The sequence below is a fragment of the Pseudobutyrivibrio sp. ACV-2 genome (assembly GCF_900107545.1).
In the GTDB taxonomy this organism is placed as follows: Bacteria; Bacillota; Clostridia; order Lachnospirales; family Lachnospiraceae; genus Pseudobutyrivibrio.
Map to the genome: position 1 here is coordinate 115343 of NZ_FNQZ01000001.1, position 230686 is coordinate 346028.

Annotated in this window: 215 protein-coding genes and 1 tRNA gene (2 of these 216 cut by a window edge); 100 read left to right on the plus strand and 116 right to left on the minus strand. The window is 37.3% G+C overall.

Going from position 1 to position 230686, the window contains the following annotated elements; translation table 11 throughout:
* From BLV53_RS00540 to BLV53_RS00645, 22 genes are all read left to right on the plus strand, one after another.
* A protein-coding gene (locus BLV53_RS00540) for a sensor histidine kinase (RefSeq protein ID WP_170830717.1) crosses the window boundary here: on the plus strand, positions 1–1079 show its 3' portion. The gene continues 433 nt to the left of window position 1, outside the view; only the last 1079 of its 1512 coding nucleotides appear in the window; its start codon lies off the left edge, out of view; the stop codon is at positions 1077–1079.
* Between the two features lie 84 nt (positions 1080–1163).
* Positions 1164–1934: a hypothetical protein gene (locus BLV53_RS00545; RefSeq protein WP_090295619.1), complete on the plus strand. Its 771-nt coding sequence runs from the start codon at positions 1164–1166 to the stop codon at positions 1932–1934.
* 64 nt (positions 1935–1998) lie between these two features.
* Positions 1999–2922 carry a chemotaxis protein gene (locus tag BLV53_RS00550; protein WP_090295622.1) on the plus strand — a complete coding sequence of 308 codons (924 nt, stop codon included), beginning with the start codon at positions 1999–2001 and terminating at the stop codon, positions 2920–2922.
* Between the two features lie 59 nt (positions 2923–2981).
* The gene (locus tag BLV53_RS00555) at positions 2982–4922 is read left to right on the plus strand and encodes a hypothetical protein (protein ID WP_090295624.1); all 1941 of its coding nucleotides are present in this window, start codon (positions 2982–2984) and stop codon (positions 4920–4922) included.
* Positions 4919–5524 (plus strand): imidazole glycerol phosphate synthase subunit HisH, encoded by a 606-nt coding sequence (gene hisH, locus BLV53_RS00560; RefSeq protein WP_090295627.1) that lies wholly within the window; start codon positions 4919–4921, stop codon positions 5522–5524. The genes BLV53_RS00555 and hisH overlap by 4 nt, the downstream gene beginning before the upstream one ends.
* A 10-nt stretch (positions 5525–5534) precedes the next feature.
* A complete protein-coding gene (gene hisF / locus BLV53_RS00565) occupies positions 5535–6293 on the plus strand; it encodes an imidazole glycerol phosphate synthase subunit HisF (protein WP_090295630.1) in 759 nt (252 codons plus the stop codon).
* A 261-nt stretch (positions 6294–6554) separates the two neighbouring features.
* The gene (locus BLV53_RS00570; RefSeq protein ID WP_090295632.1) at positions 6555–7337 is read left to right on the plus strand and encodes a hypothetical protein; all 783 of its coding nucleotides are present in this window, start codon (positions 6555–6557) and stop codon (positions 7335–7337) included.
* 363 nt (positions 7338–7700) lie between these two features.
* Positions 7701–8417, plus strand: a complete 717-nt coding sequence (locus BLV53_RS00575; RefSeq protein ID WP_090295635.1) for an IMP cyclohydrolase — start codon at positions 7701–7703, stop codon at positions 8415–8417.
* 188 nt (positions 8418–8605) lie between these two features.
* Complete coding sequence (locus tag BLV53_RS00580) at positions 8606–9784, plus strand: phosphoribosylaminoimidazolecarboxamide formyltransferase (RefSeq protein WP_090295638.1); 1179 nt, start codon at positions 8606–8608, stop codon at positions 9782–9784.
* A gap of 179 nt (positions 9785–9963) precedes the next feature.
* A complete protein-coding gene (gene rimP / locus BLV53_RS00585; RefSeq protein ID WP_090295641.1) occupies positions 9964–10434 on the plus strand; it encodes a ribosome maturation factor RimP in 471 nt (156 codons plus the stop codon).
* Positions 10435–10449: 15 nt separating this feature from the next.
* The gene (gene nusA, locus BLV53_RS00590) at positions 10450–11670 is read left to right on the plus strand and encodes a transcription termination factor NusA (protein ID WP_090295644.1); all 1221 of its coding nucleotides are present in this window, start codon (positions 10450–10452) and stop codon (positions 11668–11670) included.
* The gene (gene rnpM / locus BLV53_RS00595; RefSeq protein WP_090295650.1) at positions 11670–11939 is read left to right on the plus strand and encodes an RNase P modulator RnpM; all 270 of its coding nucleotides are present in this window, start codon (positions 11670–11672) and stop codon (positions 11937–11939) included. Before nusA ends, rnpM begins: the two co-directional genes overlap by 1 nt.
* Positions 11926–12228 carry a L7Ae/L30e/S12e/Gadd45 family ribosomal protein gene (locus BLV53_RS00600; protein ID WP_090295652.1) on the plus strand — a complete coding sequence of 101 codons (303 nt, stop codon included), beginning with the start codon at positions 11926–11928 and terminating at the stop codon, positions 12226–12228. Before rnpM ends, BLV53_RS00600 begins: the two co-directional genes overlap by 14 nt.
* A gap of 21 nt (positions 12229–12249) precedes the next feature.
* Positions 12250–14931, plus strand: coding sequence for a translation initiation factor IF-2 (gene infB, locus BLV53_RS00605; RefSeq protein ID WP_090295654.1), 2682 nt, complete (start codon positions 12250–12252; stop codon positions 14929–14931).
* A complete protein-coding gene (rbfA, locus tag BLV53_RS00610) occupies positions 14931–15305 on the plus strand; it encodes a 30S ribosome-binding factor RbfA (RefSeq protein ID WP_090295656.1) in 375 nt (124 codons plus the stop codon). Before infB ends, rbfA begins: the two co-directional genes overlap by 1 nt.
* Before the next feature lie 76 nt (positions 15306–15381).
* Positions 15382–16356, plus strand: a complete 975-nt coding sequence (locus tag BLV53_RS00615) for a DHH family phosphoesterase (protein ID WP_090295659.1) — start codon at positions 15382–15384, stop codon at positions 16354–16356.
* A 4-nt stretch (positions 16357–16360) separates the two neighbouring features.
* The gene (truB, locus tag BLV53_RS00620; protein WP_090295661.1) at positions 16361–17266 is read left to right on the plus strand and encodes a tRNA pseudouridine(55) synthase TruB; all 906 of its coding nucleotides are present in this window, start codon (positions 16361–16363) and stop codon (positions 17264–17266) included.
* Positions 17267–17268: 2 nt separating this feature from the next.
* Positions 17269–18186: a bifunctional riboflavin kinase/FAD synthetase gene (locus BLV53_RS00625; RefSeq protein ID WP_090295664.1), complete on the plus strand. Its 918-nt coding sequence runs from the start codon at positions 17269–17271 to the stop codon at positions 18184–18186.
* Between the two features lie 153 nt (positions 18187–18339).
* A complete protein-coding gene (locus tag BLV53_RS00630) occupies positions 18340–19416 on the plus strand; it encodes a C40 family peptidase (RefSeq protein ID WP_090295668.1) in 1077 nt (358 codons plus the stop codon).
* A gap of 128 nt (positions 19417–19544) precedes the next feature.
* On the plus strand, positions 19545–20054 hold the full coding sequence (locus tag BLV53_RS00635; protein ID WP_090295671.1) for an SEC-C metal-binding domain-containing protein: 510 nt from the start codon (positions 19545–19547) through the stop codon (positions 20052–20054).
* Positions 20055–20183: 129 nt separating this feature from the next.
* Positions 20184–21683, plus strand: coding sequence for a glycoside hydrolase family 43 protein (locus BLV53_RS00640; RefSeq protein WP_090295675.1), 1500 nt, complete (start codon positions 20184–20186; stop codon positions 21681–21683).
* Positions 21684–21749: 66 nt separating this feature from the next.
* Positions 21750–22475 (plus strand): PilZ domain-containing protein, encoded by a 726-nt coding sequence (locus BLV53_RS00645; RefSeq protein ID WP_090295678.1) that lies wholly within the window; start codon positions 21750–21752, stop codon positions 22473–22475.
* 11 nt (positions 22476–22486) lie between these two features.
* Here the strand turns inward: BLV53_RS00645 and aroA are convergent, their stop codons facing one another.
* Entirely contained in the window at positions 22487–23767 is a 1281-nt protein-coding gene (gene aroA, locus BLV53_RS00650; RefSeq protein WP_090295682.1) for a 3-phosphoshikimate 1-carboxyvinyltransferase, read from the minus strand.
* 12 nt (positions 23768–23779) lie between these two features.
* The gene (locus BLV53_RS00655) at positions 23780–24880 is read right to left on the minus strand and encodes a prephenate dehydrogenase (RefSeq protein ID WP_090295684.1); all 1101 of its coding nucleotides are present in this window, start codon (positions 24878–24880) and stop codon (positions 23780–23782) included.
* 174 nt (positions 24881–25054) lie between these two features.
* Between BLV53_RS00655 and BLV53_RS00660 the strand changes: the two genes are divergently transcribed.
* The 18 genes from BLV53_RS00660 to BLV53_RS00745 all read left to right on the plus strand — a co-directional run bounded on the left by BLV53_RS00660 (position 25055) and on the right by BLV53_RS00745 (position 45681).
* The gene (locus tag BLV53_RS00660; protein WP_090295687.1) at positions 25055–27151 is read left to right on the plus strand and encodes an elongation factor G; all 2097 of its coding nucleotides are present in this window, start codon (positions 25055–25057) and stop codon (positions 27149–27151) included.
* Between the two features lie 169 nt (positions 27152–27320).
* Positions 27321–29726: a leucine--tRNA ligase gene (gene leuS, locus BLV53_RS00665; RefSeq protein WP_090295690.1), complete on the plus strand. Its 2406-nt coding sequence runs from the start codon at positions 27321–27323 to the stop codon at positions 29724–29726.
* Between the two features lie 234 nt (positions 29727–29960).
* Complete coding sequence (locus tag BLV53_RS00670; RefSeq protein ID WP_090295692.1) at positions 29961–31166, plus strand: NADP-dependent isocitrate dehydrogenase; 1206 nt, start codon at positions 29961–29963, stop codon at positions 31164–31166.
* A gap of 154 nt (positions 31167–31320) precedes the next feature.
* The gene (locus BLV53_RS00675) at positions 31321–32076 is read left to right on the plus strand and encodes a segregation and condensation protein A (protein WP_090295695.1); all 756 of its coding nucleotides are present in this window, start codon (positions 31321–31323) and stop codon (positions 32074–32076) included.
* A gap of 32 nt (positions 32077–32108) precedes the next feature.
* A complete protein-coding gene (gene scpB / locus BLV53_RS00680; protein ID WP_090295697.1) occupies positions 32109–32681 on the plus strand; it encodes an SMC-Scp complex subunit ScpB in 573 nt (190 codons plus the stop codon).
* A gap of 66 nt (positions 32682–32747) precedes the next feature.
* The gene (locus tag BLV53_RS00685) at positions 32748–33398 is read left to right on the plus strand and encodes an HAD family hydrolase (protein WP_090295700.1); all 651 of its coding nucleotides are present in this window, start codon (positions 32748–32750) and stop codon (positions 33396–33398) included.
* Between the two features lie 11 nt (positions 33399–33409).
* Entirely contained in the window at positions 33410–34621 is a 1212-nt protein-coding gene (locus BLV53_RS00690) for a class I SAM-dependent rRNA methyltransferase (protein ID WP_090295702.1), read from the plus strand.
* Between the two features lie 127 nt (positions 34622–34748).
* Positions 34749–36083, plus strand: a complete 1335-nt coding sequence (locus BLV53_RS00695) for a carboxyl transferase domain-containing protein (RefSeq protein WP_090295705.1) — start codon at positions 34749–34751, stop codon at positions 36081–36083.
* A gap of 18 nt (positions 36084–36101) precedes the next feature.
* Positions 36102–36893, plus strand: coding sequence for an OadG family protein (locus BLV53_RS00700; protein WP_090295709.1), 792 nt, complete (start codon positions 36102–36104; stop codon positions 36891–36893).
* Positions 36894–36905: 12 nt separating this feature from the next.
* Positions 36906–37265 (plus strand): biotin/lipoyl-containing protein, encoded by a 360-nt coding sequence (locus BLV53_RS00705; protein ID WP_090295712.1) that lies wholly within the window; start codon positions 36906–36908, stop codon positions 37263–37265.
* A gap of 14 nt (positions 37266–37279) precedes the next feature.
* Entirely contained in the window at positions 37280–38428 is a 1149-nt protein-coding gene (locus BLV53_RS00710) for a sodium ion-translocating decarboxylase subunit beta (RefSeq protein WP_090295715.1), read from the plus strand.
* A gap of 12 nt (positions 38429–38440) precedes the next feature.
* The gene (locus BLV53_RS00715; protein WP_090295718.1) at positions 38441–39859 is read left to right on the plus strand and encodes an oxaloacetate decarboxylase subunit alpha; all 1419 of its coding nucleotides are present in this window, start codon (positions 38441–38443) and stop codon (positions 39857–39859) included.
* Between the two features lie 90 nt (positions 39860–39949).
* The gene (locus BLV53_RS00720; RefSeq protein ID WP_090295720.1) at positions 39950–40864 is read left to right on the plus strand and encodes a MurR/RpiR family transcriptional regulator; all 915 of its coding nucleotides are present in this window, start codon (positions 39950–39952) and stop codon (positions 40862–40864) included.
* On the plus strand, positions 40864–42093 hold the full coding sequence (locus BLV53_RS00725) for a BaiN/RdsA family NAD(P)/FAD-dependent oxidoreductase (protein ID WP_090295723.1): 1230 nt from the start codon (positions 40864–40866) through the stop codon (positions 42091–42093). Before BLV53_RS00720 ends, BLV53_RS00725 begins: the two co-directional genes overlap by 1 nt.
* Before the next feature lie 17 nt (positions 42094–42110).
* Positions 42111–42770, plus strand: a complete 660-nt coding sequence (gene cmk / locus BLV53_RS00730; protein WP_090295727.1) for a (d)CMP kinase — start codon at positions 42111–42113, stop codon at positions 42768–42770.
* A gap of 43 nt (positions 42771–42813) precedes the next feature.
* Entirely contained in the window at positions 42814–43656 is an 843-nt protein-coding gene (gene ispH / locus BLV53_RS00735; protein WP_090295730.1) for a 4-hydroxy-3-methylbut-2-enyl diphosphate reductase, read from the plus strand.
* Positions 43644–44765 (plus strand): 30S ribosomal protein S1, encoded by a 1122-nt coding sequence (gene rpsA / locus BLV53_RS00740; RefSeq protein ID WP_090295732.1) that lies wholly within the window; start codon positions 43644–43646, stop codon positions 44763–44765. The genes ispH and rpsA overlap by 13 nt, the downstream gene beginning before the upstream one ends.
* Before the next feature lie 142 nt (positions 44766–44907).
* Entirely contained in the window at positions 44908–45681 is a 774-nt protein-coding gene (locus tag BLV53_RS00745) for a CheR family methyltransferase (RefSeq protein WP_090295735.1), read from the plus strand.
* A gap of 144 nt (positions 45682–45825) precedes the next feature.
* On the opposite strand, the gene BLV53_RS00750 is transcribed toward BLV53_RS00745, so the two are convergent.
* Entirely contained in the window at positions 45826–46884 is a 1059-nt protein-coding gene (locus BLV53_RS00750) for a ribonuclease H-like domain-containing protein (protein ID WP_170830718.1), read from the minus strand.
* A 172-nt stretch (positions 46885–47056) separates the two neighbouring features.
* Between BLV53_RS00750 and rsxC the strand changes: the two genes are divergently transcribed.
* From rsxC to recG, 21 genes are all read left to right on the plus strand, one after another.
* Positions 47057–48376, plus strand: a complete 1320-nt coding sequence (gene rsxC / locus BLV53_RS00755; RefSeq protein WP_090295739.1) for an electron transport complex subunit RsxC — start codon at positions 47057–47059, stop codon at positions 48374–48376.
* A 16-nt stretch (positions 48377–48392) separates the two neighbouring features.
* A complete protein-coding gene (locus BLV53_RS00760) occupies positions 48393–49349 on the plus strand; it encodes an RnfABCDGE type electron transport complex subunit D (RefSeq protein WP_090295742.1) in 957 nt (318 codons plus the stop codon).
* Entirely contained in the window at positions 49342–49965 is a 624-nt protein-coding gene (locus tag BLV53_RS00765; protein ID WP_090295743.1) for an RnfABCDGE type electron transport complex subunit G, read from the plus strand. Before BLV53_RS00760 ends, BLV53_RS00765 begins: the two co-directional genes overlap by 8 nt.
* Complete coding sequence (rsxE, locus tag BLV53_RS00770; RefSeq protein WP_090295746.1) at positions 49958–50821, plus strand: electron transport complex subunit RsxE; 864 nt, start codon at positions 49958–49960, stop codon at positions 50819–50821. The genes BLV53_RS00765 and rsxE overlap by 8 nt, the downstream gene beginning before the upstream one ends.
* On the plus strand, positions 50821–51405 hold the full coding sequence (gene rsxA, locus BLV53_RS00775; RefSeq protein WP_090295749.1) for an electron transport complex subunit RsxA: 585 nt from the start codon (positions 50821–50823) through the stop codon (positions 51403–51405). The genes rsxE and rsxA overlap by 1 nt, the downstream gene beginning before the upstream one ends.
* A 13-nt stretch (positions 51406–51418) precedes the next feature.
* On the plus strand, positions 51419–52210 hold the full coding sequence (locus BLV53_RS00780; RefSeq protein WP_090295751.1) for an RnfABCDGE type electron transport complex subunit B: 792 nt from the start codon (positions 51419–51421) through the stop codon (positions 52208–52210).
* 114 nt (positions 52211–52324) lie between these two features.
* Positions 52325–53158 (plus strand): glutamate 5-kinase, encoded by an 834-nt coding sequence (proB, locus tag BLV53_RS00785; RefSeq protein ID WP_090295754.1) that lies wholly within the window; start codon positions 52325–52327, stop codon positions 53156–53158.
* A gap of 1 nt (position 53159) precedes the next feature.
* The gene (locus BLV53_RS00790) at positions 53160–53381 is read left to right on the plus strand and encodes a DUF896 domain-containing protein (protein ID WP_170830719.1); all 222 of its coding nucleotides are present in this window, start codon (positions 53160–53162) and stop codon (positions 53379–53381) included.
* A complete protein-coding gene (locus BLV53_RS00795) occupies positions 53362–53952 on the plus strand; it encodes a 5-formyltetrahydrofolate cyclo-ligase (protein ID WP_170830720.1) in 591 nt (196 codons plus the stop codon). Before BLV53_RS00790 ends, BLV53_RS00795 begins: the two co-directional genes overlap by 20 nt.
* The gene (locus BLV53_RS00800; RefSeq protein ID WP_090295759.1) at positions 53949–55193 is read left to right on the plus strand and encodes a glutamate-5-semialdehyde dehydrogenase; all 1245 of its coding nucleotides are present in this window, start codon (positions 53949–53951) and stop codon (positions 55191–55193) included. Before BLV53_RS00795 ends, BLV53_RS00800 begins: the two co-directional genes overlap by 4 nt.
* A gap of 22 nt (positions 55194–55215) precedes the next feature.
* A complete protein-coding gene (miaB, locus tag BLV53_RS00805) occupies positions 55216–56649 on the plus strand; it encodes a tRNA (N6-isopentenyl adenosine(37)-C2)-methylthiotransferase MiaB (RefSeq protein ID WP_090295762.1) in 1434 nt (477 codons plus the stop codon).
* 29 nt (positions 56650–56678) lie between these two features.
* Positions 56679–57293, plus strand: coding sequence for a Holliday junction branch migration protein RuvA (gene ruvA / locus BLV53_RS00810; RefSeq protein WP_090295765.1), 615 nt, complete (start codon positions 56679–56681; stop codon positions 57291–57293).
* An 18-nt stretch (positions 57294–57311) separates the two neighbouring features.
* Positions 57312–58319 (plus strand): Holliday junction branch migration DNA helicase RuvB, encoded by a 1008-nt coding sequence (gene ruvB, locus BLV53_RS00815; RefSeq protein ID WP_090295767.1) that lies wholly within the window; start codon positions 57312–57314, stop codon positions 58317–58319.
* 71 nt (positions 58320–58390) lie between these two features.
* The gene (locus BLV53_RS00820; protein ID WP_090295771.1) at positions 58391–58816 is read left to right on the plus strand and encodes a cell division protein ZapA; all 426 of its coding nucleotides are present in this window, start codon (positions 58391–58393) and stop codon (positions 58814–58816) included.
* 47 nt (positions 58817–58863) lie between these two features.
* Positions 58864–60975: a peptidase U32 family protein gene (locus BLV53_RS00825; RefSeq protein WP_090295774.1), complete on the plus strand. Its 2112-nt coding sequence runs from the start codon at positions 58864–58866 to the stop codon at positions 60973–60975.
* Between the two features lies 1 nt (position 60976).
* The gene (locus BLV53_RS00830) at positions 60977–62317 is read left to right on the plus strand and encodes an FtsW/RodA/SpoVE family cell cycle protein (protein ID WP_090295776.1); all 1341 of its coding nucleotides are present in this window, start codon (positions 60977–60979) and stop codon (positions 62315–62317) included.
* Positions 62314–63753: a peptidoglycan D,D-transpeptidase FtsI family protein gene (locus BLV53_RS00835; protein WP_090295779.1), complete on the plus strand. Its 1440-nt coding sequence runs from the start codon at positions 62314–62316 to the stop codon at positions 63751–63753. The genes BLV53_RS00830 and BLV53_RS00835 overlap by 4 nt, the downstream gene beginning before the upstream one ends.
* A gap of 116 nt (positions 63754–63869) precedes the next feature.
* Positions 63870–64055, plus strand: coding sequence for a 50S ribosomal protein L28 (gene rpmB / locus BLV53_RS00840; RefSeq protein WP_015549663.1), 186 nt, complete (start codon positions 63870–63872; stop codon positions 64053–64055).
* A gap of 104 nt (positions 64056–64159) precedes the next feature.
* On the plus strand, positions 64160–64519 hold the full coding sequence (locus BLV53_RS00845; protein WP_090295781.1) for an Asp23/Gls24 family envelope stress response protein: 360 nt from the start codon (positions 64160–64162) through the stop codon (positions 64517–64519).
* A gap of 13 nt (positions 64520–64532) precedes the next feature.
* Positions 64533–66047 carry a DAK2 domain-containing protein gene (locus BLV53_RS00850; protein ID WP_090295784.1) on the plus strand — a complete coding sequence of 505 codons (1515 nt, stop codon included), beginning with the start codon at positions 64533–64535 and terminating at the stop codon, positions 66045–66047.
* Positions 66048–66052: 5 nt separating this feature from the next.
* Positions 66053–68101, plus strand: a complete 2049-nt coding sequence (gene recG / locus BLV53_RS00855) for an ATP-dependent DNA helicase RecG (protein WP_090295786.1) — start codon at positions 66053–66055, stop codon at positions 68099–68101.
* Here recG and BLV53_RS00860 read toward each other — a convergent pair.
* Entirely contained in the window at positions 68069–69820 is a 1752-nt protein-coding gene (locus tag BLV53_RS00860; protein WP_090295791.1) for an Rqc2 family fibronectin-binding protein, read from the minus strand. The two genes, recG and BLV53_RS00860, sit on opposite strands and share 33 nt — an antisense overlap.
* A 186-nt stretch (positions 69821–70006) precedes the next feature.
* Here BLV53_RS00860 and BLV53_RS00865 point away from each other — a divergent pair, with 186 nt between their 5' ends.
* The 33 genes from BLV53_RS00865 to rsfS all read left to right on the plus strand — a co-directional run bounded on the left by BLV53_RS00865 (position 70007) and on the right by rsfS (position 101276).
* Positions 70007–70885: a YicC/YloC family endoribonuclease gene (locus BLV53_RS00865; protein ID WP_090295793.1), complete on the plus strand. Its 879-nt coding sequence runs from the start codon at positions 70007–70009 to the stop codon at positions 70883–70885.
* 2 nt (positions 70886–70887) lie between these two features.
* The gene (locus BLV53_RS00870) at positions 70888–71151 is read left to right on the plus strand and encodes an extracellular matrix/biofilm biosynthesis regulator RemA family protein (protein ID WP_278335370.1); all 264 of its coding nucleotides are present in this window, start codon (positions 70888–70890) and stop codon (positions 71149–71151) included.
* Positions 71144–71779, plus strand: coding sequence for a guanylate kinase (gene gmk, locus BLV53_RS00875; RefSeq protein ID WP_090296715.1), 636 nt, complete (start codon positions 71144–71146; stop codon positions 71777–71779). Before BLV53_RS00870 ends, gmk begins: the two co-directional genes overlap by 8 nt.
* Before the next feature lie 2 nt (positions 71780–71781).
* Positions 71782–72024, plus strand: coding sequence for a DNA-directed RNA polymerase subunit omega (gene rpoZ, locus BLV53_RS00880; RefSeq protein WP_090295800.1), 243 nt, complete (start codon positions 71782–71784; stop codon positions 72022–72024).
* 5 nt (positions 72025–72029) lie between these two features.
* A complete protein-coding gene (gene rimO / locus BLV53_RS00885; RefSeq protein WP_090296720.1) occupies positions 72030–73358 on the plus strand; it encodes a 30S ribosomal protein S12 methylthiotransferase RimO in 1329 nt (442 codons plus the stop codon).
* Positions 73355–73897, plus strand: coding sequence for a CDP-diacylglycerol--glycerol-3-phosphate 3-phosphatidyltransferase (pgsA, locus tag BLV53_RS00890; protein WP_090295803.1), 543 nt, complete (start codon positions 73355–73357; stop codon positions 73895–73897). Before rimO ends, pgsA begins: the two co-directional genes overlap by 4 nt.
* A complete protein-coding gene (locus BLV53_RS00895) occupies positions 73897–74382 on the plus strand; it encodes a CinA family protein (protein WP_090295805.1) in 486 nt (161 codons plus the stop codon). The genes pgsA and BLV53_RS00895 overlap by 1 nt, the downstream gene beginning before the upstream one ends.
* Positions 74379–74930, plus strand: a complete 552-nt coding sequence (gene rsmD, locus BLV53_RS00900) for a 16S rRNA (guanine(966)-N(2))-methyltransferase RsmD (protein WP_090295808.1) — start codon at positions 74379–74381, stop codon at positions 74928–74930. Before BLV53_RS00895 ends, rsmD begins: the two co-directional genes overlap by 4 nt.
* Before the next feature lie 4 nt (positions 74931–74934).
* Positions 74935–75423, plus strand: coding sequence for a pantetheine-phosphate adenylyltransferase (coaD, locus tag BLV53_RS00905; RefSeq protein WP_090295810.1), 489 nt, complete (start codon positions 74935–74937; stop codon positions 75421–75423).
* 4 nt (positions 75424–75427) lie between these two features.
* Positions 75428–76135 carry a hypothetical protein gene (locus tag BLV53_RS00910; protein ID WP_090295813.1) on the plus strand — a complete coding sequence of 236 codons (708 nt, stop codon included), beginning with the start codon at positions 75428–75430 and terminating at the stop codon, positions 76133–76135.
* Between the two features lie 58 nt (positions 76136–76193).
* Complete coding sequence (locus tag BLV53_RS00915) at positions 76194–78173, plus strand: YgiQ family radical SAM protein (RefSeq protein ID WP_090295815.1); 1980 nt, start codon at positions 76194–76196, stop codon at positions 78171–78173.
* Positions 78142–79077, plus strand: coding sequence for an RluA family pseudouridine synthase (locus BLV53_RS00920; protein WP_090295817.1), 936 nt, complete (start codon positions 78142–78144; stop codon positions 79075–79077). The genes BLV53_RS00915 and BLV53_RS00920 overlap by 32 nt, the downstream gene beginning before the upstream one ends.
* Positions 79064–79594, plus strand: coding sequence for a Holliday junction resolvase RecU (locus tag BLV53_RS00925; RefSeq protein WP_090295820.1), 531 nt, complete (start codon positions 79064–79066; stop codon positions 79592–79594). Before BLV53_RS00920 ends, BLV53_RS00925 begins: the two co-directional genes overlap by 14 nt.
* Before the next feature lie 214 nt (positions 79595–79808).
* The gene (locus BLV53_RS00930; protein WP_090295823.1) at positions 79809–82757 is read left to right on the plus strand and encodes a coiled-coil domain-containing protein; all 2949 of its coding nucleotides are present in this window, start codon (positions 79809–79811) and stop codon (positions 82755–82757) included.
* Between the two features lie 175 nt (positions 82758–82932).
* Positions 82933–84750: a class I adenylate-forming enzyme family protein gene (locus tag BLV53_RS00935; RefSeq protein ID WP_090295825.1), complete on the plus strand. Its 1818-nt coding sequence runs from the start codon at positions 82933–82935 to the stop codon at positions 84748–84750.
* 15 nt (positions 84751–84765) lie between these two features.
* Positions 84766–86109, plus strand: coding sequence for a 1-acyl-sn-glycerol-3-phosphate acyltransferase (locus tag BLV53_RS00940; protein WP_090295828.1), 1344 nt, complete (start codon positions 84766–84768; stop codon positions 86107–86109).
* A gap of 238 nt (positions 86110–86347) precedes the next feature.
* Positions 86348–87886 (plus strand): methyl-accepting chemotaxis protein, encoded by a 1539-nt coding sequence (locus tag BLV53_RS00945; RefSeq protein ID WP_090295832.1) that lies wholly within the window; start codon positions 86348–86350, stop codon positions 87884–87886.
* Positions 87887–87986: 100 nt separating this feature from the next.
* Entirely contained in the window at positions 87987–88976 is a 990-nt protein-coding gene (gene hisZ / locus BLV53_RS00950) for an ATP phosphoribosyltransferase regulatory subunit (RefSeq protein WP_090295835.1), read from the plus strand.
* On the plus strand, positions 88973–89632 hold the full coding sequence (gene hisG, locus BLV53_RS00955) for an ATP phosphoribosyltransferase (protein WP_090295837.1): 660 nt from the start codon (positions 88973–88975) through the stop codon (positions 89630–89632). The genes hisZ and hisG overlap by 4 nt, the downstream gene beginning before the upstream one ends.
* Positions 89619–90911 carry a histidinol dehydrogenase gene (hisD, locus tag BLV53_RS00960; RefSeq protein WP_090295839.1) on the plus strand — a complete coding sequence of 431 codons (1293 nt, stop codon included), beginning with the start codon at positions 89619–89621 and terminating at the stop codon, positions 90909–90911. Before hisG ends, hisD begins: the two co-directional genes overlap by 14 nt.
* Before the next feature lie 157 nt (positions 90912–91068).
* Complete coding sequence (gene hisB, locus BLV53_RS00965) at positions 91069–91665, plus strand: imidazoleglycerol-phosphate dehydratase HisB (protein ID WP_090295842.1); 597 nt, start codon at positions 91069–91071, stop codon at positions 91663–91665.
* 17 nt (positions 91666–91682) lie between these two features.
* Complete coding sequence (gene hisIE, locus BLV53_RS00970; RefSeq protein ID WP_090295845.1) at positions 91683–92963, plus strand: bifunctional phosphoribosyl-AMP cyclohydrolase/phosphoribosyl-ATP diphosphatase HisIE; 1281 nt, start codon at positions 91683–91685, stop codon at positions 92961–92963.
* A 7-nt stretch (positions 92964–92970) separates the two neighbouring features.
* A complete protein-coding gene (locus BLV53_RS00975) occupies positions 92971–94839 on the plus strand; it encodes a TIGR03960 family B12-binding radical SAM protein (protein ID WP_090295848.1) in 1869 nt (622 codons plus the stop codon).
* Positions 94829–95545, plus strand: a complete 717-nt coding sequence (locus BLV53_RS00980; RefSeq protein WP_090295851.1) for a TIGR03936 family radical SAM-associated protein — start codon at positions 94829–94831, stop codon at positions 95543–95545. The genes BLV53_RS00975 and BLV53_RS00980 overlap by 11 nt, the downstream gene beginning before the upstream one ends.
* Complete coding sequence (locus tag BLV53_RS00985) at positions 95535–96404, plus strand: ribonuclease E/G (protein ID WP_090295853.1); 870 nt, start codon at positions 95535–95537, stop codon at positions 96402–96404. Before BLV53_RS00980 ends, BLV53_RS00985 begins: the two co-directional genes overlap by 11 nt.
* Positions 96405–96424: 20 nt before the next feature.
* The gene (locus BLV53_RS00990; protein WP_090295856.1) at positions 96425–96796 is read left to right on the plus strand and encodes a hypothetical protein; all 372 of its coding nucleotides are present in this window, start codon (positions 96425–96427) and stop codon (positions 96794–96796) included.
* 150 nt (positions 96797–96946) lie between these two features.
* Positions 96947–97255, plus strand: a complete 309-nt coding sequence (gene rplU, locus BLV53_RS00995) for a 50S ribosomal protein L21 (RefSeq protein ID WP_028243719.1) — start codon at positions 96947–96949, stop codon at positions 97253–97255.
* A 2-nt stretch (positions 97256–97257) separates the two neighbouring features.
* Positions 97258–97584: a ribosomal-processing cysteine protease Prp gene (locus BLV53_RS01000; RefSeq protein WP_090295860.1), complete on the plus strand. Its 327-nt coding sequence runs from the start codon at positions 97258–97260 to the stop codon at positions 97582–97584.
* Between the two features lie 3 nt (positions 97585–97587).
* The gene (gene rpmA / locus BLV53_RS01005) at positions 97588–97872 is read left to right on the plus strand and encodes a 50S ribosomal protein L27 (protein WP_015549701.1); all 285 of its coding nucleotides are present in this window, start codon (positions 97588–97590) and stop codon (positions 97870–97872) included.
* A 250-nt stretch (positions 97873–98122) separates the two neighbouring features.
* Positions 98123–99409 carry a GTPase ObgE gene (gene obgE / locus BLV53_RS01010; RefSeq protein ID WP_090295863.1) on the plus strand — a complete coding sequence of 429 codons (1287 nt, stop codon included), beginning with the start codon at positions 98123–98125 and terminating at the stop codon, positions 99407–99409.
* 9 nt (positions 99410–99418) lie between these two features.
* Positions 99419–99706, plus strand: coding sequence for a YhbY family RNA-binding protein (locus tag BLV53_RS01015; RefSeq protein ID WP_090295865.1), 288 nt, complete (start codon positions 99419–99421; stop codon positions 99704–99706).
* A 26-nt stretch (positions 99707–99732) separates the two neighbouring features.
* Positions 99733–100926 carry a nicotinate-nucleotide adenylyltransferase gene (gene nadD, locus BLV53_RS01020; protein WP_090295869.1) on the plus strand — a complete coding sequence of 398 codons (1194 nt, stop codon included), beginning with the start codon at positions 99733–99735 and terminating at the stop codon, positions 100924–100926.
* A 2-nt stretch (positions 100927–100928) separates the two neighbouring features.
* Positions 100929–101276, plus strand: a complete 348-nt coding sequence (gene rsfS / locus BLV53_RS01025; RefSeq protein WP_090295872.1) for a ribosome silencing factor — start codon at positions 100929–100931, stop codon at positions 101274–101276.
* Between the two features lie 38 nt (positions 101277–101314).
* On the opposite strand, the gene lexA is transcribed toward rsfS, so the two are convergent.
* Complete coding sequence (gene lexA / locus BLV53_RS01030; RefSeq protein WP_090295875.1) at positions 101315–101929, minus strand: transcriptional repressor LexA; 615 nt, start codon at positions 101927–101929, stop codon at positions 101315–101317.
* 168 nt (positions 101930–102097) lie between these two features.
* Between lexA and yneA the strand changes: the two genes are divergently transcribed.
* The 4 genes from yneA (at position 102098) to BLV53_RS01050 (ending at position 106585) form a co-directional block, all read left to right on the plus strand.
* Positions 102098–102427 (plus strand): cell division suppressor protein YneA, encoded by a 330-nt coding sequence (gene yneA / locus BLV53_RS01035; protein WP_090295878.1) that lies wholly within the window; start codon positions 102098–102100, stop codon positions 102425–102427.
* A gap of 228 nt (positions 102428–102655) precedes the next feature.
* Positions 102656–103411 carry a lysophospholipid acyltransferase family protein gene (locus tag BLV53_RS01040; protein WP_090295881.1) on the plus strand — a complete coding sequence of 252 codons (756 nt, stop codon included), beginning with the start codon at positions 102656–102658 and terminating at the stop codon, positions 103409–103411.
* 166 nt (positions 103412–103577) lie between these two features.
* On the plus strand, positions 103578–105248 hold the full coding sequence (locus BLV53_RS01045; RefSeq protein WP_090295884.1) for a methyl-accepting chemotaxis protein: 1671 nt from the start codon (positions 103578–103580) through the stop codon (positions 105246–105248).
* 275 nt (positions 105249–105523) lie between these two features.
* The gene (locus BLV53_RS01050; protein WP_090295887.1) at positions 105524–106585 is read left to right on the plus strand and encodes a tyrosine-type recombinase/integrase; all 1062 of its coding nucleotides are present in this window, start codon (positions 105524–105526) and stop codon (positions 106583–106585) included.
* Between the two features lie 54 nt (positions 106586–106639).
* Here the strand turns inward: BLV53_RS01050 and BLV53_RS01055 are convergent, their stop codons facing one another.
* From BLV53_RS01055 to BLV53_RS01335, 57 genes are all read right to left on the minus strand, one after another.
* Complete coding sequence (locus BLV53_RS01055; protein WP_090295890.1) at positions 106640–107557, minus strand: RluA family pseudouridine synthase; 918 nt, start codon at positions 107555–107557, stop codon at positions 106640–106642.
* Entirely contained in the window at positions 107557–108078 is a 522-nt protein-coding gene (gene lspA / locus BLV53_RS01060; protein ID WP_090295892.1) for a signal peptidase II, read from the minus strand. Before lspA ends, BLV53_RS01055 begins: the two co-directional genes overlap by 1 nt.
* A complete protein-coding gene (gene aroB, locus BLV53_RS01065) occupies positions 108078–109166 on the minus strand; it encodes a 3-dehydroquinate synthase (RefSeq protein ID WP_090295894.1) in 1089 nt (362 codons plus the stop codon). Before aroB ends, lspA begins: the two co-directional genes overlap by 1 nt.
* A gap of 56 nt (positions 109167–109222) precedes the next feature.
* Complete coding sequence (locus BLV53_RS01070) at positions 109223–109732, minus strand: cell division protein SepF (RefSeq protein ID WP_090295896.1); 510 nt, start codon at positions 109730–109732, stop codon at positions 109223–109225.
* A 12-nt stretch (positions 109733–109744) separates the two neighbouring features.
* Positions 109745–110449, minus strand: coding sequence for a YggS family pyridoxal phosphate-dependent enzyme (locus BLV53_RS01075; protein ID WP_090295899.1), 705 nt, complete (start codon positions 110447–110449; stop codon positions 109745–109747).
* Positions 110450–110467: 18 nt separating this feature from the next.
* Positions 110468–111886, minus strand: a complete 1419-nt coding sequence (locus BLV53_RS01080) for a biotin/lipoyl attachment domain-containing protein (RefSeq protein WP_090295902.1) — start codon at positions 111884–111886, stop codon at positions 110468–110470.
* Positions 111887–111948: 62 nt separating this feature from the next.
* Entirely contained in the window at positions 111949–112371 is a 423-nt protein-coding gene (locus BLV53_RS01085) for a twitching motility protein PilT (protein ID WP_090295905.1), read from the minus strand.
* Between the two features lie 192 nt (positions 112372–112563).
* Positions 112564–113547, minus strand: coding sequence for a D-alanyl-D-alanine carboxypeptidase family protein (locus BLV53_RS01090; RefSeq protein WP_090295908.1), 984 nt, complete (start codon positions 113545–113547; stop codon positions 112564–112566).
* The gene (locus tag BLV53_RS01095; RefSeq protein WP_090295910.1) at positions 113531–113926 is read right to left on the minus strand and encodes a methylglyoxal synthase; all 396 of its coding nucleotides are present in this window, start codon (positions 113924–113926) and stop codon (positions 113531–113533) included. The genes BLV53_RS01090 and BLV53_RS01095 overlap by 17 nt, the downstream gene beginning before the upstream one ends.
* Positions 113927–115042, minus strand: a complete 1116-nt coding sequence (locus BLV53_RS01100; RefSeq protein ID WP_090295912.1) for an FtsW/RodA/SpoVE family cell cycle protein — start codon at positions 115040–115042, stop codon at positions 113927–113929.
* Positions 115042–115725 carry a septum site-determining protein MinC gene (locus tag BLV53_RS01105; RefSeq protein WP_170830721.1) on the minus strand — a complete coding sequence of 228 codons (684 nt, stop codon included), beginning with the start codon at positions 115723–115725 and terminating at the stop codon, positions 115042–115044. Before BLV53_RS01105 ends, BLV53_RS01100 begins: the two co-directional genes overlap by 1 nt.
* A gap of 25 nt (positions 115726–115750) precedes the next feature.
* Entirely contained in the window at positions 115751–118600 is a 2850-nt protein-coding gene (locus tag BLV53_RS01110) for a penicillin-binding transpeptidase domain-containing protein (RefSeq protein ID WP_242879013.1), read from the minus strand.
* Positions 118587–119132: a rod shape-determining protein MreD gene (gene mreD / locus BLV53_RS01115; protein WP_090295917.1), complete on the minus strand. Its 546-nt coding sequence runs from the start codon at positions 119130–119132 to the stop codon at positions 118587–118589. Before mreD ends, BLV53_RS01110 begins: the two co-directional genes overlap by 14 nt.
* Entirely contained in the window at positions 119125–119985 is an 861-nt protein-coding gene (mreC, locus tag BLV53_RS01120; RefSeq protein WP_242879014.1) for a rod shape-determining protein MreC, read from the minus strand. The genes mreD and mreC overlap by 8 nt, the downstream gene beginning before the upstream one ends.
* Positions 119986–120004: 19 nt before the next feature.
* Complete coding sequence (mreB, locus tag BLV53_RS01125; protein ID WP_090295920.1) at positions 120005–121018, minus strand: rod shape-determining protein; 1014 nt, start codon at positions 121016–121018, stop codon at positions 120005–120007.
* 45 nt (positions 121019–121063) lie between these two features.
* The gene (locus tag BLV53_RS01130; RefSeq protein WP_090295923.1) at positions 121064–122350 is read right to left on the minus strand and encodes a methionine gamma-lyase family protein; all 1287 of its coding nucleotides are present in this window, start codon (positions 122348–122350) and stop codon (positions 121064–121066) included.
* Between the two features lies 1 nt (position 122351).
* Positions 122352–123290: a tRNA (adenosine(37)-N6)-dimethylallyltransferase MiaA gene (miaA, locus tag BLV53_RS01135; protein WP_090295925.1), complete on the minus strand. Its 939-nt coding sequence runs from the start codon at positions 123288–123290 to the stop codon at positions 122352–122354.
* Positions 123290–125152: a DNA mismatch repair endonuclease MutL gene (mutL, locus tag BLV53_RS01140; protein WP_090295929.1), complete on the minus strand. Its 1863-nt coding sequence runs from the start codon at positions 125150–125152 to the stop codon at positions 123290–123292. The genes miaA and mutL overlap by 1 nt, the downstream gene beginning before the upstream one ends.
* Complete coding sequence (gene mutS / locus BLV53_RS01145; RefSeq protein WP_090296727.1) at positions 125152–127743, minus strand: DNA mismatch repair protein MutS; 2592 nt, start codon at positions 127741–127743, stop codon at positions 125152–125154. The genes mutL and mutS overlap by 1 nt, the downstream gene beginning before the upstream one ends.
* A 36-nt stretch (positions 127744–127779) precedes the next feature.
* Positions 127780–129375 (minus strand): NAD(P)/FAD-dependent oxidoreductase, encoded by a 1596-nt coding sequence (locus BLV53_RS01150; RefSeq protein WP_090295932.1) that lies wholly within the window; start codon positions 129373–129375, stop codon positions 127780–127782.
* Positions 129376–130587 (minus strand): aminoacetone oxidase family FAD-binding enzyme, encoded by a 1212-nt coding sequence (locus BLV53_RS01155; RefSeq protein WP_090295934.1) that lies wholly within the window; start codon positions 130585–130587, stop codon positions 129376–129378.
* 5 nt (positions 130588–130592) lie between these two features.
* Positions 130593–132278 (minus strand): putative polysaccharide biosynthesis protein, encoded by a 1686-nt coding sequence (locus tag BLV53_RS01160; RefSeq protein WP_090295937.1) that lies wholly within the window; start codon positions 132276–132278, stop codon positions 130593–130595.
* A gap of 7 nt (positions 132279–132285) precedes the next feature.
* Positions 132286–133428 carry a DUF3048 domain-containing protein gene (locus tag BLV53_RS01165; RefSeq protein ID WP_090295939.1) on the minus strand — a complete coding sequence of 381 codons (1143 nt, stop codon included), beginning with the start codon at positions 133426–133428 and terminating at the stop codon, positions 132286–132288.
* Positions 133429–133447: 19 nt separating this feature from the next.
* The gene (gene ybeY / locus BLV53_RS01170) at positions 133448–133945 is read right to left on the minus strand and encodes an rRNA maturation RNase YbeY (protein ID WP_090295942.1); all 498 of its coding nucleotides are present in this window, start codon (positions 133943–133945) and stop codon (positions 133448–133450) included.
* Positions 133942–135135 (minus strand): hypothetical protein, encoded by a 1194-nt coding sequence (locus BLV53_RS01175; protein WP_090295946.1) that lies wholly within the window; start codon positions 135133–135135, stop codon positions 133942–133944. The genes ybeY and BLV53_RS01175 overlap by 4 nt, the downstream gene beginning before the upstream one ends.
* Positions 135136–135140: 5 nt before the next feature.
* Complete coding sequence (locus BLV53_RS01180; RefSeq protein ID WP_090295950.1) at positions 135141–136127, minus strand: PhoH family protein; 987 nt, start codon at positions 136125–136127, stop codon at positions 135141–135143.
* 1 nt (position 136128) lies between these two features.
* Positions 136129–137433 (minus strand): pyrimidine-nucleoside phosphorylase, encoded by a 1305-nt coding sequence (locus BLV53_RS01185; protein ID WP_090295952.1) that lies wholly within the window; start codon positions 137431–137433, stop codon positions 136129–136131.
* A gap of 18 nt (positions 137434–137451) precedes the next feature.
* Positions 137452–137931, minus strand: a complete 480-nt coding sequence (rlmH, locus tag BLV53_RS01190; protein ID WP_090295955.1) for a 23S rRNA (pseudouridine(1915)-N(3))-methyltransferase RlmH — start codon at positions 137929–137931, stop codon at positions 137452–137454.
* A gap of 229 nt (positions 137932–138160) precedes the next feature.
* Positions 138161–139321, minus strand: a complete 1161-nt coding sequence (locus BLV53_RS01195) for a chitobiase/beta-hexosaminidase C-terminal domain-containing protein (protein WP_090295957.1) — start codon at positions 139319–139321, stop codon at positions 138161–138163.
* A 21-nt stretch (positions 139322–139342) separates the two neighbouring features.
* Complete coding sequence (locus tag BLV53_RS01200) at positions 139343–141013, minus strand: formate--tetrahydrofolate ligase (protein ID WP_090295960.1); 1671 nt, start codon at positions 141011–141013, stop codon at positions 139343–139345.
* A gap of 17 nt (positions 141014–141030) precedes the next feature.
* A complete protein-coding gene (locus BLV53_RS01205; protein WP_242879016.1) occupies positions 141031–143808 on the minus strand; it encodes a DNA translocase FtsK in 2778 nt (925 codons plus the stop codon).
* A 77-nt stretch (positions 143809–143885) separates the two neighbouring features.
* Complete coding sequence (locus tag BLV53_RS01210) at positions 143886–145334, minus strand: glycogen synthase (RefSeq protein ID WP_090295962.1); 1449 nt, start codon at positions 145332–145334, stop codon at positions 143886–143888.
* Between the two features lie 70 nt (positions 145335–145404).
* The gene (locus BLV53_RS01215; RefSeq protein ID WP_090295966.1) at positions 145405–146133 is read right to left on the minus strand and encodes a YebC/PmpR family DNA-binding transcriptional regulator; all 729 of its coding nucleotides are present in this window, start codon (positions 146131–146133) and stop codon (positions 145405–145407) included.
* A gap of 58 nt (positions 146134–146191) precedes the next feature.
* On the minus strand, positions 146192–147076 hold the full coding sequence (locus BLV53_RS01220; protein WP_090295969.1) for a hemolysin family protein: 885 nt from the start codon (positions 147074–147076) through the stop codon (positions 146192–146194).
* A 112-nt stretch (positions 147077–147188) separates the two neighbouring features.
* The gene (locus BLV53_RS01225; protein WP_090295971.1) at positions 147189–147947 is read right to left on the minus strand and encodes a hypothetical protein; all 759 of its coding nucleotides are present in this window, start codon (positions 147945–147947) and stop codon (positions 147189–147191) included.
* Positions 147948–147955: 8 nt separating this feature from the next.
* Positions 147956–148585 (minus strand): redox-sensing transcriptional repressor Rex, encoded by a 630-nt coding sequence (locus BLV53_RS01230; RefSeq protein WP_090295974.1) that lies wholly within the window; start codon positions 148583–148585, stop codon positions 147956–147958.
* A gap of 86 nt (positions 148586–148671) precedes the next feature.
* Positions 148672–150588, minus strand: a complete 1917-nt coding sequence (locus tag BLV53_RS01235) for an ABC-F family ATP-binding cassette domain-containing protein (RefSeq protein ID WP_090295976.1) — start codon at positions 150586–150588, stop codon at positions 148672–148674.
* 75 nt (positions 150589–150663) lie between these two features.
* Positions 150664–152745 carry a polyribonucleotide nucleotidyltransferase gene (locus BLV53_RS01240; RefSeq protein WP_090295979.1) on the minus strand — a complete coding sequence of 694 codons (2082 nt, stop codon included), beginning with the start codon at positions 152743–152745 and terminating at the stop codon, positions 150664–150666.
* 184 nt (positions 152746–152929) lie between these two features.
* On the minus strand, positions 152930–153196 hold the full coding sequence (rpsO, locus tag BLV53_RS01245; RefSeq protein ID WP_090295981.1) for a 30S ribosomal protein S15: 267 nt from the start codon (positions 153194–153196) through the stop codon (positions 152930–152932).
* Positions 153197–153351: 155 nt separating this feature from the next.
* On the minus strand, positions 153352–153927 hold the full coding sequence (locus BLV53_RS01250) for a hypothetical protein (protein WP_090295983.1): 576 nt from the start codon (positions 153925–153927) through the stop codon (positions 153352–153354).
* Positions 153928–153958: 31 nt separating this feature from the next.
* Entirely contained in the window at positions 153959–154753 is a 795-nt protein-coding gene (locus BLV53_RS01255; protein WP_090295986.1) for a sugar phosphate isomerase/epimerase family protein, read from the minus strand.
* Entirely contained in the window at positions 154746–155723 is a 978-nt protein-coding gene (locus tag BLV53_RS01260; protein WP_090295988.1) for a cyclic nucleotide-binding domain-containing protein, read from the minus strand. Before BLV53_RS01260 ends, BLV53_RS01255 begins: the two co-directional genes overlap by 8 nt.
* Before the next feature lie 78 nt (positions 155724–155801).
* Complete coding sequence (locus BLV53_RS01265) at positions 155802–157133, minus strand: adenylate/guanylate cyclase domain-containing protein (RefSeq protein WP_090295990.1); 1332 nt, start codon at positions 157131–157133, stop codon at positions 155802–155804.
* A gap of 132 nt (positions 157134–157265) precedes the next feature.
* On the minus strand, positions 157266–158546 hold the full coding sequence (locus tag BLV53_RS01270) for an adenylosuccinate synthase (RefSeq protein WP_090295993.1): 1281 nt from the start codon (positions 158544–158546) through the stop codon (positions 157266–157268).
* Between the two features lie 30 nt (positions 158547–158576).
* Positions 158577–159446: a DegV family protein gene (locus tag BLV53_RS01275; protein ID WP_090295997.1), complete on the minus strand. Its 870-nt coding sequence runs from the start codon at positions 159444–159446 to the stop codon at positions 158577–158579.
* A gap of 214 nt (positions 159447–159660) precedes the next feature.
* Positions 159661–161295, minus strand: a complete 1635-nt coding sequence (gene groL / locus BLV53_RS01280) for a chaperonin GroEL (RefSeq protein WP_090295999.1) — start codon at positions 161293–161295, stop codon at positions 159661–159663.
* Between the two features lie 22 nt (positions 161296–161317).
* Entirely contained in the window at positions 161318–161602 is a 285-nt protein-coding gene (locus tag BLV53_RS01285; protein ID WP_090296001.1) for a co-chaperone GroES, read from the minus strand.
* Between the two features lie 163 nt (positions 161603–161765).
* The gene (locus BLV53_RS01290) at positions 161766–162908 is read right to left on the minus strand and encodes an Mbeg1-like protein (protein WP_090296004.1); all 1143 of its coding nucleotides are present in this window, start codon (positions 162906–162908) and stop codon (positions 161766–161768) included.
* A gap of 32 nt (positions 162909–162940) precedes the next feature.
* A complete protein-coding gene (locus tag BLV53_RS01295) occupies positions 162941–163672 on the minus strand; it encodes an NfeD family protein (RefSeq protein WP_090296006.1) in 732 nt (243 codons plus the stop codon).
* A 10-nt stretch (positions 163673–163682) separates the two neighbouring features.
* Positions 163683–164318, minus strand: coding sequence for a CPBP family intramembrane glutamic endopeptidase (locus BLV53_RS01300; RefSeq protein ID WP_090296009.1), 636 nt, complete (start codon positions 164316–164318; stop codon positions 163683–163685).
* Positions 164305–164958, minus strand: a complete 654-nt coding sequence (locus BLV53_RS01305) for an HAD hydrolase-like protein (protein WP_090296010.1) — start codon at positions 164956–164958, stop codon at positions 164305–164307. Before BLV53_RS01305 ends, BLV53_RS01300 begins: the two co-directional genes overlap by 14 nt.
* On the minus strand, positions 164955–167195 hold the full coding sequence (locus BLV53_RS01310) for a DNA gyrase/topoisomerase IV subunit A (protein WP_090296013.1): 2241 nt from the start codon (positions 167193–167195) through the stop codon (positions 164955–164957). Before BLV53_RS01310 ends, BLV53_RS01305 begins: the two co-directional genes overlap by 4 nt.
* A 15-nt stretch (positions 167196–167210) precedes the next feature.
* The gene (locus BLV53_RS01315; RefSeq protein WP_090296017.1) at positions 167211–169136 is read right to left on the minus strand and encodes a DNA gyrase/topoisomerase IV subunit B; all 1926 of its coding nucleotides are present in this window, start codon (positions 169134–169136) and stop codon (positions 167211–167213) included.
* Between the two features lie 99 nt (positions 169137–169235).
* Positions 169236–169673: a dUTP diphosphatase gene (gene dut / locus BLV53_RS01320; RefSeq protein ID WP_090296021.1), complete on the minus strand. Its 438-nt coding sequence runs from the start codon at positions 169671–169673 to the stop codon at positions 169236–169238.
* Between the two features lie 22 nt (positions 169674–169695).
* Entirely contained in the window at positions 169696–170187 is a 492-nt protein-coding gene (gene nrdG, locus BLV53_RS01325; protein WP_090296023.1) for an anaerobic ribonucleoside-triphosphate reductase activating protein, read from the minus strand.
* 23 nt (positions 170188–170210) lie between these two features.
* On the minus strand, positions 170211–172334 hold the full coding sequence (nrdD, locus tag BLV53_RS01330; RefSeq protein ID WP_090296026.1) for an anaerobic ribonucleoside-triphosphate reductase: 2124 nt from the start codon (positions 172332–172334) through the stop codon (positions 170211–170213).
* Between the two features lie 406 nt (positions 172335–172740).
* Entirely contained in the window at positions 172741–173565 is an 825-nt protein-coding gene (locus tag BLV53_RS01335; protein ID WP_090296029.1) for an MBL fold metallo-hydrolase, read from the minus strand.
* 148 nt (positions 173566–173713) lie between these two features.
* Between BLV53_RS01335 and BLV53_RS01340 the strand changes: the two genes are divergently transcribed.
* A complete protein-coding gene (locus tag BLV53_RS01340) occupies positions 173714–174796 on the plus strand; it encodes a metallophosphoesterase (protein ID WP_090296031.1) in 1083 nt (360 codons plus the stop codon).
* Here BLV53_RS01340 and BLV53_RS01345 read toward each other — a convergent pair whose 3' ends face one another.
* From BLV53_RS01345 to BLV53_RS01480, 28 genes are all read right to left on the minus strand, one after another.
* Positions 174797–176398, minus strand: coding sequence for a spermidine synthase (locus tag BLV53_RS01345; RefSeq protein WP_170830723.1), 1602 nt, complete (start codon positions 176396–176398; stop codon positions 174797–174799). It abuts the gene before it with no gap.
* A gap of 58 nt (positions 176399–176456) precedes the next feature.
* Positions 176457–177464, minus strand: coding sequence for an NAD(P)H-dependent glycerol-3-phosphate dehydrogenase (locus BLV53_RS01350; protein ID WP_090296038.1), 1008 nt, complete (start codon positions 177462–177464; stop codon positions 176457–176459).
* Positions 177465–177670: 206 nt separating this feature from the next.
* Positions 177671–178327 carry a glycerol-3-phosphate 1-O-acyltransferase PlsY gene (gene plsY, locus BLV53_RS01355; protein WP_242879017.1) on the minus strand — a complete coding sequence of 219 codons (657 nt, stop codon included), beginning with the start codon at positions 178325–178327 and terminating at the stop codon, positions 177671–177673.
* Positions 178327–179652, minus strand: a complete 1326-nt coding sequence (gene der, locus BLV53_RS01360) for a ribosome biogenesis GTPase Der (protein WP_090296040.1) — start codon at positions 179650–179652, stop codon at positions 178327–178329. The genes plsY and der overlap by 1 nt, the downstream gene beginning before the upstream one ends.
* 165 nt (positions 179653–179817) lie before the next feature.
* Positions 179818–181137: a DUF512 domain-containing protein gene (locus BLV53_RS01365; protein ID WP_090296043.1), complete on the minus strand. Its 1320-nt coding sequence runs from the start codon at positions 181135–181137 to the stop codon at positions 179818–179820.
* Complete coding sequence (locus tag BLV53_RS01370; protein ID WP_090296045.1) at positions 181131–181490, minus strand: YraN family protein; 360 nt, start codon at positions 181488–181490, stop codon at positions 181131–181133. The genes BLV53_RS01365 and BLV53_RS01370 overlap by 7 nt, the downstream gene beginning before the upstream one ends.
* Before the next feature lie 4 nt (positions 181491–181494).
* On the minus strand, positions 181495–181785 hold the full coding sequence (locus BLV53_RS01375) for an EscU/YscU/HrcU family type III secretion system export apparatus switch protein (RefSeq protein ID WP_090296048.1): 291 nt from the start codon (positions 181783–181785) through the stop codon (positions 181495–181497).
* Positions 181786–183696, minus strand: coding sequence for a flagellar hook-length control protein FliK (fliK, locus tag BLV53_RS01380; protein ID WP_090296051.1), 1911 nt, complete (start codon positions 183694–183696; stop codon positions 181786–181788).
* A gap of 50 nt (positions 183697–183746) precedes the next feature.
* The gene (locus BLV53_RS01385) at positions 183747–184511 is read right to left on the minus strand and encodes a ribonuclease HII (RefSeq protein ID WP_090296054.1); all 765 of its coding nucleotides are present in this window, start codon (positions 184509–184511) and stop codon (positions 183747–183749) included.
* Between the two features lie 2 nt (positions 184512–184513).
* Positions 184514–185062, minus strand: a complete 549-nt coding sequence (gene lepB, locus BLV53_RS01390) for a signal peptidase I (RefSeq protein WP_090296733.1) — start codon at positions 185060–185062, stop codon at positions 184514–184516.
* Between the two features lie 142 nt (positions 185063–185204).
* Positions 185205–186044, minus strand: coding sequence for a ribosome biogenesis GTPase YlqF (gene ylqF / locus BLV53_RS01395; RefSeq protein WP_090296058.1), 840 nt, complete (start codon positions 186042–186044; stop codon positions 185205–185207).
* A 9-nt stretch (positions 186045–186053) separates the two neighbouring features.
* Entirely contained in the window at positions 186054–186650 is a 597-nt protein-coding gene (gene lepB, locus BLV53_RS01400; protein WP_090296060.1) for a signal peptidase I, read from the minus strand.
* Between the two features lie 107 nt (positions 186651–186757).
* Positions 186758–187108 (minus strand): 50S ribosomal protein L19, encoded by a 351-nt coding sequence (gene rplS, locus BLV53_RS01405; RefSeq protein ID WP_090296063.1) that lies wholly within the window; start codon positions 187106–187108, stop codon positions 186758–186760.
* 103 nt (positions 187109–187211) lie between these two features.
* Positions 187212–187913 carry a tRNA (guanosine(37)-N1)-methyltransferase TrmD gene (trmD, locus tag BLV53_RS01410; protein WP_090296065.1) on the minus strand — a complete coding sequence of 234 codons (702 nt, stop codon included), beginning with the start codon at positions 187911–187913 and terminating at the stop codon, positions 187212–187214.
* Position 187914: 1 nt separating this feature from the next.
* Entirely contained in the window at positions 187915–188433 is a 519-nt protein-coding gene (gene rimM, locus BLV53_RS01415) for a ribosome maturation factor RimM (RefSeq protein ID WP_090296068.1), read from the minus strand.
* An 84-nt stretch (positions 188434–188517) separates the two neighbouring features.
* A complete protein-coding gene (locus tag BLV53_RS01420) occupies positions 188518–188754 on the minus strand; it encodes a KH domain-containing protein (RefSeq protein ID WP_090296071.1) in 237 nt (78 codons plus the stop codon).
* Between the two features lie 31 nt (positions 188755–188785).
* The gene (gene rpsP / locus BLV53_RS01425) at positions 188786–189028 is read right to left on the minus strand and encodes a 30S ribosomal protein S16 (protein WP_090296073.1); all 243 of its coding nucleotides are present in this window, start codon (positions 189026–189028) and stop codon (positions 188786–188788) included.
* A 57-nt stretch (positions 189029–189085) separates the two neighbouring features.
* Positions 189086–190426, minus strand: a complete 1341-nt coding sequence (ffh, locus tag BLV53_RS01430; RefSeq protein ID WP_090296077.1) for a signal recognition particle protein — start codon at positions 190424–190426, stop codon at positions 189086–189088.
* Positions 190427–190429: 3 nt separating this feature from the next.
* Positions 190430–190765 (minus strand): YlxM family DNA-binding protein, encoded by a 336-nt coding sequence (gene ylxM, locus BLV53_RS01435; RefSeq protein WP_090296079.1) that lies wholly within the window; start codon positions 190763–190765, stop codon positions 190430–190432.
* Positions 190766–190851: 86 nt separating this feature from the next.
* Positions 190852–192063, minus strand: coding sequence for a threonine ammonia-lyase (gene ilvA, locus BLV53_RS01440; protein ID WP_090296082.1), 1212 nt, complete (start codon positions 192061–192063; stop codon positions 190852–190854).
* Positions 192064–192077: 14 nt separating this feature from the next.
* Complete coding sequence (gene ftsY, locus BLV53_RS01445) at positions 192078–193007, minus strand: signal recognition particle-docking protein FtsY (protein ID WP_090296086.1); 930 nt, start codon at positions 193005–193007, stop codon at positions 192078–192080.
* 2 nt (positions 193008–193009) lie between these two features.
* On the minus strand, positions 193010–196570 hold the full coding sequence (gene smc / locus BLV53_RS01450) for a chromosome segregation protein SMC (protein WP_090296087.1): 3561 nt from the start codon (positions 196568–196570) through the stop codon (positions 193010–193012).
* An 18-nt stretch (positions 196571–196588) separates the two neighbouring features.
* The gene (gene rnc / locus BLV53_RS01455) at positions 196589–197290 is read right to left on the minus strand and encodes a ribonuclease III (RefSeq protein WP_090296090.1); all 702 of its coding nucleotides are present in this window, start codon (positions 197288–197290) and stop codon (positions 196589–196591) included.
* A 70-nt stretch (positions 197291–197360) separates the two neighbouring features.
* A complete protein-coding gene (acpP, locus tag BLV53_RS01460) occupies positions 197361–197600 on the minus strand; it encodes an acyl carrier protein (RefSeq protein ID WP_090296092.1) in 240 nt (79 codons plus the stop codon).
* A 2-nt stretch (positions 197601–197602) separates the two neighbouring features.
* On the minus strand, positions 197603–198625 hold the full coding sequence (gene plsX, locus BLV53_RS01465) for a phosphate acyltransferase PlsX (protein ID WP_090296095.1): 1023 nt from the start codon (positions 198623–198625) through the stop codon (positions 197603–197605).
* 102 nt (positions 198626–198727) lie between these two features.
* Entirely contained in the window at positions 198728–198907 is a 180-nt protein-coding gene (rpmF, locus tag BLV53_RS01470; RefSeq protein ID WP_090296099.1) for a 50S ribosomal protein L32, read from the minus strand.
* Between the two features lies 1 nt (position 198908).
* Positions 198909–199439, minus strand: coding sequence for a YceD family protein (locus BLV53_RS01475; protein WP_090296101.1), 531 nt, complete (start codon positions 199437–199439; stop codon positions 198909–198911).
* Positions 199440–199529: 90 nt separating this feature from the next.
* Positions 199530–200726, minus strand: a complete 1197-nt coding sequence (locus BLV53_RS01480) for an acetate/propionate family kinase (RefSeq protein WP_090296103.1) — start codon at positions 200724–200726, stop codon at positions 199530–199532.
* 157 nt (positions 200727–200883) lie between these two features.
* On the opposite strand from BLV53_RS01480, the gene BLV53_RS01485 reads away from it, so the two are divergent.
* Positions 200884–202059, plus strand: a complete 1176-nt coding sequence (locus tag BLV53_RS01485; RefSeq protein WP_090296105.1) for a tRNA(Met) cytidine acetate ligase — start codon at positions 200884–200886, stop codon at positions 202057–202059.
* Between the two features lie 74 nt (positions 202060–202133).
* Here BLV53_RS01485 and BLV53_RS01490 read toward each other — a convergent pair.
* The 26 genes from BLV53_RS01490 to BLV53_RS01615 all read right to left on the minus strand — a co-directional run.
* Positions 202134–202205, minus strand: a tRNA-Glu gene (locus BLV53_RS01490).
* 165 nt (positions 202206–202370) lie between these two features.
* The gene (locus tag BLV53_RS01495; RefSeq protein ID WP_170830724.1) at positions 202371–203114 is read right to left on the minus strand and encodes an N-acetylmuramoyl-L-alanine amidase family protein; all 744 of its coding nucleotides are present in this window, start codon (positions 203112–203114) and stop codon (positions 202371–202373) included.
* Positions 203115–203249: 135 nt separating this feature from the next.
* The gene (locus BLV53_RS01500; RefSeq protein ID WP_090296112.1) at positions 203250–205820 is read right to left on the minus strand and encodes a heavy metal translocating P-type ATPase; all 2571 of its coding nucleotides are present in this window, start codon (positions 205818–205820) and stop codon (positions 203250–203252) included.
* A gap of 140 nt (positions 205821–205960) precedes the next feature.
* On the minus strand, positions 205961–206977 hold the full coding sequence (gene galE, locus BLV53_RS01505) for a UDP-glucose 4-epimerase GalE (protein WP_090296115.1): 1017 nt from the start codon (positions 206975–206977) through the stop codon (positions 205961–205963).
* Positions 206978–207094: 117 nt separating this feature from the next.
* Positions 207095–207619, minus strand: a complete 525-nt coding sequence (locus tag BLV53_RS01510; protein ID WP_278335371.1) for an ABC transporter permease subunit — start codon at positions 207617–207619, stop codon at positions 207095–207097.
* Positions 207620–207883: 264 nt separating this feature from the next.
* Positions 207884–208243, minus strand: a complete 360-nt coding sequence (gene rplT, locus BLV53_RS01515) for a 50S ribosomal protein L20 (RefSeq protein WP_090296117.1) — start codon at positions 208241–208243, stop codon at positions 207884–207886.
* 44 nt (positions 208244–208287) lie between these two features.
* Complete coding sequence (gene rpmI / locus BLV53_RS01520; RefSeq protein WP_028236330.1) at positions 208288–208485, minus strand: 50S ribosomal protein L35; 198 nt, start codon at positions 208483–208485, stop codon at positions 208288–208290.
* Positions 208486–208503: 18 nt separating this feature from the next.
* Entirely contained in the window at positions 208504–209001 is a 498-nt protein-coding gene (gene infC, locus BLV53_RS01525) for a translation initiation factor IF-3 (protein WP_090296120.1), read from the minus strand.
* Positions 209002–209200: 199 nt separating this feature from the next.
* Positions 209201–210016, minus strand: a complete 816-nt coding sequence (locus BLV53_RS01530) for a Cof-type HAD-IIB family hydrolase (protein WP_170830725.1) — start codon at positions 210014–210016, stop codon at positions 209201–209203.
* The gene (locus tag BLV53_RS01535) at positions 210009–212177 is read right to left on the minus strand and encodes an RNA degradosome polyphosphate kinase (protein ID WP_090296124.1); all 2169 of its coding nucleotides are present in this window, start codon (positions 212175–212177) and stop codon (positions 210009–210011) included. Before BLV53_RS01535 ends, BLV53_RS01530 begins: the two co-directional genes overlap by 8 nt.
* A gap of 8 nt (positions 212178–212185) precedes the next feature.
* Complete coding sequence (locus tag BLV53_RS01540; RefSeq protein ID WP_090296127.1) at positions 212186–213706, minus strand: Ppx/GppA phosphatase family protein; 1521 nt, start codon at positions 213704–213706, stop codon at positions 212186–212188.
* 18 nt (positions 213707–213724) lie between these two features.
* Positions 213725–214861 carry a prephenate dehydratase gene (gene pheA, locus BLV53_RS01545; RefSeq protein ID WP_090296131.1) on the minus strand — a complete coding sequence of 379 codons (1137 nt, stop codon included), beginning with the start codon at positions 214859–214861 and terminating at the stop codon, positions 213725–213727.
* Positions 214862–214871: 10 nt separating this feature from the next.
* A complete protein-coding gene (locus BLV53_RS01550; protein ID WP_090296134.1) occupies positions 214872–215891 on the minus strand; it encodes a DUF5050 domain-containing protein in 1020 nt (339 codons plus the stop codon).
* A gap of 24 nt (positions 215892–215915) precedes the next feature.
* Positions 215916–220370 carry a PolC-type DNA polymerase III gene (locus BLV53_RS01555; protein WP_090296136.1) on the minus strand — a complete coding sequence of 1485 codons (4455 nt, stop codon included), beginning with the start codon at positions 220368–220370 and terminating at the stop codon, positions 215916–215918.
* Between the two features lie 274 nt (positions 220371–220644).
* Positions 220645–221703 carry a flavodoxin-dependent (E)-4-hydroxy-3-methylbut-2-enyl-diphosphate synthase gene (ispG, locus tag BLV53_RS01560; protein ID WP_090296139.1) on the minus strand — a complete coding sequence of 353 codons (1059 nt, stop codon included), beginning with the start codon at positions 221701–221703 and terminating at the stop codon, positions 220645–220647.
* Between the two features lie 31 nt (positions 221704–221734).
* Positions 221735–222769, minus strand: coding sequence for an RIP metalloprotease RseP (gene rseP / locus BLV53_RS01565; protein ID WP_090296141.1), 1035 nt, complete (start codon positions 222767–222769; stop codon positions 221735–221737).
* A 6-nt stretch (positions 222770–222775) separates the two neighbouring features.
* Positions 222776–223924, minus strand: coding sequence for a 1-deoxy-D-xylulose-5-phosphate reductoisomerase (locus BLV53_RS01570; protein ID WP_090296144.1), 1149 nt, complete (start codon positions 223922–223924; stop codon positions 222776–222778).
* Positions 223925–223935: 11 nt separating this feature from the next.
* Positions 223936–224739: a phosphatidate cytidylyltransferase gene (locus tag BLV53_RS01575; protein ID WP_090296147.1), complete on the minus strand. Its 804-nt coding sequence runs from the start codon at positions 224737–224739 to the stop codon at positions 223936–223938.
* A gap of 12 nt (positions 224740–224751) precedes the next feature.
* Positions 224752–225450: an isoprenyl transferase gene (locus BLV53_RS01580; RefSeq protein ID WP_090296149.1), complete on the minus strand. Its 699-nt coding sequence runs from the start codon at positions 225448–225450 to the stop codon at positions 224752–224754.
* A gap of 67 nt (positions 225451–225517) precedes the next feature.
* A complete protein-coding gene (gene frr, locus BLV53_RS01585; RefSeq protein WP_090296152.1) occupies positions 225518–226072 on the minus strand; it encodes a ribosome recycling factor in 555 nt (184 codons plus the stop codon).
* A gap of 9 nt (positions 226073–226081) precedes the next feature.
* On the minus strand, positions 226082–226777 hold the full coding sequence (gene pyrH / locus BLV53_RS01590; protein ID WP_090296156.1) for a UMP kinase: 696 nt from the start codon (positions 226775–226777) through the stop codon (positions 226082–226084).
* A gap of 35 nt (positions 226778–226812) precedes the next feature.
* Positions 226813–227583: a polymer-forming cytoskeletal protein gene (locus BLV53_RS01595; RefSeq protein WP_090296159.1), complete on the minus strand. Its 771-nt coding sequence runs from the start codon at positions 227581–227583 to the stop codon at positions 226813–226815.
* Positions 227584–227610: 27 nt separating this feature from the next.
* Positions 227611–228543, minus strand: coding sequence for a polysaccharide deacetylase family protein (locus BLV53_RS01600; RefSeq protein ID WP_090296161.1), 933 nt, complete (start codon positions 228541–228543; stop codon positions 227611–227613).
* 107 nt (positions 228544–228650) lie between these two features.
* A complete protein-coding gene (tsf, locus tag BLV53_RS01605; protein ID WP_090296164.1) occupies positions 228651–229580 on the minus strand; it encodes a translation elongation factor Ts in 930 nt (309 codons plus the stop codon).
* 4 nt (positions 229581–229584) lie between these two features.
* Complete coding sequence (gene rpsB / locus BLV53_RS01610) at positions 229585–230322, minus strand: 30S ribosomal protein S2 (RefSeq protein WP_090296167.1); 738 nt, start codon at positions 230320–230322, stop codon at positions 229585–229587.
* 152 nt (positions 230323–230474) lie between these two features.
* Positions 230475–230686, minus strand: partial view of an endolytic transglycosylase MltG gene (locus BLV53_RS01615; protein WP_090296170.1) — the 3' portion only. It continues 445 nt past the right edge of the window; the window shows 212 of its 657 coding nt (coding positions 446–657); its start codon lies off the right edge, out of view; the stop codon is at positions 230475–230477.

Genomic DNA, 230686 nt, shown 5'->3' on the forward strand with positions numbered 1-230686 from the left:
TATTGATAGGTGTTTTACCTGATTCAAATATTGTATTTATTCAAGCAACTACTTCAGCTATGGAAGAAAGTATTCACATAACGAATAGATTCTTTTTGTTTATGGTAGTTTTGGACTCGGTGATTGCTATATTTGTAGGCAAATTTTTAATATCTATTTTTACCAGACCGTTGTTTGATTTGATTAGTATTACAAAGCGTATTTCAAATTTCGATTTTGATGCTACATATCATCCACAACTGATATACAACGAGATGGATGATTTGGGCGAGCATGTAAATGAGATGTCTATCACCCTTAAACGTGCTATAGACCAGCTTCAGGCTGCAAACGAAAGCCTGAAACATGATTTGGAACTTAAAGATGAAACAGAGAAAATGCGCAAGGAATTTGTTTCTAATGTTTCACACGAATTGAAAACTCCAATAGCTTTAATACAAGGCTATGCTGAGGGCTTACAGGAAGGCATCATGGAGGATGAAGTGAGCCGTCAGATATATCTTGATATCATCATAGACGAAGCAAATAAGATGAACAGACTTGTTCGTGAAATGCTGATTTTAAATCAATTGGAAGCAGGCCAAATGGATTTAGATCTTGTAGACTTTAACCTTACTGAGATGATTGATAGTGTGGTTGATAGTAACAGGATTAATTTTGAAGCTCAAAACATAACATATAGTTTTATTAATAAAGCGGAGTGTTATGTTAAAGCAGATGAATTCCTGGTTGAACAGGTTTTTACTAATTTCATTAGTAATGCTATTCATTACGTTATGAATGAAAATATTATTACAGTACGCTATGATTTCATGAAAAGAGGAAAGGTTAGAATTAGTGTATTTAATTCGGGAAATAATATAGCAAAAAAAGATATTAAACATATATGGGAGAAATTTTACAAGGCGGATAAGGCTAGAAGCAGAGAATATGGCGGAAGCGGAATAGGACTTTCAGTTGTTAAAGCTACAATGGATTTATTACATGAGAAATTTGGTGTTGAAAATCTTCCAAATGGAGTTGAATTTTGGTTTGAATTATCTTTGTCAAAAGACACAAAAATCAAAGAAAATTCATAGAATTTTCTGATTTTTCACATTGAATGGTACACATTTTAATGCTAATATACCATTAATGATTAGTTTATTTTTTTAGGAGAAGGCATGAAAATTAACAGAATTTTACTTGTGACATCTGTGTTGTGTTTTTCTCTATTAGGTACTGGTTGTGGTGATTCTTTATACCAAATGTCCAGTGAAGAAGAAGCTATCATTGCTCTTTATTCTGCTAAGGCAGTAGCCAAATTCAATAAAAATCAGATTACAGGTATTGCAAATGCCCGTGTCAGAAAAGGTGAGTTGGATGAAGAATACAAGCCAAGCGAAGAGGAAGAAGTAGCGGAAGCTATAGAGGGAGAAGATAACTCAGAGGAAACTGAGACTCAAATTGATCCTGAAACTGGAGAGCCGATTATAGCAGATGACGCTGATGAGGGTGCGCAAGCAGGTCAAGATGGAAATTCAAATGGATTGTCATTTACAGATGCAGTTGGTGTTGATGGTGTGGACTTTGTGTGCTCAGAATTTGATGTGAGTATCGAGTACAAGCCAACGGACAGCTTTATTTTGAGTAGGGTAAACGGAAAACAGTACGTAATACTGAGCATTGAAGCCAGTAATACAACTGAAGCTGATGTTGATTTCTCGGGGATTTCCAAACGAACTTATAGTCTTTCATTAAATGGTGGTGAAAAGACAAATGCTGTGTTTACTCCACTAGCTAATGATTTGGCGAACTTTAAAGGAAAGCTTGGAGCGGGAGAATCAAAAAAATTTATACTGGTATTTTTATTTAGTAATTCAGCGGTTGAAAATATCTCATCACTGGAGTTATTTGTAACAAGTGATGATTCTACAAGGGGTACAGCTATTTAATAGTGATTAAAATCATTATATTAGCAAGATGATTTTATATATATGTTAGTGAGAGGAGATTTGCATGGATACTAATATTTTATTGGAATCAGGTACTAACGAACTGGAGGTCCTTGAGTTCAAGGTAGGCAGCAATTTCTATGGAATCAATGTTGCTAAGATTAGGGAAATTTTGTTATATCAGCAGGTTACTCCATTGCCTAATGCACATCCCTGCATCGAAGGTATTTTCATGCCAAGAGATATTATGATTTCTGTTATTTCTCTTCGCAAATGTTTGAATATCACTGAAGAGCCCGCAAATGATGGACTTTTCATTATCACCAACTTTAACAGTTTAAATACGGCATTTCATGTAGATGAAGTTCTTGGAATTCATCGTGTATCATGGGAAGATATTATAAAGCCGGATGCTACTATAAGTTCAGATGAATCAGGTGTTTCAACTGGTGTTATAAAACTAGAAGATAGACTTGTAGTTATTCTTGATTTTGAGAAAATCGTTACTGACATTAATCCAGAGACTGGTCTTAAAGTATCAGAGATGGATGATTACGAGTCACATGATAGAAGCAAATCTCCTATTCTTTTATGTGAAGATTCACCACTTCTTTCAAAACTTATTGTGGAGTGCTTGAAGAAAGCTGGTTACACAAACTTAATTGTAAATATGAACGGTCAGGAGGGCTGGGACAAGCTGGTTGAACTTCTTAAGAAAGGCACAGTTCTCAACGATGTTCACCTTATCATAACAGATATTGAGATGCCTCTTATGGATGGTCACAGACTTACAAAGCTTGTTAAGGAAAATGATACTTTAAAGAATATTCCAGTTATCATTTTCTCATCCCTTATCAATGATGAGATTAGACGAAAAGGTGAAAGCTTAGGTGCAGATGCACAGCTTACAAAGCCTGAAATTGGTAAGCTTATTAATGTGGTTGATGAGCTTGTAGCGAAGTATGAGGATGCACGAAAAGGCATTTAACATTATTAAAAATTCAGGGGTATGCCTTGCATACCCCTTATTTTTAAAGGGGGATAGACATGTCTCGGTCAGAAGACTATTTGGACGGGCTTCTTAATTCTATAAATAGAGCTAAGACTGACGCTGAGTATGTGCAAGAAAATGTTGAGAGAAAACAACAGAAATTTGTAGAATCTCGAAAGGCAGTGAACCCAGACGAAGATTTTTTCGCTGCTACTGGCATTGATGTTCGGCAGACAAGACCAAAGAGCTCACATCCTTACCTCAGGAAGGTGTTTTCTGAGGAAGATTTTTTGCGCAAATTTGAAGAAGAACTTGAAAATGAAGACGATGCAGATTCATTTTTAGCAGAATTTGAGGAGGAATTAAACAAAGACGAACAACTCTTCATGGAAACAGGAAAGGCTCCAGATGATGAAGGAGTTGTAGATAAGCTTCTGAACAATATAGATAATGCAGTTGCGAATGCGACCAAACAGCTTGATGAAAATCCAGAAGTTATGGAAGCTGTAGCTAGCGATGATATAAATATGTCGGTAGAACCTGAGCCTATAGAATCCGAGCCTTCAGAACCTGAACTTATAGACTCTGATCTCATAGAAGAAATAGTTGAAGATGAACCACAGGAAGTTATGGAGTCCCCTCTTGAAAGCAGTGGAGGCATAGGGGATGAAGAATTAAAACTTCCGGATGATGATGATATTGATTTGTCTCAATTTATAGAAGAGTCTGATACAGACGAAATGCCATCAGAATCAAATGACTCACCAGATGATTTTGGGTTATCTCTCGATGACATGGCTGATATTGAAGAAGAACCTTTGGATGATTCGTTAAAGGAATTCCTTCCAGATGATATGGATGCATTAGATGCTGCAGAATTTGGGGAGGGAGAAGAGCCTGATTTATCTGGTGAAGGAGATTTAGATGTAGAAAGCATTCTAGAAGGGGATGAGGATCTTTTGGATATAAATTCTATTTTAAGTGGTGATGACGAAGGCTCATCAGGCTCTGCGGATATAGATACATCTGCAGAGGAATCTGACGATAGTTCATCGGATGACGGTGGTAAAAAAGGTAAAAAGAAAAAAGAGAAAAAAGAAAAGAAAGAAAAGAAAAAGAAGGAGAAAGGCGAAAAAAAGCCTAATCCGTTTTTACAAAAGCTTGCGTTGATTATATTTGGTGCTCCAGATGAAGACGAAATAGCTGAAATGGAGGCTGAGAAGGCAAAGAAAAATGGAACTGTGGAGATTACCTATGATGAAGATGGCAATCCAATAGTTCCAGAAGGTGGTATTCCAGAGGATCCTAAGGAAAAGAAAAAGAGGGAAAAAGCGGAAAAGAAGGCCGCAAAAGAGGCTGCGAAAAAGGAAAAAGAAGAAGCTAAAAAAGAGAAGGAAGCAGCTAAAAAAGAAAAGCCAAAGAAACCACCAAAGCCTAAAAAACCAAAGAAACAAAAAGAACCTGATAATTCTCCGAAAATTCCTCTTTCCATTATTGCTACTTTTTTGGTATTATCTATATCAATAATTGGTGTAGTAATTGTCGGAATGCAATTCACGGGCCTTAAACGACATATGTCCCAGGCTAATGATTTGTTCACCGAGGGGAATTACATTGCAGCTTATGAAAAGCTGAACGGTTTTGACTTCAGGTCAGATGAGAAAGTTGAACTGTTAAGAAATCAAGCCAGAACTCTTGCTGATTTGCAGCAATGTCAGGATGAATACGTAGCCTTTATGAATTATGATATGTACAATTATGCTCTTGATTCATTATTAAAAGGCTATGGACGTTACATGAAATACAAAGACGACGCTGTAAAATATGGTATTGAGACTGAGTATGATGCATTTGGCACCACTATCATACAGGAGCTAAATGACAGCTTTGGACTTTCAGAAGAGGAGGCCATGGCAATTTATAAGCAAAAGAACCGCCATTACTATACAATAGAACTTAGAAAGGTGCTTAGAGGCTTAGGATTACCAGACACATGATAGCGATACTTGATTACGATGCAGGAAATATTAAAAGTGTAGAAAAAGCATTCAAAATCCTTGGTAAGGAAACTGTCCTTACCAGGGATTTTAGTGTGATAGAAAAAGCCGACCACGTGGTTTTACCAGGAGTCGGCTCTTTTGCTGACGCAATGAACCATCTTAAAAAATATGAGCTGGACAAGGCGATAAAGGATTATGTACAAAGTGAAAGACCATTCCTTGGTATTTGCCTGGGACTTCAGCTTTTGTTTGAATCCAGTGAGGAATCTGTGGGCGTTGAAGGTCTGCATCTATTAGATGGTGTAGTAAAAAGAATACCAGATGCTCCTGGACTAAAGGTTCCACACATAGGCTGGAATTCTTTAGATTATCCAAATGAAGGAAAGCTATTTAAGGATATTGACGAAGGCTCTTTTGTTTATTTTGTACATTCGTATTATTTGGAGGCTGCTAATCCTTTAATAGTTAAAGCAACTACAGAATATGGATGCCACATTCATGCTTCAGTTGAAAAAGACAACATTTTTGCCTGCCAGTTTCATCCTGAAAAATCTTCAACAGTAGGCTTAAAGATACTAGAGAATTTCGCAAACATATAGGAGGCTTACCGTGCATACTAAAAGAATTATCCCATGCCTGGATGTTAAAGATGGCAGAGTAGTAAAAGGTGTAAATTTTGTTGATCTTCGTGATGCAGGTGATCCTGTAGAAATAGCGGCAGCATATGATAAAGCGGGAGCGGATGAAGTAGTATTTCTTGATATCACAGCTTCCTCAGACCATCGTAATACAGTCGTAGACATGGTTCGTCGCGTGGCGGAACAGGTATTTATTCCATTTACGGTAGGTGGTGGTATACGTACTGTAGATGATTTTAAAGCACTCCTTAGAGAGGGAGCTGATAAAATATCTGTTAACTCTGCTGCAATAGACAACCCAACTCTTATTTCAGAGGCAGCAGATAAATTTGGTTCTCAATGTGTAGTTCTTGCCATTGATGCAAAAAGGCGGCCTGATGGAGGCTTTAATATTTATAAACATGGTGGTCGTTTAGATTGTGGTATTGACGCCGTTGAATGGGCTATAAAGGGTGAGAAGCTTGGTGCAGGAGAAATCCTTCTTACATCAATGGATCAGGATGGCACCAAAGCTGGCTTTGATATAGAGCTTACAAAAGCCATTTCCTCAGCCGTAAATATTCCAGTTATCGCCTCAGGTGGAGCCGGTACAATGGAACATTTCAAAGATGCTCTCACCACAGGCGGCGCCGATGCAGCATTGGCCGCATCATTATTCCACTTCAAGGAACTGGAAATTATCGAATTAAAAAAATACTTGTCTAAAAACAACATCCCTATGAGATTATAAAAGGCTTCCCCTTGGGGGAAGAGATAATGCTTTAGCGTTATCTGCCACCCCGGCGAGGGGGAAGCTGTCAGCTTTGCTGACTGATGAGGTGTTCCTTCCGCCTTAAACCAATTAAATTCAAATTCAAAATTCATATCCAACTCTTTCCCCTTAACAATTCCATCACATTTCCATAGTACAATCATAATAAGCAAAGCTGTAACCAAAAGACAAAACTATAGAACAAGGATGTTCAGGTTTTATATCAAAGGAGTGATGTTTATGTCTTTAACTATTAATTCTTTCAACAATAACGCTATATCATCATTGTTTTCATCTAGCAATATAGGTGCCAATTCTATATTTGGCGGTCTTGAAGGCTCACTTACAAATCTTACACAAATTAAAAGTGGTAATTACGGAAAACTTGTAAAGGCCTATTATGCAAAATACGATTTTGATGGCAACCTAAAGAGTGAAAGCAAGGACGGTTCCAAAAAGCTAAAGGCCGACACATCAAAAATTAGCCAGATTCGAAATGATTCTGCAGATTTGAGTAAGGCTACAGATAAGCTCCTTGCCAGAGGTTCTAATTCTATTTGGAAGCAGGTTGAGACAAAGGGAGAGGATGGAAAGGTAACAAAGGATTACGACAAGGATGCAATATACAGCGCTATATCTAAGTTTGCTGATGCTTATAATAATTTGGTAGACAGTGGTCAAAAATCAGATTCAACGTCTGTGCTAGGCCAGGTGGCATCCATGGTATCCTTGACAGCAAAGACTTCTAGTACTTTAGCAAAAGCCGGTATCACCATAGGAAGTAATAACCATCTATCTGTGGACGAGGATTTCCTAAAAAATAAAGCCAACATGACTTACGTAAAGGACTTGTTTAGTGGGACGGGTAGCTATGCATATCAGGTAGCCACAAAATCGTCCATGGCAAATTCCTACACCAGCACTGATCTAACCCGCCTAACCGGCTCCAAAGCCTACACTAACAACGGCGCCTATAACATTACAGCTGATGATTTTCTTTCAGCTTTCAGTAAAGAAACCTAACGTAAACGTACCATGGGTGATTCCGTACGTACCCACCCGTACATAAATTATCCAACACATTATCGACTCTAAATGAGCCTGTAGTAGACAAGCATATGTGCCGCTTTGAGGTGAGTATAGCGAAAGCGATACCTCAAAGTGGTACATATGCTTGTCTGCGTAACAGGCGGACATGGTAGCGAAGCGATACCAAAATGTTGCATATTGGCTTGTTTGCGTAACAGGCGGCCTTGGAAGAGAAGCGATACCTCAAAGTGGTACATATGCTTGTCTGCGTAACAGGCAGCCTTGGAATTTTATGTAGACTTCTTCCATGTGTTCAGTTATAATTTGTAGCGGAAAATGTAACTAAAGGAGGAACCCATGGTAGTAAAATCTTTAGCAAAAGAATTATCAGCAACCACCTATCCAGGCAGAGGCATTGTCATTGGTCGTTCAGCAGACGGAACCAAGGCTGTCACTGCCTATTTTATTATGGGACGTTCTGAGAATTCTCGTAACCGCGTATTCGTAGAGGAAGGTGAAGGCATTCGTACAGAAGCTTTTGATCCATCAAAGCTTACAGATCCAAGCCTTATAATCTATGCACCAGTTCGAGTGCTCGGAAATGATACAATCGTCACAAACGGTGACCAGACAGACACCATTTATGAGTATATGCAGGCAGGAGAGTCATTTGAGCAGACACTTCGCCGTCGTGAGTTTGAGCCTGATGGCCCTAATTACACACCTCGTATTTCTGGTTTAATGCATCTTTCAGATGGACAGTTCAGTTACACAATGTCTATTCTCAAATCTAACATGGGCGACCCTGATTCATGTAATAGATACACATTTGATTATTCTAATCCTAAGGCCGGTTCAGGTCGTTTTATTCACACTTATATGGGCGATGGAAATCCACTTCCTTCTTATGAAGGCGAGCCTACTCCAATTGAAATAACAGGAAACATTGACGAATTCACAGATCTGGTTTGGTCAAACCTTGATCCAGACAACAAAGTCTCACTTTTCGTTCGTTTCATCGACATCGCTACAGGTGCAAAAGAAACTCGTATTATTAACAAAAACATACGTTAAACTTATATAATTATAATTTATAGTTAAATATTAGTTTGTTATGTCAGTGCACATCCTATAAATAGCTTGTAGCTATCAAAGCAACACATTGCTCAAGGAACCAATCTCGTGACGGAGCGATGTGTTGATTTGTTAGCGTAACAAGCGAGAGAAAGTCTTGGCACTGACAGACTAAGGAGAAGAATAAAATGAAAGAATTAGAATTAAAGTATGGTTGTAATCCAAATCAAAAGCCTTCTAGAATTTATATGGAAGAAGGCGAGCTTCCGATCGAAGTATTAAGCGGTAAGCCAGGCTACATCAATTTTTTAGATGCTTTTAACGGCTGGCAACTTGTTTCAGAATTAAAGAAGGCTACAGGCCTTGCTGCAGCTACTTCATTTAAGCATGTAAGCCCAGCAGGTGCTGCAGTTGGACTTCCTCTTTCAGACGTAGAGAGAAAGATTTATTGGTGTGATGATTTGGATATGGAATTCACTCCTCTTGCAAATGCTTACGCTAGAGCTCGTGGTGCAGACAGAATGTCTTCATTTGGCGATTTTATATCTCTTTCAGATGTGTGCGATGTAGCTACAGCAAAGCTTATCAAGCGCGAGGTTTCAGACGGTGTTATTGCACCAGGCTATGAGCCAGAAGCACTTGAGATTTTAAAGGCTAAAAAGAACGGCAACTACGCTGTGATCAAAATTGATCCTGCTTATGTTCCAAAGCAGCTTGAACGCAAGGAAGTGTTTGGTATCACTTTTGAGCAGGGTAGAAATGAACTTGTAATCAACGATGATTTCTTTGCAAATATCGTTACTGACAATAAAGAGCTTACAGAGCAGGCAAAGATTGACCTTGCTATTGCAATGATTACTCTAAAGTACACACAGTCAAATTCTGTATGCTATGTAAAGGATGGTCAGGCAATTGGTATCGGAGCAGGACAGCAGTCACGTATCCACTGTACACGTCTTGCTGGTCAGAAGGCTGATAACTGGTGGCTTCGTCAGTCTCCAAAGGTACTTGGACTTGATTTTGTAGATGGTATCAAGCGTGCTGACAGAGACAACGCAATCGACCTTTACATTGGAGAAGAGTTCGAGGATGTCATCGGTGATGATGTATGGCAGAAGACCTTCAAGACAAGACCTAGCGAGTTTACAAAGGCAGAAAAGAGAGCTTGGTTAGATAAGCTTACAGATGTATCTGTTGGTTCTGATGCATTCTTCCCATTTGGTGATAACATCGAAAGAGCACATAAGTCAGGTGTTAAGTATGTAGCTCAGCCAGGTGGTTCAGTAAGAGATGATAATGTTATCGAGACCTGTAACAAATATGGAATGGTAATGTCATTCACAGGACTTAGACTTTTCCATCACTAAAATTTTTAATCAAATTAACAACACAATTATTAAGAATTTGCCTAAAAACTTGCAATTATTTGACTTTCTGATATAATTATTTATGTTATTGAAGAGAGCGACCGAAAGAGAGAGCACTTAGCTCTCTCTTTTATTTATGTTTGCTCGTTAACGCTTACAACTGAATAAGGAGGACATTTATGTCAAAACACACCGATTACGAAAAACGTACGGAAGAATTGATTACTCCTATTCTTGATGAATTAGGCTTCGAGCTTTACGACGTGGAATACGTCAAGGAAGGAGCAGATTACTATCTGAGAGCCTATATCGACAAGGAAGGTGGAATCACAATTGATGATTGCGTTGATGTTAGCCGTCGCATGAACGAGCTACTCGATGCAGAGCCACAGATTGGTGGAGATGAAGGTTATATCTTCGAGGTTAGTTCACCAGGTCTGGGCAGAGTTTTAAAGAAGGATAAGCACTTTGAGAAGGCTATCGGCCAGGATGTAGACATCAAGACCTACAAGCCAGTCAACGGCTCAAAGGAATTTACTGGCACTCTCAAAGCTTTTGATAAAGATACACTCACCATCGAATTCGAAGATGGTACAGAAGTTTTTGCCAGAGCAGACGTTGCTCAGGTTAAATTAACAATAGATTTTTAACATTAGGAGGAAATAATGGCAGCTAATACAAATGATTTTTGGGATGCTCTTACTGACCTTGCAAAAGAGAAAAATATAAGCATGGATGTTTTGATTGAAACAATCGAAAATTCCCTTCTTATTGCATGTAAGAACAATTACGGAAAGGCTGATAATGCATCAGTTGAAATCGACAAGACTACTGGTGAGTATCATGTTTACCTTTCAAAGACTGTTGTTGATGAAGTATTTGATCCTGTTGAAGAGATTTCTGTTGCAGAAGCTCAGGATATCAGCGGAAAGCATCAGGTAGGTGATATTGTCAGAATCGAAGTTAAGTCTAAGGATTTTGGTCGTATCGCAGCTACAGCCGCTAAAAATACTATCACTCAGAAAATCCGCGAGGAAGAGCGTAAGGTTCTTTACGAGGAGTACTATGAACTTCAGCACAAGGTAGTTACTGGTGTTGTTACACGTTTCTCTGGCAACAATATCCATGTTAATCTTGGCAAGCTTGAAGGCTTCCTTTCAGAGTCTGAGCAGGTTAAGGGCGAGTACTACAAGCCACAGGATCGTATCAAGGTTTATATTGTAGAGGTTAAGACTTCTAACAAAGGACCTCGTATCGTAGTTTCACGTACACATCCAGAGCTTGTTAAAAAGCTTTTCGAGGAAGAGGTTTCTGAGGTACGTGATGGTATTGTTGAAATCAAGTCTATCTCTCGTGAGGCTGGCAGCCGTACTAAAATTGCTGTATGGTCAAACGACGAGGACGTTGATCCAGTAGGAGCTTGCGTTGGTCAAAACGGTGCCAGAGTTAACGCTATTGTTAATGAGCTTCGTGGTGAGAAAATCGATATTATCGAATGGGATGAAAACCCAGCTTACTTAATAGAAAATGCACTTTCACCAGCAAAGGTTGTAGCTGTTGCTGCAGATGCTGATGAGAAGGATGCAAAGGTAATTGTTCCTGATTACCAGCTTTCACTTGCCATTGGTAAGGAAGGTCAGAATGCACGTCTTGCAGCTCGTCTTACAGGCTACAAAATCGACATCAAGAGTGAGTCTCAGGCTAGAGAAGATGAGGACTTCAGTGATTTCTTCGAAAGCTATGATGAAGATGCAGACGATGATGACAGCTACTATGATGAAGATGGCAACTACATCGGTGATGACTATGAGGAGTCTGAGGAATATGATGATGCAGAGTCAGATGATGTAGAAGCAGAAGTAGAAGAGTCTGCAGAGGAAGAGTAATGGAAATCAAAGAATTACCTCTTAGAAAATGCGTTGGCTGTAATAAAATGTTTCCTAAAAATCAGCTTTTTAGGGTTGTGAGGCTAGATGGTGATGTTCGAGTAGATTTAAGCTATAAGGCTCAAGGCCGAGGAGCTTATGTATGTCGAAATGAGGCATGCCTTGCACTTGCAGAAAAGAAAAAAGGTTTTAACAGAGCATTAAAGACAGCAGTATCACCTGAGGTAATCAGCAATTTATATATGGAGTTGGAAAATGGCAGTAGATAAAGCGCTTAATATGATTAGCATGTCTATGAAAGCAGGAGCCCTTGTAAGTGGCGAATTCGCTTGCGAGCAGGCCATCAAGGATGGCAGCGGTTTTCTTTGCATAGTTGCAACAGATGCTTCCGCAAACACAAAGAAATCATTTTCAAATTCCTGTGAATTCTACGGAGTTAAATACGTGGAATATGGAACAAAAGAATCTTTAGGTCATGCAATTGGTAAAGAATATCGGGCATCAATCGTAGTGTGCGATGAAAATTTATCCTTAAGCATTCAAGATAAGATACAGTAGTTGTAATGAGGAGGATATTAGATGGCAAAAATTAAAGTACATGAATTAGCCAAAGAGCTTGGTAGGGAAAGCAAGGATGTAATTGCTTTTCTTGAAGCTAATGGTATAGAAGCTAAGGCAACGAGTGGCATCGAAGAAGATGTTGAAGCAAAAGTTAGAGCAAACTTCGGTGGCGCAAAGTCTGATAAAAAAGCAGAGTCAAATAAGGCTCATGCTACAGATAAAAAAGCTGGTGCTGTTGATAAGGATGGCAATCCAGTAAAGAAAAAGAAAAATGTTTTCGTAGTTACTCGTGATCGCGATGATAATAGAAGAAGACGTGGCTCTGATTCATCTAGAAAAGATAACAGAGAAAATAATAACAACAATAATAACAATAACGGACAGAAAAAGGCAGCACCTGCAAAGCCAGAAGCACCAAGAGGACCAATCAGACCTCGTAGCTTTGCTGATGGTGTTCGTCCATCTCAGAGAGCTTCTGTTCAGTCTACTGATACAGAGTTCGTTTCAAAGAAAGCACAGACAGAGGAAGCTTCAGAGCGTCCAAGTAAACGTCAGGAACGTCCTGAGCGCAATGATAACAGGAATGAAAAGCGCGAGGGCAGACCAGAACGTCAGGAGCGTCAGGAACGTTCAGATAGACCGGCAAGAGGTGACAGACCAGCTGGCAATGGAAAGCGTCCTGAAAAGCGTGATGACAGAAACGGTAACAGAAATGATAGTAGAAACGAAGGCAGACCTTCACGTCCATCACAGCAGGCAACAGCTCCAGAGGTTGCTCCTTCATCAAATGCTAAGGGCGGCCGTCGTGACGACAAGAAAAAGAAGAACAACAAAGACAATAACAATTTAGGTGGCAAGAAGCAGGAGAATTTCATCAATCTTGAAAAGAATGGTGGAAAGAAGAAAAAGAACAATGCTCCTAAGGCTCCAGAACGTAATATGGATGAAGTTCTTACAATCACAATACCAGAGAGAATCACAATCAAAGATCTTGCAGACAAAATGAAAGTTCAGTCATCTGCTGTAATCAAGACTCTCTTCATGAAGGGCAAAATGGTTACTGTAAACCAGGAAGTTGATTTTGAAGAGGCTTCTGATATTGCTCTTGAGTTCAACTGCATCTGTGAGGAAGAGGAAAAGGTTGATGTTATCGCAGAGCTTCTTAAGGAAGAGGAAGAGGATACATCAAGCTATCCATCACGTCCACCTGTTGTCTGCGTAATGGGTCACGTTGACCACGGTAAAACATCACTTCTTGATGCAATCCGTGACACTAAGGTTACAGACCGTGAGGCTGGTGGTATCACACAGCACATCGGTGCTTACACAGTTTCAATCAACGGAGAGGATATCACATTCCTTGATACACCAGGTCATGAGGCATTTACAGCAATGCGTATGCGTGGTGCAAACTCAACAGATATCGCTATCCTTGTAGTAGCTGCTGATGATGGAGTAATGCCTCAGACAGTAGAAGCTATCAACCACGCAAAGGCTGCTGGCATTGAAATTATCGTAGCTATCAACAAAATTGATAAGCCAAACGCTAACATCGACAGAGTTAAGCAGGAGCTTTCAGAATATCAGCTTATTCCTGAGGATTGGGGCGGTAGCACAATCTTTGTTCCAGTTTCAGCTCACACAAAGGAAGGTATTGATACACTCCTTGAGATGATTCTTCTTACAGCTGAGGTTCTTGAGCTTAGGGCTAATCCAAAGCGTAAGGCTCGTGGGCTTGTTATCGAAGCACAGCTTGATAAGGGACGTGGTGCTGTTGCTACAGTTCTTGTACAAAAAGGTACACTTCACGTTGGTGATCCTGTTGCCTGCGGAAGCTGTCATGGTAAGGTTCGTGCTATGATTGACGATACTGGCGCACGTGTGAAGACAGCTGGTCCTTCAGTTCCAGTTGAGATTCTTGGTCTTTCAGAGGTTCCAAACGCTGGTGAAGTATTCATGGCATTTGATTCTGAAAAGGAAGCACATGCATTTGCTGATACATTCGTTGCAGAGCACAAGAATCGCCTTGTTGAGCAGACTAAGTCTAAGATGTCTCTTGATGCACTCTTTAGCGAGATTGAGTCAGGAAATCTTAAGGAACTTGATATTATTGTTAAGGCTGACGTTCAGGGTTCTGTAGAAGCTGTTAAGCAGTCACTTGAAAAGCTTTCAAACGAAGAAGTTGTTGTTAAGACTATCCACGGTGGTGTAGGTACAATCAATGAATCAGACGTTGTTCTTGCATCTGCTTCAAATGCAATCATCATTGGATTTAACGTACGTATTGACCCACAGGCTAAGGCTACAGCTGATAGAGAAGGCGTAGATCTTCGTCTCTACAAGGTTATCTACGATGCAATCAACGACGTAGAATCAGCTATGAAGGGTATGCTTGATCCAATCTTCGAGGAAAAGGTTATCGGCCACGCAGAGGTTCGTCAGATTTTCAAGGCTTCAGGTGTTGGAAACATCGCAGGTTCTTACGTTACAGATGGTTACTTCCAGAGAGATTGTATGGTTCGTGTTACCCGCGAGGGCAACCTTATCCATGAAGGAAAGCTTGGTTCTCTTAAGAGATTCAAGGACGATGTTAAGGAAGTTAAGTCTAACTTTGAGTGTGGTCTTGTTATTGAAGACTTTAATGATGTTCAGGAAATGGATATTATTGAGGCCTACATTATGGTTGAGGTACCTAGATAATGAGAAAGAATTCAGTAAAAAATACACGTATTAACGAGGAAGTTATGCGTGAGCTTTCAAACATTATTCGTCTTGAGGTTAAGGATCCTCGCATCTCTCCAGTCACATCTGTTGTGTCTGTAGAGGTTGCGCCAGACCTTAAGACAGCAAAAGCATATATTTCAGTTCTCGGCGACGATGAGGCTGTAGCAAAGACCATCGAAGGTCTTAAAAGCTCACAGGGCTTCATTCGCCGTGAGCTTGCTCACAGAATCAATCTCAGAAATACACCTGAGATTACATTCGTAAGTGACCAATCTATCGCTTACGCCGCAAAAATGAGCAAACTTATCGATGAGGTTAACGCACCTCTTCATGCTAAAGAGGAAGAGTAGTTTAGATAGGCATCCTTCTGAATGCAGGTCTCTTTAGCTGATATATAAAGAGTTACTAAAGTAGGAGAAATACTATATGATAGACAATTTCAATGAACTAATACAAAACTCTAAAACTATAGCCATCAGTGGACACATTCGCCCAGACGGTGATTGTGTGGGTTCATGCATGGCTATGTACAATTACATAGTTACTTATTATCCGCAGGTAGAAGTTCATGTCTATCTAGATCCTATTCCTAATATTTTTAAATTCTTTAAGAATGCGGACAAGATTGAGGACATTCACACTGTAGCTGAGGATACTGTATTTGATTTATACATCGCCTTAGACTGCAGTGAGGGTGGACGTCTTGGTGATGCAAATTCATTTTTTGAAAAGGCAAAGCACACTATTTGTATTGATCATCATCTTACAAATGGAGGTTTTGCAGAATATAGCTACATCATTCCAGATGATAGTTCTACCTGTGAGCTTGTTTACAACCAGATTGGTAAAGATAAGATCACAAAAGATATTGCCGAATGCCTATATACAGGTATCATTCACGACACGGGTGTTTTTCAGTATTCCTGCACCACAGAGTCTACAATGGATGCGGCAGGTTTCTTAATGACAAAGGGAATCGATTATTCAAAAATCTGTACTGACACTTACTATGCCAAGACCATGGTTCAAAATCGTATGCTTGGCAAAGCTCTTTTAAATTGTAAGACCTTTGAGGATGGCAAAATAATTGCTGCAGTTATAACAGCAGAGGATATGGCCGAATATGGGGCTCAGAGCAAGCACTTAGAAGGAATTGTTCAGCAGCTTCGAGATACAACAGGTGTAGAGGTTGCAGTTTTTCTTTATGAGCTTGAGGATGGCGATTTCAAGGGCAGCACCAGAGCAACCGGTGATGTAGATTTAACAGTTATTACTGGCAAATTTGGTGGTGGTGGTCACAAAAAGGCTGCTGGTTTTTCAGTAGAGACTAAAGACCCTTGGGGTGTTATTGCTCAGATTGTTGAAATGATTAAAGTACAATTTTCAGAGTTAGGAATATAATTTATTGAAAAGTGGAATTATTAATGTCTACAAAGAAGCAGGGTTCACATCCTTTGATGTTGTGGCCAAGATTCGAGGCATATTGAAAATAAAGAAAATAGGACATACAGGTACGCTTGATCCAGATGCGACAGGCGTACTTCCTGTATGTATAGGAAAAGCTACAAAGCTTTGTGATATGCTCACAGACAAGGACAAGGTCTATGAGTGTACTTTTATTTTAGGTGTTGAAACAGACACCTATGATATGAGTGGAAGAATATTATTCCGTAAATCAATCACATCAACAGAGGATGAGGTGAAAGCTGCCATTAATTCCTTTGTAGGTGATATTATGCAGGTTCCACCCATGTATTCAGCATTAAAGGTCAATGGCAAAAAACTATATGAGCTTGCCCGAGAAGGTAAAGAGGTAGAACGAAAGGCCAGACCGATTACTATATTTAGCATAGATATTTTAGATGTAAAACTTCCAGAAGTATCTATTCGAATTCATTGCAGTAAGGGCACATATATTCGTTCTTTATGCCATGATATCGGAGAAAAACTTGGTTGCGGCTGTGCTATGAAAACACTTATACGTACCAGAGTCAGCCAATTTGATATTTCGGATGCTAAAACTCTTGATGAGATAGAACGAATAGCAAAAAATGGCAATATTGACGGAATTATGATAGGTATTTCAGATGTTTTTGACAATCTTGGTACGGTTTTCGTAATTCCTACGGAAGAAGCTTTAAAAATCGCTATAAATGGTGGTAAAATCCCAAGAGAGATGGTTTTTGCAGAGGCCATCAGCAGTTTTGAGGAAGATAGTCGTTACAGAGTATTTCTTCCTGACAATAGATTCCTTGGAATTTATAATTATGTGGATTCAAAATTTGTATTGGAAAAAATGTTTTTGGAATAATTATGGAGTATTTACATTCTTTATTTGACACTAAAATTTCAGAACCTACTGCTGTGACTGTTGGCAAATTTGACGGCATTCACAGAGGTCATACCTGCCTTACAAAGGATATTATTTCAAAAAAGCAGCAGGGTCTTAAATCATGTCTTGTTACTTTCACAAATTCACCAAGAATTGCACTTGAAATAGATGATTCTCCAGCCCTTATCACAAATAAGGAGAGAATGTTTATGCTTGATGATGATGGGCTTGATTATCTTATTGAATGTCCATTTGATGAGAGATTAATGCAGACAGATCCTGAAAGCTTTATTAAGGTTTTAGTTGAAAATCTTAATATGAAATATATGATTTCAGGTTCAGATTTCACCTTTGGCTACAAAGGTGCGGGTAATACTGACATGCTGACAGATTTATCAAAAGAGCTTGGATTTGAATACAAGGTTATTGAAAAAATCAAGCAGAATAATCGTGATATCAGTAGCACATACATTAGAGAAGAATTGAAGGAAGGCCACATAGACATTGTAAATGATATGCTAGGCTATGAATATTTCGTATGGGGCGAGGTAGTTCATGGCGCTCATTTAGGACACACTATAGGTATTCCTACTATCAATATCATGCCTGAAAAGATAAAGCTTGTTCCAAAATTTGGAGTATATGTTACCACTATTGATTTCGATGGCCGTATATATCATGGTGTCACAAATGTAGGCACAAAGCCTTCAGTTTCAAATGAAAATATAGTAGGTATTGAAACACATATTCTTGATTACAATGGTGATTTATATGGTCGCTTTGTAAAAGTAACTTTCAAAAGCTTCTTGCGACCAGAGATGAAGTTCGATTCTATAGAAGAGCTTACATCTCAAATGAACAAAGATAAGATTGTGGCAAAAGAATTCTTTAATAAATAAAGTCTCTCTGATTCTCAATATATTACAAGAATATTACATTTTATTGACATCAATTAAAATAATTGCTATACTATAGCAAGTTTCGGTAAAGAAGACTTTAAATGCAGCTTTCCGTAGCTGCATTTTATTATGTATTTTTTTCGTGGAGGTTTTATGAAGAAACGAGTAGTTTCAGCGTTTTCGTTGGCATGCGCTATGGCGCTTTTACTTGATTATACAGCTAGTTCATCAACTGGTTTAAATAATACAGATTCAGATGCAAAATCAACTGCTAGCCTTACAGCAGGTGCTGTTTCAGTAGCTTCAGTAGATTTGTCATCACTTGAAGAAATATCTGTTACAGATTCTGAGGCTATTGCTACAGCAAAGTCTCTTGGCGATATTTATGGCTACAAAAATCTTGGTATCTGTAATGTTTCAAGCGGTAATCTCAACATTCGTGAGAGTGCAGCTTCAGATGCAAAATTAGTAGGTAAGCTTCCAGCTGGTGCTGGAGCTGAAATACTTGGCACTGAAGGTGAGTGGAGCTACATTCAGTCTGGTGAAGTTACAGGTTATGTTCTCACTGAGTATCTTCTTACAGGAGAGGATGCCTGGAACAAGGCTGCTGAGTTAGCTCAATATGTTGCAACCTCTAAAACAGGTGGTTTAAGAATACGTTCAGAAGCAAGCACAGACTGTGAAATCATAGATACACTTGGCGAAGGTGAAGAAGTAGCTGTACTTGACTACACTGAGGGCGCTGATTGGATTAAAGTAGACTTTGAAGGTGAAGACGGATATGTTTCAGCAGAGTATGTAGATATAGATTTATCACTTAAGACTGCAATGACTCTTACTGAGGCACGCTATGGTGTTGGTGTTTCAGATGTTCGTATGGCAGTAGCAGATTTTGCCCTTCAATATGTTGGTAATCGCTATGTTTGGGGGGGTACATCCCTTACAAACGGTGTTGATTGTTCAGGCTTTACCATGCAGGTTATGAAACAGTTTGGCATATCTCTTAGCCATTCTTCAAGAGCTCAGGTAAATGAAGGAACTAGAATTACAGCATCAGAGCTTAAGCCAGGTGATTTGATTTTCTACGGTAAAGGAAAGACTATCAACCATGTTGCTATCTATATCGGAGGAGGCCAGATAGTTCACGCCTCTAATAAACGTGATGGTATCAAGATTTCAAACTATACTTACCGTACCCCTCTTGCTTTCACAAGAGTGATATATGATTAGCAGATAGTGGGGACCCTTTGGGGAGAACCTGTCTGAAAAAATAACTACCTTCCGGTAGGCATTTATGATAAGATAAATACAGTGGTTTTCCACTAAAATCGATATTTTGTTGGAGAGGAATTTATAAAATGACTTTATTAGAACAGTGGCAAAAAATTGCCTACAATCAGAATCAATCTCAGGCTGATTTACAGAGATTCTGGCAGAATTATTTCCTTTTAGAGAAGGGTATTTACGAGCAGCTTCTTGATGATCCAGATACAGAAGTTAAGGGTACAGTAAAGGAACTTGCTGAGAAATATAAGATCGAGGTTATGCCAATGGTTGGTTTTCTTGATGGAATCAACGATTCACTTGTTGAAGCAAACCCAATCGACACAATGGAAGAGGATACAGTAGTATCTCTTAAATTCGACAAGGAAAAGCTTTACAAGAACATGATTGATGCCAAGGCAGATTGGCTCTATGGTCTTCCACAGTGGGAGAAAATCTTTGATGCTGACAAGCTCAAGGCTCTTACAAAGGAAGCAAAGAACATGCATACTATAGTTCGTTCTGAAAAGAAGGTTGGACGTAATGATCCATGTCCATGTGGTAGCGGTAAGAAGTACAAGCACTGCTGCATGAATAAGAAATAAATGTATCTTGAAAATGTAAAAAATCGCACCTCAAATGGGGTGTGATTTTTTTATACTTAAATTAATAAAAAATTACCCAGGGGGAACGGAAGGTGATAGTCAACCGTTAGGGAAAAGGAGAAGAATAGCATGAAAATTTGTAATCCACTTATTAAATCAGATCTTCCAGATATCGATATTATAAGGGAAGGGGAGTTTTACTATCTTGTTACTACAACCATGTTTTTTACACCTGGAGCACCAATACTTAGGTCAAAGGATTTAAAGAATTGGGAGATAGTGGCATATATTTTCGATAAGATTGCAGATAACGATATATATGAACTAAAAAATGGAAAAAATGCATATGGTGCAGGCCAATGGGCCACATCTCTATGTAAGCATAACGGTATGTTTTATGCATGCTTTGTATGCAATGATATGAAAAAGACTTATATTTACTATTCTGATGATATAGAAAAATCATATTGGAATAGATATGAAATTCCTGGCATTTTTCATGACATGAGTTTCTTATTCTGGCAGGATAAGTCATATCTTGTATATGGAAATGGTGACATTAAAATCGTTCAGCTTACAGAGGATTTAAGCGCTATTGAAGAAGGCACAAATCGCACTTTATTTTCTACTGATAAGGATGGAATCATGCTTCGCTGTGAAGGTTGTAGAGCATATGTGAAGGATGGATTTATTTACCTATGCTTTATAGAGTGGCCTGAGGCAAATGTAGGAAATGGCAGAAGGCGAGAAATCTGTTATAGAAGCAGTAGTTTAGAAGGTCCATTTGAAAGACAAATAATCTTTGATGATGATATGGGATATAACAATTGTGGAATTGCTCAGGGTGTCCTTATCGAAAATTTTGATGGCAATTGGTACAGTATGTTATTTCAGGATCATGGTGCAGTTGGCCGCATTCCATATTTATTGCCTGTCACATGGAAAGATAACTGGCCAGTAATCGGAATCGATGGAAACGCACCTGTTGATTTTGAAATAGATGGAACTGAAAATCCTACAGCAGATATAGCCATCAGTGATTCGCTTAATCATGATGATAATATTCTTCCGCTACAGTTTCAGTGGAACCATAATCCTATAAATGAAGCATGGTCATTTACTGACAGACCAGGATATCTTAGATTAAGAAACGCTCAGCTTTCTGATAATCTGTTGACTGCTAGAAATACACTTACAGAAAGAACTATATCTCCTAAATCCGTATTTACGATAGAAGGAGATTTTTCAGGAATGAAGGGTGGCGATTATGCAGGTCTTGCCGCTTTCATGGGAATATATGGCACTATAGGGCTCAAAAAATCTAATTCTGAATACTATATTGTATCTACAAGAAAAGATGAGGATGAAATAAAACTAAATGTTTCTGACGTACCAGGATTTAAATGTAGTCATTTCTGGATGAAAATAGAGTTCGATTTTGAAAATGATGACACGGCTTATTTTTATTATTCAGTTGATGGAAATGAATATCATATGTTTGGTGAACCTCTTAAAATGATATATACTCTTGATGTATTTGTAGGATATCGAATAGGTATTTTTTCTTATGGAACAAAGAACCTAGGTGGTGTTGTAGACTTTAGAAATCTTACATTATTTACTAAATAACCCTGGTAAAGTATAATGTAGTTAGTAGTAAGTACTTATATAACTTATAAAAAGTTGGGGAGTTATATGAGAATATCCGAGATAACATCTGAAAACAAACCATATATAAAGATTTCCAAAGGTAATAAAAAGGTCGAGGTGCCTATTATACCAAAGCCTGTAGTTATTCCTGCCGGTAGACTGAACATGAAAAAATATTCATACGTCGGCTGTGAAAGTATTCGTGTCAGGTTTAAAGGCAAAATCGTAAGGCTTAATTGGGCATTCAATCATAATAGAATTACCTTACTTTGTTCTGCTGATCGTAAGGCGTATTGTTGGAAGAATATCAAAGTTGTTACCTTCAATGCGCCAAACGGGACCAAGGAACAGATGGTTGTCTGTAAGCGTGATTATGGTGATGAAACAGAGCGTAGGAGATTTAAAAGATATTCTGTGAATAAGCCTGTTACAATCAGACAGGGGGCCAATAGCTACAGGGCTCAGACAGCAGATGTTTCAATTGCTGGAATTGGAATTATAGTTGATAAAAATGTAACAATAATTCCTAAGCTTCCTATCGAAGTGGTTTTCTCAGATGAAAGCAAGATTAAAGCCAGACTGGTACGTACAGTGTATAGAGGTGATGGCAGCGAACTTTTAGGCTGTCATGTTTCTAAATCGTTTAGGTATCAGATGACCAGGCTGGTGCGAATAGAAGAGGATTACATCGAACGTCAGAAGCATGCCGATGATGATGAATTGGATACTGATGATGGTTGGCTTGAAGGATCAATAGAGAGATGGCACTAGGCCATCTCTTTTTATTTGTTAATTATTTGATTCAAGGTTTCAAAGAATGTAGGGTAAGAAATAGAGCAACAAGCTTCATTGTCAAAGGTCGTTTCTCCATCGGCTACAAGTCCTGCTATTGCAAATGACATGGCAATACGGTGGTCTAAATACGTATTTACGATATTTCCATTTAAAGGATTTCCACCATTAATAATCATTCCATCATCAGTAGCTTCTATGTCACAGCCCATATTCTTAAGATTTTCTGTAACTGTAGCAATTCTATCGCTTTCTTTTACCTTAAGTTCAGCAGCGTCTTTGATAACAGTCTGACCCTTGGCACAAGCTGCCATTACAGCTATTACAGGAATTTCATCGATCAATGTAGGAATGATATCACCAGAGACGGTACAACCGTGAAGCTCACTTGTAGTAATATGGATGTCAGCAACAGGTTCTCCGCTTACAATTCTTTCATTTAAAAGCTCGATATTGCCGCCCATATCCTGAGCAATCTTGATGATGCCTGCTCTGGTAGGATTCGTATTTACGTTTTTAATCAGAATATCTGCATTAGGACAGATAAGACCCGCTGCTATAAAATATGCCGCAGATGAAATGTCACCAGGCACTTCAATTTTTTGTCCTACCAATTTTGGACCACCCACAATGGAAGCGGTAAGACCCTCTGATTTAATGTCTGCGCCAAAGCCGGAAAGCATAAGCTCTGTATGATTTCTTGAAACAACAGGTTCACTGACTGAAGTGATCCCATCTGCATATAATCCAGCTAAAAGTATGCAGGATTTTACCTGAGCTGAGGCAACAGGAGAATCATAATGAATCGGTTTTAATGGTGCACCTCCTATCTCAAGTGGAGCACAGCCGTTATCTCGTATTGAGCGAATATTTGCACTCATCATGGTTAGAGGGGTAATTATTCTTTTCATAGGGCGTTTTTGTATAGAATCATCTCCATTTAAGGAGCTTATGAAGCTTTGTCCTGCTAAAATTCCGCTGATGAGTCTTGTTGTTGTTCCACTGTTTCCTACATCAAGCATCTGAGTTGGAGCAGTAAGTCCATGTAGTCCCTTTCCATGTATTATGACATGATCATTTTTCTGTGAAATATCGATCCCCATTGCCCTGAAACAGCCAATAGTGGAGCGACAGTCTGCACCATCTAAAAATCCTGTTAATTCTGTAATTCCATCTGAAATAGAACCAAACATTACACCACGGTGACTGATTGATTTATCACCTGGAATATTTATTTCACCCTTTAAGCTTTTTACCTTTGTAATTGCCATATGTATTTCCTTTTAATTTGTTCTTTGTCTTACGTAGTAGTTGTTGTGTGTTAGGATTGTCTGAGCCTTTTGCATAGAATCCTCTGAGTAGAATTCTATTCTAAGAACACCTGGCTCAAATTCTCTGTTATGAATAATGTCGATATTTTTTACACTGAGTTCAGCATTTGCTAAAAGCTGTAATACACCAACCAATGTACCTGGCTTATCATCAATATCACAATATAATTCGAAAAAGCGAAGTAGAGCATTTCCAGGAATAGTAAGAGAATCCCTATAATCCTTTGCTTTTGCCCAAAGCTTTATTATTTCTTCACCATCTGCTGCTGCAATTGAATCCCTGAATTTAGTAAGTTCATCCATATAACTGTCTATGAGCTTTAACACTGCATCCTTATTGCTCAAAAAAATGTGTTGCCACATGGTTGGTGAGCCAGATGCAATACGTGTGATGTCTTTAAAACCGCCTGCTGCAATTGTTTTTCTGGTAGCACGTTCATCATCAGTGTCCTGAACCAAATTTACAAGGGCGGCAGCAACAACATGAGGAAGATGGGATACAGCAGCGGTAGCTTCATCATGTTCTTCAGGTGTGAGCTTGATTGGGATAGCTCCAAGGCTTCCAATGTATGAAGCAAATTCATCGAAAGTTTTCTCATTTACAGTTGAATCAGCTGTGAGAATATAGTAAGCATTTTCTAATAGTGATGCAGAAGAGTGCTCTAATCCTGTAAGCTCAGATCCTGTCATTGGATGTCCGCCAATAAATTGATTAGAAAGTCCAAGATCTCTTGCCACTGCTGTAATGTCACCTTTAACAGAGCCTACATCAGTAATGATACAATCAGGCTTCACCACATCCTTCAGTTTTCTCAAATACTCGCAATTAACGCCAACAGGACTACATAAAAATATAATGTCACATTGGCCGAATTGATGAATCTTAAGCAGGCCGTTATTGTCTATAAGTCGTTCTTCAAAAGCTGTCTCAATAGTAGATTCTCTTGATGCGGTAGCCAAGATTCTTGTGTTAGGATATATCTTTAATATCGCCTTTGCGATACTTCCCCCGATAAGTCCAAGTCCTACAAATCCGATAGTTTTAGTCTTCATACAATAGTCTCCTAAATGTGGTTTACTCTTTAATACTTTAAAGCGTAAATATATTTATATAATATCATATTTATCCGTTGTAAATAGTCTGAATATTGGGTAAAATATAATTAAATTATATAACATCACGGCGCGGCGGGGATAAGGCGTCGAAAAATACGGGAGGTAAGACACATGAAGGTATTTACTACGGACAAAATTAGAAATGTCGTGTTGCTTGGACACAGCGGGGCGGGCAAAACCAGTCTCATCGAATCAATGGCTTTTCTAGCTGGTCAGATCAGCAAGCCAGGCACTATTGAGGCTGGTAATACCATTAGTGACTACGACAAACTGGAGACAAAAAACAAATTTTCTATTTACACTTCTTTAGTTCCAATCGTATGGGGCGATACTAAGATTAATTTCCTAGACACACCAGGCTATTTCGATTTTATAGGAGAGGCTGAGGAGGCTGTCAGTGCAGCTGATGCGGCTATTATTGTAATTTCAGGTAAAAGCGGAATTGAAGTTGGTACAAAGAGAGCATGGGAGTTGTGCGACAAGTTCAATCTTCCAAGAATGGTATTTGTAACTGACATGGATATAGATGATGCCAGCTATAGAGAAATCGTTGAAGAGCTTCAGAGTTTATACGGAAAGAAGATTGCTCCTTTCCATCTTCCAATCAGAGAAAATGGAGAGTTTGTTGGCTATGTAAATGTAATTCAGCAGATGGGTAAACGCTGGAAGGCAGATGGCACTGTTGAGCATAGTGATGTTCCAGAATACAATCAGGAATATTTAGAGAATTATCGTGAAGCACTTATGGAGTCAGTAGCTGAGACTTCAGAAGAGTTTATGGATCGCTATTTCGGTGGTGAAGAATTCTCAGAGGATGAAATCAGACAGGCACTTCGTGTAAATGTGGCTACTGGTGATATTGTTCCTGTTATGATGGGCTCAAACCTCACCAACAGAGGCCAGTACACAATGCTTGTAGATATTGTTAAATATCTTCCAAGTCCTGCTGACTGCAAGGTTTCAGGAATTAACGCAAATACGAATGAGGTTTACGAAGCGAACTATGACTTTGCAAAGCCAAAGAGTGCTTACGTATTCAAGACAATTGTGGACCCATTTGTTGGTAAATATTCACTAATCAAGGTTAATTCTGGCGTTCTTAAAACAGATGATGCTTTATATAACAAGCATAAAGAAACAGAGGAGAAGATTGGTAAGCTTTACATTTTGACAGGAAGTAAAGCAGAAGAGGTTCCAGAGCTTCATGCTGGAGATATTGGTGCATTGTCAAAGCTTCAGAAGGTGGCTACAACAGATTCGCTTTCTACAAAGGCAAATCCAATCCTTTATATCAGAACACCACTTTCAGTGCCATATACCTACAAGAGATATAAGGCAAAAAATAAGGGTGATGAAGATAAAATTGCTCAGGCTCTAGCAAAGCTTTGTGCTGAGGACCTTACAATCAAGGTTGTAAATGATGGTGAAAACAGCCAGTCACTTATCTATGGTATTGGCGATCGTCATATTGATATGCTTGTACAGAAGCTTGTTGAAAAATACAAGGTTGATATTGAATTGAGTCAGCCAAAGATTGCTTTCAAGGAGACAATCAAGGGCAAGTCAGATGTTGAGTACAAGTATAAAAAGCAGACCGGTGGACACGGTCAGTATGGTCATGTAAAGATGACCTTTGAGCCTTCTGGAAATATGGAAGAGCACTACAACTTTACTGAATCTGTAGTCGGCGGTGCAGTTCCAAAGAATTACTTCCCAGCAGTTGAAAAGGGCTTACAGGAAGCTGTTCTTGCAGGACCACTTGCAGCATATCCTGTTGTTGGAATTCATGCTAATCTTTATGATGGAAGCTATCACCCGGTTGATTCATCTGAAATGGCATTTAAGGTTGCTGCAAAGGGCGCTTTCAAGGACGGTATCATGAAGGCAAATCCAATCCTTCTTGAGCCTATCGAGACTCTTAAGGTTGTAGTTCCAGATGCATACACAGGTGATGTAATGGGTGACCTTAACAAGAGACGTGGTCGTGTGCTTGGTATGAATCCTACAGATGTAGGCGGCAAGACAGAGGTTATGGCTGAAGTTCCTATGGCAGAACTTTATGGCTATGACACAACACTTCGTTCAATGACAGGTGGCTATGGTACATTCTCTTATGAATTAGCTCGATATGAGCAGGTTCCTTCAGATGTTCAGGCAAAGGAAGTAGAGCGAAGAGCAAACAAGCTTAAGGATGTTGACGAAGAATAAATTTAATAGGTAATTATTATAGGCAGGATTCCTGTTTGATGGGGAGTCCTGCCTATTTATGTGGCAATTTATGATTAATTATTCAATATTATGGTTGCTTAAACATTGCAAAAGTTTTCAGCTTTTATTATAATTTCTGTTTAGTTAAGTAAAGTTCGAGGTGAAATATATGAAACATAATTTCAAAGCAATTGAGAAAAAATGGCAGGCAGCCTGGGAAAAAGATGAAATTTTCAAGGCTGTTGATGGTTCTGATAAGCCTAAATTCTATGGTCTTGTAGAATTTCCATATCCATCTGGTGCAGGTATGCACGTTGGACATATCAAGGCTTATTCTTCTGTAGAGGTAGTTTCAAGAAAGCGTAGAATGCAGGGCTATAATGTATTATTCCCTATCGGTTTTGATGCATTTGGTCTTCCTACAGAAAACTACGCTGTAAAGACAAACACTCATCCTAGAAAAATCACAGACGACAATATCAAGAAATTTACTACTCAGCTTAAGAGTGTAGGTTTCTCATTTGATTACAGTCGTACTATCGACACCACTCAGGAGGACTACTACAAGTGGACGCAGTGGATTTTCCTTAAGATGTTTGAGAAGGGACTTGTTTTCAGAGATAAGACTCTTGTAAATTACTGTCCACATTGTAAGGTAGTACTTTCAAACGAGGATTCACAGGGGGGCAAGTGTGATATCTGCGATACAGACGTTATCCAGAAGGAAAAGGATGTTTGGTATCTTCGTATTACAGAATACGCTGACAAGCTTCTTCAGGGACTTGAAGGACTTGATTTCCCAGAGAATATCAAGCAGCAGCAGGTTAACTGGATTGGAAAGTCAAAGGGTGCTTTCGTAAACTTCACACTTGATGGTATCGAGGACAAGCTTGAGATCTACACAACTCGTCCAGATACACTTTGCGGCGTTACATTTATGGTTATTGCTCCAGAGCATCCATATATTGATAAATATGCAGACAAGATTTCTAACATGGACGCTATTTTAGCTTACAGAGCAGAGTGCCAGAAGAAGTCTGAGTTTGAGCGTACACAGCTTGTTTCAAAGGATAAGACTGGTGTTCGCGTAGAAGGATTTGATGCAATCAACCCAATTACAGGTAAAAAGATTCCAGTATTTATTTCAGATTACGTAATGATGGGCTATGGTACAGGTGCAATCATGGCCGTTCCTGCACACGATCAGCGTGACTGGGATTTTGCTACAAAGTTTGGCATCGATATCATCCCTGTTATCGAGGGTGGTGATGTTACTAAAGAAGCTTACACAGGCGAAGGCAACATGATTAACTCTGAGTTCCTTAATGGTCTTAACAATAAAAAGGACTCAATCGATAGAATGATTCAGGAATTAGAGAAGCTTGGTTGTGGTAAGGCTGGTGTTCAGTTCAAGATGAAGGACTGGGCATTTAACAGACAGCGTTACTGGGGCGAGCCTATTCCAATTGTTCACTGTCCTACATGCGGTGATGTGGCAGTCCCATTTGAGGAGCTTCCACTTAAGCTTCCAGTAATGGATAAATTTGAGCCAGGTACAGATGGAGAGTCACCTCTTGCAAGAGTAGAAAGCTTTGTAAATTGCAAGTGTCCTAAGTGCGGTGGCGATGCAAAGCGTGAGACAGATACTATGCCACAGTGGGCTGGTTCATCATGGTACTTCCTTCGTTACATCGATCCACACAATGATAATGAATTTGCTGCTATGGACAAGCTCAACTACTGGATGCCAGTTGACTGGTATAACGGTGGTATGGAGCACGTAACACGTCACTTAATTTACTCTCGTTTCTGGCATCATTTCCTTTATGACCTTGGTGTGGTAAACACTCCAGAGCCATATTTAAAGAGAAGTGCTCAGGGTATGATTCTTGGCGAAGACGGACAGAAGATGTCTAAGTCTCGTGGAAACGTTATTGATCCACTTGATATTGTAGATGCATATGGTGCTGATACACTTCGTACATACGTATTATTCATGGGTGATTATGGCGCAGCTGCTCCATGGTCAGATGCTTCAGTGCGTGGATGTAAGAGATTCCTTGAGAGATTTGCAGGTCTTACAGATATCGTTTCTGATGAGGCTAACAGCGAGTCTATTGAGACAGGAATTCACAAAACAATTAAAAAGGTTACAGAAGATATTGAGGCAATGAAGTACAACACAGCTATCGCAGCTATGATGGGACTTCTTAACGATATCGTTTCTGAAGGACATATTACAAAGGATAATCTTATCTTACTTGTTAAGATTTTAACTCCATTTGCTCCACATCTTTGTGAGGAAATGTACTCAGAGCTTGGTGGTGAAGGCTACGTATCCCTTTCAGCTTGGCCAGAGTTCGACCCTAACAAGATTGTTGAGTCTACAATCGAAATCGCTGTTCAGGTAAACGGCAAGCTTAAAGCTACAATCAAAATCCCTAACGGCTGCGAAAAAGACGAAGCCCTTTCAATCGCAAAAGCCGATTCAAGCGTAGCTTCAGCAATCGAGGGTAAAAATCTCGTTAAAGAAATCTACGTACCAAACAAGATCGTAAATCTTGTTGTTAAGTAGTATTATTTATAACTATTAGATGTTTAGATGAGCTAAATGCCACATAGTTTTCGCAAGCGCGAGCAGGAAACGTGTGATATTTTTCCTTGGGAAAATATCGCGCTAGTAAGCGAAGCTTACATTAGGCTCCGCACCTAGTGAGGAGCTACTGCACCGCAGCGAGAGTGTGGAAGGTGGCCTGCGGGAGCACGGAGAACTAGGAGGCATTTAGCGGACTAAAAAAGGAGATAACGTATGAGCAAGATTCAAATGACAACCCCTTTGGTAGAAATGGACGGAGACGAGATGACTCGTATCCTATGGCAGATGATAAAGGACGAACTCCTGCTTCCATTTATTGATTTAAAGACTGAGTACTATGACCTTGGTCTTGAGCACAGAAATGAGACAGATGATAAGGTTACAGTAGATTCAGCTGAAGCTACCAAGAAATATGGTGTTGCTGTAAAGTGTGCCACAATCACTCCTAACGCAGCTCGTATGACAGAATACAACCTTAAGGAAATGTGGAAGAGTCCAAATGGCACAATTCGTGCAATCCTTGATGGTACAGTATTTAGAGCACCTATTGTTGTCAAAGGAATCGAGCCAAACGTAAAGTCTTGGAAGAAGCCTATCACCATCGCTCGTCATGCTTATGGTGATGTGTACAAAAACACAGAAATGGTAATTCCAAAGGCTGGAAAGGTTGAGCTTGTATACACAGCCGAAGATGGTACAGAAGAGAGAGCCCTTGTTCATACATTTAATGGTCCTGGAGTGGTTCAAGGACAGCACAATCTTAATGATTCAATCGAAAGCTTTGCGCACAGCTGCTTTAAATATGCCTTAGATACAAAGCAGGATTTATGGTTTGCGACCAAGGATACAATCTCTAAGAAATACGATCATACTTTCAAGGATGTATTCCAGGAGATCTTTGAAGCACAGTACAAGGAAGCATTTGATAAAGCCGGCATTGAATATTTCTATACACTTATCGATGATGCAGTAGCCCGTGTAATGAAATCTGAGGGTGGATTTATCTGGGCATGTAAGAATTATGATGGTGATGTAATGAGTGATATGATTTCATCAGCATTTGGTTCACTTGCTATGATGACTTCTGTTCTTGTTAGTCCTGCAGGTTACTATGAATACGAAGCTGCTCACGGAACAGTTCAGCGTCACTATTACAAGCATCTTAATGGGGAAGAGACTTCTACTAATTCAGTAGCTACTATCTTTGCATGGACAGGTGCATTAAGAAAGCGCGGAGAGCTTGATAATATTCCTGAGCTTTCTGCATTTGCAGATAAGCTTGAGCAGGCTTGTATTAAGACAATCGAAGATGGAAAAATGACCAAGGATTTGGCACTTATTACATCTATCGAGAATCCAACAGTATTAAATTCAAGGGATTTCATCGTAGAGATTCGCAAAACATTAGAATCAATGTAAATTGTCAGACTACTAAATGTAGTGGTGAGTCTCCTTGACTTACACAATATAGTCTTTTATAATAATCTCATGTCTAGGCATGAGATTATTTTTATGTCTAAATAATCAGATGATAGTTTAATGTTTGGTTAATCCAAAAGCCAGGGAGAAACTTATGGAAATGAATGTAAAACTACAGGTTTTTGAAGGGCCTCTAGATTTATTATTACATTTAATAGATAAAAATAAGGTTGATATTTACGATATTCCTATCGTTGAAATCACTGACCAATATATGGAATACGTTAGAGCGATGGATAATAGTGATTTGGATGTTATGTCTGAATTCTTGCTTATGGCCACAACTCTGTTAGATATCAAAAGCCGCATGCTTCTTCCTAGAGAAGAAAAGGAAGACGAGGAGGAAGAAACTGAAGATCCTCGTGCAGAGCTTGTTCAACAGCTTCTTGAATACAAGATGTACAAAACCATTTCGTATCAGCTTAGGGATCGTCAGATGGATGCAAGTCTTGTATTTTACAAAGAACCTACTATTCCAGAGGAAGTTCTTAAATATGAGGCACCTGTAGATATTGACGAGCTTATGGGTGATATCACATTATCAAAGCTTAATGATATCTTCCAACAGGTTATCAAGCGTCAGGATAACAGAAGGGACCCAATCCGCTCTACCTTCGGCAAAATCAAAAAGGAAGAGGTTTCCCTTGAGCAGAAAATGGAATGGACTATCGCTTTTGCAAAAGCTCACAATACATTTAGCTTCAGAACTCTTCTTGAGACTGCCCATTCAAAGACAGAGGTTATCGTTACATTCCTTTGCATACTTGAAATGATGAAAGCTGGTCAGATCAACATTACACAGGAGGATACTTTCAAGGATATTTTTATCGAATCTAAGATCGCTGCCTAAATTGCATATTCCTTGTTAATCAGGTGATATAAATGAAATTAAAAGAAATGGAAAGTATTGTAGAGGGGATTTTATTTGCTATGGGAGGCACAGTTGAGCCTTCTAAAATTGCAAAGGCCCTCGAAGTAGAAGATAAACAGGTGGTTGAGGCTATCGAATCCCTCAAGGCTACCTACAAAAAACAAAATCGTGGTATCACTATCACAGAAATCAATGGTGCATATCAAATGTGCACCAGTCCTGATATCTATGAATACCTTATTCGCATTGCAAAACAACCAAAGAAATATGTTCTCACAGATGTTCTTCTTGAGACGCTTTCTATAATTGCCTACAAACAGCCTATCACCAAATCTGAAATCGAAAAAATCAGAGGCGTTTCCAGTGACTTTGCTGTTTCTAAACTTGTAGAATTTGGTCTCTGTGCGGAGCTAGGCCGTCTTGATGCGCCAGGTCGTCCTATGCTTTTTGGTACCACAGAAGAGTTTCTTCGTACTTTTGGTGTTAAATCCATCGAAGAATTGCCAGAGCTTTCTCAAAGTCAAATCGAGGAATTCAAACTTGAGGCTGAAAATGAGGCCAATAATGTTGAGGTTACAATTTAAAATATAATGTATAATATTAGCAGTTATCAATTACAGATGGCTGCTATTTTTTAAATGAGGAAAAATATGGAAAACAAATTTAAAGCTGTCCTTTTTGATATGGATGGCACACTAACAGACACAGAAAAAATTTATCAAACAGCTTGGCCAAAGTCGCTAGAGCATTTCGGCTATGAAATGTCTGAGGAAAAGCCTCTTATTTTGCGCTCTCTAGGAAGGCCATATGCTGTTCAAAAATTCAAGGAATGGTACGGTGAGGATTTTGATTATTGGGCAGTAAGAGACTATAGAAAAAAGTTAGTCGAGGATGTAATAAAGGAAACTGGGATACCTTTAAAACCAGGTGCCAAGGAAATACTTTCATGGCTCAGAGAAAATGGTATTTTTGTAGCCCTTGTAACAGCAAACGATAGAGAAAGAGCAACCAGGTACACTAAAAAAATCGGCCTCTACGAATATTTTGACGCCATAGTTTGTGCTGATATGGTTGAGTTTGGAAAACCAGCTCCAGATATTTATGCATATGCCTGCAATACACTTAATGTGGACCCAAAAGATACAATTGCTGTTGAGGACTCACCAAATGGTTGCATGAGTGCATATAAAGCAGGCTGCAATGTAGTGATGGTGCCAGATTTAACAGAACCAGATGAAGAATTATCTAGAGTTCTCTACAAGAGAGTAGATACACTTTTAGATTTAAAGGATTTGTTTTAAAGGAGATAAATATGAGTGAAGCAATAGTAACCTTAAAAAAGGGAGAAGGAAGAACAATTAAAGCTGGTGGGGCTTGGATTTTTGACAATGAAATAGACAGTGTCGTTGGCTCTTTTGAAAATGGGGATATTGTTATTGTTCACGATTTTGACGGCTATATGATGGGGCGTGGCTTCATAAATACTAATTCTAAAATCAGAGTTCGCATGATGACAAGAAAAAAAGATCAGATTATTGATGATGATTTTATTAGAATGCGTGTGAAAAATGCATGGGAATATCGTAAATACGTATTACTTCCTGATGACCTTAATTGCTGCAGAGTAATTTTTGGCGAGGCTGATTTCTTACCAGGACTTGTTATTGATAAATATGATGATGTTTTAGTCGTAGAATCATTAGCACTTGGTATAGATAAATTTAAGCTAAAGATTGTAGATATGCTTAAAGAAATTATGAAGGAGGACGGCTATAGCATTCGTGGAGTATACGAAAGAAGTGATGCACCTGTCAGAAAAAAGGAGGGGCTTGCTCCATATAAGGGATTTATAGGTGAAGAGTTTAACACCAATGTAGAAATCATTGAAAACGGTGTTCACTATATGGTGGATGTGGTGAACGGTCAAAAGACAGGCTTTTTCCTTGATCAAAAATACAATCGACTTTCTATCCAACGACTTTGCAGGGGTAAGAGAGTTCTTGATTGTTTTACACATATGGGAACCTTTGCACTTAATGCAGGACTTGGCGGAGCATCAGAAGTTACAGGCCTTGATATATCAGAATTTGCAGTCTCTCAGGCTACCGCAAATGCGAAGTTAAACGGCCTTGATTCCACAGTGAAATTCCGCCAGGCAAATGTACTTGATGAACTGCCAAAGCTTGCTGAAGCAGGAGAGAAGTTTGACGTTGTAATTCTTGATCCACCTGCTTTCACAAAATCTAGAGAGGCTACTAAAAATGCCATGAAAGGCTATCGCGAAATCAACATGAAAGGCATGAAACTTGTAAAAGATGGAGGCTACCTTGCTACATGTTCATGCTCGCATTTTATGACTCAGGATTTATTCGTTAAAATCATTGGACAGGCGGCTACAGCTGCTCATAAAAGGCTTCGCCAGGTAGAGTTTAGAACACAGGCGCCAGATCATCCAATCCTTTGGGCAGCAGATGAAAGCTATTACCTAAAATTCCTTGTTTTTCAAGTGGTTGACGAAAAATAATATTACAAATCTACACATTTAAAATTGTGACAAATTTTTAACATAACATCATTGAAAGAGTATGTAAAAAAGGTTATCATTAAACTTGCGAGAAATTTGAAATATTTTATATAAATGGAGGTATGAGATGGGTAATGATTTAAGTCAAGCTCAGGCTAGAATTAACGCATTACTAGATGACAACAGCTTTGTTGAGCTTCAGTCTTTAGTAGTGTCACGCAACACAGATTTTAACCTTGATGCAAAGAAAGAACCATCAGACGGAGTAATTATTGGACATGGTCTTATAGACGGCACATTAGTGTTTGTCTTTAGCCAAAACGCCGATGTATTGGGCGGCACAATAGGTGAGATGCATGCAAAGAAGATTCTCTCTCTTTATGACATGGCCCTTAAGGTAGGGGCTCCTGTAATCGGATTTATCGATTGCGGTGGTGTACGTCTTCAGGAATCCTTTGATGCACTTGAAGCTCTCGGTTCTGTAATCGAAAGAGCTGCAGATGTAAAGGGTGTTATCCCTCAGCTTATATGTGTAGCTGGTCAGTGCGGTGGTGGACTTTCAGTTCTTCCAGCACTTGCAGATTTCACATTTATGGTTGATGGTGCATCACTTTTTATTAATTCTCCTGATACTATCACTGGCAATCGTTCAGATGAATGTGATACATCTTCAGCTAAATTCCAGTTTGAAGAGGCTGGTACAGTTGATAAAATCGGTTCTCTTGATGAGGTTATCGCATCAATGAGACAGGTTATTTCTATGATTCCAAACGATATCGTAGAAGCAACAGATGATCTTAACAGAGCATCAGAAGGCCTTGAAGGCAAGGTTACAGACGCAGCAGCTGTTGCTACAGAGCTTGCTGATAATCGTGAGTTTATCGAGCTTAAGGCAGGTTTCGCAAAAGAAATGGTTACAGGTCTTATGAAGCTTGACGGCGTTACAATCGGTGTTGTAGGTAACAGAGAAATCGATGGCGAGGCTTACCTTTCAGCTGTCGGCTGTGAGAAGGCTGCTGATTTCGTTGATCTTTGTGATATGTACGAAATTCCAGTTCTTTCAATCACAAATGTTGCTGCATTTAAGTCATGCACATGTCAGGAAAAGAGATTGCCACGTGCACTTGCTCAGATGACACAGCGTTTTGTTGACGCAAGTATTCCAAAGATTAATCTCATTTCAAAGCAGGCTTACGGCAGTGCTTATGTTCTTATGAATTCTAAGTCACTTGGTGCTGATTTAGTATATTCATTCGAAAATGCAGCTGTTGGTGCAATGGAAGCTGAAAAGGCTGCACGTATTCTTTCAGAAAATGGTACAGATGCAGCTGCAATCCAAAAGGATTATGCATCTCTTCAGGACAGCGCACTTACAGCAGCAGCACATGGTCATATCGATAGAATTATCAGCTTTGCTGATGCAAGAAAATATATTATCGCAGGATTTGAAATGTTTTTTTAAGCAAGGAAAGGTGAACTTATGAGAAAAAAATTCTTATTAGGAATATGCACCTTAGTCTTAATGCTTGGCCTTTCAGCTTGTGGAAGCAAAGATGACGAGCTAATCGGTGGATTACCAGAGGATACATATTATCAGATGCTTTCTCAAACAATGACTCAGTTAGAGTCTTTTGACGAAGCATCGCTTGATACTTATATTGCACAGGCAGAGTCTTCTGGTGACACAGTTTCAGCTGGTTTATTAAGCGATTTTAAAGAGTGCTATTCAGAAAAGGGTGAGTTTGTTGATTTCTATGATAAGAACAAGGTCATCGGTGGTGTTAATATTGGTGGATTAAACATTGGAGGACAAAAGGCTTTCGATGTCACCAAATCAGGTAAGACTATCACAGCTACTCTCATTGGTGATTATTCAAAGAGAGATTTAAAGCTTACTGTAGTTTTCAATGCTAACAAGGTTCAGGAAGGACCTACAGCAATCAATATCGAAGGTATTTATTCTCTCGTTGAGACTATGCAAAAGGCAGGACTTAATACAGTTATGGGTATCTTAATTGTATTCTGTATGCTAGTTGTTATGTCAGGCGTTATTAAGTGCTTCGAGATTATTCCAAAGCTTGAGAAAAAAGCAAAGGAAAAGAATGCTCCAGAGGAAAAGCCTGTCGCAGCACCAGTTGTTGCTACAGCAGCTGCTCCAAAGAAGGAAACTGATGATTTACAGCTTGTAGCTGTTATTGCTGCAGCAATTGCAGCTAGCACAGGAGCTTCTACAGATTCATTTGTAGTACGTTCCATCAAAAAAAGATATTAGGAGGATTTATCCATGAAAAATTATACTATCACTGTTAATGGAACAGTTTATGACGTTACTGTAGAAGATAAGGGAGGCTCTGGCGTATCTCCAGTTACTCCTGCAGCTGCTCCTAAGGCTGCTGCTCCTGTTGCACCTGTAGCTACTGGCACTGCTGGTGGTGTTAAAATCGAAGCTGGTGCTGCTGGAAAGGTTGTAAAGATTGCAGCTTCTGCTGGCACATCTGTAAAGAAGGGTGATCCAGTTGTTGTTCTTGAAGTTATGAAGATGGAGACACCAGTTGTTGCACCACAGGATGGAACAGTAGCATCTATCAACTGCAACGAAGGTCAGCAGGTTGAGGCAGGCGCACTTCTTGCAACTATGAACTAATAGGAGGATTACACATGAGTTACGTTGGAGAGACATTGTTAAACCTCGCCCATCAGACTGCATTTTTCAATCTGACCTGGGGTAACTTTGTCATGATAGCGGTTGCCTGTGTTTTCCTTTACCTTGCAATTAAAAAGGGATATGAACCACTTCTTTTGTTACCTATCGCTTTTGGTATGTTATTGGTTAATATTTATCCTGATATCATTGCATCTCCAGAGGAAACCTCTAATGGAGTAGGCGGCTTGCTTTATTATTTCTATACTCTTGATGAGTATTCAATTCTTCCTTCACTTATTTTCATGGGTGTTGGAGCTATGACAGATTTTGGTCCACTTATTGCAAACCCAATCAGCTTTTGGCTTGGAGCTGCTGCACAGATTGGTATTTTCACAGCTTACCTTCTTGCAATCCTTCTTGGATTTTCAGATCAGGCAGCTGCTGCAGTATCAATCATCGGTGGTGCAGATGGACCTACATCTATTTTCCTTGCTGGTAAATTAGGCCAGTCATCATTAATGGGACCTATCGCAGTTGCAGCATATTCTTATATGTCATTAGTTCCTATTATTCAGCCTCCTATCATGAAGGCACTTACAACAAAGGAAGAGCGTTCAATCAAGATGGCACAGCTTCGTCCTGTTTCAAAGCTTGAGAAAATTCTTTTCCCTATAGTTGTTACAATTATTGTTTGTCTTATCTTACCTACAACAGCTCCACTTGTTGGTATGCTGATGCTCGGTAACTTATTTAAAGAATCAGGTGTTGTAAATCAGCTTACAGAAACTGCATCAAATGCACTTATGTACATCGTAGTTATTCTTCTTGGTACATCTGTTGGTGCCTCTACATCTGCAGAAGCATTCTTAAATGCAGCTACTATCAAGATTGTTATTTTAGGTCTTGTTGCTTTCGTATTTGGTACAGCAGCTGGTGTATTATTTGGTAAATTACTTTGCCATATTACAGGTGGAAAAATTAACCCACTTATCGGTTCAGCCGGAGTTTCTGCTGTTCCTATGGCCGCTCGTGTTTCTCAAAAGGTTGGTGCAGAAGAGGATCCTACAAACTTCCTTCTCATGCATGCTATGGGACCAAACGTAGCTGGTGTTATTGGTACAGCTGTTGCAGCCGGTGTATTTATGGCAATATTTGGAGTTTAGGAGGAGAAATAAATGGCAGATATTAGTCCAAAGCCAGTTAAAATAACTGAGACAGTACTTAGAGATGCTCATCAGTCACTTATTGCAACACGTATGCCTACCTCTATGATGCTTCCTATCGTAGATAAGATGGACAAGGTTGGTTACAATGCAGTAGAGTGCTGGGGCGGTGCTACATTTGATGCGTCACTTCGTTTCCTTAAGGAAGATCCATGGGAGCGCCTTAGAAAGCTTCGTGATGGCTTCAAGAATACAAAGCTTCAGATGCTTTTCAGAGGTCAGAACATCTTGGGTTACAGCCAGTATCCTGATGATGTTGTAGAATATTTCGTTCAGAAGTCAATTGCAAACGGTATCGATATCATTCGTATTTTCGACTGCCTTAACGATATCAGAAACCTTGAGACAGCTGTTAAAGCTACTAACAAAGAGAATGGTCATGCACAGGTAGCTCTTTCTTATACACTTGGCGATGCATACACTCTTGATTATTGGAAGGATATTGCAAAGCGTATCGAGGATATGGGTGCTAATTCAATCTGTATCAAGGATATGGCTGGACTTCTTGTTCCTGCAAAGGCTTACGAGCTCGTTTCAGCCCTTAAGGAATCAACAACACTTCCAATCGAAATGCACACACACTACACATCAGGTGTAGCTTCAATGACATATATGAAGGCTGTTGAAGCAGGTGCAGATATTATCGACTGTGCTATTTCACCATTTGCTCTTGGTACATCACAGCCAGCCACAGAAGTTATGGCTGCTGCATTCGAGGGCACACCATATGCTACAGGCTTTGATCAGGAACTTCTTTCTGAAATCGCTGATTACTTCCGTCCATATAGAGAAGAGTGTATCGAAAGCGGACTTATGTCTACAAAGGTACTTGGTGTAAACATCAATACACTTCGCTATCAGGTTCCTGGCGGTATGCTTTCAAACCTTATCAGCCAGTTAAAGGAGCAGGGTAAGGAAGACAAGCTTCGTGATGTTCTTGAAGAAGTACCTCGTGTTCGTAAGGATCTTGGTGAGCCACCACTTGTTACACCTTCATCACAGATTGTTGGTACACAGGCTGTATTCAATGTTCTTATGGGTGAAAGATACAAGGTTGCTACAGAGCAGACTAAGGATATCTTACTTGGTAAATACGGTCAGACTGTAAAGCCTTTCAATCCAGAGGTTGTTGAAAAGGTACTTGGTGCTGACAAGGACAAGGCAATCACATGCCGTCCAGCAGATTTACTTGAGCCAGGTCTTGCTAAATTTGAGGAAGAGTGCAAGCAGTGGAAGCAGCAGGATGAGGATGTTCTCTCATATGCTCTATTCCCAAAGGTTGCTACAGAGTTCTTCCAGTATCGTGAAGCTCAGCAGACAAAAGTAGATCCAGCAAAAGCTGACAAGGAAAATAAAGCTTATCCAGTTTAGTCTTTAAATAATCGGGCAATGCAAGAATTCTTGCATTGCCTTTTTTTGTATCGTATAATTAAATCTCAGATAATTTATGAGGTTTAACAAATGGCAACAACTACAGATTTGCTTTCAAAGATAAATGAAAAATACGGCAAGATGTCAAAGGGACAAAAGCTACTTGCTAATTATATTATAGATAACTACGATAAAGCAGCATTTCTTACAGCTGCAAAACTAGGGGAAATAATAGGAGTTTCTGAGTCTACCGTTGTTCGCTTTGCTTCTTATGTTGGATATTCCGGATATCCAGAATTTCAGCAGGCTCTTGAGGGCATGGTCAGAACAAAGCTAAATAATACTGACAGGATAGAAATTACAAATGGTGGTATTGAGCAAAATGGTGTGGTAAAAGAAGTTTTGACCTCAGATGCTCTTAAAATTAAAAACACAATGGAGTCTATAGATGAGGCTGCCTTTTACAATGCTGTAGAAACTATATTAAAGGCTAGGCGGATTTATGTGGTGGGAATCAGAACATGTGCACCACTTGCATCATTTCTTTCATTTTACTTGAATCTGCTGTTTGATAATGTGGTTAATCTACAAACCTCATCAGCTTCGGAACTATTTGAGCAGATGATTCACATTGGAGAGGATGACTGTATCATTGGAATTTCATTTCCAAGATATTCAATGCGTACTTTAAAGGCACTTGAATTTGCAAATAACAGACAGGCAAATGTTATTACAATCACAGATTCTATACATTCGCCAATGAATCTATACAGTTCATGCAATTTGATAGCCGAAAGTGACATGCATTCGGTGGTGGATTCACTTGTTGCGCCTCTTTCAGTAATCAATGCATTGGTTGTAGAGCTATGTAATCGCAAACAAAAAGATTTAGCTGACACCTTAGATATGGTGGAAAGCGTTTGGTCTGAGTATCAATTCTACGAAAATGATGAAATAGATATGGTGGATGATTCCATTAGGATGACCTACCCAGGAGATTTTTAATGTCAAAAGTTATTGTTATAGGCGGAGGCGCTGCCGGTATGATGGCAGCATATTCTGCAGGGATGTGTGGACATAAGGTTTCTCTTTTAGAGAAAAATGAGAAGCTAGGTAAAAAGATTTATATCACTGGAAAGGGCAGATGTAACTTTACAAATGCCTGTGATATCGAGGATTTTTTCAAAAATGTTGTTAGCAATCCTAAGTTTTTATACAGCAGTCTCTATACCTTTGGACCTGATTCAATGATAGATTTTATAGAGCTGCACGGTACCCCTACAAAGGTAGAAAGAGGAAACAGAGCGTTTCCTGTATCAGACCATGCATCTGATATTACAAAAGCCTTAGAAAAGGCACTTAGGGAAGTTAATGTTGATATTTCACTTAATACAGAGGTTGATTCCCTTGTTATCGATAATGGAAAGGTTACAGGAGTAACGCTTAAATCAAATAAAACCATTAGTTGTGATCATGTGATTGTAGCTACAGGAGGTATTTCCTACAGGACTACAGGTTCTACAGGAGATGGCCACAAATGGGCAAAAGCTGCAGGATTAAACGTATCAGATATGAGACCTGCGTTAGTGCCTTTAAATGTTAAAGAGGCTTATATACCATCTATGCAGGGACTAGCCCTTAAAAATGTTAATCTAACTATTTATGATGACAAGAAAAAGCATTATGACAGCTTTGGTGAAATGTTATTTACCCATTTTGGTGTAAGTGGACCTTTGGTACTTTCGGCCAGCTCTATTATTGGTAAAATCTTACAAAAAAGGGGAAGTCTTAAAGCTTTAGTTGATTTAAAACCAGCCCTATCAAAGGAAGATCTGGAGTCAAGAATTCTCAGAGATTTTAATGATAACATGAACAAGCATTTAAGTTCTGTTTTAAGGGGACTTTTACCTAGTTCAATGGTACCAGTTTTTATTGAACTTATGGATTTTGATGATGAAAGACAGATTAATTCAGTAACAAAAGAGGAGCGTGCCACTTTGATTTCGTTGTTAAAAGCTTTTCCTTTTACTATTACTGGATTAAGAGATTATAATGAGGCAATTGTTACCCAGGGCGGTGTTTCTGTAAAAGAAATTGACCCATCTACCTTAAAGTGCAAAAATATACAAGGACTATCTTTTGTAGGAGAGGTTCTTGATTTAGACGCCTTCACAGGTGGATTTAATTTGCAAATTGCCTGGTCTACAGGTTATCTGGCCGGGTTATCAATATAAATTTGGAGGATATTATTATGGCAATGAATGTTGCAATCGACGGACCTGCAGGAGCAGGCAAATCAACAATAGCAAAGGCTATTGCAGCAAAAATGGGGTACGTTTACGTAGACACAGGAGCTATGTACAGAGCTATGGCGCTTTATTTTCTACGTTCAAATATTGCAAAGGATGATGAAGCTAAAATTTCTTCTGTAGTTGATGATATTACTGTATCAATCAAATACGAGGATGGAGCGCAGCATGTTATTTTGAATGATGAAGATGTAACTGGCCTTATTCGCACTGAGGAAGTTGGTAATATGGCAAGTGCTACATCAGTATTTGGCGCTGTACGTACAAAGCTTGTAGCTTTACAGCAGGAACTTGCTAAAACAACGGATGTTATCATGGATGGACGTGATATCGGAACTGTAGTTTTGCCTAATGCTGATGTTAAAATCTTCCTTACAGCGTCAGTTGAGTGCCGCGCAAAAAGACGTTTTGATGAACTTGTTGCAAAGGGTGAAAATCCTGATTTTGACAAGATTGCAAAGGACATTGAGGAACGTGACTATAGAGATAGCCATCGTGAAATAAGCCCTCTTAAGCAGGCTGAGGATGCAATTCTTGTAGATAGTTCTGAAATGACCATTGATGAAGTGGTTGAAACAATCATAGGATATTGCAATAAATAATATTTTAGTCGTTGTAAATTGACTGAATATTTATGAGGTGTTTATGAATGTAATTTTAGCCGAATCTGCAGGATTTTGCTTTGGTGTTCAAAGAGCTGTAGATGTTGTAGAAAAGCAAATAAATGAAGGCACATCGCCTCTTTACACCTATGGCCCAATCATACATAATGAAGAAGTTGTTAAAAAATTTGAGGCAAATGGAGTCAAGGTCATAGAAGAGGGTACAGCAAATGAATATGCTCCTGGGACTGTTATAATCAGATCTCATGGTGTTACCCGCGCTGTAGAGGAAGATCTTAAAAATATGGGGCATACTATAATCGATGCTACATGCCCGTTTGTAAAAAAAATTCACAGAGCTGTTGATGAACACTCTAAAGCTGGAGAACATATTGTAATCATTGGAAATCCAGACCATCCGGAGGTTAGAGGCATAGTTGGTTGGATAAACGGTTCCGATTATACCGTTATTCCTCACGAGCAATCTGCAAAAGACTTTTCTGTTAATACTCAGAAGTCTATTTGTATTGTTTCTCAAACCACCTTTAATCATAATAAATTTCAAGAATTAGTTGAAATTATAAAGCAAAAAGGTTATCATATTATTGTTTTGAATACAATATGCGATGCGACTAACAAAAGACAGGTTGAAGCGGCTGAAATTGCAGCCAAAGTTGATGCCATGTTAGTTATTGGAAGTAAGAATTCTTCCAATACGCAAAAGCTATATGAGATATGCAAAACGAAATGCAACAATACTTACTACATACAGACGGCTGATGATATGCCTTCTGAACTTAGGTCCATTGAAAGTGTAGGTATTACCGCAGGGGCTTCCACCCCAAACAATATTATCGAGGAGGTTCAAAAGAAATGTCAGAAATGAGTTTTGAACAAATGTTGGAGGAATCATTTAAAACTATACACAATGGAGACGTAGTAGACGGTACTGTTATCAGTGTTAAGCCTGATGAAATCGTATTAAACATTGGTTACAAGTCAGACGGTATCATTACCCGTTCTGAATATACAAACGAGTCTAATGTTGATCTTACTACTGTTGTTAAAGAAGGCGATGAGCTTTCAGCTATTGTTATTAAGGTAAATGATGGAGAGGGACAGGTTCTCTTATCTTACAAGAGACTTGCTCAGGAAAAGGGTAATGAAAGATTAGCAGAAGCATTTGAGAATGGTGAAGTTCTCACAGCTACAGTTGACAGAGTGCTTAAGGGTGGTCTTACAGTTGTTGTTGATGAGGCTAGAGTATTCATTCCTGCTTCATTCGTATCAGATGTATACGAAAAGGATCTTGGAAAGTACCAGGGTCAGGAAATTAGCTTTATTATTACAGAATTTGATCCTAGACGTCGCAGAATCATCGGTAACAGAAAGACTCTTCTTGTTGCTGACAGAGCAAAGGCTCAGGAAGAGCTTATGTCAAAGATTGCTGTTGGTCAGGAATTCGAAGGTACAGTTAAAAATGTTAAGGACTTCGGTGCATTCATCGATTTAGGTGGTGCTGATGGTCTTCTTCACATCTCAGAGATGAGCTGGGGCCGTGTAGAGAATCCTACAAAGACTCTTAACGTTGGCGATACTATCAAGGTATTCGTTAAGGAAATCAAGGATGGCAAGATTGCACTTTCATGCAAGTTTGACAACGAGAATCCATGGAATGGTGCAGCTGACAAGTATGCAGTTGGATCAGTTGTAAAGGGTAAGGTTGTTCGTATGAAGGACTTTGGTGCTTTCGTAGAGCTTGCTCCTGGAATTGATGCACTTCTTCACGTATCTCAGATTTCTAAGGACCGTATTGAGAAGCCTTCAGATGTTCTTTCAATTGGTCAGGATATTGAGGCAAAGGTTGTTGAATTCAACGACGAAGAAAAGAAGATTAGCCTTTCTATGAAGGCACTTCTTGAGCCAGAAGCAAACGAGTCTGATGCTGATGTTGCAGATGTTAACATCGACGAAGTTGCTGCTTCTGAGGAGTAATTTAAATAATTTTGGTCTGGGTGTAAAACATCCAGGCCTTTTTTAATTCTTTCATAAAAAATAACAATATAAACACAACTCTCGTTTATAATGAACATACTTGGAATTAACTTGGGATATGTATTCAATTAAGGAGTTGGATATGGAAAATTACGAAGGATTTAAGAAAGAAGTCCATGATTTAACAAAAATAGACTTGAGCTCTTATAAAGAGAAACAAATGCGTCGTCGCATAGATTCTCTTGTAGCTAAACATAAATGCAAGGAATACCACGAATATGTAATGCTTCTCAAAAATGATAAAGAGGTTTTTGAGGAGTTTGTAAATTTTCTTACAATAAATGTTTCTGAATTCTATAGAAATCCAGAACAGTGGCAGCTTATGAGCAAGGAATTTATACCTGAACTTATGGCTAAATCTGGTCAAAATCTTAAAATTTGGAGTGCGGCCTGTTCAACAGGAGATGAGCCATATTCCCTTGTTATGTGCCTTTCTAATCATATTCCGCTTAACAGGATAAAGATTTTCGCTACAGATTTGGACAAGCAGGTTATTGCAACGGCAAAGGTTGGACTATATAGCGCTAAAAGTATTGCTAATGTACCTGCTGATCTTAAAAAGAAATTTTTTACCCAGGTTGGAAACTCATATCAGATTAGTGATGAGGTGAAGCGCTGCGTTGAATTTAAAGAGCACAATCTTTTGCGAGACCCGTATCCTAGTAACTATGATATGATTGTATGCCGAAATGTATTGATATACTTTACTGATGAGGCTAAAACCGAGGTTTATGCTAAGTTTAATAAATCTCTTAGACAAAATGGAATTCTGTTTATCGGTTCTACAGAGCAGGTAATTGATTACAAAGACTTGGGGTATAAGAGACGTTACTCATTCTATTATGAAAAGGTTTAGTGGCAGTGGCTAGCCGCTAGGTTGAGGGCCATCTAGTTACGGCTACAATCTTTAAGATGTATTTTTGAAATCGCTTCGCTATATTCTTCAAAAATACATCATAAAGATTGTAGTCTACTAGATGGTTCTTTAGGTTATAGATGGCTAGTGTTTTAGCATGTAGCGGGCTATTTTTATCATTAACGTTGGTGTTATATCATCTACGGAAATGTATGACTCTTTTGACTCGTACGTTTCTTTGAATGTACGGAGATTTCCAGCATCTATTCCTTGTGGCAGGGTCACGTAGGTTCCTTCGGCGTTTATTTTACAGTCACGACGTGTGGCGGGGCGACGTACGGATTTATCCATACTTTCACCCAGAGATTTTGGGATAATTATTTCTTCGTTTATCAGATAATAATAATTCTTATAGTCTGGTAGGAAGGTATACAGGCTACCCTTAAATAAATTCAAAGTAACGTATATACGGTTTTCTTTTATTATATACATACCGTATTCGCGTATTTTATTTATTGAAGAAGGAATATGTATATCTGTCTCTAACTCAAATCTTAATTTCTCAGCATCTTTATCATGAGTTAAATATCGTATTTCGGAATTAAGAAGATCACTATAGCAAAGTATATCCGCTATATAAATCATCCCTTTTATATCTTCAAAATTGTGAAGAAGTACAAGTTCTTTTGCTTCTTCATCTCCAGAGAGAGAGTATTTTTGATATATAGGAATCAATTCTCCGCCATTATATTTATCTAAGCGGTTTAATCCTAAAAATTCTTCAATGTTTTTTTGCTTATAATTTGGAAGATTCAAAAGACATTTTGCCTTTGTGGTGGTCAGATACAAATCAGTATGTTTTTTTGTTTTAATCTGAGTGTTAAATTTGTGTTTTCTACATCGTTCTATGATAAAGGACTCATCAAATCGAGTAGAATTAAAGCCTAAAAGCTTATCATATTTTGAAATGACGTTTTCAAATTCATTTATAATCTCAATCTCTGCAGCTTCATTTTCAGCTAAAAGCTGTGTGATAGTTATTTTATTTCCCAAACGCAGGGCATATCCTATCATATAAATAAATGATTTACGAGGGGAAAGTCCTGTGCATTCTATGTCAAAAAACACAGTGTTTTCATCAAAATATTTATCTAAAGCATAGCTTAAGTTATCTATTTCATAACTGTTATTTATTATTTCCATTATGTTCTCCGTAATTCTCAAAAAATATCTGACTGACCAATAATACATTAACTTTATCATTTTGGTACTTAAAAATGTACAATATAAATGATAAATTTTATCTTAATTTTGTGACAAAATGATATAATTTAATTAAGTTTTATGAACAAATTTTCAAAAGAGAGGTAATGCTATGGGCCTTAAAACATTTAAAGGAGGGGTTCATCCTTATGATGGTAAAGAGCTATCAAAGGAAAAGCCTATCAAAGAATTAAAGCCACAGGGATTAATGGTCTTTCCACTGTCTCAGCACATTGGTGCTCCAGCGAAAGCATGCGTTTCTGTAGGGGATCCTGTCCTGAGAGGTCAAAAGATAGCTGATGCTGGAGGATTTGTATCCGCACCTATCTTTTCGTCTGTTTCAGGAACAGTTAAAGCCATTGAACCTAGGCGCGTTGCCACAGGTGATATGGTAACATCTATCGTCATCGAAAGCGATGGTAATTTCATTGAAAAAGGTTTTGAGAGATGTGACGATTATACCAAGTTATCAAATGAGGAAATCATCACAAAAATCCAGGAGGCTGGAATTGTAGGTATGGGCGGCGCAGGGTTCCCAACTCATGTAAAACTATCTCCAAAACAACCAGAGAATATCGAATTTATTATTGCCAACTGTGCAGAATGTGAGCCATATCTTACATCTGACTACAGATCTATGGTGGAAGAGCCTAACAAGCTTATCACCGGCATGAAAATAATTCTTCAGTTATTCCCAAAGGCCAAGGGTCTCCTTGGAATAGAAGATAATAAAAGTGATGTTATTGAATCACTGCAGACGCTCTGTGCAAATGAGCCACGTATTGAGGTCGTTCCGCTTATGACAAAATATCCTCAGGGTGGCGAGCGTCAGCTTATTAAAGCATGTACCGGACGTGAAATCAACTCAAAAATGCTGCCGGCAGATGCAGGGTGTATTGTAGATAATGTTGCCACAATCAATGCTATTTATACAGCGATTGTAGAAGGCAAACCAGTTATGGACAGAATATTTACAATCACTGGTGACGCAATTATGGAGCCTAGAAATTTCCGTATATGTATCGGTACCAGCTATAAGGAAATTCTGGAAGCTGCTGAAGGTTATGTTAGAGAGCCTAAAAAGCTAATATCTGGTGGTCCTATGATGGGCTTTGCATTAATGGATGTGGACATTCCAACCACCAAAACATCCGGAGCACTTCTTGCACTTTCCGAGGATGATGTCTCAAAATATGAGACTACAGCCTGCATTAATTGCGGAAGATGTGTAGAGGCTTGCCCTGAAAATCTTATTCCTTCTCGTCTGTCAAAGTTTTCTACTCATGGTGATAAGGAACAATTTGAAAAATGGTATGGACTTGAGTGTATTGAGTGCGGCAGCTGTAGTTTTGTTTGTCCAGCCAGACAGCCACTTGCACAGGCAATCAAGACTATGAAAAAAATAGTCCTTGCGGACAAGAGAAAAAAGTAGAAAGGATAGACGTGTCATGAGCGATTTATTAAAAGTTTCATCATCTCCACATGTCAGAGCAAAGGATGATACTAGTCGTATTATGCTTTATGTAATCCTTGCACTTTTACCAACTACTATTTTTGGTATTGTCAATTTTGGATTAAAAGCTTTACTTCTTGTATGTGTTTGTATTGCTACATGTGTGGCTTCTGAATATTTATTTGAAAAAGCTGTAGGAAAGAAGAGCACAATAAAAGATTTAAGTGCAGTTGTTACCGGTCTTTTACTTGGCCTTAATCTTCCTTACACAGTTCCTGTATGGCAGGCAATACTTGGTAGCATTTTTGCAATTGTTGTAGTAAAGATGCTATTTGGAGGTTTAGGTCAGAATTTCATGAATCCAGCCTTAGGTGGTCGTGCATTTATGGTTATATCATTTGCCGCTACAATGACTCATTTTGAGTATGATGGCGTTTCAGGGGCAACACCTCTTCAACTGCTAAAAAGCGGTGAAATGGTCAACACATTTGATATGCTCATTGGTCGTACAGCAGGTACAATCGGTGAGACAAGTGCTCTTTGTATTTTGATTGGAGCCATTATTTTGATTCTTCTTGGAGTTATTGATTTAGTTATCCCAGGAGTTTATATTTTATCATTTGTAATTTTCATTACTTTATTTGGTGGCCATGGACTTGATTCAACATATATTGTTGCACATCTTTGTGGTGGTGGTTTAATGCTTGGTGCATTCTTTATGGCTACCGACTATGTTACATCACCAATCACACCGCTTGGTAAGGTTATTTTTGGTATTTGCCTTGGTGTATTAACAGGCCTATTTAGAATTTTTGGAAATAGTGCAGAGGGAGTAAGTTTTGCAATCATTTTCAGCAACCTTCTTGTTCCTCTTATTGAAAGAGTTACAGTTCCAAGAGCTTTTGGAATCGTAAAGGAGCAAAAACCAAAGGAGGTGAAGGCTAATGAATAAATTAGTTAAAGACGCTTTGGTTCTTACATGCATCACTGTAGTTGCAGGACTTGCCCTTGGATTTGTATATGAGCTCACAAAAGCTCCAATTGCGAAAGCGCAGGCTGATGCATTACAGCAAGCATATCAATCCGTATTTGCGGATGCTGCTTCATTTGAAGATATGGATGGCTTTGATTCTGACAAAGCTACTACAATAGTTCAGGATGCCGGTTACACAGATGACACAATAGATAATTGTGTTGAAGCACTTGATAAAAGCGGAAATGTACTTGGATATGTTATTACAGTTACATCATCTGCAGGATATGGCGGAAAGATTACATTTTCAGTAGGAATCAATAATGACAGTGTAATTAATGGATATTCAATAACAAGCATCTCTGAGACAGCAGGTCTTGGAATGAAAGCCAGGGATACAGGCGATGGCACATTTTCATCTCAGTTTGTAAATCGTGATGCTGAAATATTTACTGTGACAAAGAATGGTGCATCTACATCTACAGAGGTTGATGCAATTTCAGCAGCTACAATTACATCAAAGGCTATGACAAATGGTGTGAATGCTTGTGTAACCTACTTTAATTCTTTAGTAGGAGGTGCTGCAAATGAATAAGAATCTTGAAAGATTATATAATGGACTTTGGAAAGAAAATCCAACCTTTGTATTGATGCTTGGTATGTGTCCAACACTTGCTGTTACCACGTCTGCAATCAACGGCATTGGTATGGGACTTTCAACGACAGTTGTACTTGTGCTTTCAAATATGATGATTTCAGCGCTTAGGAATCTTATTCCTGATAGAGTAAGAATGCCTGCCTTCATAGTAGTTGTAGCATCATTTGTAACAATTGTTCAGTTTTTAATGGAAGGATACACTCCATCACTTTATTCATCACTTGGAATATATATTCCACTTATCGTAGTTAACTGTATTATTCTTGGACGTGCAGAAAGCTATGCATCCAAGAATCCTATTATTCCTTCTATGTTTGATGGAATAGGAATGGGACTTGGATTTACTGTTGGACTTACACTTATTGGTATAGTTCGAGAGATTCTAGGAAATGGATCAGTATTTGGTGCTGTCATTACACCTCTTAATGATTTTCATATTTCTTTGTTTGGCTTGGCTCCTGGCGCATTTATAGTACTTGGTTTCCTTGTTGCCATAATGAATGTAGTTCGACGCAACATGGAAGCAAAGGGCAAGCCACTACCAGCTGTACAGGGCTGCTTGGGTGGAGATTGCGCAGGTTGTTCTCTTTCAAGTGCATGTACTGGTAAATCATTGGTACATCACGTGGAGCAGTTACCTCCAGTTGATCCAAAGGATGTTGCAAAGCCTGCAAGCGAAGCCCCATCAGTTAAGCATACAGCTAATGCAAAAAATACAGAAGATGTAGAAAAATCCGGTTCAGATTCATCCTATGCAGATGATAAAGAAGTGGGAAAGGGGGAGAATAAATAATGAGTTATTTTACAGGTCTTATACTTTTACTTGTCGCTTCAGCAATTGTAAATAACGTTGTTCTTTCTCAGTTCCTTGGTTTATGTCCTTTCCTTGGCGTATCAAAGAAGGTGGAAACAGCAGCAGGAATGGGCGGAGCAGTTATATTCGTAATTACGATTGCTTCATTTGTTGCTTCAATAATTTACAAATTCATTCTTGTACCTACAGGCTTTGAATACATGCAGACTATCGTATTCATTCTTGTAATTGCAGCACTTGTTCAATTTGTTGAAATGGTGTTGAAGAAAAATGTACCATCACTTTATGAATCTCTTGGTGTGTACCTTCCACTTATCACTACAAACTGTGCAGTTCTTGGTACAGCAATTAATAATGTAACAAACAATTACGATATTTTAGAATCTGTAATTAATGGCTTTGGCGTTGCTGTAGGCTTTACTATCGCCATCGTAATTATGGCTGGAATACGTGAAAAAATTGAATACAACGATATCCCTGAGACTTTCAAGGGCTCAGCTATTGTCCTTATTACAGCAGGACTTATGGCTATGGCTTTCCTTGGATTTTCAGGAGTAATTTAAGGAGGGCTGACAAATGAGTATATCAGGAATTTTACTGGCAGCAGTTATTGTTGGCGCTACCGGTTGTATTATCGGATTTTTCCTTTGTTTTGCTTCAGAAAAATTTAAGGTTCAGGTTGATCCAAAGGAAGAGGCTGTTCTTTCAGTCCTTCCAGGAAATAACTGTGGTGGTTGCGGTTATGCAGGCTGTTCTGGTCTTGCTGCAGCCATTGCAAAGGGAGAAGCACCTGTGAATCAATGCCCGGTAGGTGGCGCCCCTGTTGCAGCTTTAGTTTCAGAAATAATGGGTGTAAAAGCAGAGGATGGTGGACGTAAGGTTGCATTTGTTATGTGTAATGGTACCTGCGACCACGCCAAACAGCTTTACGATTATACTGGAGTTGAGGATTGTACAGCAATGGCTTTTGTCCCAGGCGGTGGTCCAAAGGCATGTTCCTACGGATGTATGGGATTTGGTTCTTGCGTAAAGGCTTGCCCGTTTGATGCGATACATATCATCGATGGTGTGGCTGTAGTTGATAAAGAAGCTTGCAAGGCCTGCGGAAAATGTGTTTCAACCTGTCCTAATCACCTCATCGAGCTAATTCCTTATGATTTTGGTCATGCAGTTCGTTGCCACAACAACGATAAAGGCAAGGATGTTATGGCAGTTTGTAATGTTGGCTGTATAGGCTGTCACAAATGTGAGAAGGTCTGTGAAGATGATGCTATTCATGTTGATGGATTCTTTGCACACATTGATCAATCTAAGTGTACGAGCTGCGGCAAGTGTGCTGAAGCATGCCCAAGACATATCATTCTTTAATTTTAAACAATTCATAGAAATAAAAGCCTGTAGTGTAAAAGCTGCAGGCTTTTTTACTTGCTTATACTAGGGGTGTAGTGCTATTATATAGCAGATATAAATTAGGAGAGCGCTATGTACGGACATGATTTTACAGAAAAGAAGCGAGTAGTTATCAAGGTTGGTTCATCTACAATCACCCATGATGCTACAGGAAATATTGATTACACAAAGCTTGAACGTTTGGTTAGACAGCTTTGTGATTTAAGAGCCCAGGGCAAGGACGTATGCCTTGTATCATCTGGAGCCATTGCAGTAGGCAGATATGCTATAGGTCTTAAGGAACGACCAAAGGACCTGGCTACAAAGCAGGCTTGTGCGTCAATAGGACAGGCTTATTTGATGTCCGTTTACCAAAAGCTTTTCTCTGAATACAATCAAAGAGCCGGTCAGATTCTCATGACTAAAAAGACCATGACTGACCCAGAGTCCAGAGAAAACGCTAAAAATACTTTTGAGGAATTGTTTAACCTAGGTGTCATTCCTGTTGTTAATGAGAATGATACTGTAGCCACACACGAAATTCAGTTTGGTGATAATGATTCCCTTTCTGCCATCGTTTCTGCACTCATAAATGCTGATGCACTTGTGTTACTTTCAGATATTGATGGTCTTTATACAGATGACCCTAACACTAATCCAGAGGCTGAATTTGTTCCTGTTGTCGAAAATCTTGAGGATGTTTTTGGTATGGCTTCCTCAGAAAGCACATCAAATGTAGGAACTGGCGGCATGACAGCAAAGCTTCGCGCAGCACAGATTGCCACGTATTCAGGTGCTGACATGGTTATCACAAACGGCGCTCACATAGGTAACGTTCATCGTATTTTTGAAAATAAAGATAAGGGCACACTGTTTGTTGCAAACAAGCGGGATGATGTCCATGTTTTAGATTTATTAGAGGATTAAAATGATTACGGAAAAAGATATTGCAAGAATAAACGAGTTATATCACAAAAGCAAGGCAGAAGGTCTTACTGATGCAGAAAAGGAAGAGCAGGCCAAGCTTAGAAAGTCTTATATTGAAGCAATCAGAGGAAATATTCGCGCACAGCTTAACAACATTGATTTAGTAGATGAAAACGGCAAGGTTGAAAACCTTGGTGAAAAATATGCCAACAAACATAAATAAGGAATTACGCTTAAAATATAAAAAAATCAGAGATGAAATATCTCCTGATGAACATCTATTATTATCACAGCATATAACCACACAACTAAAGGCTCTTTTAGAATCAGATTTTAAAAGGGCTAATATTTTTTTATGCTTTTATCCATTTAAAAATGAAGCGGGGCTTCTTAGCTTTTATCAATATTTATTAGATGAAAATAAAGAGCTTTATTTTCCTGTAAGTAATGGCAGCAATCATGAACTTAAGTTTTATAGAGTCTTAGATTTAGCTAAGGATTTTCATAAAGGATTTCGTGATATAATGGAGCCGAATGATGATTTGCCCGGGCTTTCAGATTTTTCTGGTGCAATAGCTATTACGCCAGGACTGATTTTTGATGAAAAATGTAATAGATGTGGATATGGTGCAGGCTTTTATGACCGCTTTTTTGCAAAGCATGAATCCATTACAAAAATTGGGGTATGCTTTGAGCAACAAATGGTTAATGAATTGGATATAAACGATTGGGATATTCCACTTGATTATATTGTTACTAATAAACGGCTTATTAAAAGAGGTGACGGACTATGACTTTACTTGAATTAGCAACAAAAGCGAGAGACACAAAATATGAGGTGGCGGCCTTAAGCACAAAAGCCAAGAATGATGCCATACTTTCAGTTGCAGATGCACTAGAAGCAAATAGCGCTGATATCATTTCAGCTAATGCTATTGATATGAAAAATGGCGAGGAAAAAGGACTATCAGCTGGTCTTCTAGATAGATTAAAGCTTGATGAAAGTCGTATTAAGGGAATGGCTGATGGACTTAGAGAGGTTGCTCGGCTTGAAGATCCAATCGGCAAGATTACAGAGGAATTCACTCGTCCAAATGGTCTTAGTATTAAAAAGCGCCTTGTTCCAATCGGTGTAGTAGGTGTTATTTATGAGGCTAGACCAAATGTTACAGCAGATGTATTCGGTCTATGCTTTAAGACAGGAAACGCTGTAATCCTTAAGGGTGGAAGCGATGCGTTAGAATCAAATAAAGCAATAGTAAAGGTTATCAAGGAAGCACTTCTTTCAAATAATCTTCCTGTTGATGCCATCACTTTAATTGAGGATACTTCAAGAGAATCCACCAAGGAAATGATGCGTCTCAATGGTTACATCGATGTACTCATCCCTAGAGGAGGTGCAGGCTTAATTAAATCAGTCGTAGAAAATGCATCTGTACCAGTTATTGAGACAGGTTCAGGTAATTGCCATATATATGTAGATTATGATGCAGATATCGATATGGCCATCAACATCATTATCAATGCTAAAACACAGCGAATTGGTGTATGCAATGCCGCAGAGTCTTTAGTAATTCATGAAGCCATAGCAGAAAAGCTTTTACCAAAGCTTGGCGAGGCGCTTAAAGAAAAAGGTGTTCAGATTTTTGCAGATGAAAAATCAAGACCATTTTTAAATGACTCAAAGCCTGCCACAGAAGAGGATTTTGGCACAGAGTATTTAGATTATATTATTTCAGTAAAGACAGTTTCTTCAGTAGAGGAAGCTATAGCCCATATTAATAAATACAACACAGGACATTCAGAATCTATAATCACAAAGGATAATAATAATGCTGAAAAGTTCTTAAGTGGAATAGATGCAGCTTGTGTTTATGTAAATGCTTCAACAAGATTTACAGATGGCTTCGAGTTTGGTTTTGGTGCTGAAATTGGTATCAGCACTCAGAAGCTTCATGCTAGAGGACCAATGGGACTTTTGGCATTAACAAGCTATAAATACACCATCTATGGAGATGGTCAGGTTAGACAATAGATTTATTAGATAGGATATTTAAATGAGTATTACAGATTTATTAAACAATGCTCCAGAAATGGAGCCAGAACGTCAATATTATTTTATTGAGGAAGCAAAAAAGCTTATAGCAAAAAAAGAAGAGGAGCTTGGACGTAAGCTTACATGCTGTGTAACAACCTTTGGTTGCCAAATGAATGCAAGAGACTCTGAAAAGCTTCTTGGTATTTTAAAGCAGATTGGCTATGTAGAAACAGACAATGAAAATGCAGATTTCGTAATCTACAACACCTGTACTGTTAGAGAAAATGCCAACAATAAGGTATATGGTCACCTTGGAATTCTTCATGGCTATAAGAAAAAGAACAAGGATATGATGATTGGCTTATGTGGTTGCATGATGCAGGAGCCAACAGTTATTGAGCATCTAAAGACCAACTACAAATTTGTTGATCTTATTTTTGGTACCCACAATCTTTATAAGTTTGCAGAGCTTTTTACTACAGCTTTACTTAATAAAAAAGGAATGATTATTGATATTTGGAAGGATACGGACAAAATCGTAGAAAATCTTCCAATTTCACGTAAATATTCATTTAAATCCGGCGTAAATATCAGCTTTGGTTGCAACAATTTCTGCTCATACTGTATCGTTCCTTATGTTAGAGGTCGAGAGCGTTCAAGAAAGCCTGAAGATATTGTGGCTGAAATCAAAGAGCTTGTGGCTGATGGCGTAGTAGAAGTTATGCTTCTTGGACAAAATGTTAATTCCTATGGTGTTGGTCTTGAAGAAAAGGTTACCTTTGCAGACTTACTACGTATGGTAAATGATATTGAAGGCTTAAAGCGTATTCGTTTTATGACACCTCATCCAAAGGATTTGTCTGATGAATTAATCGAAGCTATGGCGAGCTGTGACAAGGTTTGCCATCATATGCACCTTCCACTTCAGTCTGGTAGTACAGAAATCCTTAAAAAGATGAACCGTCGTTACACCAAGGAGCATTATCTTGGTTTGGTTGAAAAGCTTAGAGCTCGCATTCCTGATGTTGCCATTACCACAGATATAATTGTAGGCTTCCCAGGGGAAACAGAAGAGGACTTCCTTGAGACAATGGACGTAGTGGATAAGGTTCATTACGATTCTGCATTTACATTTATCTACTCTAAGAGAACAGGTACACCGGCCGCAACAATGGAAAATCAGGTTCCAGAGCATGTTGTAAAGGATAGATTTGATAGACTTTTAAGCCTTGTTCAAAAGCATGGACATGAGAAGGTGCAGGCACTTGAAGGAACAGTGCAGGAGGTTCTTGTAGAGGATGTAAACGAACAGGATTCTTCACTTGTTTCAGGTAAGCTTGCAAATAACGTAACAGTTCATTTCCCTGGCGATGAATCTATGATTGGCAAATTAATCAATGTTAGGTTAAACTGTTGTAAGGGCTTTTATTTCATTGGCGAATTAGCTGATTAGCCTAATTTACATCCGAAGGGAGATTTTCAATGTTTGCATACATAAGAGGCACACTTTCAGACATTGATGAAAATACAATTATTGTAGAGAACAATGGAGTGGGCTACGGTATTAGTTCATCCTCTAATACCATAAGCCAATTACCTGAGCTAGGCGAAGAGGTAAAGCTTAATACAAAGCTCATTCCAAAGGAAGATTCTATTACTTTATATGGATTCTATAATAAGGAGGAGCTTAAGATGTTTGAGCTTCTTCTTTCTGTTAGTGGAATCGGTCCTAAAGGAGCACTTGCTATCCTTAGCAATATGACAGTCAGTGACATTAAATTTGCAGTTGCAGGAAATGACTCAAAGGCTTTTGCTGCCTGCCCTGGAGTCGGTAAAAAGACTGCCGAAAGAATCATCATAGATTTAAAGGATAAGGTGGATATTATTGGTGCTTTCGAAGCTAAAATTACGTCTGATTTATCTGGTAAAAAGTCGGCACTTACATCTAATGTTAAGGAAGAAGTTATTGAGGCTCTTGTAGCGCTTGGATATAGCGCAAGCAATGCCGCAAGAGCTTTAGACAAGATGACTATTACCGAATCCACAACCACAGAACAATTGCTTTCAGATACATTAAAGCAAATGTCATTCCTATAAAATTTTTTGGGGAAGAAAATGTTATCAAACAAACAAATTACATCTACAATTGCAAATCACGAAGACCTGGTTAATGACAACACCTTAAGACCGAAATCTTTTGACGGTTATATTGGCCAGAGCAAGGTCAAAGAAAATATGAAAGTCTATATAGAGGCTGCTAAAAATCGTGGCGATGCCCTGGATCATGTCCTATTATATGGCCCTCCAGGACTTGGAAAAACCACTTTGGCTGGAATAGTTGCAGAGGAAATGGGCTCCAATATAAAGGTTACTTCAGGACCTGCTATTACGATTCCAGGGGAGATAGTTGCTATACTGATGACTTTAAAGGATGGCGACATTCTCTTTATTGATGAAATCCATCGTCTTTCAAAGCCTGTAGAGGAAACTCTTTATTCTGCCATGGAAGATTATGCTTTAGATATTGTTATGGGAAAAGATACCACTGCAAGATCTATTCATACAAAATTACCTCGTTTCACTCTTGTTGGAGCCACTACACGTCCAGGACTTTTGTCAGCACCTCTTAGGGATAGATTTGGAATTATTGGCCATATGGATTATTACACTCCTGAGGAATTGTCTGAGATTATCACTGCTTCAGCAGGAAAACTGGGCGCCCCTATTGATTATGAAGGAGCTTATCAGATAGCACTTCGTTCAAGAGGTACACCGCGTCTTGCTAACCGTTACTTAAAACGTGTTCGTGATTATGCAGAAGTCAAATTTGAGGGACATATTACCAAAGAGGTAGCAGCAGCTACACTGGATTCTTTAGAAGTTGACACTTTAGGTCTTGATAATAACGATAGAAATATTCTTCTTGCTATTATAGAACGCTTCAATGGAGGCCCGGTTGGCCTTGACAATCTCGCTGCTACAGTTGGAGAGGATTCAGGCACCATCGAGGATGTATATGAGCCATATTTATTACAACATGGACTTATCATACGTACTCCAAAGGGAAGAGTAGCTACAAAAGAAGCATATGAGCATTTTGATATGGCCTTCCCAGAAAACTAGCGTGGGCACTTGTTTTTCACCCTTAACAAAGTTATAATTATAAATGAATTTCTGTAGGGAGGATGCGTGTTATGGTTTCCGAGAAGAGCGCTAAAGTGCTTATAGGCGGGAAGGTATATACGTTAAGCGGTTACGAGGAGGAAGAATATCTTCAGAAAGTAGCCAATTACATCAATGCAAAGCTGGATGAGTTTAACACCATTGATGATTACAAGCGTATTTCAGCTGACCTAAAGGCCACATTGCTAGAGCTGAATATAGCAGATGACTATTTCAAAGCAAAGACTCAGGTTGAATCCTTGGAGTCTGACTTAGAGATTAGAGATAGAGAAATTTATAATCTGAAACATGATTTAATTTCAGCACAGTTAAAAACGGAAACATTAGAAGAGACAATTTCAAAGCTTGAGCGGGAGAACAAGGAACTCCTTCTTAACAAGACAAAGCTTGAGGCTTCCCTAGAGGATGCTCTTCTAGGTTCGTTATCAGATGATTAATCAAGAGTCCCAAACTATTGGGGCTCTGTTTTATTTAAAGGAATTATATGAATAAATTAGAACTTCTTTCACCAGCAGGTGATTTACAAATTTTTAAAGCTGTTGTTGATGCAGGGGCAGATGCTGTTTATTTTGGTGGAGATTTATTTGGCGCCAGAGCCTATGCTAAAAATTTCACCATAGAAGAGGCTGCTGAAGCCATTAAATACGCCCACATACATGGGGCTAAAGCATATCTTACTGTTAATACCCTTCTTAAAAATCCTGAAATTGAAGATAAGCTATATGATTATTTGCGAGCTTATGTAGAAAATGGAATTGATGCCTTTATTGTACAGGATTTTGGTGTATTTAATTTTATAAGAGAGTATTTTCCAACTACTCATATTCATGTGAGTACTCAGGCCAGCTTGTGTACAAAAAACGGTGCACAGTTTTTTGAAGGCCTTGGAGCCACCCGTATAGTAACAGCGCGAGAAATATCTATAGACGAGATTGCAAAAATTCATGCAGCTTGTCCTGACCTTGAAATAGAAAGCTTTATACATGGCGCTTTATGTGTTTGTTATTCAGGCCAGTGCCTCATGTCTTCAATCATAGGCGGTCGTTCCGGTAACAGAGGACGCTGCGCTCAGCCATGCCGACTTCCATATGAAGCCTATGAAAAAAATGGTAAGCATCTCAACAAAAATGGCAGCTATATTCTGTCCCCAAAGGATTTTTGCACTATAAATTATCTTCCTAAAATGATAGAAGCAGGAGTTGTTTCTTTTAAAATCGAAGGAAGAATGAAGCAATTAAGCTATGCAACAGGTGTAGTTTCTGTTTATAGACATTATTTTGATGAATACCTTTATAAAGGAGCTAAAAATTATTCTGTTACAGAAAAAGATATTCAAAAGCTTTTAGACTATGGCAATCGTTCAGGTTTTACAGATTTATATTTAACTCGACATAATGGCCCTGAAATGATTACCTTTGAAGCGCCTTCTCATACTAAATCTGAGGATAGCAGTGGCGTTATAAAGCCTTCAAAAATAAAAATCAATTGCAAGGTCTCAGCACTTTTAAACAAAGAATTCGAAGTGACATTTTCTGATGAAAGTGGACATATCGGTACATCTAAAGGGAATATTATAGAAGCTGCAAGCAAAAAGCCAACCTCTTATGAAGATATTGAAAAAGCTGTATCAGGCCTTGGGAATACACCTTTTACAATAGATAAGCTGACAATTGATTTTGATGATGACATTTTCCTGCCTGTATCAGTAATTAAAAACGTCAGAAGAACAGCAATAGAAGCCTTTGAGGCTAATCTGTCTGGACAGAATGAAGCTCCTGTTATAAAAGAATATTCTAGTCTTAAATTTACAGGTAAAAAAAATACTGTCCCTGGTTGTTTTGCGACAGTTCAGACATTAGACCAACTCAAAGCTATAAATGATGCTGATTTTGTGAATACAATTGCGGTTTCTAGGAATTTTTTTGTAACAGCCGTTTCTTCCTTTAATGGTGATGTATATATTTATCTTCCAACAATACTTAGAGAAGAATATGCTTCAGAGCTTACAATTGATGAAAGAGCTGCGGGAGTAATAGCTTGTTCATTTGATGAAGTGGGCTTACTTTTAAACGATGGCTATCCAAAAGAGAAAATTATTCTTGATCATAGACTTTATACCTTTAACAATCGCAGTATAAAGGGATTTAGAGATATATCTATAGTGAATAATTGTATTCCTTATGAGCTTTCTCTAAAGGAACTGAAACACAGAGACAATAGTCATTCGCAGATGATTATTTACAGCCGTATTCCTATGATGGTAACTGCAAATTGTACTATCAAAAACACTATAGGCTGTAAGAAAAATAACGATATTTATAATCTTGTGGACCGTAAAAATCAGCAGTTGGTTGTAAAGTGCAATTGCGATTACTGCTATAACACTATTTACAATAGCAAAAAATATATAGCCTTTGATTTAAAAAATGAGCTTATTGATTTAGGCGTAAAGGATTTCAGGCTTGATTTTACTGTTGAAGACTATAAAGAGACCGCAAGCATTCTTAAAGCTTATAAGGCCACATTTATAGATAACGAGCCATTTACCTTTAAAGAAGACTATACTAAAGGACATTTGAAAAGAGGAGTAGAATAAATTGGTTAGTGTAATTACGAATTTTTCGAGAATTACAATTCTTTCTTATGTCATCATTTTTACACTGATTGACTGTGTTCTTCTTTTTGAACCTAAACTAAATGAGGGCTTAAATAGCATTTTGGTCACCATCCAGGCTGTTATGATAGTTCTTTTTTTAGTGAATGGTTCTGTTGTTTTATATTTTTCTGCTGAAGAACCAAGAATAATTTTATTGCTAGTTCTTGAACTTTTATTTTTATTAATTTTTGCCTTGGTCATCAACAAAATAACTGTACCAGTCTCGAAAGGCCTGATAAATAATGTATTATTTCTCATTTCTATGAGCCTTATTACCCTTGAAAGACTTAATCTTACGAGAGCTGCAAGGCAGTTTATATTTTTAATTGCCGGAGTTATGCTTTCTATTCTTGTTGTTTATATTTTAAGAAAAATTCCTCAAATCAATCGGCTAACATTTGTTTTTGGAGGAACAGGGATAGTTCTTCTGTTGCTTGTTGGTCTGATGGGTGTTGTAGAATACGGTGCTAAGCTATCCTTGTCCTTTGGAAGTGTAAGCATCCAGCCTAGCGAATTTGTAAAGCTTTCTTATCTGTTTTTTATAAGTGGATGTATTGTTACCTTTAAGGATTTTAAAGGCTTTTTATTTGCTGGAATTGGTGCAGCACTTCATATTTTAGTTCTTATATATTCTAAGGATTTGGGAACAGCATTTATTTTTTTAGTTACATACATCTTTTTAATTTTTATCGCTTACAAGAATTACATAGTCTTGGCTATAGAGCTATTCTTAGGCATAGCAGGCGGATTTATTGCCTATAATATGTTTCCTCATATTCAAAGGCGATTTGTTGCATGGTCTGATCCTTTATCTGTAGTTGAAGATCAGGGATATCAGATTTCACAGTCATTATTTGCTGTAGGTACTGGCAGTTGGCTTGGTTCTGGCTTAAATAACGGCCTTCCAAACAAAATCCCTGTGGTAGTCAAAGATTTTATTTTTGCGGCCATTTCTGAGGAAATGGGAGCTATTGTAGCCATGTGTCTAATTATTATTTATATGTGCACGTTTATAATGATCTTTAACGTGTCATTTAACTGCACCTATAGTTTTTATATGCTTGTTACAAGTGGCTTTGCCATTATTTTTGCCATACAAACTATTTTAAATATTGGTGGCGTTATCAAATTTATTCCTTCAACGGGTGTGACTTTGCCACTCATCAGTTATGGAGGAAGTTCTTTAGTGTCACTTCTTATTGGAATTTTTATAACTGAATGCTCCGAGGATTTGTGGCATTTACCATCAAAACGCAAAAGGAATTACATTAATAAGAGATGAATAAAGTAACAAAACCGAAAAAAAATCATATACGAAAAGAGATATATGTAACCGCTGTTATATTTGCTTTTATTTTCCTTTGTATGATTTTTTTCCTATACCATTTTATAAGATACGATTCTAAGGATTTTATTTATAACTCGTTCAATGCCCGTTTTTCAGTGTTTGCAGATGATGTTGTAAGAGGAAGTATATACACAGCCGACGGAAAAGTGATGGCTCAAACCTCAAAGGATGATGAAGGAAATGAAATAAGAGTTTATCCAGATGAAAGACTATTTTCCCATGAAGTGGGGTATGTAGGGAAAGGAATGGCAGGACTTGAAGCGAGTTATTCCTTCGATTTACTTAAATCCCATATCACATTGGATGATCAAATTAACAACAGTCTGACTGGAATAAAAAGTCCAGGGGATAATTTATATACTACTTTAGATTATGATGCTCAAAAGGCTGCTTTTGAGGGTTTAGGTCTATATGATGGGGCAGTAATAGCAATAGAACCTGAAACAGGAAAAATTGTTGCTATGGTATCAAAGCCGGATTATGACCCAAATACCATTGCTAAATATTGGGATGATATAAATGACAGTTCAAAAAATAGCTCAGTACTAATGAATAGAGCTACAAATGGTTCGTATCCACCTGGTTCTACATTTAAAATTGTAACTACACTTGCTTATTTGCGAGAACATGACGAAGATGATACTTATTCCTATAACTGTAATGGCCACATCGATGTAGATGGTTACACGATTCATTGCAGTAGTAATGAAAAGCATGGCAAGGAGAATTTGCTTCAGGCTTTTTCAAATTCATGCAACAGTGCGTATGCTGATATTGGTATTCATCTTGATAGAGAAGCTTTTATTAATACTGCAGAAGATTTATATTTTAATAAAACACTGCCTACAATGCTTTCTGCATCCAAAAAATCTGCTTTTAATATAGATTCGGATACAAAGGAGAGCATTGTAGGTCAAACCGCTATCGGGCAGGGAGCTACATCAGTGTCACCACTTCATATGGCAATGCTTGTTTCTGCTATTGCAAATGACGGTGAACTAATGGAACCATATTTGGCAGATAAGCTGGTCAGTGCTGAGGGTGATATTGTAAGCCAGACAGAGCCTGTCAGTGCAGGACTTATTATGTCAGCAGAAGAAGTTGATACCTTAAATAAATACATGGAAGCCGTCGTAATGGATGGAACTTCGGCAAAGGTTGATTTTGGAGATCTAAGTGTCTATGGAAAGACAGGAACTGCAGAATACTCAGAAAACAAAAAGCTGACTCATTCCTGGTTTGTGGGATATGCTTCAAATGATGATGGAAAACAGCTTGCAATAGCAGTAATTATGGAGGGAGCAGGCTATGGAAGTAAGTTTGCAGCCCCTTTAGCAGCCAAAGTTTTTAATGCATATTTTGAAGAATAAATAAATTTTAAAGATATTTAATAAAAAAGCATTGCAATTTATAAAATGCCTTGCTATAATACCCATGTTGCGAAAAATCGCACTGTTTTTGAAATATCTTACAAGGAGGTGCAATCATGGCAAAATGTGCAGTTTGTGGAAAAGGCGCTCATTTCGGTAACAATGTGAGCCATTCTCATAGAAGATCCAATCATATGTGGAAATCTAATGTGAAGTCCGTTAAGTGTAATGTGAATGGAACACCTAAGAAGTTATATGTATGTACTTCTTGTTTACGTTCTGGCAAGGTTGAGCGAGCTTAATCTTACACGATATTGAAAGTCACTCGAAAGGGTGGCTTTTATTTTTTCTTTAGTATATAATGTACTACATAATATGACTAAATATGCGAATTTGGAGGTACGTTATGCAAGGTCAAATGGAAACAGAGCTTGGTAAGATTGTTATAGACACAGATGTTATTGCGACTTATGCTGGTTCAGTTGCTGTTGAATGCTTCGGTATCGTTGGAATGGCCGCTGTTAATATGAAGGATGGCTTGGTAAAGCTTCTCAAGAAGGATTACCTTAATCATGGTATTAGCGTAAATATTACTGAAAGCAATGGAATTGTCCTGGATTTTCATGTTATTGTTTCTTACGGTATTAGCATTGAAGCAGTTGCAGAGAATCTCATTGAAACTGTTAAATACAAGGTATCTTCTTTTACTGGTTTAACTGTAGAGACAATCAATATCTACGTTGAAGGCGTAAGAGTTATTGACTAAGGAGGAATTTTAGGTGGAAATCCAAACAATCGATGCGTCTTTGTTTGCAAAGATGTTTCTTTCTGGAGCAAAGAATCTTGAGTCTAAGAAAGAATGGATTAATGAATTGAATGTATTCCCTGTACCCGATGGTGATACAGGTACAAATATGTGTATGACTATCATGTCTGCAGCAAATGCTGTTGCAGAGCTTGATAATGCTGACATGAAGACAGTTGCTAAGGCAATTTCTTCTGGCTCATTAAGAGGTGCTAGAGGTAATTCTGGTGTTATTTTGTCACAGCTCTTCAGAGGCCTAACAAAGGTTATGACAAGCTATGACGAGGTTACTGTAGAAGTTCTTAGCGAAGCTTTCGAGAAGGCTGTTCAGACTGCTTACAAGGCTGTTATGCAGCCAAAGGAAGGTACAATCCTTACTGTTGCAAGAGGAGCTGCTGATAAGGCTGCTGAAATGGCTCAGGTAACAGACGATATTGTTGAATTTGCAGAGGCTGTTATTGCAGAAGCAGAGGCAGTACTTGCAAAAACACCTGATATGCTTCCTGTATTAAAGCAGGCTGGAGTAGTTGATTCAGGCGGACAGGGCTTAGTATGTGTTCTTCAGGGTGCTTATGATGCCCTTATTGGCAAGGAAGTTGATTACACAGCTTTCGTTCCAGAGACTGCTTCTAAGGCTGAAAAATGCACTACAACTGTAGAGTTTGTTATCACTACAGACAAACCACTTGCTACATATCAGCTCAAGGAATTAAAGGCAAAGCTTGAGGGAATTAATATCGGTACTATTTCAGATCTCAAGATTGGTGATGAAGCAGTAGCTTCAAAGGAAACAGAGGCTAAGGAAGAGACAAAGCCAACAGAGCCTGCAAAGGAGATGGGATTTGTTTCAATCGCTACAGGTGAAGGTCTTACTTCTATCTTTACAGAGCTTGGATGTGACTACATGATTCCGGGTGGCCAGACAATGAACCCAAGCACAGATGATATTTTAAGTGCAATTGAAAAGGTTAATGCAAAAACTATATTTGTATTACCAAACAACAAAAATATCATTCTTGCTGCAAACCAGGCCTCAAGCATTTGCAAAGATAAAAAGGTTGTAGTTATTCCAACAAAGACTATTCCTCAGGGTATTACAGCTCTTATTTCTTTTGACCCAGATGCAAGCGTAGAGGATAACGAGTCTAACATGACTGAAGAAATCAAAAATGTTAAGACTGGCCAGGTGACATATGCTGTTCGTGATACTATTATCGACGATAAAGAAATCACAAAAGATGACTGGATGGGCATGGCTGATACGGGACTTCTTTCTGTAAATGCCGACATTAACGTGGCTTTCCAGGAAATGATAGATAAAATGGTTACTGAAGATTCAGCTGTAGTTTCTATTTACTGGGGCGAAGGCAGTGACCAGGAAAAAGCAGATGCACTTGGAAAAGCTGTTGAAGAAAAATATCCTGACCTTGAGGTGGAAATATCTGAAGGCGGTCAGGCTGTTTATGCTTATATTGTTTCAGTGGAGTAATGATTATGGATTTGTTGTCACCAATTGACACTATCAAGGGTGTAGGAGAAAAGACAACTAAATTATTTAATAAATTAGGAGTATATACCATTGAGGATATACTCCTTTTTTTTCCGCGAACATATCTGGTATATCCGGAATGTTCTATACCAGATAAAGATAGTGTTAATTCTTTAATTAGTATTTCAGGCAGGATAAAGTCTTCACCAAAAATGTTCAGATCTAAAAACCATATGGATATTTTGTCTGTGACGACCTATGTAAATGATATTCCTGTAGATTTGGTATGGTTCAATTCAAATTATCTTAGAAATAATTTTGAACCTGGTAAGGTTTATATCTTTTATGGCAGGCTTGTATCTGAAAAAGGAAGATTTAAAATTTCGCAGCCCGCTATTTTTACCCCTGAAAAATATCAGGAGCTCAGAAGAGAAATTCAGCCGATTTATCATTTAACTAAAGGCCTGACTAATAATGCAGTATTAAAAGCTGCAAAATCTGCCTTTGAAGGGGCTAAAATTCCTGAATTCAGGTTACCTGAAGAACTGGAGAAAAAGAATGATTTTATGCCTTATAACAAGGCTTTATATACATATCATTTCCCAGATAAATTTGAAAAATTAGTTGAGGCCAGAAGACGCCTTGCCTATGAGGAAATGTTTTTCTTTATCTTAAACTCAAAGCTTCAGGAAGAAAAAAGTATTTCGTTTCCTAATGAATTTGATATTTGTCATCATCAAGAAACGGATTGTTTTAAGAGCAAATTAAAATATAGTTTAACATCTGATCAGGATAAGGTGTTATCTGAAATTCTTTCCGATTTAACGGGAAATTACGCTACGCAGCGTCTTATCCAGGGGGATGTAGGTAGTGGAAAAACAATAGTGGCGTTTCTTGCAATGCTTGACGTGGCTTTATCAGGCTATCAAGCGGCTATAATGGCACCTACAGAGGTTTTGGCAAAGCAACATTATGAAAGCTTTACAGAATGGATTGAGCTTGCAGGAATTGATATACCTGTTGCACTTTTTACCGGTTCTATGAAAGCTTCTGAGAAAAAAGCTATGCAAAAGCTGGTAGATGAAAATCCAAACACGCTGATAATTGGTACTCATGCTTTAATTACAGATGGCCGAGAATTCGGAAATCTTGCTCTTGTAATTGTAGATGAGCAGCATCGTTTTGGAGTTCAGCAAAGAGATAAGCTCTCCTCAAAGGGCAATCATCCACATATCATAGTCATGTCTGCCACACCTATTCCAAGGACCCTTGCAATGATTTTATATGGAAATATGCATGTTTCTGCCATAAAGGAACTTCCGGCCAACAGACTTCCTATAAAGACCTGCGTTATCAAAGAAAGTATGAGACCTACTGCTTATAAATTTGTTTCGGATGAGGTTGAAAAGGGGCATCAAGCATATATTATTTGTCCTCTTGTTGAAGCATCTGAAACTACAGAAGCACAGAATGTTACAGATTACAGCAAGAAACTGAAATCATATTTTAATGATAAATACGAAATAGGTGTCCTTCATGGCAAAATGAAACCTGCAGAGAAAAATCAGGTTATGGAAGATTTTGCTAACCATAAGACCCAGATTTTAGTATCTACAACTGTAGTAGAGGTAGGTGTAAATGTTCCTAATGCTACTGTAATTATGATAGAAAATGCCAATAGATTTGGCCTGGCTGCGCTACATCAGCTGAGAGGACGTGTAGGCCGTGGAGATGCCCAAAGCTATTGTATCCTTATGAATGAAAGTAAGGATGACAATCAGTCAAAACGACTAAATATTATGCTTAAATCAAATGATGGATTCTATATCGCAAAAGAAGATTTAAAGCTAAGAGGTCCTGGGGATTTGTTTGGCGTAAGACAAAGCGGCGAATTCAGCTTTAAGGTAGCTGATATTTATCAGGATGCAAATGAGCTGGAAATGGCATCAAATGACGTAGATATCATATTAAAAGAGGACCCTAATTTAGATAATCATCTAGAATTAAGGTCCACCTTAAATTTATTCCTCGCCAACCAGTTTTACGTGCTCTAGAGTTGGAGATACAACCATTGAATAATTAGTATAATATACTACAAAGCCTGCCACAGCACTGGCGGGCTTTTTTACGTTTTTCTTCTGGAGATAATCTATTTCTACTTTGTCTGTATCTCTGCCAGAAGAATAGTAGGCGGCAAGCTCTGCTGCGTACTCATAGGAACTGTCAGGAAGCTCTTTTCCGTTTGTTTTTACGATGACATGAGAACCATGTATCTTTTTTGTGTGGAACCACCAGTCATTGCCAGTAGCAAATTTAAAGGTCAGCTCGTCGTTTTGATAATTATTTTTTCCTACATAGATATCAAAACCGTTGTCATCGATAAAGTGCAGCGGCTTGCTTTTTTTAATCTTTTCTTTTTTGCCTGTATTGTGCTTTTTGATAAATCCGTAATCTACAAGCTCTCGACGTATATCAGCTAAATCACTTTCTGTTTCTGCAATATTTAAAGCAGTTTCGATAGTTTTTAAAAGCTCTAATTCTTGCTCGGATTGAGCGATATAAGTATCTAGAGCTTCTGCAGTACGTTTTAATTTGGCATATTTGTCAAAGTATTTCTTGGCATTTTCAGATGCTGATAAATCAGGATCAAGAGGAATAGTAAGCTCATTATTGTCGTAGTAATTGATAACAGTAATGGATTTATCCTTTGGTTTAGCTTCATAACCATAGGTGTGGAGCAATTCCCCGTATACTTTGTATTTATCTCTTTTTTCTGTATCCTTAAGCTGCTTTAACTGTAAATCCAATTTCTTAGAAGAACGCTCAATGTGATTTGATATTATTTTTCTTAAATCAGATGATTTCTGTCTGATGTTAGTGTATCTGTTTCTTTTGGCATAGAATTCTACAAGCACCTTTGAAATAGAATCTATTGGCTTGATAGTCATATCCTGATACATTTTAAAATCTATAGGACCATACTCCACAGGCTCATCTTTTGCTGGATTTATGATTATAGAATAGTGATAGTGATTTTTTTTAACATCATCCATCAAATTATTAAATTCCTTGCAGAATCTGTCTTTATGTTCGTCAAAAAGTGAGGCACAGCTAGCATCTGAATCAAGTCCTGACCTATAGCAGATTTCATTTGCGATAGTAGGGCTGATTCCAATAAAAGAAGACATAATGGCCTTGTATATTGAATCGCTTCTTTTTAGAACCGTGTTTTTAATATATTCATCTGTTGCCTCAAGAGGATTGATTTTACCTTCCTGGGTTGGAATAAAATAGTCTCTTCCAGGCAAAACCTCACGAACCGAGCTGACTGAGGACGGAACATGTTTGATTGAATCTAAAATCATATTTTCTTCATTACAGAAGATGATATTAGAATGTTTTCCCATAATTTCCACATAGAGATATTTAAAGGTAATATCACCCATTTCATTTAGATGTTGGATTTTAAATCGTACAGCACGCTCTAAGCCCATCTGGGATATTTCTATGATGCGGCCTGCTCCGATGTGTTTTCTTAGAAGCATACAAAAACCTGGTGCCTGGGCAGGCGCTGGCTTATTTTCTTCGGTTATATACATAAACGGGAGAGAAGCATTTGCTGATATTAGAAGTCGCTTATTACCTCCAGCAGTATTAATAGTAATCAACAGTTCTTCTCGTTCTGGTTGTGAAATCTTGTTAATTTTGCCATTTAATAGTTGTTCGTTAAATTCATGAACAAGGGCATGAATTGTAATTCCATCTAATGCCATATTGTAGTCCTTTCTAGATTGGCTGTCATAGCAAGTGCTAAAAGTCTATAAATTTATGCTGATATTTTCATAGTTTGGTCAGCAAGAAGTCATAAACACTTGCATCTTATAATACATTTAATTATAATTAAAAACAACTATGTGAAGGTGGACAAGTGTGCTTAACATGGTTCAAAGGAGACTAAAATGGTACGTAGCATGACAGGTTACGGCAAAGGATTTGCCGAAAACGAGGACGCTAGAGTCACTATCGAGATGAAGTCTGTTAATCACAGATATCTTGACTTGAATATCAAACTTCCTAAGAAACTCAATTTCTTAGAGAGTCAGGTTCGAAACAAAATCAGCGAAAGTATTTTCAGAGGAAAAGTGGATGTTTATATTACTCTAAATGAGCATTCTGATGCCTGCTATCAGGTGTCTGTTAATGATGCTATTGCGCTGAAATATTACGAATCCATATCAGCTATGGCTGAAAAGCTAGGCATAGATAATGACATGAAAGCTAGCAGTATTTCAAGACTGCCTGATGTAATTGAGCTTGAGGAAGTAGAAGCTGATGAAGATAGCCTTAAAGCTCTTGTAAATGAAGCTCTTGATGTATGCCTTTCACAGTTTATAGAGGCTCGCATTGCTGAAGGTAATCGTCTTGAAAAGGATTTAATTGCTAAAATGGATGAAATGCTTGTTCTTGTAGACAAGCTTGAGCAAAGAAGTCCAAAAATAATCGAAGAATATCGAACACGCCTTACAGCAAAGGTAAATGAGCTCCTTGCTGATTCTCACATTGATGAGGGACGAATAGCTCAGGAGGTTGTTATTTACGCTGATAAAATCTGCATTGATGAGGAAATGGTTAGACTAAAAAGCCATGTCGACGAAACAAAAAGCGTTTTCGATTTAGACAAAGAGGTGGGCAGAAAACTTGATTTTTTGGCACAGGAACTAAATCGTGAGGCAAACACCATACTTTCCAAATCTACTGACGTTGAAATTGCTGATATCGGTATCACCCTTAAGACATTAATTGAGAAAGTTAGGGAGCAGATTCAAAATATAGAATAATTATGGCTTTTGTAAACATAGGTTTTGGAAACATTATCAATAGCAAAAAAATAGTATCTATGGTAACCTCTGATTCTTCCCCTGCAAAGCGCATAATTGCAAATGCAAAGGAACAGGGCAATATCATCGATGCCACACAGGGCCGTCGCACAAGATGTGTTATTGTGTGTGATTCTCATGTTGTTTTATCGGCTTTAATGCCAGATACAATAGCAGGCAGAATATTAGAAAATAATACCAAGGAGGATTCCGATAATGATGCATGATAAAGGGCTCGTAATCGTCCTTTCAGGCTTTTCAGGTGCTGGCAAAGGAACCATTATGAAGCATTTACTGGAAGCCCATCCAAATGACTACAATCTTTCCATCTCAGCAACCACAAGGGGCATGAGAGCTGGCGAAAAAGATGGAAGAGAATATTTCTTCAAAACTCGTGAAGAGTTCGATGAAATGATCAAAAACAACGAATTGCTGGAATATGCTACTTTCAATGGCAATTCATACGGTACACCTAGAGCATACGTAGAGCAGCTTATAGACCGTAGAAAGGATGTAATCCTTGAAATTGAAATACAAGGAGCGCTTCAGGTTAAGGAAATGTATCCTGACGCTTTATTGCTTTTTACAATGCCTCCGTCTGCAAAGGAATTAGAAAACAGACTTGTTGGACGTGGTACAGAAACCAGTGAGGTTATTGCGCAAAGACTTGCTATTTCCTGCAAGGAATCAGGTTTTATGGACAAGTATGATTACCTGATTGTAAATGACTCCTTAGAGAGAGCTGTAGATCAGGTTCATAATATAATTCAGGGTGAACATTTCAAAGTATCAAGAAACAAAACAGCTATTAGCAAAATGCAAGAACAATTAAAGATGTTTGAAAGGAGTAATTAATTATGATACATCCATCTTATGTTGAACTTATGGAAAAGGTAAATGAAAATGTTGAGGTAGGTGAGGAGCCAGTAGTTAACTCACGTTATACAATTGTTGCTGCAACAGCAAAGCGCGCTCGTCAGATAATTGACGGTGCAGATCCACTTGTAAAGTACAGTAAAATTGACAAGCCACTTTCAATTGCTGTAAATGAGCTTAATGATGGCGTAATCAGAATTCTTACAGAGGATACAAATAACTAATGCCTATGAACGTTTTATTTGTTTCACTTGGGTGCGATAAAAATCTTGTTGATTCTGAACATATGCTTGGTGACCTTATTGATCACGGTTATACAATTTGTGATGATGAGGCAGATGCAGATATTATCGTTGTAAATACCTGTTCTTTTATCGCTGATGCCATGGAAGAAAGTATTCAAAATATCATAGATCTTGGCAGTTACAAGGAAAATGGAAAGCTTAAAGCGCTTATTGTTACAGGTTGTCTTGCGCAGCGCTTTACAGAAAATATCCTTGAAGATTTGCCGGAAGTTGATGCAATAATAGGTACCAATTCTTATGATGAGCTTGTTAAAGCCATAGATGAAGTCCTTGAGAAAAAGGGATATTTGCCAGTTTATAAAAAGGAACTTACTGGTCTTCCAAAAGATGGCAGACGAGTACTTACCACTGGCGGTCATTATGCTTACCTTAAGATAGCAGAAGGTTGTAATAAGCGTTGCACCTACTGCATTATTCCTTATATCAGAGGTGATTACCGTTCTGTACCAATGGAACGTATTCTTGAAGAGGCAAAACAACTCGCGGAGGATGGTGTAAAAGAACTTATCCTTGTTGCCCAGGAAACTACTGTTTATGGCATGGATATCTATGGTCATAAGTCATTACCAGAGCTTCTTAATAAACTCTGTGAAATCGATGGAATCAATTGGATTCGTATTTTATACGCTTATCCAGAAGAAATCACAGACGAGCTCATAGAATGTATGGCAAATCAGCCAAAGATTTGTCATTATATCGATATGCCTATTCAGCACTGTAATGATGAGCTTCTTAGAAAAATGGGACGCAAGACTGATAAAGCTGATATTATGAATATCGCTGCCAAGCTTCGAGCTGCTATGCCTGATATTTCCCTGAGAACTACTTTGATTTGTGGTTTTCCTGGTGAAACTGAAGAAATGCATGAGGAACTCCTACAGTTTATTAAAGATATGAAGTTCGATAGACTTGGGGCTTTCGCTTATTCAAAAGAAGACGGCACAGTTGCTGCAACATGGGACAATCAGGTAGATGAAGAATTAAAACAAAAATGGCAGGAAGAGGTCATGCTTTGTCAAAAGGATATCTCTTTAGCCAATAATAAAAACTACATCGGAAAAACACTTCCAGTTTTCATTGAAGGAAAGCTTCCAGAGGATGGGGTTTTTGTTGGACGTACCTATAGAGATACGCCATCAGTTGACGGTTTTATTTTTGTTAACAGTGACACCGAGCTTACTAGCGGACAGTTTGTTCAGGTAACCGTTACAAGCTTTGATGAATATGACTTAATAGGAGATGTAAAGTTATGAATTTACCAAACAAATTAACACTATTCAGAGTAATTTTAATTCCGTTTTTCGTATTTTTCTTGCTTATTAACCCTGATAATACTGCACTTAGAATTATTGCAGATATCATCTTTATTGCTGCATCCCTTACCGATATGGCAGATGGCAAGATTGCACGTAAATACAATCTTGTTACTAATTTCGGTAAATTTATGGATCCTCTAGCAGACAAGCTGCTGGTTTGTTCAGCAATGATTTGTCTTATTTCTACCAAGCAGCTTTATGCATGGTATGTAATCATTATCATTGCCAGAGAATTCATCATTTCTGGTTTTAGACTTATAGCAGCTGAAAATGGTCTTGTTATTGCAGCAAACATTTTCGGTAAAATTAAGACTACTACTCAGATGATTATGATTATTATTTTAGTTGCAAATCTTCAATTTGGATGGCTCATCGTTCTTGGAGAAATCTTCAAATGGGTTGCACTTATAATGACAATTCTTTCACTTGTAATTTATATTTATCAGAATATCGATGTTCTTAAGGAGCAGAAATAATGGATATTACAGATATTGTAAGCAGGCTTTCTGCAAAAGGATTTACAGTTGCAACAGCTGAATCCTGTACAGGAGGCTTGATTGCAAGCACTATTGTAGATGTTCCAGGTGCTTCTGATTGCTTCAATGAAGGATATGTCACATACTCTAATGAAGCTAAAATGAAAAACCTCGGTGTAAAGGATAACACCCTTATGGTGCATGGCGCTGTCAGTCCACAGACTGTTATTGAAATGGCAAAGGGAGTAAGAAAAAGAGCTGCTTCTGATTTTGGCATTTCAAGCTCAGGCATTGCTGGCCCAGGAGGTGGTTCGCCAAAGAAACCTGTAGGACTTGTCTATATAGGATGTGCCTTTGGAGACAACGAATGTAAGGTTTTAGAGCTTCACTTGAAGGGTAATAGAACAGAAGTTAGAATGGCAGCTACTGAAAAAGCCTTGGAGCTTTTATCAGATTGTCTTCATGAAATCGAGGAATCAAATTGAGAATAATTTCCGGTAGCAGACGTGGTCTTATACTTGAGACTCCAGATGGTCTTGATACGAGACCTACATCTGACAGAATTAAAGAGACACTTTTCAATATGATTGCTTTTGATATACCTGATTGTAATTTCCTTGATTTATTTTCAGGAAGTGGTCAAATGGGCATAGAGGCTTTGAGTCGTGGTGCATCAAAAGCTGTATTTATTGAAAAGGATAAAAAAGCCTTAAACTGTATTACAAATAATCTAAAAAAAGCAAAGCTTGTAGATGATGCTTTAGTTTATTCTGAGGATGTTTTTTCAGGTTTAAACAGATTAAAATCTAATGAGATATTTGACATTATTTTCATGGATCCACCTTATAACAAGCTTATTGAAAAGCAGGTGTTACAGATACTTAAAGATAAGCCTTTTGTAAATGAAGATACATGTATTATAGTTGAGGCTAGTCTTGAAACAGATTTTTCTTACGTTGATGAGTTAGGTTACAATATCACTAAAGAAAAAATCTACAAGACAAATAAACATATTTTTTTGAAAAGAGCGTAATGATATGAGAAGAGCTATCTATCCAGGAAGCTTTGACCCTATTACATTTGGTCATTTAGATATAATAAAAAGGGCAAGCGGTTTGTGTGATGAATTAATCGTTGGTGTCCTAAATAATAAGCAAAAAACACCGTTGTTTTCGATTGATGAACGTGTTAGTATAATAAATGAATTGACAGATAATTTAGACAATGTCAAAGTAGAAAGCTTTGAAGGTCTGCTTGTCGATTTCGCTAAAGAAAAAGATGCACAGGTCATTATTAGAGGTCTTAGAGCTGTAACTGATTTCGAAAATGAGATTCAATTGGCTCAATCTAATAAGGTACAGTACCCAGAGTTAGAGACACTGTTTATGACTACATCTTTACAGTATTCTTATTTAAGTTCTACAGTTGCAAAGGAATTTGCGTCTTACGGGGGAGATATCAGTCTATTCGTTCCATCTCAAGTAATACCCCTTATAGAAGCGAAATTTAAAAATAAGGAGAATTAGAAAAATGGCAAATGCGAGCAAAATAGAAGATATTATTGACGAGATTGAAAACTATATTGATGAGTGTAAGCCATCAGCTTTTTCTAGTAGTAAAATCATTGTAAATAGAGACGAAATTGAAACTTTATTACAGGAGCTTAGAACAAAAACTCCTGACGAAATTAAAAAATACCAAAGAATGATTGCAAACCGTGAGCAGATACTTGCGGATGCAAGGAATAGAGCTGCTGAAATAATCAAAGAGGCAGAGGATCATAATAATGAGTTAGTTTCAGAACATCAGATTATGCAACAGGCGTACGCTCAAGCAAATGAAGTCATTCTTATAGCTCAAAAAAATGCTCAAGAAAAAATCGACAGAGCAACAGAAGATGCTAATAATATCAGAATGGGTGCTATCGCATATACGGATGAGCTTCTTGCAAATATCCAAACTATTTTAGCTAATTCTATTGAGACTACTAGAAGTCACAATGAGGCATTCCTTACTACAATGCAGACATATTTGGATACTGTAGATGCTAATAGAGCATCTCTTATTCCGGATTCTATGAATGAAGGTGTTAATGATCCAGCTGCTCTTGATTCAGGTGCATCTGAGTATTCATCAAAAGAAGAACCTGTAGCTCATAATGAGCAGTCAAACTCTAAAAACGAAGATGAGGATGTTCCAGCATTAGACATTCCTGATCAGTTTTTCAGCAAGGAATAATAAATTTAAGTCTAAGGCATCCAAGTCTTTTGGGTGCCATTTTTATTAAGAGGTTTATATGCAACAATTTTTACCAGTTTCCAAGCAGGATATGAAGGAAAGAGGAATAGAACAGTTAGATTTTGTCTATGTTTGTGGTGATGCTTATGTCGATCACCCTTCCTTCGGGGCAGCCATTATTTGTAGAATATTAGAATTACATGGATATTCTGTAGGAATCATTCCACAACCTGATTGGAAGGATGATAATTCTATAAATATTCTTGGGGAACCTAGACTTGGATTTTTTGTTTCTGCGGGAAACATGGATTCCATGGTTAATCATTATAGTGTTTCCAAGCATCATAGGGACTATGACAATTATTCTCCAGGTGGAAAAGCTGGCCTCAGGCCTGATTATGCCACAATTGTATACTGCAATCTAATTAGACATACATACAAAACAAAGCCTATTATCATAGGTGGTATAGAAGCTTCCCTGCGAAGGCTTGCTCACTATGATTATTGGTCAAATAAAGTTCGACGTTCTATATTGCTGGATTCAGGGGCTGATATCATTTCCTATGGTATGGGAGAGCGCTCTGTAGTTGAAATTGCAGACTGTCTGGCATCAGGAATGGATGTTAAGGATATCACATATATTGACGGTACTGTTTATAAAACCAGAGATAAGTCCTTTACTGAGGATGGAATAATTTTGCCATCTTACGAAGAAATAAAAGCTGATAAAACAACCTATGCTAAAAGCTTTTATACTCAATATGTAAACACCGATGCATTTACTGCTAAAAAATTAGTTGAAACTTATGATGGTGCTATGTTTGTTATTCAGAATCCACCGCAAAAACCTTTATCAAGACAAGAGATGGATGATGTTTATGCCATAGAATACAGGCGAACCTATCATCCTATGTACGAAAAGGATGGTGGTATACCAGCCATTAAAGAGGTAAAGTTTTCTCTGATTAGTAATAGAGGCTGTTTTGGCGGCTGTAATTTCTGTGCCCTCACATTCCATCAGGGTCGAATTATTCAGTCTCGTAGTCAGGAATCAATTATTAACGAAGCTAAACTTATTACTGAAGAGTCTGATTTTAAAGGATATATTCATGATGTTGGTGGACCTACTGCCAATTTTAGAAATCCATCCTGTCAAAAACAGCTTACTAAGGGAGTATGTACACATCGTCAGTGTCTCTTTCCTACCAAATGTCCTAATTTGGAGGTCGACCACAAAGATTATGTAGAATTATTAACAAAGCTTAGAAAACTTCCAAAGGTCAAGAAAGTATTTGTGCGCTCAGGCGTACGCTTTGATTATGTAATGTACGACAAAAGTGACGCATTCCTTCGTGACCTTTGTAAATATCATATAAGCGGCCAGCTAAAGGTGGCACCTGAGCATATTTCTAATAATGTTTTAAGCTATTTAGGTAAGCCTGATATATCCGTTTATAATGCCTTCTGCGATAAGTATGCAAAGATTAACAAGGAACTAGGATTAAAACAGTATTTAGTGCCTTATCTAATGAGTTCACACCCGGGTTCTACTCTTGATGATGCAATCGCTTTAGCAGAATATTTGCGTGATCATCATCTTTCACCTGAGCAGGTACAGGATTTTTATCCTACACCAAGCACTATTTCAACTACAATGTATTATACAGAAATCGATCCTAGAGATATGAAGCCTGTGTATGTATGCAAGAATCCTCACGAAAAGGCTATGCAACGTGCATTAATACAATATAAACGTCCTGAGAATTATGATCTTGTTAAAGAGGCTCTAGTAAAGGCAGGACGCGACGATTTGATAGGCTTTGGAGATGAATGTCTGATTCCTCCTAGAAAAATAAAAGGCAAAGAATATAGAAAAACTGATTCTAAACCACAAAATGCAAAGACTCATTCATCAAAACCACAAGATTCAAAACAAACAAAATTAAATTCTTCAAACAATAAAAATAAAACAGCTAGAAATAATTCTGGCAAACAAAGTAAGGTAAATGAAAGAACTAAGAATAGAAGGAAACGATAGTAATCAGCGTTTTGACAAATATTTAAAACGTGTTCTTCCAAATGCAAGTACAAGCTTTATTTACAAAATGCTACGTAAAAAGAACATTACTTTAAATGAGAAAAAGGCTGATGGCTCAGAGAAATTAAACACTGGAGATGTAATTAAAATCTGGTTTTCAGATGAAACATTTGCGAAAATGGCTGGGGAATCTGAACGAGATGAACTGTATTATACCATTAAAGAACTACCTCATGATATTCAGATAGTTTTTGAAGATGATAATATGATTATCATCAATAAACCAGCTGGTATCAAATCTCAAAAAGATTCACCAAGTGATATATCAATAAATGAAATGGCCATTTCATATATGATTGCCACAGAGCAGCTTTCAGAAGAGAGCTTCAAACATTTCCATCCTAGCGTATGCAATCGACTGGATAGAAATACTTCAGGAATAGTATTATTCGCCAAAAATCTTCACGCAGCACAAAATCTGGGTGAGGCTTTAAAGGAACGTAGCTGCAAAAAGCTTTATAGGGCAGTTGTTTTGGGAAAAATAACAGATTATCAGGAAATAGAGGGCTTTCTATCAAAGGATGAAACTACAAATAAGGTTTCTATAAGTAAAAAAGAATCATCCGATTCAAAACCAATTAAAACAGCTTATAAGCCAATTAAAAATATCGGTGATAAATTTACGCTACTTGAAATTCACTTAATTACAGGGCGTACTCACCAAATCAGGGCTCATTTGGCATCAATTGGACATCCGATACTTGGAGATAACAAATACGGAAATAATAAAATTAATAAAGAACAAAGGGTAAGAGGACAGCTTCTTCATGCATACTCAATTGAGTTTAATGATGGAAGAAAGTTTGTCTGTGAGTTACCAAAGGAGTTTAATGAGTACATTTAAATCACGAGGATTGCGTGGTTCTACATTTGAAGAATTTATAAATAAAACCAATGACGTTTATTCTGACAATGGTCTGGCTCTTATACAAAAGATTCCAACACCTATTACACCTATAGATATGGACAAAAAAGGTCATATCACGCTTGCATATTTTGATCAAAAATCTACAGTTGACTATGTGGGGGCTATTCAGGGGATTCCTGTATGTTTTGATGCCAAGGAATGCAACAAGGATACATTCCCCCTTCAGAATATACATGAGCACCAGATTAATTTCATGGGTAAATGGGAAGCTCAGGATGGGTTGGCATTTATACTGATATTTTTCAGTGAAAGAGATGTTTATTATTATCTGACCTACGAAAAACTAAAAAGCTTTTGGGACAGAATGCAAAACGGCGGTAGAAAAAGCTTTAGAATTGAAGAGTTGGATGAGAAATATTTTTTTGCTACAAAACCAAATCTTTTGGTGCCATATTTAGACATGATTAATATTGATTTAAGTGAAAGAGGCTGAGATTGATCCGGCCTCTTTTGTTATATTATGTGTACAAAATTAAATAAAATAATTCTATATAACAGATGATGCCAAATCATTACCTTTCTTGCCAAAGTGTTGAGACGCAATATGTAACCTGTTATATTTAGTGACCGTAGGGATGAAAGTTCACAAAATGTTAACAATTAATACACAGGATGTTTTTCATCTTATGCAATAGAAAGGAAGAATTATGAAAAAGAATTTAGTAAAAGCCATGTCAGTAGGTCTTTCTACAATCACATTAGCAGGTTCATTAAACGTACCTGTAATGGCAGAAGAGCTTACCAAAAGTGATGATATAAATAATACAACAGAAGCTGGCCTAGAAGTGACAGGTAATACTGCCAAGATAAAGGAATTAAACTCAGCAGCAACAAAGACTATAACAGATGCAAAAGATACTATTGCAGAGATTGAAAATAACTTATCAGATGATGAAAAAAATTCATTGGCTGATGCAAATGAAGCTCTTTCAAATATTGATAAAACCATTAGAAATTTAGATGAAAACAATTCAGCGGCTTCAAAGGCTGTTGAATCATATAACCATACAGTAAATACTGACAATCAGGATATAGTAGCAGGTGATGTTGTAGCAGCACAGAGTGCTAGTGAAGAAGCAAATAATGCTGCTAAAGCAGGCCAGAATGCTTCATTAGAGGTAGCTAAGCAGCAGGCTCAGTTAGCTGATGAGGCTCTTGCAACAGCTGAAGCTGTAAAAGAGCAGGCTGAAACAAAGGTTGAAGCAGCTTCTAAAGCATATGATAAAGCACAGGCTGCTCTTTCAAAGGCAGAAGAAGAGTTAAACGATATTTATGCCCAGTACGGCCTTTCTGCCGGCGAAAAAACAAATTTTTCAGGAGACTTAAAGGTTGCCATTGAAGCTGCTACAAAGGCTTTAGATAAGTCCCAGAATACATGTGATTTAGCTACACAGTCTCTTGCAACAGCACAGACAGAGCTATCAAGGGCAAATGAAGATTTAGATGCTAAAAAGACAGCTGCTGCAAATGCTGAAGCAGCTTTAGAAAATGCTCAGGCAAATAAAAATGCACTTGAAGAAGCAAACAATAAGGCTCAAGCAGCTTTAAACAATGCTATTAGTGCTCATGAAGCCGCTATTCAAAAAGAAGCAGACGCCGATAAGGCTGTAAAGGCTGCAAAAGCAGCCCAGGAAGTAGCTGACAGAAATCTTGAAAATGCAAATAGCAATAAGACTGCTGCTGATACAGAATTATCTAATGCTAAGGCTAATAAAGCAGAAATAGATGGCAAATTAAATGCAGCAAATGAGGAATTAATAAATGCTCAAAATGCTGAAGCATTAAGACTTACAGAAAGCCAGCAAGCTGATAGTGCACTTAAAGCATTTACAGAGCAAGTTAAAGCAGCAGAAATAGAAAAAAGCAATGCTGAGAAGGAATTAGCAAAGGCAAAGTCTGAATTAACAAAGGCTCAAAGCGAATATGCTGCAGCTAACAACTTAGAAGCCATCATAAATACAGTTAATGATAAAAGAAAAAACTCAAGAAAGTTATCTAACAATACAGAAATAGCAAAAAATCTCATTAGATTCTATGTCTACGAAAATAATAAAAATCTTGATCCATCAAATATAGTATTTGAAGAGCATATGGATAACCTTCACTGGGAAGACAACTCTATTATTGCGTATTATATAGATAATAAAGGTAATAAAAATCGTATTGGTATCTATAACTTTGAGACAAAGGGTTATCATGATGAACATGTTGTCGCTTTCTATGAGTACTTTACAGATCATATCAATATCATAGAAAAGGAAACAGAAAAAGGTACCTATGGCGGATTCCTTAACCTTGTTTACTATGCACCAAAATCCAAGGTCATTCTAAATGAGAGAGATTTTGTAAATGGTGAAACTGCTTATCAGGAAGCTACAAAAAATGCTAGAGATGCATACCATAAGGCTGCATCTGACAAGAAAAACAAAGATCAGGATTTGACAGAAAAGAAAAATGCACTTAATGATTACAAGACAAAATCTGCCGAGGCCAAAATCGCTGCCGAGAAAGCTGCTGACAGCTATAAAACAGCAAAGGCTACAGCAGCTAGTGTCCAATCAAAGGTTGATGGCTTGACATCAGACCAGAGCAATGCAGAAGCTGTTATTGCTAATGCTCAGAATAAGGTAAATGCATTAATTAATAGCATTAAAGAGCTTACTGGTATCAAAAATGCCGCTGATGCTTCAATGCAGGAAGCTGATGTAAACCTTGTTCAGGCTAACAATGATAAGGAATTAGCTTTATCTACTTTAACAACAGCTCAAGCAAATAAGACCGCTGCTGAAACAGACCTTTCAAATGCAACATCAGTTCTTGAAAAAACTACTGCAGATAAAAAATTAGCCGATGAAGCAGTTGCAGATGCTATAAACGTAAAAAATTCAAAACAGACAGCCGTTGAAAAACTAACAGCAGCAATGTCTGAGGCCACTAAAAAGCTTGAATCGGTAAAGAAGGCATACGTAAAGATTTTAGATGTTGCTCATGCACTTTTTAATCTTAAGACAGAAAATGAATTTGCAAAGACTGGTCTTGAGGAAATGCAGGCGAACCTAGATACAGTGAATAAACATTATGAAGCAACAAAGAATGCTAGAGATTTGATACAAGATAGTGTTAAAATAGCAATGAAAGAAGCAGAATCTAATAAAGCGAGGTTAAATGCTTCAAATATAGAATCTTTAGATTCGATTTCAAATACAATATCTTCAACTAAAATTGCAAAAAATGACATTGCTGTAGCACTCAAAGATGATATCGTTAACATAGAAATACTTGAGGTACCAATAACAACTAATACAGTTGCAACAATAAGCACTGGTGTAGCAACACAAGAAAATCCTGAAGAAGAATCTTCAACGATTGACACCTTAACAATTGAAGATGAAGCAACTCCACTCGCAGGAAATCAAGATGCTTTTACTACAAAAACTATTGAACATGTAGATGAAACAAAAAATAAATCATCAATTGATGTCTTCCAGAAGCTTTTATTCTCTGCTAATTCATGGTGGGGTTGGATTTTAATTATAGTAGCTGTATTTGTAGGAGGTACTGTATTCCTCAATAAAAAGATTAATTCTGAAGATTAGAATATTATGAAAACTTGTGAGCTACTTAAGAATAAAGCTCACAAGTTTTTTTTGTACCACTTGTATAGTAACTTATCTGCTTGCTAAACAATGAAATTCTATGTAACTTTGATAATTTAGAGCATGTGAGTTAACAAGAACTTTAACAAACTTATTATAATAAGGAGAACACACAATGATTAATGATTCAAAATTAAATGAAGAACTATTAAGAACTATATATCATAAAGATTTATTAGATGGTAAAATTCTAGGTCCTATTCCTAATTATCCTGAGGAAGCTGAAGAGTATTTAAAATACTATACTAAGTCTGAATTAATGTTGAATATGCCATCTAAGACTATGTATCAATATGTTTATGATAATAATATAGGAAATGAACAATTAATTGCCATTTATTATTTTGGCACAAGGATTACTTTTAAAGAATTTTTTAATAAAATAAATCATTGCGCTAATGCGCTATTAAATAATGGAATTAAAATAGGTGATATTGTAACTGTTATAATGCCTAATACACCCGAAGCATTATATATGATATACGCACTAAATAAAATTGGTGCTGTTGCTTCTATGCTTCATCCTTTATCTAGTCAAAATGAAATGAGAGACTATATAAATGAAGAAGAGTCTGATATTGTTTTAGTTATTGATTCATCTTATGAAAAACTAAAAAATGTTGAAAATCAATGTTGTGCTAAAAAGATAATAGTTACTTCTCCAGAAGATTCAATGGACATAAAAACTAAAATAGGGTATAAATTACTTAATATTAAAAAAGGTGAAAAGAAAGTTCACCTTGGCAAAAAAGCAATTTCTTGGAAGTCATTTATGGCTGATGGAAATGATACTAATGTTGCAACAGTTTGTAATGATAAAAATGATTTTTCGATTCTTTTAAGAACAGGTGGCACCACAGGTGTATCTAAAGCAGTTAAATTATCTAATGATAATTTCAATTCAATGGTTGAACAACTAATGACTGCAATAAAAAGTTATAATGCTGGCGATAAGTTTTTATCTATAATGCCTGTTTTTCATGGTTTTGGCTTATGCTCTTCGATTCATTTGCCTTTATCGCATGGTGTAGGTACTATTTTAATTCCCAAACCAGATATTAAGTCTATGGATAAATTATTTAACGAATTACACCCAAATCATATGGTTGGTGTACCAACATTATTTAAAGGGTTTATGAAAGTCGTAAATAATAATATAAGTAATGGTAAATTAAAAGATTTTGATTTGTCTTATGTAAAAAATATAGTTTCGGGAGGAGATGCTTCTGAAGAAGGTTATGTTGATTCTGTTAATAATTTTTTCAAAAAACATGGTTCTAATGCCACTTTAGTTAATGGTTATGGTTTGACTGAAGCGGTTGCTGGAGTTACATTTTCATATGATTCTTGTAGTGAAGGATGTGGTATTCCAATGACCCATAGTAAATTAAAAATTGTTAATCAACGTACAGGTATGCATTTAGAAAATGGTCAAATTGGAGAAATATGTGTTAAAAGTCCTTGTGTAATGCAAGGATATTATAAACATGAAGATGAAACAAAGAATACTATTATAGATGGATGGCTTCACACTGGAGATATAGGTTATATTACAAACGGCATTTTATATTTCGTTCAAAGAAAATCCAATATGATAATATCTAGTGGTGTTAATGTTTATCCTAGTGAAATAGAAAAAATAATTAATATGCACCCAAGTGTTCAAACTTCTGCAGTTATAGGCATTAATCATCCTTATAAACAAGAAGTTCCTAAGGCATTTGTTGTTTTAAAACCTGGATGTATTATGAATGAAGGAATAAAAGAGGAAATAGATCAACTTTGCAGAAGAAATCTTAATAAATATTCGATTCCCTATGAATATGAATTTAGGGATAGATTACCAGAAACTTTATTAGGTAAAATTAATTTAAAGGCTTTAACTGATGAAGAAAAAACTCGTTCTACTATTAAACCAAAAGCTGCGATTTAACCAGGGGGAATAAATATGAATATCGGTATAGATGTAGATGGTGTATTAACCTATTATGAAGAATTCCAATTAAAATATGGTATGAAATATTTTAAGAATATTTCAGAAGACAAAATTGATAAATCTAAACCAGATTTAAGAGATATGTTTGGAGTATCCAAAAAAGATTATAACAAATTTTGGGCTAAATATATTTGGAAATATTGTATTTCTGAACCCATGAGAAAAGATGCATCAGCAGTTATTAATAGATTAAATGAAGAAGGTAATAAAATTTATATTATAACTAGTAGAGCTCACGTAACCGAAAGTGGATTTATGGGAAAGCTTTTTAGAAAGATGTTATTAGATTGGTTAAAGAAGAACCATATAAATTATGAAGCAATTGAATTTTGTAGAGAAAAAGGTAGCGAAATTGATAAAGTTGAGGCGTGCCAAAAGTATAATATTGATGTTATGATTGACGACCAAGTTGAAAACATTATTGAAACATCTAAAGTCTGCAAAACAGTATTTTGTTTTCATAGTGACTATAACAAAGAAGTTATAGGAGATAATCTTCGTCGTGTATATAATTGGAATGATGTTTATGATGAAATTCATAAATTAAATAACAAAGAATATTTTTCAATAAAACCAAATTCTACTATATCTCAAATGAGTAGAGACGAAAAAATAAATTATTATAACGACTTAAAGACATATATTTATAATTTACCATTTGATACTAAAAAATATGATAATGAAGAAAAATTCTTTATGAAAATTGCCAAAATAGGTATTCCAATCTTTAAATTATGTTTTCATCCTAAAGTTTTTGGAAAAGAAAATATACCTAAAGAAAAAGGATATTTATTGGTTTCCAATCATAATAATTATTATGATCAATTTCCTATAATCTCTGCATTAGGTTGTGATTATCCTATTCATTTTTTAACTGCAACAAAAATGTTAAAATTAAAACGTGGCGGTTTATATTTAAAAACAGGTGTTGTATCCGTTAACAGAGAAGATGAAGTTGATAGAAAAAATTCTTCATTAGAAATCAAAAAAATATTATCACATCAAAGAAATGCTGGTATTTTCCCAGAAGGGAGAACTAATAGAGAACATGCATTCTTATTAGATTTCCATCCTGGAGCTGTAGCTATTGCTCGTGATGTTGGATGTCCTTTATTGCCAATTTCTGTAAATGATAATTATTCAAGAAAAAAAGGTGATTTATGTGTAAGGTTTGGAAAACCAATTTATATTAGTCCAGATGCTGATGTAATTGAAGAAACTGCCAGATTAAAATCTATAATAGGTGATTTGAAACAACAAAACATAGAATATTGCGAAAAACAAAAAGCCTTATAAAGAAAACTTCTAACAAACATTAGCAAATAGATTCACAAACATAATAATTTCAATAAAAAAGCAGGTTTTGAAAATATCTCAAAGCCCGCTTTTTTCATTATTTACCTAATATTTATGCAAAAAAGTCAGTTTCTACCAAATTATATTGTACCCCCTCTATATTTAAGCGTAATTTAACACTTTAGTCATAAACAGTTGATAGAATAAATTTATCACTTATGAAGGAGGGGTATAAGTAATGGGTGGTAAAAAATCAGCTTTTGAAGTATATTTGTCAGCAGTTTTTAGATGGGGAATTATTGCTCTATGTGGTGCATGCATGTTTGCTACATGTATGTTTATTACAGAAAAACTGTTAGGCTTTTATCAGACTATGCCTTGGTTAGCTGTTATTTGCTTTGCACTTATGGACGTTTGTTTTTTAATTTCAGGTTTGCTGATTTTAAAAACATCATTTGATGAAGAAGGTTATTTATTACCTGGTAAATTGCAATTAGGAAAGATATTCTGCTCAGCCGTTTTAATCATTCAGTGGACATACATCGTTTATATGTGTCCAACAAGAAATTTCTGGGGATTTTTAGCATTCTTCCTCACATTAATCGGGTTCTTCTTAGACATTAAGCAGCTGCTGGCTACTGGTATAATTTGCCTTATATCTCTAATCAGCGGATGGGTAGTTCGTGGCAGCGCCTTATTGCCAGCAAAAGATGAATTATATGTAACTGATATTATAATGTGTTTGGTTGGTTTACTTATCTCTCTTGCAGGTATAACATTATTTGTTTTCTTTGTTTCATATTTTCTTGTAAATGCGAAAAAGGATGAACTTGAAGAAAACAACCGAAAAGTTGTAGGCGTTATGGAGGCTGTTAAATCTATATCAGAAAAGATGGTTACGGCAGGTTCTACGCTTCTTGATATTGCATCTGATGAAAGTGCATCAGCAGAAGAGTTGTCTGCTACAAGTGACGATCTTGTTGAAAGCAGTAATTTACTTGGCTCAAAAGCAGATGAAAGTATGACAAACCTTTCAGAGCTTAGTGATGTTGAAAGTATTGTTGTAGAAAACGTAGAAAAGGTTGAATCTACTTCAGATAATCTTCTTGTTAAATCAAATGAGAATGAGAAATCTTTAAATGATTTGCAAGGCATTAACGCAGAAGTATCAGATTCCATGGCTGCAACTACTGAAGTAGCAGATCGACTTTCAAAGGCTGTAGAAGAAATTGGTACAACACTTGAATTAATTCAAGGCATTTCTTCTTCAATCAGCTTGCTTGCATTGAATGCTTCTATTGAGGCAGCCCGCGCAGGTGAAGCAGGAAAAGGCTTTGCAGTAGTTGCTACAGAAGTCGGCAAGCTTGCCGAAAGTACATCAAGTTCTCTAAATGATGTTGGTGCTGTAATTGACCGAGTTCAAAATAACGTAAAGGAAATAACAAGTCAGGTTGAAAATAATGCATCTAAACTTGAAGAGCAAAATGAGCAATTCAAGAAAGTATTTGATGATGTGAAAAATATGAGTGTTATGCTGAATGAATCTGTAGATGCTGTTTCTGAAATGAATAAAGCTATTAAACGTCAATCAGAGATTATCAAACAGACTGTAGATATCAATCAAAATATTGCTGAAAGTATTAGAGATGAAAATGAACAGTTCGTATCTATTAGAGCAATGGCAGAAAGCAACGCGAAAAATACTGAAGAAGTTGCTGTTCAGGCCAAAACTATCAATGAAATGGTAGATGAAATAAGTAGACTATTAAATAGCTAGTAGTAATTTAAATAAGCCTCGAAGCCCTTGTTGACTTCGAGGCTTCATTAAAGTATAATGACTTTAGTTCTTTATCACACTAAAGTGCGAGGTACGGAAAATGAAAAATCTTACATTACACACTCCAGAAGGAGTAAGAGACATTTATAACAGTGAATACGAGCAGCGTTTAGATGCACTTTACAAACTTAGAAAGTGTTTTAAAGACTCTGGTTATTCGCCAATTTCAACACCTACTTTTGAATATTTTGATACTTTTTCAAAAGAGGTTGGGTCTTGTAAATCAAATGAAATGTTCAAATTTTTTGACAGAGATGGAAATACTCTTGTGTTAAGACCAGATATTACTCCATCTGTTGCTAGAGCAGCAGCCATGTATTTTTCGGATACAGATGATGCTGTAAAGCTGTCATACGAGGGGAATGTTTTTATAAACTATCATAGCCTTCAGGGGCGTCTTAAAGAAAGTACTCAGGCTGGTTGTGAATTTATCGGAGACAGCTCGGCAAATGCGGATGCAGAGATTCTTACCATTGTTGTAAATTCTTTAAAGGTACTTGGCCTAAAGGAATTTGAAATCGGCGTAGGACATATCGATGTTGTGAGAGGTCTGATTGAGGCTGCAAATCTCTCTGAAGATCAAGAAGAAAAGCTTATCAATCTTATTTCAAACAAGAATTTCTTTGGAGCCAAAGAGCTATTAGAGCAAAATAATGTAAGCAAGGGATTAATCGATTTATTTGATATCACTGGCAAAATCATGAACTCGCCAAATGAGTGGGCTCCATACCTTGAAAAGGCTAAAAAATATAAAAAGGTTTATGATGCCCTAGAATATCTCACAAAGCTTTATGAATTACTTAATAAAAACGGAGTCATGGAATACATTTCCTTCGAGCTTGGAATGATTTCCGAATACAAATACTACACAGGTATCATTTTTACAGGATATTCTTATGGTGTTGGTGAGCCTCTTGTAAAGGGCGGAAGATACGATTCACTTTTAAGCCACTTTGGCAAGGATTCACCTGCCATTGGCTTTGCAATTACTGTTGACCAGTTGATGTTAGCGCTTAGGAGACAATCATGAGTGAAGATAGATATTTAACCTTTGCCCTGGGAAAAGGGCGACTAGCAAAAAAAACATTAGAGCTTTTTGAGAGTATTGGTATCACATGTGAGGAAATGAAGGATCCTGATACCAGGAAGCTCATTTTTACAAACGAGGAGTTAAAACTTAAATTTTTCCTTGCAAAAGGCCCAGATGTGCCTACATATGTAGAATATGGCGCAGCTGATATAGGAGTAGTAGGTGAGGATACTATTCTTGAAGAAAATAGGAATATTTATGAGGTTTTAGACCTTGGCTTTGGAAAATGTCGCATGTGCGTATGTGGACCAGCTGAGGCTGCAGATTTATTAAAACATCATGAGCTTATTCGCGTTGCCAGCAAATATCCAAGAATAGCTAAAAACTATTTTTATAACAAAAAAAATCAAACAGTTGAAATCATAAAACTTAATGGTTCAATTGAGCTTGCACCTATCGTTGGCCTATCTGAGGTCATCGTAGATATCGTAGAAACTGGTTCTACACTTAGGGAAAATGGTCTTGTCGTACTAGAGGAGGTTTGTCCTTTATCTGCAAGAATGGTAGTAAATCAGGTTTCTATGAAAATGGAAAATGAAAGAATTACAAAGCTTATTGAACAGCTAAAGGGAGCATTAGAAAATGAAAAAGCTTAAGCTTACAAAGGACACAATCAACAATATTTTAGAGACACTTCTTAAAAGAAGTCCAAATCAATATACTGAATATGAAGCCACTGTTACAGATATCGTAAATACGGTAAGAGAAAAAGGTGATGAGGCAGTATTCGCATATACGAAGCAATTTGATGGAGCTGATATTAATGCATCAAATATTGTAGTTACAAAAGAGGAGATAGAAGAAGCTTATTCTTTAGTTCCAGCAGAACTTATTGAGGTCATAAGAAAAGCTCTTGTAAACATTGAAAGCTATCACGCAAAGCAAAAGCAAAACAGCTGGTTTACATCAGAGGAAGGCATTATTTTGGGACAGAAGGTGACACCTCTTGCTAAAGTAGGTGTATACGTTCCTGGTGGCAAGGCTGTATATCCTTCTTCAGTACTTATGAATGTAATGCCTGCAAAGGTGGCCGGTGTTGGATCTATTTATATGACTACACCATGTAATAAAGAAGGAAAAGTAAATCCTAGCACACTTGTGGCGGCTAACGAAGCAGGTGTTGATGTAATCTACAAATGTGGTGGCGCACAGGCAATCGCAGCTCTTGCTTTTGGAACAGAAAGTATTGCAAAGGTTGATAAAATCGTAGGACCTGGAAACATATTTGTGGCACTGGCTAAAAAGGCGGTTTTTGGTTATGTTTCAATCGATTCTATTGCAGGCCCTTCAGAAATATTGGTTTTTGCAGATGAAACAGCAAATCCTACCTATGTTGCAGCTGATTTATTATCACAGGCAGAGCACGATGAGCTTGCATCAGCAATTCTTGTTACTACATCAGCAGAGCTTGCAGACAAGGTTGAAAGTGAAGTTGAAAGATTTGTAAATATCTTATCCAGAAAAGATATCATTCAAAAATCTCTTGATAATTTTGGATATTTGCTTATAGCTGATGACAAAAAAGATGCCATCAAATGTGTAAATGCAATAGCTTCAGAGCACTTGGAAATAGTGACTGCAAATCCATTTGAGGATATGACCTACATTAAAAACGCAGGCGCTATTTTCCTTGGACAGTATTCTTCAGAACCACTTGGAGACTATTTTGCAGGACCAAACCATGTGCTTCCAACTAATGGAACAGCCAGATTTTTCTCACCACTTTCAGTAGACGATTTTATTAAAAAATCAAGCATAATTTCCTACTCAAAGGAAGCTCTTGAGGCTGTATATCCTGATGTTGTAAAATTTGCAAATAACGAACAATTGACAGCCCATGCAAATTCTATAAAGGTTCGCTTTGAGGATATCTAATAATTTTTTGACTTAGAAATTCACCTCGTCAAGAGGGTTCCTTTAATAAAAAAAGTGAGCGAATACTGTGTATTTTGTACAGGGCTATTTGCTTTAAAATATGCACTTATTTTTGTATAATTATCAATGGTGAATTCATAAGAAAAGGATGCTAATTATGTCTGAAGAACGCAGATCAAAGGTTGCTAGAAAAACAAAGGAAACAGATATAACAATAGATTTTTCTATAGATGGAAATGGAGAGTGTCAGGTCAGCTCCGGCATAGGCTTTTTTGATCATATGCTGGATGCTTTTGCGCGCCATGGACTCTTTAATCTATCAGCATCTATAAAAGGTGATTTACAGGTGGATTGCCATCACACCATAGAAGACACTGGCATTGTTCTTGGAAATGCAATAAAAAAAGCTTGTGGAAGCAAGCTTGGAATGAAGCGATATGGAAGCTGCATACTTCCTATGGATGAATGCCTTGTACTTGTAGCGGTTGACTTATGTAATCGTCCTTATTTTTCTTATGAGGCTCAGTTTCCAACAGAAAAAATTGGATACATGGATACTGAAATGGTGAAGGAATTTTTCTATGCAATTTCATATTCAGCAGGTATGAATTTACATATCAAAGTCCTCACTCCTGGTAATTCACATCACATGTGCGAAGCCATGTTTAAGGCTTTCGCAAAGGCTTTAGACGAAGCCACAACTATTGACTCCCGACTTAAAAATCAGACCATGAGTACAAAGGGATCAATCTAATCAAAGGAGCTAAAATTATGGAGCACAAGAATATAGTTGCCACCATTTATTTAAAGGATGGCATGGCAGTCAAAAGTCCTACCGAACTAGATGACAAGCAGGACGTACTAGAATTAGCCTCTGTTTACGATGACAGTGGCATTGACAAAATCATCTGCTATGATTTATCTACAGATGATGAAGAACATGAAAAAAACATTTTAGCTATTAGAGAAATCAATCGTAATGTTCAGGTAAAGACAGCAGGTGGTGGAAATATTAAGCGTCTTGAGGATGTTAAAAAATTCCTTTATGCAGGCTGTGTTGAGGTAATCTTAAATGGGTCAAAGCCTGAAACAAACGACTTAATAAAAGAAGCAAGCGCACGTTTTGGATCACAGAAGATGCTTGTAAGTCTTGCTACAGTGGATTTCCTTTTCAAGACAAAGGATTTCCTTAAGGACAATATTCACGAGCTTCTTATAATGAATACTACATTACTTGAGGGACTTGAGAATATCACAGATATTCCTTATATCGTTCAGGTAGATGAATATAATTTCGATTACATTGCAAAGATTTTAAAATCAGAAAGTATTCGTGGAATATCAGGTAATTTCCTGAATGACACAGGCTTTGATATAATGCAAATGAAGAGTGAACTTTCTGACCTTGGTATCAAAATGGATAATTTTGAACCAAAACTTTCATGGGCAGATTTAAAACCAAATTCTCATGGACTCATCCCAGCAGTAGTTCAGGATTTCCAAACAGGTGAAGTATTAATGCTTGCCTACATGAATGAGGAATCCTTCAATACAACAATTCGAACAGGGAAAATGACATATTTTTCTCGTTCACGTCAGTCTCTTTGGGTAAAAGGAGAGACAAGTGGACATATCCAGTATGTTAAGTCATTGACTGCTGACTGCGATTTTGATACTATTTTGGCGAAAGTTTCTCAAGTTGGAGTTGCATGTCATACTGGCGCACCTAGCTGCTTCTTCAACGAAATAGTCAAAAAGGAGTACATTGAGCGTAATCCACTAAAGGTTTTTGAGGATGTTTATGCTATTATTGCAGATCGAAAGGAACATCCAAAGGAAGGCTCCTACACAAATTATTTATTTGACAAGGGCCTTGATAAAATCCTTAAAAAAGTGGGTGAAGAGGCTACAGAAATAGTTATCGCCGCTAAGAACCCTGATTCAGAGGAGACCAAATATGAGATTTCAGATTTCCTGTATCACATGATGGTTCTCATGGTAGAAAAGGGTGTTACTTGGGAAGATATTACATCTGAGCTCGCTCAAAGATAATTATTATATGAAAAAACTTGCTTTACCAGACGATATTTTGATGCAAATTGACAAGCCTGCACGTTATATCGGCAATGAATTTAATAGTGTAAAAAAGAATCCTGCTGACGTAGACATCAGATTTGCTATGTGCTTTCCTGATGTCTATGAAGTAGGTATGTCTCACCTTGGTATAGCTATCCTTTACGATATGCTAAACAAACGTGAAGACACATACTGTGAAAGGGTATATTCGCCTTGGCCAGATTTGCATAATCTGATGAAGGAGCGCAATATACCTCTTTTTGCGTTGGAATCACAGGATGCCATAAAGGACTTTGATTTTATCGGTATGACACTTCAATACGAAATGTGTTATACAAACATTCTGCAAATATTAGATTTGGCAGGGGTGGCTCTACTGTCAAAAGATAGAGAAAACAACGATCCTATTATCGTTGTTGGTGGTCCTTGTACTGCTAATCCAGAGCCAATTGCAGATTTTATAGATATTGCATATATCGGAGAAGGTGAGACCAGCTACCCACTTCTTCTTGATTTATATAAAGAGCATAAGGCTAAAGGTTTCGATAGAAATGCTTTCCTTCATGATGCTGCAAAGATTCCTGGTATTTATGTACCAGCATTTTATCAGGTCACATATAAAGAAAGCGATGGCACAGTAGAAAGCTTTAAGCCTATCTATGATGATATTCCAGAAAAGATAGAGCGTCAGGTTGTAAAGGACATGGACGCATCCAGCTATCCAACAAAAATGCTGATCCCATTTGTCCGTGCTATACAGGATAGAGTAGTTCTTGAAATCCAGCGTGGATGTATTAGAGGCTGTCGATTCTGTCAGGCTGGAATGATTTACAGACCAAATCGTGAAAAATCAGTTGATATTCTAAAAGAGCAGGCTAAAGAGCTTTTAGCATCTACAGGACACGAGGAGATTTCACTTAGCTCTTTATCTTCATCAGATTATCACGCTCTTGGGGAGCTTATGGATTTCCTTATTGATGACTGTCTTTCTGAAGGTGTTAATGTTTCATTACCGTCTTTACGTATTGATGCCTTTTCACTTGATGTTATGTCAAAGGTTCAGGATGTCAGAAAATCCAGCATTACATTTGCCCCTGAAGCAGGCTCTCAAAGAATGCGTAATGTAATCAATAAGGGACTTACTGTTGAAGATATTATCGGCGGTGCCACACTAGCATTTAAAGGTGGCTGGAACAAGGTTAAATTCTACTTCATGCTTGGTCTTCCAACAGAAACAGATGAGGATATGAAGGCGATTCCACGTCTTGCAAACGATGTGGCAGCAGCATATTATGACACAGTTCCAAAGGAGCAACGTCAGGGAAGATGCCAGATAACCATTTCTACATCCTTCTTTGTTCCAAAGCCATTTACACCATTCCAGTGGGCACCTATGTACGAAGCAGGAGAATATCTCCGTCGTGCCAAGGTTGTAAATGACGAAATGAAGGCTCAGCTCAATCAAAAGTCTCTTAAATACAATTGGCATCATTCTGATGTTACTGTACTTGAGGGTGTATTTGCCAGAGGCGATAGACGTCTTTGTCCTGCCATTTTAGATGCATACAATAGCGGCTGCTTCTTTGATGCCTGGGGCGAATATTTCGATTTCGACAAATGGCTTGCTGCATTTGAAAAGAACAACATTTCAATAGATTTTTATGCATACCGTCAACGTGATTTAGATGAAATATTCCCATGGGATTTCATTGATTGTCATGTTTCAAAAGAATTCCTTAAGAGGGAATGGAACAATGCAATGAACGCCAAGGTTACGCCTAACTGCAAGATGGGCTGTAGCGGATGTGGCGCTATGAAAATCGGATCGGGGGTATGTCATAATGCGCGCTAGAGTTAAATTTGCCAAAACTGGCATCATGAGATATGTAGGTCATCTGGACCTTATGAGATTTTTCCAGAAGGCCGTAAAGAGAGCCAATCTTCCTATCAGATATTCTGAAGGCTTTAATCCTCATCAAATTATGTCCTTTGCCTCACCACTTGGCGTAGGACTTACTTCCGAAGGCGAATACATGGATATCGATTTAAAGGAAAAGGTGGATGCTTCAGAAGCTCTTAAGACATTAAATGAAAATATGGTAGAAGGCCTTGAAATTACTGGCTTTAAATATTTACCAGATGATGCTGAAAAATGTATGTCTGCAGTTACAGCTGCAAGCTATATCGTGACCTACAAAGATTCAAAGGATGATGCCTGCTACATTGACAATATCAACGATTTAAAGGAAAAATTCTTTGATGAGGCTTCTTGTATTAACATTATCAAAAAGACAAAAAAGGGAGAGCGTGAGCTTGACCTAAAGCCACTTATCTATCGTTTTAATTTAATTATTAAAAATGGTGTCCCTAAATATGATTTTCTTTTATCTTCAGGTAGCACTGATAATATAAAGCCAGAGCTTGTAGTTAAGGCTTTCCATGAATTCATTGGTCTTCCAGAGTTTGATGAATTATCACTGGATATTAAGCGTTTAGATATGTTCACAGGGGAGCCTGACCACTTCATTTCTCTTGGAGATATAGGGGATGAGCATTAAAAAAATAGTCATTACAAATGGAATATATCAGGATAAGGAGCTTCGGCTCCTTGTTTCTTTTGATGATTGTGATAAACCGGTTGATTTGATTAATCTTGATATTACAAAGGTTGGTACAGTCTGTGAGGCTACAGTAGAAAAGGTCTTAAATGATATTGATGCCTGCATCCTTAAATTATCTACCGGAGATAAAGGATTTATTGAAAATAAAAAGCTAAAACCTGAATCATTTACTGTCAGACACTCAGAAAAAAAGCTTGTATGCCAGGAGGATAAATTCTGGGTAGAAATCACGCAAGACAGAAAGAGTACGAAACCATATTCCTGCAACTTTATTGATGGTAATATAGAAAAAAAGGATTCTCTGGATTATTATCTTTCTATAATTGATGGCACTCCACAGATAATATCGGATATTCCTCTACATTTTCACGAAAAATATCAAATAGAGGAATATACTGATACTACAATATCCCTATGGGAGTTATATGGTTTTACATCAATAATAAATAGAGCTACCTCTAAAGTCGTTCATCTTAAAAGTGGTGGTAACATAATAATTGAACCTACAGAAGCTTTAACGGTCATTGATGTTAATTCCTCAAAAAGCTATGGTAAATCAAATCCTATGAAAACAAATACTGAAGCTATTGAAGAATTAGTCCACCAGCTTAGACTACGTTCTATTTCTGGTATAATAATCATAGATTTACTTAAAGTTTCAAAGAGCAACCAGGATGCTCTAATTGAAAAACTTAAAATACTCAGTAAAAATGATGTTTCAAAAATATACATTCATGGCTTTTCAAATTTAGGCTTGCTGGAGATTACTAGAAGTCGCATGTTTTCACCATTTTAATTTTATGGGGGGTATTGCTTATGGATATGAACGAGATTATTCAAATAGTTCAAAACAAAGCTATCGAAATAGCAGATGAAGAAATTGTAAGCTACAACAATAAGTATCCAGAAATTAACTTTACACCGGATGCTAAAAATGCTGTAAAGATACGTGCCACATCACAAATGACCCTTCAGCTTAGCAAATTCAAATTCAACAAAGCTGATGAAGAATTTGAAGCTCATTTTACGGAATGGTTTAAAACGAATGAGGAAGAGGACTTGCGTAAAACCTGTCGTCATTGCTTAGATGATGAGGCTAACAAAATTCGTCATTCTTCTGACAAAAATCTCAGTTCACTGGATGCATATCTAAAAAAGCACTTGGGAGACATTCATCAGATAGATTAAATTTTCTTAATTTTGTGTTCAATTTAGATTGACGAAGTTGATTTCCTGTGTTACTATACATGAGTATGCCGCACAGTGTGGTTTAGTAAGTGTGTTTCATCACGAGACACCACCGAAACTGGCGAGTAATGATAAAAGGAGGAACAACCCATGTACGCAATTATTGCAACAGGTGGTAAGCAGTACAAAGTCTCTGAAGGCGATATCATTACCATTGAGAAGCTTGGCGTTGAAGCTGGTGAGAAGGTTACTTTTGATCAGGTTCTTGCTGTTAGCGACAAGGAGCTTAAAGTTGGCGCACCTACAGTAGAAGGCGCATCAGTAGAAGCTTCTGTTGTTAAGGAAGGCAGAGGTAAGAAGGTAATCGTTTACAAGTACAAGAGAAAAACAGGTTACCACAAGAAGAACGGCCACAGACAGGCTTTCACACAGGTTAAGATCGAAAAGATTAACGGCTAATTATGATTAGCGTAGTTATTACCAGACATGATGATAGATACATCGGAGTAGCTTTAGACGGTCATGCAGGATATGCTGACGCAGGTCAGGATATTGTATGTGCTGCAGTATCAGTTTTGGTGATTAACACTTTTAATAGTATTGAACGCTTTACTGATGATGATTTTTCATGTGAAGCTGCTGAAAATGGAGGATATTTATCCATGACATTTTCGGAGAATATCTCAGATAAATCAAAGTTACTATTAGATTCTATGTTATTAGGTTTGGATGAAATTCAAAAACAATACGGCGATGAGTATTTATCATTGCTTTACAAGGAGGTGTAAGACATGTTACAGATGAACCTTCAGTTCTTCGCTCATAAAAAGGGTGTAGGCTCTACAAAGAACGGTAGAGATTCAGAGTCTAAGAGATTAGGCGCAAAGAGAGCAGACGGTCAGTTCGTAAAGGCTGGCAATATTCTTTACAGACAGCGTGGTACAAAGATTCTTCCAGGCAACAATGTAGGTCTCGGTGGAGACGATACACTTTTTGCTTTAGTTGATGGAGTACTTCGTTTCGAAAGAAAAGGTAGAGACAAGAAGCAGGCTTCTGTCTATCCAGTAGAACAGTAATTATTTGACCCGACTATGCGTATTCATTCGTATATCGGGTCAATTTCGTTTTAATTCGAAATGTTTATATATTAATTATTTCTAAAACTACCAAACTTAAATGAGCTGGTAGTCTACAAAGAATATATATCTTAAGCGCAACATTCCAAGTTGAGCGTAGATATATATTCTTTGTAGACGTAACCAGCGGACTAAATTATTAAATCAATTATAAGCTTTATTATAGTTAGTTAAATTAAAGGAGAAAACTATGTCATTTGCTGATAGAGCAAAGATTATCATAAAATCAGGCAAAGGTGGCGATGGCCACGTTAGCTTCAGACGTGAAAAGTACGTTCCAAATGGCGGCCCAAACGGTGGTGACGGCGGTAAAGGTGGAGATGTAATCTTCGAAGTGGATCCAGGTCTTAATACACTTGTAGATTACAGACACCGTAGAAAGTTTGCTGCAGAGTCTGGCCAGGAGGGTGGTAAAGATAATTGCCATGGTAAAAATGGCGAGGATCTTATCCTTAAGGTACCAGAGGGAACGGTTATAAAGGATGCTGAGAGCGGCAAGATTATTGCCGATATGTCAGGAGACAATAAGCGTCAAATCGTACTTCCTGGCGGTAAAGGCGGACTTGGTAATCAGCATTTTGCAACATCTACAATGCAGGCCCCTAAATACGCTAAGCCAGGTATAGATGCAATTGAGCTTGAAGTCGTGCTGGAGCTCAAGGTTATTGCAGACGTTGGTCTTGTTGGTTACCCTAACGTAGGCAAATCCACATTCCTTTCTAGAGTTACTAATGCTCAGCCCAAAATTGGAAATTACCATTTTACAACCCTTTCTCCAAACTTAGGTGTTGTAGATGTTGATGATATTAATGGATTTGTTATCGCAGATATTCCTGGTCTTATTGAAGGAGCTTCTGAAGGCATCGGTCTAGGACATGAATTTTTACGTCATATCGAGCGTACGAAAGTAATCATTCATATGGTTGATGGTGCATCTGTTGAGGGTCGTGATCCTGTTGAGGATATTAAGACCATTTCTGCAGAGCTTGAAGCTTATGATTCTAACCTTCTCAAGAAGCCTCAGGTAATTGCAGCCAACAAAATGGATGTAATTGGTGAAGAGTCAAATGATGTTATAGAAGCCCTTAAAGCTGAATTTGAGCCAAAAGGAATTAAGGTTTATCCTATTTCAGCTGTTTCAGGAAAGGGCCTTAAAGAGCTGTTATACGAGGTCGTAAGACTACTTGAGACCTGTGATGATGCTCCTATAGTATATGAACAGGAATTTGATCCTACTATCAGAGCATTTAGCGAAGAACCATATACAGTTGAAATAAATGACGAAGGTGATTTCGTTGTTGAAGGACCACGTATCGAAAAGATGCTTGGTTACACAAATCTCGAATCAGAAAAGGGATTTTTATTCTTCCAGAATTTCCTCAAAGAACAAGGAATTCTTAAAGAATTAGAGGAAAAAGGAATTAAAGAAGGCGATACTGTTAGAATGTATGGCCTGGTATTCGATTATTATAAATAGGAGACAAAAATGACAAACAAGCAAAGAGCGTATTTATCATCTTTAGCATCAGAAATGAGCCCAATCCTTCAGATTGGAAAAGCATCACTTACTCCAGAATACACAAATGCCGTAGACGAGGCACTTGAAGCTAGAGAGCTTATCAAAATCAATGTATTGAAGAACTGCTTTGATGATCCAAAGGAGATAGCACAGACACTTTCAGAGCGTACTCATTCTGAGGTTGTTAGAGTAATTGGTAGAAAGATTATTCTTTACAGAGCTGCTAAAAAGCCAAGCATTAAATTACCACAGTAAGTATATTTATATACAAAGGAGACATCATGAGAATTGGCATATATGGCGGTACATTTAATCCAATTCACAACACACATATAGAAATAGCCGAGGCTGCACAAACACAATTTAATCTTGATATAGTATATTTCTTGGTTGCAGGTGCACCTCCTCATAAGGATATAGCAGAAACCATTTCAGATATTAACCGACTTGAAATGGTTTCAATTGCTATAAAAGACTATCCTAATTTTAGAATTGATGATAGGGAACTTTATCGTTCTGGGAAAAGCTATTCATATATCACAATGACAGAACTAAAAGCAGAGCATCCAGATGATGAATTATTCTTTATTATGGGAAGCGATAGCCTTGTAACTTTCAAGCATTGGGTAAAGCCAGATGTGATTTCTAAATGTGCCTCCATTCTTGTTGCTCCAAGAATAGGAGATAAGCTAGAAGAAATTACTGTAACAATTGACCAATATAAATCCCTTTTTAATGGGGATTTTCTACTGATAGATTATGCGGCTAACGCTATCGCATCTTCAGTTATTAGGCAAGATCTTCGCTTATATGAGACAGTTAAAAAATCCATTCCAAAAAAGGTACTGGATTACATTGTAGAGCATAATCTTTATAGTCCTTATAGCTATACATACGATGACGTTTTAAAACTGTCTGATGAAATGAAAAAAGAGCTAAAGCCTGGCCGTTACATTCATACTTTAGGTGTAGCAAACACAGCCTATGCATTAGCTCTCAAATGGAATTATCCGGCTTTTACAGCCATGGTTGCAGGTATGCTTCATGACTGTGCCAAATGCATTTCAGATGAAAAACGCATAAGCATCTGCCAGGAAAATAATATATCAATTACTGATATTGAGTATAAATACCCACATCTTTTACATGGTAAAGTAGGCGCATATTATTGTAAAAGCAAATATGATGTTTTTGATGACCAGATAGCTCATGCCATTACCGTTCATACTACTGGATGTCCTGGCATGAATTTATTGGATAAAATTATTTTTGTGGCGGATTATATCGAACCCGGTAGAGATAAACAGCCTAGACTGGATATTTTACGTACTACAGCCTACAATGATTTAGATAAATGTGTTTACATGATTCTAGAAGATACTGTAGAATATTTAACCAGAAATCCTGACATGGTAGATCCAACTACCATCGATACTTATAATTATTATGTTTCTTATATGAAGGAAGAGAGGTAAAAATGGAAGCTAGAGAAATGGCAAAGCTTATTTGTAAAGCTCTTGATGATAAAAAGGCGATTGATGTAAAAGCAATAGATATTTCTGGAATCAGCATTATGGCAGATTATTTTATCGTTGCATCTGCATCAAATATTAATCAACTTAATGCTATGCAGGATGAAGTTGATAGAATCATGTATGAGCAGGGAATTCACGCAAAATCTATTGAAGGTAACCGTCAAAGTACATGGGTACTTATGGATTATGAAGATGTAATTGTACATCTGTTTGATGAAGAAGACAGATTATTTTATGATCTCGAAAGAATATGGAAAGATGGCATCTTGATTGATGCAGCTAATCTTTAAAACTAAGGACGACCTATTATCAGGTCGTCCTTTATAGGTTAAAAGAATCTAAACACGCCAAATACTTTACCTAAAATCAGACATTTATCAACTATGATTGGCTCCATAGTGTCATTTTCTGGCTGAAGACGAATGTGACCATCTTCTTTGTAGTAGGTCTTAACAGTGGCACTGTCATCTACAAGAGCTACAACCATATCACCGTTTTTAGCTGTTTGTTGCTGCTGAACGAGGATTGTATCACCATCTAGAATGCCTGCATTAATCATGGACTCACCCTGAACCTTAAGCATGAATGACTGCTGATTAGGCATGTGCTCTGCAGGAATAGGGAAGTATTCTGAAATGTTCTGAATAGCAAGTAAAGGCTGGCCTGCAGCTACCTTTCCAACAACAGGAACATTAACAACTTCGCGACGAACAATATTAAAGCTATCATCAACAATTTCAATTGCTCTAGGCTTTGATGGATCGCGTTTGATATATCCATTTTTCTCTAAGGTCTCAAGATGAGAGTGAATAGAAGATGTAGACTTAAGATTACAAGCATCACAAAGCTCTCTAACTGTAGGTGGATAGCCTCTATTTAGAATTTCAGCTTTAATAACCTCTAGTATTTCACGCTGCTTCGCGGATATTTTTCCATATGCCATAATGATGCTTCTCCTTTCAATTTTTCTATTTATACAATATCATAACGAACATATTTTTACAAACAAAATTTCGGAAAATTTGTTCGATAAAAGTATTGACAAACTATTGTTCGTGATTTATATTGATTTCAGAACAGATGTTTTCGAACATTCATTTTGGAGGTCACTATGAAAACAGTATCCAGAAACCAAATAATCATTAGAAATAGAAAGATTGCGGTATCTCTCATTGTATTAGCAGCTTTACTTTTGGCATTTATCTTTTTTAGCACCAGAGTTGCTGCAGAAAATAGTAGAGAGGCTCATACTTATTATACCAGCTATGAAATAGAGCCTGGCGATACTCTATGGACTATAGCAGATAAATATATGACCGTAGATTCAACTGATAAAGCAGCTTTTATAGCCAATATAAAAAGATTAAACCATATTTCATCTGACAATATTACAGCTGGTAGCTATCTAGTAATCCAGTATACCTCCTACGATGAGCTATAGATTGCAAATTTCAGCAGAATTTCGGTATTCGTACCTAGCATAATTGGGGGATAACAAAAATGAAGGCATTTTTCCTGTGTTAATACTTGAGGAAAAATCCACAATAACCCATACATTTTTTTAGTCATGTTTATCGCATATTTCTCCTAGATATGATAAAATAATATATAAATTGTGCGTAATACAATTTATCAATCTTTAGTATTCGCATTTATTACAGGAGATGATATGATTCGTTTTTTTATAGCCATTTTATTAAATCTTAGAAATGGACCGCCTTTTATTTCTATGATGCGTAAGATGACAAAACACTCAGAAAAATACACTGAGCGAGACAAATATACATACGCCTTAAAAATTGTTAGATGTTTAATGAAAAGTGCTCGTATTAAAACAGAAGTATATGGCACAGAGAACCTTCCTACAGAGGGTGGGTATGTAATGTATCCTAATCATCAGGGGAAATACGACGTACTTGGCATAATGTATGGTCACAGAAATCCTTGTACATTTGTTATGGATAAAGCTAAATCATATGGTTTTCTTATCAGAGAAATGGTTGATTTACTGGGTGCAAAGCGCCTTAAGCTAAATGATGTCCGTCAAAATATCATAATAATGGACAAAATAACAAAAGAAGTAAAAGAGGGCAAACGATATATTCTATTTTCTGAAGGCGGTTACGATAAAAATGGTAATGTCGTTCAGCGATTTAAGCCTGGCAGTTTTAAGTGTGCTATGAGAGCCAAGGCACCAATTATACCTGTTACTTTAATTGACTCATATATCGTGTTTAATAGCCTAAAGAGTGGTCCTGTTAATACTAAAGTTATATTTGGAAAGCCTTTATATTACGAGGATTATAAAGACTTAAAGACACCTGAAATAGCTGAAATTGTACGTAACACTATTATTTCTACAATGGAAGATTACGGAGTGTATGACAACCAAAATATAGCTATCCCTCAGACATCAATAGAATAATCTTTTTAAATCTTGGAGAATTGGTTCTTCAAGATTTTTTTATGAATATTTATCCCTCTTTTTACAAATTTTCTGTGAATTATAAATAACAATTTCCATTTTGCATTATAATATTTTACAAAAGTAGTGTATAAGCACCCAGATTATAGTTTTTGGAGGTTCTAAAATGAATAACAAGAACACAATTGCTCAGCAACTTAAACAGTTCACAGGTTTTACTACAAGGATGTTTGTAATTGTAACCGCAATTATAGTTGCATTTTTGACAGTTATTTTCATTAATATCTATAATCTATACAACGTACAATTTGTGACCCAAAACTATCAGATGGAAATTCGTAAAGATGTACAAACCATAAATAAACGCCTGCTATTTGCATTGGCTTCTAATGATGCAGATGTAACAACTGCCCAAGTAGAAGACCTAGAGGGCAGATTTCAAAAGATAGAAGGATATTTTTCTACAATTTCTGATAATCTTAATAATGAAGAATTAGGTTCTGCACTTGTTTCAAACTGGAAAGCATTTGAAGACGCTTCATTTGAAATGCTTGGGATGGTTCAAAATGGTGATGTAAATGGCGCCCTTGAATACTATAATTCAACTCTAAATGATGTTTCAGAAACATTAGCAGACTCCCTCGATGAAACTGGAGCACTTGCCGAAGCGGCAGCTGCAGGAAAATACCAGACTATACTAATTATAATTATTATAGCTGGCATAGTTCTTCTGATTGTATTATGCATCACTATATTGATGAGTAATAAGCAATCTAAAGCTGTAGTAAAAGATATAGAAGTAGATTTAGATGTATTAGCTAAAGCTTCAAGTGAAATCGCAAAAGGAAATGTCCACGTGGAAATAGATTATGATTCAGATAATGAAATCGGCAAAGTTGCTAACCAGCTAAAGAAGGCGGTTGCATCACTCCAGTCATATATCGATGAAATCGGAGATGTTATGTCTACAATGGCATCTGGCAATTTTAACATTTCATTTGCTAATGATTTTGACGGAGACTTTAAGCAAATTCAGACCGCAGTTGAAAGCTTTTCAAAACAAATTTCTGATTCAATGACAGAAATTATGGAAGTTTCCGAAATGGTATCAGACGGCGCAAATCAAATTGCAGGAGCAGGTCAAAATTTAGCAGATACTGTAACTTCTCAAGCAAATATAGTTAATGACTTGTCTGTTACTGTTCAAAATATTACTGATCAAATTTCAACCAATTCAACTGATGCAACAGGTATTTCAAAAGAAGTAGAAGTTGTTGCTGAAAATATTGTTGAAGGAAATAGAAGAATGCAGGATGTAGTAAATGCAATGGATGCCATTTCTTCATCTTCACAAGAAATTTCAAAGATTATTGATACCATTAATGCCATTGCAGATCAAACCAATTTACTTTCACTTAACGCTTCTATTGAGGCTGCAAGAGCCGGAGAAGCTGGTAAAGGATTTGCAGTTGTTGCTACTGAAGTACAACAGCTTGCAAGCCAGACAGTTGAAGCCGCACAAAACACTGCAGGACTTATTAATGCATCATTAAAGAGCGTTGAAGAGGGTATTAATATTGCAAATGATACTGCAACAAAACTTGATGAAATGGTAGGTCAGGTTCAAGGCATAGCTAAAAAGGTAAAGACTATTGCAGAAGCTTCTTCAGCCCAGGCTGATTCTGTAAAAGAAATGTCTTCCGATATTGGAGAAATTTCATCAGTAGGCCAGAATAACGCAGCAACATCAGAAGAATCACTGGCTTTAAGCTATGAAATGAATGATCACGCTAATTCACTGAAGGAATTAGTAGGAAAATTTGAATTAAAGAGATAGAAATATCATAATCAAATATTTATGGTAAAGGGTTACTGTATTATGATGCAGTGACCCTTATTTTATGTCATTTCAATAGTTGCATTTAATTTTAAATTTTAGTTTTGGGCTGTAAAAGATTAAAGCAAAAGCAGCGGGTGAGAGCAATATATATCTATCGGATAAATATCTGTTTTACCGATAGATATTGTGCAAAATACAGCAAAAGTGTATAATCTATATATAAACCATGTATCATTAGTTATTTAATATATATCATTTCGGAGGTTATATATATGGGTAAAGACTCTGCTTTCTATAAAGAAAAACAAAGAAATCAAAAACTTAAGCTTCGTGAGCTTATGTCTGAGCTTCCTGAGCCAGCTTTAAAATATATCAAATCAAAGGAACAAAATGCACAGCCAAGTACTCTTATTTCATATTGCTATGACTTATTGACCTTCTTTCGATTTTTAAAGTCATCTAACCCGGCCATTGCACATTTAGAGATTAAAAAATTTGATTATGAAACTTTGTCTAAAATCACTGCAGATGATATTGAAGAATACAAAAGCTATTTAGAGCTTAATACAGTTGGTGAACAACATGAAAATGACAAAAAAGCAATTGCACGTAAATTATCACCATTAAGAAGCATGTATAAATTTTTGCTTACACATGAGCTCATTTCAAAGGATCCAACACAGCTTGTGGACCTACCAAGGCTAAAAAAAGATAAAAATATCATACGAATGAACAATTACGAGGTTCAAGCCATATTACAGGCCATAGACGACGGAAACGCATTTACCTCAGAACGCCAGCGCAAATATAATCAAAAAACCAGAGGTCGCGATTTAGCTATTTTAACCTTAATGCTTAATACTGGAATTCGTGTTAGTGAATGCAATGGCCTTGATTTAAATGATGTTGATTTTAATGTTAATTCTTTAACAATCGTCAGAAAGGGTGGCGGACAGGATGTAATATACTTCAATGATGAAGTAGCTGATGTGTTAAAGGATTATATTAATGGAGAAAGGGAATATATTAACCCTATTGAAGGTCAAGAGGCTGCTCTCTTCTATTCCCTTCAGGGTCGAAGAATTAGTGTAGATGCCATTGAAAATCTTGTAAAAAAATACGCTAAAATGGTAATTCCAAACAAAAAAATCACTCCTCACAAGCTGAGAAGTACATACGGTACTGCCCTTTACCGTGAAACCGGTGATATCCGTCTTGTAGCTGACGTACTGGGCCATGAAAATATAAATACTACAATTGATTATTATGCTGCTATTGAAGATGAGCATAAGCGAATGGCCAGAAATGCTGTAGATTTTAGCAGAAAAGAATAAGCAATTACGCGCTTATTCTTTTCATGTCTACCCTTACTATAGATATAAAGACTATTATTTATTCATTTTTCTATATTTTTCAAGTAATTTTTCAAAATAAACTGGAAGCGGGGCATTTACTTCAACATATTCACCACTTGTTGGTTGGATAAAGCCTAAGGTCTGTGCATGAAGGGTTTGCCCCTCTAAGCCCTTTACTGGCTTACCATAGACATCGTCCCCAAGCAGTGGATGTCCGATAGATGCCATATGAACTCTAATTTGGTGGGTTCTACCTGTTTCTAATTTAAACTGAACATAGGAATACCCTTTAAATTGTTCTAAAACAGTAAAATGAGTAACGGCTTCTCTTCCACCAGATACAACAGCCATCTTCTTTCTATCCTTTGGATTTCGGCCAATAGGAGCGTCTACAGTGCCTGTCTCATCTTTGAAATTGCCTATAACAATTCCCTTATAAATTCGATTTACAGAATGAACCTTAATTTGAGCCGCAATATCATTATGTGCCTTGTCATTTTTGCAAACAAGCAACGAACCTGTGGTATTCATATCTATTCGATGAACGATACCAGGGCGAATTTCACCATTAATTCCTGATAATGATTCCTTACAATGGTACATAAGTGCATTTACAAGAGTACCACTATAATGTCCTGGAGCAGGATGAACCACCATACCTTTTGGCTTGTTTACCACAATAACATCATCATCTTCATATAGTATTTCAATAGGTATATCCTCAGGGATTATATCTATTTCCTTCACAGGTTCAAAACTAACAATAATTTCATCTCCGAGCTTTGTCTGATACTTGGATTTAACCTGTTTTCCATTCACTAAAACAAAGCCATTATCAATTGATTTTTGATAATAGCTTCTTGATTTTTCCGGTATATTAGCAGCCAGAAATTTATCAATACGAATCCCTTCATCTGCCGGTTCTTCAATTATAATAGTAAACTCATCCATTATTTTAACAATAAACTCTTTTTTATTTCTTCTAAATCCTCATCCTTGTAAAATACTAAAATTAAAAGGAAAAGAACTATAACTGCTACAGTAACATAAATATCCGCCACATTAAATACAGGAAAATTAATTAAGGAAAAATATATAAAATCAACAACATAATTATTGGTGATTCGATCTATATAGTTTCCGATGGCACCAGCTATAAGAAAAACGATAACATAATCTAATGGGATATATTTCTTATGCTTTGGCATACGTAGTAATAAATAAATCAATGCTACAAGCAAAATTGGAGTCATAATAGCAAACAATACCTGCTTTCCTTCAAGCATTGAAAATGCAGCTCCTGTATTCTCCAAATAATGTAACTGCAATACATTTGGAATCAAAATAATATCATCTTTTTTCATTAAATGATTTATTGCCAAATTTTTAGTGAATTGATCCAGTCCTATTAAAACACTAGCTAATACAATAACATAAATCATTGTAATAGCTTTATTAAAACGATAAAACATTAATCTAACACCACATCTATAGCTTCAAGCAAATCTTCATCTGTAAAATCAAGATATGAATCTGCTTCACCTATAGCCTTTAAAACTGTAAATTTAATCTTTTTGCCGGTCATTTTTTTATCTGATTTAGAAGCCTCTAGAACGCTTTCGGCATTAAGATCAGAAACCTTTGTTGGTAAATTGTAAAGCTTTAAGCATTCAATCACCTTATCATGCTCTTCTTGTGTAATATTATCAAGCTTTACAGACAAATAACCTGCACAAACCATTCCAAGCGCCACACACTGTCCGTGACCTAATTTAAACTCACATAGCTTTTCAATAGCATGACCTAAGGTATGGCCATAATTTAAATAGGCTCTTATGCCCTTTTCTTTAGGATCAACCTCTACAACATGCCCCTTTATCTTGCAGCATTCATAAACAGCATGCTCTAAAGCAGAAAAATCTTTAGAGAGTAATTTATCTGAGCTCGTCATCAACCAATCAAAAAATTCCTTATTTGCTATTAATGCACTTTTGATAACTTCACCCATACCACAAGCAAAATTGTCATCATCCAGAGTCATGAGGGTGCCTAGATTCATGTATACAAGACGAGGCATATAAAATGCACCAACCATATTCTTGTAGCTGTTAAAATCTACGCCTGTTTTACCACCGACAGAGCTATCCACTTGAGATAATAAGGTGGTAGGAATCTGGATAAAATCAATTCCACGTAAAAAGGTAGCTGCAGTAAAGCCTGTTAAATCTCCAACCACACCTCCACCAAGTGCCACAAGCAAACTGTTTCTAGTAAACTTTTTATGAATAAGAAGCTCATAAAGCAAACTGACGGTATCAAGATTTTTTGACGCCTCTCCTGCATCAAAACTAAATGAGCATACATTATTACATACACTTTTAAATATAGACACGACCTCGGATAAATAAAGGCTAGCCACATTAGAATCGGTAACTATACAAATACTGTCATAGTCCTTATTTAGGTCGGCTTTAAAAACCTGTGCAAGATCTGAAAAATCAGGTCTGAAATGAATATTGTAGCATGGACTACCTTCATAGTTAATGGTTATATGTTTCATTGTATGTCTCCTCTTGCTAGAAAAAAAGCACCAGATATTATCTGGTGCATAAACTCTTAAAATCCTGTTTGAATTCCTGTGAAGTCAAACGCATCTACGATTCCTGCTAAATCACCAGAAAGCTCAACTCCGGCAGGTGTAATGATGAAAATGTAATCCTCGATACGCTGTAAATTACCATCTATTGCATAGCAAGTACCACATGTAAAATCGATAATTCTCTGTGCTACCCCTAAATCTAATCCTTTCATGTTAAGGAGAACTGTACGATCTGCTAAAAGTGTCTCTGAAATCTCACGAGCATCCTCAAACGAAGATGGCTTAATAACACAAACCTCCATAACAGCTCCTTTCCCTTTATTTCTCATTGGTGTAACCTTTGGCGCTGGTTTAGATACTCTAGTCTCCCTTTCAGAAGGCTTGTTTAAAACTGGACGCTTTTCCTCCTCATCTTTTTTAAACTTATGAAAGAAACCTTTTTCTTCTTCTTCATCGTATACGTCATCATCTTCATAATCATCGTAGTCATCACTTAGGCGCATAGCATCAAGCATTTTTTCAAACATAATCTTCTCCTCTTATATGCTATAATTTCTCTCTCCGAAGATTGCAGTGCCCACGCGAACGTGAGTAGCACCTTCCTCTATGGCTATTTCGAAATCATTAGTCATACCCATAGATATAATTCTCATATCTACATTATCGATGTTTTCGTTTGCTATGTCAACCGATAACTCCTTTATTTTGTGAAAAATAGGTCTATTTTCTTCTGGAACCACAACATTTGGTGCTATAGTCATAAGTCCCATTACGTGAACTGCATCAAGATGTGAGATTTCATGACAAAGCTGTTTTGCCTCTTCGAGCTTAACACCAAATTTGGTAGCTTCATTTGCTGCATTAACTTCAATAAGAATATTTGCAACTACACCTTTCTTTTTAGCTTGGATATTAATCTCTTCTGCAAGTCTATAGCTATCCACAGAATGTATTAATTTAACTTTATCGATGATATATTTAACCTTATTTCTTTGAAGGTGACCAATCAAATGCCAATCAATATCATCTGGCATCTCAGGTATTTTCCCTGTAAGTTCTTGAACCTTATTTTCACCGAATTGACGAATACCAGCATCGTATATAACTTTTAAATCCTCGATAGGTTTTGTTTTGCTAACTGCGATAAGAGTGACTTCACTTCTGTCTCTCTTTGCCCTGTCACATGCTGCTGAAACTCTCGTTTCTACATTTGCCAGGTTTTCTTTTAATTCATCTAATCTCATTTCAAATTCTCCTCTATACTAATTAATTATTGTATTTTCTTCTACTTCATCTCCTTGAAGTACAATATGATCATACATTGAAATTCCGTATTTGGTACCAGTTTTGATTATAGAATACTCTTCACCTTTGTGATTATATTCTATTTGTTTGAATACAGCATATCCCTTATTTACGTTATATACACCGTCTAATTCTTCAATATCTGATCCTACCACATATTTTTCATCTGAATTTGGTTTTAATAATATATCACCCTTAGATACTTTTTCGTTGTCTATATAATAATAATCATCTTTTTCAAAATAAATAGTGGGAGTAATATATTCATCTCCTTCAGAAGATTGTAGCATAAAGCCAACTTCATCACCATTATTACCTTGAAAAACACAACTTTTAGGAATGGTGAAAAATTTCTTTTTTACAATAGATGAATTTGGAATTTTTAGTCCAGAAACATTATTGTTAAGTATCTTAATATGAACATAGCGACTGTCTGCATATCTGTCCATAGAATCATCAAGAGTTAAAATAAAATAATATTTGCCATCCTTCTCTGCATAATCCAGATTTGTCCAAGTTTCGTTTTCATCTTCAAGAAATCTAATATTAAGGTAGGTTTCCTTTTTCTCATACTTCAAATCTTTATAAAGTGCTTTATCTACTTCAACTATTAAATTCCAATGATCAGATGTTATGACTTTATATACAGGTTCGCCTGCATTTACTGATCCTTGAGACTTTAGATTAACTGAAGAATATTGAGACATATCAAATGTATCCGCAAGAAAAGAATCTACAGAAAGATTCTCTAAACCATCAATAGAATATACTACAAGCCCAGGAACTGGACTATTATATATGCTAAATGTTCCTGATGACATCGCAGCCTGAAGAGAATCCCCCATAGCTTCCATTGCAGAAACTGTATATAATTGTTGAACCTGAGATTCAAGTTCTGTTTTAAAGCTATAAACTTTATTGTATTCTACAGTATCAAAATCATAAGTATAGTTAGAAATTAATGTTTGGATTTTTGCTAAATCATCATTGTTTAATTTAACTTCAGAATTTTGTGATGTACTTTTAACACTATCCAAAACCGAACCAGAAGTATCTAAAGCATAAACATTAGATTTTGCTCCAACTTTACTGAAATTTTCAGCTATATATAAAATATCGCCTGTAGAGTCAGCATTTACAATCTGTTCTTGACGTATAGCCAATGCGTTATATTCTAGATTTGATGAAATAGACCCCTGAGAAACTTCATAGACAGTAATATTCTTGTCGGTAACATATGTAAATAAATGAAAAATCATATAAATAAACATGACACCAACAACAATAAAACCTATAGAAAAGTTATATTGTTTAGGATATTTAATTATTTTATTTTCCTTTTTTGAATTACTATTTTTGTTTCTATTTCTACTCATGTATCGAAATAACCAGCTCCTAAAACAATTAAAAGGGCACGAAACCGTGCCCATAATTTTTATTATAATGAGATAATGATTTTACCCTTCGTTTCTTCTGGTAAATCTTTCTCGTTTTTACTAACTGATAATACAAATTTTACGTCGAACATATCACAAACTTTGTCTAATTTATCTACTGCGTTTGAAAATCCTTCTGTAGTGTCGATTTTTGAAACTGTAAGGAAACTATCTAAGAATACTTCCTGAATATCAGAATTCTGTGAAAGAACTCCACTCAGGAAACCTAAGAACTCATCTGTAGAATCAATAGGATAATCCCCCATATTGATTAAGCGAATTTTAGAATCAAGCTCATACATGTGTTTTGTGTTCTTGTCAATGTAAACAACAGAACCATCAACTTTCTTGATATCATTATTAACTTTCTCTAACAGATACTTTGTTTTACCTTTGCCTTTCTCGCCTGATATTATCTCCACCATGTCAAAATACCTCCCTTTTGTATTTTTCTGTCACTTTTACGTCCCCCAACAGTGACCTTGTTATTTTTATTAAGTTTATTTTAACATAACGAGATAAAAACCTAAATATAAAAAACGACATTTATTAAATAATTATTGCTTATTAAGTGTAATTGAATGAAAAATGGGCGCATTATCAATTGTTTTCTGTAATCAAATACAATAATTATTTAAAATTTCATTCATGAGGAGATACAAATTTGATCGACAATCTGCGTTAAATACTATTGATATGATTTTCTCCTGTCTTTCATTTTCTGATAAAAGAACAAGACAATAGCCTGCTGCTCCAGTAGTACCGGTCTTTCCTCCTAGAATATTGAAACCATTTGGTTTTGTAACTTTACCAGTGAGATACTGATTTGTGGTCGACCAATCAACAGTCTTTGTAGCACCTCCACTTGTGTAATTAGCGGTATAGGTATTGGTTGTGAAAATATTGTAAAAATCCTCATTTTGTATAGCTGCATTTAGAATTAAATACATATCATATACTGTAGTATAGTGATTTTCATCATGAAGACCATTTGGTGTTATAAAATTTGAGTTGGTAGCACCAATGTTCTTTGCAGTTTCATTCATCAATGCTGCAAAGCTTTCAACATCACCACTAATCCCCTCTGCGATTGCCACTGCAGCATCATTACCAGAGCGAAGCATAAGGCCATATAAAAGGTCTCTTAAAGTAATCACATCTCCTTCTCTTAAATGAATAACAGAAGAATCGCTAGCCTGGTCAACTGCATTAGCGCTGACAGTATAATATTCATCTAAATTACCATACAAACAAGCTATATAGCAGGTTAGAATTTTAGTGGTAGACGCAGGATAAAGCTTTTCGTGAACTGATTGGGCATATAAAGTAGTCTGTGTATTTGTATTAAAAGCACCAGCCCCCGATGCAACCTGCGAATGAACATTTGAAGTGCCCAAATCATCAGCGCCAGTGACACATAATTCTTTTGCCAAAAGTTCTACATTTGAAGAAGCCCCATTTTGTGTTAGCCCGTATTCAAATGATGAGTCATACACGTCATAACTAGTAACATTTGCCTCTGGTTTATTACCACAAGAAACCAGCGAAAGACATAAAACACCTGCTATCACCAGTGATATAAATTTATTTGTACATTTCACGCCACTCAAGATCTCCTCTATCTAACGATTTAATGAGTAGTTCAGCTGTAGCTAAATTGGTAGCCAATGGAATGTTATGAGCATCGCATAGTCTAACAATGTTATTTACATCTGGTTCGTGAGACTTAACTGTAAGTGGATCACGAAGAAAAATAACTAAATCAATTTCGTTCTGCTCTATCTGAGCTCCAAGCTGCTGTGTTCCACCTAGGTGTCCAGCAAGATACTTATGTACAGATAAGTTTGTTACTTCCTCTACTAATCTGCCAGTAGTTCCTGTGGCAAAAATGTCATTTTTGCTAAGTATTCCTCGATAAGCAATACAGAAATTCTGCATTAACTTCTTCTTAGAATCATGAGCTACTAATCCAATATTCATTTAAAAAAGCCTCCCGTTTTTATTATTTGATTGAAGACCAACGTTCAATACAATTCCAATTCCGAAATAAATGGTTACCAAAGACGTAAGTCCATAGCTTACAAATGGAAGTGGTAAGCCTGTATTTGGCATTAATCCTGTTACTACACATATGTTGACAAAGCTTTGAAAACCTACAAGAGTAGCCATGCCAACACATATTAACTTACCAGCTGTATCCTTTGCATTTTTTGCAATTAAAAGAATTTCTATCGTGATAAAGAAAATTAGAATAATTACAAGGACTGAGCCTATAAAACCAAGTTCCTCACCCGCAACTGCAAAAATAAAGTCAGTATGTGGCTCAGAAATGTAATTACCATTTTTAACTGAGTCAAAAGCATCATTACCTAAGCCTTTTCCAAGTAACTGTCCTGAACCAATAGCCATAATAGAATTTTGCTGTTGGTATGAATTCTGAGGATATTTTTCAGGCTTTAACCATGCCATTATTCGAATACCCTGGTATTCCTTTAATATAGTCTGTCCTTCTCTGGTAATGAGAATAAGCAAAATAACTATAGATGGAATTGTAATGCCAAGCACTATTGAAACAATTTTATAACTTAGTCCCACTACAAACATCATAACACAAATTATCATCATTGTGACTATAGTAGTAGATAAATCTGGTTCTTTTTCTATTAAAAATAACGGAAAAGCAGATAAAACAAGAGTTAAAATTAGCACTTTTGGCTGATTTATATCTTCTTCATGTATCATTAAAAACCATGAGAAAAATAATATAAGTAATATTTTACCTAACTCCGAAGGTTGAAAACGAACACCTAGTTCAATCCATCTAGTAGCACCACCAGATTCTGATCCAAACAACAAAACAGATATTAGCAATGCAATAACAAGCGCATAGAATATCCAATGAAAATGTAAAATAAAGTCATAATCAATGAACGTCATCACGCCCATTACAATAATCCCAAGAATCATTCCTATAATCTGTTTTTGTTGATTTGACTCATTGGCACTACCAATTACAAAAATGCCCACAATTGTCAGCGCTATAACTGCAAATATTAATTTAATATCAAGATTTTTAAACTTGTAATTATGAAACATTAATTTCTTATCCTTTTTAATAATCCGCTGCTAATCGGCTCTTCTAAAAGTTCATGATTCCATACAGATACAGCTACCGGTTCAGAATTTGAGCGTTTTGCTCTTAATGACCATTTCTTTTGAAGTATAATCTCTCCTGATACAGTTCCAATCTGTATATGCTTTGGATCCAACTGACCAGCAACAATATAGCAGCCGGTATTATCAGGATAACCTGCATAACAGCTTCCTTCTATTGTTCCAAGAACAATTATGTTACCTTTTGCCTGAACACTTGCTTTTGATTTTACATCTCCAAGAATAATTAAACTTGAGTCTGAAGTTATTGAATCTTCTTTATAAACAGAGCCTCTTATGATTTTTGCATTTTCATATATATCGTCTGCATAGAAACGATCTATCTCTCCAAGCATTCTAGCGTCTTTGTATTCATTATTTTCATTTAAAAGTATGACTTTTATCTTGGAATTTAGCTCTATAGCCTGAATGATAACAAGACCTTCCTCAGTAGTTAACTCTCGACCGAAAGTCTCCAAAATCATGGATGCCTCGCCAAAAAACTCTGCAGATTTAGCAAATTTCTCGCAAATAGCTCTGACTAAATCCTCAAATGGAACTGTTGCATCAAGTTGCAAGGATAAACCATATTTATTGCTTTTTAAAACAACTGGATCTTTACTCACATCCATTCCTCCATATCAATATATATTAATCGGTAAATTCATCAACTGAATCACTTACAGTACTTGCCTCACCATTAAGGATTTCCTCTGTAGAAGATACCCCAAAATAGTAAGATAAAATGTCTTTTGACACTGCAGCTGCATTATGTGATGTATAACCATACGCAATACGCGTAGCAATAGCTACTTCTGGATTGTCATAAGGAGCAAATCCGATAAATAACGCGTGGTTAGGACGGCTTCTAACTTGCTGAGCTGTACCTGTCTTACCTGCGACAGGCACTGAGAAATTATTATAGCTGGATAAGGATTCAACTACCATTCTCATACCATGATGAATAGCATCCCATTGATAATCCTGTAGAACATCCATCTGGTTTCTTACACTCGGACCATAGCTTTTTAAAACCTTTCCATCGGAATCTCTAACACTGTCGAGCAGAGTAAGATTATAAACGGTTCCTTTGCTTGCAATAGCAGTAGCATAACGAGCAAGCCCCACGGTAGTAAAGTTATTATCCGACTGTCCGATGGCAGCCATAACAGGATATTCTGTAGCAATATGAGGCGAATTCTCTTCTACTTCTACACCTGTAGTTTCATCAAGTCCATATAAAGAAGCATATTTTTGAATTTTTTCAATACCCTTGATGTCATCATAAGCACCATCTCCTCCGGCTAGTCTCCAACCAACCTCGTAAAAGAAATAGTTACATGAATCTCTAATAGCTTCAGAAACATTGATACTTCCGTGGTTGCTAGGATATATCCAACATTTTGGATGGTTAGAAACCTTAAAATACTGGCCTAAGTCGGTAATCTGGGTTTCTGTTGTAATAACATTTTCAGCCAATCCGGCAGTAGAACTTACAATCTTAAAGGTAGAACCTGGCGCAGTTCGCTGCTGAGTAGCATAATTATACAAAGGATTAGCAGCACTGTTTGTAAGATATGCATAATAATCTGCATCAACTGAGTTCGCCAATCTATTGTTGTCATATCCAGGATAAGTAACCATCGCTAAAACTTCACCTGTATTCGTGTCGAGAATTACAGATGAGCCTGAACAAGGATCTAAGGCTAACTGCCCTGGAGTAATTTCAAGATTCTTTATCTTTGAGAGCATAAATTCATATGAAGACAATCTGCCAGAAGCCAGCATCTGATATGTCTCCTCATCTTCTTTTAAAACACCCTGATCATATAAAATCATGCAAAGTTGTGTACCTGTGATACCATCATCTAAAAGAAGATATTTGTAAATGAGATTTTTAAATGCTTTATCATTTGATAAATAATCCAATATATAGTCAATCAAATCATTATAAAGTTCTTCGGTATCTGCGTACTTTGCTTCTATTTCATATTTTGTAATATCAATCCAGTTTTGCTCAATAGCATAGATAAGATATTTATTTACTGCCATCTGCTCTGAAGTCCATGTAGTCTGTACTTCAGATGATGTATCAATAGCTGAGGAATCGAAAATACCAAGACTCTTTAATTTTGTAACAATATATGTAGAATACGCCTGATATTCTTTAGGTAAATCGCTATATATAACCTCATTATCTGAAGTAAGTTGAGATTTTAAGGTGGCTAAAACCTGTTTTTGGCGCTTTTCATAAGCAGCTAAAACAGCTTTTTCTGTAGATGTAGCATTGGAATTCGAAAAAGCATTAATATCAATAATTCCATTACCAATTAAAGAATAATATACATCATAAATGGGAACAACTACATCTGATGCAGAACCATTCTCTGATGAATTAAACTGCTTTATATTAGCTATTTTGGAATATAAAATACCGGCAATCTCTTGCTCTAGCAAGATGTAAGTAGCCTTTTGTAATTCCATGTCTATAGAAAGATATACATCATTTCCGGATGTGGCTACCTTCGAATCACCCTTGGCAATAGTATTTCCTACACTATCTACATAAAGTGTCTCATACCCTTTAGTGCCGGAAAGATAATCATTCATATACTGTTCGATGCCAGACTTACCAACAACATCTGTTGTCTCAACAGTATCATCTTTTTTTGACAATTCTTTATACTCGGATGTAGATATTTGTCCTGTATATCCAATTATATGAGCAAAATATTCACTATCAGTATATCTTCTAAGTGATTTCTGTTCTATTGCCACACCTGTAAGCTCATTTACATTTTCCTCAACGTAAGCAACAGATTTCTCCGAAATATCTGATGCTATTACTGTGGAAATATATTTTTGATATGAATTTTGCCCCATACTATACCTAACAACAAGAATCTTGTATTTCAGTTCTTTATCATATTCATCAGATATATTATAAACTTTAGGACCTTCAAGATAATTGACTATTTGTTCGGCTGTAGCCGTAGCCTCATCCAAACCAAGTTTTTCATTATAGTCCAAATCATCTATACTATTTCGACCAAAAACATCGGCTCTAAATCGTTGCAATGAATTTCCAGAATATAGAAATTGATATGCGCCTGCTGAATCAATAGTAATAGGGAAATTATTGTCAATACTATCTCCATTGCTTTCTAGTTTTGTAATAATCTGAGCTATTTCAGAATTCAGCGACTGACTTCTTTCTCTTGAGCTAGAATACGTTCCTGTATCTTGAATGGTGACAGCATAAACAAGCTCGTTATATGCCAGCAAATTACCATTTCTATCATATATATTTCCGCGGGTAGCAGGTATTGTTTCAGTCTTTTCAAGTTTGAGATTATAATGGTCCTGATATTCACTACCATTGATAATCTGTAGATAAAAGAGTCGCATAATAAGTACCATGGCAAAGAAAACCATGGTAACTATAACTACTCTAATTCGTGAACTAAATGCATTTTTTAAAAAGTCCTTAATAATTTCCAATCCTATCAGAACCTTTCTTTTCTAAATTTTCAAGCCAGTTATTCAAGAACAAAATTGCATAATATACAAATATAGATACTAGTAAGGTATAAACCACCTCAGGCAATATTAAATTCATAAAATAAAAGGAAAAATTGTATTTTGCTCTAATCGCAATAAAAACAAAATATGAGCATATGCCGTAGAGCAAATCACTCATACCTATAAGAAACATAGGGAGTCTTAAGTCATCTCCAAAGAATTGTTTTCTAAACAAACCGTTTAAGAAGCCAATATACATATATATCATGGCATATAGACCAAATATACCTCCGGAAAAAATGTCTAAAAGTAAACCTGTAAAAAATCCAACCAGAATCCCATTTTTTCTACCACTCATAAATCCATATGTAGATACTACACATATAAGAACATTGGGACTTACTCCGGCTAAAGTATATTTTGATAAAATGCTTGTTTGGAGCAGAAAACTTACATAGATAACCAGAGCTATAATCAATATTTTCTTGAAATATTGTTTAAACTCACTCACTTGTGTATGACTCCTTTAACTGTTTAATAATAAGAACATCCGATAAATGCTTAAAATCTACAACCGGTGTAATAGTACCAGATTTAGATAAATCATTTTCATCCAAATTAACAGATGAAACATAACCAATTAATAAACCTGGGAGATATTTGTCGGAAATGTTTGAAGTAACCACAATGTCTCCAATGGCCACCTTATCATCGCTGTCAGCAAGATTTGAATATCTGATAAGATTGCTGGCTGTCATATCCTCAAGACTTCCAGAAACTATACAATTATCTTGCGTAGATGATATTGTGGCACTTACATTGGATGTATCATCAATAATTGAACGAACTACTGAATAAGAATCGCCAACCGAAGATACTATTCCTACAAGACCACCATCAGCTATGACATTCATATTAACCTTTATGCCATCTTTTGAGCCTTTGTTAATTGTAAAAGTATTAAACCAATTAGATGTAGATTTTCCAATTATTCTGGCACCAGTAGTTTCATAATCAAGATATGACTGATCGAGCTCATATAAAGACTGAAGTTCATCTAATTCTTTTAATTTGAGTTCCATGTTACTTATCTTATCATTAAGTTCATCGACCTGAGCCAATAACTGTTCATTTTCTGATACTAACTCTTTGCGGGATTTTGTATCAGCTGATGATATAGAAATTGAACTTCCAATAAAATCTATACCTTTTTGCATAGGTATAAAGATATGATTGGCGATTGTCTTAAGAGGGCCACCTGAAAAACCTGTGGAATAACTGAAAAATAAAAGCATTATACAGACTATGGATAAAATCGAAAGTAGATATTTACTTGGGATTCCACTTGATCTTCTCTGTCTCATATTACCTCTTTGCTATAAATTATAAAAATTTTCTGGTCTTCATGCTGTAACCGTACTGTTTAAATTTGGTATCAGAAAGTACCTGTCCAAGACCACGGACACATGATTCCTGAGGATCATCATAGCAGTTAACCTTGATATTTGTTACATCAGCAAATAAATCTGTTAACCTGTTAAGCTGTGAAGTACCACCTGTAAGATAAATACCAGAATGAACGATATCCTTAGCAAGTTCTGGTGGAACTTTCTCAAGAATAAGCTTTACATTGGTGCAAAGGCTTTCCAAATCAGCCTTTATAGCATTGTAAATAGTGTCGCTTTCGATTTCCATTTCGATAGGAAGACCACTTACAACATCACGTCCAACAACTGTAAGCTTCTCTCCTCTTCCTTCGATTGCAGAACCGATTTCCTCTTTAAGCTGCTTTGCAGTTTTTTGGCCTATTACAAGATTGAAGTTGCGCTTGATATAGGTAACAATGGATTCATCGATTTGATTACCACCAAATGGAAGTAACTCTGATAAAACAAGACCACCTAATGAAATAACAGAAATTTCTGTGGTGTCAGCACCTAAATCTACAACCATAACACCAGTAGGCTCAGAGACATCTAATCCCATACCTATAGCGCTGGCGATTGGTTTTTCGCAAACCTTGATTGAGTGAGGTTTATTTTTTGTTTTAGTAAATAAGTCAGAGAAAGCTTTTTTCTCAACTTCTGTAACGTCTGTAGGAACTGCAACAACAATATCAGCCCCCTTAATCTTTCCCTTTAAATCCTTTTCAAGAACCTCAAAAAGCATTGTCTGCATATTGTCGAAATCCGCAATAACACCTGATACAATAGGAAAAGAAACGGCTATAGTATCTGGAGCTTTTTCGAACATAGAATAAGCTGCATCACCATAAGAATACATTTGATTCTTATTTACAATAGCAATTGTATTTTTAATATTAGTAATTTGACTGTTAGAACCACTGAAAATCTTGAGATTTTGAGTTCCTATATCAATTCCAAAAGAAACTGGCATAACTATCCTCCAAATATATTTAAAATCACATAATTAACTAGAATTTTAGCACAGTTGTGATGGGTTCACAAGGCAAGCATCCACAAGTTTTTGAAGAGCTTTAAGTATGCCAAGCTTTGCATGATTCCATGTAAGACCACCTTGGAAAAATGCTGTATAAGGCTCTCTAAGTGGGCCGTCAGCAGAAAGTTCAATAGATGACCCCTGTACAAATGCTCCCGCTGCCATAATAACCTGAGAATCATATCCTGGCATATCCCAAGGCTCCGGAGCAACATAAGAATCTACAGGTGCAGCAGCCTGAATACCTTCACAGAATGCAATCAAACCTTCCGGCTTAAGGAAGGAAACGGCCTGAATAATATCATATCTAGGCTCAGTAGAATTTGGAACACATAGAAATCCAAGCTTCTCATAAACATTTGCTGCAAAAATAGCACCTTTAAGAGCTCCGGCTACAACTGTAGGAGCAAGGAAAAATCCCTGGTAAAAGGATTGCATAATTCCAAGAGATGCACCAACCTCTTTACCAAGGCCAGGTGATGTAAGTCTATGGGCAGCATTTTCGATGCAGGACTTTTTACCAACAATATATCCACCTATTGGAGCAAGTCCGCCGCCTGGATTTTTAATGAGCGAACCTACGCACATATCTGCCCCCACTTCAGTTGGCTCTATGCGTTCTACAAATTCACCATAGCAATTATCTACCATACAAATAATGTCTGGTTTAATTCCCTTGATAAATGAAATAAGCTCACCTATAGCTTCTACAGAAAGAGTTGGTCTGTTGGCATAGCCCTTTGAACGCTGTATAGTGACAAGTTTTGTTTTTTCATTAATGGCTGCCTTAATTCCATCAAAGTCAAAGCCACCATCCTCAAGCAAATCAACCTGAGCATATGTAATTCCATATTCAGCCAATGAACCATTTGAAGGACGAATACCAATAACTTCCTCCAAGGTATCATAAGGCTTTCCTACAGGTGATAATAATTCGTCTCCAGGACGTAAATTACTCATAAGTGCAAGGGCAAGGGCATGTGTACCACAGGTAATCTGGGGACGTACAAGTGCATCCTCTGCTTTAAATACGCTGGCGTAAACCTTTTCTAAAAGATCACGCCCCTTATCGTCATAGCCGTAGCCTGATGAACCGTTGAAGCAGTCAGCAGCAACCTTGTGCTCCTGCATGGATCTAAGCACCTTAAGCTGATTATACTCAGCAATTTCATCAATTTCTTTGAAACGGTCTTCAAGCTTTTCGATAATTGAAGAACCATAATTGTATACCTGTTCTGAAATTCCAAATTCTTTATAAATACCTAACAACTTAAATAATTCCTTTCTCTTTTAACGAATCCATAATTTTATCTAGAAGCTCTTGGTCAGATTTAAGTATCGACTTATCTAACCATATAACTTCTTTTTCTCGTCTAAACCATGTAAGCTGACGTTTTGCATAATTTCTTGAATTCTTTTTTATTAGCTCTAATGCTGTATTTAAATCATATTCACCTTGCAAATATGAAATTATTTCTTTATAACCGATTCCATCCATTGATGTCATTCCTTGAGCACAGCCTTCAGTTAAAAGCTGTTTTACTTCATCTACAAGACCTGCCTCATACATTTTATCAACCCTTGTATCGATGCGATTATATAGTAAATTTCTATCGTCATTTAACACAAAATAAGCAAAATTGTAAGGGCTTACTCGTTCTTTTTCCCTGTTGTTATGAACAGAAAACTTTTCTCCTGTTTGCTTGAAATACTCCAAAGCCCTTATAACCCTTTTACGATTTGGTGCAGGAATATTTTCAGCAGATTCCTCATCTACAGCTTTTAGCATTTCATGTAATGCTTCATTGCCATTTGTATCAGCATAATCTTCAAGATATTGTCTGTATTCCTTGTCAATTTCCTGGTCTGTAAACTGTATATCATAGACGAGGGCCTGTATATAAAAGCCTGTACCACCACAAATGATTGGAATTTTGCCTTTTGAATAAATTTTTTCCATAGCCTCTAAGGCCATTTCCTTAAATCTGACTACATGAAATTCTTCTTCTGGCTCGATGACATCTATAAGATGATGTGTTACACCATCCATTTCTGCAGTGCTAATTTTTGCAGTTCCGATATCCATTTTCTTATAAACCTGCATACAATCTGCAGAAATAATCTCGCCATTAATTGCTTTGGCGAGATTAATAGATAACGATGTTTTACCAACTGCTGTTGGGCCTGTAAGAATAACTAATTTTTTCATTAAATAATCCTTTTAAATTTTTTACCAAGCTCGTATTCGGAAAATGATATCATTGTTGGTCTGCCATGAGGACAATGATATGGATTTTCAAGCTTTAATAAATCATCTATAAGTGTTTTTATTTCAGGTATTGAAAGCTTATTATTGCCTTTAACAGCAGCCTTACAAGACATAGATGCAACCTTTTCCACAATCATATCGAAGGAATCACTGGCTTTGTAGGACTGACAGTCAGCAAGTACCTCTAAAAAGAAAGTCTTGGGATCAAGATTTAAAAGATTGCCTGGAACACCATTAATGGCAAGCTCGTTTCCTCCGAAGGATTCTACCCTGTAGCCCAATCGCTCAAAGGCTTCACGGTAGTTTTCAAATAATAGAATATCTTGAGTAGACAATGAAATAATCACAGGCGGACTAACCATCTGAGAAGTCATCTCGTTATTTTTTAGTCTGGCCATAGTCTTCTCGAAAAGGACCTTTTCATGAGCTGCATGCTGGTCAATGATATACATGTTTTTATCGTATTCAACAATCCAATAGGTATCAAAAACCTGACCTATTATCTTATGTTCTTTTACAGCCTCTTTATCTAAAAATGAAATCTGCTCATATTTTTCACCGCCCCTATTCTTCTCTTCAAACTTTTTCTCATAAGGAGTGTCCGCATGAATCTGAGCAGTAATACTCTGACGTATTTTTTCTAACCTGTCTCTTTCAAATGGTTCAGGTAGCTTAGGTTTAGCTACCGGTTTTGGCGGTGGGATGACTTCATCATCCGTTGATACCTCCGGTTCCTTTGATATTGAATGTTCTGCTATAGTCATAGGAGCAGGTTTTTCCACCTGTTCTTCCACATGAGCCTCTAAAACATCCTCTCGTTTTCTGAGCCTTTTATTAATAGCTTTAGTCAAAAGCTCACATACATATGGCTCATCCTCGAAACGAACCTCCTGTTTAGTAGGATGAACATTGACGTCAACAGCTCCCTCATCAAATGCGATATTAATAACGAAAAATGGATATTGATGCCCCATTAAAAAGCCATAATAGCCTTCCTCGCATGCTCTTGATAGGCTGTTACTTTTGATATATCTGTTATTTACAAAGAAATGTTCAAAGGCTCTATTTCCCCTTGCAATTACCGACTGGCCAATGAATCCGTATATACGAACCTTTTCATCTTCATACTCCAAATCTAAAACATTAGAGGCAATCTGTCTTCCATATATCTGATAAATTGTATCTGAAAGCACACCATTTCCAGATGTCATGAGCTTTTCTTTGCCATTCAACAGGAATTTGAAGGAAATCTCTGGATGGGATAAAGCTAAATGCTCAACCACATCAAAAACGTAGCTTCCTTCTGTACTTTCAGACTTTAAAAACTTTTTTCTGGCAGGAGTATTATAAAACAGCTGTCTAACGATAAAGGTAGTACCATTAGGGGCACCTATATCTGTGAGAGATACTTCCTTTGCTCCCTCAATAATATAGCTGGCACCTAAAAGGCTGTCTTTTGTTTTGGTAATGAGCTCAACCTTTGAGACAGCTGATATAGATGAAAGAGCCTCACCTCTAAAGCCAAGGGAACGCACCTTATCCAAATCATCAGCTGTAGAAATTTTGGATGTAGAATGCCTTAAAAATGCCACTTGAATCTGGTCTTTATCAATTCCAGAACCATTATCAGTTATTCTAAGATATTCAATACCACCACCCCTTATTTCAACTGAAATGGCTGTAGCTCCAGCATCAATGCTGTTTTCTATAAGCTCCTTCGCCACAGATGCAGGTCGTTCAACCACCTCACCTGCAGCGATTTTATCAATTGTCTCCTGGCTAAGTAAATTAATTTTTCCCATTATTCTGCAACCTTATTATGATACTCATACAAAATGTTCATGGCCTCTAAAGGTGTAATTTTTGTAACTTCAAGATTCTTAAGACCTGCAATAATCTCTGCTTCATCTTCAGAAATTTTCACACCTTCAATGGCTCTAAGCTTTTCCTCGACCTGCTCTCTAATAGCAATTCTATCGGAAACAGCCGCTATATCATTTTCATTTAAGGAATTAACGATGGTTCGAGCTCTTGTGAGAACTTCCTCAGGTAAACCTGCCAGTCTGGCTACCTGAATACCATAGCTTTGATCAGCACCGCCTGGAATGATTTTTCTTAAGAAAATAATATCCTCGCCCAGCTCCTGTACGGCTATACAATAATTGTGAACTCCTTTAATTTGTCCTTCAAGCTCGGTCAATTCATGATAGTGTGTAGCAAACAATGATTTTGCTCCTATCTGATAAGCAATATGCTCAACAACCGACCATGCGATAGAAAGTCCATCGTATGTGGATGTACCCCTACCTATTTCATCAAGAATCAGTAATGATTTACTTGTGGCATTATGAAGAATATTAGCCACCTCATTCATCTCTACCATGAATGTAGACTGACCTGTTGATAAATCATCAGAGGCACCAACACGTGTAAAAATTCTATCTACAACACCAATAGTAGCCTCACTAGCTGGAACAAAGCTACCAATCTGTGCCATAAGCACTATTAATGCAACCTGACGCATATATGTAGACTTACCAGCCATATTAGGGCCAGTAATGATTGCAATAGTATTTGAATCTAAATCAAGTTCGCAGTCATTTGAAATGAATTGATTTGCCTCTATCATCTGCTCTACAACTGGATGACGGCCCTCTTTGATATCTATTGCACCACGATTATTGATAACAGGTCTGATATAGTGGTTCTTTTCTGCTACCACAGCAAGAGAAATCAATGCATCAAGTAGTGCAACGGCCTTTGCTGTGATTTGTATTCTATCAACTGCAGCAGCGATTGTATCTCGAACTGTTTTAAAGAACTCATACTCAATTGTATTAAGTCTGTCCTCTGCTCCAAGGATACTGTCCTCAAGTTCTTTTAATTCTGGTGTATAGTATCTTTCTGCATTGGCAAGTGTCTGTTTTCTAACATAATAATCAGGAACCAAATCCTTGTAGGAATTGGTCACTTCTAAATAAAAACCAAACACCTTATTAAATTTTATTTTCAGGTTTTTAATCCCTGTTTTTTCTCGTTCTTTCGCTTCTAAATCAGCAAGCCACTGCTTACCATCTATTTTTGCTGAGCGAAGTCTATCTACTTCTTCGTTGAAGCCCAACTTTATAATATCTCCATCTCTCGAAGAAATAGGTGGTTCATCGTCAATAGCTTCATCAATGAGCTTATATAAATCCTTCATATCATCAATATTGCTATCAATATCCTGAATTTGATGACATTTGAAGGTAGTAAGAATTGTTTTTATCGGGCTAAGCATTCCTATAGATTGTTTGAAAGCGATTAAATCTCTAGGATTGGCCGATTGATAGGTGATTTTTGTAATCAATCGCTCCATATCATATACAGATGAAAGATATTCTCTAAGCTCTTCTCTATCGATTAATGAGTTATTAAGCTCTTCAATTGCATCCTGTCTTTTGATAATCTCGTCTACAGAAATCAGTGGTTGCTCAACGAAATGCTTTAGCTGTCTGGCTCCCATTGCAGTTTTGGTTTTATCCAAAACCCAAAGTAGCGAACCACGCTTTTGCTTGTCTCTCATTGTTTCAGTAAGCTCAAGATTTCGTCTTGTAGAATTGTCAAGAAGCATAAACTTGCCATTTGTATATGGTGTGATATGTGTCAAATGAGCAAGCTCTGTCTTTTGAGTCTCCTTTAAATATAAAAGAAGTCCTCCGGCTGAAAGCTTACCGATTGGAAAATCTATCAGACCAAGACCTTCAAGGGAATGGGCATGGAAATGTGTAAGTATTTCTCTGGTACTTAAAGTATCATCATAAAATGATTCATCAAGCTGTGATAATGAGCTTTCAAGCTTTGCAGAAATTTCTGAAATATCGATTCCTGACTCAAAAATAGTTTTTGAATATATAATCTCCGCTGGGCTAAAACGATATATTTCATCAATCAGCTTTCTGATACTATCCACCTCTGTGAGATAAAAATCTGCAGTGGAAATATCGCAGGTGCTAACACCAAAAAGTCCACGATTATAAACTATAGACATGATGTAGTTATTGCTACCTTCATCAAGTGCCAATGAATCAATATTTGTACCTGGGGTAACAACTCTGATAACTTCTCTTTTTACAAGGCCTTTAGCTTCCTTTGGATCTTCTACCTGCTCACAAATAGCCACCTTGTAGCCTCTTTGCACAAGCCTGTTAATGTATGTATCTGCCGCATGAAATGGTACACCACACATAGGTGCCCTTTCCTCAGCTCCACAGGCCTTGCCTGTAAGAGTGAGTTCTAGCTCTCTTGAGGCTGTTTTGGCATCCTCAAAAAACATTTCATAGAAGTCACCTAATCTATAAAATAAAATACAATCTTCGTATTCTGCTTTTGTTTTTAGATACTCCTGCATCATTGGAGTGTATTCTGCCACTAATCTATCCTACCTATTCTATATTTCCTTAAGGCTTGTAATTACAGCCTCTGCAACCTTCATTCCATCCATAGCCGCAGATGTAATACCACCAGCATAGCCTGCACCTTCACCACAAGGGAAAAGGCCTGTGATATTAGACTGGAAAGCCTCATTTCTATTTATTCTAACTGGAGAAGATGTTCTACTTTCAACACCTGAAAGAATAGCATCTACTCTATCAAACCCCTTTATTTTAGCCCCAAACTGCCCCATGGCGTCAATAATCGATTGATTAATTTCCTGAGAAAATATTTCGGAAAGCATGCCAAAGGCTGTCTTCCCCTTGGTTTCTGAGGTGAAATCTCCATAGGAATTAGAGAGTTTGCCTAGCTTAAAATCTCCATACAGCTGTTGAGGAATTTTACCATTACAAAGTGAAAATGCCTTTGCTTCGATACTTCTTTGATACTCAATTCCTGAAAGGGGATTTGATTTATCAAATTCATTAGCACCAACTGAAACTACAATAGCACTGTTTGCATTGTGGCTGTCTCGTTTTGAATAACTCATACCATTTACAACGAGTCTGTTTTCTTCTGAAGAAGAATTAACCACGAAACCACCAGGGCACATACAAAAAGAATATACGCCTCTGCCATTTAAAAGATTGGTTGCAAGCTTATATGGTGCCGGCTCAAGTTCATCAAATTTAGGCCCATACATAGATTCTGAAATCATAGCCTGAGGATGTTCAATTCTAAAACCAACAGCAAAATCCTTAGCTTCCATGTTAAAGCCCAAATCGTATAAAGTTTTAAAGGTATCTCTTGCGCTATGGCCAATAGAAAGAACAACTCTATCTGAGTAATATGTATCACCACCTGCTACGACACCTTTAATAGCACCTGCTTCTATAGCAAAATCAGTGACCTGACATTCAAAATGAAACTCTCCACCAAGGCGGATAATTTCATCACGCATATTTGCTATGACCCGCTTTAAAATATCAGTTCCAATGTGTGGCTTGTTGTCATATAAAATATTTGAAGGTGCTCCAAATTTTACAAATGTTTCAAGAACAAACTTATTACGGCCTTGCTTATCATTTACAAGAGTGTTGAGCTTGCCATCAGAAAATGTACCAGCTCCACCCTCTCCAAACTGAACATTTGAAGAAGTATCAAGGACACCTGTCTCCCAAAACTTTAAAATGTCTGACGTTCTATCATCAACCTTTTTTCCACGTTCAAAAACAACTGGTGCCATATTATTCAAAGCAAAAATATATGAAGCAAAAAGTCCTGCGGGACCTGCTCCTATAACTATTGGCCTGGATTCATTGGCATTTATTCCTTGAAAGCTTGGAATGCTATAATTTTTTGGATTATAAGCATTAATGTTGTTATCCTTTAATGCCTTCTTAAGTACTTTTTGCTCTAAGGACTTATCAATGGAAACTGCCACCGAATATACAAAGAATAATTCTGGCTTTTTTCTGGCATCTATTGAACGCTTTAAGATCTCATAATCCTTTATATCAGAAGGCTGAATCCTAAGCTTTTTTGCTATGTTATTTTTTATTTGATTATCTTCTGCTGATACATGTAACTTCAGCTGATCGATTTTTATCATTTATACCTCTCTTATAATTGCATTAGCGGCTTTTGCCGCGCTGGTGTAAGCCCAAGTGAGATTGTAACCGCCACAAATTCCATCTACGTCAAGAACTTCACCAATAAAATATAATCCCTTAGTAGATTTAGATTCCATAGTATCTAAATCTATTCCTGCTAAATCCACGCCACCTGCTGTTACCTGTGAGTTATCAAAGCCCTTGGTTCCTTTTAAAGAAACAATAAAATGCTTGAAATTGTATACAAGATTATCAATATCTTCTTCGTCAAGCTTTGATACCCTGGTATCACCATATATTCTAGAAAGGCTAACAATGAGTTCAATAACCTTTTCATTGGCAATACCATTTAAAGAACTAAGTATAGTAGCATCTTCATTATGGGCAAAGCGTTTTTTTAGTTCATTTTTAAGCTCTTCCTCATTTAAGAAGTCTACAAAATCAATTTCTAGACTTCCAAGCGATTTGTTGAGCTCATCCAATCCAATAAAACGACTAATACACATAACAGGATAGCCTGAAACACCATCTTTGTTAAATTGAATTTCCCCTTGGCAGGAATGAAATTTGTAGGTAACTTTTCCTAATGCTCTAACCCCGGATAACTCCTTTAGATTAATATCTGAAGACACAGTGCCTACTAAAGCTGGCGCAAGCCTGGTGACAGTCATTCCATATTTGGTAGCCATTTTATAACCAAATTTTGACGAACCAAGTGTTGCAGCAGAAAGTCCACCTGAAGCTACGCAAACCCTTTTAGCTTTTATTTCCATTCTATGGGTCACAACAGTAAAAACATCACCTTTAAGGATATCTTTAACTCTATTATCAAGGAAAACATCAATACCTAGTGCATTCACTTCATTTTCAAGAGCTTCTCTAACAGTCTTAGCCTGGTTGGTGATTGGATAATAATATCCATCTAAAGCCCTGTTAATGACTCCTATATCCCTAAGAAAATCTTCAAGTTCTTCATGATTATCTCCTATAAAATCAAGAGGATAATCACTGTAATAATACTCTGACCCCATTCGGCTATTTGTAAAATTACATCTACCATTGCCTGTGGAAAGAATTCTGCGTCCTACTACTCTGTTTAGTTCCGCTAAACACACATTAAGACCTGCTCTTGCAAGCTTAATTGCAAGAACAAGTCCTGAAAATCCTGCACCAACTATACAAAGGTCGTAAGTTTTTTCATTATCTGACATAGAAATTACCTCAACAAATGTAAGCGATATGCGATGTTGCTAAGTTTTTTACCACCTGGGAATTTAAGTAGGGTTTCTTCATCAATACCTCTAAATAAAAACATAGAGACAAAGTAAACAATTACACCTACGAAAATAGCCACGATACATGCAATCGTATTTGCTATTCTACCTGATGCACTAATAGAGATAACACCAAATAGCATTTTGTAAATAAGATATACAACAAGTCCCATAAGAGCACTCGATTCAAATGGAGCAAGTAGCACTTTTTTTAAGTCGATTCTTGCACCTGAATATCGCAGAACTGCTGATTGATTTAAAAAGCACATAAGCAAAGCATAAAATGCATTTGCAATAATAACAGCGTAAATATGCAAATCACAAGCTTCCATCAAAACAAATAAAAGTATAACATGTGCAAATAATGCTACAATAGCATTTTTTACAGGCACTGTCATCTGATCTATGCCCTGAAGAATACCATTTGAAAGAGTGGATAATGAATAAAAAATAATTGAACATCCACCAATCATAAGCATTAATGCTGATGATTCTTCTGGGTCATTAAAAAGAAGCTGCATTATAGGAGAGGCAAGTACCATCATGCCTACACAGCAAGGGAATGCTATAACCATTACAAATCTATTTGCCATATTGATTTGCTTTTTAACAAGCTCTCCATCCTCCGCATGAAAAGCCGCAGTCAAACTAGGAACTGTAGATGCAGCCATTGCTGAAGATATTGCTAAAGGTACGTTAATTAAGACCTTATACTGACCTGTGAATACGCCCCAAAGCTCACTTGTGGTAGCCGCTTCATAGCCTTGAACTAAAGCAAGGTTTTTGAAAATACCCTGGTCAATAATAGAGCTAATATTATAAACCGTTGTACTTAAAAGTACTGGAATAATAGTCAAAATCAATGCGGACATAATATCATTATATCCTTCAAAATGCTTGTGTCTGTCTTTTTTAATCATTTTCTTAAATGGTTTTCTAAAGACAAAATAAATAAACAAAATAAATAAAAGGGCAAAAGCCGCACCAGTTGATGTACCAAGGGTACCTCCAGCTGCTCCATATGCTGCAGCATAATTCTTTACATTGCCCAGAACACCACCTACTCTTTTACCATAATTGAAAAGAATAGTTGCAGCTACAACTGAAACTATTGCATTAACAATCTGCTCTCCTATTTGAGAAATCGCACTTGGAATCATGGTGCCAAGGCCTTGGAAGAAACCTCGAAGTACTCCAAGTATTGCAACAACAAGAAGTGTTGGTGCTAAAACCTTAAGCGCAATAGCAGAAAGAGGTGTTTTGAGAAGTGTTCCTGTAAAAAATTCAGCCCCAAAGAAAACTACAAGTGATGCTGTGCCACCTGTAATAAACGCAAAAAGAAGGGCTCCGTGCAAAACCTTGCTTGCGTCCTTTACGTGCCCTTTAGCCATTCTGGCAGATACCAGCTTAGAAACTGCAAGCGGTATACTGTAGGAAGAAATAAGTAATATTATATTGTAAATTTCATACGCGGTACCATAGTAGTCATTTCCTGTTTTACCAATAGTAGCCGTAAGTGGGACTCTATAAATAAGTCCCACAATACGGCTGATAATTGATGCCATTGCAAGGATACTTCCCTGCATAAGGAATTTAGTATCGCTACGTTTGTTCCTTCTAGTCGTCATATTCTAATTAATTTGCCTTACTAAAATCTGATTTGTTGGCATAGAACTGAGTCTCGCCTGAATATTCCTGCTGTGATGCCTGAATCCAAGTTGTACCTACATTAAGCTGGATTTCCTCACCATTTGAGGTGTAGTAATGAGTGACATCTGAGTCTCCATCTTTAGACCATGTGATATCTACCATTTTTCCATTTGTGATGTATTTACCAGTGCCAGTATTATGTGAAAGATAATATCCTAAATACTGTGAACCTGCATATGTCCACCAATCAACATCCTGAATGATGATATTCTTTGCTGTAAGCTGCTTTCCAGAAACAGCATCAACCTGTTTCTGATTAAACTCATATCTATAGTATAAACCATCATCTGGATTATATACCCAATATGGCTTGTTTGTATAGTAATACATCTGAATTGCCTGGCAGTCAGTACCATTATCGAGAGTATTACCATTAGCTGCAAACTTGAAATGTGGCTGATAGTTCGATGGAAGTGACATATCATAACCCATCTTCTCAAGGCCTATTTCAATACCCTGCGAGTTTGTATAAAGTGTATGCTCTGACTTACCTGTACGATAAGTTGCAGCACTACCCTTCTTTCCTTCAAGCTTAAGGGCATTAAGATTTTGAACCAAACCACCATCAATAAGCTCAAATGCTGCTGGGTTTCCTCCTGCATGCATATAAACAGCATCATATTCGCTGGCAAAATATACATAATAAGGACGTGAGCTACGAACATTACCAATCTGATCAAGGCCTGTATAATCATCAAAGATTGCCATCATACGTGTGATGCCACCTTCTACAACGCACTCATAAATTACGCCGGCATTTCCAATACCATATTGTGGAAGGCATGCTTTTGTGTTTTCAATCATAACAGCGACTGGACGTTGTCTACCATATTTCTCATCTACCCATTCACCTGTTAAATAGCTTCTAACTTTTCCATCTTCTGATTTTTGATCAAAGAATGCAGCAAAACTATCAACTGCTTCTGCTTCAATTTCTTCAGTTTCAGATAAATCTCCTTCCTCTACAGTAGTAGGGTTTTCTTCAATTTCGCTGTCTTTTTTTCCACAAGCCATAAGTGACATAGCCATTGTAAGAACCAGCATGGTAGCTACTAAGCGCTTTTTCATAGACTAACTCTCCTTTTCATTAATCTCGGGATATACCTAAATAATCAAGTATCTCCCTTTGTTTTTCTTCCATAACTGAAGCATCTTCTTCAGTCATGTGATCAAACCCAAATAAATGTAACATACTATGGGCTATAAGAAAAGCATACTCTCGAAGAACAGAATGACCGTACTCTTCAGCCTGTGAATAAATACGTGGTACATTTAATACAATATCTCCAAGAATTACTTCTCCTGTCTCAGGATTAAATAAATCATCAGAAGCCTCGATATGATCAAAATTACCTGCCTCTTCATAATCAATCATAGGAAATGAAAGAACATCGGTAGGTGAATCTATATCACGAAACTCCTTATTGATGGCTTGAATTCCATCGTTATCAGTAATTGTAATGCTAACTTCTGCCTCAAAGGGAAATTCTAATAAATCCATTGCGGCATTTATAACATCATTTGCTATTTTTTCATGATCAAAATCAAATTTAAAATCGCATTCGCTTTCTATAAAAACTGTCATCCTAATATATCCTCATTAGCTAATATTTCTCTGATAATCAAACATTGGTTCATAGTAAGACCTGAATTATCATAATACCCTTTTTGTGATAATTCATTAATAGTTTGATATATAACCATATTTTGATTCCAAGAACTACTCATAGAATCTGAATCAAACAACTCTACTTTTGTCACTACAGAGTCAACCATATGAACAATAGCCGATTCTTTTGAGCTAGGTAAATTAAGAATAGCCCCATATTCGGCTAAAATCTGAATCACATCCGATGGAAAACAATAATCGTTTGCAATTTTTAGGGCATTATCTATCATTGGTTCACCCTCGATTATACCAAGTCGATAATAGAATCCAGCACATGCAGCTAATGAAGCATTTAAATTTATAGCCTCTGCGCATTTACGAGAAAGTATAGAAACCCTACTGGCATGTTGGTATTCAATAAAAGAAAAGTTTCTAATATCCTGAACAAGACTATATTCTGGATTCAACAAATCATCGTATCTTACTATCTGGGATTCCTGTACGTATTTATGATATAAAGGCACAATTCCTACAGTAATAACTACTGAAATCACTCCTTCAATAAATGCATACACGAAAACTAAAGTAGAAATCTCCAAATAATTAAGATAATAAAAAATAGTAGATACAAGTGTAGTACCAGCAAATATAAGTATTAATGTATATAGTCTCTCAATGCCTTCTTTATTTTTGAAAAAGATTGCTAAAACATTGCCAAAGGCAATCATACATATATAGCACAAAACCATGAAAATATTGAAATCTAAGCAAAGAGCTGAAATTATCACAAAGTATAATCCTAAAAGATTTGTGATACTATCATCAAAAACTGTGCTACAAATTATTGGTATAAGAATAAAAGGGGCAAAAAAATCCGGTGCAAACAGGGCAAATGTGAAAGTTATAATCCAACAAAGCAGAACAATAAATGTAATCTTACCATATGTGGTGTAATTAAATTCTGGAAGGGTTCCCTCACGTCGTTTCCTGATAACCAATAACAAAAACAACGAGAAGAAATAAATATTGATAGCAGCTACAAATATGTATTTATCAAATAATACACCATTAAATAAACACATAAGTGTATTGGCAACTGCAAAAATCAATGCCATTCCAGCAGAATAACCAATTCTAATCGAGGATAATCTATTGGTGTATTTCATATTAGTTATTTTGCCCTTTTGCTTTTATTTTCTAGTTTTTTCTCATGTGTCTCGTAAGCATTAACAATCTTTTGCACAAGAGGATGTCTAACAACATCTTTTGAATCTAAGGTACAAATTTTAATATCCTCAATATTCTTTAAAACCTTCATAGCATCATCAAGACCTGATTTTTGGCCATTTGGTAAATCCTTTTGTGTCTGGTCACCAGTTATTACAGCTTTTGAACCAAATCCAATTCTGGTAAGGAACATCTTCATCTGCGCAGGCGTGGTGTTTTGTGCCTCATCAAGGATAATAAAAGAATTATCAAGGGTACGTCCTCTCATATAGGCAAGTGGTGCTACTTCAATAAGTCCTTTTTCCATATTCCTTTGAAATGCCTCTGCCCCCATAATCTGGTAAAGCGCATCGTACAAAGGTCTTAAATATGGATCAACCTTACTTTGTAAATCACCTGGCAAGAATCCAAGCTTTTCACCAGCTTCAATAGCAGGTCTGGTCAAAATAATTCTGGATACTTCCTCGTTTTTGAAAGCTGTAATAGCCTTTGCCATGGCAAGATATGTCTTGCCAGTACCTGCAGGTCCAACTCCAAAAACAATCATATTATCAGATATAGCATCAACATATTTTTTCTGTCCCAAAGTCTTTGGAGCCACTGGCTTTCCTGTTGTAGTATGACAGATTATCTCGCCTCGTGCCTCTGATACATCATGACTTTCCAGCTTTTCTTTTTCAATTGACATAACGTAATTTACATCCTGAGTTGTAATAGTATTTCCTTTTTCAGAAAGAGCTACAAGCTCATCTATGATGATTTTAGTATGCTCTGTATTGTTTTTTTCACCGATAAGTTTAATCTCATCATCTCTTAGGATAAATGAGATTCCCATCCCTTTTTCGATAGTCTTTATATTGCGATCAAATTGACCAAATATATTGTCAATGTGTTCTGAAGGAATGCTGATATTTAACGAAAACTCACTCATTTTATTCTACAATATCAATAATCAGATCCATGTGATTACATTTTTCTGGTTGAATTGATGTAGCCTTTCTAATCATATCACTAGCGTAAGCAATTTTTGATTCATCATTAGCATGTATGAAGCAAATTGGCTCACCCTTTTTAATTTCATCACCAACTTTTTTATTTAATACGACACCAACTGCCATATCAATCACATCATCAAAAGTTTCTCTTCCACCACCTAAAGACATAGATGCAAGTCCTATAGCTTCTGCTTTAATAGCGTGAACATAACCATCACTTTCAGCTAAAAGAGGCACAATATGCTTTGCTGGGGCGAACTTATTGATATCCCTGGCAAAGGATGCATCACCACCTTGAGCTTCTATAAACTGAACGAATTTATCAAAGGCTGCTCCAGATTCAATGGCTTTTTTCATAAGCTCTTTTGCCTTTGCCTTATCTGTTTCAATTCCTGAAAATACAATCATTTGAGAACCAAGCTCAAATACTACTTCCATTAAATCTTCAGGACCATTTCCCTTTAAAGCATTGATAGCTTCGATAACTTCAAGATTATTACCTACTGCAAAACCAAGAGGCTCGTCCATGTTTGTGAGAACCGCTGCGATTTTCTTATCAGCACGTTTTCCAATATCTACCATTGATTTTGCAAGTTCAAGGGCTGACTCCTTATTTTTCATGAAAGCGCCATCTCCTACTGTAACATCCAAAACGATAGCATCTGTGCCAGCAGCAAGCTTTTTAGACATGATAGAACCTGTGATAAGAGATATCTCATCTACAGTAGCTGTAACATCTCTAAGTGCATACAATTTTTTATCTGCAGGAGCTAAATTCTTAGACTGTCCAGTGACAGCGATTTTGATGGAATTAACCTGATTAATGAAAGCTTCCTCTGAAAGGGCTCCGTTAAAACCAGGAAATGCTTCAAGCTTATCAATAGTTCCGCCTGTATGGCCAAGGCCTCTTCCGCTCATTTTAGCTACAGGAACACCAATGGACGCAATAATGGGGCCAAGAACTAAAGTAACCTTATCTCCTACACCTCCAGTTGAGTGCTTGTCAATTTTTACTCCATCGATTGAGGAAAGATCAAGAATATCCCCTGAATCACGCATAGCCATTGTAAGGTCGTAGCGTTCTCTTACATTCATTCCATTAAAATAAATGGCCATTAAAAGTGCAGAAATCTGGTAATCTGGTATTTCATCATGAGTATATCCGTTTATGATGTGATAAATCTCTTCTGTTGATAACTCTTCCCCAAGTTTTTTCTTTTCAATTAAATCGTACATTCTCATAGTAATCACCTCGCATAATCATTTATGATATGGTTCATTTTTCATAATACGCATACCTCTGTATATCTGCTCCAGAAGAACTACTCGCATAAGCTGATGTGGAAAAGTCATCTTTGAAAACGAGATTTGAAAGTCAGCCCTTTTTAAAATATCATCTGACAATCCAAGAGAACCACCTATTACAAAATCTATGGTGCTTCTCCCAGAAATTCCTAAATTCTCGATATATTTTGAGAAAGACACTGAATCCATCTGCTTTCCAAGAATTACAAGAGCAACAACAAAATCACGTTCGTTTATGTGCTTAAAAATACGCTCTCCTTCTTTTTGTTTTACAATATCAATTTCAGTGTCTGAGGCATTTTCAGAGGTCTTCTCATCAGAAACCTCTATTACACTTACACTGGCATATTTTGAGAGTCGTTTTAAGTATTCATCAATGGCATCTCTATAGAACTTTTCCTTGATCTTACCAACGCATAAAATCTTAATATTCATGCTCTCTATTTTAGTACATTTAGTGGAATATAACAATAGAATCCGCAGTTTACCCATATATTTAGTATGAGTACAAAATATTTTTTGACGCTAAAAAGGCACGCCTGCGGTGACGTGCCTTTTAAAAGGGAGAATAATGTTATGAAAAATGTATCTCTTAAAGAGATGATGTAATCATACTAATAAAATATGTTCAAATGACGAGTATACTGTGAAAAAAATGTGAACTTTACGGAGTATATATATATTCTCCTCTGAATAATGGGCTCACATTTCCCTTACTGTCCTTAATTACAACAGTTAGGACAGATGCCCCATTTAATACAGGAAATGGATCTGTATATCTAATTCCTCCATCAACTGGATTGGTACCATCCCAACTATAGTATGCTTCACACCCCATAGGCACAGCGATACTTATGCTAACCTGTTCATTGAATGTAGCAGGCTCAGGTGTGACAATCGGCATACTTAGTGTAACAGCCTTAATAGTATAGACTTCACTTACTACATCAGAATATTCTCCCTTGGAATTAAGTGCTACCGCTTTAACCTCTGTTGTCCCTTCAGTAAGCTTAATAGGTTTTGTAAATAGCTTTCCGGAGGTGGTAGGATTTTTCCCATTTGTTGTATAAAAAATCTGATTATCGTTAGAAACACTGAGTTCTAGCATTACCATATCTTCATACTCGCCACCAGGTTCACTAAACTCAGGCGCCACAGTGACAATATCATTAAATAAAGCAGCGATATCATCATTTGGTGCAGATTCATAAAGAGCACGTATGCTTTCTGAATCATCAAGCTTTTTATAACATTCAATTAATGCCGAATAAATATTTTTATTCTTAGGTTCTATTTCTAATGCCAATGAAAGAAATTCTTCTGCTTTATCATATTCTTTCACCTGATAATACATTCTGCCCAAACCATAAATAACTTCAAAGGATGAATTGTCAATATCATAGGCATCCTCATAGAACCCCAAAGCTTTAGCATATTGTTCGTTGGCTTCAGCCTCAACCGCTTTATTCATAAGGGTATCATAAGAATGACTGCCAAAATACGGAATAATAACCATCATTCCAAAAATCACAATAATTAAAAATGCAACTATCTTTTTTAGAAAATCCTTATTTCTTATGATAGGATTCGAATCACATGTTACATGATTTTTATCATTTTTTGTGGTAGTTTGAGGCTTTGCTACAGGTTTGTATACTCCTGTAGCAAAGCGATCATCCTTTTGCTTATCTTTGTCTTCTACAACTTTAAATAACAATTCTTCTTCTAAAACGTTGTAATTTGGAACAAGCTGAATAGACTCCCCACAAGATGGGCAGTACACGTATCCTGATTCAATTTCAGCTCCACAATTTTTACATTTCATTTTGAATTGTCCTGTTATTTTTTAGAATAAACCTGTTATAACTCCATCGTCAGTAACATCGATATTATTTGCAGCAGGCTGCTTTGGTAATCCTGGCATTGTCATAATACTTCCTGTTACAGCAACAACAAAACCTGCTCCTGCAGAAACGTATACCTCGCGAACGTTTATATCAAAATCAGTTGGTCTACCAAGTTTATTTTGATCATCCGATAAAGAATACTGAGTCTTTGCCATACATACTGGGAAGTTACCAAAGCCGAGTTCTTCTATTCTCTTAAGTTCCTTTAATGCAGCTGCAGAGTAAGTTACTCCATTTGCACCATAGATTTCTGTAGCAACAGTATTAATCTTATCTTTTAGAGAAAGTGAGTCCTCATAAAGAGGCTTAAAGTTAGACTCTTTATTTTCAAGAACATCTAACACACTCTTGGCAAGCTCGACGCCGCCTTCACCGCCCTTCTCCCAAACTTCTGAAAGAGCGAATTCACAGCCTCTGGCCTGACAAAATTCTCTAACATAATCTGTCTCTGCCTGAGTATCTGTTACAAAAGAATTAAGTGTTACAACAACTGGAACACCATACTTCTGAAGATTTTCTATATGCTTTTCAAGGTTGACAATACCTTTCTTTAAAGCATCAAGATTTTCTGCTGTAAGCTCAGCCTTTGGAACACCACCATTGTATTTAAGAGCACGAATTGTAGCAACAAGCACAACCGCATCAGGTGTTAGGCCTGCCATTCTACATTTGATATCAAAGAATTTCTCTGCTCCAAGGTCAGCACCAAAGCCAGCTTCTGTAATTGTAATATCAGCGAGCTTCATTGCAGCTTTTGTAGCTCTTACTGAGTTACATCCATGAGCAATATTTGCAAATGGTCCACCATGAACTATTGCAGGAGTATGCTCAAGTGTCTGTATAAGGTTTGGCTTTAATGCATCCTTTAAAAGAGCTGCCATAGCACCTGTAGCCTGTAAATCATCTGCAGTAACTGGTTTACCATCAAATGAATATGCTACGATAATGCGCCCAAGACGTTTCTTTAAATCATGCATATCGTCTGCAAGACAGAGTATTGCCATAATTTCAGAAGCAACTGTGATAACAAAATGATCCTCACGAACCATTCCGTCCATTTTCGAACCAAGACCTACAACAATATTTCTAAGAGCTCTGTCATTCATGTCGAGACATCTCTTCCATACTATCTGACGAGGATCAATTCCTAAAGCATTTCCCTGCTGAATATGATTGTCGAGCATTGCAGCAAGCAAATTATTTGCAGATGTAATAGCATGGAAATCTCCAGTAAAATGAAGATTTAAATCTTCCATAGGTACAACCTGTGCATATCCACCACCAGCAGCACCACCCTTGATACCAAAGCAAGGACCTAAAGATGGCTCTCTAAGTGCTAGACATGCTTTTTTTCCAAGGACACCCATTGCCTGTCCAAGACCTACGGAGGTAGTAGTTTTTCCTTCACCAGCTGGTGTTGGATTGATTGCAGTTACAAGCACAAGCTTTCCATTTTTGTTATTTTCGATTTTGCTTAAAAGCTCATCAGAGAACTTTGCTTTATATTTTCCATAAAGCTCTAAATCGTCCTCAACAATACCCAAGGACGCAGCAACATCCTTAATGTGAATCATTTGTGCTTCCTGTGCGATTTGAATGTCTGACTTCATTAACAAAACTCCTCTTACTATGCATTTATTAGTTCTTCAAACTCTGAGATAGACATACGGATTTCACGTGGTTTTGTTCCCATTTCAGGACCTACCACACCTGCTTCCGCAAGCTGATCCATAATTCTTGCCGCTCTATTAAAGCCAATCCTAAAGTTTCGCTGAAGGTAGCCAATAGAACCTTTTTGATTTTCTATAACAAGACGTCCCGCTTCTTCAAATAGCTGGTCTCTAGAATTATCTGGCTCGCCAGAAATAGAAACAGCACCGGAACTAGCCTCAGAGTTTTGAATTTGTTCTTCTATGCGGGAATCATATTCTGATTCCTCATTGTTGTTTTTAAGGAATTCAACAACAGCACTAACCTCATCATCACTAACAAATGCTCCCTGAACTCTAATTGGTTTAGAAAGATTTTGCGGAGCATATAACATATCACCGTTACCAAGCAAATCCTCTGCACCATTCATATCAAGAATGACACGGGAATCATTTGCACTTGAAACTGAAAAAGCAATTCTTGATGGCACATTCGCTTTAATCAAACCTGTAATAACATTAACTGTAGGCTTTTGAGTCGCAATAATAAGATGTATACCGGCTGCTCTGGCAAGCTGTGCCAAACGTACAATAGAATCCTCAACATCTGCGGCGGCAACCATCATAAGATCAGCCACCTCATCAAGGATGATTACTATCTGATTCATTCGAACACGTTTTTCTTCAGGTACAGCATCGGATAAATTGCCATTTGCAACTTTTTCATTAAAACCTTCAAGGTTACGAACACCTGCTGATTTCATCAACTCATATCTGTCTGTCATCTCTTTAACAGCCCAATGAAGTGCACCTGCAGCTTTCTTTGGATCTGTTATAACAGGTAGAAGCAGATGTGGAATACCATTATATACAGAAAGCTCAACCATCTTTGGATCAACCATTATCATTTTAACCTCTTCAGGATTAGCATGATACAAAATACTCATAATAATGGTGTTGATGCATACAGACTTACCTGAACCTGTAGCACCCGCTATAAGCATATGTGGCATCTTTTCGATATTTCCAACGATAACACTTCCAGAAATATCCTTACCAACACAGAATGAAATCTTTGATTTAGCAGCTTTAAATTCTTTGGAGGAAACAAGCTCCTTAAATCCTACCATCATCTTTGTTTTGTTAGGAATTTCAATACCAATTGCTGATTTTCCAGGGATTGGAGCTTCAATACGAAGGTCAGTAACAGCCATATTAAGCTTTAAATCATCTGAAAGATTAACAACCTTTGATACTCTTGTACCTTCCGCTATAGCAATTTCAAAACGGGTTACAGATGGACCAAGTGTTACCTCTGTAACAGTGGCCTGGACACCAAAGTTACTCAACGTACGCTGAAGTGTCTCTGCCTTTTCCTGCAAATATTCCTTTGAATCTCCGCCATTGCTTTTAGCATCCTTAAGAAGCGTAAGTGGTGGATATTTATAAGCCTTTTTAGGCTTCTTCTGTTCAGAATCAATTGATTTACGCAAAGACTCTGTTGTTTTTTCAAAATCTTCTTCCTTTGATTTAGAGGCAGTTGAAGAGTTTTTCTTTGCCGGCTCTTCTACCACAGGTTCTTCTTTAATTGGCTCCGAAACACTCACAGGTTCTTTGACTTCTGGAGTGTTAATTACAGGAGGCGTATTGAAAACAGGTGCAGCTGAAATTTGTTCCTTAGGCTCTATTACTTCTATTTTTTCTTCTGAAGGATTTTCAATATTATTTTCAAAAGAAGCTCCAAATGAATGTATGCTTCTAGATTTCTTTTGGCCTGATTTTAATCTATGACGGCTGGATTTTGTAATCTCCATAGATTCCTCACCATCAGCCAGATTAAATCTGATTTCATTTAATCCATCAGTACTTTCTGTGACAATATTGCCCTCTGGAACAAGAGTGGTATTTGATGTAATACCAGTACGTTTTCTGTCACGACGATTTCCTTCAGCCATCTGGAGCTGTTCTAATTCAAGCTCCTTGTCTTGTTGTATTTTATCTATAATAGCCTGTCTATCCGCATTATAGCGTGTTTGACTGGCTTCTCTTTCAAGCATCATGCGCTCTCTTCTTTCTCTACGCTTATAGGCAGCCCTATCAGCGTGGATTCTGGAAGATTGCTGAACCTTATCAAAGGCAAATCTCTCTAAAATAATAATAGTACAAACAATTACAATAATTAAATCTATAAGATAAGCGCCAAACAGACCAAAACTGTCATATATGCCAAATACAATAGCACCACCAATAAGACCACCACCAAAGTGGTTTTCTTTTGCGTACTGAAAGGCATCAAGCGGCGCGAGGATATCCTGTCCATGCATAATCAGCTCTATAAACGTGCTGAGAAAAAGAAGTAAAACAAAGCCAGCTACTACTTTTGCAACTGCAACCTTGCTACCATAGTTTGAAATTATAAAGAAAGCTGAAAAAGCCACCATAAATGGCAATAAAAATTGGATAACACCAAATACACCAAATAGGAAATCTGCAACAGCATTGCCAGCGACTCCACCTAGTCCAAAATTGCTGATGCATAGCAAAATACATGCTGCAATAGAAGCCCAAAGAAAGATTTCTTTAGAAGAATCCTCAAAAAATGGATCTTCGTAATCATATTCCTCTTTCTTAGCTCTTGTTCTAGTTGTTGTTTTGGTAGTTTTAGCTCTTGTAGAGGCCTTTTTAGTGCCACTATGGCTTCCAGACCTGGTATTAGATTGCTTTTTAGAACTATTCTTCCCTTTTGTTGTTGCCAAATTATAACCTCATTACCACATTAAATTTCATCAAGAAAGAGAATAGACAAAACTATTCTCTTTCCTGCATTTTAAATCTAACCGATCAAATAATTATAAATATTTTCGTATTTTTCTTTTTGGACTGCCCAAGAATAATTCTTGTTCATTCCTCTTTCAACCATTTTATTCCATTGACTCTTTTTATCAAAGAATACAAATTTACTGTAATTTACAGTGTTAAGTAGCTCATCGCCATTGTAATTAGCGAATGAGAAGCCATCACCAGTTTTCATGTACTCGTTAAAAGCTTCAACTGTATCTTTAAGACCACCTGTTTCACGTACAATTGGAACAGTTCCATATCTAAATGAAATAAGCTGCGTTAAACCACATGGCTCAAATCTAGATGGCATAAGAAAAGCATCTGCAGCAGCATATAATCTATGAGCCATAGCGTCATCATAGCTGATATTTGCTGAAATCTTTTCTGGATATTTCCATGCATAGTGTCTAAACATGTTTTCATATTTAGATTCACCCGTACCGATTACAACTAGCTGTGTGAAATCATCAACAATGCCTTCTATGCAGTAATTGATAAGGTCTAATCCCTTTTGATCTGTAAGACGAGAAATAAGACCAATCATATATTTCTTTGAATCTACTTCCAAACCAAGTTCCTGCTGAAGTCTGGTTTTGTTGATTTTTTTATTTTTACGAAAATTATTTACATCATAATTTTTGTAAATCTTTGTGTCAGTAGCTGGATTGTAAACATTATTATCAATACCGTTTACAATACCCTGCATATCGTAGTGACGAGCTCTAAGTAAACCATCAAGACCTTCGCCATAATATGGTGTCTGGATTTCATCACAGTAATTTTCTGAAACTGTGGTTATATAGTCAGCATAAACCAAACCACCCTTAAGCATGTTTCCACACTTCTTGTATTCAAGTTTATCAGGAGTGAATAAATCTACTGGAAGACCTGATATGCCTGCAACAGTTTTTGTATCCCACAACCCCTGGAACTTTAGGTTGTGAATAGTCATAACAGACTTCATGCCCCAGAAGAACTGGTCTCCCTGAAAATCTGTCTTAAGATATACAGGTATAAATCCAGTCTGCCAATCATGACAGTGAATTAAATTAGGCTGGAATCCAATAAGTGGAAGCATTGAAAGTACAGCTTTATCAAAGAAAATAAACTTTTCAAGGTCCCATCTATCCTCTGAGTATGGATAGAAGCAATCAAAATACTCATGATTGTCTATGAAGTAGAAAGTAACACCATCAAATTCATATTCAAAAACACCTACATATTTGGTACCAACAAGTGGTCCCATATTCATTTGGAAACTGGTAAGGTATCTAAAATCTTTTTTGTATTTCTCAGGAATAAAGGTATAGTAAGGAAGAACTACTCTTACATCAAAATAATCCTTACAAAATTCCTTAGGTAATGCACCAACTACGTCAGCTAAACCGCCAGTCTTTACAAATGGCACACATTCGCTAGAAGCAAACAGTATTTTATTCATAATCTTATAACCCCTCGATTAATTTAGTCTTTATTATTAGTCCAAATACAATATAACTTAAATTAGGATATTACTCATCCCAGTTATGATATACATTCTGTACATCATCATCTTCATCAAGTAAATCAAGAATCTTGTTGATTTTGTAAAGATCCTGCTCATCTGTGAGCTCTACATATGTCTGAGGAATCATTGTAACCTCAGCATCAGCCATAGGAATATTCTCAGCCTCAAGTGTTTCTCTAACCTTAGAGAAATCCTCTGGAGTAGTATAAATTTCGAAGCAGTCTTCTTCTTCAGAGAAATCTTCTGCACCTGCGTCAAGTGCAATCATCATCAAATCATCAGCTTCCATAGAGCATTCCTCTTTAGAAACGATAATCTGTCCTCTATTATCAAACATAAATGATACACAGCCTGGAGTACCGATGCTTCCGCCACCCTTTGTGAACGCATTACGAACGTTTGCAGCTGTACGATTACGGTTATCTGTAAGACAATCTACGATAATAGCTGTACCATTTGGACCATATCCTTCGTATGTAACAGATTCGTAATTTACAGCATCAGCATTACCAGCAGCCTTCTTGATACCACTTTCAATTGTAGCATTAGGAACGTTGTTTGCTTTAGCCTTTGCGATAACATCACGAAGCTTAGAGTTATTGTTAGGGTCTGGACCGCCCTCTTTAACTGCTACAGCAATCTCACGACCAATTATTGTAAAAATCTTTCCTTTTGCAGCATCATTCTTCTCTTTTTTGTGCTTAATATTAGCGAACTTTGAATGTCCTGACATATAATTATTTACCTCTTTTCTACATAAATCTCACAAAATTATATCAAATAACAGTATGTTATTCAACGTGCCTTTTCTTACGAACATATACCTGTCCGATAACCTTTTCTGCCACATTTTTCACATAATAGGTGAAATTATCATCCTCAAGTTTAAACGCAGCCCCATCCTCAGGAATTTTTCCAAGTAACGAAATAAGATATCCATTTAAGGTTTCATAGTCTTCAGAAAGCTTCATACCAAGCATTTCTTCTACTTCCTCTAAGGTGGTACTTCCATCCATCATGAAGGAGTCTTCTGTACGGATTTCGATGGAAGAATCGTCTTCATCATGTTCATCCTCGATATTGCCTACTATTTCTTCCAAAATATCTTCCAGGGATAATAAACCTGAAACCTGGCCATACTCATCCATAACAATGACCATATGTCTCTTTTTGGATTGCATCTTTGCAAATAAAGTGTTAATCCCATGAGTCTCAGGAACAAATTCTGCAACAGAAAGAACATCTGATAAATCTTTCACCCTGATACAATCAATATCCTTATCATAATAGGTTAAAATATCTTTGATATGAAGGATTCCAATAATATTATCAAGTTCCTCCAAGTAAACGGGATATCGACTCATGTTGTTATCATTAATAAATGAAATTGCTTCTCTCAATGACATTTCACCATCGATAGCAACAATGTTTTTTCTATGAGTCATTATATCTTTTACATTTGTATCAGAGAATTCAAAGATATTTTGAATCATTGCAGCTTCTGAGGCTAGAATATTGCCATCCTCATGGCCTTCATTCACAAGAGAAATAACATCCTCTTCCGTGACGTTTTCCTGTTTTGATTTTCTGTAATAAATAATGAGAGCTACTAGCTCTACTAATGCTAAAACGATTAAAAAGCCAATTAAAATATAGGGACTGGACCCATCTTCCATATGTCTCTCCTTTCATTTTACACAAAACAACACAGTATTATTTTACCATATTACACAAAAAAAGACTAAGTATAATCATACTTAGTCTAAAAAAATACACATTTATCCAATATTACTCATTTAAAGTTGTATCTGAATCTGAGTTTTCATCTTCTTTTGTTTCTTTAGATACCGCATCTAAATCAACCTCTTCGAGATCAACCTTTGATAAATCGGCAGCTTCCTGAGACTGCGAAGATGATTTTTTAGAATCATCTCCCGCCGGCTTGTCATCAGCAACTCCTATATAAAAATCGCCATTTTGCATATCAAAAAGATTTAATACTTCCATGCCGAACACATCATGCATATAAGAATAAATTTCTTTATTGTTGATTTCTCTATTATGCTTTCTGATGACATTTTTCTTCAGTTGAATGCGAATATCCTTAATCCAATTTGTGATTTCCTCAGCCTCTGTAGAATTAGTGCGAAGCTTATCATAACAAAAATCCATAGATGCCATCATAAGCTCCCTATTTACCTCTTTAGTTTGTTCTGGTAAATCTCTAAGCTCTTGCTCAGCTAATTCTATGCGTTCTTTGCATTCCTCCAACAATCTTTTGTCATCATCAAGCTTTTTAGATACAAGATCAGAGGTTCCTTCCATATTCGACATGACGGAAGCCACAAGATTTTCTTTGACTTTTTTTAAATCCTTTAGCTCTTTTTTTAACTCTGCATCTCTTTTAAGAAGCTCGTTTTCTTTTGCCTCAAGCTCCTTTACAGCTGCAGGCTTCCCTCCTAAAGCAAAAAGTCTGTGCCACTTTTGATCCAATATCAACATTGGAACTTTTATTTTAGCTATTGCACTTTGAAAATCATCATGCATTAAATCACCTACTTTTTATTTTTACTAATATTATAGGATAACTGCATTAAACTATCAGAAAGATGTACATTTTCTATAATAACATCAGGAATATCATCCAAATCCACATGAGCAAAATTCCAAATAGCATGAACCCCCAGAGAAACAAGTTTTAAAGCTGTAGTCTTGGCATTCTGTTTTGGAAGTGTAAGGGCTGCAATTTCAACGTTATTGTTGGCCACAAACTCTGGAAGTTCATCTAACATTTGAATAGGTATGTCTCTGACAAGTTTTCCTTTAAGTTCTGGATTGGTGTCAAATAGACCAATAATCTTAAAACCAACTCGCTCAAATTTTACATAGCCAGCAATTGCTTGCCCAAGATTACCGGCACCTATAACTATAACATTATGGGTCTCATTAACGCCAAGGATATTACCTATTTCTTCATAAAGGTAGGCCACATTATAACCATATCCCTGTTGTCCAAAGCCTCCAAAATTATTCAAATCCTGTCTTATTTGAGATGCAGTAACATGCATTCTTTTACTTAGGTCGTTTGAGGAAATGCGCTCTACTCCATCATCAAGAAGCTCACCTAAGTATCTGTAATATCTAGGAAGTCTTCTAATTACCGCCTGCGAAATTTGTTTGTCCAAAGTATATGCCTCCTAAATAAATATTTTCACGACCTAATTATAAATTTGGCGCAAAACTTTGTCAAGGATTTAACAATTTTACCATATTAACCTAAGGAACTAACTTCTTCCCATTCTTCGTATAGCATCTCAAGCTTTTCATCGATTTCTTTTTGTTTCGCAGTAAGCTCATTAAGTTTTGCAGAATTTGTCATGTTTTCTGGTACTAAAAATTCTTCATCAATCTTTGATTTTTCAATTTCTAAAGTCTCAATCTGTTCTTCAATCTTTGAAATACGATTTTGTATTTTTCTCTTTTCAGCTTCAATACGTTTTTGTTCTTTAAAATCCAGCTTCGCCGCACTAGGTACTGTCTCATTTTCATTGTTTGCTGAATTAGCCGATGACGCATTCATTAACTGTTCCTTTTTAGAAATATAGTCATCGTAGTTTCCAAGATATTTAGTAAGTCCACCATCAGATAATTCTAAAATAAAATTTGCAGTCTTATTAACAAAATATCTATCATGACTTACATATAAAAGAGTACCATCATATTCATTCAACGCCTCTTCAAGCATCTGTTTCGAATCCATATCTAAGTGGTTTGTAGGCTCATCCAATATTAATAAATTAGATTTTGAAAGCATAAGCTTCGCAAGAGATACTCTTCCTCTTTCTCCACCTGATAAATCGCTAATGCGTTTAAATACATCATCTTCAGTAAACATAAATGCTGCCAAGGTATTTCTAACCTTTGTCTCTGTCAAAAACGGATAGGCGTCATGAAGTTCACTAAATATAGTATTAGATTCTGTAAGCCCCTGCTGTTCCTGGTCGTAATATCCTACCGTAACATTGGCTCCAAAACGAATCTCTCCTGATTCAAAATCAGTCAGACCATTTATACATTTTAATATAGTAGTCTTTCCTGTTCCATTATCTCCAAGAATAGCAATTCTATCGCCTTTATGTACCTCAAAAGATAAATCACTGAAGATATTGTTATCATCGTATGATTTAGTCACATGGGAAAAATCAAGAACATCCTTACCGCTTTCTTTTTCAATTTCAAGATGTAGGCGCATTTTTGGCATATCTTTATCAGGAGCATCCATAACCTCCATCTTATCCAAGGTCTTCTTACGACTTTCAGCACGTTTAATTGATTTTTCGCGATTAAAAGACTGTAATTTTTCTATAACTGCTTTTTGATGTTCTATTTCCTTTTGTTGTTTTTCATAGCTACGTTCATAGGATATTTGAGCTATTTCCTTTTGAGCCACAAAGGCAGTATAGTTACCTGTGTATACGTTTGTCTTTCCATAAGATAAATCTACTACATGATCCACGATTTTATCAAGGAAATATCTATCGTGGGCGACAATAATAACTGAGCCTTTGTAGGAACTAAGATAACCTTCCAGCCACATTATAGATTTTAAATCAAGGTGGTTTATAGGCTCATCTAACAGCAATAAATCTGGAGTGGATGCAAGAAGTCGTCCCAAGCTAACTCTGGTCTTCTGCCCTCCAGATAACTCATTCATGCTCTTCTCAAAGTCTTCCTGCTCAAAACCAAGTCCCTTTAAGATTCCTACTGCTTCCGAGCGAAAAGTATATCCACCCTGTAAATCAAATTGATGTTGAAGTTTATGATATTCATCCATGAAGCTATTCATTCTCTCTGTATCAATGGAACTCATCTGCGCTTCCATTTCAGAAAGACGTTTTTCCATGGAAATTAAATCTTCCCTGGCACCCAAAACTGTATCTAGAATGTTACTTCCAAATGCATCTTCCTGGTACTGAGCCAGGTATCCCATGGTGGCATCCTTTTTAAGGGTGACTTCTCCATCATCTGCCGGCATGTCACCTATAATAATTTTAAGAAGAGTAGATTTACCTGTGCCATTGTTTCCTACAATAGCCACCTTTGAGCCTTCATCCACAGTAAATGTAGCATCTTTTATAATACTGTCCTCGCCAAAGGACTTATAGATATGTGAAACATTAAGTAGCATAATTAAATCCCTAAAAAATGCGCCTGACAAACGCCAGGCGCATTGAAAACTAGTTTATAGTATTAAATATGTCAATTACTGGCAATCTTTAATAGAGAAGCTGATACGTCCCATCTTGTCTTTGCCAAGGCATACAACCTTAACTGTATCACCAAGAGTAAGAATATCCTCAACTCTGTCAATTCTTTCCTTAGCAATCTTAGAAATGTGGACCATTCCTTCTTTGCCTGGAGCAAATTCAACAAATGCACCAAACTCTTTGATGCTAACTACCTTACCTGTAAGGATTTGATCCTTTTCAAAATCAGTGGTAATGATTTCGATCATTCTCTTAGCTTCTGCCATCTTTGCAGCATCTGTACCGCAGATAGAAACATTGCCCTCATCTGTAATGTCAATCTTAACATCGCATCTAGCAATAATTTCGTTGATTGTCTTACCACGCTGGCCAACAACATCACCAATCTTCTCTGGATCGATTGAAAGCTGAATAATCTTTGGAGCATACTCGCCAACTTCCTTACGTGGCTCTGCAATTGCCTTGCTCATGCAGTTGTCCATGATAAAGAATCTAGCCTCACGGCAACGAGCGATTGCGCCCTCAACGATTGGACGAGTAAGACCGTGAATCTTGATATCCATCTGGATAGCTGTGATACCTTCCTTTGTACCAGTAACCTTAAAGTCCATATCACCGAAGAAATCTTCGAGACCCTGGATATCTGTAAGGAGTACAAAATCATCATCTGTATCACCGGTAACAAGACCACATGAAATACCTGCTACCATAGCCTTAATTGGAACACCTGCTGCCATAAGTGACATACATGATGCACATGTTGAAGCCATTGATGTAGAACCGTTAGACTCGAAAGTCTCAGAGACGGCACGGATTGCATATGGGAACTCCTCTGGTGAAGGAAGTACTGGAAGAAGCGCTCTCTCAGCAAGTGCACCGTGACCAATCTCACGACGTCCTGGTCCACGTGAAGGCTTTGTCTCACCTACAGAGTATGCAGGGAAGTTGTAGTGGTGCATGTATCTCTTTTCTGTAACAAATGCATCAAGACCATCAATCTTCTGTGCTTCAGAAAGAGGAGCAAGTGTTACAACATCACAAATCTGTGTTTGTCCACGTGTGAACATTGATGAACCGTGAACTCTAGGAATGATATCAACTTCTGCAGCAAGTGGACGAATCTGATTGATTTCACGACCATCTGGGCGCTTGTGATCCTTAAGAATCATCTTACGAACTGTCTTTTTCTCGTACTGATAAATAGCCTCGCCAAGAACTGCAAGCCACTCCTCATTTTCAGCAAATGCTTCTTCGAGGCGCTCTGTAATCTTGCGGATATTCTCCTCACGAACCTGCTTTTCATCTGTAAATACTGCTTCTTCCATCTCTGCTGGAGGAACGATTTCCTTCATCTTTGCAAAGAGTTCTTCTGGAATAGCGCATGATGTGTATTCATGCTTTGGCTTACCACATTCCTTAACCATCTCATCGATGAATGCAATGATTGTCTGGTTAACATCGTGACACTTGTAGATTGCTTCAATCATCTTATCCTCAGGGATGATGTTAGCTCCTGCCTCAATCATGATAACCTTTTCTCTTGTAGAAGCAACCGTAAGCTTAAGGTCGCCCTTATCCCACTGCTCCTGAGATGGGTTTACGATAAGCTCTCCGTTAATCATACCCATCTGAGTCATGGCACATGGACCATCAAATGGGATATCTGAAATACATGTAGAAATAGCAGCACCAAGCATTGCAACAAGCTCTGGACGGCACTGTGGATCAACTGCCATAACCATGTTGTTAAGAGTAACATCGTTACGGTAATCCTTTGGGAATAAAGGACGCATTGGTCTATCAATAACACGAGATGTAAGGACTGCATTCTCAGATGCCTTACCCTCTCTCTTGTTGAATCCTCCTGGAATCTTACCTACTGCGTATGTCTTTTCTTCAAATTCAACTGAAAGTGGGAAAAAATCGATGCCATCACGTGGCTTATCTGATGCTGTAGCAGTAGAAAGAACTGTTGTATCACCATATTGTATAAACGCTGCTCCATTAGCCTGAGCTGCGACTCTGCCGATATCAACACGAAGTGTTCTACCAGCTAAATCCATTGTAAATGTCTTCATGGCTTTCTCCTTATAATAACTTAATATAATTAAGCACGAACCCGAAACTACTGAAAATGAAGCGAACCGCAAAACTGGACATGACAAATCCATTCGCTAACAAATTCAGTGGCTTCGGATTGGGCTTTTTAACTTGTTTTAAAATCGAAAAACGAGCGGAGTAGATATACTCCGCTCATATAGATTACTTTCTTAAGCCAAGACGCTCGATAAGTGAACGATATCTCTCGATATCTGTGTTCTTAAGGTATGCAAGAAGGTTTCTTCTCTTACCAACCATCTTCATCATACCACGACGTGAATGATGGTCACCAGGGTTAGCCTTAAGGTGCTCTGTAAGCTCTGAAATACGAGCTGTAAGAACTGCGATCTGAACCTCTGGAGAACCTGTATCACCAGCTGTTCTAGCGTACTCATTGATAATTGCCTGCTTCTTTTCTTTTGTAATCATTTTACTACCTCCTGAAAATTGAATATGCCGTAACTAAGGTGAAGGTCGGAGTGTCCTAAACCTGAGTCACAGTAAAATAGTACTTTAGTATAATAGCACAGCCTTAAAAATATGTAAACAAGGAAAAACCTTTATTTTAAAGGGATATACCAATTCTACAGCTGTATCAAATCTTCTATCGCATATTCCTCAACCAATGACAATTTGCCACTATTAATATATATTGTAGAGAAATCATAATTGATAGAAAAATAGGCTTGCTTTTTATCTTCATCATAATTTCCAATAGAAATAATTATTGTACTTCCAGAGGAATCTGTAACTCTGTATTCTTTCGCTGACTCGTCAATTCCATAGCTTTTGGCATCAACATCTGTTAAAATTCCAATACATCTAACGTCGCATAAATAATTAAGCACCTTATCTATTCTTTCTTCGCTAATATCTAAGGACGTGTTGTCGATACAAATCCACTCACCATCTGTATTTTCAAAATTTAATAATAACCCATTGGCATCAGTCAGAGTAAATTCATGAACATCATCTTTTGGAATAAGAAAAACCTGTTCTCCTTTATCCTTTTTTTGACTTTCTTTATCCAATACTTCTGCACGATCTGCACCACCTGTTGAATTCATATTACTTTTTGAATATAGAATAATCATTAATACCAGTATTCCAATCCCTATTAATGCCACAATCAGTTTAAATATATTACTCTTGTTTTTCATTGCATCCCCCAATAATTTTTGCTTAAAATTTTTAAGACGTACCGAATAAATTATTGTTTTTTAAGAATTCTATTGATCGAATAACATTTTCTATCCCGCCAACCTCAAGAGTCATTGGGATTTTTCTTTTCATAGCTCGCCACAATTTATCAACCATTTGCCAGTCTATGTTACCATCCCCCAAAGAAAAATGATCATCATACACACCCATATTATCAGACAAATGAATATATCCTATTCTATCTCCCACATACTCAAACCACTTTTCAATAGGTACATTAGAATAATTAGCATGGCCAACATCTAGACATACACCTATTTTATTATTTTTTGTGATATCCATCAAAGATTTTATTGGGATAGGATCTATATCCGGACTATTTTCTATAAATATATTTAAATTATATTCTTCAACCAATTCTTCATAAAAATCTGCACAAAGAGCAACCCATCCTTCCATATAGGTGCCCCTTAAGTAATGAAAACAACTAGAATGAAAAACTACATTTGAGACTCCCAAATATGTAGCTGCTTTACAGCTTTGGCGGCATTTTTCTTTAGAAAGTTCTCTAATTTTACTATCACTGCTGGCCGGATTAACATCTATAAAACATCCGTGAACAGACGTGGCCAAACCAGAATTTGCATATCTTTTCAAACAACTGTCGAAAGACCCGCCCTCATTGAGAGCGGGTGGCAATGACAGTTCCAACACCTCAAATCCAAGGCCTTCACTTTCAGCAAGAGCCCGCCACTTTTTAAAAGCAGTTTTTGTGGGTTGTACCTGTAATATATCATTAGTATCAATTTGATTTTTATTAAACATAAAGTTTGCTCTGAGAATTATTCACCTGCTTTGTAGAATCAACACTTACAGATTCAATTTGTTCTGCATTATAAATATCAAATACCATTTTACATGCATCTATATATGCTACTGTAAGCTTTCTAAGTCTTTGAGAAATATGTTCCATAATCATCTCAACCTTAGGTGGATTTTTCTTAAACAGTTCCTCCAAATCCTTTAAATAAATGGTCTCAATAACCGTATCATCCTCCAAAACAACTGCAGTTGCACTGTGACGATCATCTTCAAGCAAACCCATTTCACCAAAGAACTCATCTGCATGCAGCTCTGCTAAAAGTTTTTCATTTGAACGACCATAATTTTTAAAGATACCAACTCTACCTTGATGCACATCATACATGCAATCTCCGAATAACCCTTCCTTGAAAATTATAGTCCCCTTTGAAAAGCTATCAATATTTTTTGAATAGCCTTTGGCATGAGTTATATCGTCCAGCTGTCGTAATGTCTCCACACTGTTAATTTCTGACATATTTTTATTTGCCTTTGAAACATTTACAAACTTTAGGATTTTATTAACTAACCCTTCACTTCTACCCGATTTGTCTTTTCCTGACCTAAGCTCAGCAATTGTATTTGTTACATCATCATAATCATTTGTAAGCTCGCGTAATCTACTACAAAGATTCTTCATAATTTCAGCGATTTTATCTGGCTGTGAATCAAAATATTTTCCAATCTCAGTTGGAGAAATTTCAAAAACAGTAGTAGTCTCCAACGCAACTACAGATGCACTACGTGGGTAAGCTTCAATAACAGCCATCTCACCAAAAAACTGATTTTCACCCAGCTCGGTTAGCATAACCTGGTCGGCTTCTCCATAGTTAACATACACGCCAACGGATCCTTTTTTAATCTGATACATGTTATCCCAAATTGCTCCTTGACGTAATAATACTTCACCCTTCTTGAAATTTTTCTCGATCATAATTTCCTCCTTGATAAATACATTATTAACCCCGAACCTACACCTGTGAGATATCTAAGGTTTTACCTGTGTCCTACTTCAAAACAATTTTTTATATGTTTCATCAAGTTCTTCCGTATTGGATGTGAAACATATTTTATAAATATCATCTTTAACATCGATAACTTTAGCATATAAATTGTCACACAAGTTGCACACTATATTCTGTTTATCAAGAAGTTTTACATCCGTTTGCAGTAAAGCATATCTCTTATCTTCAGATAATGCCAAAATGACAGCTTTATTCTCCTTTGTCTCTACAGCTTTATCCTTTATAAGATGGATTATAACATCAATTTTTGTTTTGGGATATTTCCAGCAAATATCTTCATTTTCGCATTTGATATTTAAATCTCCTACACCTCGAATATCAAATATTTGTATCTCGTGAGTTCCTCCTTTTGGGAATATTTTTAACGCATTATTTATTATTAAATCGGAGTCTATTAGATTTTTCGTATACTCCGAAATATAAATCTGCCCGCCGATTGTATATGATTGAATTCTTCCAGCAAGATTCACCGTCTCGCCCATACACCCATATTTCGTCTTTTGCCTGGAACCAATATTACCAACAACAACTATACCTGAATTAATTCCTATTCCCATTTCTAATGCCGGAAACCCATTTAAAACATTCCATTCATTAACGGATTGCATTGCATTTTCCATCTCAACGGCACAGGCTACAGCATGAGATCCATGGCCCTCATCTGCTTTAGGTGCGCCAAACAAAACAAAAATACCATCTCCAAGAAACTCTATAACACTACCTTTATATTTTTCTATAATGCTTACCATTTTTTCAAAATAATGGTTAAGCATTTTAATTAAATCTGTAGGATTAAGCTTTGTGCTTAAAGCCGTAAATCCCCTTATATCACTCATTAAAATAGAGCATTCACACTGCCTGCCACCAAGTGCCTCGCCATCCGGATTATTTAATATAAAATCTGCAATTTCAGGTGATGTATAACGTTCAAACGCAAGATTAACCCTAATGAATTCTGTAAGATCATTGAGCAACGCGATGTATATTATTCCACCATTGCTTGCGTTAGCAGATGTCATGCTCACTCTAAGCTTAAAGATTTTACCTGCTTTATTTTCATAATCCACATACCCCTGATGATAAACCATCTTCTGTTCAGCGCAATCGATAAACAATTGAATTAAGTCATCATTTTTTTCCTTATAAGGGATGTATGTCCATATTTTTTGCCCAATTAGTTGGCTATCATCAATATCCAGCAATGCTCTCGCAGCGGGATTTGTATATATCAAACCTCCCCACCTATCCATAACGCATACAGCATCCTTCATATTTGTAAAAATAAATTCCGAATCGACCTGATTTAATTCCACTTCCATAAAATACCTCAAAAACCTCTCATTTGAGTGATATTATAGCAACAAGTGCGTAATAAGTGTTAATCCAGATGATTATTTCACAAATTAAACACAAACAAAAAAGGCCTGTAGGAAAACCTACAAGCCAAAATTTTATTTATTTCTATAGATGATATCATCTCTTCCTGGGCCATTTGAAACCATAGTGATAGGGAATCCAATTTCCTTTTCAATGAATTCAATGTAATTACGGCAATTTTCAGGAAGATCCTCGTATTTTTTAATGCCTCTGATATCTGTCTTCCATCCTGGAAGTGTCTTAAGTACAGGCTTTGCCTTTTCAAGCTTTGATGTTACAGGGAAATCTGTTGTAACCTCCCCATCAATTTCATAGCCTACACAAACTGGAATCTCATCAAGGTAACCAAGAACATCTACTACTGTAAATGCTACATCTGTTGTGCCCTGCATTCTGCAGCCATATTTTGAAGCTACACAGTCAAACCATCCCATACGACGTGGACGACCTGTAGTTGCGCCAAACTCGCCACCGTCACCACCGCGGCGTCTGAGCTCATCTGCTTCATCACCAAATATCTCTGAAACGAAAGCACCTGCACCAACAGCTGAAGAATAAGCCTTGCACACAGTAACTACCTGCTTAAGTTCCTGTGCCGGAATACCTGCGCCAATACATCCGTATGGAGCAAGTGTTGAAGAAGATGTAACCATAGGATAAATTCCATGATCTGGATCCTTAAGTGTACCAAGCTGTCCCTCAAGAAGGATTGTCTTGTTTTCTTTGATTGCGTTCCAAAGGAATGCAGATGTATCACAAACATATGGTGCAATCATATCTCTGTACTGATGAAGAGTATCAAGAAGCTCTTCAGGTGTAAGAAGTGGCTTGTGATAGAGATGCTCTAAAAGAACATTTTTCTGGTCACAAGTACGAACAACCTTTTCCTTAAGAAGCTCTTCATCAAAAAGCTCCTGAACCTGATATCCAATCTTGGCATATTTATCAGAGTAGAAAGGAGCAATACCGCTCTTTGTTGAACCAAAGGAAGCCTTTCCCAAGCGTTCCTCTTCATATTGATCAAAAAGGATATGATATGGCATTACAATCTGTGCCCTGTCAGAAACCAAAATCTTTGGTGCTGGTACCCCCTTATCAACAATTGATTTAATCTCATTAATAAGGATTGGAATATTGAGAGCTACACCATTTCCAATAATACTTGTAGTGTGGCTATAGAATACTCCCGAAGGTAATGTGTGGAGTGCAAACTTTCCATAGTTATTTACTATAGTATGTCCTGCATTAGCTCCTCCCTGGAAACGCACGATAATGTCTGCATTAGCAGCCATCATATCTGTGATTTTTCCTTTGCCTTCGTCGCCCCAATTGGCACCTACAACTGCTTTTACCATAACAATCCTCCTAATTATTAAAGAAAATTTCTATATATCAAATAGTTTCTTGGTTACTGTACAGGCTAAAGCACCTGGTCCTATGTGACAAGAAACTGATAATGATAACGGATCTATCCAAATCTCCTTACCAGGGAATTCTTGAAGCAGCTCTTCTCTAAACTTTTCAGCCGCCTCCTGATTCTGAGTATGGGCAATAGAAATAACTACATCGTCTAAATTGTCAGTATGAAGTACATTTTTCATGTCCTTTTTTAATGCTTCTATCATGGTCTGCTTTGCAGCCTTCATGGTGCGAGCCATGCTATATTTATCAAGCTTTTCACCATAGATAGAAAGAACAGGCTTAATTTTAAGCAGTGAGCCAATGGCTGCTACTGCAGGTGTAAGTCTTCCACCCTTTTTTAAATATTCTAAAGTATCTACTGTAATGTAGATTGTAGATAATGATTTAACTTCCATAAGTGCATCATGGATTTCTTTTGCACTTTTACCTTCATCAGCCATTTTTTTAGCCTCTAAAGCTGAAAGCTTTTGAGTAACTGAAATACGCTGATTGTCAACTACAACTACTCTGCCATCATAATCTTCAGAAAGCATCTGTGCCGTAGCACAAGATGAAGAAAGTCCTGACGACATAGGAATGTAAACTAATTCATCGTAGTCCTTAAGTATTTTATCCCATGTATCCATAAGATTTCCTGTGATAGGCATTGATGTGGTAATCTCGCCTCCCTGAGTGAGTTTTTCATAAAACTCCTCCTGAGAAAGGTCTATATCCTCATAATATAACTGTCCATCAATATAAAAAGGCATTGGCTCAACAAAGATACCTAATTGCTTAGATTCCTCTTGAGTAATGCCGCTATTACTATCTGTAAGTATTGCTACTTTGCTCATAAAATTCACCTCAAATTTAATAAAAACACCGGTGATTATTTTAACATAAGTGAAAGGCAATTAAAACAAAAATTAGCAATTAAAAAATAAAGATTACGTACTTTTGGTATTTATAAATACACATCATCAGTACCATGTCAGGCCAAACTAAAATAAAAAAGCTTCCGGTAATAGATTTAAACCGGAAGCAATTTTCATGATTTCAAATTATATTTTAGTACATTCCACCCATGCCTGCACCAGCAGCTGCAGCAGCGGCTGCGTCAGCAGCAGGATCCTTGATATCAGCAACAACTGACTCTGTTGTAAGGAGTGTAGATGCAACTGAAGCAGCATTCTGAAGTGCTGTACGTGTAACCTTAACAGGATCAAGAATACCAGCCTTTACCATGTTTACATACTCTTCATTGTATGCATCAAAACCGACACCATCTTCTGACTCACGAACCTTGTTGATGATTACAGAGCCTTCAAGACCAGCGTTTGCAGCGATGTAGAAAAGTGGAGCCTCAAGAGCCTTAACGATAACGTTTGCACCTGTCTTCTCATCACCTGTTAGTGTCTCAGCAAGCTCAGCAACCTTCTTCTGTACGTGGATATAAGCAGATCCGCCACCTGCAATGATACCTTCCTCAACAGCTGCACGAGTAGCGTTAAGAGCATCCTCCATACGAAGCTTAGCTTCCTTCATTTCTGTTTCTGTAGCAGCACCTACGCGGATAACTGCAACACCACCTGCAAGCTTAGCAAGTCTTTCCTGAAGCTTTTCCTTGTCGAATTCAGATGTAGTCTCATCAATCTGTCCACGAATCTGAGCAACTCTTGCCTCGATAGCTTCCTTGTCGCCAAGACCATCAACGATAGTAGTATTTTCCTTGTTAACCTTGACACTCTTAGCACGTCCGAGCTGATCGAGTGTAGTATCCTTAAGCTCAAGACCAACCTCCTCAGAGATTACCTGACCACCTGTAAGGATTGCAATATCCTGAAGCATTTCCTTACGTCTGTCACCATAGCCTGGAGCCTTAACAGCAACAACATTGAATGTTCCACGGAGCTTGTTAAGGATAAGTGTTGTAAGAGCCTCACCCTCAATATCCTCAGCGATGATAAGAAGTCTTGCACCAGACTGAACTATCTGCTCAAGAAGTGGAAGGAGCTCCTGGATGTTAGAAATCTTTTTGTCTGTGATAAGGATGTATGGATCATCAAGGTTAGCTTCCATCTTGTCCATATCTGTGCACATGTATGCTGAGATATAACCTCTGTCAAACTGCATACCTTCCACAAGATCAAGCTCAGTAGCCATAGTCTTTGATTCCTCGATTGTGATAACACCATCGTTAGAAACCTTTTCCATAGCATCTGCTACCATCTGTCCTACAGAATCATCACCAGCTGAAATAGCTGCTACTCTTGCAATCTGCTCCTTGCCATCAACAGCCTTAGACATAGCTGAAATAGCATCAACAGCGCAATCAACTGCCTTCTTCATACCCTTTCTAAGAACGATTGGGTTGGCTCCAGCTGCAAGATTCTTCATGCCTTCCTTAACCATAGCCTGTGCAAGAACTGTAGCTGTTGTAGTACCATCACCAGCTACGTCGTTTGTCTTTGTAGCTACTTCCTTAACAAGCTGTGCTCCCATGTTTTCGAAAGCATCATCAAGCTCGATATCCTTTGCGATTGTAACACCATCATTTGTGATAAGTGGAGCACCATAAGACTTTGCAAGAACAACATTACGTCCCTTTGGTCCAATTGTAACTCTAACTGTGTTTGCTAATTTATCAACGCCTGCTTCAAGAGCCTGTCTTGCTTCAGCACCGTACTTAATTTCTTTTGCCATGATAATCTACCTCTCTTCTAAATTATTCTACAATAGCTAAGATGTCATTCTGACGAACGATGATGTATTCCTCACCATCAAGCTTTACATCTGTACCTGCATACTTTGAATATATAACCTTCTGGCCTTCCTTAACCTGCATTGTGATTTCTTTACCATCTACAACTCCGCCAGGACCAACAGCAATTACAAGTGCCTCCTGTGGCTTTTCCTGTGCAGCTGTTGCAAGAATAATACCAGACTTTGTAGTCTCCTCTGCTTCGCACTGCTTTAATACAACACGATCTGTTAATGGAACTAATTTCATTTTATATTACCTCCTAATTAAAATGTCTCTTTCATTTGTTAGCACTCTATATCTCTGAGTGCTAACTACATGATGTATAATAGAATTCTATATTAAAACTTTCAAGCAAAAAAGTATAGCAAAAGCTATACTTTTTCTCGTTTTTTCTCTATTTTTCTCTATTTTACTCATTTTTTCTCATTGTTATACTTTTTGGCAGCTTAGAGACAATGGAATTCTTTAGGCTCTCGCCCCCCTCAGCAGCTAACGCTTTAAATACATCTAAAACTAAGGCCTGATCATCTGCATCTAAATTCTGTATCTCTTTTGTAATTGAAGCAATCGACCTAACCTTTTTAGAGGTAATGTGTGACATTCTCGTGGCACCAGCAGATACAATTGATGCAAATAGCGCATCTCCAAAAGCTTTTCTAGTTTCATAATCATATTTCTTTGTCCATTTTTTAATAGTCTGATCTATCAAAACTGCAGAAGGGGACAATTCATCTACTGAAACAAAATGATTTCGCTCTACCTGCCAACTAAACAAATCATGTTGATTTATTCCTTTAGCAGAACTCAACACAATTTTTTTCTTAGCCTTTGTATACATAATCATTCCTATAATGGATTCATTTGGAACAATCTTATGTACCCTTTTTATTATTGACTTATATTCTGCTGTCTTTATTACTTCCTGAATACATCCAGGACCATCGTTATTATAGATTGCAATAATATTGTCTTTTATATGTGGTTTGCAAAACGCAGAACCGTACACTGCAAAATTACCGCCCTTTGAATGGCCACCCACTCTTATTAATTTCATGGTGCGGGCAAAATTTTTATTTAAATATTTAACAGCTTTAAGTTGACCACCTGTCCCTTCTGAAAAGGATATATTAAAGTCTTCCTTCCAGCCAACCAAAGTATCATCAGTTCCTCGAAAGGCCACAAAAATAGTTCCATCGGTCAGATAAAATGTACAGACAGCGAATTGACTTTGGTTTTCTGCATCTACTTCATTTACAAAGCCTGATAATTTTGTGCCTCCAAAACGCCGTGAGTGAGCCATTTTTTGCATCAAAAAAGGAGCAAGCTTAGTAAAAGTAGCCTTTGACCTAAGCTCCTCCTCTGAATATTTTGCAAAAAACAAATCACAAGCGTCCTCTATTGAAATTTTCTCCTTTAAGCCAGGACCTGGAACTATACCATCGAATGCTGCATACACGAGCTCGCATAATATTGCATTATCCACCTCATTAAATGGATCTAAGTCAAATGGTACATCTCCTCGCCAGGTTAAATAATCATCTAGATTAGCCATTTTCAAGTCCTCTAATACAGTAATTTAATAATTTAGTCCTCAAAAAGTGATTCTGATGAAACCTCAGATATATTATTCTCAGGAATATTTACCTCAGGCTCATCCTCAAAAATGGAATCATCCTCAGCCTTTTTAGCTGTAACTGGAGCCTCTTCCATATTTCTGTTGTAAATCTTTCTAGAGTCATTTTTGTGATCCTTAAGACCTATAGCCATAAGAATTAGGGAAAATAGAGAAAGCGCTCCAATAGCAATTAAATAAGTACATGCATAAATATCACCACTAAAGAACTGAATAGGAGTGATGATAAAGAAAATACTAAATCCAATAGCTGCAAGCCCAAATAAAAGGCTTATAAACCAGGTGCCTCGCTGAATATGAAATAAAGCAAAGGACTGCTGAAGCATTACTGAGCCAAGCACTATTCCTATTAAGCATACAAGTGCATCTATAAATGTAGAAATACTATTTGCCTTGAAAATAAATAGAGCGCCTATGATAACGAGTATTACACCCATGGTGAAGCCATAGTTGGATATTTTAATATACTCATGATTAAAGAAATATTTAATCATATACCAGGCACCAAAGATGATAAATAAAATACCAACACCTAATACAGAAAATGAATAAACCAGATTAGAAATAAAGCCTGCATCCAAAGTTAAAAGGCAAATACCAATGGCAAGATAAGCTAAAGAAGCAACAATATGAGCAACAAGTGCCACCTTTGAATCCTTAATTTCTTCGTAGTTCTTAGTCATATTTTTCCTCCTAAAGTATCACTATAAGATTAAGCAGCCCATGAGCTAGCATGCATAGTGATAATCTTTTAGTTTTAATGTACATAACCCCTAGGGCTATGCCTACTATTACTGCATATAAGAATTGTACTATATTACCATGAAGAATACCAAAAAAAATTGATGATAAAAGGACAGAAACCACAGGTCCGTACCATAAACAAAGCTGTCCTAAAACAATTCCTCTCATCATAAGCTCTTCGATTATAGGAGCAGCAATGGCATGACATAAAATCTTCAATAATAAGGTGCCATCGCTTAGAGTGCTGCTTGCTCTCCTAAACCCATCTGAATAAGAAATAATTCCACTCTTGGTGATGATTACATTAAACATAATCCCAACACAAACAACAACCGCCACATATATAAAATACATGGCCAGCTGTTTTTTATCTGTGATTGGTTCAGGAATCAGTTTTGGAACAGTTCGATAAATAGCTATTAATGGGATAATTGTGATTGCAGCAGCTATCAAAAAACAGGTAGCACTACTATATTTATCACCATAATAATAAATCAATAAACCTGCTCCAAGCTGATACAACACAAAATATACCACCATTGGATAAAGGATTTGAAATATCCTGTTAAACTTAATTTGTCTCAATGTAGTCTAAAACCTCGTCTGGATAATCAAAAATAACTGATGCTGAATGCTCTGTTAATTCATCCCTTGTACCTGAACCCCAGGTAATGCCGATGCAGTCAATGCCCACTGTATTTGCTCCAATACAGTCAAATTTGGTATCTCCAATCAAAACTGTCTCCTCTTTTTTATGCCAAGGAGCTCTTTTGAAGCATAATTCTAAAACCTGCGCTTTAGTATCTATTTTCGCATCTAATGTAGCACCACAAATTTCAGTGAAATATTTATCTATACCAAGATGCTCAAGTATTTTTCTTGCAGTGGGTTCAGGCTTTGAAGTACACACAAAAAGGCAGTAGCCCCTTTTAACTAAAGCATTAAGCAACCCTTCCACACCTTCAAATACCTCTGCTTCAAGACAGCCATTCTCCTTGTCGTAAAATTCGCGATATCTTGAAACTGCAGCATGAAAATCTTCATCTTTGATATGAAGATAATTAGGAAATGAATGGGTAAATGGAGGTCCGACACATTTCCTTAAGGTTTCATACTCTGGAACTTCATAACCAAACTCTATGAGTGTGCGTTTAATGCAGGTGATAATACTGGGAGCAGAATCAATAAGTGTTCCATCTAAATCAAAATAAACATTTTTTATCATTTCTTAACTCCCTTTGTATCGCGGGCGCCCACATGAAGTCTGTTTATTGCAACAGTTTTATCCTTAACCTTCACATCCATAGTTTCACCCTCGGCCAAAACATAGATATTGGTAAGTACATCGCCCTTTGCAAGTTTGATTCCACGTACACCTACTGCAGTCTTCTTTTTCTCTGGAATGGTGCTTCCTTCAATTCTTAAGAACATATCCTTTTCTGACTGCATAATTACTGTATCATCAGGATTTAATATTTTAACGCATATAACCTCATCGTCATCATTAAGCTTTGTGGCAGCAATGAGCTTTCTTGATACATCAAATTCCGCACCATCTACCACCTTAAGCATACCCTGCTTTGTTCCAAAGAGTAGCTTCTGTTTAATAATATGTTCCATAGAATCAGCAAGAATAAGATTTTCTTTTGTAAGGTCAATTTTTGAGCCCTTTTCAGCTGTGTCGATAGGCTGACCCTTATCTCTAAATTTACCAAATGGAAGACTTAAAACCTTTATAGTATGCATGTCACCTTTTTCGGTAAATAAGCATATTTTATCCGTGTTTTTACAAAATACGATCTTCTTTGATTCTGCTTCTGCCGCCTCTTTGTTACGTTCGTAAGTAGGCATATCTATGACACGTGCATAAGCAAATCTATCAATAAGAACTGCAACGTCGATTACTTCGATTGGCTTTTCTTCTACTACAGCTTCCTCTACATTGTCGATTACAGTACGGCGCTCTCTTGCGTATTCCTTCTTGATTGACTGAAGGTCTTTGATTATAACCTTTGCCATTTCAGCGCGTGAGCCAAGGATTTTAGTATATTTTGCAATCTTATCAAGAGTCTCCTGATATTCGCCCTTTAAAGCCTCAATCTCTAAACCAATCAGACGATGTAAGCGCATGTCAAGAATAGCCTGAGCCTGTCTGTCAGTAAAATGAAGCTTTTTGGCATCCTTTTCTGATTTAGCAGATTTAAACTTGATTCCTTCAGTAATGCCCTCTACAAGGCAAGCCTTGGCCTGCTTTACATCCTTTGAGCCTCTAAGTATTTCGATAATTAAATCAATTACATCGCAGGCCTTAATTAAACCTTCCTGGATTTCCTTTTTATCTTCTTCTTTTCCTAAAAGATGTGTGTATTTTCTAGTGCAAAGCTCATATTGGAACTGAACATGATGTCTGATGATTGGAACAATACCTAAAGTCTCAGGCTTTCCATCAGCTACAGCAAGCATATTTACACCAAAGGTATCCTCAAGACGGGTCTTTTTGTAGAGCAAGTTAAGGACATTCTGAGCATCTGCGCCCTTTCTTAGCTCTATAACTATTCTCATCTGTTCGCCCTTTGACTGATTAGAAATATCAGTGATATCGTTAGTTTTTTTAGACTCAACAAGAGAATAGATATCATTGAGGAATTTACCGATATTTGCACCAATCATCGGATAAGGAATTTCTGTAATTACTATTTGTTCCTTACCACCTTTAATCTTTTCAATTTCGGCCTTACCACGAATTTTGATTTTGCCTACACCAGTAGAATATATTTCAAGCAAATCATCCTTGTTTGTTACGATTCCACCTGTTGGAAAATCAGGACCAGGGATGATATTTAACATCTGCACCGTGTTAATGTCCGGATCCTTCATGTAGGCTATAACTCCATCAATGACTTCCCCTAAATTATGCTGAGGAATTGATGTAACCATACCTACGGCAATACCATCTGAACCATTAATTAGAATGTTTGGCACGCGAACCGGAAGAACCTCTGGCTCTTTTTCAGTCTCATCATAGTTTGGTACAAAATCTACTACGTTTTTATCAAGGTCTCCAAGATAAACCTCCTGGGCAACCTTTGCTAAACGAGCCTCTGTGTATCGCATAGCAGCGGCTCCATCACCCTCGATAGAACCAAAATTACCATGACCATCTACAAGTGGAAGACTCTTTTTGAAGTCCTGGCTCATTACAACCAGGGATTCATAGATTGAACTATCACCATGTGGATGATATTTACCCATTGTATCACCTACAATACGGGCACTCTTTTTATATGGTTTATTATAATCTACCTTCAGCTCATACATATCGTATAGAGTACGACGCTGTACTGGCTTAAGACCATCTCTTACATCTGGAACCGCACGAGCAAGGATAACAGACATAGAATAGTCTATGAAGGATTTCTGCATTATCTCAGAATATTCTGTTCTAATTATTTCTTGGGACATTTATTTCAACCTTTCCTACGCATCAATCTCTGCTTCTTTAGCATGCTTGTAAATGAATTCTTTTCTTGGGGCAACATCAGAACCCATCAAAAGCTCTGTCACTTCTGATGCCATAAGGGCATCTTCAATCTCAACGAGCTTCAACTTTCTTCTTTCTGGATCGAGTGTTGTCTCCCAAAGCTGTTCGGCATCCATTTCACCAAGACCCTTGTATCGCTGAAGTGTAAAGGTCTTTCCATTCATCTTCTTGCGATATTTATCCAAAGCAACATCATCATACAAATATTCCTCTTCACCCTTTGTAGGAATAGCCTTATATAAAGGAGGCATTGCTATATAAACATGACCTTCACGGATTAATTCTGGCATAAATCTGTAGAAGAATGTCAGAAGTAATGTACTGATATGTGCACCATCAACGTCGGCATCGGCCATAATAACGATTTTATCGTAACGAAGCTTCGCAATATCAAAATCGTTACCATATCCCTCTGAAAAACCGCAGCCAAAAGCATTGATAAGTGTTTTAATTTCCGCATTTGCAAGGACTTTGTCCATAGATGCCTTTTCAACATTAAGGATTTTTCCTCGAATAGGCATAATAGCCTGGTACATTCTATTACGGGCCTTTTTAGCAGAACCACCAGCGGAATCTCCCTCTACGATAAAGATTTCGCACTTGCTTGAATCTCTTGACTCACAGTTGGCAAGCTTTCCATTTTGATCAAAGGAGAATTTTTGCTTTGTAAGAAGATTTGTCTTAGCTTTTTCCTCTGATTTTCTGATTTTTGCACTCTTTTCAGCGCATGAAATAATAGCCTTAAGAGTGTCTAAGTTTCTGTCGAAGTAAAGGACAAATTCATCCTGACAAACCTTCTGTGTAGCCTTTGAAGCATCTGGATTATCAAGCTTTGTCTTTGTCTGACCTTCAAAACGTGGATCTGGATGCTTAATGCTGACGATGGCAGTAATTCCATTTCTAACATCTGCTCCAGTGAAGTTGGCATCTTTGTCCTTTAAAATGCCAAGTTCTCTGGCATAGTTATTGATAACTGTAGTAAGGACAGTCTTAAAGCCTGTAATGTGAGTTCCACCTTCAGAGTTGTAAATATTGTTACAGAATCCGAGGATATTTTCCTTGAACTCATTACAATATTGGAATGCAACCTCAAGCTCCACATCATCACTTTTACCACTGAAATAAACTACATCGTGAAGAGTTTCTGCAGACTTGTTGATTTCTTTAACAAAGCCCTTTATACCTTCAGGCTCATGATAAGTCTTGTACTCTGGTTCTTCACCACGTAAATCAGCATAGTTTATTGTAAGACCTGGGTTCAAATAGGCAGTTTCGTGAAGACGAGACTTAACCTCATCTTCTTTGAAATAGGTCTTTTCAAATATTTCTGGATCAGGAAGGAAATTAATCTTTGTTCCATGCTTGTTTGTTTTAGAAATCTTTGGAAGCAGTCCATCAACAAGTTCTTCGGTTGGGACACCACGCTCATATCTGTCGTGATGAACATAACCCTCTCTTGAAATATCTACCACCATATATTCAGATAAAGCATTTACAACAGATGAACCTACACCATGTAGACCACCTGATGTTTTATAAACGCTGTCATCAAACTTACCACCTGCGTGAAGTGTTGAAAATACAAGACGTGCAGCAGGAACACCCTTTGCATGCATTCCTACAGGAATACCACGTCCATTATCTTCAACAGTACAGCTGCCGTCTTTTTCCAATGTAACATAGATAGTGTCACATTCTCCGGCTAAGTGCTCATCAACTGAGTTGTCTACGATTTCATATATCAGATGGTTCAAACCCTTGCGAGAGGTAGAACCAATATACATTCCCGGACGTTTTCTTACCGCCTCAAGTCCCTCTAAAACAGCAATGCTGCTTGCATCATAGGTAACCTTATTTGCCATAATTATTACTCTCTTTCAAAAATTTAAGCCGCCACAATTGCAGCAGTATATAAAAAGCACTAAAGGCGTCTGGAAAAACCAGGCGCCAAAATTTGTTATTTAGTGTTTGCCAGTGGAACCAAATCCGCCCTCTCCGCGAGCGGTATCTGAAAGTTCAGAAACCTCAGAGAATTCTACAGACAGGAAAGGTACAACCACAAGCTGTGCTATCTTTTCAGCTGGTGTAACTATTCTTTCGACCTCTCCATCATTGTGAAGTGCTACTTTAACTTCTCCCCTGTAATCTGAATCAACTACACCGACACAATTTGCCGGTCTAAGACCTTCCTTTGCAGAAAGTCCTGAGCGAGCGAACACGCCGCCAAAATAACCTACTGGAATCTCCATTGCAAGGCCTGTGCCAATCATTTTTGTTTCATGTGGCATGATTTTTACTTCTTCTGTGATATCGGCAAACAAATCATAGCCGGCAGCGTACTCTGAACCACGTTCAGGAAGCTTCGCAGAATCAGAAAGCTTTGTAATATTGATATTCATATTTATAAATAATCTCCCTTAATTAATCTACATGCAAAACTATTTGTCCAAGGTTTCTTGTTTGAGGAACATCTATAACACGCTGATTAATACTTCCTCTCCATTTTGCCTGTAAATCTATCTTATCAATTTCAAATTCTCCGTCAACTAAAACATCTATATATTCCATTATTTCCAGAGATTTAATATCTTCGTAAGTGAAGCCTGTGTAGAGCCAGACGGTCTTGCCGGGAAATCTCTCCCTAATTTCCCGGGCAAGTGCCGTCACTTCACCACGGTTTCCAGGATACAGTGGATCCCCCCCACTAAATGTAATTCCTGAAATATAATCTCTAGACAATACTTCAAACAATTCATCTTTGGCTGCCTGATCAAACTTCAAGCCGCCATCCGGATCCCATGTGATGGGATTCTGACATTCTTTGCAATGATGGTCGCAGCCTGCTACCCAAAGTACCACACGGAGACCATCACCATTTAACATGTCATCCTTAGTAATATTATGATAATTCATGTTGTCAATATACTCCCAGTTTATTACATAGATTTACGATCGGCTATTTCTGCCATCTTAGCCTCGTTTAAGCGAGTATCTCCCTTTACACGTGAATATGAAAGATATCCGTTCATACGATCGATTTTTGTAAGATTTTTGCTTCCGCAAACTGGACATACATCCATCTCAAGCTCCTCGTGACCGCAATCATCACAATATGAAAGGGAAAGATTGACACCTTCATAAAATCCCTTTTCCATAGCGCGACGAACCAGGGTCTTTACCGCATCACGGTTGTAGTTGATAGGATAACGTACATACTGAATCTTTCCGCCATTTGAAAGCTCCCAGAAACGACCTTCCTTGTCTTGCTTTTCAATTGGTGTAATATCTTCGGTTACATGACAGTGAAAAGAGTTTGAAACATATTCTCTGTCAGAAACGTTTTCTACGATTCCATATTTGTTTCTAAACTGCTTAACCTGCAATCCACAAAGGTTCTCAGCAGGTGTTCCATAGATGGCATAAAGATTGCCGTCTTCTTCTTTATACTGATTAACCTTGTCATTGATATGTCTAAGAACTTCAAGTGCAAATTCTCCATCCTCAACAAGTGATTTGCCATTGTAAAGCTCCTGAAGTTCATTGAAGGCTGTAATTCCAAAGCTTGCTGTAGCAGCCTTAAGCAAAGGCTTAATTTTGTCGTGGAATCCAAGGTGTCCACCATAAAAACCACCTTCACAATACGCAAGTGGATTGGTAGATGCACGCATCTCTCCAAGATAAGCATATGTACGAATGTGAAGCTTTCTAATCATCTCCAGATAATAATCGAGGACTTCATAGAAATCTCGGGATTCTTGACGTGACTTAGCAAGAATCATTGGAAGATGTAGAGACACAGCACCGATATTGAATCGCCCAATGAATACTGGCTCATCCTCATCATCTGCAGGCTTCATGCCACCACGTTCATACCATGGTGAAAGGAAAGCTCTGCATCCCATAGGAGAGATAACCTTGCCGTATTTTTTGTACATGCTTGCGATATAGCCCTCTCCTGTAAGTGAAAGCCAATCTGGATACATGGTCTTTCTTGAGCAATCGATTCCTGCTTCGAAAACATCCTCAAGCTCTCCACCTGGTCCATGTAGATTTTCATCATAAAGGAACACAATCTTTGGGAACAACACTGGCTTTTTAAAGCCTGGCTTGCCTTGCCCGATTGAACGAACCTTAAGACATGCTTTAGATGCCATTTTTGAGAAAACGGATGTACCAAGTCCAATAGTTACTGTAATAAATGGATAATCACCGCGTGATGATGCAACAGTGTTGAATTTGTACTCCCAGCCCTGGAAGCCCTGTTCCATTTCACGCTCTACTTCTTTCATAGAAACCTCATGAGCCTTCTGTTCGTCAATACCAAGCTCAAGATATTTTTCCATATATTTATCAAAGGATTTCTTAGCGTATTTTTCCAGTATCTGATCTGCCTGTGGGATTGTAAATCCACCATACTGCTGGCTGGCAGCAGAAAGAACAATGTCACCAATAACATCGAAAGCAACATCAAGGCTTTTTGGCTCATTGTAGAAAATATTTCCCATCTCGAAGCCACCTTCAAGAACCGTCTTAACATCAAAAAGGCAGCAGTTCATGGTATCACGACGAGCATTCATATCATGAATGTATATATAGCCATCACGAATAGCCTGAACTTCTTCAGTTGTAAGGAAAAACTTTTTGTAAAGCTCACGGTTTAACTCATTAAAAATCAGTGAACGCTTAGTAGAAACTAAAGCTGAATCTGTATTTGAATTCTCCTTATCACCGATGTACATAATGTTCTGAGATTTCTTATAAACATCATCAAGCATCTGGACAAAATCCTGCTTATAGTTGCGATAGTCGCGGTAAGATTTTGCCACCATTGGGTTAACGCGTTCCAAAGCACCCTCAACAATATTATGCATTTGTGCAATCTCAATCTTCTCAAGGCCAAGTTCCTCCACTCTTTCCTCAACAAATTGACATATGAATCGCTCCTGCTCAGGAGTGAATTTAACAAGGACTCTAGTTGCAGACTTTCCAACAGCCTCTACAACCTTTTGCACATCAAATTGCTCAAGTGCACCGTCCTTTTTTACAACAAAACGCTTCATAGAAACCTCCAGGTTAATTTATTGAATAAATACATTTATAATTTAAATTTTCTGTCAATATCTAGTTGGATTAAATAAATAAATACTAGATATTGTGTTGATAGAATTATACTACCACCACACTATCTAGTAGTCAATAGATGTCAGCACCACAAAATAAAGTTTTACAATTCAGACATATTTCATGAAATACTCATAAATCAAAAAGGGCCGCATCTATTGCGACCCTAAATTCAATATTTCAATTAATCAATAACCTGATGATTTAAGATTTCTCCTGTTGTGGCGTCAATATGCTTTTCTATAACATTTATGAAGGCTGTAACTCTTTTATTTATTGGATAAAAATTTTTTATTAAATTTTGCGCAATTTTTCGTAACTCTATTAAGTAAAGCTAAATCTTAGTTATACATTAAACTGTAAACCAACGTTTAATTGGTTAACTTTTTCACCAAGCTCCTCTTTCAAAATGTTATAGGCCCTGTTTTTAGTACAATGTCCCGTCCAAATGTAGTCTATTTTTTTATCCCTGAAAGCTTGGGCCACAGCAAGTATCTCTTCTTCACTTTTGTTAAATAAGTGAAGCCCACCTATATATGCTGAAATTCTTTTATCAGGAAAAGTTACCTGCACTTCGTTGATGATGTTTTCTACCCCGCCATGAGAACAGGAATTAAATATAACAAGTCCATTATCTGTATCAAGTACCAGGCTTTGCTCGTGGGAAAAGCTATCCGGATAGAATCTATGATTTCTTTTCACATACATTTTTTCTCTGATTCCATTTGCATCTAAACCTGATGTCTTATGAGGAATAAGATAAGCCCCATCAAAAAGCTTATAATCACCTGATATAAGCTCAATTCTATCAGGATATTTTTTTAATAGATTTTTAGGAAGTCCAATATACTTTTTAAAATACTTTTTCTTATGATAGCACTTGTCTACTGCGCCATCCCTTAAGTAAAATTTAGCTCTATTATTATTTTCAAAAAATCCTGGTATTCCGTTTCCATGATCATAGTGGGCGTGGCTTAAGATGCCATAATCAATTTGTGACACATCAAATCCCAATCCTTTAAGATTATTCAGATATAAATTGGAGCCACCTGTATCAAGAAGAAGCTTTTTATCTCCATATTCAATTAAAAGGCAAAGCCCCCATTCCCCTGTAAGATTAAGAAGCTCATTTGAGATATTATCAACAATTACAGTAACTTTCCCTTTCATAATTTTTCCCTATCCCCCTTGATTACTCAATTATAAATATAAGTGTATTAATTCTTTCAGAAATTGCAAATCTTTAATTAAAATCATAAAGAATAAACACATTTTCCTAGTAAGATAATCCATAAGTTTAAGCTTTAAAGGAGTTTTTATGATTTGGCTTATAATGTTTTTAGGTGCTACACTCGCTTCAATACTTGGTATTATTTACCAGGTTAACGTAATAGCACGTTTTAAATATATTAAAAATAAATTTGTAGCTTTTTTGATAATTCTAACTTTGTTTATAGTTTTCCTAATAACATTGGAATGGATTAATGCCCTTACTATTGCAATATACACATCACTTTTTTTTGTATTATTCGGCCTTTTAGGAAAATTAATAAATAAAAAATTCAAGCTAACACAAACTATTAACTGGCATGGCTGGCTTGCTATATTAGCATCAATACTTTACCTTGGTTCAGGTTACTATTTATGTGCCTCTGTAATACAAAAAGATTATACACTAAGTACTAAAAAAGATATTGAACCTTTAAAAATTGCACTAGTGGCTGATTCCCATATCGGAACAACCTTTGATGGAAATGGATTTGTAAGTCATTTAAAAACTATAGAGCAACAACATCCGGATATCCTTCTATTGGCTGGGGATTTTGTTGATGATGGAACAAAAAAGTCAGACATGGAGATAGCTTGCAAAGCGTTGGGTGAAATGAATATAAAATACGGAATCTGGTACTCATATGGCAATCATGATGAAGGATATTTTAATCACAGGGATTTTACAGCTGAAGATTTAGAAAAGTCACTTCTTGAAAATGGTGTTCATATTCTGGCCGACGAATATGAATTGATAAATGATAGCTTTTATATTGTCGGTAGACGCGATAAAAATGTAGATGGAGACATTAGAGCATCAATAGATGAACTGTTAGCAAATGTTAATGCAAGCAAATATATTATTGTTATGGACCATGAGCCAAATGACTATAAAGCGGAGGCTTCCTCCAAGGCTGACCTTATAGTCTCAGGCCATACTCACGGTGGCCAAATGATTCCAATCAGACATATCGGCGTTCTGGTAGGGGCAAATGATGCCACCTATGGTTATGAACGAAATAACAATACTGATTTTATTGTAACCTCCGGTATATCTGACTGGGCACTAAAATTTAAAACTGGTACACGATCTGAATATGTAGTAATAAATGTTGAAAATGAAATGAGGTAATTAAAGCATTTTCAGTAGTCCTTCTATGCCCTGGCTTTCATAAATATCTTTATAGAATGCCACCTCATCAACGATTATTTCATCAATCATTTTCATTCCCAAAAGCTCCACAGGAGCCTTGTCATCAGTCATAATAAGGTTCCCTGGCTTATATTCCTGCAATCCAGAATATGCCTTTGACATCATCATATAGATATCTTCATCTGTTTCTTTAGCCATTGCGGTCTCAAGACACTGTTTCATATCTGAATTATTGCTGGCAAAAAGAATTCGATTTGACCAGCCCTGAACATCTGTAGTAAGCATATATGGAAAAACATTTCCTATGGTATCTGCAAGATATTCATTAATATTTCCAGGTGAGTTGCTACGCATATTCATGTTTACTACCATCACGCCATCATCCGTCAGATGATCCTCAACCAATTGGAAAAATTCCACGGAAGACATCTGAAAAGGAATGGTAATATCCTGATAGGCATCCACCATTATCACATCATATTTTTCATCAGAAGCATTAAGGTATGCTCTTCCATCATAGGTTACAACAGGCACATCCTCAGGCAATTCGAAATATTCTACAGCCAAATCTGTAATCTTTTGGTCAATTTCTACGCCAGTTATATCTATATCATCAAAATATCTCTTTGACTGAGTGGCAAAGGTACCACTTCCATTGCCAAGCACAAGAACATTTTTTTGTCCCTGGTTTTTAGACATGAACATAGATGCCATGGCATAATCGTAGTACATTCCTGTAGGACCTTTTTCTTTTTGATATATAGACTGAACACCGAATAATACGTTTGTAGATAAAATTACCCTTTCTGGATTTTCACTTACCTGCAGATAATTATAAATAGATTCTCCTTCGTAATTTAGGTTAGTCTGCCAAAATGCAAAGCTATTGTTATGACCAAGAAGGCAGCAGACTAAAAACAGTATTATGCTAACAGGAACCCTCTTGGCCTGAGAAAAATTTATCTTTGAGCTAATGAAATATATAATGCAAAGAACAAGCAATATACCTGAAAAAATCAAAAAGGAAATAGATGTTCCAACTGCAGGTATACTGATAAATGTTGGTACAAAGGTACCTATAATACTTCCAATTGTATTGCTTGCGTTAAGCTTTCCTACAACAGTACCGCTATCGTCTAGGCTATCTACAGAGAATTTTACTAACGAAGGTGTGACTGTTCCAAGCAAAAACAATGGAAATACGAATATGACCATACAGGCAACAAATGCTGCAAGGACAAGAAAGTTATTGTTCACGGTAAATATAAGCAAAGCCGAGATACCTATGATTATATATTTTCCTACAACAGGAATTGCTGCAATCCAAATAGCTGCAATTACAATTCTAAGATAAAGCTTATCCGGATTTGGATCCTTATCCGCTGCTTTCCCACCGTAAAGATTACCAAGAGCCATATCTATCATTATAGTGCCAATGATTATAGTCCATACTATTTGTGATGAGCTAAAGTATGGAGCCAGTAATCTGCTGGCACCAAGCTCAACCGCCATCACCGACATGCCTGCAAAAAACTCTGTCAAATAAAGATAGAGCTTATTTTTTAATATTGGTCTGTCCATTATTTCCCTCCAAATTCTGTTAATTCAGTAAAAGACTAGCGAAAAGCTAGTCTTTTGTTTACCATTCCAAATCGCTTGTTTCATCCTTTTTAGAACGTGTCATAAGCTCATATACAGCATCCTTTGCAGCTAAGCCATCAAACAACACCGCATTAACAACATCAACGATTGGCATTTCTATATTATATTTTTCCGCAAGCTTTTTAGCAGCCTTTGCAGAGTATACACCCTCTACTACCATAGCCACTTTATCCATAGCCTCGTCTTTTGTCATGCCCTGTCCAATATAAAAACCTGCCATACGGTTTCTAGAATGCATTGAAGAGCATGTAACAATAAGGTCCCCTACACCAGTAAGACCTGCAAGAGTTTCTGCCTGTCCACCCATAGCTACTGCAAGAGCAGAAATCTCTTTTATACCACGAGTAATAAGCGCAGCCTTAGCATTGTCACCAAAGCCCAAGCCATCTGACATACCAGCTGCAAGGGCAATAACATTTTTAAGAGCTGCACCTACCTCTATTCCCTTTACATCTGGGGAAGAATATACTCTAAAATATTTGTTCATGAATAGATTCTGAACAAACAAAGAAGTCTGACGATCTGTTGAACCGGCAACAACAAGTGTTGGCTTAAATACAACAACCTCCTCAGCATGGCTTGGTCCTGAAAGAACGCAAATCTTTTTTGTAGAGCCAAGTACGTCTTCTAAAATCTCTGTCTGTGTGAAAAGAGTCTCTTCCTCGATGCCCTTTGTCACTGTAATAAAAATCTGATTGTCATTTACGAAATCCTTGATTTTTTCAGCAGTTTCTCTTGTGGCTTTTGAAGGAACTGCCATGAGAACTACGTCAGCTGTTCTTGCAGCATCTTCAATATCTGCTGTAAAAATCATTGAATCTGGAAGCTTAACACCCTTTATCTTATCTGAGGTATGAGTGTCATTCATCTGGTCCACCTGGGATTGTCTGTGGGACCATACTTTTACTTCGTGACCATTTTTATTAAGCATTACAGCCAAGGCGATGCCCCAACTTCCTGCTCCAAATACACTTATTCTTGCCATTATTTTTGTACGCTCCTGGGTTGTATAAAGTTTGCGCTAGTTACGCATACAATAGATAGGACCCTTTTTCTCATCGCTTTCGCTATACTCTCAAAAAAGGGTCCTATCCATTGTATACTACTAGCTTAGTTTATCTAACGCCCCAAGTAAAAGGTATTTGGGGCGGTACGCATTCGAAATCGATTTTAAAGTCGTTCACATACGCATTACGCGCGGGTCTCTGGGTGGAAGGAGAATTTGTTCTCGTTTCCGTTTAAGAGGCGCTTGATGTTTGCGTGGTGTAATACGATTGCTAAAGCTGCTACGAAACAGCAAATAACTAAAACTTCGATTTGCTCTGAGCTTGTGTATTTTGCATCAAGTAAGCCATAGTGAGCGCCAACTAGCATTTCAATTGCAAATGAAAGACATCCAATAATAGAACCCAGTGATACGTAACGTGTTAAAGCTACGAGAGCAATGAAAACGCATGCTGGTATTGGAAGTCCCATTGGAAATAATGCAATAATAAATCCGAGAGTTGATGCAACACCTTTGCCACCTTTAAAATGCATATAGCATGGAAAATCATGTCCTAATACAGTTCCAAGGCCTGCATATACCATATAAATATAAACGCTATCTACAAATCTATGGTATGTAAGCCATACAAAAAAGCATGCAACGACACACTTAAAACAATCCCAAAGCAAGGTAATAAGACCTGCTGTAACACCAAGGTTGCGCATAGTATTTGTAGAACCCACATTACCGCTGCCTACCTTTGTTAAATCAATATGCTTTGACTTTCCGATTAAATACCCCATCAAAACCATGCCAAAGCAATAACCAATTAATACAGCAATAATTCTCCCAATAATCATTATTCGTTTTCCTTCCTCTCTCTAATTATAAATTTCAGAGATGTTCCTTCGAAGCCAAACGCATCTCTGATTCGGTTCTCAAGGTATCTTACATATGAGAAATGCATCAAGTATTTCTCATTTACAAATATAACGAATGTAGGTGGCTTAACTGCTACCTGTGTGGTATAGAAAATCTTAAGTCTCTTACCTTTGTCTGTAGGTGGTTGCTGAAGTGCAACTGCTTCTGTGACGATTTCATTAAGGACACCTGTTGCAATACGCATTGAATTATTCTCAATAACGGCATCGATGGTCTCATAAATCTTACCGAGACGCTGTCCACTTTTTACTGAAATGAACAAAATTGAAGCATACGGCATAAATGAAAGAATCTGGCGAATCTTTGTCTCGTGTTCCTTCATAGTCTTATCATTTTTTTCAATGGCATCCCATTTGTTTACACAAATAATTATACCCTTTCCACGTTCATGAGCAATACCAGCGATTTTGGCATCCTGCTCCGTAACACCTTCTGTAGCATCAATCATAATGATAACTACATCAGCCTTTTCAACAGATGCAACCGCTCTGACAATAGAATAACGCTCAAGGTCTTCTTTAATTTTGCTCTTACGACGAAGTCCAGCTGTATCGATAAAGATATAATCCTTGTGATTATAACGAACTCTTGTATCTACAGCATCACGTGTAGTACCAGCGATATCAGATACAATTACACGCTCCTCGCCACACAGCTTATTGATTAGAGATGACTTTCCAACATTTGGCTTTCCAATAACCGCAATTTTTGGAGTATCATCTTCCTCTTCCTCTCCTGTTGGCTCAGGGAAATGGCTGACTACAACATCAAGCATATCACCAAATCCTAAACGGGAGCTGGCTGAAATAGCGATAGGATCACCAATTCCAAGATTGTAGAACTCATACACATCTGCCATATCACGCTCAAAGCTATCCACCTTGTTTACAACAAGAATAACTGGCTTGTGGCTACGGCGAAGCATATCTGCAACCTTTGAATCACTATCCTGTAAGCCCTGCTTAACATCCACAAGGAAAATAATTACATCTGCAGTATCGATAGCTATCTGAGCCTGTTCACGCATCTGGGAAAGAATTATATCCTTTGAATCTGGCTCGATACCACCTGTATCAATCATAGTAAAATCATAGTTTAGCCAACTGATATCAGCATAAATTCTATCTCTTGTTACACCTGGTGTATCTTTTACAATTGAAATACGCTCTCCTGCAAGTGCATTAAAAAGCGTAGATTTTCCAACGTTTGGGCGACCTACAATGGCCACAACTGGTCTTGACATATTTTACCTCATTTCTATTTTTATATTTTAGGTTTTGAGGAAATCTTACATTAACAATCTAATATGACTCTCCTCTCAGCTTAGAATGCTTCGTTTGAGAGTCATATTAGATTGTTAACTAGATTTCCGCCACAATTAATTTATATCGACAGATACTAAATAGTTCTAACGTCCTATTATCGCATGTACGAAGTCATGCCCGTCTGATTGTACTATACGCACTTTTACTTGTAAAGTTGACTTAAGCTCTGAAAGAGTGATGTCATCAAGGAATACCTCCTCTTGAGCCCTAAGCATTGTGCAGGATAATAATAGATTATCACCTAAATCTTTATCCTTAAGCTGTTCAATCAAATCCTGTCCTGTAATCAGACCTGATACTGTTATTTCTTCACCGAAGAAATTATTTACGATAGGAATAACCTCAACCGTTACCTTGTTGAACTTTTCAGTTATAATATCTGCAAGCTTTTTCATGAATGGTGCTGCAAGCTTACCAGTTGCAATAGTCACCTTGCGTTTCTTCATAAACAAAGGCTTTTTGATATCTTCAAGAGCATCTAAAACCTCTTCATGAAGAAGTCGAAGCATTCCCACGCCATTTTCTAACTGAATAAAACCATCATAACGATCTGCTTCAGGAAGTGGTCGTCCGGCCAAAATATACCATTCGTCAGAAGCCTGAACGAAGTGGTTACCTATTTTTTCCATGGCAACCTGCTGCCAACGCTCGATTTGATCTATAACTTTTCCGGCTTCTTCGGCGGTATATGTCCTAAGCGGATATAAACCATCTCTAAATTTTGTGACACCCACAGGAACTACAGACATAGAACTCATTACAGGTGCAAACTGTAGTAAATCTCCTATTGTCCTGTCAAGTTCCGCTCCATCATTGAGCCCTGGACAGGAAACAACCTGGGCGTTCATAGGAATTTCTGCCTCATAGAGCTTTCGGATTTTCTCTAAAATGTCACCAGCAAAGCGATTGTGTAAAAGCTTTACTCTAAGCTCTGGATTTGTGGCATGCACAGAAATATTAATAGGTCCAAGCTTATAAGCAATTATACGATCCAAATCTGCCATCTTCATGTTTGTAAGAGTAACATAATTCCCCTGTAAGAATGAAAGACGTGTGTCGTCATCCTTGAAGTAAAGAGTTTCTCTCATACCTGGAGGCATCTGATCAATAAAGCAAAAGGCACACTTGTTAGAGCAGGATTTGTAATCGTCCATAAGACCATTACAGAAAATAACTCCTAAATCCTCTCCTTCTTCCTTCTCAACTAAAGTCTCTGTAGTGGTACCATCCTCATGAAGAAGCTCAACTGTAATATTGGCATCATCACTGTAATAGTGATAATCAAAAATATCTACAAGCTCCACGTTATTAATTTTTGTAATAATATCTCCTGGTACAAGACCTGCTTTTTCTGCAGGGCTTCCCGGTGTGATAGTTCCAATTTTATGACTAGAATTTAACATATTGGTATATACTCAAACGCATTTTTAAAATGCGATAAATGTCCTTCCTCTATTGCAACAACATCAAATCTTACAGATACATCCGAAGGGCTTTTATGCTGCATAAGCCAGACATCGGCGCATCTACATATCTTTCTCATTTTATTAAAATTAACAGCCTCTACTGCGCTTCCCTTAGATTTTGTTCGTCGATATTTTACCTCCACAAAAACCAAGAAGCTTTCATCTTTTGCAACAATATCGATTTCACCCATCTTGCAGTAAAAATTTTGTTGAATAATATCATATCCCTGACGCTTTAGATAATCTGCTGCCAAGCCTTCAAAATCATTTCCTTGTTTTCTATTATTCATAAACTTACTTTCCAAGCTTTGATTTAAGTTTTTCCATATCATTAACAAACACTAAAATCTCTGCAACAACTTGGTACAGTTCTGGTGGAATGGCATCTCCTATATCAAGCTTACTAAGAGTCTCTGCTAGTTCATTATCCTGATAAAATGGTACATCGGCTTTTTTAGCTTCCTCTATAATCTGCTCCGCCACGTAGCCTTTGCCTGTTGCCAGGATTTTAGGCGCAGCATCACCTGCTTCATAGGAAAGTGCTACCGCTGTTTTATTTTTATCGACCTTCTTTTCCTCAGCCATCTATGCCCTCATATCAAAGCTGTATCTGTGAACCAATCCATCAGTAGTTTTGGCAGGCTCCATAGGTGCAGCCCCTAAAAAATCTTCCACAAAATCGGTCTTTGGCTCTCCACAAGTCATTTGTGAATTCACTGTAAAACCTTTTTCATTTAAACGCTCTGTTAGAATATCTATATTATCCTCAATTATCTTTAGGGATGACTCGTTAGCTAAATTCCACTTGCAACCCACTTTCATTTCTTTGAGTGTAATAAAAACATCTGTAGGTCCAAGATATTCCATATCAAAGTGCAGAAAAGCAGTAATTTCCTCTCCCGCCTCATAGCTCCCTTTTTTATTCTGACGAACATAAAGCATACTATCTGTATTTTGGTTATACATTTTTAGCGGTATTTGAACAAAATTGTAAATATCGTTTGCAGAATTCATAAAATTTATATTCTGCTTAATTTCATTGGCTTGATTTTTAATAGCATCAGCTGCCTTATCATTAAAATTGGAAATCAATCGTTCCAAGGCTTCTGTTTGTTTAAGAACTCTTTCATATAGCTTTGAAATTTCACCAGGCTTAGTAATATCCTTTGGCTCCATTGAAAAGCTATCCGCTATAAGATTTTTAAGAAGTCCTTTGTACAAAGGAGTCTTTATTATATCATTTAATGTCTCTTTTGGAATATCAGAATGGTTTTCAAAGTATTCGGTGATTTCTCTAAAAACTTCTTTTATATTTGCATCTGCTTTTAAAGCTCCATTCTCCCCAAATATTTCCATGTTAGTCTTTGGAAAGTCTGGAAGGTTATTCAACAGGGTATTAAATGATGTAATTTGTTTTTCGCTTGCAAATGCATTAAGCACTTGTTTTCCAGCATCGTTTGTATTAGCGGCCTCTTTAGCAATCTGTTGATTTGTCTGATCTTGAATTTCATCAGTACCATTTAAAGTATTTGAAGAATTAGCATCTACTAAAGCATTTGCTTCTGATTTCCCTGAGACTACCGCTTTATTAGGATCAGGATTCAGTATATCAAGTCCTTCTTTAGAAATATCTTGAGATGCAGCAGCTGTATTCTGCAAATCCTGATTATTTGCTTTGGCTGCACCTTCTGGATTACCTTGGATTTTGCTTTCTGCAGATATTATTTCTTTTTCAACTATATTACCATCTGATAATTGTTCTGAAGATGCCATTCCATCAATAGCTCGCTGAACAGCATTCTCTGGATTTACATCTATAAAAATAGCCTTGAGATTACTATTTAAATTAATAACATCAGAAGCTGACAGCTCATCAGACGACATAAGCTTAGGTAGCATATCTGAAATAGTATTAAAATTGTCAATAATCACTGCTTTATCATTGGCATAATTTTGAAATGCAGCAACATTATCAGGGGTAATTTCAAGACCATGCTTAGCCATTGTCACTATGGTCTGTACATCAACCTCTGGATTATTAAGCATTACTCTATGCATACTTGCAAGATTTTCTGGATTAATTGACATAGAATTTTGCATCATGGAATTGACCATGTTGATGGTACGCTCATTGGCAGAAATATTGGCCATATCTAGAGCTTTTAGAAGGGTTGGATTAGCTTCTAACCCATTAAGATTTACTGGACGAATCTGAACCAGGATTCCATCATTACTTTTAACCTCAAAAAATATAGACTGACCTGGAACAAGACTAACTCCGGAATCAAGTCGTGCAGTCATTGTCTGACCATTTGCAAGACCGATGGTCACTTTCCCATTTTCCACAGAATTAACAGAGCCTTCAAATACATCACCTTCCTTGAGAGTATCTGTAGGCGAACCAGTTAATGATTGACTCTGGCTAAGCTTGCCTCTGTCAGCCACATTATTGATAAAATTACTATTGTATGGATTCAGTCCTGTATTAATGTTCATAACTCACCCCAGCAATAGCGCCGATATTTGAAACTGAAAATAGTAATATATTAAACAAAATTTCCTATGAAGGAACGTCTGTGTATTGGGCATGGTCCATATTTACGAAGTGCTTCTATATGTTCCTGCGAACCGTATCCCTTATTGGAAGCAAAATGATATTCAGGATAGATATCTTCATATTCAACCATCATCCTATCTCTGGTAACCTTTGCAATAATGCTTGCGGCTCCAATAGAAATCGACTTGGCATCACCTTTTATGATAGGCACCTGTGGAATTGTAACTCCCGGAATTGTAACTGCGTCATTTAATAACAGCTGAGGCTGCACTTTACATTCTGAGATTGCCTGTCTCATAGCTTCATAAGTAGCCTGCAAAATGTTAATCTCATCGATTCTTGCTTCTGATACAACACCTATAGAAACAGAAAGAGCCTTTGCCATTATCTCCTCGTATAACTCATCTCTTTTTGTGGCTGATAGCTTTTTGGAATCATTGATATATAAAATATCACAATCCTTTGGCAAAATAACGCAGGCCGTAACAACAGGTCCTGCAAGCGGCCCTCTTCCAACCTCATCTATACCACCTATAAAGTCATACTTTTCCCAATATTTGTATTCGTACTCCTTAAGGCGTTCGATGCGTTCCTTTTCCAAGCGAAGCTTTTCCATACGATTCATAGCCTGATTGATGATTTTAGAAACTCCTGGTCTTCCATCATTAATATATTCTTCAATAAAAGATGGCAATAAATCTAAAGTTGCTTCCTTATATTCTTTTTGGATTTCGGTAATCTTTTTATCTGCCATAACTATTCGATATTATCAACAAGGCCAAAATCTCCGAATGGGAAAACTCTAAGCCATGCCTTGCCAACAATATCATCTCCCTTGATATTTCCAACTGCTTCAAATCTGGAATCTGTACTATTATTTCTATTATCACCTAGTACAAAATATTCATCAGCTCCTAAATGAACAGTACTACTTGCAATTCCTGAATTAAGGATAACCTCTGTACCATATGTTTCATTTAAAAGTTCTCCATTAATATAAATATTTCCCGAACCATCAATGTAAACATCTTCACCTGGCAATCCTATAATTCTTTTAATGTAGTATGTGTCCTCTTCATACTTATATGGAAAAACAACAACATCAAATCTAACCGGATCATGGAAACGATAACTGATTTTATCAACTATAAGGTTATCACCATCTGTTAGTGTATCCTCCATAGATGAGCCACTAACTACTGTTCGTTGACCTATAAACTGGGTGATTACAAAAACAACAGCAAAACATATTAATACATTAACAATGACACTTATGATTTCTTTAACAACATCACCCTTCGTCATTTTCTCGCTTTCAGTAGAATCTTCTTCATTTTTAGCTATTGCAGCAGACCTTTGCATTGGACTTGAACTATCAACATTAGCCCTGACTCTTTCTATATCCTTTTTTATTTGCTCTTCCTCATTAAAATCAATCACATTCATACTATGGCCTCTCAAGTGAAATATTTCCTAAGCTTCCATTTCTAAATTCATCAATTAAAACCTGAGCTGCTTTGTCAAAATCCAACTCAGAACCTTTTTTCACAAAATTGCGTTTTGATGCAATTTCAGAAATAATCTCATGATTTACAGCATCTTCATTTACTTCGTATCGCTTGTTCAGAACACCTGAATAATTTTCTTTCAGAAAATTACATAATTCTAAAGATAATTCTCTAGTTTCTATTATTGCATCATTAATTGAACCAATAAATGCCAAATGCAATCCTACAGTGTTGTCCTCAAACTTAGGCCAAAGAATACCTGGAGTATCTAAAAGCTCAACGGATTTGTTGAGTTTAATCCATTGTTTTCCTTTTGTAACGCCTGGCTTGTTACCAGTTTTAGCAACGGCACGACCTGCAAATGAATTAATAAAGGTAGATTTTCCAACATTAGGAATTCCTACAACCATTGCTCTAACAGGACGATTTTTAATACCTCGTTTCCTGTCTCGCTCAAATTTAGCTGCACAGACTTCATCTAATGTCGCTTGAACGCCTTTCATATTCTTTCTATCTCTAGCGTCTAGTTCTACACAATAAAAACCTTGAGACTTATAATAATCCTTCCATTTTTGGTTTACAGCTTTATCGGCGAGATCAGACTTATTTAATAATATAAGTCTAAGTTTACCATTAGCCAAACCATTAATGTCGGGATTTCTACTAGAAACTGGACACCTAGCATCAATAACTTCGATTACTAAATCTATAAGCTTAATATCTTCTTGCATCTGACGTTTAGCTTTCGTCATATGCCCTGGATACCATTGAAATTCCATAAAACACCTCTAGAAAGGATATTTCATCCAAACTTTTCCTAATATATCATCTCCCGCAACAAATCCCACACTCTCGTATCTGGAATCTTCAGAAGAATTGCGATTATCGCCTAAAACAAAATATTGATTTTCATTTAGCTTTATAGGAGTGGCTGCAATACCAGCATTCTCTATTCTTTCGACTTCAATGTTCTCCTTATAAAGCTCGTCATTAAGATATATTCGCCCATTACTAATGTAAATAGTGTCTCCCGGCACTCCGATTACTCTCTTTACACTATAATTGGCGTTAACATTTGATTTTGGTTTAAAAGCAATAACATCATTGCTTTCTGGCGTACCGATTTTATAAGCTATGGTGTTTACAAGTAATTTATCGGCTGTTTTATAGGTAGGTTCCATAGAAGCATTAGAGCATTCTACTTGTTTACCAAAAGCCAATACAACACCATAGGCAAAGCAAATAACAATTGCAAGCTCAGCCACCAAAATTCCCAAATATTTAACTTTTTCGAAATCTATTTTTCTGCGTCTGCGGCGGAAATTTAACCCGTCATTCCTATTTAAAGTACTTTTACCTAAACGATTATTCTTTGACAAAAACATACAAATTCCCTTTTTAATCTTTAGTATAATTTTACCGCACTTTGCATGTAATTTCCATTAAAAGTAAAAGAACAGCCACATTTAGTGACTGTTCCATAATTTCGAGATTAGATTCTCTCCTTAACCTTAGCCTTCTTACCTGTGAGATTTCTGAGGTAGTAAAGCTTAGCTCTACGAACTTTACCCTTACGAACTACTTCGATCTTCTCAACGTTTGGGCTGTGAAGTGGCCATGTCTTTTCAACACCAACACCGTTTGATGACTTACGTACTGTAAATGTCTCACGGTTGCTACCGCCCTGTCTCTTAATAACTGTACCCTCGAATACCTGAGTACGTGTACGGTTACCTTCAACGATACGGCCGTAAACCTTAACTGTGTCTCCTACTGCGAACTCAGCAACTTCTGACTTAAGCTCAGCAGCTTCGATGTTTTTAATAATCTCGTTTGCGTTCATTATAAATCCTCCTAAACTTCGCGACGTTCTTGAAATGCCCTATTGCAAATCAGCGGACCATCTCTTCTTTAGCAACTCAAATATAATAACATGGATTCATCCATTATTCAACTGTTGAATCTAAATATTTTTGGTATAAATCAGGGCGTCTTTCCTTAGTTCTAAGGATTGATTGCTCTTTTCGCCATGCATCAACCTTTGCATGATCACCTGACAATAAAATAGGTGGAACCTGTCGACCATTCCACGTGTCTGGACGTGAATATTGCGGATACTCAAGTAGATTATTTTCTAATGATTCATCCTCTCCTGATTCAGAATTCGTAAGAACTCCTGGCACCATTCTGGATATTGCATCAATCATCACGAGTGAAGGTAATTCACCGCCTGTCAAAACATAATCTCCGATTGAGTAATATTCATCAACTATTTCTTCAAGAACTCGTTCATCGATGCCTTCATAATGGCCGCAAAGTAGACATATATCTTCCTTTAGCGCAAGTTCTTTTGCAGATTGCTGTTTGAAGAGTTGTCCCTGTGGAGTCAGGTATATACAATACACCTTATGCCCCGCCTTTTGGCAAATGGCCTGGTATGCATCATATATAGGCTGTGCCTGCATCACCATACCGGCGCCACCTCCATATGGATAGTCATCAACCTTTTTATGTTTATCTACAGTATAATCACGAATATTAACTGCTTCAAAAGATATTGCCCCAGCATTTTTGGCGCGTCCCAAAATACTGGTATTCAAAGCATCTTCTATCATTTCAGGGAATAAAGTTAAAATATAGTACTTCATGCTAATCCATCAGACCTTTCAATAAATGAACATCTACTCTTCTGCCTTCAATATCCACCTTAAGGATGCAATCCTTTATAGCTGGAATAAGGACATTTTCACCATTCTCAAGTGATATTTCATAGACATCATTAGCGCCTGTTTCCATAACATCTGAAATAGTTCCAAATTTCACATCAGGATTTTCATCTGTAAAAACATCACAGCCTATTAAATCAGCAATAAAATACTCATCATCCTTAAGCTCAACTCTGTTATCCTTCGTTACATAAAGACCTTTTCCCTTGTATTTTTCAATATCATTGATATTATCAATACCCTTGAACTTTAAAATAACAAGATTCTTCTGTGGACGAGCATTCTCAACATCTAAATTAATGTAGCCATCCTTACCGCCATCCAGCAATAGATTCTTCATGTTTTTAAAACGAGAAATATCGTCTGTGAGAGGGAAAACCTTTACCTCACCTTTAATTCCATGTGTCTGTGTAATTGAACCAACCTGAAATAATTCTTCCAAATATGCCTCCTTAAGCTTTATACCAAAATATGTAAAAATCCCACAAAACAATAATAGAGCCTGAAATATCAGGCTCTATATTAATTAAGCTACGTCAATAATATCAACAATAACTTTCTTGTCAATCTTTGAGGCTGCAGCCTTAACAACCGCGCGTATTGCCTTTGCGATTCTACCCTGTTTTCCAATAACCTTTCCCATATCTGAAGGTGCAACGCGAAGCTCAACAACGATTGACTTTGCGTCTTCTTTCTCGGAAACAACAACCTCTTCTGGATTGTCTACAAGTGACTTAGCAATTACTTCAACTAATTCTTTCATCACTATATTCCTCTACCTTTCGATTGAATGATTACTGAACGCCTGCCTGCTTGAAAAGTCTAGCTACAGTCTCAGTTGGCTTTGCACCGTTAGCAATCCACTTCTTTGCTGCATCAGCATCAACAGTAACAGCTGCTGGCTCCTGATTTGGATCATATGTTCCGATTTCATCGATGTTTCTACCATCACGAGGTGCTCTTGCGTCTGCTACAACGATTCTGTAGATAGGTCTCTTCTTCTGTCCCATTCTCTTTAATCTAATCTTTACTGCCATTTTAATTTCCTCCTGTAAATAAAACAATAAATTTAATTTGCACTGTTGTGCTATCGGTTAAAACGGAAAACGCATTCCACGTCGTCCTTTGCCCATCATGTTTGGCATCTGCTTCATCATCTTTTTGGACTGTTCAAATTGTTTAACGAAGCGGTTAACCTCTGCTATATCTAAACCAGCTCCAGCAGCAATTCTGTGCTTTCTGCTAGGATTTAGTAATTTTGGATTTTCTCTCTCAGCCGGTGTCATTGAAAGGATGATGGCCTCAATGTGTGCAAGCTTTTTATCATCCACTGCATTCTCAAGCTGAGACATCTGTGAAGCATTCATGCCTGGTAACATACCAAGGATTGATGAAATACCACCAAGCTTTTTCATCTGCTCCATAGAAGTAAGATAATCATTGAAATCGAAGGAAGCTTTTTTTACCTTCTTAGAAAGCTGAAGGGCTGCATCCTTATCAATTTCTGCCTCTGCCTTTTCGATAAGAGAAAGTACATCTCCCATGCCAAGGATTCGGCTAGCCATACGATCTGGATGGAATTGCTCTAAATCTGAAAGCTTCTCACCCATACCAGCGTATAAAATAGGCTTTCCGGTAACAGCTTTGATTGAAAGAGCTGCACCACCTCTGGTATCACCATCAAGCTTTGTGATGATAACCCCATCAACACCTATCTTTTCATCAAAGGTCTGAGATACATTAACTGCATCCTGACCTGTCATGGCATCAACTACTAAAATGGTATTGAGGATATCGATGTTGTTCTTGATTGATTCAAGCTCATTCATCATGTCCTCATCTATATGAAGACGACCTGCTGTATCGAAAATGACCACATCAAAGCCGTTCTTCTTAGCGTATTCCATAGCCTCTTTTGCTATTTTAACCGGCTTTTCTTTATCTCCTAAAGAAAATACCTCAACGCCCTGCTTTTTTCCGTTAATCTGGAGCTGTTCAATAGCTGCAGGACGATAAATATCACAGGCAACCAAAAGTGGCTTTTTACCTTTAAGCTTTACTTTGCCAGCCAGCTTTGCGGTGGTGGTAGTTTTACCAGCACCCTGAAGACCAACCATCATGATAGTGGTAATTGCGCCGCCTGTTCCATAAGTGATATCTGTAACCTCAGAGCCCATAAGATTGACAAGCTCTTCGTTTACAATCTTTATAACCATTTGGCCTGGGTTAAGACCATTCATCACATCCGAACCAATGGCGCGATCTGTGACGGTATTTGTAAACTGTTTTACTACTTTAAAATTAACATCTGCTTCAAGCAGAGCCATTTTGACTTCCTTGAGAGCTGCCTTAACATCAGCTTCTGTGAGTCGGCCCTTACTTCTGAGGTTTTTGAATACCCCTTGAAGCTTTTCTGAAAGTGAATCAAAAGCCATATATTATAATTCCTCTAAAATGGATGTGGATAACTGGGAAATCTCAGCCAATATTTCAGTGCTAGGCGACTGTGATGTCAATTCATTAATACGTAGCACATCAGCCTTAATATTCATAAATTTATCTACTAGGTGAAGCTTTTCCTCGTATTCCTCAAGCTGTTTGTCGCATCGTTTTAGCATGTCGTGCACAGCCTGACGGGAAATAGATAAAGAATCTGCAATCTCGGATAATGACAAATCATCATTGACACTCATCTCATATACACTACGCTGATGCTCTGTAAGAAGCTCTCCGTAGAAATCATATAAATATCCTGATTTAATCTTATCTTCCATGACTCTCCTTTATCACCGAAAGATAATATACTATATATAAAAAGAAGTGTCAAGTGGAAATACTTGACACTTTATTTTTAATTATTTTATAAAGAAGTTCTGACAATCTTTGGCTTATAACCGCCCTCATCAAGGGCTTTGATAATCTGTTCTTTATGATCTGTACCAAATGCCTCAAGTGTAATGCGAAGTTCTACAGCTGCAGAACGGTTTGTAGTAACAAACTGATTATGCTCAAGCTTGATTACATTACCCTGATTATCAGCGATAACCTGAGAAACCTTTGCAAGCATACCTGGCTTATCAGGAAGTAAAACAGATACTGTAAAGATTCTGTCTCTAAAAATTAAGCCCTGCTGAACAACAGAAGACATTGTGATAACATCCATGTTGCCGCCTGAGAGAACAGAAACAACTCTCTTGCCCTTAAACCCAAGATGATTTAAAGCTGCTACCGTAAGAAGTCCTGAATTTTCAACTACCATCTTATGGTTTTCTACCATGTCAAGGAAAGCAACGATAAGCTCATCATCGTCAACAGTAATGATTTCATCAATATTTTTCTGTAAATATGGGAAAATATTTGAACCAGGAGTCTTAACAGCTGTACCATCAGCTATAGTATTTACTGAAGGTAATGTAGTAACCTGTCCCTTATCAAATGATGCCTGTAATGATGCTGCACCACTTGGCTCAACACCTATAACCTTAATCTTTGGGTTCAAAAGTTTTGCAAGAGTAGAAACACCAGTGGCAAGTCCGCCGCCACCAACTGGAACAAGAATATATTCAACAAGTGGAAGCTCCTTGAAGATTTCCATTGCAATTGTACCCTGACCAGTAGCTACTGCCAAGTCGTCAAATGGATGAATAAATGTATATCCATGCTCGTCTGCAAGCTTATATGCATGCTCACAGGCTTCATCATATACATCACCATATAAAACAACATCAGCACCATAGCTCTTAGTGCGATTTACCTTAATAAGAGGAGTTGTTGTAGGCATAACGATTGTAGCCTTAACACCATATTTAGCAGCTGCATATGCAACACCCTGAGCGTGATTACCAGCTGATGCTGTAATTAATCCTTTAGCTCTCTCCTCATCAGTCAATGTGCTAATCTTGTAGTAAGCCCCTCTAAGCTTGTAAGCGCCAGTAAGCTGCATGTTTTCTGGCTTAAGATATACATCATTTCCTGATTTTTCACTAAAATAATCGCTGTAAACCAGTTTTGTCTCGTGTGTAACCTCTGTAACGATTTTAGAGGCCTCTTCAAATTTGTCCAAAGTAAGCATTTTCTGTCTCCCTTTTAGTGCTCGTTGTAGAACAATGCGTTAACAAAGTCATCTGCATTGAACTTTTCTAAATCGTCTATTGTTTCTCCAACACCAATATATTTTACTGGCAATTTTAACTCAGATTGTATTGCAATTGCAATACCTCCTTTAGCTGTTCCATCAAGTTTTGTAAGAACAATACCAGAAATATCTGTAACCTCAGAAAATTCCTTTGCCTGCACAAGAGCATTCTGACCTGTTGTACCATCAAGTACAATTAAAGTCTCCCTATAAGCCTCAGGAAATTCTTTAGAGATAGTGTTGTTAATTTTAGAAAGCTCGCTCATGAGATTCTTTTTGTTATGAAGACGGCCTGCAGTGTCAACCAAAAGAACATCTGCACCTCTGGCCTTGGCAGCATGAACAGCATCGTAAACCACCGCTGAAGGATCTGAGCCCTCTGGACCACCGATAAATTCAACACCGGCTCTATCTGCCCATTCCTTCATCTGATCAGAGGCTGCCGCTCTAAATGTGTCAGCTCCTGCAACCATAACCTTTTTACCGTTAGCCTTAAGCTTGCCGGCCAATTTACCAATGGTTGTAGTTTTGCCAACGCCATTTACTCCAATCACCAGTACAACAGATGTCTTATTTTCAAAATCGAAGCTAGTCTCATCTAAAGACATCTGCTGCTTGATTTCGTTAATCAAAAACTCCTTACACTGAGTAGGTTCCTTGATATGTTCCTTTTTTACAGCTTCACGCAAATCATCAAGAATTGCTTCTGTGGTATGAACACCAATATCTCCCATAATAAGGACTTCCTCTAATTCCTCATAAAAGTCCTCATCAATGTTTGTAAATCCATTAAAAATATAATCTATAGATTTTATAAAATTATTTCTTGTCTTAGTAAGTCCATTTACCAGACGCTTCCAAAAGCTAATTTTCTCTGCCATATTTAATCATCCAATTGTGCTTCAATAAGGTTAACTGATACAAGGGCAGATACACCCTTTTCCTGCATTGTAATACCAAATAATCTGTCAGCAGCATTCATAGTACCACGACGGTGAGTGATAACGATAAACTGTGTATTTTTGGTAAGCTTGTGCAAGTAATTTGCAAATCTATCTACGTTTGCATCATCTAAAGCAGCTTCAATTTCGTCAAGAAGACAAAACGGTGATGGCTTTAGATTTTGAATAGCAAATAACAATGCTATAGCTGAAAGAGACTTCTCACCACCGGACAACTGCATCATATTAATCAGAGTTTTTCCTGGTGGTTGAGCATTAATAATAATACCCGTCTCTAAAATATCTTCTTCATCAACAAGCTTTAGAGAGCCGTGTCCGCCGCCGAACAATTCCTTAAAGGCCTTATCAAATTCACGTTGAATATCCTTGAATCCTGCCTCAAACTGTTTGCGCATACCTTCATCCAACTCCTCAATAATACGCACAAGTGAGGCTTCTGCTTCAACCAAATCATCATGTTGCCCCTTCAAGAAGTTATATCTTTCTGAGAGCTCTTTATATTCTTCAATAGCATTAACATTTACATTGCCCATTGAACGAATTGCATTTTTGATTTTACCTGCATCCTTCTTCATTTGATCCAGATTATTAAATTCAGGATCCTTTAATTCTTCTGCATTGTGATAGGTAAGCTCATACTCATTCCACATGTAATTATTCTGATATGAAATTGCATCGTTAATCTTTTCAATTTGAGCATCCAAACGATAACATTCTTTATCCAGTTCTGCAATTCTATCGGAAATCTCCTGACGCTTTTCAAAGAAATTCTTGTGTGAGCTGTTTAATGCCTCACGTTTTGCAATTGTTTCTTTGATTTCTGTTTCAATAGCGCCAAATGAATCATCTGATTCACTGATTGTGGATTTAATTTCTTCAATACGATTCTTTTTAGCTTCTGTTTCATCTTTTGAAGATAAAGCATTGGCCTTAATCGCCTCAATATCAGAAACACATTTTTCGATTTCTATAGAAACACGTTCTATGTTTTGTTGAACGAAATCTACATTGCTTCTAGCATTAGCCTCTTCGATAAGTACCTCTGACATGGTTCTGTTGACAGAAGTCTCCATGTAGGTTTTCTCATCTACCTCATCAGAAAGTTTTTGGATTTCTGCCTGAAGCTCAGCCTCCTTAGCCTCTGATTCCTGCTTTTCAAATTCAATTTCTTTTTTACCAGCTGCTATTTCTGAAAGCTGCGCTTCAAGCTCTTCACTTTCCTTAGCAAGCCCCTCATAAGCTGTGAGACTTTCCCTCTTTTGCTCGTTTGCTCTATCCAATCCAAGCTTTGCTGTGTTAAGAGCAATTGCTGCTTCATTAAGTTTTGCTACATTTTCTTCTTTATCAGATTCAAGTAATGCTATAGCTGTATCAATTTCAGACGCTCTTGAAATTAATTCTTCCATTTCATTTGAAAGAACGTCAAGCCTCTCCTCTAACTCTTCAATTTCTCTATTTCTTCCAAGAAGATTAGATTTGTTCTTGAAATGACCACCAGCCATGGAACCACCTGGAGCCAGGTATTCTCCATCCACGGTAACAATGTGAATGCTGTAATTATTTTTCTTGGCAAGTGCAATGGCTGAATCGATATGGTCTGTAACAACTACTCTGCCAAGTAAGTATGCTATTACACCATCGAATTTGCTATCACAACTTACAAGCTCTGAAGCAAGACCAAGCACACCCTTTTCTTCTAAAACCTCTGTTTTTTTGAAATTACCTCTTCCATCTACTGATGTCAAAGGAAGGAATGTAGCACGTCCAAGTTTATTTTCTTTCAAAAAGTTGATCAGTTTTTTTGCACAAGCCTCATCAGCTGTAACGATATTTTGAATATTTCCGCCAAGCGCTGTTTCGATAGCCATTTCATATTTCTTTTCAACATGAATAATATCTGAAACGACACCTTCTATACCAGAGATTTTACCCTTCTGCTCCATAATTTTACGAGTAGAATTACCATATCCCTCATAGCGCTCTGCTATATTCTTTATAGATTCAAGTCGTGTCTGAACTCTCGCGAACTCATCTTTTTTTATCTGAAGCTCATCGTTATTCTTTTTGTTTTTGGTTCTCCAATCGACAGCCTTTTGAGAGTACTCCTTGTCTTTATCCTGAAGCGCTAACAATAAACTCTGAGCATTTTTGAATTCCTCTTCAGCAAGTGCAACAGCAACATCTAAATCTCCCTCACGAGTTTTACGCTCAATAAGACGCTGGGTAAGCTTTGCCTTACGGATGTTTGTCTGTTCAAGCATTGTTTCAAGACGTTGCTCTTTAGACTTGATGGAAGCCCTGTTATTAAGGAGCTCCATAATAGCCTTGTTATCTGCATCAATTTTTTCGTTGTTTACAGTAATTGCTTCCTGAAGCTCAGAATAGTTTCCTTTTACGTAATTAAGACGCTCTACAGCCTCCTCTAGACTTTTATCCAAAGTCTCTTTTTCTTTATTAAAATCCGAAAGCTGCTTTTCCTTTTCAGACTTTTCTGCTTCTATTTCAGAAATACGATTAGCTTGTTGTTCTTCAGAAGCATTAGCTGAACGAATCTGTTCTTCCAAAAGAGCTATTTCATTTTCCAGTTTACCCTTAAGCAAAGTGGAATCAGACTGCTTTTGCTTTAAGTCTTCTATTTTTAAATCCAGATTTGAAATCTCCTGCTCTAAAGAATCGTACTGTACTCGGATTTCTTCCTGAGCCGCCTTATTTGCTTCCAACTGTTCTGATGCAATTTTAGAGTTCTTTTCTACCTCATTAAGATTTGTTTGTAATCTATCAACCTCTAAAAGGAACGCATTAACATCTATTTTCTTCAGTTCTTCTTTGAATTTAAGATATTTTTTGGCATCCTCAGACTGCTTTTCAAGGGGACCAATTCTTCTTTCCTGCTCAGATAAGATATCATTAACTCTGACTAAATTTTCTCTTTCACTCTCAAGCTTTTTTACAGAGGCAGCCTTACGTTTTTTGTATTTAACAATACCAACTGCTTCATCAAAAAGCTCTCGTCGATCCTCAGGCTTTCCAGAAAGAATTTTCTCAATCTGGCCCTGTCCAATAATTGAATATCCCTCTTTACCGACACCGGTATCATAAAAAAGCTCAGCCACATCCTTCAGACGACATGGTGAGCCGTTTAAAAGATATTCACTTTCACCTGAACGGTAGACACGACGTGCTATGGTTACCTCTTCATAATCCACAGGAAGTGTATGATCGCTATTGTCCATGGTAAGTGCTACATATGCATATGATAAGGGCTTTCTGGATTCAGTACCGGAAAAAATAACATCTTGCATGGATGCACCACGCAACTGCTTTGCAGACTGTTCACCAAGCACCCATCTGACCGCATCACCAACATTACTCTTTCCAGAGCCGTTTGGGCCCACGATGCCTGTAATTCCGTTATGAAATTCAAACTTCATTTTATGAGCAAACGACTTAAAGCCGTACATCTCAATACTTTTAAGGTACATATTATTCTCCCTAGAGATTTATATAATCTTAATAGAGTCTTCTTTATGAAGACGCATCAGCCCTTCATAGGCAGCTTCCTGCTCAGCAGCTTTTTTAGTACTACCAGTACCATATCCAAGCACTCTGTTGCCTACCATAGCCTGCACATTGAACTGCTTTGCATGATCAGGGCCTGACTCTGATAGAAGCTCATAGGTAAGAGCGTCTTTGAAATTAGCCTGAACAACCTCCTGCAAGCGAGTCTTGCTATCGTAGAATAGCTGCTTGTGTTCTATATCATTTAAAACAAAACGATGAATATATTTGGATGCAGGCTCCATACCGCCATCCAAGAAAATGGCGCCAATTGTAGCCTCAAAGGCATCTGACAAAATAGACTTTCTGGTACGTCCTCCTGTCATATCCTCTCCCTTAGAAAGGAGCACATAATCCCCTAGATTAATCTCCTTACAGATGTATGCTAATGTAGGCTCACATACAATACTAGCCCTGAGTCTAGACAGCTTACCTTCATTTAAATCGGTGTAATTTAGATACAAAAACTCACTCGAAACAATCTCTAATACTGCATCACCTAAGAATTCAAGTCGCTCATTGTCTGAGAGTTTTTTCATGTGATGCTCATTTGCGTAAGAGCTGTGTGTTAATGCCTGACGTAATAAGCTTTCGTCTCTAAACTCGTAGCCGATAGTCTTTTGAAATTCTTTTAAATCCTTCAAAATAATATCTCCATTCTATTTCGGTTTAGTATAAGAAAGCATCCAGATAACCTGGATGCTTTCCAGTATATTAGTTGTTCTCTGCTACAGTCTTTTTGATAAGTTCAACTGCATCTCCTACAGTAGAAAGCTTTTCAGCTGCATCTGTGTCAACCTCGATATTAAGCTTTTCCTCAACGCCCATAATAATCTGGAAAACATCAAGTGAATCAGCTCCAAGATCATCTACAAATGTTGTACTTTCCTTAATTTCAGCTGTATCTACATTGAGTACCTCAGCAATAATCTCCTTTAATAAATCGAATTCCATTTCTAGTCCTCCTTTTTCTTTTCTATGATTAAATTATCCCTTATAAGCTCATTAATATTTTGCTCTTTAAAGGTTACACACTGGAAAATTGTGTTTTTTACTTCGTTAGCCTTGGCGCTACCATGAGTCTTCACAACAAGACCATTAAGACCAAGAAGCGGTGCGCCACCATAATTTGATGAATCAAATGCTTTTAATGTAGTTTTAAGAGAAGGCAAAGCAAGAGCCGCACCAATCTTTGAGCGAGTAGTGCTCATAAGTCCTTCTTTTATGACATCTATAAGTGTTGTTGCAACACCTTCAAAAGTCTTAAGAATTGCGTTACCAACAAAGCCATCACAAATGACAACATCAGCCTCACCTGCCGGTATTGCTCTGGATTCGATACCACCAATAAAGTTGATATCGGTGCACTCTTTAAGTAAAGGCATGGTCTCTTTTACAAGAGCATTTCCCTTTTCCTCCTCTGCACCGTTGTTTACAATGGCAACTTTAGGATTCTTGATTCCTATAGCTTTTTCCATGTAAATGCTACCCATTTTAGCGAACTGAACAAGATGACTACTACGGCAATCAACATTTGCACCTGAGTCAGCTAAAAGGCAAACACCATTTTTAGTAGGGATAAGAGCACCAAATGGAGCTCTTTCAATACCACGTATTCTACCAACGATGCCCAGTCCTCCTACAAGTAAAGCACCTGAATTACCAGCTGAAACAAAAGCATCTGCTTCACCTGCTTTTACAAGATGAAGACCTATAACCATAGAGGAATCCTTCTTTTTCTTAATGGCCATAACAGGATGTTCGGCTGTTTCAATAACCTCTGTGGCATTCTTGATTTCCAATCTATCTGCAGGATAATTATATGAAGAGAGTTCTTTCTTAAGAACATCCTCTTTTCCTACAAGTATAACTTTAACTTCTTTGTTTAAGTTTAAAGCATCTACTGCACCCTTAATCATTTCTCCAGGGGCATTATCTCCACCCATTGCATCAAGTGCAACTACTGTATAATCGCTCATGATAATTTTCCTTTCATACATTCTAAGAAATTATACTGTATCTTATTGAGAAATTCAAATAAAAATAGCCCCCGTCATAACACGGGGGCCATGCGATTGCGATTAATCAACAGTAACGATTTCTTTCTTGTTGTATGATCCGCAAGCTTTGCAAACTCTGTGTGGAACCATAAGCTCACCGCACTTAGAACACTTTACAAGTGTTGGGTTGCTCATTTTCCAATTTGCTCTTCTTTTATCTCTTCTTCCCTTAGAAGATTTGTTCTTTGGACAAATAGACATGCTATTTCACCTCCTTAAAGCTATTAAAGACATCTAAAAATTGTGCCATTCTAGGATCTAAGACTGTGTCGTCGCAGCCACAAGACTCAGTGTTACGATTCTTGCCACAAACCGGGCAAATACCCTTACAGTCATCCTGGCACAATATCTTTGCCGGGAAATTCACTAAGATCTCGTTTAAAATTAGCTCATCTACATCGATGTCCTCGCCATCAATAAATGAGTAAGGACCAATATCTTCATCAGGAACCACTTCCCCTTCTGAAACCTGAATGGTCTCATCTACAGAAACAGGAACCTTAAAAGATACCTCTGTCAAGCATCTGTCACATGCACCTGTGATAGTACTCTCGGTGTTAAATGTGATATGAAGCTTGCCATTTCCAATCATAGATAAAACTACTTCAAATGGCTCTATGTGATTGATAGAAAATTCACTGCCAAGATAAGAAAAATCCTTTAAATCGCAGCTTCCCGCGAACTTCTTACTTTGGTCATTCAATGAAGTGACATCCTTAATAGAAATCTTCATAAATATCTCCTATCCACACTTTGTCAATTATACATAGCATAAATATAGTTGTCAAATACTTTTATCAAAAATTAACAATATATTTGCTAATTATTTACCAGCAACAATAGCTGCTGTATCTCTAGCAATCATAACCTCTTCATTTGTAGGAATAACGAATACCTTAACCTTTGAAGAGTCTGATGAAATAAGCTTATCCTCGCTTGGGCCATCGTTTCTTGTTGGGTCAAGTTCTACTCCCATGAATCCAAGATGATCACATACTGCCTGACGAAGACCTGCATTGTTTTCTCCAAGACCTGCTGTAAAGCAAATCATATCAACACCATTCATTGCTGCTGCGTATGCGCCAACATATTTAGCAATACGGTATGCAATCATATCCATAGCAAGCTTTGCTCTCTCATTACCCTCTGCTGAAGCAGCAATGAGATCACGGAAATCAGATGAAATACCTGAAACACCAAGTGCTCCCGACTCCTTGTTAAGGACGTTCATAACACCTGCAAAATCAAGCCCTTCCTTCTTTGCCATGTATTCAACAGCTGAAGGATCAATATCACCTGAACGAGTACCCATAACAAGTCCTTCAAGTGGAGAAAGACCCATTGATGTATCTACAGACTCACCATTTAATACTGCACAGCAAGATGCACCATTGCCTATGTGGCAAACGATAATCTTTGAATTCTTAAGATCAGCGCCAGCGAATTCACAAACACGCTTTGAAACGTAGCTGTGTGATGTACCGTGGAAGCCATAACGACGAACACCATAGTTCTCATAATATTTGTAAGGAACAGCGTACATGAATGCTTCCTTAGGCATTGTCTGATGGAATGCTGTATCAAATACACCAACCTGTGGCTTACCTGGCATAAGCTCGCGGCATGCATTAATACCGATAATATTTGCTGGGTTGTGAAGTGGAGCAAGATCGTTGCACTCTTCTACAACCTTAATCATTTCATCTGTAATAAGAGCTGAAGCTGCAAACTTCTCACCACCATGGACAACTCTGTGACCTACAGCATCAATTTCATCTAATGATGCGATAGCACCAGTCTTGTCATTTGTAATGGCATCAATAACAGCAGCTACTGCCTCTTTGTGTGTAGGCATAGGAATTTCTGTAATCTCTTTATCGAGACCAGCCTTTTGGTATACAATACGTCCGTCTATACCAATTCTTTCGCAAAGTCCCTTACAGAGCACTTCTTCACTCTCAGAATCAATAACCTGATACTTAAGAGATGAACTACCACAGTTGATAACTAAAATCTTCATAATAGTTAACTTCCTTTCTTATATAAAATTTTCTTTCTTTAATAAAAATCAGTTTGATAGTGTTCAAACAACTATTTTATTATAACATTTATATTTATCTTCTCAATATAATTTTAATGTATAATAAGTGAAGAAATAGTTTTTTCGGAGGAACAAAATGGTCGTCGGAATCGTCGCAGAATACAACCCATTTCACAATGGTCATAAGCTTCAAATCGATTATGCAAAAGATGTGTTACACGCCGATGTGGTAATTGTCGCTATGTCAGGTAGTTTCACACAACGAGGCGAAATTGCCTGCTTTGACAAATACATAAGGGCCCATGCAGCACTGGCAAGTGGAGCAGATATAATATTTGAAATCCCAACAATTTTCTCCACCTCCTCGGCCAGAGAATTCGCTGCAGCAGGCATTCAACTATTGGCAAATACACAAGTTGTCGACACTATTTTATTTGGTGCTGAAACTGATGATGAAACTCTTTTTATTGAAAATGCAAAAAAACTTGTAGAAATAGAAACTTCCGGAGTTTTAGACGATGAAATTAAAAAGTTATTATCTTCCGGTGAAACCTATGCCTCTGCTAGAGCTAAGGCCGCAGCAAATCATATTCCGGCAGAAATAATGAGCAGCCCCAACAATATTTTAGGCCTGGAATATTGCAGATATATAATGGAAAACGACCTTCCTCTAACCATCAAGATAATAAAACGCCAATTCAACAATTATAACGATTCTCATATAACAGGGTCGATAAGTTCAGCAACCGCCATCAGAAACAAACTGGCTCTAGACCATGATATCTCATCGGTCCCAGACAAAACCCTGGACATTTATAAAAATGCCACTTTTATCCACTGTAATGATATTTCTGACATATTGCATTACAAGCTTTTGTCTGAAACTGATTACAGTAAATATTTGGATTGCACTTGCGATTTAGCTGATAGAATCTCAAATAACTTAAAAGATTTCAAAGATTTTAGTAGTTTTTGTAGTCTTCTAAAAACAAAAAATGTGAATTTCTCACGTGTAAGCAGGGTTTTAAGTCATATACTACTTGATATTACAAAAGTGGATTTTGAAAAAGAAAAAAAAGATGGCTATATAAAATACCTTAGAATGTTAGGGTTCAGTCAAAATGGCGCCGCTCTACTTGGTTCAATCAAAGAAAAAAGTGACTTTCCCTTAATAACAGCTCCTGGCGATATCGTTAATAAAAGTGATATATTCTCAAGTGATATACATAGATTAGTCGCCACTAGAAAAACCGGAGCAATCCACCCAAATGAGTATAATAGAAAATTTAATTTGGTTAACATAAAAAATTAATATACATCAATATACCTTCCTATAGACTTATAGGAAGGTATTAAAAAAAGCACTCTTAACAAGAGTGCTAATCGCAGTTCCTAGCGGAATCGAACCGCTGTTTTCGCCGTGAGAGGGCGACGTCTTAACCGCTTGACCAAGGAACCATATTTATTATTTATCGCTTGCGACGAAAATTATAATACTATGGTTAGGGTAATAAGTCAACACTTTTTTTGATTTTTTTCACATTAATTATTTTGCTTCTAAAAAAACATCACCCTCAGCTAAAAACTACTTATGTAGTAATTTTCTCTGAGGGTGATTAAAAATTATTTCTGTGCAAAATAACTATCTATACCTGCGGCAATTCCTTCTGCCAGTTTATCCTGATAATCACTGTCTTCGAGTTTTTCATCATCATCGCTATTCCTCAGATTTCCCACTCTCACAACAGCGTTTGGCACCTGGCACCAATTAATTCCAATAATGTCATCTGTTTCAATAACATCTTTGGAATCCAAATTCTTTTCCTGCAAACAGCCTCTCAACACATCTGCCAACAATCTGCACTGGCTATAGGTTCCGTAATTATATGGATTATCTGCAGATTCGCAAAGCACAAAAATTCCTGAATCCTTTTTATTCTCACCACTGGAGTGAATGCTTAAATATAGGTCCGCAGCCATAGTATTGGCAATCATTGACCTCTCAGCGTTGTTCATGTCCACATCATTAGTATTACGTGTAAGTTCCACCTTGTAGCCAAGTTTTTTAAGCGCAGCCTCTGTTTTCTTGGCAATAGTCAAGTTTAAATCATACTCAGGAGTTTCTGAAAGGGCTCCCTTTGCCCCAATCAGGTCTTCCGTTTCCCATGACCATGCTCCAGGCCCAACGGATTCCTTTTTATTATTCTCAATAGCTTGACATCCAGGATCAATAACAACAAGCTTTGCTGCAAAACTTTTTGATATAAGACCTTTGGCCTGTACATCAATGCTGTCTGCCCCAATAAAAATGCATAGGAGCATTACCATTACGAAACTGCGCAGTAAATTAAAGTTTTTCTTTCTCATAGATGAAACACTCCCTTTCCGATAATTTTTAGAAGAGATGAAAGAAATTAAATAAATCATCCCTATAATCATTATCGTCTTTTTGTGCTTCAATTATGTGAAAAAAATATGAACTATTGGATGTAATGAGTATTTTTAACCCTTTATACCACAATACTCATACCCTGCTGCTTCAACAGCAGCTTTAATGTCTGCTTCTGCCACATCGGCACTAGTCTTAATAGTAACGAGATTATCCTCATGATTTGCTGTAGCCTCGTCAACACCTGGGATTTTTTCAAGAGTTTCCTTTACATGAGCTTCACAGTGTCCACACATCATACCTTTTACTGTAATTTCCATATTATTCCGTTCCTCCTTAGAATTTAAAATATCATCATCAACCTTATTATTTAAAAGCTGTTTTTGATCCAATTTGTTTTTAAGCTTTTTATCCAATTTATCACTATGTAGGTTAAATAAATTAAGCCTAAGAGCATTTGTTACAACACAAAAGCTGGATAAACTCATTGCAGCTGCTCCAAAAGTAGGATTTAACTCCCATCCGAAAGCGTGTATATATGCGCCGGCGGCAAGTGGAATTCCTATTATATTATAGATAAATGCCCAAAATAGATTTTCATGAATATTGATTAATGTTGCACGGCTAAGCCTTATAGCCGAAACCACATCAGTCAATCTACTTTTCATAAGAACTACGTCTGCTGAATCTATTGCCACGTCAGTTCCTGCACCTATAGCTATTCCAATATCAGCCCTTGTGAGGGCTACAGCGTCGTTGATTCCATCACCAACCATTGCAACCTTGCCAAATTCCTGAAGATTTTTAATAACCTCTTCTTTTCCATCAGGCTTTACACCTGCCACGACCTCATCCACTCCTGCTTCTTTAGCTATAGCAGCTGCAGTCGTTGGATTATCACCTGTCAACATAACAACATGGATTCCCATATTCTTAAGCTGCTCAATTGCTTCAGTGGAATCCTCTTTTATAACATCTGCAACAGAAATTATGCCAAGGAATTTACCATCTCCAGCAAAAAATAATGGAGTCTCTCCTTTTTTCGCCAAAGTATCTGCTAAACCTATAAAATCAGGATTAATATCTGACACAGATTTTATCAGTTCAAGGTTTCCCCCATATATTTGCTTACCATCTAAAATTCCTGATAATCCGCTTCCTGTCAAAGCCTTGAAATCTGTAATTTCTGCAGGTTCCAAGCCCTCCTGCAGCCCAGCTTCAACTATAGCCTTGGCAAGGGGATGCTCAGACTTATTTTCTATAGCGAAGGCCACTCTTAGTAAATCAACATCATCAATGCCCTCAGCTTCGAAGACTCCTATCACCTTTGGTTCACCTTTTGTTATAGTACCGGTTTTATCCAAAGCTACAATCTGAGTCTTTCCGGTTTCCTCCAGGGAAACCGCAGTCTTAAACATTATTCCATGCTTAGCGCCCATACCATTGCCTACCATAATGGCCACAGGTGTGGCAAGACCCAAAGCACAAGGACAGCTAATTACAAGAACTGAAATTGCTCTAGCAAGAGAAAAGCCTGCTGTATGCCCCACAAGCATCCATATTACAAACGTAATAAAAGAAATGCTAATTACAACAGGAACAAAAACGCCAGAAACTTTATCTGCTATCTTTGCAATAGGCGCTTTTGTGGCAGCGGCGTCACTTACCATCTGAATAATTTGTGAAAGTGTTGTATCCTTTCCAACTCTTGTAGCTTCACAGACAAGATAACCACTTTCATTGCTGGTGGCAGCGGATACAGTGTCATCCACTGTTTTATCTACAGGAATACTTTCTCCAGTTAAGGCTGCTTCATTTATAGCACTGCTTCCATCGATAATAATTCCATCTACAGGAATATTGTCCCCAGGCTTTACTACAAATCTGTCGCCTATTTTAACCTGCTCAATTGGGACTACTATCTCCTTTCCATCTCTAAGAAGTACCGCCGATTTAGGGGCCAGTTTCATTAAATCCTTAAGTGCATTGGTCGTACGGCCCTTAGAAATTGACTCTAACATCTTCCCAACAGTAATGAGAGTAAGAATCATTGCCGCCGATTCGAAATAGAATTCATTCATCAAATCCATAACCTTCTCTTGATCCCCATTTACCTGGGCAACAGTCATGGCAAACAACGCATACATGCTATAAACGAAAGAGGCTGCACTACCCAAAGCAACCAAAGTATCCATATTTGGAGCTTTGTGTATTAGTCCTCTAAATCCACTTATAAAGAATTTTTGATTAATAACCATAATAAGGCCAGCAAAAATCATCTCATATAGCCCCATTCCGATATGGTTACCACTCAAAAATGATGGCAATGGCCATCCCCACATATGTGCTCCCATGCTAACATACATAAGGGGCAATAAAAGAATTATGGAAGCTATTAATCTGTTCTTAAGCTTAGGAGTTTCAGTATCTTTTAATGCATCATCATAGTTTGGAATAGATGTCTGGTTAGAAAAATTTTGATTAGAATCTATTAGTGAAGCTCCATAACCCGCCTTTTCTATAGCCTCTATTATTTGTCTTGGATCAGCATTGCCTTCCACTCCCATAGAATTTGTAAGCAAGCTTACACTGCAACTTTCAACTCCGGGGACTAAAGCTACCGCCTTCTCCACTCTTGCCTGGCAAGCCGCACAGCTCATGCCAGTTACGTTATATTTTTCCATTACAATAACCTCATGTTCGTTTAATCTAACCATCATATTACTACAAACATAGATTTATCGCAATTAATCAGTTTTTTCTGAGTACCGCACAAAAATAAGACCCTTTGATAAACAAAGGGCCTTATAATCAGCATATTAAATTAATCATCATATCCGTTAGGATTATTCTTCTGCCATCTCCATGAGTCTGCGCACATTTCCTTAATGCCGTATTCTGCTGTCCAACCAAGCTCTTCTTTAGCTTTTGTAGCATCTGAATAGCATGTGGCAATATCACCAGCACGACGTGGCTTTATAGAATATGGAATCTTGATATCGTTTGCTTCCTCAAAATTCTTGACAATATCAAGAACTGAGTAGCCTACACCTGTACCAAGGTTGTAAATCTTGAGACCTGCATTCTCCTCGATTTTCTTGAGAGCCTTTACATGTCCCTTTGCAAGATCTACTACATGGATATAGTCACGTACGCCTGTGCCATCTGGCGTATCATAATCATTTCCGAATACACCAAGCTCAGGAAGCTTTCCTACTGCTACCTGTGTGATGTATGGCATAAGGTTGTTTGGAATACCATTTGGATTCTCGCCCATTGTTCCAGATGGATGTGCTCCAATTGGATTAAAGTAACGAAGAAGAACTACATTCCATTCAGGATCAGCTTTTTGCATATCTGAAAGAATCTGCTCAAGCATTGACTTTGTCCATCCATATGGGTTTGTGCACTGTCCCTTAGGGCAGTTTTCTGTAATAGGAATCTCTGCTGGATCACCATAAACTGTTGCTGATGAAGAGAAAATGATGTTCTTGCAGTTATGCTTGCGCATTACATCTACAAGAGTAAGTGTTCCAGCGATGTTGTTCTCATAGTATTCCCAAGGCTTTACAACTGACTCACCAACAGCCTTAAGGCCTGCAAAATGAATACAAGAATCAAGCTGCTCCTTCTCGAATACTTCATTTAATCTATCTCTATCTAAGATATCGCCTTTATAAAACTTTACTGGCTTTCCTGTGATAGCCTCGACTCTCTCTAATGACTTCTCGGAAGCGTTAGAAAGATTGTCATAAACAACTACATCATAGCCTGCCTGCTGAAGTTCAACGCATGTGTGGCTGCCAATGAAGCCAGCTCCGCCTGTAACTAAAATTGCCATAACAAATACCTCCTTTAATTCGTTAACGTCTATAGATTATCAGAAACATAACAAATTTAAAAGAATTATTTTTAACAAATGTTAGTTACTCTAACATAATACTCATAGTTAATATGTTTATCCTTTAACTGAACCTGATAAACCTTCAACATAATATTTCTGCAAACTGATGAATAATGCAGCAATTGGTATAGAAATCAGTACAGCGCCTGCAGCAAACTGCTTGAAGTATTTATCAATGTTATCCTGCGTAAGCATTCCATAAAGCCCCATAGCTATTGTATATCTGTCTGACTTATCTCCTAAGATAACGCTGGCAAAAATATAATCTGCCCATGGTGCGATAAATGAAGTCAAAATAGTGTAAATAATTATAGGCTTTGAAATTGGAATAGTAATCTTTGTAAACATTTTAAATGGGCTTGCCCCATCAATACGAGCGCTCTCGTAAAGGTATGCAGGAATATTAGTGAGGATTCCTGTAGCGATAAGCATTGTATACGGAATACCAATCCACATATTAGCTACTATTACAGTCACTCTCGCCCAATTTGCATCAGTTAAAAATGGAAGTGGACTTGTAATAAATCCCATAGGCATTACTGTAAAAATCAAGAGTCCAAGTAAAGGGACAAATAACAACAGCTTATGAATATCTCTATCTAATAATGCCTTTATCTCTTCTCTAAAGCTTTCAACCTTTCTGCCATTTTTTAGCTCTATTACTGCCTTTCCTGAAGTAATGCTGCTTCGCCATAGAATATAGAAATTTTCAATTTAGGTGTACCGCTTAACCTTTCTAGAAAACCAATACACAATATAGATTTAAGTGTTACATTATTAAAATAGAAAAAAAAATAGACCTGAGAATAATCCCAAGTCTATCAAAATAATCATGTTAAAAGATTAAGCTGCAACCTTAGCCTTTGCAACCTCAACGAGCTTTGCAAATCCTTCAGCATCATTAACAGCGAGCTCAGCGAGCATCTTTCTGTTCATCTCAACACCTGCAAGCTTAAGGCCGTACATGAACTTAGAGTATGAAAGTCCATTGATACGAGCTGCAGCATTGATACGAGCGATCCAGAGCTGTCTGAACTGTCTCTTCTTCTGCTTTCTACCTGCATATGATGATGTAAGAGCACGCATAACTGACTGCTTAGCAACACGATACTGCTTGCTTCTTGCGCCTCTATAACCCTTTGCTAACTTTAATGTTCTATTGTGTCTTTTCTTAGCGTTTAATCCGCCTTTTACTCTTGCCATTTTAAATTCCTCCTAACCAAATAAATAACCGTACTAACTATATCTTAGAGATATGGAAGCACTTTCTTCATGTTCTTTACGTTTGTTGAATCAACAATTGCAGACTGACGAAGATTTCTCTTTCTCTTTGTAGTCTTCTTGGTTAAGATGTGGCTCTTGTATGCCTTGTTTCTCTTAAGCTTTCCTGTTCCTGTTACCTTAAAGCGCTTTGCAGCTGCTCTTCTTGTCTTCATCTTTGGCATGATAATTTTCCTCCTGTATTACGATTTCTTTTCTGTAAGCACCAGGCTCATACTACGACCTTCAATCTTTGGTGCCTTTTCCACTACTGCAACATCAGCAAGTGCCTCTGCAAAATCATCAAGGATGTGCTTAGAGGACTGCATATGAGCCATCTCACGTCCACGGAAACGAAGTGTTACCTTTACCTTGTCTCCCTTTGAGATGAACTTCTTAGCTGCATTTACCTTTGTGTTCATATCATTAGCATCAATGTTTGGAGACATACGAATCTCTTTAACCTCAACAACATGCTGCTTTTTCTTGGCTTCCTTTTCCCTACGAGCCTGCTCATAACGGAATTTACCGTAATCTACGATTTTGCAGACTGGTGGATTAGCCTTTGGTGAAATCTTAACGAGATCTAAGCCCTCGTCGTCGGCTAACTTTTGTGCTTCTCTAGCTGACATAATGCCAAGCTGTTCCCCATCTGAGCCAATTACACGAACCTCTTTGTCACGAATCTGCTCATTAATCATTAAATCGCTAATGGTAATACCTCCAAAAATAAAAAAATAGTGGATACAGAATATCCACCATAAATCATCACAAACAAGGTTTGTGTGAAATATAAAACCCGAGTCACTAATAAATGTGCTAAGGTGAGAGTGGATACTCTACTTTGTTTTCACAACATAGTTAATTTAACATATATATTTATATACGTCAATAATAATTTTATAGAAAATATTTATAGATAACTTCGGCTATACCACCATGGTTGTTATCATTTTCAGTAACATAGTCTGCTACTTCTTTAAGCTCCTCACGTCCGTTTGACATGGCTACACCAACTCCTGCCACTGTTACCATGCTTATATCATTTCTTTCATCGCCTACGCAAACTGTATCAGAAACAGGAATATCAAGGATGGACGCAAGTTTTAACACCCCATCACCCTTTCCTGTGCCCTTTTTTATATACTCCATGAAAGCATAATGTGAAAAGAAGCTTTCAAACCTATCGCCAAAAATTGCTTCATGCTCATCCTTAAACGCCTGAAGAGCCTCAGGATGATCATAATCAATAGCAATAAGTTTTGTTATATTTTTTCCTTTAAGTTCATCTACACTATTAAGGTAAACCAGTTGCTCTCCGGAAAGCTTTTTATAGCTTTCAATGAACCAGTTATCGTTAAAGGTGTAAATGTGTGTGGCATCGAAGGTAACACATGTGAATCCACATTTTAAAACTTCTGTGATGACCTCTCTCACATCGTCATTATTGATATAGTCACCAAACAATTCCTTATTAGAGGAATATTCAGTTCCAATTACTCCCTGATGTCCTAAAATAAATACGTTATCTCTGTCAAATTCAGAATATACTGACAGGATTTCTCTAAGTGCATGATTGGGTCTGCCTGTGTTAAATGCAAAGGCATGACCTGCGTCTAAAAGCTTTGTGATTGCTTCTAAATTTTCCTTTGAAATAGTTTTGTCGTCATTAAATAGTGTACCGTCCATATCAACGGCCAATAGCTTTCTACTCATCTGAAACCTCGTTTGCCAGAATTGGTGTGAACGTACGCCTTCTGGCGAAGTCAAATTCTGGCTCATTATTTCTCTTTGCTTCTCTACAGAAAGTTTCCTGCGCAGATGCAGATTTCTTTCCCCTCAAAGGCTTTATTCTAACATAATTTCCATCATCTGTCATCTCATAAGCCTTGAGATTATCAGCCAGTTGGACATCCAAAATGTGCTTGACCTGTTTCTTTAAAAATTCATCTTCAACAGGGAAAATAATTTCTACACGTCTATCAAGGTTTCGTGGCATCCAGTCAGCACTTCCCATATAGATATCTTCACGCCCACTGTTGTAGAAATAAAAAATTCTGGCATGCTCAAGATATGCGCCAACAATAGATGTAACATGAATATTCTCACTCACACCTTCGATTCCAGTGCGAAGACAACATATACCTCTGATAATAAGTTCGATTTTAACTCCGGCATTACTAGCCTCATATAATTTTTCGATTATTTCCTTATCGCATAGGGAATTCATCTTTGCAATAATATGTGCTTCTTTGCCGTCCCTGGCATGACGAATCTCACGGTCTATAAGCCTAATAAATGTGTCTCTAAGCCATAAAGGGGCCACTACAAGCTTATTCCAGCTTGCGGGCTCAGAATATCCAGATAGCATATTAAACACAGCTGTAGCATCCTCTCCATAGGATTCTCGGCAGGTCAAAATGCCGCAGTCAGTGTAAAGCTTCGCAGTAGAATCATTGTAGTTTCCTGTCCCAAGATGAACATAGCGCTTGATACCATCCTCCTCACGGCGCACAACAAGAGCTATTTTACAATGTGTCTTTAGCCCCACAAGACCGTATATAACATGACAGCCAGCCTTTTCAAGCTTCTTTGCCCAAATGATATTGTTCTCCTCGTCAAAACGTGCTTTTAGCTCTACTAAAACAGTTACCTGCTTTCCATTTTCAGCAGCTCTGGCGAGACTTGTAATAATAGGTGAATTACCACTTACACGGTATAAGGTCTGCTTAATGGCAAGCACCTGAGGGTCAAATGCCGCCTGGGCAATAAAATCTACCACAGGATCAAAGGTCTGATATGGATGATGTAAAAGAATATCCCCTCGCTTTATTTCATCGAAAATCTTTTCCCCTGGGCGAAGTCTTGGATTCTCCTGTGGAATAAATTTGGGCGAGCGCAAATTGCTATGACCTTCGATGCCATAAAGCTTCATCAAAAATGTTAAATCAATAGGACCTTTGATTTTATAAATATCGATTTCATTAACTCCAAGATTTTTCTTCAATATGGCAAGAAGTTTTTTATTTACAGAAGATTCTACCTCAAGTCGAATAACCTCACCCCATTGACGTGATTTTATCTGCTTTTCGATTTCGATAAGAAGATCTTCTGCGCCCTCTTCGTCTATATTAAAATCCGCATTACGCATTATGCGATATGGAGAAGCAGCTACCACATTATAATTCAAGAACAACTTATCCATATTGCGTTCGATAATCTGCTCCAAAAGTATAAAGCAATATCTGTTTTTATCGTCAGATGGTAAAGAAACAAATCGTGGAAGCACCGAAGGCACCTGAACTGTGGCAAATTCCACATCATCGTTTCCCGTTTTCGTACCAACACCTACTGTGTCTGCCTTCTTTTCTATAAGTGCAGCAATATTTAAGGATTTATTTCTGATAAGAGGAAATGGTCTTGATGCATCAAAGGCCATCGGCGTAAGAACAGGATAAACCTGACTCATAAAAAATGAATCAATGTATTTAAGCTGATTTTCATTTAAATCCTCATATTTTTCGTAGAGGATTATTCCACTTTCCTTAAGAAGAGGTGTCAAAGATCTATTGAAGGTGCTATACTCAAAATCTACCAGTTCTCTGGTTTTTTCATTGATGGCAATAAGCTGCTCGGTAGGTGTCATGCCAGCAATATCAGGCTTTGTGTATCCAGCATGTTCCATATCCTTTAGCGATGCCACTCTAACCATAAAAAATTCATCAAGATTTGATGAGGTTATCCCAACAAACTTTAGTCTTTCAAGAATTGGCAGTTCCTTTACAAGAGCTTCATTTAACACACGACGCTCAAACTTAAGCCAACTAAGCTCCCTGTTATCATAATATTTTGCATCAGAAATATTTATATGTGCCATACATCCTCCTAAAACCTTTTGTTCTCCTTAAGTACAGGTTTGATGGAAAAAATCTGTTCAAAGAAATCTGCGTTCTTTTTAAACAAACCCTTTTCGAGAGCCAGTGAACTGTTTGCTTCAATAGTAATAATAAGTTCCCTATCCTTAACTCGCATAGAAACATTTTTTATCTTCTGCTTGTGGGAACGATCAAGTGCATTAGCTACTTTAAGAATAGCAAGTAACTTAAGTATCATGAGGTATTCCTCAATAGTAAACCTATCTGAAAGACTCTCATATGGCTCAAGAGGTTTTCTATTAAACTCAACTGTTGTAGCAATAATCTCTCGTTCCTTGTGTGATAGACCAAGAATTTCTGAAGCCATTATAATTGTGTAGGAACAGCTTGATGCCTCAGCCAGTGAAATATATTTTCCGCAATCATGCAAAATCGCTATGCATTGCATAAGAACACGCTGCCTTTTTCCCATACCATGATATTTTTTCATGGTGTCAAATATTTCCCCTGAAAGCTTAAATAAAGCCTTTAAATGAGGCTGGTAACTATCGTAACGTTTGGCAATGGACCAGGCTGCTGTGATAATGTCATTATCAAAATCATGTTTTGCTGTAAGCCATTTTTTATTGAAGCTGTGGTTATAAGCCATGCCTTCACAAACTGAAACACCGGGCGCTACTACCATCTTAGGTAAAAATGTTTCAGCCAATGACTTATAAAGCATTATTACCGGTTCAATAATATTCTCATTGTCGAAATATATGTCATTTTCGCTTTCCAGCTGCTTTAAAACATTTTTATTTATCTTATTTAAAAACGCCAGATAATCTGTAACGCTGACCTTTTTATTAGAAAAACTTCCAATTTTTTCAGCAAAGGTGCTTACCTGCACGCCAAGTAAAATCATATACTTAGGTTCTATGCCCCTTAAGAACATGGTTTTAAATACTTCAAGTTCCTTGTATACCATTTCATTAATCTGCTCAAAGGAAGCAGATGAAGTTCCAAGTTTTTTGATATCTTCACTAACTGCAACTGTTCCTAGTGATAAATGCTGGGTTGTTATGATTTTTCCTTTTGAAAATAATGTGATTTGAAGCGATACACCGCCTATATCGATAAGAACTGCTGATTCATTGATTAATTCCTCAAAATCTTCAGTTGAAGCAACGGCCTGATAGCCTAAGAAGCGCTGCTCAGAATTGGAAATGACCTCAATGGAAAATCCAGTTCTCTGTTTGATTTGCTCAAGAACTATAAGGGCATTATCTGCCTGCTTGATATTCGGACCTGCAAGTATAGCATAGGAATCAACCTTATAGCTTTCAATTGTAGATTTAATATCAAGCAAAACTTTGCATAGTTTATCTGTAGTTTCAGGCAGAATACTCCCCGTATTAAGCACATCCTTTATTACATCAGTAGGCGCTTTAATGGTCTCGATTGTTTTGATTTTCTTTTGTTTGTTTATTTCAAAGACCTTCATTGTGGTCTCGTAGGAGCCCACGTAGATACTTGCAAATAATTTCATACTAACCCCTTTTATTATTTAGTAATTACCTAAGACTCTAAGGCTAACGCACTCCTCCTCTAATCCTATTAGAGCATTTCTAACGGCTTCATCATTAAGATTGCCATCAATATCTATAAAGAATCTATACTGCCAATTAACCCCTTTGATTGGTCTTGATTCTATTCTGTTCATATTGATTCCGTTAAACATGAGATTTGATAAGATGCGATACAGGCTTCCTGGCTCGTGAGCAATCTCTAGGCATAAACCAATCTGATTGGCATCCTTTCTGTATTTTTTCTCGTTGGAAACAATGATAAATCTTGTTTCGTTATTTTTGTTGTCCTGAATACCCTCCTCTAAAACCTCCAAATCATAGAGCTTGGCATTGTAAACGCTGCCTATGGCCGCCTGTGATTTATCACCATCGTCATGAATCTTTTGGGCACTGACTGCGGTATTATGAAGGTTTTTCACATCCCAGTCCATATGCTTTGTTCTGATATATTCATCGCACTGGGCAATAGCTTTAGCATGAGAATAAACAGTTTTGACATCAGCAATTTTTGCACCCTTTACACCTAAAAGTGCATGATTAACCTTTAAAATATGCTCGCCAATGATAGCCACGTTATATTCTGAAAGTAAATCAAAGTTTTCTTCGATTGCACCTGCAAGACTGTTTTCGATAGGAAGTACTGCGTAGTCAGCCTTGCCATTTATGATGGAATCCATAGCGTCTCGCCAGGTGTCCACATGGAAACAATCCTTCATTTTGTCCTCAAAGAAAGCCATCATGGCAAGTTGGGAATATGCCCCCTCAACTCCCTGGAAGCATACAGTGGCCTGTGAAAAATCAAACTCATCCACCTGTGTGAATCCTGTTTCGAAAACTTGTCCGTGTTCTCTTAGAATGGCGAATTGTTTCTTGCGGCTGATAGACATTATTTGAGTATAAAGTTCTCTTACAGCCTGCTGACTAAACTCATCATCAACATATGAGGATAGCTTTGAAAGCTTTTCATCCTCACGAGTCTTATCATAAACCTTTTTTCCTGTGGAAATCTTGTATTCAGCCACCTGACATGCAAGCTCCATGCGTTTTGTAAATAAATCTAATATTTCTTTGTCTACCTGGTCAATTTCTACTCTGATGTCTTTTAAATCTCTCATGCCTCTCCTATTAATTTTCAAGTGCTCGTATAGGCGGATCAAAAGGACTAACATTTGTGCTGCCCACTGGAACATGGAACATTGAGCCTGAATAATAATCCGCAAAATATACGTATTTACTGGTTATATTTATATTGTTGTACTGGCCTTCTGCCAAAAGCGTCTCGGCGCCAGTGAGCAAATCGACCATATACATACCATCAGGATTTCCCTTCAGGCTTTGATAATAAAGATAGTTTCCTGTGTAGTTATAGCACACAGCTCCATACGAGGTCAGCCCTTCCTTGTCGACACCTCCAAGAGACATCCTATAAACTCTGTGATGATTATCCAAATCAATAAAATACATAGTATTTTTTTCAAGTATTGGAAGCCACAGATTTTCTGAGGAAACATAGGCTGTATCTCTCGAATGAATATTCATAAGATGGAGGTTATGATCATTTGTGAGTCCTGTATAATAGAACTTTTCACCTATCGTACATCTTGGATCTAGCGACTCTTTGCTTAGCTGTTCACGCCCCTCACCATCTGTACCAACTATATACAAACTTGTGGCATCTTCTGAATCATATCGTAAATACAAAACATAATTGCCTGCCAAAGAACAGGCATTACAGATAGCATCATCTAATATAATAACCTTTTTATTCTTTCTGGTCATACGACATAAGCTATCTGTATTTACACCCAAAAATCCCATTTGTGAATTATCTCTGTTAGCATTTCGGCTGTAGTACAGGTAATGTGAGTCAGCATTGATGAAGTAGACACTATCATTTGCAAGAATATCTATATCCTGCTCATTTGGTGTCATAGTATAAATACGACTGTAATCATTCGGATTGGCAAAATATACCGTGTCGTCAATCTCACAGAAAAGTCCATTTCCATAGAGGTTTCCGATTGTATTGCCATTTGTATTTGGATCATTTTGAAAAGTGACTGTGTTAATATATTTATAATAACCAGCACCTACAATAATACCTACAAAAACAAGAAAAATAATTACACGTTTAACTATCTTCATTCTACTGCCCTCCCCGTGATTAGCTTAAGTAAAATCAAAGATTGAAAGCTGATTAGACTGTGGCAGGTCTTTTACAATTCCAAACTCTACCATTTTGTCTAATATTGTTTGTGAAACCTTTCCTCTAACTCGAATATCATCTAATGATAGGAATTTACCTTCGCTGGCAGCAATCTGAAGCTGTTCTGCTGCCTTGTCACCCATTCCTGGTAAGGAATTAAATGGCGGAAGTATCTTTCCATCTACTATTTTAAAGTATCTTGAATCAGATTGGTATAGGTCCATAGGTAAAAAATCAAATCCACGGGCATACATTTCCTGAACAAGACGTAAGGCCGTCAAGGTATCCTTATCTGTTGCAGATGGATTGTCCATGGCCTTAATGTTTTTGATTTCCTGCTCACATCTGGCCTTTCCCTGACAACATTTTTCATAATCAAAGCCACCAGCTCTGATAGAGAAAAAGGCTGCATAATAAGCAAGCGGATAATTAATCTTGCAATAGGCCACACGCCAGGCCATCATAACATATGCTGCAGCATGAGCCTTAGGGAACATGTATTTAATCTTTTCACAGGACTCTACATACCATTCAGGCACACCATGCTCAAGCATGTGCTCCTTATAGGTTGGCCACTCGTCACACTTTCCTTTCGCAACTATACCCTTTCGCACTCGCTCCATAATAGTAAATGATTCCGCTGGGTCTAGCCCCTTATGAATCAGATAAACCATGATATCATCACGGGTACAGATAGCTGTGGTGATTGTTGCTATACCATTTAAAATCAAATCCTGGGCATTTCCAAGCCATACGTCAGTACCATGTGCAAGACCGGCGATACGCACCAAGTCAGTGAAATAATTTGGCTTGGCTTCCACAAGCATCTGCATGGCAAAGTCAGTACCAAACTCAGGAATACCTAAAGTTCCAAGTGGAGTTCCCATAATATCATCTGGTGTAATTCCAAGGGCCTCTGTGCTTTGGAAAAGGGACATAACCTGTCTGTCATCAAGAGGAATATCTGTAGCCACAATGCCTGTCAAATCCTCAAGACGTCTGATCATGGTAGGGTCAAGGTGTCCTAAGATATCCAGCTTAAGCAGGTTGGCATCGATTTTATGGTAATCAAAGTGAGTAGTAACAATATCAGTATCCTTGTTGGCAGGATGCTGAACTGGTGTAAATGAGTAAATATCCTCACCATTTGGAAGAACTACTACACCACCAGGATGCTGTCCTGTAGTAGATTTTACACCTTCAACCCCCTTAGCCAGACGGCTGTATTCACTGCGGCGCTTTTTGATATCTCTGTTTATATAGTATTTATATACGTAGGACTCTGCGTTTTTATCGGCAAGGGTTGATACTGTTCCTGCTTTAAAGGTCTGGCCCTCTCCGAAAATAACTTCGGTATATTTGTGAGCTTTTGACTGATATTCGTTTGAAAAGTTTAAGTCGATATCAGGCTCCTTATCTCCCTTAAATCCAAGGAAGGTTTCAAATGGAATATCAAATCCATCCTTGGCAAGCGGCTTACCACACTTAGGGCATACCTTATCAGGCATATCTACCCCTGAAAGTCCCATGTCGATGATTTCTTTAACCTCAGGTCCATCGAAATCTACATAGAAGCAATTAGGGCATCTATAGTGAGGTGGCAAAGGATTAACCTCTGTAATACCAGCCATGGTGGCCGCAAATGAAGAACCTACGGATCCACGTGAGCCAACCAGATAACCATCTTCGTTTGATTTCCACACAAGCTTTTGGGCGATAATGTACATAACGGAATATCCGTTACCAATGATAGAATTAAGCTCTCTTTCTAGTCTTGCGGAAACTATCTCTGGAAGCTCTGGGCCATAGACCTCATGGGCTCTGGTCTCACATATACGACGTAAATCCTCCTCTGAATGCTCAATAACAGGTGGACATTTATCTGGACGTACGGGATGTATGTACTCACACATATCTGCAATTTTATTGGTATTTTCGATGACAACCTCGTGGGCTTTGGCTAATCCTAAGTATGAGAATTCCTCAAGCATTTCATCTGTTGAATGAAGATAAAGAGGTGCTTGCTGATCTGCATCATCAAAGCCTTTGTTTGCCATAATAATACGGCGATATACCTCGTCCTCTGGATCAAGGAAATGAACATCGCAGGTGGCAACTACAGGTTTGTTAAACTCTGTTCCAAGGGCAACAATCTGTTTATTAATCTCCTGTAAATCCTTAAAAGAATTGATTTCCTCGTATTTGTCTGAACGAATCATAAATTCATTGTTGCCTACTGGTTGGATTTCAAGATAATCATAGAAATTAGCAATTCGCGCTATTTCAGAATCATCTCTTCCATCAACAATTGCACCATATAGCTCACCTGCTTCACAGGCTGAGCCTATAATCAGGCCTTCTCTACATTCAGAAAGTAAAGTCTTTGGTACTCTAGGATATCTTGCATAATATTTCAAATGAGACTCGGAAACCAGTCTGTAAAGATTTATGCGTCCAAGATCATTTTTAGCAAGGACGATACAGTGGTGGGCTCTCATCTTTTTGATTTGTTCTGGAGTAAGCTCTGCCTTTTCATTTAATTCAGTAAGATTATGAATACCTTCATTTTCAAGCTTTATAATGAACTTTTCAAAAATCTTTGCAGTTACTTCTGCATCTGCAACAGCTCTATGATGGTGTTCGTTAACTACATTTTCAAGTTTACAAACTGCATCAAGATTAAATCTTGCATTGTTTGGATGTAAATATCGTGCCACCTCCACTGTATCTACATGAGTATAGTTATATTCCAGCCCCAGTTGATTGCAGTTGTATCTAATGAAGCTAGTATCAAAGCCTGCATTATGTGCAACAAGAACTGTCCCCTTACAGAATTCCATAAATCTAGGAAGTATGACATCAATAGTAGGTGCTCCAATAACCATGTCATCATTTATGGATGTAAGCTCTGTTATTCTATAAGGAATTGGAATCTCAGGGTTGATAAATTCAGAAAATCTATCCACTATCTGGCCGTCCTTAAATTTTACAGCGCCTATTTCTATTATCTTGCACTTCTTAGGATTGAAACCAGTAGTTTCTATATCAAAGACTACATATTCATCATGTAAAGATTGGCCTTTATCGTTTACTACCGGGCGTTTTGTATCATCTACAAGATAAATCTCACATCCATAGATAACCTTAAAATCTCCAAGGCCCTTCATATGGTCCGCATCGCAGAAAGCCTGCACAACGCCGTGATCTGTAATGGCAAGAGCCTTGTGGCCCCAATCCTTAGCACGTGAAATAATAGATGTAATCTCAGAAACGCCATCAAATTCAGACATCTTGGTATGGCAGTGAAGCTCTACACGCTTTTCAACAGCGTTGTCAGTTCTCACAACTCTATAGTCTTTAATCTTTTGAACACATGTAATTCTTCCAACAGTAAGCTCCTTGGAATACATGTCCTCATCCAGCTTACCCATGATTTTGTAGAATCCACCTACTTTTAGCTTGCTTTCAAACTCTCTTCCCTGATCTGCATCTGAAAAGAAGAATTTAACAGAAATTGAATCTGTGAAATCTGTAATGGAACCTGTACCAAAATAGCCGCCTTTCTTTGTCTCCCTGAATTCAAGGTCCATAATCTGTCCCTTGATAACAATAGGGCCTAACAGCTCACCATTGATTTCTTCCATAGGTGTGGCATCTTCAAGTATCTCGCTGCCCATGATAATGTCAGGATCATCTGATTTTGTAAGTGGACGCACGTATTTCTTTTCCGGCTCATTTTGCTTATCATCTTCGTTAGATACTTTCTTAGATGAATCCTTTTTAGCGTTTTCTTTAATATCCTTTTTGTCCTTATCTTCAGTTTCAGTATTCAAGCCTGCCGTTCTTGCATTGATAGCTGCAATCTTGTTTTCCACCTCAAGCATTGCATTTTCAAGATACTTAGATTTTACAGCCTCCTTATAGTCAAAAACTATAGATACATTCATGTGACATCTTCTGCAAATAATAGTATGCAAAAGATCAAAAAGCTCTACTTCTTTTTCACGGGCGATAAGGGTATCCTCTATGATAACCTTAAGAGCGCCATCTTCTGTGACTTCTACATCAGCTTTTTTGTATATGTTAAAAAGAAGAGCACTTCTATTCTCCAGCTCTTCTAAAATGCTATCATTATAAGATTTAATAAGATTTTCTGTAGTATATTGGCTGGATAAATCAAAATCCTCTAATATACGGATAGAAACATTGTTATTTGGGAAAAACTGCTTTTTAATAGACTTTTCCAAGTGCCAGATGCGACGCTTTGGAATAAGAGTATTAAATGTAACGTAAATACGAATATCGTCCTTGGAGCGACCCGTGCTAACCTTGGTGACTGTGGCATCACTTAAGGCTGAAGACAAGTCGTTCTCAGCATTCATATTTGGAAAAACTTCATAAAATCCCATTTGATCCATAACTTAATTCTCCTGGGTATGTGTTAAATAATGTAAGTCGCCCGTATTTCAAGCTTTAGAAATGTGGGTAATTTAGTCCGCACTCCCTTATATTTCTAATCTATTTCAATATCGTTTTCACTATATTCATTGAAATAGATAAGAAATATATGGGAGTGCTCACATAAAGTATATATGTGTTTGAATAATTTTATACGGGCTCACCTAAAATTTATAATACAAATAATAATTTAATGAAATTTGAATATTGTATAACAATACATGCAAACTATCGTTATACATTTCCACGCGGCCAGTTTTTAAGTTCTTCGCGGAGGGCTGGTAAAAGTTCTGCTTCTGGAAGTTTGCGGATGATTTCACCGTGTTTGATTAGGAGACCTTCTCCGATACCACCAGCTACGCCAAGGTCAGCTTCTTTTGCTTCGCCTGGTCCGTTTACTACGCATCCCATTACTGCAACCTTAATATCAAGGTCATCAAATTCTGTAACCATATCTTCTACTTTATTGGCAAGGCCAATTAAATCAATTTGAGTACGTCCACAGGTTGGACAGGAAACTACTTCTATGCCACCTTTTCTAAGGCCAAGTGTACGTAAAACAAGCTTTGCCGTTTTGATTTCCTCAATTGGAGCACCGGTTAGAGATACACGAATTGTATCACCTATGCCCTGCGAAAGAATCATGGCAAGACCACATGCGCTCTTAATATTTCCAGCCTTAAGTGTACCAGCTTCTGTGATACCAACATGAAGTGGATGGTTTGTCTTATCAGCAATAAGCTCATGGGCTTTGACACACATCATTACATCTGAAGATTTAATGCTGATTACAAGGTTGTCATATCCAAGCTCTTCAATGATTCTTACCTTATCAAGGGCAGATTCTACAAGACCTTCTGCTGTAACTCCGTGATATTTTTCTACTAATTCTTTCTCTAGAGAGCCTGAATTTACGCCCACCCTTATAGGAATATTTTTCGCCTTTGCTGCATCTACTACAGCTTTAATTCTTTCTTCACTACCTATATTACCAGGATTAATTCGAATTTTATCGGCACCATTTTCGATAGCTGCAATAGCAAGTCTATAGTCAAAATGAATATCTGCCACAAGTGGTATGCTAATCTGTTTTTTAATTTCGGCAATTGCCTTAGCAGCCTCCATATCAGGAACTGCAACACGAATAATATCACAGCCTGCTGCCTCAAGCTCTTTAATTTGAGCAACTGTAGCTGCCACATCCTGTGTCTTTGTGTTGCACATTGACTGGATTAATATAGGATTGCCTCCACCTATTACTTTATTTCCAATTTTTACAACTTTAGTTTCCATAAATACACCTCGTATCCCTATATTAATAGGTTTACATTAATTTCATGATATCGTTATACATTACAACTACCATTAACAGCATTAAAAGAGCGAATCCTATAAGATTAATGCTGTTTTCTATTTCAGGTTTCATCTTTTTACCGCGAATACCTTCGATTGCAAATAAAAGAATTCGTCCACCATCTAATGCAGGTAATGGTAAGAGATTCATAACTCCAAGATTAGCTGAAAGTAAAATCATCACTGACATAAGATTCAAGATTACATATTTTAAACCATCTACAATGGAAGAATCATACACATCAGAAATAACATTTACCACACCAACCGGGCCTGAGACTTCTTCAACGGATATCTGTCTTGTAAAAAGCATCTTCAAGCTCTCTAAAGTAACATATATCTGATACTTTACCTCATAGGCTCCATAAGCTATGGTAGAAAAAAATCCGACCTTTTCGCGGCCTGTTTTATTTGTGATACCAAGCATATATCTGCCATCATCTTCATTGAATTTTGGAGTAAGCGTCGTTACTTTTTTAGAACCATCTCTAAGGTATTTAACAGTGATTTCCTCACCCTTATTATGAATAAAATTATAAATGCTAATTTCATTGTAAAAATGAACATTATAGCCATTAAGTGAAAGAATTGTATCACCTGCTTGAAGACCTGCTTCTGCAGCTGGATAATTGTCTACGACTTCAGATATAACAGGCTTATCAACTCCGGCACTGGCTATAAGAACCACTGATAATACATATGCTAAAATAAAATTGAATAAAGGTCCTGCAAATACAATCTGAAACCTCTCCCACAAGGTCTTTTTGCTAAATGCTCTATCACTATCACTTTCATCATCCTCACCCTCCATTACGCAGGAGCCACCAAAAGGAAGGAGTTTCAAACAATATTTTGTTTCGCCTTTGCCCCATGATAAAATCGTCGGACCAAGACCTAAGGTAAATTCATTAACCTTAACGTTACATTTTTTTGCAAAAAGAAAATGTCCAAGCTCATGAAAAATAATTATAAAGCTAAAGATAATTATAGCTATGAGAATCTTCATAGAAGTCTACCACCTGCTCTTAATAAAATCATAAGTCATCTGTTCTGTCTCAAGTACCTGCTGAATAGTTGGATTTTCGATAAAATCTACATTTATCATTGCTTCCGAAACAATTTCAGGAATTTCAAGGAACTTAATTTTATTTTTTAAAAACATTGATACTGCTTTCTCGTTTGCTGCATTAAATACAGTTGGGACATTACCACCTGCATCCATGGCATCATATGCAAGAGAAAGTCCAAAGAATGTTTCCATGTCTGGTTTTTCAAATGTTAGTGTACCTACCTTGAATAAATCAAGAGGCTCAGCATAAAGTGTTTTACGCTTTGGGTAGAAAAGTGCATAGAGGATTGGAAGTCTCATATCCGGAGTTCCCATCTGTCCAATGACTGCTCCATCCATAAACTCAACAGCTGAATGTAAAATACTTTGTGGATGCACCACAACCTCTACCTGATTAAGGTTTACTCCAAAAAGCCATTTAGCTTCCATAACTTCAAGGCCTTTATTAATCATTGTAGCTGAATCGATAGTAATTTTTGCTCCCATCGACCAGTTTGGATGTTTTAGGGCATCCTCTAAAGTAACATTTTCAAGCTCATCTAAAGTACGTCCTCTGAAAGGGCCGCCTGAAGCTGTAAGTAAAATCTTGGATATTTTATTCTGACGTTCTCCATTTAATGACTGGAAAATTGCACTGTGTTCACTATCTACAGGAAGAATTGATACGCCCCTTTCCTTTGCAAGCGGCATAATAATATGACCAGCTGTAACAAGTGTCTCTTTATTGGCAAGTGCTATGGTTTTGCCTGCATTAATAGCTGCAATTGTAGGCTGAACACCTATCATACCAACAACAGCTGTAACCACTGTATCTGCCTCGTCAAATGTAGCGACAGCAATTAATCCATCCATGCCATAAGTAATCTCTACATCTAAATCTGAAATGCGTTCCTTTAGATCATTAGCCAACACTTCATCACCTACAGAAACAAGACGAGGTCCAAACTGTCTAATCTGTTTTTCAAATAAATCTAAATTTCTACCACATGACATAGCTACAACATCAAGCTCATCAGGATTTTGTGTGACAATGTCAAGTGTCTGGGTTCCGATAGAACCGGTAGAACCAAGAATAGCTATTTTTTGACTCATCTATATACCTCTTATACGTAAAAATAATATGCTAAAAAATAAATAATTGGTGCAGTGATAATAACACTATCAAAACGGTCTAGTACTCCACCATGACCTGGTATAAGCTTGCCGTAATCCTTTATATCGAAATTGCGCTTTATAGCTGAAGCTGCTAAATCTCCAACCATAGAAATAAGTGCACCAACACCTGAAATAACAACAAGTGGTAATATCAAAAGATTATCAATATTAAAGGCCTTTGAAATTGCCACACAATAAATGGCTGTCAAAAGCATGGCACCGACAACACCGCCAATCGCTCCTTCCACCGATTTCTTTGGAGAAAGAATTGGAGACATTTTATGTTTACCAAAAAGCTTACCAACACAGTATGCACAGGTATCACATCCCCAAGAACAAAGGAAAATAAGCCATACCACGAACTGGCCATGCTGAAGCATTCTTGTCTGATAGAGGAATGAAAGCATCACTCCTACATAAAATACTCCAAAGAAAGCTGCCATAATCTGTTGTGCATGGTATTTAGGATATGTAAAAACATATACTGCCAAAAGAAAAATCAAGAAGCCAAGCATTATTACCATTACATCTTCTACAAAATGAGCTTTTAGATTAATGTAATATAAAAGGCAGGCAAAATATCCTAATGCTCCAAGAAATGTATTTTCTATTTTAAATACACGGTTTAGTTCATAAATACCTATAAGTGAAAGAATCGTCATTGCACCAAGAAGTATTGTACCTCCAGAACAAATAAAAAACAGCGCTAAGGCTACTAGAACAATTCCGCTAATTAATCTGGTTTTAAACATATGGTGTCCCCTTTAAATACCGCCAAATCTGCGGTTTCTTTTATCATATTCCTCAATAGCCTTTTTAAGCTCCTCTGGGGTAAACTCAGGCCATGCAACTGGTGTAAAATAAAACTCTGCATAGGCCAATTGCCACAACAGATAATTAGAAAGCCTCTGCTCTCCGGATGTTCTAATCATAAAATCAGGATCAGGAATATCTTTAGTATCAAGATAACTTGAGAACAATTCCTCTGATATATCGTCAACAGAAATCTTATCATTTTTTACATCAGATGCCACATTTTTAATGGCACGAGTCATCTCGTCTCTACTACCATAATTGATTGCTATTGTAAGAGTTAGCCCCGTAAACTGTGATGAATACTCCGTAAGCTCATCTATAGCCTTTCGTAGCTTTTCATCCAGTTTTGATAAATCCCCAATGAATCTAACACGAAGATTATCCTTTTTTGCAGTCCTCATGCAAGTCTTGACATACTCTCCAAGGAGCTTCATTAATGCTTTAACTTCATCATCTGGTCTGGACCAGTTTTCAGTAGAAAAAGCATACATTGTTACATATTTTACTCCAAAGTCATGCGCAGCTCTACATATTGTTTCAACATTTTTTGCACCTACAGTATGCCCATAAGTACGTGGCATTCCCTTGGATTTTGCCCAACGACCATTACCATCTAAAATAATAGCTATATGTTCTGGTACGTTCATAAAACCTCCTATATTCAAAAAACAATGAAACAGGGCACCAAGAAGTGCCCTGCCCATCTCATTATCTTTAAACTGTCATAATTTCTTTTGTCTTTGCCTCAACAGCCTTGTCAATCTCTGCGACAAACTTGTCTGTCATCTTCTGACACTTATCTTCAAGATCCTTGATTTCGTCCTCTGAAACACCCTCATCCTTAGAATGCTTCTTTAATGCATCAATAGCGTCTCTTCTGATATTTCTGATAGCAACCTTTGCTTCCTCGCCATGCTTTTTAACGTCCTTTGCAATTTCCTTACGACGTTCCTCTGTAAGTTCTGGGAAAACAAGACGGATAAGCTTACCATCATTTGTAGGGTTAATTCCAATATCAGACATGTTAATTGCCTTTTCGATTTCCTTTACAAGAGATGGCTCCCAAGGCTGAATCTGAATAAGTCTTGGCTCTGGAACTGAAACATTAGCAACCTGCTGAAGTGGAGTTGGTGCTCCATAGTAATCAACAGTAATCTTGTCTAAAATGTGAGGATTAGCACGACCAGCTCTGATGGTAGTGAACTCACTCTCAAGATTGTTATAGCTCTTTGTCATTTTTTCTTCATAGTGCGAAAGTATATTATCCATTAGCCCTCCTTATACTGTTACAACAGTACCATTAAATTTGCCTGTTATAGCTTTAACTATTGAGTCCTCTTCATTAAGAGAGAATACGTACATAGGCATCTTCTGCTCCATAGCGATGATAGATGCAGTCATATCAACTACCTGAAGTTTCTTTTCGATTACTTCATCGATGCTAACCTCATCGTAGCGTTTTGCATCAGGATTCTTAGCAGGATCACTATCATAAACGCCATCGATAGATTTTGCAAGAAGAATGAAATCAGCCTCAATTTCAACTGCTCTAAGGACTGTAGCTGTATCTGTTGAGAAATAAGGATGACCTGTACCACCTGCGAAAAATACAACCATTCCTTTTTCAAAATACTTGTTAGCTCTATCCTTAGAGTATAGTTTAGAAACATTGCCACACTCAAATGGTGTTAAAACTGCAGTAGACATACCGACTGTTCTAAAAATTTCAGAAACATAAACACAGTTCATTACTGTAGCAAGCATACCAATCTGATCTGCCTTTGTGCGGTCAATATTTTCTGATGAACGTCCTCTCCAGAAATTACCGCCACCGATAACGACACCTACCTGTACGCCATCATCTACCAGCTTTTTAACCTGCTGCGCAACCATAATACATGTTGCTTCGTCAAAACCAAACCCTTTGTCCCCAGAAAGCGCTTCTCCGCTAAGTTTTAATAATACTCTCTTCATTAATTAAATATCCTTTTTATTTATGTAAATTATATTTAGACTGCAAAAACACTGTTAACGTCAACATCTGAGTAGCTCTGTGAGCAGAATCCTTCGATAACAGCACCATTATTGATTTGAACTGAACGAGACTTAATATTGCCCATAACTACAGCTGATGTATCTACTACTACTGGTCCGTTAACATCGATATCACCCTTTACAGCACCAGCTATAACTGCAGATGTAGCAGAAATATTACCTATAACTACAGAACCTACACCTACTTTTGCCGTACCAGATGTAATTACTTCACCTTCAATTTTAGCTGCATCAGCAAAGAACTCAGATGAAGAAGAATTTCCATTGATTTTACCTGTAACAACAAGCTTACCTTCACATGAAACATCACCGTTAATAATTCCCTGAACTTCAATAGATCCTATTGATTCAAGATTACCAGTAACCTTCATTCCACTTGTAATAAGTGCATTTTCGTTTGATGCTGTTGCTCTATTTTCGTTAGCATTTCCCATAACATCCATTGTTTTAGCCGCCTCCACTTTAGTATCTTTATTTGTGTCGAAAAATGATTTCACTTCTGCTTGCTGATTTACTGTAGCAGAAACTGAAGGCTCAGGGGAGCCGTCAACTTTTTTTGTAACCTTCTCAAGAAGGCCGTCAAGTTTATTAAGTTCAGACTCAACATCGATGTCTCCATCAAGAGTGTTAACCATAACATCCTCTGATGGCGAATCATTTCCTCCTGGGACAAGTTCATTTACTGCATCATTAAAATCTTCTTTAAAATCCTTAAAAAAACCCATTACAAATCCTCCCTAAAGTAAGTAATATTATTGAACAACACTAACGTGTTGTATAATCGTTGTGTCATCTGTGATTGGCAAAATCATGACCCCAGCGTTATTCAAAGCTTCAATCAAACGTGGTAAAGCTTCAACTGTGGTTGATTTATCCGCCTGATCATGTAACAAAACTACAGCCGTCTTGTATTTTACCACATCATTCATGACATTATCAACCAATTCATCAGCTGAAAAAGCCTTTGATGTAGCATCACCTGAAGCTATATTCCAATCATAATAAACGATGCCGTGATCATTTAAATATTTGATAAATACAGACATGCTAGTGTTACTAACTTTATTACTACTACCACCAGGAAAACGATATAATTTCGTATCCACCCCAGTAGTTTCAGCAATTAAACTATGAATTTTATTAAAGTCATCTGCAAAGGCATCTGCAGATTGATAGATTTTGGAATAATTATGACTATAAGAATGCATACCAATGCTATGTCCTTCATCAACAATGCGTCGATATACATCGCCATACGTTTCGACATCCTTACCACAGACAAAGAATGTGGCCTTTACATTGTAATCATCAAGAATATCCAGTATGGCATCAGAGTTTTCGCTAGGCCCATCGTCAAAAGTAAGATATACCTTTGGTATATCTCCTTCTTCAGCAATATTATCAATATTATCTACACGATAAACATTATCTAATGTGCTGTCATCGGCCATTTTTTCTATACCAATAACTTCATGACTGTCTCCTATCTTTGAAGATAATTCATTAATCTGCCGTTGAAGTGAAAACACTTCTATGCATAAAAAAGTCATGACAAATAATGTTAAAAGCATAAAAATAATGATGGTATAGACTATCATTTTTTTCATACGGGCTACACGCTTCCGCTTAGCGCGCTGCTTCTCCAGCCCTTCGTTTGCAATATCCAAAACTAATATCCTCCCCATATAGTTTCCATATCATTTTAACATAACCCCCAAATAAGATAAAGTGTAAAAAAAATAAAGGTTCCACAACATTAAGCTGTGAAACCTTTAATAAATTCAATGATTAATTAAGCATTCATCTGAGCTGCAACTTCTGCTGCGAAGTCTTCGTTCTTCTTCTCAAGACCTTCACCAGTCTCAAAACGAACAAATCTCTTGATTGAAAGCTCTGAACCTGTTTCTTTAGAAACCTGTTCAAGATACTTAGCTACTGTCTGCTTTCCATCCTCAGCCTTTACATAAACCTGATCAAGTAAGCAGATTTCCTTAAGTTCCTTAGATACACGACCTTCGATCATGCCGTTGATAACCTTCTCAGGCTTCTGAGATTCCTTAGGATCGTTCATGATCTGAGCAAGAAGGATTTCCTTCTCGTGAGCGATGTAATCAGCAGAAACTTCATCACGTGAAACATACTTAGGATTAAGAGCTGCAATCTGCATAGCAAGGTTTGTAGCTGCTTCCTTAGCTGCATCGCTCTCAGCACCAGCCATATCAACGATAACGCCGATACGTCCACCACCGTGTGTGTAAGATACAACAAATCCATCAGATGTAACCTTCTCGAAACGACGAAGAGAAAGCTTCTCGCCGATTGTAGCTACCATTTCTACGTGAACATCGTTAACTGTCTTTGATGAATCCTCAGCCCATGGCTGTGTAAGGAGCTCATCAACTGAAGCAACATCAGACTTAAGAATCTGGTTAGCAACCTTCTCTACGTATGTCTGGAACTTCTCGTTCTTTGCAACGAAATCAGTCTCTGAGTTAACCTCAAGAACAACTGCTGTATTGCCTTCTACTACTACTTTGCAGATACCCTCTGCAGCGATACGAGATGCCTTCTTTTCAGCCTTAGCTGCACCATTCTTACGAAGGAGCTCGAAAGCTGCTTCCATATCGCCATCGCACTCAGCGAGTGCCTTCTTACAATCCATCATACCTGCGCCAGACTGCTCGCGAAGGTCCTTTACCATTGCTGCTGTAATAGCTGCCATACTCTTATGCCTCCTGTTCTGCTTCTGCAGCTGCTGACTCCTCAGCAACCTCGTTCATTTCACCCTGCTTTGCTTCGATAACAGCATCTGCCATCTTTGCAACGATAAGCTTTACTGCACGGATAGCATCATCGTTACCTGGGATTACATAATCAAGCTCATCTGGATCACAGTTTGTATCACATACACCTACAAGTGGAATACCAAGTGCGTGAGCTTCCTGAACACAGATGTGCTCCTTCTTAGGATCAATGATGAAGATAGCATCTGGAATACGGTTCATTTCCTTGATACCGCCAAGAACCTTTGTAAGCTTCTCCTGCTCCTTCTTGAGCTGAGTAACTTCCTTCTTTGGAAGAAGATCAAATGTTCCGTCAGCTTCCATCTTCTCGATTTCCTTAAGACGTGCAATTCTTGTCTGAACTGTCTTAAAGTTTGTAAGCATACCACCGAGCCATCTCTCGTTAACGTAGAACATGCCACAACGCTCTGCCTCTGTAGCGATAGCATCCTGAGCCTGCTTCTTTGTACCTACGAAAAGGATTGTACCACCCTGCTGTGCGATGTCGAAGATAACATCGTAAGCATCGTCTACCATACCTACAGACTTCTGAAGATCGATAATGTGGATACCATTACGCTCTGTGTAGATGTATGGAGCCATCTTAGGGTTCCATCTACGTGTCTGGTGACCGAAGTGAACACCAGCCTCAAGTAACTGCTTCATTGAAATAACACTCATTTTAATACCTCCTGGTTTGTTCTTCCGCATAATTCTCCCTGACAAAAACCCGACCTACTGTAGGCTAGGAACCATTGTCAGTCCTTATGCGTGTATAATTATAAACAGCTCTTAAAATCTATCATAAAAATACAGAAAAATCAACAGTATATTTATTCTCCTGCCTTTGGTGTTACTGGTTTTTTAGGTGCCTCCTCCGGCTTTGGAGTTTCTGGTAATGTGGTTGTTCTTATTTCTTTATTTGCAAGTAGCGCAACTATATCATCATAGGAACTTCCTGTTGGGATGTAGAAATTTCCAGTGCTGATAGCATTATCAAGATCTAATTTATTTAGATATTTATTAAATTCTCTTTCCGAATCAA

What these genes read in the sequence shown, in the direction of transcription:
- BLV53_RS00545 (WP_090295619.1), top strand. Translation starts at nt 1,164, where the DNA reads ATGAAAATTAACAGAATTTTACTTGTGACATCTGTGTTGTGTTTTTCT.
- BLV53_RS00550 (WP_090295622.1), top strand. Translation starts at nt 1,999, where the DNA reads ATGGATACTAATATTTTATTGGAATCAGGTACTAACGAACTGGAGGTC.
- BLV53_RS00555 (WP_090295624.1), top strand. Translation starts at nt 2,982, where the DNA reads ATGTCTCGGTCAGAAGACTATTTGGACGGGCTTCTTAATTCTATAAAT.
- hisH (WP_090295627.1), top strand. Translation starts at nt 4,919, where the DNA reads ATGATAGCGATACTTGATTACGATGCAGGAAATATTAAAAGTGTAGAA.
- BLV53_RS00570 (WP_090295632.1), top strand. Translation starts at nt 6,555, where the DNA reads ATGTCTTTAACTATTAATTCTTTCAACAATAACGCTATATCATCATTG.
- BLV53_RS00575 (WP_090295635.1), top strand. Translation starts at nt 7,701, where the DNA reads ATGGTAGTAAAATCTTTAGCAAAAGAATTATCAGCAACCACCTATCCA.
- BLV53_RS00580 (WP_090295638.1), top strand. Translation starts at nt 8,606, where the DNA reads ATGAAAGAATTAGAATTAAAGTATGGTTGTAATCCAAATCAAAAGCCT.
- rimP (WP_090295641.1), top strand. Translation starts at nt 9,964, where the DNA reads ATGTCAAAACACACCGATTACGAAAAACGTACGGAAGAATTGATTACT.
- nusA (WP_090295644.1), top strand. Translation starts at nt 10,450, where the DNA reads ATGGCAGCTAATACAAATGATTTTTGGGATGCTCTTACTGACCTTGCA.
- rnpM (WP_090295650.1), top strand. Translation starts at nt 11,670, where the DNA reads ATGGAAATCAAAGAATTACCTCTTAGAAAATGCGTTGGCTGTAATAAA.
- BLV53_RS00600 (WP_090295652.1), top strand. Translation starts at nt 11,926, where the DNA reads ATGGCAGTAGATAAAGCGCTTAATATGATTAGCATGTCTATGAAAGCA.
- infB (WP_090295654.1), top strand. Translation starts at nt 12,250, where the DNA reads ATGGCAAAAATTAAAGTACATGAATTAGCCAAAGAGCTTGGTAGGGAA.
- rbfA (WP_090295656.1), top strand. Translation starts at nt 14,931, where the DNA reads ATGAGAAAGAATTCAGTAAAAAATACACGTATTAACGAGGAAGTTATG.
- BLV53_RS00615 (WP_090295659.1), top strand. Translation starts at nt 15,382, where the DNA reads ATGATAGACAATTTCAATGAACTAATACAAAACTCTAAAACTATAGCC.
- BLV53_RS00625 (WP_090295664.1), top strand. Translation starts at nt 17,269, where the DNA reads ATGGAGTATTTACATTCTTTATTTGACACTAAAATTTCAGAACCTACT.
- BLV53_RS00630 (WP_090295668.1), top strand. Translation starts at nt 18,340, where the DNA reads ATGAAGAAACGAGTAGTTTCAGCGTTTTCGTTGGCATGCGCTATGGCG.
- BLV53_RS00635 (WP_090295671.1), top strand. Translation starts at nt 19,545, where the DNA reads ATGACTTTATTAGAACAGTGGCAAAAAATTGCCTACAATCAGAATCAA.
- BLV53_RS00640 (WP_090295675.1), top strand. Translation starts at nt 20,184, where the DNA reads ATGAAAATTTGTAATCCACTTATTAAATCAGATCTTCCAGATATCGAT.
- BLV53_RS00645 (WP_090295678.1), top strand. Translation starts at nt 21,750, where the DNA reads ATGAGAATATCCGAGATAACATCTGAAAACAAACCATATATAAAGATT.
- aroA (WP_090295682.1), bottom strand. Translation starts at nt 23,767, where the DNA reads ATGGCAATTACAAAGGTAAAAAGCTTAAAGGGTGAAATAAATATTCCA.
- BLV53_RS00655 (WP_090295684.1), bottom strand. Translation starts at nt 24,880, where the DNA reads ATGAAGACTAAAACTATCGGATTTGTAGGACTTGGACTTATCGGGGGA.
- BLV53_RS00660 (WP_090295687.1), top strand. Translation starts at nt 25,055, where the DNA reads ATGAAGGTATTTACTACGGACAAAATTAGAAATGTCGTGTTGCTTGGA.
- leuS (WP_090295690.1), top strand. Translation starts at nt 27,321, where the DNA reads ATGAAACATAATTTCAAAGCAATTGAGAAAAAATGGCAGGCAGCCTGG.
- BLV53_RS00670 (WP_090295692.1), top strand. Translation starts at nt 29,961, where the DNA reads ATGAGCAAGATTCAAATGACAACCCCTTTGGTAGAAATGGACGGAGAC.
- BLV53_RS00675 (WP_090295695.1), top strand. Translation starts at nt 31,321, where the DNA reads ATGGAAATGAATGTAAAACTACAGGTTTTTGAAGGGCCTCTAGATTTA.
- scpB (WP_090295697.1), top strand. Translation starts at nt 32,109, where the DNA reads ATGAAATTAAAAGAAATGGAAAGTATTGTAGAGGGGATTTTATTTGCT.
- BLV53_RS00685 (WP_090295700.1), top strand. Translation starts at nt 32,748, where the DNA reads ATGGAAAACAAATTTAAAGCTGTCCTTTTTGATATGGATGGCACACTA.
- BLV53_RS00690 (WP_090295702.1), top strand. Translation starts at nt 33,410, where the DNA reads ATGAGTGAAGCAATAGTAACCTTAAAAAAGGGAGAAGGAAGAACAATT.
- BLV53_RS00695 (WP_090295705.1), top strand. Translation starts at nt 34,749, where the DNA reads ATGGGTAATGATTTAAGTCAAGCTCAGGCTAGAATTAACGCATTACTA.
- BLV53_RS00700 (WP_090295709.1), top strand. Translation starts at nt 36,102, where the DNA reads ATGAGAAAAAAATTCTTATTAGGAATATGCACCTTAGTCTTAATGCTT.
- BLV53_RS00705 (WP_090295712.1), top strand. Translation starts at nt 36,906, where the DNA reads ATGAAAAATTATACTATCACTGTTAATGGAACAGTTTATGACGTTACT.
- BLV53_RS00710 (WP_090295715.1), top strand. Translation starts at nt 37,280, where the DNA reads ATGAGTTACGTTGGAGAGACATTGTTAAACCTCGCCCATCAGACTGCA.
- BLV53_RS00715 (WP_090295718.1), top strand. Translation starts at nt 38,441, where the DNA reads ATGGCAGATATTAGTCCAAAGCCAGTTAAAATAACTGAGACAGTACTT.
- BLV53_RS00720 (WP_090295720.1), top strand. Translation starts at nt 39,950, where the DNA reads ATGGCAACAACTACAGATTTGCTTTCAAAGATAAATGAAAAATACGGC.
- BLV53_RS00725 (WP_090295723.1), top strand. Translation starts at nt 40,864, where the DNA reads ATGTCAAAAGTTATTGTTATAGGCGGAGGCGCTGCCGGTATGATGGCA.
- cmk (WP_090295727.1), top strand. Translation starts at nt 42,111, where the DNA reads ATGGCAATGAATGTTGCAATCGACGGACCTGCAGGAGCAGGCAAATCA.
- ispH (WP_090295730.1), top strand. Translation starts at nt 42,814, where the DNA reads ATGAATGTAATTTTAGCCGAATCTGCAGGATTTTGCTTTGGTGTTCAA.
- rpsA (WP_090295732.1), top strand. Translation starts at nt 43,644, where the DNA reads ATGTCAGAAATGAGTTTTGAACAAATGTTGGAGGAATCATTTAAAACT.
- BLV53_RS00745 (WP_090295735.1), top strand. Translation starts at nt 44,908, where the DNA reads ATGGAAAATTACGAAGGATTTAAGAAAGAAGTCCATGATTTAACAAAA.
- BLV53_RS00750 (WP_170830718.1), bottom strand. Translation starts at nt 46,884, where the DNA reads ATGGAAATAATAAATAACAGTTATGAAATAGATAACTTAAGCTATGCT.
- rsxC (WP_090295739.1), top strand. Translation starts at nt 47,057, where the DNA reads ATGGGCCTTAAAACATTTAAAGGAGGGGTTCATCCTTATGATGGTAAA.
- BLV53_RS00760 (WP_090295742.1), top strand. Translation starts at nt 48,393, where the DNA reads ATGAGCGATTTATTAAAAGTTTCATCATCTCCACATGTCAGAGCAAAG.
- BLV53_RS00765 (WP_090295743.1), top strand. Translation starts at nt 49,342, where the DNA reads ATGAATAAATTAGTTAAAGACGCTTTGGTTCTTACATGCATCACTGTA.
- rsxE (WP_090295746.1), top strand. Translation starts at nt 49,958, where the DNA reads ATGAATAAGAATCTTGAAAGATTATATAATGGACTTTGGAAAGAAAAT.
- rsxA (WP_090295749.1), top strand. Translation starts at nt 50,821, where the DNA reads ATGAGTTATTTTACAGGTCTTATACTTTTACTTGTCGCTTCAGCAATT.
- BLV53_RS00780 (WP_090295751.1), top strand. Translation starts at nt 51,419, where the DNA reads ATGAGTATATCAGGAATTTTACTGGCAGCAGTTATTGTTGGCGCTACC.
- proB (WP_090295754.1), top strand. Translation starts at nt 52,325, where the DNA reads ATGTACGGACATGATTTTACAGAAAAGAAGCGAGTAGTTATCAAGGTT.
- BLV53_RS00790 (WP_170830719.1), top strand. Translation starts at nt 53,160, where the DNA reads ATGATTACGGAAAAAGATATTGCAAGAATAAACGAGTTATATCACAAA.
- BLV53_RS00795 (WP_170830720.1), top strand. Translation starts at nt 53,362, where the DNA reads ATGCCAACAAACATAAATAAGGAATTACGCTTAAAATATAAAAAAATC.
- BLV53_RS00800 (WP_090295759.1), top strand. Translation starts at nt 53,949, where the DNA reads ATGACTTTACTTGAATTAGCAACAAAAGCGAGAGACACAAAATATGAG.
- miaB (WP_090295762.1), top strand. Translation starts at nt 55,216, where the DNA reads ATGAGTATTACAGATTTATTAAACAATGCTCCAGAAATGGAGCCAGAA.
- ruvA (WP_090295765.1), top strand. Translation starts at nt 56,679, where the DNA reads ATGTTTGCATACATAAGAGGCACACTTTCAGACATTGATGAAAATACA.
- ruvB (WP_090295767.1), top strand. Translation starts at nt 57,312, where the DNA reads ATGTTATCAAACAAACAAATTACATCTACAATTGCAAATCACGAAGAC.
- BLV53_RS00820 (WP_090295771.1), top strand. Translation starts at nt 58,391, where the DNA reads ATGGTTTCCGAGAAGAGCGCTAAAGTGCTTATAGGCGGGAAGGTATAT.
- BLV53_RS00825 (WP_090295774.1), top strand. Translation starts at nt 58,864, where the DNA reads ATGAATAAATTAGAACTTCTTTCACCAGCAGGTGATTTACAAATTTTT.
- BLV53_RS00835 (WP_090295779.1), top strand. Translation starts at nt 62,314, where the DNA reads ATGAATAAAGTAACAAAACCGAAAAAAAATCATATACGAAAAGAGATA.
- rpmB (WP_015549663.1), top strand. Translation starts at nt 63,870, where the DNA reads ATGGCAAAATGTGCAGTTTGTGGAAAAGGCGCTCATTTCGGTAACAAT.
- BLV53_RS00845 (WP_090295781.1), top strand. Translation starts at nt 64,160, where the DNA reads ATGCAAGGTCAAATGGAAACAGAGCTTGGTAAGATTGTTATAGACACA.
- recG (WP_090295786.1), top strand. Translation starts at nt 66,053, where the DNA reads ATGGATTTGTTGTCACCAATTGACACTATCAAGGGTGTAGGAGAAAAG.
- BLV53_RS00860 (WP_090295791.1), bottom strand. Translation starts at nt 69,820, where the DNA reads ATGGCATTAGATGGAATTACAATTCATGCCCTTGTTCATGAATTTAAC.
- BLV53_RS00865 (WP_090295793.1), top strand. Translation starts at nt 70,007, where the DNA reads ATGGTACGTAGCATGACAGGTTACGGCAAAGGATTTGCCGAAAACGAG.
- BLV53_RS00870 (WP_278335370.1), top strand. Translation starts at nt 70,888, where the DNA reads ATGGCTTTTGTAAACATAGGTTTTGGAAACATTATCAATAGCAAAAAA.
- gmk (WP_090296715.1), top strand. Translation starts at nt 71,144, where the DNA reads ATGCATGATAAAGGGCTCGTAATCGTCCTTTCAGGCTTTTCAGGTGCT.
- rpoZ (WP_090295800.1), top strand. Translation starts at nt 71,782, where the DNA reads ATGATACATCCATCTTATGTTGAACTTATGGAAAAGGTAAATGAAAAT.
- rimO (WP_090296720.1), top strand. Translation starts at nt 72,030, where the DNA reads ATGAACGTTTTATTTGTTTCACTTGGGTGCGATAAAAATCTTGTTGAT.
- pgsA (WP_090295803.1), top strand. Translation starts at nt 73,355, where the DNA reads ATGAATTTACCAAACAAATTAACACTATTCAGAGTAATTTTAATTCCG.
- BLV53_RS00895 (WP_090295805.1), top strand. Translation starts at nt 73,897, where the DNA reads ATGGATATTACAGATATTGTAAGCAGGCTTTCTGCAAAAGGATTTACA.
- coaD (WP_090295810.1), top strand. Translation starts at nt 74,935, where the DNA reads ATGAGAAGAGCTATCTATCCAGGAAGCTTTGACCCTATTACATTTGGT.
- BLV53_RS00910 (WP_090295813.1), top strand. Translation starts at nt 75,428, where the DNA reads ATGGCAAATGCGAGCAAAATAGAAGATATTATTGACGAGATTGAAAAC.
- BLV53_RS00915 (WP_090295815.1), top strand. Translation starts at nt 76,194, where the DNA reads ATGCAACAATTTTTACCAGTTTCCAAGCAGGATATGAAGGAAAGAGGA.
- BLV53_RS00920 (WP_090295817.1), top strand. Translation starts at nt 78,142, where the DNA reads ATGAAAGAACTAAGAATAGAAGGAAACGATAGTAATCAGCGTTTTGAC.
- BLV53_RS00925 (WP_090295820.1), top strand. Translation starts at nt 79,064, where the DNA reads ATGAGTACATTTAAATCACGAGGATTGCGTGGTTCTACATTTGAAGAA.
- BLV53_RS00930 (WP_090295823.1), top strand. Translation starts at nt 79,809, where the DNA reads ATGAAAAAGAATTTAGTAAAAGCCATGTCAGTAGGTCTTTCTACAATC.
- BLV53_RS00935 (WP_090295825.1), top strand. Translation starts at nt 82,933, where the DNA reads ATGATTAATGATTCAAAATTAAATGAAGAACTATTAAGAACTATATAT.
- BLV53_RS00940 (WP_090295828.1), top strand. Translation starts at nt 84,766, where the DNA reads ATGAATATCGGTATAGATGTAGATGGTGTATTAACCTATTATGAAGAA.
- BLV53_RS00945 (WP_090295832.1), top strand. Translation starts at nt 86,348, where the DNA reads ATGGGTGGTAAAAAATCAGCTTTTGAAGTATATTTGTCAGCAGTTTTT.
- hisZ (WP_090295835.1), top strand. Translation starts at nt 87,987, where the DNA reads ATGAAAAATCTTACATTACACACTCCAGAAGGAGTAAGAGACATTTAT.
- hisG (WP_090295837.1), top strand. Translation starts at nt 88,973, where the DNA reads ATGAGTGAAGATAGATATTTAACCTTTGCCCTGGGAAAAGGGCGACTA.
- hisD (WP_090295839.1), top strand. Translation starts at nt 89,619, where the DNA reads ATGAAAAAGCTTAAGCTTACAAAGGACACAATCAACAATATTTTAGAG.
- hisB (WP_090295842.1), top strand. Translation starts at nt 91,069, where the DNA reads ATGTCTGAAGAACGCAGATCAAAGGTTGCTAGAAAAACAAAGGAAACA.
- hisIE (WP_090295845.1), top strand. Translation starts at nt 91,683, where the DNA reads ATGGAGCACAAGAATATAGTTGCCACCATTTATTTAAAGGATGGCATG.
- BLV53_RS00975 (WP_090295848.1), top strand. Translation starts at nt 92,971, where the DNA reads ATGAAAAAACTTGCTTTACCAGACGATATTTTGATGCAAATTGACAAG.
- BLV53_RS00980 (WP_090295851.1), top strand. Translation starts at nt 94,829, where the DNA reads ATGCGCGCTAGAGTTAAATTTGCCAAAACTGGCATCATGAGATATGTA.
- BLV53_RS00985 (WP_090295853.1), top strand. Translation starts at nt 95,535, where the DNA reads ATGAGCATTAAAAAAATAGTCATTACAAATGGAATATATCAGGATAAG.
- BLV53_RS00990 (WP_090295856.1), top strand. Translation starts at nt 96,425, where the DNA reads ATGGATATGAACGAGATTATTCAAATAGTTCAAAACAAAGCTATCGAA.
- rplU (WP_028243719.1), top strand. Translation starts at nt 96,947, where the DNA reads ATGTACGCAATTATTGCAACAGGTGGTAAGCAGTACAAAGTCTCTGAA.
- BLV53_RS01000 (WP_090295860.1), top strand. Translation starts at nt 97,258, where the DNA reads ATGATTAGCGTAGTTATTACCAGACATGATGATAGATACATCGGAGTA.
- rpmA (WP_015549701.1), top strand. Translation starts at nt 97,588, where the DNA reads ATGTTACAGATGAACCTTCAGTTCTTCGCTCATAAAAAGGGTGTAGGC.
- obgE (WP_090295863.1), top strand. Translation starts at nt 98,123, where the DNA reads ATGTCATTTGCTGATAGAGCAAAGATTATCATAAAATCAGGCAAAGGT.
- BLV53_RS01015 (WP_090295865.1), top strand. Translation starts at nt 99,419, where the DNA reads ATGACAAACAAGCAAAGAGCGTATTTATCATCTTTAGCATCAGAAATG.
- nadD (WP_090295869.1), top strand. Translation starts at nt 99,733, where the DNA reads ATGAGAATTGGCATATATGGCGGTACATTTAATCCAATTCACAACACA.
- rsfS (WP_090295872.1), top strand. Translation starts at nt 100,929, where the DNA reads ATGGAAGCTAGAGAAATGGCAAAGCTTATTTGTAAAGCTCTTGATGAT.
- lexA (WP_090295875.1), bottom strand. Translation starts at nt 101,929, where the DNA reads ATGGCATATGGAAAAATATCCGCGAAGCAGCGTGAAATACTAGAGGTT.
- yneA (WP_090295878.1), top strand. Translation starts at nt 102,098, where the DNA reads ATGAAAACAGTATCCAGAAACCAAATAATCATTAGAAATAGAAAGATT.
- BLV53_RS01040 (WP_090295881.1), top strand. Translation starts at nt 102,656, where the DNA reads ATGATTCGTTTTTTTATAGCCATTTTATTAAATCTTAGAAATGGACCG.
- BLV53_RS01045 (WP_090295884.1), top strand. Translation starts at nt 103,578, where the DNA reads ATGAATAACAAGAACACAATTGCTCAGCAACTTAAACAGTTCACAGGT.
- BLV53_RS01050 (WP_090295887.1), top strand. Translation starts at nt 105,524, where the DNA reads ATGGGTAAAGACTCTGCTTTCTATAAAGAAAAACAAAGAAATCAAAAA.
- BLV53_RS01055 (WP_090295890.1), bottom strand. Translation starts at nt 107,557, where the DNA reads ATGGATGAGTTTACTATTATAATTGAAGAACCGGCAGATGAAGGGATT.
- lspA (WP_090295892.1), bottom strand. Translation starts at nt 108,078, where the DNA reads ATGTTTTATCGTTTTAATAAAGCTATTACAATGATTTATGTTATTGTA.
- aroB (WP_090295894.1), bottom strand. Translation starts at nt 109,166, where the DNA reads ATGAAACATATAACCATTAACTATGAAGGTAGTCCATGCTACAATATT.
- BLV53_RS01070 (WP_090295896.1), bottom strand. Translation starts at nt 109,732, where the DNA reads ATGTTTGAAAAAATGCTTGATGCTATGCGCCTAAGTGATGACTACGAT.
- BLV53_RS01075 (WP_090295899.1), bottom strand. Translation starts at nt 110,449, where the DNA reads ATGAGATTAGATGAATTAAAAGAAAACCTGGCAAATGTAGAAACGAGA.
- BLV53_RS01080 (WP_090295902.1), bottom strand. Translation starts at nt 111,886, where the DNA reads ATGAGTAGAAATAGAAACAAAAATAGTAATTCAAAAAAGGAAAATAAA.
- BLV53_RS01085 (WP_090295905.1), bottom strand. Translation starts at nt 112,371, where the DNA reads ATGGTGGAGATAATATCAGGCGAGAAAGGCAAAGGTAAAACAAAGTAT.
- BLV53_RS01095 (WP_090295910.1), bottom strand. Translation starts at nt 113,926, where the DNA reads ATGAATATTGGATTAGTAGCTCATGATTCTAAGAAGAAGTTAATGCAG.
- BLV53_RS01100 (WP_090295912.1), bottom strand. Translation starts at nt 115,042, where the DNA reads ATGTTTCATAATTACAAGTTTAAAAATCTTGATATTAAATTAATATTT.
- mreC (WP_242879014.1), bottom strand. Translation starts at nt 119,985, where the DNA reads ATGAGACAGAGAAGATCAAGTGGAATCCCAAGTAAATATCTACTTTCG.
- mreB (WP_090295920.1), bottom strand. Translation starts at nt 121,018, where the DNA reads ATGCCAGTTTCTTTTGGAATTGATATAGGAACTCAAAATCTCAAGATT.
- miaA (WP_090295925.1), bottom strand. Translation starts at nt 123,290, where the DNA reads ATGAAAAAATTAGTTATTCTTACAGGCCCAACAGCAGTTGGTAAAACA.
- mutL (WP_090295929.1), bottom strand. Translation starts at nt 125,152, where the DNA reads ATGGGAAAAATTAATTTACTTAGCCAGGAGACAATTGATAAAATCGCT.
- mutS (WP_090296727.1), bottom strand. Translation starts at nt 127,743, where the DNA reads ATGATGCAGGAGTATCTAAAAACAAAAGCAGAATACGAAGATTGTATT.
- BLV53_RS01150 (WP_090295932.1), bottom strand. Translation starts at nt 129,375, where the DNA reads ATGATAAAAATCGATCAGCTGAAGTTACATGTATCAGCAGAAGATAAT.
- BLV53_RS01155 (WP_090295934.1), bottom strand. Translation starts at nt 130,587, where the DNA reads ATGTCAGATAATGAAAAAACTTACGACCTTTGTATAGTTGGTGCAGGA.
- BLV53_RS01160 (WP_090295937.1), bottom strand. Translation starts at nt 132,278, where the DNA reads ATGACGACTAGAAGGAACAAACGTAGCGATACTAAATTCCTTATGCAG.
- BLV53_RS01165 (WP_090295939.1), bottom strand. Translation starts at nt 133,428, where the DNA reads ATGAAAAAGCGCTTAGTAGCTACCATGCTGGTTCTTACAATGGCTATG.
- ybeY (WP_090295942.1), bottom strand. Translation starts at nt 133,945, where the DNA reads ATGACAGTTTTTATAGAAAGCGAATGCGATTTTAAATTTGATTTTGAT.
- BLV53_RS01175 (WP_090295946.1), bottom strand. Translation starts at nt 135,135, where the DNA reads ATGAAATACACCAATAGATTATCCTCGATTAGAATTGGTTATTCTGCT.
- BLV53_RS01180 (WP_090295950.1), bottom strand. Translation starts at nt 136,127, where the DNA reads ATGAGTGAGTTTTCGTTAAATATCAGCATTCCTTCAGAACACATTGAC.
- BLV53_RS01185 (WP_090295952.1), bottom strand. Translation starts at nt 137,433, where the DNA reads ATGAGAATGTACGATTTAATTGAAAAGAAAAAACTTGGGGAAGAGTTA.
- rlmH (WP_090295955.1), bottom strand. Translation starts at nt 137,931, where the DNA reads ATGAATATTAAGATTTTATGCGTTGGTAAGATCAAGGAAAAGTTCTAT.
- BLV53_RS01195 (WP_090295957.1), bottom strand. Translation starts at nt 139,321, where the DNA reads ATGAAATGTAAAAATTGTGGAGCTGAAATTGAATCAGGATACGTGTAC.
- BLV53_RS01200 (WP_090295960.1), bottom strand. Translation starts at nt 141,013, where the DNA reads ATGAAGTCAGACATTCAAATCGCACAGGAAGCACAAATGATTCACATT.
- BLV53_RS01210 (WP_090295962.1), bottom strand. Translation starts at nt 145,334, where the DNA reads ATGAATAAAATACTGTTTGCTTCTAGCGAATGTGTGCCATTTGTAAAG.
- BLV53_RS01215 (WP_090295966.1), bottom strand. Translation starts at nt 146,133, where the DNA reads ATGTCAGGACATTCAAAGTTCGCTAATATTAAGCACAAAAAAGAGAAG.
- BLV53_RS01220 (WP_090295969.1), bottom strand. Translation starts at nt 147,076, where the DNA reads ATGGAAGATGGGTCCAGTCCCTATATTTTAATTGGCTTTTTAATCGTT.
- BLV53_RS01225 (WP_090295971.1), bottom strand. Translation starts at nt 147,947, where the DNA reads ATGCATGATGATTTTCAAAGTGCAATAGCTAAAATAAAAGTTCCAATG.
- BLV53_RS01235 (WP_090295976.1), bottom strand. Translation starts at nt 150,588, where the DNA reads ATGCTACTTAATGTTTCACATATCTATAAGTCCTTTGGCGAGGACAGT.
- BLV53_RS01240 (WP_090295979.1), bottom strand. Translation starts at nt 152,745, where the DNA reads ATGAAGACATTTACAATGGATTTAGCTGGTAGAACACTTCGTGTTGAT.
- rpsO (WP_090295981.1), bottom strand. Translation starts at nt 153,196, where the DNA reads ATGATTACAAAAGAAAAGAAGCAGGCAATTATCAATGAGTACGCTAGA.
- BLV53_RS01250 (WP_090295983.1), bottom strand. Translation starts at nt 153,927, where the DNA reads ATGAAAAACAAGAGTAATATATTTAAACTGATTGTGGCATTAATAGGG.
- BLV53_RS01255 (WP_090295986.1), bottom strand. Translation starts at nt 154,753, where the DNA reads ATGTTTAATAAAAATCAAATTGATACTAATGATATATTACAGGTACAA.
- BLV53_RS01260 (WP_090295988.1), bottom strand. Translation starts at nt 155,723, where the DNA reads ATGATCGAGAAAAATTTCAAGAAGGGTGAAGTATTATTACGTCAAGGA.
- BLV53_RS01265 (WP_090295990.1), bottom strand. Translation starts at nt 157,133, where the DNA reads ATGGAAGTGGAATTAAATCAGGTCGATTCGGAATTTATTTTTACAAAT.
- BLV53_RS01270 (WP_090295993.1), bottom strand. Translation starts at nt 158,546, where the DNA reads ATGGTAAAAGCAGTTGTAGGTGCCAATTGGGGCGACGAAGGCAAAGGA.
- BLV53_RS01275 (WP_090295997.1), bottom strand. Translation starts at nt 159,446, where the DNA reads ATGAGCAAAGTAGCAATACTTACAGATAGTAATAGCGGCATTACTCAA.
- groL (WP_090295999.1), bottom strand. Translation starts at nt 161,295, where the DNA reads ATGGCAAAAGAAATTAAGTACGGTGCTGAAGCAAGACAGGCTCTTGAA.
- BLV53_RS01285 (WP_090296001.1), bottom strand. Translation starts at nt 161,602, where the DNA reads ATGAAATTAGTTCCATTAACAGATCGTGTTGTATTAAAGCAGTGCGAA.
- BLV53_RS01290 (WP_090296004.1), bottom strand. Translation starts at nt 162,908, where the DNA reads ATGGCTAATCTAGATGATTATTTAACCTGGCGAGGAGATGTACCATTT.
- BLV53_RS01295 (WP_090296006.1), bottom strand. Translation starts at nt 163,672, where the DNA reads ATGACTAAGAACTACGAAGAAATTAAGGATTCAAAGGTGGCACTTGTT.
- BLV53_RS01305 (WP_090296010.1), bottom strand. Translation starts at nt 164,958, where the DNA reads ATGATAAAAAATGTTTATTTTGATTTAGATGGAACACTTATTGATTCT.
- BLV53_RS01310 (WP_090296013.1), bottom strand. Translation starts at nt 167,195, where the DNA reads ATGTCCCAAGAAATAATTAGAACAGAATATTCTGAGATAATGCAGAAA.
- BLV53_RS01315 (WP_090296017.1), bottom strand. Translation starts at nt 169,136, where the DNA reads ATGGCAAATAAGGTTACCTATGATGCAAGCAGCATTGCTGTTTTAGAG.
- dut (WP_090296021.1), bottom strand. Translation starts at nt 169,673, where the DNA reads ATGAATATCAATATTACAAAGCTTTCTGATTCTGCGAAGCTTCCTGAA.
- nrdG (WP_090296023.1), bottom strand. Translation starts at nt 170,187, where the DNA reads ATGAATTATCATAATATTACTAAGGATGACATGTTAAATGGTGATGGT.
- nrdD (WP_090296026.1), bottom strand. Translation starts at nt 172,334, where the DNA reads ATGAAGCGTTTTGTTGTAAAAAAGGACGGTGCACTTGAGCAATTTGAT.
- BLV53_RS01335 (WP_090296029.1), bottom strand. Translation starts at nt 173,565, where the DNA reads ATGAAAGGGAAAGTTACTGTAATTGTTGATAATATCTCAAATGAGCTT.
- BLV53_RS01340 (WP_090296031.1), top strand. Translation starts at nt 173,714, where the DNA reads ATGATTTGGCTTATAATGTTTTTAGGTGCTACACTCGCTTCAATACTT.
- BLV53_RS01345 (WP_170830723.1), bottom strand. Translation starts at nt 176,398, where the DNA reads ATGGACAGACCAATATTAAAAAATAAGCTCTATCTTTATTTGACAGAG.
- BLV53_RS01350 (WP_090296038.1), bottom strand. Translation starts at nt 177,464, where the DNA reads ATGGCAAGAATAAGTGTATTTGGAGCAGGAAGTTGGGGCATCGCCTTG.
- plsY (WP_242879017.1), bottom strand. Translation starts at nt 178,327, where the DNA reads ATGATTATTGGGAGAATTATTGCTGTATTAATTGGTTATTGCTTTGGC.
- der (WP_090296040.1), bottom strand. Translation starts at nt 179,652, where the DNA reads ATGTCAAGACCAGTTGTGGCCATTGTAGGTCGCCCAAACGTTGGAAAA.
- BLV53_RS01365 (WP_090296043.1), bottom strand. Translation starts at nt 181,137, where the DNA reads ATGTTAAATTCTAGTCATAAAATTGGAACTATCACACCGGGAAGCCCT.
- BLV53_RS01370 (WP_090296045.1), bottom strand. Translation starts at nt 181,490, where the DNA reads ATGAATAATAGAAAACAAGGAAATGATTTTGAAGGCTTGGCAGCAGAT.
- BLV53_RS01375 (WP_090296048.1), bottom strand. Translation starts at nt 181,785, where the DNA reads ATGGCTGAGGAAAAGAAGGTCGATAAAAATAAAACAGCGGTAGCACTT.
- fliK (WP_090296051.1), bottom strand. Translation starts at nt 183,696, where the DNA reads ATGAACATTAATACAGGACTGAATCCATACAATAGTAATTTTATCAAT.
- BLV53_RS01385 (WP_090296054.1), bottom strand. Translation starts at nt 184,511, where the DNA reads ATGGCAGATAAAAAGATTACCGAAATCCAAAAAGAATATAAGGAAGCA.
- lepB (WP_090296733.1), bottom strand. Translation starts at nt 185,062, where the DNA reads ATGACGAAGGGTGATGTTGTTAAAGAAATCATAAGTGTCATTGTTAAT.
- ylqF (WP_090296058.1), bottom strand. Translation starts at nt 186,044, where the DNA reads ATGGAATTTCAATGGTATCCAGGGCATATGACGAAAGCTAAACGTCAG.
- lepB (WP_090296060.1), bottom strand. Translation starts at nt 186,650, where the DNA reads ATGTTTTTGTCAAAGAATAATCGTTTAGGTAAAAGTACTTTAAATAGG.
- rplS (WP_090296063.1), bottom strand. Translation starts at nt 187,108, where the DNA reads ATGAACGCAAACGAGATTATTAAAAACATCGAAGCTGCTGAGCTTAAG.
- trmD (WP_090296065.1), bottom strand. Translation starts at nt 187,913, where the DNA reads ATGAAGTACTATATTTTAACTTTATTCCCTGAAATGATAGAAGATGCT.
- BLV53_RS01420 (WP_090296071.1), bottom strand. Translation starts at nt 188,754, where the DNA reads ATGAAAGAATTAGTTGAAGTAATTGCTAAGTCACTTGTAGACAATCCA.
- rpsP (WP_090296073.1), bottom strand. Translation starts at nt 189,028, where the DNA reads ATGGCAGTAAAGATTAGATTAAAGAGAATGGGACAGAAGAAGAGACCT.
- ffh (WP_090296077.1), bottom strand. Translation starts at nt 190,426, where the DNA reads ATGGCTTTTGATTCACTTTCAGAAAAGCTTCAAGGGGTATTCAAAAAC.
- ylxM (WP_090296079.1), bottom strand. Translation starts at nt 190,765, where the DNA reads ATGGAAGATAAGATTAAATCAGGATATTTATATGATTTCTACGGAGAG.
- ilvA (WP_090296082.1), bottom strand. Translation starts at nt 192,063, where the DNA reads ATGCTTACTTTGGACAAATTTGAAGAGGCCTCTAAAATCGTTACAGAG.
- ftsY (WP_090296086.1), bottom strand. Translation starts at nt 193,007, where the DNA reads ATGGCAGAGAAAATTAGCTTTTGGAAGCGTCTGGTAAATGGACTTACT.
- smc (WP_090296087.1), bottom strand. Translation starts at nt 196,570, where the DNA reads ATGTACCTTAAAAGTATTGAGATGTACGGCTTTAAGTCGTTTGCTCAT.
- acpP (WP_090296092.1), bottom strand. Translation starts at nt 197,600, where the DNA reads ATGGAATTCGATTTATTAAAGGAGATTATTGCTGAGGTACTCAATGTA.
- plsX (WP_090296095.1), bottom strand. Translation starts at nt 198,625, where the DNA reads ATGAGCGATTATACAGTAGTTGCACTTGATGCAATGGGTGGAGATAAT.
- rpmF (WP_090296099.1), bottom strand. Translation starts at nt 198,907, where the DNA reads ATGTCTATTTGTCCAAAGAACAAATCTTCTAAGGGAAGAAGAGATAAA.
- BLV53_RS01475 (WP_090296101.1), bottom strand. Translation starts at nt 199,439, where the DNA reads ATGAAGATTTCTATTAAGGATGTCACTTCATTGAATGACCAAAGTAAG.
- BLV53_RS01480 (WP_090296103.1), bottom strand. Translation starts at nt 200,726, where the DNA reads ATGAAGATTTTAGTTATCAACTGTGGTAGTTCATCTCTTAAGTATCAG.
- BLV53_RS01485 (WP_090296105.1), top strand. Translation starts at nt 200,884, where the DNA reads ATGGTCGTCGGAATCGTCGCAGAATACAACCCATTTCACAATGGTCAT.
- BLV53_RS01495 (WP_170830724.1), bottom strand. Translation starts at nt 203,114, where the DNA reads ATGAGAAAGAAAAACTTTAATTTACTGCGCAGTTTCGTAATGGTAATG.
- BLV53_RS01500 (WP_090296112.1), bottom strand. Translation starts at nt 205,820, where the DNA reads ATGGAAAAATATAACGTAACTGGCATGAGCTGTGCGGCTTGCCAGGCA.
- galE (WP_090296115.1), bottom strand. Translation starts at nt 206,977, where the DNA reads ATGGCAATTTTAGTTACAGGCGGAGCTGGCTTCATTGGCAGCCACACA.
- rplT (WP_090296117.1), bottom strand. Translation starts at nt 208,243, where the DNA reads ATGGCAAGAGTAAAAGGCGGATTAAACGCTAAGAAAAGACACAATAGA.
- rpmI (WP_028236330.1), bottom strand. Translation starts at nt 208,485, where the DNA reads ATGCCAAAGATGAAGACAAGAAGAGCAGCTGCAAAGCGCTTTAAGGTA.
- infC (WP_090296120.1), bottom strand. Translation starts at nt 209,001, where the DNA reads ATGATTAATGAGCAGATTCGTGACAAAGAGGTTCGTGTAATTGGCTCA.
- BLV53_RS01530 (WP_170830725.1), bottom strand. Translation starts at nt 210,016, where the DNA reads ATGAGTAGAAAGCTATTGGCCGTTGATATGGACGGTACACTATTTAAT.
- BLV53_RS01535 (WP_090296124.1), bottom strand. Translation starts at nt 212,177, where the DNA reads ATGGCACATATAAATATTTCTGATGCAAAATATTATGATAACAGGGAG.
- BLV53_RS01540 (WP_090296127.1), bottom strand. Translation starts at nt 213,706, where the DNA reads ATGAAATTATTTGCAAGTATCTACGTGGGCTCCTACGAGACCACAATG.
- pheA (WP_090296131.1), bottom strand. Translation starts at nt 214,861, where the DNA reads ATGAGAGATTTAAAAGACATCAGAGTAGAAATTGACCAGGTAGACAAA.
- BLV53_RS01550 (WP_090296134.1), bottom strand. Translation starts at nt 215,891, where the DNA reads ATGAAGATAGTTAAACGTGTAATTATTTTTCTTGTTTTTGTAGGTATT.
- BLV53_RS01555 (WP_090296136.1), bottom strand. Translation starts at nt 220,370, where the DNA reads ATGGATCAAATGGGATTTTATGAAGTTTTTCCAAATATGAATGCTGAG.
- ispG (WP_090296139.1), bottom strand. Translation starts at nt 221,703, where the DNA reads ATGGAAACTAAAGTTGTAAAAATTGGAAATAAAGTAATAGGTGGAGGC.
- rseP (WP_090296141.1), bottom strand. Translation starts at nt 222,769, where the DNA reads ATGAAGATTCTCATAGCTATAATTATCTTTAGCTTTATAATTATTTTT.
- BLV53_RS01570 (WP_090296144.1), bottom strand. Translation starts at nt 223,924, where the DNA reads ATGAGTCAAAAAATAGCTATTCTTGGTTCTACCGGTTCTATCGGAACC.
- BLV53_RS01575 (WP_090296147.1), bottom strand. Translation starts at nt 224,739, where the DNA reads ATGTTTAAAACCAGATTAATTAGCGGAATTGTTCTAGTAGCCTTAGCG.
- BLV53_RS01580 (WP_090296149.1), bottom strand. Translation starts at nt 225,450, where the DNA reads ATGAACGTACCAGAACATATAGCTATTATTTTAGATGGTAATGGTCGT.
- frr (WP_090296152.1), bottom strand. Translation starts at nt 226,072, where the DNA reads ATGGATAATATACTTTCGCACTATGAAGAAAAAATGACAAAGAGCTAT.
- pyrH (WP_090296156.1), bottom strand. Translation starts at nt 226,777, where the DNA reads ATGAAGAGAGTATTATTAAAACTTAGCGGAGAAGCGCTTTCTGGGGAC.
- BLV53_RS01595 (WP_090296159.1), bottom strand. Translation starts at nt 227,583, where the DNA reads ATGGGTTTTTTTAAGGATTTTAAAGAAGATTTTAATGATGCAGTAAAT.
- BLV53_RS01600 (WP_090296161.1), bottom strand. Translation starts at nt 228,543, where the DNA reads ATGGGGAGGATATTAGTTTTGGATATTGCAAACGAAGGGCTGGAGAAG.
- tsf (WP_090296164.1), bottom strand. Translation starts at nt 229,580, where the DNA reads ATGGCAGCTATTACAGCAGCAATGGTAAAGGACCTTCGCGAGCAGTCT.
- rpsB (WP_090296167.1), bottom strand. Translation starts at nt 230,322, where the DNA reads ATGAGTGTTATTTCAATGAAGCAGTTACTTGAGGCTGGTGTTCACTTC.